Origin of the sequence: Micromonospora sp. NPDC005215 (genome assembly GCF_040607915.1) — a bacterium.
Classification (GTDB): domain Bacteria; phylum Actinomycetota; class Actinomycetes; order Mycobacteriales; family Micromonosporaceae; genus Micromonospora.
Genome location: NZ_JBEXHQ010000001.1, coordinates 168,994 through 399,679, shown reverse-complemented (window position 1 = coordinate 399,679; position 230,686 = coordinate 168,994). Strand labels below are relative to the sequence as shown.

Annotated in this window: 208 protein-coding genes, 1 tRNA gene and 1 riboswitch (2 of these 210 running past the window's edge); of the genes, 127 read left to right on the top strand and 82 right to left on the bottom strand. The window is 71.2% G+C overall.

All coding sequences use genetic code 11. The annotated features are described in order from the left end of the window. From ABZU25_RS01885 to ABZU25_RS01775, 23 genes are all read left to right on the top strand, one after another. Positions 1–1,249, top strand: the 3' portion of a protein-coding gene (locus ABZU25_RS01885) for a hypothetical protein (RefSeq protein WP_355027410.1). 20 nt of this gene lie to the left of the window's left edge; only the last 1,249 of its 1,269 coding nucleotides appear in the window; the start codon falls outside the window, past its left edge; its stop codon occupies positions 1,247–1,249. Next, positions 1,246–2,007 carry an endonuclease/exonuclease/phosphatase family protein gene (locus tag ABZU25_RS01880; RefSeq protein ID WP_355027409.1) on the top strand — a complete coding sequence of 254 codons (762 nt, stop codon included), beginning with the start codon at positions 1,246–1,248 and terminating at the stop codon, positions 2,005–2,007. Before ABZU25_RS01885 ends, ABZU25_RS01880 begins: the two co-directional genes overlap by 4 nt. Before the next feature lies 1 nt (position 2,008). Continuing rightward, a complete protein-coding gene (locus tag ABZU25_RS01875; RefSeq protein WP_355027408.1) occupies positions 2,009–2,737 on the top strand; it encodes a hypothetical protein in 729 nt (242 codons plus the stop codon). A 112-nt stretch (positions 2,738–2,849) separates the two neighbouring features. Further along, positions 2,850–4,040: a cyclic dehypoxanthinyl futalosine synthase gene (gene mqnC / locus ABZU25_RS01870; protein ID WP_355027407.1), complete on the top strand. Its 1,191-nt coding sequence runs from the start codon at positions 2,850–2,852 to the stop codon at positions 4,038–4,040. Positions 4,041–4,463: 423 nt separating this feature from the next. Then, positions 4,464–5,762 carry an LPXTG cell wall anchor domain-containing protein gene (locus ABZU25_RS01865; RefSeq protein WP_355027406.1) on the top strand — a complete coding sequence of 433 codons (1,299 nt, stop codon included), beginning with the start codon at positions 4,464–4,466 and terminating at the stop codon, positions 5,760–5,762. A gap of 178 nt (positions 5,763–5,940) precedes the next feature. Next, positions 5,941–6,651 (top strand): demethylmenaquinone methyltransferase, encoded by a 711-nt coding sequence (locus tag ABZU25_RS01860; RefSeq protein ID WP_355027405.1) that lies wholly within the window; start codon positions 5,941–5,943, stop codon positions 6,649–6,651. Positions 6,652–6,730: 79 nt separating this feature from the next. After that, positions 6,731–6,955 (top strand): hypothetical protein, encoded by a 225-nt coding sequence (locus ABZU25_RS01855; RefSeq protein WP_355027404.1) that lies wholly within the window; start codon positions 6,731–6,733, stop codon positions 6,953–6,955. Between the two features lie 139 nt (positions 6,956–7,094). Further along, the gene (locus tag ABZU25_RS01850; RefSeq protein ID WP_355027403.1) at positions 7,095–8,372 is read left to right on the top strand and encodes a geranylgeranyl reductase family protein; all 1,278 of its coding nucleotides are present in this window, start codon (positions 7,095–7,097) and stop codon (positions 8,370–8,372) included. 135 nt (positions 8,373–8,507) lie between these two features. Continuing rightward, a complete protein-coding gene (locus tag ABZU25_RS01845) occupies positions 8,508–8,873 on the top strand; it encodes an NADH-quinone oxidoreductase subunit A (RefSeq protein WP_007454588.1) in 366 nt (121 codons plus the stop codon). 14 nt (positions 8,874–8,887) lie between these two features. Then, complete coding sequence (locus tag ABZU25_RS01840; protein WP_030486262.1) at positions 8,888–9,565, top strand: NADH-quinone oxidoreductase subunit B; 678 nt, start codon at positions 8,888–8,890, stop codon at positions 9,563–9,565. Then, positions 9,562–10,299 carry an NADH-quinone oxidoreductase subunit C gene (locus ABZU25_RS01835; RefSeq protein ID WP_355027402.1) on the top strand — a complete coding sequence of 246 codons (738 nt, stop codon included), beginning with the start codon at positions 9,562–9,564 and terminating at the stop codon, positions 10,297–10,299. Before ABZU25_RS01840 ends, ABZU25_RS01835 begins: the two co-directional genes overlap by 4 nt. Beyond that, on the top strand, positions 10,296–11,621 hold the full coding sequence (locus tag ABZU25_RS01830; RefSeq protein ID WP_355027401.1) for an NADH-quinone oxidoreductase subunit D: 1,326 nt from the start codon (positions 10,296–10,298) through the stop codon (positions 11,619–11,621). Before ABZU25_RS01835 ends, ABZU25_RS01830 begins: the two co-directional genes overlap by 4 nt. After that, positions 11,618–12,832: an NADH-quinone oxidoreductase subunit NuoE gene (gene nuoE / locus ABZU25_RS01825; protein WP_355027400.1), complete on the top strand. Its 1,215-nt coding sequence runs from the start codon at positions 11,618–11,620 to the stop codon at positions 12,830–12,832. Before ABZU25_RS01830 ends, nuoE begins: the two co-directional genes overlap by 4 nt. After that, on the top strand, positions 12,829–14,145 hold the full coding sequence (gene nuoF / locus ABZU25_RS01820; RefSeq protein WP_355027399.1) for an NADH-quinone oxidoreductase subunit NuoF: 1,317 nt from the start codon (positions 12,829–12,831) through the stop codon (positions 14,143–14,145). Before nuoE ends, nuoF begins: the two co-directional genes overlap by 4 nt. Further along, positions 14,145–16,652 carry an NADH-quinone oxidoreductase subunit G gene (locus ABZU25_RS01815; RefSeq protein WP_355027398.1) on the top strand — a complete coding sequence of 836 codons (2,508 nt, stop codon included), beginning with the start codon at positions 14,145–14,147 and terminating at the stop codon, positions 16,650–16,652. Before nuoF ends, ABZU25_RS01815 begins: the two co-directional genes overlap by 1 nt. A 118-nt stretch (positions 16,653–16,770) precedes the next feature. Then, entirely contained in the window at positions 16,771–18,120 is a 1,350-nt protein-coding gene (nuoH, locus tag ABZU25_RS01810) for an NADH-quinone oxidoreductase subunit NuoH (protein WP_355027397.1), read from the top strand. 1 nt (position 18,121) lies between these two features. Next, positions 18,122–18,763 (top strand): NADH-quinone oxidoreductase subunit NuoI, encoded by a 642-nt coding sequence (nuoI, locus tag ABZU25_RS01805; RefSeq protein ID WP_355027396.1) that lies wholly within the window; start codon positions 18,122–18,124, stop codon positions 18,761–18,763. After that, positions 18,760–19,530 (top strand): NADH-quinone oxidoreductase subunit J, encoded by a 771-nt coding sequence (locus ABZU25_RS01800; RefSeq protein WP_355027395.1) that lies wholly within the window; start codon positions 18,760–18,762, stop codon positions 19,528–19,530. The genes nuoI and ABZU25_RS01800 overlap by 4 nt, the downstream gene beginning before the upstream one ends. Continuing rightward, entirely contained in the window at positions 19,530–19,847 is a 318-nt protein-coding gene (gene nuoK / locus ABZU25_RS01795) for an NADH-quinone oxidoreductase subunit NuoK (protein WP_238684800.1), read from the top strand. The genes ABZU25_RS01800 and nuoK overlap by 1 nt, the downstream gene beginning before the upstream one ends. A 12-nt stretch (positions 19,848–19,859) precedes the next feature. After that, positions 19,860–21,785 carry an NADH-quinone oxidoreductase subunit L gene (gene nuoL / locus ABZU25_RS01790; protein WP_355027394.1) on the top strand — a complete coding sequence of 642 codons (1,926 nt, stop codon included), beginning with the start codon at positions 19,860–19,862 and terminating at the stop codon, positions 21,783–21,785. Positions 21,786–21,849: 64 nt separating this feature from the next. Continuing rightward, positions 21,850–23,382 (top strand): NADH-quinone oxidoreductase subunit M, encoded by a 1,533-nt coding sequence (locus tag ABZU25_RS01785; protein ID WP_355027393.1) that lies wholly within the window; start codon positions 21,850–21,852, stop codon positions 23,380–23,382. Next, a complete protein-coding gene (gene nuoN, locus ABZU25_RS01780; protein ID WP_355027392.1) occupies positions 23,379–24,932 on the top strand; it encodes an NADH-quinone oxidoreductase subunit NuoN in 1,554 nt (517 codons plus the stop codon). The genes ABZU25_RS01785 and nuoN overlap by 4 nt, the downstream gene beginning before the upstream one ends. A gap of 91 nt (positions 24,933–25,023) precedes the next feature. After that, positions 25,024–26,109 (top strand): polyprenyl synthetase family protein, encoded by a 1,086-nt coding sequence (locus ABZU25_RS01775; protein ID WP_355027391.1) that lies wholly within the window; start codon positions 25,024–25,026, stop codon positions 26,107–26,109. An 18-nt stretch (positions 26,110–26,127) separates the two neighbouring features. On the opposite strand, the gene ABZU25_RS01770 is transcribed toward ABZU25_RS01775, so the two are convergent. Next, the gene (locus ABZU25_RS01770; RefSeq protein WP_355027390.1) at positions 26,128–27,357 is read right to left on the bottom strand and encodes an MFS transporter; all 1,230 of its coding nucleotides are present in this window, start codon (positions 27,355–27,357) and stop codon (positions 26,128–26,130) included. Between the two features lie 154 nt (positions 27,358–27,511). Between ABZU25_RS01770 and ABZU25_RS01765 the strand changes: the two genes are divergently transcribed. Continuing rightward, positions 27,512–28,294 (top strand): IclR family transcriptional regulator C-terminal domain-containing protein, encoded by a 783-nt coding sequence (locus tag ABZU25_RS01765; RefSeq protein ID WP_355027389.1) that lies wholly within the window; start codon positions 27,512–27,514, stop codon positions 28,292–28,294. Between the two features lie 111 nt (positions 28,295–28,405). Here ABZU25_RS01765 and ABZU25_RS01760 read toward each other — a convergent pair whose 3' ends face one another. Further along, a complete protein-coding gene (locus ABZU25_RS01760) occupies positions 28,406–30,520 on the bottom strand; it encodes a PhoX family phosphatase (RefSeq protein WP_355027388.1) in 2,115 nt (704 codons plus the stop codon). Positions 30,521–30,768: 248 nt separating this feature from the next. Between ABZU25_RS01760 and ABZU25_RS01755 the strand changes: the two genes are divergently transcribed. Together ABZU25_RS01755 and ABZU25_RS01750 are read left to right on the top strand one after the other, a co-directional pair. Next, positions 30,769–31,263 carry a sigma-70 family RNA polymerase sigma factor gene (locus tag ABZU25_RS01755; protein WP_238645970.1) on the top strand — a complete coding sequence of 165 codons (495 nt, stop codon included), beginning with the start codon at positions 30,769–30,771 and terminating at the stop codon, positions 31,261–31,263. Further along, positions 31,260–31,979 (top strand): zf-HC2 domain-containing protein, encoded by a 720-nt coding sequence (locus ABZU25_RS01750; RefSeq protein ID WP_355027387.1) that lies wholly within the window; start codon positions 31,260–31,262, stop codon positions 31,977–31,979. The genes ABZU25_RS01755 and ABZU25_RS01750 overlap by 4 nt, the downstream gene beginning before the upstream one ends. Positions 31,980–32,014: 35 nt before the next feature. On the opposite strand, the gene rarD is transcribed toward ABZU25_RS01750, so the two are convergent. The 4 genes from rarD to eccE all read right to left on the bottom strand — a co-directional run bounded on the left by rarD (position 32,015) and on the right by eccE (position 35,913). Continuing rightward, entirely contained in the window at positions 32,015–32,923 is a 909-nt protein-coding gene (gene rarD, locus ABZU25_RS01745) for an EamA family transporter RarD (protein ID WP_355027386.1), read from the bottom strand. Then, a complete protein-coding gene (locus ABZU25_RS01740; protein WP_355027385.1) occupies positions 32,920–33,417 on the bottom strand; it encodes a GNAT family N-acetyltransferase in 498 nt (165 codons plus the stop codon). Before ABZU25_RS01740 ends, rarD begins: the two co-directional genes overlap by 4 nt. Before the next feature lie 116 nt (positions 33,418–33,533). Then, a complete protein-coding gene (locus ABZU25_RS01735; RefSeq protein ID WP_355027384.1) occupies positions 33,534–33,920 on the bottom strand; it encodes a phage holin family protein in 387 nt (128 codons plus the stop codon). 61 nt (positions 33,921–33,981) lie between these two features. Beyond that, a complete protein-coding gene (eccE, locus tag ABZU25_RS01730) occupies positions 33,982–35,913 on the bottom strand; it encodes a type VII secretion protein EccE (protein ID WP_355027383.1) in 1,932 nt (643 codons plus the stop codon). Positions 35,914–36,205: 292 nt separating this feature from the next. Here eccE and ABZU25_RS01725 point away from each other — a divergent pair, with 292 nt between their 5' ends. After that, positions 36,206–36,526 (top strand): WXG100 family type VII secretion target, encoded by a 321-nt coding sequence (locus ABZU25_RS01725; RefSeq protein WP_355027382.1) that lies wholly within the window; start codon positions 36,206–36,208, stop codon positions 36,524–36,526. A gap of 22 nt (positions 36,527–36,548) precedes the next feature. Further along, positions 36,549–36,842 carry a WXG100 family type VII secretion target gene (locus tag ABZU25_RS01720; protein ID WP_355027381.1) on the top strand — a complete coding sequence of 98 codons (294 nt, stop codon included), beginning with the start codon at positions 36,549–36,551 and terminating at the stop codon, positions 36,840–36,842. 85 nt (positions 36,843–36,927) lie between these two features. Here ABZU25_RS01720 and mycP (ABZU25_RS01715) read toward each other — a convergent pair whose 3' ends face one another. After that, positions 36,928–38,151, bottom strand: coding sequence for a type VII secretion-associated serine protease mycosin (gene mycP / locus ABZU25_RS01715; protein WP_355027380.1), 1,224 nt, complete (start codon positions 38,149–38,151; stop codon positions 36,928–36,930). A gap of 152 nt (positions 38,152–38,303) precedes the next feature. Here mycP (ABZU25_RS01715) and ABZU25_RS01710 point away from each other — a divergent pair, with 152 nt between their 5' ends. Further along, positions 38,304–41,186: an SseB family protein gene (locus tag ABZU25_RS01710; protein ID WP_355027379.1), complete on the top strand. Its 2,883-nt coding sequence runs from the start codon at positions 38,304–38,306 to the stop codon at positions 41,184–41,186. Then, complete coding sequence (locus ABZU25_RS01705; protein ID WP_355027378.1) at positions 41,183–41,548, top strand: hypothetical protein; 366 nt, start codon at positions 41,183–41,185, stop codon at positions 41,546–41,548. Before ABZU25_RS01710 ends, ABZU25_RS01705 begins: the two co-directional genes overlap by 4 nt. A 4-nt stretch (positions 41,549–41,552) precedes the next feature. Here ABZU25_RS01705 and ABZU25_RS01700 read toward each other — a convergent pair whose 3' ends face one another. The 4 genes from ABZU25_RS01700 to acs all read right to left on the bottom strand — a co-directional run bounded on the left by ABZU25_RS01700 (position 41,553) and on the right by acs (position 50,481). Then, positions 41,553–42,485, bottom strand: a complete 933-nt coding sequence (locus tag ABZU25_RS01700) for an alpha/beta hydrolase (RefSeq protein ID WP_355027377.1) — start codon at positions 42,483–42,485, stop codon at positions 41,553–41,555. Positions 42,486–42,661: 176 nt separating this feature from the next. Next, positions 42,662–45,112: an immune inhibitor A domain-containing protein gene (locus ABZU25_RS01695; RefSeq protein ID WP_355027461.1), complete on the bottom strand. Its 2,451-nt coding sequence runs from the start codon at positions 45,110–45,112 to the stop codon at positions 42,662–42,664. A gap of 341 nt (positions 45,113–45,453) precedes the next feature. Beyond that, entirely contained in the window at positions 45,454–48,249 is a 2,796-nt protein-coding gene (locus ABZU25_RS01690) for an immune inhibitor A domain-containing protein (protein ID WP_355027376.1), read from the bottom strand. Between the two features lie 267 nt (positions 48,250–48,516). Then, positions 48,517–50,481 carry an acetate--CoA ligase gene (gene acs, locus ABZU25_RS01685; RefSeq protein WP_355027375.1) on the bottom strand — a complete coding sequence of 655 codons (1,965 nt, stop codon included), beginning with the start codon at positions 50,479–50,481 and terminating at the stop codon, positions 48,517–48,519. Between the two features lie 293 nt (positions 50,482–50,774). Between acs and ABZU25_RS01680 the strand changes: the two genes are divergently transcribed. Next, the gene (locus ABZU25_RS01680; protein ID WP_355027374.1) at positions 50,775–51,521 is read left to right on the top strand and encodes an oxidoreductase; all 747 of its coding nucleotides are present in this window, start codon (positions 50,775–50,777) and stop codon (positions 51,519–51,521) included. Positions 51,522–51,528: 7 nt separating this feature from the next. On the opposite strand, the gene ABZU25_RS01675 is transcribed toward ABZU25_RS01680, so the two are convergent. The 5 genes from ABZU25_RS01675 to ABZU25_RS01655 all read right to left on the bottom strand — a co-directional run bounded on the left by ABZU25_RS01675 (position 51,529) and on the right by ABZU25_RS01655 (position 56,086). Further along, positions 51,529–52,161: a TetR/AcrR family transcriptional regulator gene (locus ABZU25_RS01675; protein ID WP_355027373.1), complete on the bottom strand. Its 633-nt coding sequence runs from the start codon at positions 52,159–52,161 to the stop codon at positions 51,529–51,531. Beyond that, the gene (locus tag ABZU25_RS01670; protein WP_355027372.1) at positions 52,056–53,420 is read right to left on the bottom strand and encodes an isoprenylcysteine carboxylmethyltransferase family protein; all 1,365 of its coding nucleotides are present in this window, start codon (positions 53,418–53,420) and stop codon (positions 52,056–52,058) included. Before ABZU25_RS01670 ends, ABZU25_RS01675 begins: the two co-directional genes overlap by 106 nt. Next, complete coding sequence (locus ABZU25_RS01665) at positions 53,417–54,313, bottom strand: hypothetical protein (protein WP_355027371.1); 897 nt, start codon at positions 54,311–54,313, stop codon at positions 53,417–53,419. Before ABZU25_RS01665 ends, ABZU25_RS01670 begins: the two co-directional genes overlap by 4 nt. 179 nt (positions 54,314–54,492) lie before the next feature. Then, entirely contained in the window at positions 54,493–55,296 is an 804-nt protein-coding gene (locus tag ABZU25_RS01660; RefSeq protein ID WP_355027370.1) for an HAD-IB family hydrolase, read from the bottom strand. Positions 55,297–55,843: 547 nt separating this feature from the next. Further along, a complete protein-coding gene (locus ABZU25_RS01655; protein ID WP_355027369.1) occupies positions 55,844–56,086 on the bottom strand; it encodes a hypothetical protein in 243 nt (80 codons plus the stop codon). Positions 56,087–56,722: 636 nt separating this feature from the next. Here ABZU25_RS01655 and ABZU25_RS01650 point away from each other — a divergent pair. Beyond that, positions 56,723–57,946, top strand: coding sequence for a helix-turn-helix domain-containing protein (locus ABZU25_RS01650; protein ID WP_355027368.1), 1,224 nt, complete (start codon positions 56,723–56,725; stop codon positions 57,944–57,946). A 24-nt stretch (positions 57,947–57,970) separates the two neighbouring features. After that, entirely contained in the window at positions 57,971–58,438 is a 468-nt protein-coding gene (locus ABZU25_RS01645) for an NUDIX hydrolase (protein WP_355027367.1), read from the top strand. A 216-nt stretch (positions 58,439–58,654) separates the two neighbouring features. Here the strand turns inward: ABZU25_RS01645 and ABZU25_RS01640 are convergent, their stop codons facing one another. Further along, positions 58,655–59,086 (bottom strand): hypothetical protein, encoded by a 432-nt coding sequence (locus ABZU25_RS01640; protein ID WP_355027366.1) that lies wholly within the window; start codon positions 59,084–59,086, stop codon positions 58,655–58,657. A gap of 265 nt (positions 59,087–59,351) precedes the next feature. Here ABZU25_RS01640 and ssd point away from each other — a divergent pair, with 265 nt between their 5' ends. From ssd to ABZU25_RS01605, 7 genes are all read left to right on the top strand, one after another. Continuing rightward, entirely contained in the window at positions 59,352–60,455 is a 1,104-nt protein-coding gene (gene ssd, locus ABZU25_RS01635) for a septum site-determining protein Ssd (protein WP_355027365.1), read from the top strand. Further along, positions 60,452–61,663, top strand: coding sequence for a TadA family conjugal transfer-associated ATPase (locus ABZU25_RS01630; RefSeq protein WP_355027364.1), 1,212 nt, complete (start codon positions 60,452–60,454; stop codon positions 61,661–61,663). The genes ssd and ABZU25_RS01630 overlap by 4 nt, the downstream gene beginning before the upstream one ends. Continuing rightward, positions 61,660–62,955: a hypothetical protein gene (locus ABZU25_RS01625; protein WP_355027363.1), complete on the top strand. Its 1,296-nt coding sequence runs from the start codon at positions 61,660–61,662 to the stop codon at positions 62,953–62,955. The genes ABZU25_RS01630 and ABZU25_RS01625 overlap by 4 nt, the downstream gene beginning before the upstream one ends. Further along, positions 62,955–63,593: a type II secretion system F family protein gene (locus tag ABZU25_RS01620; RefSeq protein ID WP_355027460.1), complete on the top strand. Its 639-nt coding sequence runs from the start codon at positions 62,955–62,957 to the stop codon at positions 63,591–63,593. The genes ABZU25_RS01625 and ABZU25_RS01620 overlap by 1 nt, the downstream gene beginning before the upstream one ends. Before the next feature lie 22 nt (positions 63,594–63,615). Next, positions 63,616–63,783 carry a DUF4244 domain-containing protein gene (locus tag ABZU25_RS01615; RefSeq protein WP_081883916.1) on the top strand — a complete coding sequence of 56 codons (168 nt, stop codon included), beginning with the start codon at positions 63,616–63,618 and terminating at the stop codon, positions 63,781–63,783. A gap of 68 nt (positions 63,784–63,851) precedes the next feature. Further along, complete coding sequence (locus tag ABZU25_RS01610; RefSeq protein ID WP_355027459.1) at positions 63,852–64,220, top strand: TadE family type IV pilus minor pilin; 369 nt, start codon at positions 63,852–63,854, stop codon at positions 64,218–64,220. Then, positions 64,220–64,618, top strand: coding sequence for an Rv3654c family TadE-like protein (locus ABZU25_RS01605; RefSeq protein WP_355027362.1), 399 nt, complete (start codon positions 64,220–64,222; stop codon positions 64,616–64,618). Before ABZU25_RS01610 ends, ABZU25_RS01605 begins: the two co-directional genes overlap by 1 nt. 195 nt (positions 64,619–64,813) lie before the next feature. Here ABZU25_RS01605 and ABZU25_RS01600 read toward each other — a convergent pair whose 3' ends face one another. The 3 genes from ABZU25_RS01600 to ABZU25_RS01590 form a co-directional block, all read right to left on the bottom strand. Further along, positions 64,814–65,392, bottom strand: a complete 579-nt coding sequence (locus ABZU25_RS01600; RefSeq protein ID WP_355027361.1) for a hypothetical protein — start codon at positions 65,390–65,392, stop codon at positions 64,814–64,816. A 154-nt stretch (positions 65,393–65,546) separates the two neighbouring features. Continuing rightward, positions 65,547–65,756: a hypothetical protein gene (locus tag ABZU25_RS01595; protein WP_110565084.1), complete on the bottom strand. Its 210-nt coding sequence runs from the start codon at positions 65,754–65,756 to the stop codon at positions 65,547–65,549. A gap of 99 nt (positions 65,757–65,855) precedes the next feature. Next, positions 65,856–68,345 (bottom strand): DEAD/DEAH box helicase, encoded by a 2,490-nt coding sequence (locus ABZU25_RS01590; RefSeq protein ID WP_355027360.1) that lies wholly within the window; start codon positions 68,343–68,345, stop codon positions 65,856–65,858. A 140-nt stretch (positions 68,346–68,485) separates the two neighbouring features. Here ABZU25_RS01590 and ABZU25_RS01585 point away from each other — a divergent pair, with 140 nt between their 5' ends. The 7 genes from ABZU25_RS01585 (at position 68,486) to ABZU25_RS01555 (ending at position 77,607) form a co-directional block, all read left to right on the top strand. Beyond that, on the top strand, positions 68,486–68,842 hold the full coding sequence (locus ABZU25_RS01585) for an STAS domain-containing protein (protein ID WP_355027359.1): 357 nt from the start codon (positions 68,486–68,488) through the stop codon (positions 68,840–68,842). Beyond that, positions 68,839–69,276 (top strand): ATP-binding protein, encoded by a 438-nt coding sequence (locus ABZU25_RS01580; RefSeq protein WP_030334228.1) that lies wholly within the window; start codon positions 68,839–68,841, stop codon positions 69,274–69,276. Before ABZU25_RS01585 ends, ABZU25_RS01580 begins: the two co-directional genes overlap by 4 nt. A gap of 314 nt (positions 69,277–69,590) precedes the next feature. Further along, complete coding sequence (locus ABZU25_RS01575) at positions 69,591–71,951, top strand: sodium-translocating pyrophosphatase (protein WP_355027358.1); 2,361 nt, start codon at positions 69,591–69,593, stop codon at positions 71,949–71,951. A 102-nt stretch (positions 71,952–72,053) separates the two neighbouring features. Then, positions 72,054–72,596, top strand: coding sequence for a hypothetical protein (locus tag ABZU25_RS01570; RefSeq protein ID WP_355027357.1), 543 nt, complete (start codon positions 72,054–72,056; stop codon positions 72,594–72,596). Next, positions 72,587–73,327 carry a hypothetical protein gene (locus ABZU25_RS01565; protein ID WP_355027356.1) on the top strand — a complete coding sequence of 247 codons (741 nt, stop codon included), beginning with the start codon at positions 72,587–72,589 and terminating at the stop codon, positions 73,325–73,327. The genes ABZU25_RS01570 and ABZU25_RS01565 overlap by 10 nt, the downstream gene beginning before the upstream one ends. Before the next feature lie 361 nt (positions 73,328–73,688). Further along, the gene (topA, locus tag ABZU25_RS01560; RefSeq protein WP_355027355.1) at positions 73,689–76,526 is read left to right on the top strand and encodes a type I DNA topoisomerase; all 2,838 of its coding nucleotides are present in this window, start codon (positions 73,689–73,691) and stop codon (positions 76,524–76,526) included. Between the two features lie 115 nt (positions 76,527–76,641). Continuing rightward, the gene (locus ABZU25_RS01555; protein ID WP_355027354.1) at positions 76,642–77,607 is read left to right on the top strand and encodes a hypothetical protein; all 966 of its coding nucleotides are present in this window, start codon (positions 76,642–76,644) and stop codon (positions 77,605–77,607) included. A gap of 72 nt (positions 77,608–77,679) precedes the next feature. Here the strand turns inward: ABZU25_RS01555 and ABZU25_RS01550 are convergent, their stop codons facing one another. Continuing rightward, positions 77,680–78,996, bottom strand: a complete 1,317-nt coding sequence (locus ABZU25_RS01550; protein ID WP_355027353.1) for a D-arabinono-1,4-lactone oxidase — start codon at positions 78,994–78,996, stop codon at positions 77,680–77,682. Between the two features lie 226 nt (positions 78,997–79,222). Between ABZU25_RS01550 and ABZU25_RS01545 the strand changes: the two genes are divergently transcribed. After that, on the top strand, positions 79,223–79,825 hold the full coding sequence (locus ABZU25_RS01545) for a TetR family transcriptional regulator (RefSeq protein WP_355027458.1): 603 nt from the start codon (positions 79,223–79,225) through the stop codon (positions 79,823–79,825). A gap of 20 nt (positions 79,826–79,845) precedes the next feature. On the opposite strand, the gene ABZU25_RS01540 is transcribed toward ABZU25_RS01545, so the two are convergent. Next, positions 79,846–81,051: an amino acid deaminase/aldolase gene (locus ABZU25_RS01540; RefSeq protein ID WP_355027352.1), complete on the bottom strand. Its 1,206-nt coding sequence runs from the start codon at positions 81,049–81,051 to the stop codon at positions 79,846–79,848. Positions 81,052–81,368: 317 nt separating this feature from the next. Between ABZU25_RS01540 and tmk the strand changes: the two genes are divergently transcribed. The 6 genes from tmk (at position 81,369) to ricT (ending at position 87,329) form a co-directional block, all read left to right on the top strand. Continuing rightward, positions 81,369–83,459: a dTMP kinase gene (gene tmk / locus ABZU25_RS01535; protein ID WP_355027457.1), complete on the top strand. Its 2,091-nt coding sequence runs from the start codon at positions 81,369–81,371 to the stop codon at positions 83,457–83,459. Further along, positions 83,459–84,775, top strand: a complete 1,317-nt coding sequence (locus ABZU25_RS01530; RefSeq protein ID WP_355027351.1) for a DNA polymerase III subunit delta' — start codon at positions 83,459–83,461, stop codon at positions 84,773–84,775. The genes tmk and ABZU25_RS01530 overlap by 1 nt, the downstream gene beginning before the upstream one ends. Positions 84,776–84,897: 122 nt before the next feature. Then, positions 84,898–85,227: a YbaB/EbfC family nucleoid-associated protein gene (locus ABZU25_RS01525; protein ID WP_355027350.1), complete on the top strand. Its 330-nt coding sequence runs from the start codon at positions 84,898–84,900 to the stop codon at positions 85,225–85,227. A gap of 1 nt (position 85,228) precedes the next feature. Further along, positions 85,229–85,534 (top strand): hypothetical protein, encoded by a 306-nt coding sequence (locus tag ABZU25_RS01520; protein WP_355027349.1) that lies wholly within the window; start codon positions 85,229–85,231, stop codon positions 85,532–85,534. Then, the gene (locus tag ABZU25_RS01515; RefSeq protein ID WP_355027348.1) at positions 85,534–86,214 is read left to right on the top strand and encodes a hypothetical protein; all 681 of its coding nucleotides are present in this window, start codon (positions 85,534–85,536) and stop codon (positions 86,212–86,214) included. Before ABZU25_RS01520 ends, ABZU25_RS01515 begins: the two co-directional genes overlap by 1 nt. A 275-nt stretch (positions 86,215–86,489) precedes the next feature. Continuing rightward, complete coding sequence (gene ricT, locus ABZU25_RS01510) at positions 86,490–87,329, top strand: regulatory iron-sulfur-containing complex subunit RicT (protein WP_355027347.1); 840 nt, start codon at positions 86,490–86,492, stop codon at positions 87,327–87,329. A gap of 43 nt (positions 87,330–87,372) precedes the next feature. Here ricT and ABZU25_RS01505 read toward each other — a convergent pair whose 3' ends face one another. Next, complete coding sequence (locus ABZU25_RS01505; protein WP_355027346.1) at positions 87,373–89,112, bottom strand: metallophosphoesterase; 1,740 nt, start codon at positions 89,110–89,112, stop codon at positions 87,373–87,375. A 143-nt stretch (positions 89,113–89,255) separates the two neighbouring features. Between ABZU25_RS01505 and ABZU25_RS01500 the strand changes: the two genes are divergently transcribed. The 3 genes from ABZU25_RS01500 (at position 89,256) to ABZU25_RS01490 (ending at position 90,804) form a co-directional block, all read left to right on the top strand. Beyond that, positions 89,256–89,329: transfer RNA gene (locus ABZU25_RS01500), tRNA-Thr, on the top strand. 1,079 nt (positions 89,330–90,408) lie between these two features. After that, positions 90,409–90,567 carry a hypothetical protein gene (locus tag ABZU25_RS01495; RefSeq protein ID WP_355027345.1) on the top strand — a complete coding sequence of 53 codons (159 nt, stop codon included), beginning with the start codon at positions 90,409–90,411 and terminating at the stop codon, positions 90,565–90,567. Positions 90,568–90,633: 66 nt separating this feature from the next. Then, positions 90,634–90,804: a hypothetical protein gene (locus ABZU25_RS01490; RefSeq protein ID WP_355027344.1), complete on the top strand. Its 171-nt coding sequence runs from the start codon at positions 90,634–90,636 to the stop codon at positions 90,802–90,804. A gap of 122 nt (positions 90,805–90,926) precedes the next feature. Here the strand turns inward: ABZU25_RS01490 and ABZU25_RS01485 are convergent, their stop codons facing one another. The 4 genes from ABZU25_RS01485 to ABZU25_RS01470 all read right to left on the bottom strand — a co-directional run bounded on the left by ABZU25_RS01485 (position 90,927) and on the right by ABZU25_RS01470 (position 94,135). Further along, complete coding sequence (locus ABZU25_RS01485; protein ID WP_355027343.1) at positions 90,927–91,472, bottom strand: GNAT family N-acetyltransferase; 546 nt, start codon at positions 91,470–91,472, stop codon at positions 90,927–90,929. A gap of 285 nt (positions 91,473–91,757) precedes the next feature. Further along, positions 91,758–92,510 (bottom strand): LPXTG cell wall anchor domain-containing protein, encoded by a 753-nt coding sequence (locus tag ABZU25_RS01480; protein ID WP_355027342.1) that lies wholly within the window; start codon positions 92,508–92,510, stop codon positions 91,758–91,760. Between the two features lie 164 nt (positions 92,511–92,674). Continuing rightward, complete coding sequence (locus tag ABZU25_RS01475; RefSeq protein WP_355027341.1) at positions 92,675–93,583, bottom strand: aminopeptidase; 909 nt, start codon at positions 93,581–93,583, stop codon at positions 92,675–92,677. A 156-nt stretch (positions 93,584–93,739) separates the two neighbouring features. Further along, positions 93,740–94,135: a helix-turn-helix transcriptional regulator gene (locus tag ABZU25_RS01470; protein WP_355027340.1), complete on the bottom strand. Its 396-nt coding sequence runs from the start codon at positions 94,133–94,135 to the stop codon at positions 93,740–93,742. Positions 94,136–94,424: 289 nt separating this feature from the next. On the opposite strand from ABZU25_RS01470, the gene ABZU25_RS01465 reads away from it, so the two are divergent. Then, positions 94,425–95,270, top strand: a complete 846-nt coding sequence (locus ABZU25_RS01465) for an SGNH/GDSL hydrolase family protein (RefSeq protein ID WP_355027339.1) — start codon at positions 94,425–94,427, stop codon at positions 95,268–95,270. A 641-nt stretch (positions 95,271–95,911) separates the two neighbouring features. Further along, entirely contained in the window at positions 95,912–96,238 is a 327-nt protein-coding gene (locus ABZU25_RS01460) for a hypothetical protein (RefSeq protein WP_355027338.1), read from the top strand. 69 nt (positions 96,239–96,307) lie between these two features. Here ABZU25_RS01460 and ABZU25_RS01455 read toward each other — a convergent pair whose 3' ends face one another. Further along, positions 96,308–96,925, bottom strand: coding sequence for a DUF5565 family protein (locus ABZU25_RS01455; RefSeq protein ID WP_355027337.1), 618 nt, complete (start codon positions 96,923–96,925; stop codon positions 96,308–96,310). A gap of 155 nt (positions 96,926–97,080) precedes the next feature. Here ABZU25_RS01455 and ABZU25_RS01450 point away from each other — a divergent pair, with 155 nt between their 5' ends. Then, positions 97,081–97,635, top strand: coding sequence for a DUF4240 domain-containing protein (locus tag ABZU25_RS01450; RefSeq protein WP_355027336.1), 555 nt, complete (start codon positions 97,081–97,083; stop codon positions 97,633–97,635). 13 nt (positions 97,636–97,648) lie between these two features. Here the strand turns inward: ABZU25_RS01450 and ABZU25_RS01445 are convergent, their stop codons facing one another. Beyond that, positions 97,649–98,266, bottom strand: a complete 618-nt coding sequence (locus ABZU25_RS01445; protein WP_355027335.1) for a pyridoxamine 5'-phosphate oxidase family protein — start codon at positions 98,264–98,266, stop codon at positions 97,649–97,651. A gap of 167 nt (positions 98,267–98,433) precedes the next feature. On the opposite strand from ABZU25_RS01445, the gene ABZU25_RS01440 reads away from it, so the two are divergent. The 3 genes from ABZU25_RS01440 to ABZU25_RS01430 are packed head-to-tail and all read left to right on the top strand — an operon-like array spanning position 98,434 to position 100,600. After that, a complete protein-coding gene (locus tag ABZU25_RS01440; protein ID WP_355027334.1) occupies positions 98,434–98,937 on the top strand; it encodes a DUF2231 domain-containing protein in 504 nt (167 codons plus the stop codon). Beyond that, complete coding sequence (locus ABZU25_RS01435) at positions 98,937–99,488, top strand: Hsp20/alpha crystallin family protein (RefSeq protein ID WP_355027333.1); 552 nt, start codon at positions 98,937–98,939, stop codon at positions 99,486–99,488. The genes ABZU25_RS01440 and ABZU25_RS01435 overlap by 1 nt, the downstream gene beginning before the upstream one ends. Positions 99,489–99,496: 8 nt before the next feature. Beyond that, on the top strand, positions 99,497–100,600 hold the full coding sequence (locus tag ABZU25_RS01430) for a glycosyltransferase family 9 protein (protein WP_355027332.1): 1,104 nt from the start codon (positions 99,497–99,499) through the stop codon (positions 100,598–100,600). Positions 100,601–100,606: 6 nt separating this feature from the next. Here ABZU25_RS01430 and ABZU25_RS01425 read toward each other — a convergent pair whose 3' ends face one another. Beyond that, positions 100,607–101,485, bottom strand: a complete 879-nt coding sequence (locus tag ABZU25_RS01425) for a glycosyltransferase family A protein (protein ID WP_355027331.1) — start codon at positions 101,483–101,485, stop codon at positions 100,607–100,609. Next, complete coding sequence (rfaE2, locus tag ABZU25_RS01420; protein ID WP_355027330.1) at positions 101,482–103,302, bottom strand: D-glycero-beta-D-manno-heptose 1-phosphate adenylyltransferase; 1,821 nt, start codon at positions 103,300–103,302, stop codon at positions 101,482–101,484. The genes ABZU25_RS01425 and rfaE2 overlap by 4 nt, the downstream gene beginning before the upstream one ends. A 265-nt stretch (positions 103,303–103,567) precedes the next feature. On the opposite strand from rfaE2, the gene ABZU25_RS01415 reads away from it, so the two are divergent. Beyond that, positions 103,568–105,244, top strand: coding sequence for an MDR family MFS transporter (locus ABZU25_RS01415; RefSeq protein WP_355027329.1), 1,677 nt, complete (start codon positions 103,568–103,570; stop codon positions 105,242–105,244). A 39-nt stretch (positions 105,245–105,283) separates the two neighbouring features. Here the strand turns inward: ABZU25_RS01415 and ABZU25_RS01410 are convergent, their stop codons facing one another. Further along, complete coding sequence (locus tag ABZU25_RS01410; protein ID WP_355027328.1) at positions 105,284–106,138, bottom strand: helix-turn-helix transcriptional regulator; 855 nt, start codon at positions 106,136–106,138, stop codon at positions 105,284–105,286. Between the two features lie 148 nt (positions 106,139–106,286). Between ABZU25_RS01410 and ABZU25_RS01405 the strand changes: the two genes are divergently transcribed. Next, positions 106,287–107,396, top strand: coding sequence for an FAD-dependent oxidoreductase (locus ABZU25_RS01405; RefSeq protein ID WP_355027327.1), 1,110 nt, complete (start codon positions 106,287–106,289; stop codon positions 107,394–107,396). A 168-nt stretch (positions 107,397–107,564) separates the two neighbouring features. Here ABZU25_RS01405 and ABZU25_RS01400 read toward each other — a convergent pair whose 3' ends face one another. After that, positions 107,565–108,197, bottom strand: a complete 633-nt coding sequence (locus ABZU25_RS01400; RefSeq protein ID WP_355027326.1) for a helix-turn-helix domain-containing protein — start codon at positions 108,195–108,197, stop codon at positions 107,565–107,567. Positions 108,198–108,326: 129 nt separating this feature from the next. Here ABZU25_RS01400 and ABZU25_RS01395 point away from each other — a divergent pair, with 129 nt between their 5' ends. Then, positions 108,327–109,361, top strand: coding sequence for an aldo/keto reductase (locus ABZU25_RS01395; protein WP_355027325.1), 1,035 nt, complete (start codon positions 108,327–108,329; stop codon positions 109,359–109,361). 7 nt (positions 109,362–109,368) lie between these two features. Here the strand turns inward: ABZU25_RS01395 and ABZU25_RS01390 are convergent, their stop codons facing one another. Further along, positions 109,369–109,860, bottom strand: coding sequence for an NUDIX domain-containing protein (locus tag ABZU25_RS01390; RefSeq protein ID WP_355027324.1), 492 nt, complete (start codon positions 109,858–109,860; stop codon positions 109,369–109,371). 71 nt (positions 109,861–109,931) lie between these two features. Between ABZU25_RS01390 and ABZU25_RS01385 the strand changes: the two genes are divergently transcribed. Beyond that, positions 109,932–111,566, top strand: a complete 1,635-nt coding sequence (locus tag ABZU25_RS01385; protein WP_355027456.1) for a fatty acid--CoA ligase — start codon at positions 109,932–109,934, stop codon at positions 111,564–111,566. Between the two features lie 186 nt (positions 111,567–111,752). On the opposite strand, the gene ABZU25_RS01380 is transcribed toward ABZU25_RS01385, so the two are convergent. The 6 genes from ABZU25_RS01380 to ABZU25_RS01355 all read right to left on the bottom strand — a co-directional run bounded on the left by ABZU25_RS01380 (position 111,753) and on the right by ABZU25_RS01355 (position 117,066). Then, positions 111,753–112,763 (bottom strand): NADPH:quinone reductase, encoded by a 1,011-nt coding sequence (locus tag ABZU25_RS01380; RefSeq protein WP_355027323.1) that lies wholly within the window; start codon positions 112,761–112,763, stop codon positions 111,753–111,755. Positions 112,764–112,791: 28 nt separating this feature from the next. Next, complete coding sequence (locus tag ABZU25_RS01375; protein ID WP_355027322.1) at positions 112,792–113,445, bottom strand: HAD family phosphatase; 654 nt, start codon at positions 113,443–113,445, stop codon at positions 112,792–112,794. Between the two features lie 32 nt (positions 113,446–113,477). Next, the gene (locus ABZU25_RS01370) at positions 113,478–114,305 is read right to left on the bottom strand and encodes a hypothetical protein (protein WP_355027455.1); all 828 of its coding nucleotides are present in this window, start codon (positions 114,303–114,305) and stop codon (positions 113,478–113,480) included. 189 nt (positions 114,306–114,494) lie between these two features. After that, positions 114,495–115,175: an FKBP-type peptidyl-prolyl cis-trans isomerase gene (locus ABZU25_RS01365; RefSeq protein ID WP_355027321.1), complete on the bottom strand. Its 681-nt coding sequence runs from the start codon at positions 115,173–115,175 to the stop codon at positions 114,495–114,497. 146 nt (positions 115,176–115,321) lie between these two features. Further along, positions 115,322–115,960 (bottom strand): DUF4241 domain-containing protein, encoded by a 639-nt coding sequence (locus tag ABZU25_RS01360; protein WP_355027320.1) that lies wholly within the window; start codon positions 115,958–115,960, stop codon positions 115,322–115,324. A 74-nt stretch (positions 115,961–116,034) separates the two neighbouring features. Next, positions 116,035–117,066: a Ku protein gene (locus tag ABZU25_RS01355; RefSeq protein WP_355027319.1), complete on the bottom strand. Its 1,032-nt coding sequence runs from the start codon at positions 117,064–117,066 to the stop codon at positions 116,035–116,037. Positions 117,067–117,151: 85 nt separating this feature from the next. On the opposite strand from ABZU25_RS01355, the gene ligD (ABZU25_RS01350) reads away from it, so the two are divergent. Together ligD (ABZU25_RS01350) and ligD (ABZU25_RS01345) are read left to right on the top strand one after the other, a co-directional pair. After that, the gene (gene ligD, locus ABZU25_RS01350; RefSeq protein ID WP_355027318.1) at positions 117,152–118,093 is read left to right on the top strand and encodes a non-homologous end-joining DNA ligase; all 942 of its coding nucleotides are present in this window, start codon (positions 117,152–117,154) and stop codon (positions 118,091–118,093) included. Further along, the gene (gene ligD, locus ABZU25_RS01345; RefSeq protein WP_355027317.1) at positions 118,083–118,994 is read left to right on the top strand and encodes a non-homologous end-joining DNA ligase; all 912 of its coding nucleotides are present in this window, start codon (positions 118,083–118,085) and stop codon (positions 118,992–118,994) included. Before ligD (ABZU25_RS01350) ends, ligD (ABZU25_RS01345) begins: the two co-directional genes overlap by 11 nt. 313 nt (positions 118,995–119,307) lie before the next feature. Here ligD (ABZU25_RS01345) and ABZU25_RS01340 read toward each other — a convergent pair whose 3' ends face one another. Genes ABZU25_RS01340 through ABZU25_RS01330 form a run of 3 tightly spaced genes read right to left on the bottom strand, consistent with a single transcriptional unit; the run spans position 119,308 to position 122,441 of the window. Next, the gene (locus tag ABZU25_RS01340; RefSeq protein WP_355027316.1) at positions 119,308–120,834 is read right to left on the bottom strand and encodes an esterase-like activity of phytase family protein; all 1,527 of its coding nucleotides are present in this window, start codon (positions 120,832–120,834) and stop codon (positions 119,308–119,310) included. Next, positions 120,831–121,313, bottom strand: coding sequence for a hypothetical protein (locus ABZU25_RS01335; RefSeq protein WP_355027315.1), 483 nt, complete (start codon positions 121,311–121,313; stop codon positions 120,831–120,833). Before ABZU25_RS01335 ends, ABZU25_RS01340 begins: the two co-directional genes overlap by 4 nt. 54 nt (positions 121,314–121,367) lie before the next feature. Further along, positions 121,368–122,441, bottom strand: a complete 1,074-nt coding sequence (locus ABZU25_RS01330) for a hypothetical protein (protein WP_355027314.1) — start codon at positions 122,439–122,441, stop codon at positions 121,368–121,370. A 144-nt stretch (positions 122,442–122,585) separates the two neighbouring features. Here ABZU25_RS01330 and ABZU25_RS01325 point away from each other — a divergent pair, with 144 nt between their 5' ends. The 4 genes from ABZU25_RS01325 to ABZU25_RS01310 all read left to right on the top strand — a co-directional run bounded on the left by ABZU25_RS01325 (position 122,586) and on the right by ABZU25_RS01310 (position 130,004). Beyond that, positions 122,586–123,338: a TIGR03089 family protein gene (locus ABZU25_RS01325; protein WP_355027454.1), complete on the top strand. Its 753-nt coding sequence runs from the start codon at positions 122,586–122,588 to the stop codon at positions 123,336–123,338. Positions 123,339–123,457: 119 nt separating this feature from the next. Then, complete coding sequence (locus tag ABZU25_RS01320; protein WP_355027453.1) at positions 123,458–123,781, top strand: toxin-antitoxin system HicB family antitoxin; 324 nt, start codon at positions 123,458–123,460, stop codon at positions 123,779–123,781. Between the two features lie 278 nt (positions 123,782–124,059). Beyond that, on the top strand, positions 124,060–128,991 hold the full coding sequence (locus ABZU25_RS01315) for a carbohydrate-binding protein (protein ID WP_355027313.1): 4,932 nt from the start codon (positions 124,060–124,062) through the stop codon (positions 128,989–128,991). A 317-nt stretch (positions 128,992–129,308) separates the two neighbouring features. Beyond that, the gene (locus ABZU25_RS01310; protein WP_355027312.1) at positions 129,309–130,004 is read left to right on the top strand and encodes a hypothetical protein; all 696 of its coding nucleotides are present in this window, start codon (positions 129,309–129,311) and stop codon (positions 130,002–130,004) included. A 125-nt stretch (positions 130,005–130,129) separates the two neighbouring features. Here ABZU25_RS01310 and ABZU25_RS01305 read toward each other — a convergent pair whose 3' ends face one another. Then, positions 130,130–130,501, bottom strand: coding sequence for a DUF4267 domain-containing protein (locus tag ABZU25_RS01305; RefSeq protein WP_355027311.1), 372 nt, complete (start codon positions 130,499–130,501; stop codon positions 130,130–130,132). A gap of 88 nt (positions 130,502–130,589) precedes the next feature. Between ABZU25_RS01305 and ABZU25_RS01300 the strand changes: the two genes are divergently transcribed. Then, the gene (locus ABZU25_RS01300; protein ID WP_355027310.1) at positions 130,590–131,162 is read left to right on the top strand and encodes a TetR/AcrR family transcriptional regulator; all 573 of its coding nucleotides are present in this window, start codon (positions 130,590–130,592) and stop codon (positions 131,160–131,162) included. Between the two features lie 7 nt (positions 131,163–131,169). On the opposite strand, the gene ABZU25_RS01295 is transcribed toward ABZU25_RS01300, so the two are convergent. After that, positions 131,170–131,427 (bottom strand): hypothetical protein, encoded by a 258-nt coding sequence (locus tag ABZU25_RS01295; protein WP_355027309.1) that lies wholly within the window; start codon positions 131,425–131,427, stop codon positions 131,170–131,172. 456 nt (positions 131,428–131,883) lie between these two features. Here ABZU25_RS01295 and ABZU25_RS01290 point away from each other — a divergent pair, with 456 nt between their 5' ends. The 4 genes from ABZU25_RS01290 (at position 131,884) to ABZU25_RS01275 (ending at position 136,962) form a co-directional block, all read left to right on the top strand. Then, on the top strand, positions 131,884–132,111 hold the full coding sequence (locus tag ABZU25_RS01290; protein ID WP_355027308.1) for a winged helix-turn-helix domain-containing protein: 228 nt from the start codon (positions 131,884–131,886) through the stop codon (positions 132,109–132,111). A 214-nt stretch (positions 132,112–132,325) separates the two neighbouring features. Then, entirely contained in the window at positions 132,326–133,006 is a 681-nt protein-coding gene (locus ABZU25_RS01285) for an NAD(P)H-binding protein (RefSeq protein WP_355027307.1), read from the top strand. 4 nt (positions 133,007–133,010) lie between these two features. Then, positions 133,011–133,931: a sigma-70 family RNA polymerase sigma factor gene (locus ABZU25_RS01280; RefSeq protein WP_355027306.1), complete on the top strand. Its 921-nt coding sequence runs from the start codon at positions 133,011–133,013 to the stop codon at positions 133,929–133,931. Between the two features lie 163 nt (positions 133,932–134,094). Next, positions 134,095–136,962 (top strand): hypothetical protein, encoded by a 2,868-nt coding sequence (locus tag ABZU25_RS01275; protein WP_355027305.1) that lies wholly within the window; start codon positions 134,095–134,097, stop codon positions 136,960–136,962. A gap of 90 nt (positions 136,963–137,052) precedes the next feature. Here the strand turns inward: ABZU25_RS01275 and ABZU25_RS01270 are convergent, their stop codons facing one another. After that, positions 137,053–138,732: a DNA repair helicase XPB gene (locus tag ABZU25_RS01270; RefSeq protein WP_355027304.1), complete on the bottom strand. Its 1,680-nt coding sequence runs from the start codon at positions 138,730–138,732 to the stop codon at positions 137,053–137,055. A 176-nt stretch (positions 138,733–138,908) separates the two neighbouring features. Between ABZU25_RS01270 and ABZU25_RS01265 the strand changes: the two genes are divergently transcribed. Continuing rightward, positions 138,909–139,796, top strand: a complete 888-nt coding sequence (locus ABZU25_RS01265; RefSeq protein WP_355027303.1) for a L,D-transpeptidase family protein — start codon at positions 138,909–138,911, stop codon at positions 139,794–139,796. 97 nt (positions 139,797–139,893) lie between these two features. Continuing rightward, positions 139,894–140,130, top strand: a complete 237-nt coding sequence (locus ABZU25_RS01260; RefSeq protein ID WP_355027302.1) for a hypothetical protein — start codon at positions 139,894–139,896, stop codon at positions 140,128–140,130. Between the two features lie 18 nt (positions 140,131–140,148). Here ABZU25_RS01260 and ABZU25_RS01255 read toward each other — a convergent pair whose 3' ends face one another. Continuing rightward, the gene (locus ABZU25_RS01255; RefSeq protein WP_355027301.1) at positions 140,149–142,635 is read right to left on the bottom strand and encodes a helicase-associated domain-containing protein; all 2,487 of its coding nucleotides are present in this window, start codon (positions 142,633–142,635) and stop codon (positions 140,149–140,151) included. An 84-nt stretch (positions 142,636–142,719) separates the two neighbouring features. On the opposite strand from ABZU25_RS01255, the gene ABZU25_RS01250 reads away from it, so the two are divergent. Beyond that, the gene (locus ABZU25_RS01250) at positions 142,720–143,343 is read left to right on the top strand and encodes an HAD hydrolase-like protein (RefSeq protein ID WP_355027300.1); all 624 of its coding nucleotides are present in this window, start codon (positions 142,720–142,722) and stop codon (positions 143,341–143,343) included. Between the two features lie 27 nt (positions 143,344–143,370). Continuing rightward, complete coding sequence (locus ABZU25_RS01245; RefSeq protein ID WP_030329652.1) at positions 143,371–143,757, top strand: cold shock domain-containing protein; 387 nt, start codon at positions 143,371–143,373, stop codon at positions 143,755–143,757. On the opposite strand, the gene ABZU25_RS01240 is transcribed toward ABZU25_RS01245, so the two are convergent. Then, entirely contained in the window at positions 143,718–144,566 is an 849-nt protein-coding gene (locus ABZU25_RS01240; protein WP_355027299.1) for a 1,4-dihydroxy-6-naphthoate synthase, read from the bottom strand. The genes ABZU25_RS01245 and ABZU25_RS01240 overlap by 40 nt on opposite strands. Before the next feature lie 818 nt (positions 144,567–145,384). Here ABZU25_RS01240 and ABZU25_RS01235 point away from each other — a divergent pair. Beyond that, a complete protein-coding gene (locus ABZU25_RS01235; protein ID WP_355027298.1) occupies positions 145,385–146,230 on the top strand; it encodes a helix-turn-helix domain-containing protein in 846 nt (281 codons plus the stop codon). Here the strand turns inward: ABZU25_RS01235 and ABZU25_RS01230 are convergent. Together ABZU25_RS01230 and ABZU25_RS01225 are read right to left on the bottom strand one after the other, a co-directional pair. Then, the gene (locus tag ABZU25_RS01230) at positions 146,199–146,882 is read right to left on the bottom strand and encodes a futalosine hydrolase (RefSeq protein ID WP_355027297.1); all 684 of its coding nucleotides are present in this window, start codon (positions 146,880–146,882) and stop codon (positions 146,199–146,201) included. The genes ABZU25_RS01235 and ABZU25_RS01230 overlap by 32 nt on opposite strands. Then, the gene (locus ABZU25_RS01225) at positions 146,879–148,480 is read right to left on the bottom strand and encodes an MFS transporter (RefSeq protein WP_355027296.1); all 1,602 of its coding nucleotides are present in this window, start codon (positions 148,478–148,480) and stop codon (positions 146,879–146,881) included. Before ABZU25_RS01225 ends, ABZU25_RS01230 begins: the two co-directional genes overlap by 4 nt. A 106-nt stretch (positions 148,481–148,586) precedes the next feature. On the opposite strand from ABZU25_RS01225, the gene ABZU25_RS01220 reads away from it, so the two are divergent. Then, positions 148,587–149,408 carry a DUF3027 domain-containing protein gene (locus ABZU25_RS01220; protein WP_355027295.1) on the top strand — a complete coding sequence of 274 codons (822 nt, stop codon included), beginning with the start codon at positions 148,587–148,589 and terminating at the stop codon, positions 149,406–149,408. Between the two features lie 37 nt (positions 149,409–149,445). On the opposite strand, the gene ABZU25_RS01215 is transcribed toward ABZU25_RS01220, so the two are convergent. Then, complete coding sequence (locus ABZU25_RS01215; RefSeq protein WP_355027294.1) at positions 149,446–149,691, bottom strand: DUF2530 domain-containing protein; 246 nt, start codon at positions 149,689–149,691, stop codon at positions 149,446–149,448. Positions 149,692–149,779: 88 nt separating this feature from the next. Between ABZU25_RS01215 and ABZU25_RS01210 the strand changes: the two genes are divergently transcribed. The 4 genes from ABZU25_RS01210 to ABZU25_RS01195 all read left to right on the top strand — a co-directional run bounded on the left by ABZU25_RS01210 (position 149,780) and on the right by ABZU25_RS01195 (position 153,785). Continuing rightward, positions 149,780–151,258 (top strand): NCS2 family permease, encoded by a 1,479-nt coding sequence (locus ABZU25_RS01210; protein ID WP_355027452.1) that lies wholly within the window; start codon positions 149,780–149,782, stop codon positions 151,256–151,258. Positions 151,259–151,373: 115 nt separating this feature from the next. Continuing rightward, on the top strand, positions 151,374–151,823 hold the full coding sequence (locus tag ABZU25_RS01205; RefSeq protein ID WP_355027293.1) for a MarR family transcriptional regulator: 450 nt from the start codon (positions 151,374–151,376) through the stop codon (positions 151,821–151,823). Between the two features lie 71 nt (positions 151,824–151,894). Then, positions 151,895–153,178 (top strand): MFS transporter, encoded by a 1,284-nt coding sequence (locus tag ABZU25_RS01200; RefSeq protein ID WP_355027292.1) that lies wholly within the window; start codon positions 151,895–151,897, stop codon positions 153,176–153,178. A gap of 97 nt (positions 153,179–153,275) precedes the next feature. Beyond that, on the top strand, positions 153,276–153,785 hold the full coding sequence (locus tag ABZU25_RS01195; RefSeq protein WP_355027291.1) for a hypothetical protein: 510 nt from the start codon (positions 153,276–153,278) through the stop codon (positions 153,783–153,785). 36 nt (positions 153,786–153,821) lie between these two features. Here ABZU25_RS01195 and ABZU25_RS01190 read toward each other — a convergent pair whose 3' ends face one another. Next, on the bottom strand, positions 153,822–154,634 hold the full coding sequence (locus tag ABZU25_RS01190; protein WP_355027290.1) for a helix-turn-helix domain-containing protein: 813 nt from the start codon (positions 154,632–154,634) through the stop codon (positions 153,822–153,824). A gap of 238 nt (positions 154,635–154,872) precedes the next feature. On the opposite strand from ABZU25_RS01190, the gene ABZU25_RS01185 reads away from it, so the two are divergent. Together ABZU25_RS01185 and ABZU25_RS01180 are read left to right on the top strand one after the other, a co-directional pair. Beyond that, the gene (locus ABZU25_RS01185; RefSeq protein WP_355027289.1) at positions 154,873–155,538 is read left to right on the top strand and encodes a DUF4097 family beta strand repeat-containing protein; all 666 of its coding nucleotides are present in this window, start codon (positions 154,873–154,875) and stop codon (positions 155,536–155,538) included. A 36-nt stretch (positions 155,539–155,574) separates the two neighbouring features. After that, a complete protein-coding gene (locus ABZU25_RS01180; protein ID WP_355027288.1) occupies positions 155,575–156,405 on the top strand; it encodes an alpha/beta fold hydrolase in 831 nt (276 codons plus the stop codon). A 69-nt stretch (positions 156,406–156,474) separates the two neighbouring features. Here the strand turns inward: ABZU25_RS01180 and sepH are convergent, their stop codons facing one another. From sepH to ABZU25_RS01165, 3 genes are all read right to left on the bottom strand, one after another. Beyond that, complete coding sequence (gene sepH, locus ABZU25_RS01175; RefSeq protein ID WP_355027287.1) at positions 156,475–157,554, bottom strand: septation protein SepH; 1,080 nt, start codon at positions 157,552–157,554, stop codon at positions 156,475–156,477. Between the two features lie 185 nt (positions 157,555–157,739). Further along, positions 157,740–158,867, bottom strand: coding sequence for a phosphoserine transaminase (gene serC, locus ABZU25_RS01170; protein ID WP_355027286.1), 1,128 nt, complete (start codon positions 158,865–158,867; stop codon positions 157,740–157,742). 205 nt (positions 158,868–159,072) lie between these two features. Continuing rightward, a complete protein-coding gene (locus tag ABZU25_RS01165) occupies positions 159,073–160,179 on the bottom strand; it encodes a citrate synthase 2 (RefSeq protein ID WP_355027285.1) in 1,107 nt (368 codons plus the stop codon). A 280-nt stretch (positions 160,180–160,459) separates the two neighbouring features. Here ABZU25_RS01165 and pdxH point away from each other — a divergent pair, with 280 nt between their 5' ends. From pdxH to ABZU25_RS01130, 7 genes are all read left to right on the top strand, one after another. Next, positions 160,460–161,089, top strand: a complete 630-nt coding sequence (pdxH, locus tag ABZU25_RS01160; RefSeq protein ID WP_355027451.1) for a pyridoxamine 5'-phosphate oxidase — start codon at positions 160,460–160,462, stop codon at positions 161,087–161,089. Beyond that, complete coding sequence (locus ABZU25_RS01155) at positions 161,086–162,381, top strand: MFS transporter (protein ID WP_355027284.1); 1,296 nt, start codon at positions 161,086–161,088, stop codon at positions 162,379–162,381. The genes pdxH and ABZU25_RS01155 overlap by 4 nt, the downstream gene beginning before the upstream one ends. Before the next feature lie 18 nt (positions 162,382–162,399). After that, positions 162,400–163,329: an aldose 1-epimerase family protein gene (locus tag ABZU25_RS01150; protein WP_355027283.1), complete on the top strand. Its 930-nt coding sequence runs from the start codon at positions 162,400–162,402 to the stop codon at positions 163,327–163,329. After that, positions 163,329–163,931 carry a nitroreductase family protein gene (locus ABZU25_RS01145; protein ID WP_355027282.1) on the top strand — a complete coding sequence of 201 codons (603 nt, stop codon included), beginning with the start codon at positions 163,329–163,331 and terminating at the stop codon, positions 163,929–163,931. The genes ABZU25_RS01150 and ABZU25_RS01145 overlap by 1 nt, the downstream gene beginning before the upstream one ends. Positions 163,932–164,118: 187 nt before the next feature. Continuing rightward, complete coding sequence (locus tag ABZU25_RS01140) at positions 164,119–164,424, top strand: type II toxin-antitoxin system VapB family antitoxin (protein WP_091395231.1); 306 nt, start codon at positions 164,119–164,121, stop codon at positions 164,422–164,424. Positions 164,425–164,468: 44 nt separating this feature from the next. Continuing rightward, positions 164,469–165,632 (top strand): acyl-CoA dehydrogenase family protein, encoded by a 1,164-nt coding sequence (locus ABZU25_RS01135; RefSeq protein WP_355027281.1) that lies wholly within the window; start codon positions 164,469–164,471, stop codon positions 165,630–165,632. A 99-nt stretch (positions 165,633–165,731) separates the two neighbouring features. Further along, on the top strand, positions 165,732–166,580 hold the full coding sequence (locus tag ABZU25_RS01130; RefSeq protein WP_355027280.1) for a DUF4230 domain-containing protein: 849 nt from the start codon (positions 165,732–165,734) through the stop codon (positions 166,578–166,580). 206 nt (positions 166,581–166,786) lie between these two features. On the opposite strand, the gene ABZU25_RS01125 is transcribed toward ABZU25_RS01130, so the two are convergent. After that, positions 166,787–166,996, bottom strand: coding sequence for a PspC domain-containing protein (locus tag ABZU25_RS01125; protein ID WP_355027279.1), 210 nt, complete (start codon positions 166,994–166,996; stop codon positions 166,787–166,789). Between the two features lie 365 nt (positions 166,997–167,361). Between ABZU25_RS01125 and ABZU25_RS01120 the strand changes: the two genes are divergently transcribed. From ABZU25_RS01120 to ABZU25_RS01080, 9 genes are all read left to right on the top strand, one after another. Then, positions 167,362–168,732, top strand: a complete 1,371-nt coding sequence (locus tag ABZU25_RS01120; protein ID WP_355027278.1) for an L-serine ammonia-lyase — start codon at positions 167,362–167,364, stop codon at positions 168,730–168,732. Between the two features lie 72 nt (positions 168,733–168,804). Continuing rightward, positions 168,805–169,632 (top strand): ABC transporter permease, encoded by an 828-nt coding sequence (locus ABZU25_RS01115; protein WP_355027277.1) that lies wholly within the window; start codon positions 168,805–168,807, stop codon positions 169,630–169,632. Between the two features lies 1 nt (position 169,633). Further along, positions 169,634–170,380, top strand: coding sequence for an ABC transporter ATP-binding protein (locus tag ABZU25_RS01110; RefSeq protein ID WP_355027276.1), 747 nt, complete (start codon positions 169,634–169,636; stop codon positions 170,378–170,380). Positions 170,381–170,406: 26 nt separating this feature from the next. After that, positions 170,407–172,419, top strand: coding sequence for a DUF5941 domain-containing protein (locus ABZU25_RS01105; protein ID WP_355027450.1), 2,013 nt, complete (start codon positions 170,407–170,409; stop codon positions 172,417–172,419). Positions 172,420–172,434: 15 nt separating this feature from the next. Then, on the top strand, positions 172,435–174,645 hold the full coding sequence (locus tag ABZU25_RS01100; RefSeq protein ID WP_355027275.1) for a bifunctional glycosyltransferase family 2 protein/CDP-glycerol:glycerophosphate glycerophosphotransferase: 2,211 nt from the start codon (positions 172,435–172,437) through the stop codon (positions 174,643–174,645). A gap of 124 nt (positions 174,646–174,769) precedes the next feature. After that, positions 174,770–176,071: an ABC transporter ATP-binding protein gene (locus ABZU25_RS01095; protein WP_355027274.1), complete on the top strand. Its 1,302-nt coding sequence runs from the start codon at positions 174,770–174,772 to the stop codon at positions 176,069–176,071. A gap of 93 nt (positions 176,072–176,164) precedes the next feature. Next, entirely contained in the window at positions 176,165–177,154 is a 990-nt protein-coding gene (locus tag ABZU25_RS01090; RefSeq protein WP_355027273.1) for a hypothetical protein, read from the top strand. A gap of 90 nt (positions 177,155–177,244) precedes the next feature. Further along, positions 177,245–178,051, top strand: coding sequence for an HAD-IA family hydrolase (locus ABZU25_RS01085; RefSeq protein ID WP_355027272.1), 807 nt, complete (start codon positions 177,245–177,247; stop codon positions 178,049–178,051). Then, entirely contained in the window at positions 178,048–180,426 is a 2,379-nt protein-coding gene (locus ABZU25_RS01080) for a glycoside hydrolase family 65 protein (protein ID WP_355027271.1), read from the top strand. Before ABZU25_RS01085 ends, ABZU25_RS01080 begins: the two co-directional genes overlap by 4 nt. 48 nt (positions 180,427–180,474) lie before the next feature. On the opposite strand, the gene ABZU25_RS01075 is transcribed toward ABZU25_RS01080, so the two are convergent. Continuing rightward, on the bottom strand, positions 180,475–180,654 hold the full coding sequence (locus ABZU25_RS01075; RefSeq protein WP_355027270.1) for a hypothetical protein: 180 nt from the start codon (positions 180,652–180,654) through the stop codon (positions 180,475–180,477). 171 nt (positions 180,655–180,825) lie between these two features. Here ABZU25_RS01075 and ABZU25_RS01070 point away from each other — a divergent pair, with 171 nt between their 5' ends. Next, positions 180,826–181,476 carry a dienelactone hydrolase family protein gene (locus ABZU25_RS01070; protein ID WP_355027269.1) on the top strand — a complete coding sequence of 217 codons (651 nt, stop codon included), beginning with the start codon at positions 180,826–180,828 and terminating at the stop codon, positions 181,474–181,476. Positions 181,477–181,485: 9 nt separating this feature from the next. Here ABZU25_RS01070 and ABZU25_RS01065 read toward each other — a convergent pair whose 3' ends face one another. Beyond that, positions 181,486–182,583 (bottom strand): AI-2E family transporter, encoded by a 1,098-nt coding sequence (locus ABZU25_RS01065; protein ID WP_355027268.1) that lies wholly within the window; start codon positions 182,581–182,583, stop codon positions 181,486–181,488. A 138-nt stretch (positions 182,584–182,721) separates the two neighbouring features. After that, entirely contained in the window at positions 182,722–183,327 is a 606-nt protein-coding gene (locus tag ABZU25_RS01060) for a hemerythrin domain-containing protein (RefSeq protein WP_355027267.1), read from the bottom strand. Between the two features lie 84 nt (positions 183,328–183,411). On the opposite strand from ABZU25_RS01060, the gene ABZU25_RS01055 reads away from it, so the two are divergent. Beyond that, entirely contained in the window at positions 183,412–184,806 is a 1,395-nt protein-coding gene (locus ABZU25_RS01055; protein ID WP_355027266.1) for an FUSC family protein, read from the top strand. Between the two features lie 13 nt (positions 184,807–184,819). Here ABZU25_RS01055 and ABZU25_RS01050 read toward each other — a convergent pair whose 3' ends face one another. The 8 genes from ABZU25_RS01050 to eccB all read right to left on the bottom strand — a co-directional run bounded on the left by ABZU25_RS01050 (position 184,820) and on the right by eccB (position 191,357). Further along, a complete protein-coding gene (locus tag ABZU25_RS01050) occupies positions 184,820–185,479 on the bottom strand; it encodes a C39 family peptidase (protein WP_355027265.1) in 660 nt (219 codons plus the stop codon). A gap of 329 nt (positions 185,480–185,808) precedes the next feature. After that, on the bottom strand, positions 185,809–186,216 hold the full coding sequence (locus tag ABZU25_RS01045; protein WP_355027264.1) for a TIGR03618 family F420-dependent PPOX class oxidoreductase: 408 nt from the start codon (positions 186,214–186,216) through the stop codon (positions 185,809–185,811). 31 nt (positions 186,217–186,247) lie between these two features. Next, positions 186,248–186,589, bottom strand: coding sequence for a YkvA family protein (locus ABZU25_RS01040; protein WP_355027263.1), 342 nt, complete (start codon positions 186,587–186,589; stop codon positions 186,248–186,250). Positions 186,590–186,622: 33 nt separating this feature from the next. After that, positions 186,623–187,504 carry a hypothetical protein gene (locus ABZU25_RS01035; protein ID WP_355027262.1) on the bottom strand — a complete coding sequence of 294 codons (882 nt, stop codon included), beginning with the start codon at positions 187,502–187,504 and terminating at the stop codon, positions 186,623–186,625. Between the two features lie 71 nt (positions 187,505–187,575). Further along, positions 187,576–187,935, bottom strand: coding sequence for a hypothetical protein (locus tag ABZU25_RS01030; protein WP_355027261.1), 360 nt, complete (start codon positions 187,933–187,935; stop codon positions 187,576–187,578). 177 nt (positions 187,936–188,112) lie between these two features. Beyond that, positions 188,113–189,402 (bottom strand): WXG100 family type VII secretion target, encoded by a 1,290-nt coding sequence (locus ABZU25_RS01025; protein ID WP_355027260.1) that lies wholly within the window; start codon positions 189,400–189,402, stop codon positions 188,113–188,115. Beyond that, a complete protein-coding gene (locus ABZU25_RS01020; RefSeq protein WP_355027259.1) occupies positions 189,395–189,763 on the bottom strand; it encodes a hypothetical protein in 369 nt (122 codons plus the stop codon). The genes ABZU25_RS01025 and ABZU25_RS01020 overlap by 8 nt, the downstream gene beginning before the upstream one ends. Before the next feature lie 88 nt (positions 189,764–189,851). Continuing rightward, entirely contained in the window at positions 189,852–191,357 is a 1,506-nt protein-coding gene (gene eccB / locus ABZU25_RS01015; RefSeq protein WP_355027258.1) for a type VII secretion protein EccB, read from the bottom strand. A gap of 161 nt (positions 191,358–191,518) precedes the next feature. On the opposite strand from eccB, the gene ABZU25_RS01010 reads away from it, so the two are divergent. After that, the gene (locus ABZU25_RS01010) at positions 191,519–192,706 is read left to right on the top strand and encodes a type VII secretion protein EccE (RefSeq protein WP_355027257.1); all 1,188 of its coding nucleotides are present in this window, start codon (positions 191,519–191,521) and stop codon (positions 192,704–192,706) included. A gap of 21 nt (positions 192,707–192,727) precedes the next feature. Here the strand turns inward: ABZU25_RS01010 and eccD are convergent, their stop codons facing one another. Further along, positions 192,728–194,125, bottom strand: coding sequence for a type VII secretion integral membrane protein EccD (gene eccD / locus ABZU25_RS01005; protein ID WP_355027256.1), 1,398 nt, complete (start codon positions 194,123–194,125; stop codon positions 192,728–192,730). A 165-nt stretch (positions 194,126–194,290) separates the two neighbouring features. Here eccD and eccCa point away from each other — a divergent pair, with 165 nt between their 5' ends. The 3 genes from eccCa to ABZU25_RS00990 all read left to right on the top strand — a co-directional run bounded on the left by eccCa (position 194,291) and on the right by ABZU25_RS00990 (position 199,050). Continuing rightward, positions 194,291–198,256 carry a type VII secretion protein EccCa gene (gene eccCa / locus ABZU25_RS01000; protein ID WP_355027255.1) on the top strand — a complete coding sequence of 1,322 codons (3,966 nt, stop codon included), beginning with the start codon at positions 194,291–194,293 and terminating at the stop codon, positions 198,254–198,256. A gap of 181 nt (positions 198,257–198,437) precedes the next feature. Continuing rightward, a complete protein-coding gene (locus tag ABZU25_RS00995) occupies positions 198,438–198,746 on the top strand; it encodes a WXG100 family type VII secretion target (protein WP_139583998.1) in 309 nt (102 codons plus the stop codon). A gap of 25 nt (positions 198,747–198,771) precedes the next feature. Then, positions 198,772–199,050: a WXG100 family type VII secretion target gene (locus ABZU25_RS00990; RefSeq protein WP_355027254.1), complete on the top strand. Its 279-nt coding sequence runs from the start codon at positions 198,772–198,774 to the stop codon at positions 199,048–199,050. Between the two features lie 79 nt (positions 199,051–199,129). Here the strand turns inward: ABZU25_RS00990 and mycP (ABZU25_RS00985) are convergent, their stop codons facing one another. Together mycP (ABZU25_RS00985) and ABZU25_RS00980 are read right to left on the bottom strand one after the other, a co-directional pair. Beyond that, on the bottom strand, positions 199,130–200,371 hold the full coding sequence (mycP, locus tag ABZU25_RS00985) for a type VII secretion-associated serine protease mycosin (RefSeq protein WP_355027253.1): 1,242 nt from the start codon (positions 200,369–200,371) through the stop codon (positions 199,130–199,132). Between the two features lie 51 nt (positions 200,372–200,422). After that, positions 200,423–200,758, bottom strand: coding sequence for a MarR family winged helix-turn-helix transcriptional regulator (locus ABZU25_RS00980; RefSeq protein WP_355027252.1), 336 nt, complete (start codon positions 200,756–200,758; stop codon positions 200,423–200,425). A gap of 226 nt (positions 200,759–200,984) precedes the next feature. Between ABZU25_RS00980 and ABZU25_RS00975 the strand changes: the two genes are divergently transcribed. Further along, entirely contained in the window at positions 200,985–201,707 is a 723-nt protein-coding gene (locus ABZU25_RS00975; RefSeq protein ID WP_355027251.1) for a carbonic anhydrase, read from the top strand. 57 nt (positions 201,708–201,764) lie between these two features. Here the strand turns inward: ABZU25_RS00975 and ABZU25_RS00970 are convergent, their stop codons facing one another. After that, positions 201,765–202,784: a hypothetical protein gene (locus ABZU25_RS00970; RefSeq protein WP_355027250.1), complete on the bottom strand. Its 1,020-nt coding sequence runs from the start codon at positions 202,782–202,784 to the stop codon at positions 201,765–201,767. Between the two features lie 4 nt (positions 202,785–202,788). Next, positions 202,789–202,919, bottom strand: a riboswitch (cyclic di-AMP (ydaO/yuaA leader). A 166-nt stretch (positions 202,920–203,085) separates the two neighbouring features. Continuing rightward, complete coding sequence (locus ABZU25_RS00965) at positions 203,086–204,456, bottom strand: YibE/F family protein (protein ID WP_355027249.1); 1,371 nt, start codon at positions 204,454–204,456, stop codon at positions 203,086–203,088. A gap of 309 nt (positions 204,457–204,765) precedes the next feature. On the opposite strand from ABZU25_RS00965, the gene ABZU25_RS00960 reads away from it, so the two are divergent. Next, a complete protein-coding gene (locus tag ABZU25_RS00960) occupies positions 204,766–206,814 on the top strand; it encodes a heavy metal translocating P-type ATPase (RefSeq protein ID WP_355027248.1) in 2,049 nt (682 codons plus the stop codon). 6 nt (positions 206,815–206,820) lie between these two features. On the opposite strand, the gene ABZU25_RS00955 is transcribed toward ABZU25_RS00960, so the two are convergent. Beyond that, a complete protein-coding gene (locus ABZU25_RS00955; protein WP_355027247.1) occupies positions 206,821–207,117 on the bottom strand; it encodes a metal-sensitive transcriptional regulator in 297 nt (98 codons plus the stop codon). A 95-nt stretch (positions 207,118–207,212) separates the two neighbouring features. Between ABZU25_RS00955 and ABZU25_RS00950 the strand changes: the two genes are divergently transcribed. The 7 genes from ABZU25_RS00950 (at position 207,213) to ABZU25_RS00920 (ending at position 213,321) form a co-directional block, all read left to right on the top strand. Continuing rightward, positions 207,213–207,422, top strand: a complete 210-nt coding sequence (locus ABZU25_RS00950) for a copper ion binding protein (protein WP_355027246.1) — start codon at positions 207,213–207,215, stop codon at positions 207,420–207,422. Positions 207,423–207,436: 14 nt separating this feature from the next. After that, entirely contained in the window at positions 207,437–208,393 is a 957-nt protein-coding gene (locus tag ABZU25_RS00945) for a hypothetical protein (RefSeq protein ID WP_355027245.1), read from the top strand. Between the two features lie 12 nt (positions 208,394–208,405). Next, complete coding sequence (locus ABZU25_RS00940; RefSeq protein WP_355027244.1) at positions 208,406–210,658, top strand: heavy metal translocating P-type ATPase; 2,253 nt, start codon at positions 208,406–208,408, stop codon at positions 210,656–210,658. Between the two features lie 75 nt (positions 210,659–210,733). Next, entirely contained in the window at positions 210,734–210,907 is a 174-nt protein-coding gene (locus ABZU25_RS00935; protein ID WP_355027243.1) for a CsbD family protein, read from the top strand. Between the two features lie 165 nt (positions 210,908–211,072). Further along, on the top strand, positions 211,073–211,420 hold the full coding sequence (locus ABZU25_RS00930; RefSeq protein ID WP_355027242.1) for a helix-turn-helix domain-containing protein: 348 nt from the start codon (positions 211,073–211,075) through the stop codon (positions 211,418–211,420). Continuing rightward, a complete protein-coding gene (locus ABZU25_RS00925; protein ID WP_355027241.1) occupies positions 211,417–211,686 on the top strand; it encodes a hypothetical protein in 270 nt (89 codons plus the stop codon). Before ABZU25_RS00930 ends, ABZU25_RS00925 begins: the two co-directional genes overlap by 4 nt. Positions 211,687–211,806: 120 nt before the next feature. Continuing rightward, entirely contained in the window at positions 211,807–213,321 is a 1,515-nt protein-coding gene (locus ABZU25_RS00920; protein ID WP_355027240.1) for an alpha/beta hydrolase, read from the top strand. A 24-nt stretch (positions 213,322–213,345) separates the two neighbouring features. On the opposite strand, the gene ABZU25_RS00915 is transcribed toward ABZU25_RS00920, so the two are convergent. The 3 genes from ABZU25_RS00915 to ABZU25_RS00905 all read right to left on the bottom strand — a co-directional run bounded on the left by ABZU25_RS00915 (position 213,346) and on the right by ABZU25_RS00905 (position 216,386). Then, positions 213,346–214,623 carry a DUF6596 domain-containing protein gene (locus ABZU25_RS00915; RefSeq protein ID WP_355027239.1) on the bottom strand — a complete coding sequence of 426 codons (1,278 nt, stop codon included), beginning with the start codon at positions 214,621–214,623 and terminating at the stop codon, positions 213,346–213,348. Then, positions 214,620–214,976 (bottom strand): YciI family protein, encoded by a 357-nt coding sequence (locus tag ABZU25_RS00910; RefSeq protein WP_355027449.1) that lies wholly within the window; start codon positions 214,974–214,976, stop codon positions 214,620–214,622. The genes ABZU25_RS00915 and ABZU25_RS00910 overlap by 4 nt, the downstream gene beginning before the upstream one ends. Positions 214,977–215,123: 147 nt before the next feature. Next, a complete protein-coding gene (locus tag ABZU25_RS00905) occupies positions 215,124–216,386 on the bottom strand; it encodes a DUF2786 domain-containing protein (protein WP_355027238.1) in 1,263 nt (420 codons plus the stop codon). A 203-nt stretch (positions 216,387–216,589) separates the two neighbouring features. Here ABZU25_RS00905 and ABZU25_RS00900 point away from each other — a divergent pair, with 203 nt between their 5' ends. Next, positions 216,590–217,072, top strand: coding sequence for a DUF2243 domain-containing protein (locus tag ABZU25_RS00900; RefSeq protein ID WP_355027237.1), 483 nt, complete (start codon positions 216,590–216,592; stop codon positions 217,070–217,072). After that, positions 217,069–217,932 (top strand): cytochrome c oxidase assembly protein, encoded by an 864-nt coding sequence (locus ABZU25_RS00895; protein WP_355027236.1) that lies wholly within the window; start codon positions 217,069–217,071, stop codon positions 217,930–217,932. The genes ABZU25_RS00900 and ABZU25_RS00895 overlap by 4 nt, the downstream gene beginning before the upstream one ends. 399 nt (positions 217,933–218,331) lie before the next feature. On the opposite strand, the gene ABZU25_RS00890 is transcribed toward ABZU25_RS00895, so the two are convergent. The 5 genes from ABZU25_RS00890 to ABZU25_RS00870 all read right to left on the bottom strand — a co-directional run bounded on the left by ABZU25_RS00890 (position 218,332) and on the right by ABZU25_RS00870 (position 225,365). Continuing rightward, on the bottom strand, positions 218,332–219,507 hold the full coding sequence (locus ABZU25_RS00890) for a CaiB/BaiF CoA-transferase family protein (RefSeq protein WP_355027235.1): 1,176 nt from the start codon (positions 219,505–219,507) through the stop codon (positions 218,332–218,334). Continuing rightward, positions 219,504–221,672, bottom strand: coding sequence for a 3-hydroxyacyl-CoA dehydrogenase NAD-binding domain-containing protein (locus ABZU25_RS00885; protein WP_355027234.1), 2,169 nt, complete (start codon positions 221,670–221,672; stop codon positions 219,504–219,506). Before ABZU25_RS00885 ends, ABZU25_RS00890 begins: the two co-directional genes overlap by 4 nt. 14 nt (positions 221,673–221,686) lie before the next feature. Beyond that, a complete protein-coding gene (locus tag ABZU25_RS00880; protein WP_355027233.1) occupies positions 221,687–222,901 on the bottom strand; it encodes an acetyl-CoA C-acetyltransferase in 1,215 nt (404 codons plus the stop codon). Next, positions 222,891–224,057 carry an acyl-CoA dehydrogenase family protein gene (locus tag ABZU25_RS00875; protein ID WP_355027232.1) on the bottom strand — a complete coding sequence of 389 codons (1,167 nt, stop codon included), beginning with the start codon at positions 224,055–224,057 and terminating at the stop codon, positions 222,891–222,893. Before ABZU25_RS00875 ends, ABZU25_RS00880 begins: the two co-directional genes overlap by 11 nt. 147 nt (positions 224,058–224,204) lie before the next feature. Then, entirely contained in the window at positions 224,205–225,365 is a 1,161-nt protein-coding gene (locus ABZU25_RS00870; protein WP_355027231.1) for a peptidoglycan recognition family protein, read from the bottom strand. A 291-nt stretch (positions 225,366–225,656) separates the two neighbouring features. Between ABZU25_RS00870 and ABZU25_RS00865 the strand changes: the two genes are divergently transcribed. Further along, positions 225,657–226,301 (top strand): TetR/AcrR family transcriptional regulator, encoded by a 645-nt coding sequence (locus ABZU25_RS00865; RefSeq protein WP_355027230.1) that lies wholly within the window; start codon positions 225,657–225,659, stop codon positions 226,299–226,301. Between the two features lie 300 nt (positions 226,302–226,601). Here ABZU25_RS00865 and ABZU25_RS00860 read toward each other — a convergent pair whose 3' ends face one another. Further along, a complete protein-coding gene (locus tag ABZU25_RS00860; protein WP_355027229.1) occupies positions 226,602–227,414 on the bottom strand; it encodes a zf-HC2 domain-containing protein in 813 nt (270 codons plus the stop codon). Positions 227,415–227,486: 72 nt separating this feature from the next. Here ABZU25_RS00860 and ABZU25_RS00855 point away from each other — a divergent pair, with 72 nt between their 5' ends. The 3 genes from ABZU25_RS00855 to kdpA form a co-directional block, all read left to right on the top strand. Continuing rightward, on the top strand, positions 227,487–228,527 hold the full coding sequence (locus ABZU25_RS00855; protein ID WP_355027228.1) for an SAM-dependent methyltransferase: 1,041 nt from the start codon (positions 227,487–227,489) through the stop codon (positions 228,525–228,527). A gap of 435 nt (positions 228,528–228,962) precedes the next feature. Continuing rightward, positions 228,963–229,052 (top strand): K(+)-transporting ATPase subunit F, encoded by a 90-nt coding sequence (gene kdpF / locus ABZU25_RS00850; protein WP_036390805.1) that lies wholly within the window; start codon positions 228,963–228,965, stop codon positions 229,050–229,052. Next, positions 229,052–230,686, top strand: the 5' portion of a protein-coding gene (kdpA, locus tag ABZU25_RS00845; protein WP_355027227.1) for a potassium-transporting ATPase subunit KdpA. 21 nt of this gene lie beyond the right edge of the window; only the first 1,635 of its 1,656 coding nucleotides appear in the window; the start codon lies at positions 229,052–229,054; its stop codon lies off the right edge, out of view. The genes kdpF and kdpA overlap by 1 nt, the downstream gene beginning before the upstream one ends.

Genomic DNA, 230,686 nt, shown 5'->3' with positions numbered 1-230,686 from the left:
CAAGCTCGGGCGCCGTCTGGCTGCCCTTGGACCGTTCGCTCTGATCTTCGCGACCTACAGTCTCCTCCTCGACCATCTGCCCGATCAGTGGTTCAAGCAGGACTGGGTTCGCTACGCCTTTGCCGTCCTCGCCGCGGTCTGTGTCGGCGTCACCCTTCAATGGCTGGTGCAACGACCGCCAGTGCAGCGAATCCTTGGCTCGTCGCCGACGACCAGGACGATACTTCCGGGGGCGCGGCAGCCGGAGCAGAGCCCGTACCTCACGACGAGGCAGCTACTGGACGGGACGCGAAGCAGGCTACTAGCGGACTTCAGGACCGCTTCGGGATTGCGAGGCGAAATCTCCGGATGGTCCCAGTTCATGGGAGAGCAAGTCCCTCCGAGCGCCATCGGCACGTCTTACGGCCTGCGGATTGCCTTGGCGCTGGACATCCGAGACGCCCGAATCGATCGACGCCGGCTGGTGGAGAACGTTGTCGCCCTGCAACGTCCAGCAGGGGGTTGGGTCGCCCGTTCACAGCAGGACGTGGCGCGGCCGGAGGTTACGGCCTGGGTGCTCACCGCACTCGTTAGAGCCGGGCTCGAATCGTCGATCCGGAGCGAGTTGGTAGGCCAGCTCGAACGGATGTTGTCGCCGGACGTTGACCGCGTTGGCTGGCAGCGGGTCGCGGTGCTTACATCCGCCATCTCCGCGCTCGCCGAGGTTGAACCGGCCTCGCCGAAACTCGACGAGATCACCTCCCACCTTCTCGCGGGTGCTGTAAGGCAGCAGGTGGACAGTGCTCCGGGAGGGTTGGCCTGGGGACTGACAGTGAACCAGGTAGGCCTTCCCTCCGTACCCCATACCGCACGTGCCGTAGTGGCTCTCCACAAAGCGGCTCAAGTCGTAGGTCGGGATCGGCGGGAGAAGCTCGACGAGGTGATCGACGCAGGAATCGAATGGTTGAGCCATAACCCCAGCCTCGACATCACGGATGAACAGTTGCGCAGGTTGACCAGGACGGATGAAGCGATGGACACGATCATCATCGGTCACTTCACGCCGGCCTGGGTAGCGCGTGCGCTCATGTGCAGGGGGGTCGATAACCATCTTCCTCAGTTGCGTCGCGCCGTCAGAGCAGTTCTCGATCTTCAGGAAGATGGAGTGTGGAAGTGGCGAGAAGAACGAAAGGAGCCGACGTGGATGACCTACCAGGGGGTGCTGGTCGTACGGGATTACTCGATGTTGAACCTCCCCTGGCCGCCTTGACGGGGCTGATTCGCGTGGCGACCTGGAACGTCCGGGAAGGTGTCCCTGCCTGTACCAACGATCCGGCTCGGCGGCCAGAGTCAATGACCGAAATGGTTAACCTCGTCCAGACCAACGCGATTGATGTACTGGCCTTGCAGGAGGTGGACTTCACACCCAACGGTGAGTCGGAGGTTCTATCTGCGCTACTCACCCGAACGGAATTGCAGTACGCCGGGACCCTATCGCTCTCGGAGTCGTCGTTTGAACCGGGGAAGCGTGCCGGGGTGGCGATCGTGAGTCGTTACCCGGTCAGCAGGATTGAGGCATCGATGCTGCCGAACCCGAGGCTCTCCACCCGCAAGGGGGGGAGCAGCCTCACGCTCCACGACAAGGGCCTGGTTGTCTGCACCCTCGATTTCGGGTTGACCGAGATAAGCGTAGCGTCACTGCATTCTTTCCCGTTCCACCGCTTCGGCCGCGACGCGCGGGAGCCGGATTTCGCCAACGTTTGGAAGTCGCTCTCGGAGAGCTTGCCCCGGTCCGAGGGGATGCAAACCATTATCTGCGGGGATTTCAACACCGAGGACCGCAGCTTGGTGTTGGATCTGATCGGCGAGCCAATGACCAGATCAATTTACGGCATGGCCACGCACAACGGGATGTCAATCGATGACATTCTGTTTTCGTCGGGTCTGTTGAGAGGTAGTGCGCCGAAGCTGCTGAGCAACTTTTCGGATCACGAGCTGTGCGTGATGGAACTCGTGTCGAGGTGGTGAGATGTCCTCTCTTGTCGCAGGGGCCGAGCCGCTGTCCATGCCGGAGGAGCAGTTTCGCCGCTCGTTGGCCACAACAGCAGGGCAACCACGAGGGCTGGCCATCAGCCTCCTGCGGCGGCTTGGTCGGCCACATCGCCTGAGTGCGTTCCTCAGAGAGTTGACTGATGACGATCGCCGGACGAGTGCCGTGGCCGCCCGTTCGCATCGGCACCCCCTCGGCTTCGACAAGTTCATCCTGGCTACCTTCGGCGAACTGGGCCAGCTCCGCATGCATGTCTGGTGGCCAGAGCAAGTCCGAAAACGAGAGCATGTGCACAACCATCGCTTCCACTTCGCGTCGGCGGTGGTCATCGGGCAGCTCGCCTGCCACTACTACCGGGCGGCCGACGGTGGGCAGAGACTCCTGCAGTTCAGGGAGTCGAGCCGTTCCGAGGATTCGGCATGGCGGTTTGAGGCTGTGGGATTCGAGACCGTGAGCGAAACATTGACGGTCCACCTCACGGCGGGATCGTCTTACTCCATGTCAGAAGACCTGTTACACAGGGTCAACGCGACCTCGACCACCACAGTCACCCTCATGCTTCAAGGACGGTCGTCGCGTGACTGGTCGTCGGTCTTGGTGGGTGCCGAAGGGCAACTGCCCGAGCGCCTGGAGCGACGGTGCTTTGAACCCGACGAGCTGAGGTGCAAGCTTGCGACGTTAGGCCACCACCTCGCTGGACAGGGGTGATTGTCGTGCGCGCACTATCCGTCAATGTGGCGCTGCCACCGAGTTTGGGGCACTCATCACCCGAGTTGTAGGGGCATGCTGGCGGCTGTGAGGCCGGCGTACGCTCGGGGGCGTGACGGTGAGCCGGGAGATCGACGACATCCTGCAGCGTGGCGCGGACGGCGGGCGGATCACGCCCGAGGAGGCCCTGCTGCTCTACACCGAGGCGCCCTTCCACGCGTTGGGTGAGGCGGCGGACGCGGTGCGGCGGCGGCGCTACCCGGACAACGTCGTCACGTACCTGATCGACCGCAACATCAACTACACGAACGTCTGCGTGACGGCGTGCAAGTTCTGCGCGTTCTACCGCGCGCCCAAGCACCAGGAAGGGTGGACCCACCCGACCGAGGAGATCCTGCGCCGGTGCGGCGAGGCGGTCGAGCTGGGCGCCACCCAGGTGATGCTCCAGGGCGGGCACCACCCGGACTTCGGCGTGGAGTACTACGAGGAGCTGTTCTCCTCGGTCAAGCAGGCGTATCCGCAGTTGGTCATCCACTCGATCGGCCCCAGCGAGATCCTGCACATGGCGAAGGTCTCCGGGGTGAGCCTGGACGAGGCCATCGCCCGGATCAAGACCGCCGGCCTGGACTCGATCGCCGGTGCCGGCGCGGAGATGCTGCCCGAGCGGCCCCGCAAGGCGATCGCGCCACTGAAGGAGTCGGGCGAGCGCTGGCTGGAGGTCATGGAGCTGGCCCACCGGCAGGGCATCGAGTCGACCGCCACCATGATGATGGGCACCGGCGAGACGCACGCCGAGCGGATCGAGCACCTGCGCATGATCCGGGACGTGCAGGACCGCACCCGCGGCTTCCGGTCCTTCATCCCGTGGACGTACCAGCCGGAGAACAACCACCTCAAGGGCCGCACCCAGGCCACCACCCTGGAATACCTGCGCCTCGTCGCGGTGGCCCGGCTCTTCTTCGAGACCGTGCCGCACCTGCAGGCGTCCTGGCTGACGACCGGCAAGGACGTCGGGCAGCTCGCGCTGCACATGGGCGTGGACGACCTCGGCTCGATCATGCTGGAGGAGAACGTGATCTCCTCCGCCGGTGCGCGGCACCGCTCCAACCTGCACGAGCTGATCGGCATGATCCGCTCGGCGGACCGGATCCCCGCGCAGCGCGACACCCTCTACAACCGGCTCGCCGTGCACCACACGCCGGCCGACGACCCGACCGACGAGCGGGTGGTCTCGCACTTCTCCTCGATCGCGCTTCCCGGCGGTGGCGCGGGCCGATCCCTGCCACTTGTCGACGTCAACTGACGCGGCTCGACGCCCGGCCGTTCGGCTGACCGAGGCTCATGCTCCCGCCGGCTCACCCCGGCGGTACGGGTATTCCCGGCCGCCGCAGCGTCAGGCTGTCCGGTGTGGGGTGGTGAAGGTGATCGTCGGCGGATAGCGTCCCGGCTCGTATCCGTCATCACGTCGACCGGTGAATCATCGCGATCGTGCTGGTGGCGGGTGGTCTGGTGGTCGTTCGTGGGCTGTCCTCCATCGGCCCGTTGCGGGTCGTTCATATAACGCACGGCGGTACGGGCGGGATGGGTGACCATCCCGCCCGTACCGTCTGCGGACCCCGGGCCGGACGGATGAAAAGGGCCGCGCGCGCTGGCGTGCGTGATCGGCCTCCGATAGCGTCCGCTCGTTCCGCAACCAATCTTTCTTTCCCTACCCCCCGGGGGACCGATGACAGCGTTCCACCGCTCGGCCCTGGCCCGCGCTGGCGTGGTGGCCCTGCTCGCGGCCGGTGGCCTGGCCACCGTGGCCGCCCCGGCGCAGGCCGCCGACCAGGCCGATCTGGCACTGGTACCGCTCAGCTCCGAGCTGGCCAAGGGCGTCAAGGCGGCCAAGGCCAAGCCGTTCAAGTTCCTTGTCGACAACACCCGGAGCACGGTCGCCGCCAAGGGCGTCAGCTACACCGTGGACACCAGCAACATGTTGAACAGCGTGATCGGGGTCGTCGTGCCCGACGGCTGCCAGGTGAAGGGCAAGACGTTCACCTGCCCGCTCGGCGACGTGCCGGCCGGCACCAGCGAGGACTTCGGCATTCCGCTCTTCTCCACCGGTGCGCGCGGCGAGGCCGGCACGCTGGTGGTCACCATCAAGTCGGCCACCGCCGACCCCAACCGCAAGGACAACACGGTCGAGCACGACATCACCGTCGGCAAGCCGGGCTACGACCTGACCAGCTGGGTGCAGGACGTCTACGCGAACGTCGTGGTGAACGGCGTCCAGGGCGATGACCCCGACCTCCGGCCGGTCAAGCGCGGCGAGACGGTGCCTGTGGACTGGGCGGTCTACAACGACGGCAGCCGCAAGGCCACCGGCCTGTCCTACGTGCTCACGCTCCCGGCCGGCGTCACCTTCGCCACGCTGCCGGACGCCTGCACGTCGCAGACCTTCGGCGGTGTCGCCCAGGCGCTCTGCCAGGATGACGGTGCGGTGATCAAGCCCGGCGAGTACTACACGGCGGACGTCAGGGTGACGGTCGGCGCGAACGTCACCCAGCCGGTGCTGCGGGTTGGTGAGCTGGTCGCGCAGGGTCTCGACGGTGCGACGGGTCAGGCCGAGGAGCGGCCCGAGCCGGCGACCAGCGCCCAGCGGAAGGCCTTCACCGAGGTCGACGAGGGCGACAACCAGGCGGTCTTCGACGTCTTCGTCGACCTGACCGCGCAGCCGACCCCGACCCCGAGCCCCACGGCCACCCCGACGCCCACCGCCACGCCGACCCCGGGCGGGACGGCCACCCCGACGCCGGGTGGTACGCCCAGTCCGGGTGGTACGCCGACGCCCGGCGCGAGCACGTCGCCGACTGCCGGTGGTGGCGGCTCCGGTGGCGGCGGCCTGCCGGTGACGGGTGTGCAGGTCGGCCTGATCGGTGGCATCGGCGGCATCATCCTGCTGGTGGGCGGTGCGCTGCTGGTGCTCTCTCGCCGGCGCAAGGTCGTTCTGGTCGCTCCGAGCGACGAGACGCCGACGGACTGACAGCGGCGCTGACCGACTGACAGCGGCGCTGACCGACTGACAGCGGAGCTGGCAGTCGGCGTCAGGACGCCGGTACGACGCGAGGGCGGGGTGGGCGACCACCCCGCCCCTTCGCGTACCGGGGGGTGCCGCACCACCCCAGGGGCGTCGGTTGGCGGGCGGCTGGCAGAGTGGAGGGGTGAGCCGTTCCCCGCAGGGCCAGCGCGCCAGTCTGGACAAGCAGCCGCACGAGGTCGCCGCGATGTTCGATGGCGTGGCGGAGCGCTACGACCTGACCAACACCGTGATTTCCTTCGGCCAGGACCGGTCCTGGCGTCGGGCCACCCGGGCGGCGCTCGGGCTGCGGCCGGGCGAGCGGGTGCTGGACGTGGGCGCGGGCACCGGCGTCTCGACCCGGGAGCTGGCGCAGTCCGGGGCGTACGCGGTGGGGGCTGACCTGTCGTTGGGCATGCTGTACGCCGGCAAGCGGGTCCGTCCCGAGGTGCCGCTGCTGGCCGGCGACGCGCTGCGGCTGCCGTTCGCCGACGCCAGCTTCGACGCGGTGACCATCTCCTTCGCGCTGCGCAACGTCAGTGACACCGACGCGGCCCTGCGGGAGTTGGCCCGGGTCACCCGGCCGGGTGGGCGGTTGGCGATCTGCGAGTTCAGCACCCCGGTCAACCCGGCCTTCCGGACGGTCTACCTGTCGTACCTGATGCGGTCGCTGCCGGTGGTCGCCCGAGCGGTGTCGAGCAACCCCGACGCGTACGTCTACCTCGCCGAGTCGGTGCGGGCCTGGCCGGCGCAGGCCGCGCTGGCCGGCCGGGTCGCCGCGGCCGGGTGGGGACGAGTGGCGTGGCGCAACCTGACCGGTGGCGTGGTGGCCCTGCACCGGGGGATCCGCGAGTAGTCGACGCGACCGACGCGGACATTGCTCAGGTTTCGTGAATATCGGTCTTTAGTCCACTTTGCCCCGTACGCTCGTCCGCATGACCGGAGCAGACCCGGCGGACCCGGTGGCCGCCACCGACGATGACGCGGCCGAACTCGTCGCACAACTGCGCGCGTTGGCCGGCGCGGATCCGGTGGAGGTCCGGCAGGTGGTCGCCGAGGTGTTGGCGGCGCTGGACCGGGCGGCGGGTGGTGCGCTCCGGGAGCATCTGCCGGAGGCCATCCGGGTCGATGCGGGTCTGGACGCCCCCAGCCCGGCCTGACACCAAACCGCTGTGGACGGTCGGGGGCTGTCACATCGGCGAGTTAGGTACCCCTGATCCTGCGCAGGTATGACGCCGGTCATACACTCGTCCCGTCTGGCTTGTGAAGCATTTCACGAGCGTGCGGGAGGAGGCGCGAATGACCCCGGTGGAACACGACGCCGACGTCATTGTCGTGGGCGCCGGTCCCGGTGGATCAGCTACTGCGTACCACCTGGCCCGGCACGGCGTACGGGTGCTGTTGTTGGAGAAGACCGAGTTCCCCCGCGAGAAGGTCTGCGGCGACGGGTTGACCCCACGCGCGGTGCGCCAGCTCATCCAGATGGGCGTGGACACCTCACCCGAGGCCGGCTGGCTGCACAACCGCGGCCTGCGGGTCATCGGTGGTGGGGTGCGTCTGGAGCTGGACTGGCCCGAGCTCGCCAGCTTCCCCAACTACGGCCTGGTGCGCACGAGGCTGGACTTCGACGACCTGCTCGCCCAGCGGGCGGTGGCCGCCGGCGCCAAGCTGCGCACCAACATCAACGTGCTGGGTCCGGTGCTCGACGCCGACGGCCGGGTCACCGGCGTCGAGGCGGAGGTCGGTCCGGGCAAGGAGCCGACCACCTTCCACGCCCCGCTGGTCGTCGCGGCGGACGGGGTCTCCGGCCGGTTCCCGCTAGCGCTCGGGCTGGCCAAGCGGGAGGACCGGCCGATCGGCGTGGCCGTCCGCCGCTACTACCGCTCGCCGGCCAAGCACGAGGACAACTACCTGGAGTCCTGGCTGGAGCTGCGCAGCAAGGACAGCGGCGACAACCTGCTGCCCGGGTACGGCTGGATCTTCGGCCTGGGCGACGGGCGGGTCAACGTCGGCCTCGGGGTGCTCAACTCGTCCTCGGCGTTCGGCAAGACCAACTACCGCCGGCTGCTCACCGACTGGCTCGCCAACACCCCGGAAGACTGGGGGATGACCGACGAGACGAACGCCGACGGCCCGATCCTCGGCGCCGCGCTGCCGATGGGCTTCAACCGGGTTCCGCACTACACCCGGGGGGTGCTGCTGGTCGGCGACTCGGGCGGCATGGTCAACCCGTTCAACGGTGAGGGCATCGCGTACGCGATGGAGTCCGGCGAACTGGCCGCGGAGGTCATGGTGCAGGCCCTCGCCCGGCCGGCCGGGCCGGAGCGGGAGCGGGCGCTGATGGCGTACCCGAACGAGCTGAAGGCCCGCCTTGGCGGTTACTACCGGTTGGGCGGCATTTTCGTGAAACTGATCGGCCGCCCGGAGATCATGCGGATCGCCACCAAACACGGCATGCCGCACCCGACGCTGATGCGTTTTGTGCTCAAGCTGTTGGCCAACCTGACCGACCCGCGCGGCGGGGACGCGATGGACCGGGTCATCAACGCGATGACGAAGGTCGCCCCGGCCGTATAAGTAGGACGGCATCGGTGCTGGTCACGGCCCCGACGCTGACAAAGATCGACCCCCGCCGACTGCCACTGCGAGGGACGTGAATAGTGTGATTTTCGTCAAGCACCGAGGGCAGGGAAGGACGAGCAGGAGAAAACGATGTCGCTCTCGCCTTACGCACCGATCATCGGGCTGTTCGCCCTCGCCGCGGCGTTCTCGCTGTTTTCCGTTGGCGCCGCCCGCTTCGCCGGTCCCCGTCGCTACAACAAGGCCAAACTCGAAGCTTACGAGTGCGGCATCGAGCCCAGCCCGCAGCCGGTCGGCGGCGGGCGGTTCCCGATCAAGTTCTACCTGACGGCGATGCTCTTCATCGTCTTCGACATCGAGATCATCTTCCTCTACCCCTGGGCGGTCTCGTTCGACGCCCTGCCGATCTTCGGCTTCGTGGAGATGGTCCTGTTCATCGTCGCGGTCTTCGTTGCGTACGCCTACGTGTGGCGGCGCGGCGGCCTGGACTGGGACTGAGGAAGGAACGTCAGATGGGCATCGAGGAGAAGCTTCCCGCCGGCGTCCTGCTCACCTCGGTGGAGAAGCTGGTCAACTGGTCCCGGAAGTCGTCCGTGTGGGGCGCCACCTTCGGCCTGGCCTGCTGCGCCATCGAGATGATGGCAGCCGGTGGTCCGCACTACGACATGGGCCGCTGGGGCATGGAGGTCTTCCGGGCGTCCCCCCGCCAGGCCGACCTGATGATCGTGGCCGGCCGGGTGAGTCAGAAGATGGCTCCGGTACTGCGCCAGATCTACGACCAGATGGCCGAGCCCCGCTGGGTGCTCTCCATGGGCGTCTGCGCCAGCAGCGGCGGCATGTTCAACAACTACGCGATCGTGCAGGGCGTCGACCACGTGGTGCCTGTCGACATGTACCTCCCCGGCTGCCCGCCCCGGCCGGAGATGCTCATCGACGCGATCCTCAAGCTCCGCGAGAAGATCATGTATGAGCCGCTGGGCCCGAACGGCCGCAAGATGCTGGCCGCCCGCCAGGAGCGCGGCGACGTCCCGGTCGTGCCCTACGGCTCCATGCCCTCCTCGTACCGCAGCGACAAGGCCCGGCGTGCCGAGTGGACCCGGGCGGTCCGCGAGGGCCGCGAGGAGCAGTTGCGGATCGAGAACTGGATGAACGCTCAGAACCACCTCCACCCGCAGGCAGGCCCCAAATGACGTCACCCACGGACAAGCCCAACGACGGCGGGGTGCCGGTGCCGGTCACGCCGGTCGGCGCCAGCAGCACCGCCCCGGCCGAGTACCCGCCGGCCAGCCCGGCCGGTCGCGGGATGTTCGGCAACCAGGGCACCGGCGACGTGTCCGGCTACGGCGGCCTCATCCGCCAGCGCCAGCCCATCGAGGAGGCGTCCCGCCCGTACGGGGGCTACTTCGACGAGGTCCGCGACGCGTTGGAGGAGGCGTACCCGGCCTTCGGTGACGCGATCGAGAAGGTCGTTGTCGACCGGGGCGAGCTGACCCTGCACGTCCGCCCGGAACGGATCGCCGAGGTCTGCCAGGTGATGCGGGACGACCTGGCGCTGCGGTTCGAGCTGTGCTCCTCGGTGTCCGGTGCGGACTACCTGGGCGCCGACGAGCGCCGGCTGCACGTGGTCTACCTGCTCACCTCGATGACGTACCGGCGGCGGGTCCGGCTGGAGGCCGCGGTCTCCGTCGAGGCCCCGCACCTGCCCAGCGTGACCGCCATCTACCCGACGGCGGACTGGCAGGAGCGGGAGGCGTACGACATGTTCGGCATCGTCTTCGACGGCCACCCCAACCTGACCCGGATCCTCATGCCGGACGACTGGGAGGGCCACCCGCAGCGCAAGGACTACCCGCTCGGCGGTGTCCCCGTCGAGTACAAGGGCGCGGAGATCCAGCCGCCGGACACCCGGAGGTCGTACCAGTGACGACGTCGAACTACGCCAGCGAGCGCGAGACCGACGAGGGTCGGGTCTTCACCGTCACCGGTGGGGACTGGGACACCATCGTCTCGGGCACCGACCCGATCAACGACGAGCGGATCGTCGTCAACATGGGTCCGCAGCACCCGTCCACGCACGGGGTGCTGCGGCTGATCCTGGAGCTGGAGGGCGAGACGGTCCGCGAGGCCCGGTCCGTCATCGGCTACCTGCACACCGGCATCGAGAAGAACCTCGAATACCGCAACTGGGTTCAGGGCTCGACGTTCGTCACCCGGATGGACTACCTCGCCCCGATCTTCAACGAGACGGCGTACGCGCTGGCGGTCGAGAAGCTGCTCGGCATCACCGACGACATCACCGAGCGGGCCACCACCATCCGCGTGCTGATGATGGAGCTCAACCGGATCTCGTCGCACCTGGTCTGGCTGGCGACCACCGGCATGGAGCTGGGCGCGATCTCGATCATGCTGTACGGCTTCCGTGAGCGGGAGTACATCCTCGACATCTTCGAGACCATCACCGGCCTGCGGATGAACCACGCGTACGTCCGGCCGGGCGGTGTGGCGCAGGACGTGCCGGACGCGGCGATCGTCAAGATCCGCGAGTTCCTCAAGATGATGCCGAAGAAGCTCAAGGAGTACGAGGACCTGCTCTCCGGCCAGCCGATCTGGACCGAGCGGACGAAGAACGTCGCGGTGCTGGACGTGACCGGCTGCGTGGCCCTCGGCATCACCGGCCCGGTGCTGCGCTCCGCCGGCCTCGCCTGGGACCTGCGCAAGACCATGCCGTACTGCGGTTACGAGACGTACGAGTTCGACGTGCCGACCCACCCCGACGGTGACGTGTGGGGTCGCTACCAGGTCCGGCTCGCCGAGATCCGAGAGTCGATGAAGCTTGTCGAGCAGGCCCTGGACCGGCTCCGGCCGGGCCCGGTGATGGTCGCCGACCGCAAGATCGCCTGGCCGGCGCAGCTCGCCATCGGCGTGGACGGCATGGGCAACTCGCTGGAGCACGTCGCGAAGATCATGGGTCAGTCGATGGAGTCGCTGATCCACCACTTCAAGCTGGTGACCGAGGGCTTCCGGGTTCCGCCCGGCCAGGTGTACGTCGCCATCGAGGCGCCCCGCGGCGAGTTGGGCGTACACGCGGTCTCCGACGGTGGCACCCGGCCGTACCGGGTGCACTACCGGGAGCCCAGCTTCGTCAACCTCCAGGCCCTCCCGGCGATGGCCGAGGGCGGTCTGATCGCCGACGTGATCGCCGGCGGCGCCTCGTTGGACCCGGTGATGGGTGGTTGTGACAGATGAGTGTTTTCACTGAAGAGACCCGGGAGCGGGCGCGCGAGATCATCGCCCGTTACCCGGCGGACCGGTCCCGCTCGGCGTTGCTGCCGCTGCTGCACCTGGTCCAGGCCCAGGAGGGGTACGTCTCCCCGGCCGGGGTCGCGTTCTGCGCCGAGGTGCTGGGGCTGAACAAGGCCCAGGTCGGCGCGGTGGCCACCTTCTACACGATGTACAAGCGCAAGCCGACCGGTGACTTCCTGGTCAGCGTCTGCACCAACACCATGTGCAATGTGCTCGGTGGTCAGGAGGTCTACGACACCCTCTCCGCGCACCTCGGCGTCGGGCACGACGAGACCACCGCCGACGGCACGATCACGTTGGAGCACGCCGAGTGCCTGGCGGCGTGCGACTACGGCCCGGTGATGACCGTCAACTACGACTTCTTCGACGGCGTGGACTCCTCCACAGCGGTCGGTGTGGTCGACGAGTTGCGGGCCGGCGGGCGGCCGATGCCGACCCGGGGCGCCCGGCTCTGCACCCTCAAGGAGATGGCGGTGCAGCTCGCCGGTTTCGCCGACGAGCGCGACGGCGCGGTCGCCGACGGCGGGCCGGGCGAGCCCACCCTGCGCGGGCTGCGGCTGGCCCAGCAGCACGGCGTCTCGGTGCCGGGCTTCGACCCGAACACCCCGATCCGGAGCAAGGCGGAGTCGGACAAGGCCGCCGCCGAGGCGAAGGCGAAGGCGGAGGCCGCCAAGCCGGCACCCGCCGAGGCCAGCGCGGCCCCGGTCAAGGGCGGGGACGGCGCCTCCGCGCCGACCGGCGCGACCGCTGTCGCCGAGCCGGGTGGCGCCACCGGGCCAGCCAAGCCGGTTGACGCCACCAGGCCGGCTGAGCGGGCGGACGCCACCGGCAGCACCCCCCGGGACGTGAAGGCACCGGACGACAAGTCGCCGCAGGTGCGTACCGCCGAGACCCGGCAGCCGGACGCGAGCACGGCGGTGCCGGACGCCCCGGGCACCAAGGTCCCGGCGGACGGCACCGGCACCGCGCCCGAGGCTCGCGACGCACGGTCGGCCGAGGCCGCCGGCGTGGCGGCCAACCCGCCGGCCGGCGACGGCAAGCCCGCCGGCGACGAGGCCGGGGCGCAGGAGCGCAACCTCACCGAAGCGAAGGCTGGCACGGACGCCGACGGCGCCGGACCGGCGGACGCGAACGAAACGGGGGCCCAGAAGTGACCACTCCCCGCCCGGAGACCGTGGCCAAGCTGACGCCGGTGCTGACCAAGCGCTGGCTGTCGCCGGACGCCTGGCGTATCGGCACCTACGAGCAACTCGACGGCTACGCCGCACTGCGCAAGGCGCTCAAGGCCCACCCGGACGACCTGATCCAGCTGATCAAGGACTCGGGACTGCGCGGTCGGGGTGGCGCCGGCTTCCCGACCGGCCTCAAGTGGGGCTTCATCCCGCAGGGCGACGGCAAGCCGCACTACCTGGTGGTCAACGCCGACGAGGGCGAGCCGGGCACCTGCAAGGACCTGCCGCTGATGACCCACGACCCGCACGCGCTGGTCGAGGGCGTGATCATCGCGTCGTACGCGATCCGGGCCAACCGCGCCTACATCTACATCCGGGGCGAGGCGGTGCACGCCGCGCGCCGGCTGCGCAACGCGGTCCAGGAGGCGTACGACAAGGGCTACCTCGGCCGGAACATCCTGCGCAGCGGCTACGACCTGGAGCTGGTGGTGCACTCCGGCGCCGGGGCGTACATCTGCGGCGAGGAGACGGCGCTGCTGGACTCGCTGGAGGGGTTCCGGGGCCAGCCCCGGCTGCGCCCGCCGTTCCCGGCCACCCACGGCCTGTACGCGAGCCCGACGGTGGTCAACAACGTCGGCACCATCGCCAGCGTGCCGCCGATCGTGCTCGGCGGGGCCGACTGGTGGAAGTCCATGGGCACCGAGAAGTCCTCCGGGCCGATGATCTACTCGCTGTCCGGCCGGATCGTCAACCCGGGTCAGTTCGAGTGCTCGATGGGCGTCACGCTGCGCGAGCTGCTGGAGTTGGCCGGTGGCATGCAGCCCGGCCACAACCTGCGGTTCTGGACCCCGGGCGGATCGTCGACCCCGTTGCTCGCCGCCGAGCACCTGGACGTGCCACTGGACTTCGAGGGCGTGGCGGCGGCCGGCTCGATCCTCGGCACCACGGCCACCCAGATCTTCTCCGACCAGGACTGCCCGGTCTACGCGACGTACCGGTGGCTGGAGTTCTACCACCACGAGTCGTGCGGCAAGTGCACCCCGTGCCGGGAGGGCAACTACTGGATGGTCCGGGTCTACCGGCGGATCCTCGCCGGTCAGGGCACCCACGATGACCTGGACACCCTGCTGGACACCTGCGACAACATCCTGGGCCGCTCGTTCTGCGGCCTGGGTGACGGCGCGACCAGCTCGGTGACCTCGTCACTGAAGTACTTCAAGCAGGACTACCTCGACTACATCGAGGGACGTACCGCACCCAAGCTGTCGGAGAAGACCCTGGTAGGGGCGCACTGATGACCGACGTAGCCAAGCAGACCGAGACCGTCACGCTCACCATCGACGGCGTCGAGGTCACCGCCCCCAAGGGGACGCTGCTGATCCGGGCCGCCGAGCAGATGGGCACCGAGATCCCCCGGTTCTGCGACCACCCGCTGTTGGCTCCGGCCGGCGCCTGCCGGCAGTGCCTGGTCGAGGTGGAGGGGCAGCGCAAGCCGGTCGCCTCCTGCACCCAGACCGTCGCCGACGGCATGGTCGTACGGACCCAGCTCACCTCGCCGGTCGCCAAGAAGGCGCAGGAGGGGGTGATGGAGCTGCTGCTGCTCAACCACCCACTGGACTGCCCGATGTGTGACAAGGGCGGCGAGTGCCCGCTCCAGAACCAGGCGATGTCCACCGGCCGCAGCGACTCGCGCTTCCACGAGCACAAGCGGGAGTACGAGAAGCCGATGGCGATCAGCAGCCAGGTGCTGCTGGACCGGGAGCGCTGTGTCCTCTGCCAGCGGTGCACCCGGTTCTCCGATGAGATCGCCGGCGACAAGTTCATCGACCTGATGGGCCGGTCGTCCGCCGAAGAGATCAACATCTACCGGGACGACGCGTACGGCGAAGAGGGCGACGCCGGCGACGTTCCGTTCAACTCCTACTTCTCCGGCAACACAGTGCAGATCTGCCCGGTGGGCGCGCTGACCGGTGCGCAGTACCGGTTCCGGGCCCGCCCGTTCGACCTGGTGTCCAGCCCGAGCGTCTGCGAGCACTGCTCGGCCGGCTGCGGGCAGCGCACCGACTGGCGACGCGGCAAGGTGCTGCGCCGGCTGGCCGGCGACGAGCCGGCGGTCAACGAGGAGTGGAACTGCGACAAGGGCCGGTGGGGCTTCCAGTACACCCGAGCCACCGACCGGCTCACCACCCCGCTGGTCCGCGACGAGCGCACCGGTGAGCTGCGCGAGGCGTCCTGGAGCGAGGCGCTCACAGTGGCCGCCGAAGGGCTGCACGCCGCTCGGGAGGGCGGGCAGGGCACTGCGGTGCTCACCGGCGGCCGGCTGACCGTCGAGGACGCGTACGCGTACGCGAAGTTCGCCCGCGTCGCGTTGAACACCAACGACATCGACTTCCGGGCCCGGCCGGTCTCCCGCGAGGAGGCCGACTTCCTGGCCAGCTCGGTCGCCGGGGTCACCGACGTCACCTACACCGACGTGGAGAACGCGCCGGCGGTGGTGCTTGTCGGCCTGGAGCCGGAGGAGGAGTGCCCGATCCTCTTCCTGCGGCTGCGCAAGGCGTACCTGAAGAAGACCCTGACGGTGTACGCGCTGGCGCCGTTCGCCACCCGCGGCCTGGAGAAGCTCGGTGCCAAGCTGGCCCGGGTCGTGCCGGGCGAGGAGGCCAGCGTGCTCGCCGAGCACGCCACTGTCGCCGAGGCGCTGAGCGCACCGGGCGCGATCCTGATCGTCGGCGAGCGGTTGGCCAGTGTCCCGGGCGGGCTCTCCGCCGCGGCGGACGTGGCCCGGCGTACCGGCGCGAAGCTGGCCTGGGTGCCGCGGCGCGCGGGTGACCGCGGCGCCGTCGACGCGGGCTGCCTGCCGAACCTGCTCCCCGGTGGACGCCTGGTCAACGAACCGGCCGCCCGCGCCGAGCTGGGTGAGGCGTGGGACATCCCGGCCGGGGTGATCCCGAGCCAGGCCGGTCGGGACACCGACGGGATCCTCAACGCCGCGGCCAACGGGCAGCTCGGTGCCCTGGTCGTCGGCGGTGTCGACCCGGCCGACCTGGCCGACCCGCGACTGGCCGAGGCCGCCCTGGACGCGGTGCCGTTCCTGGTCAGCCTGGAGCTGCGCCCCACCGCGGTGACCCGGCGGGCGAACGTGGTGCTGCCGATCGCCCCGGTGGCCGAGAAGGCCGGCAGCTTCCTGGACTGGGAGGGTCGGCTGCGACCGTTCGAGGCGGTGTTGAACACTGCCGCGATGACCGACGGCCGGGTGCTCGACGCGCTGGCCGCGCTGCTCGACGTGCGGCTCGGCACCGCGGATGTGCCGAGCGTGCGTCGCGAGCTGGGCGCGCTGCCGGCGACGCGGATGTCGCGGCCGTCCGCGCCGTCGGTGGCACCGGCCCGGGTGCCGCATCCGGGCCCCGGGGAAGCCGTGCTGGCCACCTGGCACCAACTGGTGGACCTCGGCAGCCTGACCGAGGGTGACGAGAACCTCGCCGGCACCGCTCGTCCGCCGGTGGTCCGGTTGGGCAAGGGCACCGCCGACGCGCTCGGTGTCGCCGACGGCGACGCGGTCACGGTCGGCACCGACCGGGGGGCACTGACCCTGCCGGCCGAGCTCACCGAGATGCCGGACGGTGTTGTCTGGCTGCCGACCAACTCACCCGGCTCGACCGTGCGACGCAGCCTCGGGGCGACGTCCGGCGCGGTCGTCCGGATCTCCGTCCCCGGACCGAGCGCTGTCGTTCCGGCCGGGCGGGTCGCGGCGGACGAGACCGGTCTCCCGGGTCCGATGCACAACGCTGGGGGTGTTCAGTGAGCGCGAGGAGTAAACGAGCGCACGCGAGGGAGGCCCTCCGCGAGCGCGAGGAGCGAGCGAAGCGAGCCCCGCAGTCGCGAGCAGTCAGGCTCGCAGTCGCGAACGAAAGGTGGGCACTGTGAGCCTCCTCCTCGCGCAGGATCCGACGCTTGCCGACTTCGGCCGCGATCCGTGGTGGCTGGTTCTCGGCAAGATCGTCTTCGCGTTCGCCTTCGGTCTGCTGGCCACCCTGCTCGGTGTCTGGTTCGAGCGGCGCGTGGTCGGCTACATGCAGGTGCGGCCCGGTCCCAACCAGGTCGGCCCGTTCGGTCTGCTGCAGACCCTCGCCGACGGCCTGAAGATGGCCTTCAAGGAGGACATCCTGCCGAAGGCGGCCGACAAGGTCGTCTACTTCTTCGCCCCGACCATCTCGGTGATCTGCGCGGTCACCGCCCTGTCGGTGGTGCCGTTCGGCCCGATGGTGAGCATCTTCGGCCACCACACGCCGTTGCAGGTCACCGACGTGCCGGTGGCGGTGCTGCTGCTGCTGGCCTGCTCGTCGATGGGCGTCTACGGCATCGTGCTGGGCGGCTGGGCCTCCGGCTCGACGTACCCGCTCCTCGGCGGCCTGCGGTCGAGCGCCCAGATGATCTCCTACGAGGTCGCGATGGGGCTCTCCATCGTGGCGGTCTTCATGACCGCCGGCACGATGAGCACCAGCGGGATCGTTGCCGCGCAGGGCGACGCCACCCGGCTGACCATCTTCGGCACCGAGATCCCGGCGCCGGGCTGGTACGCGATCCTGCTGCTGCCCAGCTTCGTCATCTTCTTCATCGCCACGGTGGGTGAGACCAACCGGGCACCGTTCGACCTGCCCGAGGCGGAGTCCGAGCTGGTAGCGGGCTTCATGACGGAATACAGCTCGCTGAAGTTCGCGCTCTTCATGCTCAGTGAGTACGTCGCGATGGTGACCATGTCCGCGGTCACCACCACGCTGTTCCTCGGCGGTTGGCGGGCGCCCTGGCCGATCACCATCTGGGAGGGCGCCAACTCCGGTTGGTGGCCGATGCTCTGGTTCTTCGGCAAGGTGATCGCGCTGGTCTTCGTCTTCGTGTGGCTGCGCGGCACGCTGCCCCGGCTGCGCTACGACCAGTTCATGCGCCTCGGTTGGAAGGTGCTGCTGCCGATCAACCTGGTCTGGATCCTGGTCCTGTCGGGCCTGCGGTCCATCGAGGACTGGGACTCGCGCGGCAAGGTGATCGCCGTCGGCATTCCGGCCGGCATCCTGCTGCTCGCCACGGTCTTCTGGCCCAGCCGGCGTCCGAAGCCGAAGCCGACGACGCAGGAGCAGGTCGACAACCGGCCGTACGGGAGCTTCCCGCTGCCACCGATGGATCTTCAGGTACCACCGAGCCCGCGCATCACGCGCGTGGTCGCCGAGCGGGAGCCGGCCAACATCGTTGCCGGCTCGGACTCCAGGGAGGTGTGACGTGGGCGCGATCACCGGAACGTTCAAGGGATTCGGTGTCACCTTCTCGCACATGTTCAGGAAGGTCGTCACGACCGACTACCCGTTCAAGCCGCCGGTGTCGGCGCCGCGCTACCACGGGCGGCACATCCTCAACCGGCACCCGGACGGCCTGGAGAAGTGCATCGGCTGTGAGCTGTGCGCCTGGGCCTGCCCGGCGGACGCGATCTACGTAGAGGGTGGCGACAACACCGACGAGCAGCGCTTCTCGCCGGGTGAGCGGTACGCCAGCATCTACCAGATCAACTACGCCCGCTGCATCTTCTGCGGGCTGTGCATCGAGGCATGCCCGACCCGGTCGCTCACCATGAGCAACGAGTACGAGCTGGCCCGGGACAACCGGCAGGACCTGATCTTCACCAAGGAGCAGTTGCTCGCGCCGTTGCTGGAGGGCATGGAGCAGCCACCGCACCCGATGCGGCTCGGTGACAGCGAGAAGGACTACTACATCGGCGCGTTGGACAATCCGGGCACCTCGGCCGGTGCGGAGACGTCCCCGATGGGTCCGGGCCGCTACCAGGTCGAGGAGCACCCTGGCGTGACGTTCCCGGGCGCCGAGCAGGCCGCCCAGCGCGTCGCGGCCGGCAAGGGAGAGGAAGTATGACCACGTCTACGGTGCTCGCCGCCGCCGGTTCGGTCCCCACCGGCGAGGCGGTCACCTTCTGGATCCTCGCCCCGCTCGCGCTGATCGGCGGGGTCGGGATGGTGGCCGCGCGCAACGCCGTGCACTCGGCGCTGTGGCTGGTGCTGACCATGCTCTGTCTGGGTGTGTTCTACGTGCTCCAAGCCGGTCCGTTCATCGGCATGGTGCAGATCATCGTCTACACCGGCGCGATCATGATGCTGTTCCTCTTCGTGCTGATGCTCGTCGGTCGGGACTCCACGGACTCGCTGATCGAGACGCTGCGGGGCCAGCGGGTCGCCGCGATCGTGCTCGGCCTGGGCTTCGCCGGCCTGGTCGCCACCGGCCTCTACCAGGCGCTGGACGGCACCACAGCGGTCGGCCTGGAGCGGGCCAACGCGGAGGGGAACGTGCAGGGCATCGCCCGGCTGCTGTTCACCAAGTACGTCTTCGCGTTCGAGCTGACCTCGGCGCTGCTGATCACCGCGGCGGTCGGTGCCATGGTGCTGGCCCACGTCGAGCGGCGGAAGCAGGACAAGGTCGACCAGGTGTCGACAATGCGGGCACGCTTCGCCCCGGGCAACTACCCCGGTCCGAAGCCGGGCCCCGGCGTCTTCGCGACCTCCTCGTCGGTGGCCACCCCCGCGCGGCTGCCCGACGGCCGCCTGACCGACCGCAGCACGCCGGCGATCCTTCCGCAGCGCGAGCTGACCGCCGAGGAGACCTCGCTGAAGGGGACGGACAAGTAATGGGAAGTTTCTTCTCGGTCGAGCCGACCTACTACCTCGTCCTCGCCGCGGTGCTGTTCACCATCGGCGCCGCCGGGGTGCTGATCCGGCGCAACGCGATTGTGCTGTTCATGTGCGTGGAGCTGATGCTCAACGCGGCCAACCTGACGCTGGTCACCTTCAGCCGGATCAACGGTGACCTCAACGGTCAGATCATGGCGTTCTTCGTGATGGTGGTGGCGGCGGCCGAGGTCGTGGTCGGGCTCGCGATCATCATGTCCATCTTCCGGACGCGACGCTCGGCGAGTGTCGACGACGCCAACCTGCTCAAGTACTAGAGGGGTCCACCGGTGGAAGAGACTGTGGAATACGCCCAGGCCACGGGGCTGCTCGGGGGCGTCTGGCTGCTGGTGGCGATCCCGCTGCTCAGCGCGGCCATCCTGCTGCTGCTCGGCCGCCGGGCCGACCGCTGGGGGCACTGGTTGGGCGTCACCGCCATCGGTGCCGCATTCGTGCTCGGCCTGACGTTCTTCTTCCAGCTTCGCGGCCTGGAGAACAAGTCGGTCGAGCTGAGCCTCTGGGACTTCATCGCCGTCGGTGACCTGCGGGTCGACTTCGGTCTGCTGTTCGACCCGCTGGCCGCGGTCTTCGTGCTGCTGATCACCGGGGTGGGCTTCCTGATCCACCTGTACGCGGTGGAGTACATGGCGCACGACGCGGGCCGCCGACGGTTCTTCGCGTACTTCAACCTGTTCGTCGCGGCGATGCTGCTGCTGGTGCTGGGCAACAACTACGTGATGCTCTACGTCGGCTGGGAGGGCGTCGGTCTGGCGTCGTACCTGCTGATCTCCTTCTGGTACGAGCGGCCGAGCGCGGCCACCGCCGGCAAGAAGGCGTTCCTGATGAACCGGGTCGGCGACGCCGGCCTGGCCATCGCGATCTTCATCATGTTCGCCACCCTGGGCACCACCCAGTACGACGAGGTGTTCAACGGTGTCGGTGCGCTGACCGGCGCCACGGTGCTGGTCCTCGGTCTGTTGCTGCTGCTCGGGGCGGCCGGCAAGTCCGGTCAGTTCCCGCTCCAGGCGTGGTTGCCGGACGCGATGGAGGGCCCCACTCCGGTGTCGGCGCTCATCCACGCCGCCACCATGGTCACCGCGGGCGTCTACCTGATCGCCCGGTCCAACCCGGTCTTCTCCGCCAACTCGACGCTCCAGCTCGTGGTGGTCAGCGTCGGCGCGCTCACCCTGCTGATGGGCTGCATCATCGGCGCGGCCAAGGACGACATCAAGCGGGTGCTCGCCTGGTCGACGGTGAGCCAGATCGGCTACATGTTCCTCGGTGTCGGCCTCGGCGGCGGGGCGTACGCGCTGGCCATCGTGCACCTGCTGGCGCACGGGTTCTTCAAGGCCAACATGTTCCTGGGCGCCGGCTCGGTGATGCACGGGATGAAGGACCAGGTCGACATCCGCCGCTTCGGCGGGCTGTCGACGTACATGAAGGTGACCTGGTTGACCTTCATGATGGGCTGGCTGGCCATCATCGGCATGTTCCCGTTCTCCGGCTTCTTCTCCAAGGAGCCGATCATCGTGGCCGCCTTCGAGCGGGAGGACTGGACCGCCTGGCTCTTCGGCGGGGCGGCGCTGCTCGGCGCGGGGCTCACCGCGTTCTACATGACCCGGCTGTTCGTGCTCACCTTCCACGGCCCGAAGCGCTGGACCGACGACATCGAACACCCGCACGAGTCGCCGAAGTTGATGACCATCCCGCTGATCCTGCTGGCGGCCGGTTCGGTCGGCGCGGGTTTCCTGCTCGCCACGTCGGTGCCGGACTGGCTGACGGCGACCGCCGGCCTCGGCGGCGAGCACACGGAACACGAGGCGGTCCTCTCGCACGGCGTGATCACCACGCTGTCGCTGCTGGTGACAGTGCTCGGCGCGGGGCTGGCCTGGTTCCTGTTCCGGGCCGGTACGGCCACCGCACCGCAGCCAGCCGGGGTGCTGGTCACCGCCGCCCGACGCAACCTGTACGCGGACGCGGTAAACGAGGCGGTCTTCGAGAAGCCGGGCATCTTCCTGACCCGGGCGCTTGTCTACCTCGACAACCGGGGTATCGACGGGCTGGTCAACGGGCTCGCCGCCGCGGTCGGCGGTGGCTCGGGTCGGCTCCGACGGATGCAGACCGGCTTCGTCCGCTCGTACGCCACCTCGATCCTGGCCGGTGCGCTGCTGGTGATGGCGGCGTTCCTGGCGGTGCAGGCGGGGTGGTTGGCGTGATCGACCTGTTCCCGGCCGCCCCCGCCGGCGGACCACGCAGTGACGACGGAGGTAAGGCCGCATAATGTCCAACTTCCCGTTCCTCTCGGTGCTCACCGTGGCGCCACTGGTGGGCGCCCTGGTGGTGGCCTTCCTGCCGCGCCACCGGCCGGAGCTGGCCAAGCAGGTGGCGTTCGTCTGGTCGCTGCTGGTGCTGGCGCTCTCGGTGGCGATGTGGGTCAGCTTCAACGCCGGCGGTAAGCGGTTCCAGTTCCGCGAGTCGTACTCGTGGATCCCGGACTGGGGCGTCAGCTTCACCTTCGCGACCGACGGCATCGCGTTGGTGATGCTGATGCTGATCGCGGTGCTGGTGCCGCTGGTGATCCTGGCCTCCTGGCATGACGCGGAGTCGTCGAAGCGCTCGGTGCCCGTCTACTTCGCGCTGCTGCTGGTCCTCGAGTGCACGATGATCGGCGTCTTCGCGGCCGCCGACGTCTTCCTGTTCTACGTGTTCTTCGAGGTCATGCTGGTGCCGATGTACTTCCTCATCGGCAGCTACGGCGGCCACCAGCGGCAGTACGCGGCGGTGAAGTTCTTCCTCTACTCGCTCGTCGGCGGTCTGTTCATGCTGGCCGCCGTGATCGGGTTGTGGGTGGTCGGTGGCAAGACCTTCGACTGGCAGAAGCTGTCGGAGGTCGACATCAGCACCGGCACCGGGCGGTGGTTGTTCCTCGGCTTCTTCCTCGCGTTCGCCATCAAGGCGCCGTTCTTCCCGTTCCACACGTGGTTGCCGGACGCCGGTGGCGCGGCCCCGGCTGGTGCCGCGGCCCTGCTCGTCGGGGTGCTGGACAAGGTCGGCACGTTCGGGATCCTGCGCTACTGCCTGCCGCTGTTCCCGGAGGCGTCGAAGTGGTTCGCGCCGTGGGCGCTGGCGCTGGGCGTGATCGGCATCGTCTACGCCGCGCTGCTGGCGGTCGGTCAGAACGATCTCAAGCGGTTGGTGTCGTACACCTCGATCGCGCACTTCGGTTTCATCGGGGTGGGTATCTTCGCCTTCACCACCCAGGCCGGCACCGGCGCGGTGCTCTACATGCTCAACCACGGTCTGGCCACCGGCCTGCTGTTCCTGGTGGTGGGCATGCTGATCTCCCGGCGTGGTTCCGCGCTGATCAGCGACTTCGGTGGTGCCGGCAAGCTGGTCCCGGTGCTCGCCGGGGTGCTCTTCTTCGCCGGTCTCGCCTCGCTCGCGCTGCCCGGTACGGCGCCGTTCATCTCCGAGTTCCTGGTGCTGATCGGCACCTTCACTGTGAACAAGCCGGTCGCGATCATCGCCACGCTCGGCATCATCCTGGCCGCCGCGTACGTGCTGTGGATGGTGCAGCGCACCACCCAGGGCACTCTCAACCCGACGCTGACCGAGGTCGACGGCATGCGCCGGGACCTCAACCTGCGTGAGAAGGTCGTTGTCGCTCCACTGATCGCACTGATCCTGCTGCTCGGCTTCTTCCCCAAGCCGGTCACTGACGTGATCAACCCGGCCGTCCAGGCGACAATGGACGACATCGGCAGAACCGACCCGGCCCCGTCGGTCGGCACCGTCCAGGAGGCGGCAAAGTGACCGAGTTCAAACTGCCGTCGATCGACTACGCGGCGCTCTCCCCGATCCTGATCATGCTGACCACCGCCCTGCTCGGCGTGCTCGTCGAGGCCCTCGTGCCCCGGCGCTGGCGGCACGTCGTGCAGTTGACGTTGGCGCTGTTGGCGGTGCTCGCGGCGTTGACCATGGTGGTGTTCAACGCCGACGAGCGGATGATCACCGCCGGCCAGGCCCTCGCGATCGACGGTCCGACGCTGTTCCTCCAGGGCGCGATCCTGGTGCTGGCCGCGATGGCGCTGCTGCTGATCGGTGACCGCTCGGTCGAACTGGGCGGGGCGTTCGTCGCCCAGGCCGCGGTGACCGCCGAGTCGGCCGACGACCGGCGGCAGGCCGAGGGGCGCAACGGCCTCACCGAGGTCTACCCGCTTACCACGTTCGCGATCGGCGGCATGCTGATCTTCGTGGCGGCGAACGACCTGTTGACCATGTTCATCGCGCTGGAAGTCTTCTCCCTGCCGCTCTACCTGCTCTGCGCGCTGGCCCGTCGCCGCCGCCTGCTGAGTCAGGAGGCCGCGATGAAGTACTTCCTGCTCGGCGCGTACGCCTCCGCCTTCTTCCTGTTCGGCGTGGCCCTGATCTACGGCTTCACCGCCGGTATCCCGGGCCGGGTGGCCGGCGTCGACTTCGCCACCATCAACGCGGCAGTGACCGAGTCGCCAGCCAGCCAGGTGCTGCTCTTCGCCGGCATGGCGCTGCTCGCCATCGGGCTGCTCTTCAAGGCCGCGGCGGCGCCGTTCCACGTCTGGACCCCGGACGTCTACCAGGGCGCGCCGACCCCGGTCACCGCCTTCATGGCGGCCTGCACCAAGGTCGCCGCGTTCGGTGCCCTGCTGCGTGTCTTCCACGTCGCGTTCGCCGGCGCCAACTGGGACTTCACCCCGGTCCTCGGTGTGGTGGCGGTGCTGACCATGCTGGTCGGCGCGGTGCTCGCGGTCACCCAGACCGACATCAAGCGGCTGCTCGCGTACTCCTCGATCGCCAACGCCGGCTACCTGCTCGTCGGGGTGCTGGCGCCGAGCCGCGACGGGCTGGCCGGCACGATGTTCTACCTGGTCGCGTACGGCTTCTCGGTGCTGGCCGCGTTCGCGGTGGTGACCCTGGTGCGCGACGCGGACGGGGAGGCCACCCACCTGTCCCGGTGGGCCGGGCTGGGCCGCCGCTCGCCGTTCTTCGCCGCCCTGTTCACCTTCATCCTGCTGGCCTTCGCCGGTATCCCGCTGACCAGCGGCTTCATGAGCAAGTTCGCGGTCTTCGGGCCGGCGCTGGAGGGTGGCCACGCCTGGTTGGTGATCGCCGGTGTGCTGACGAGCATGGTGCTGGCGTTCCCGTACCTGCGGGTCGTGGTGATGATGTGGCTGTCCGAGCCGGGCGAGTCCACCCCGACCGTCACCGTGCCCGGTGGGCTCACCTCCGCCGCGTTGATGATCGGTGTCCTGGCGACCCTGGTGCTGGGTGTCGCCCCGGCGCCGCTGCTCGATCTGGCCACCGGAGCTGCCGAATTCGTTCGATGACCGAGGGATCGATCACCGGGGGTCGGCGCGTGTTCACGTGCCGGCCCCCGGTGCCGTATCCCCGGCCCGGAGCAGGTAGAACGGGTGTGGCATGGTTGATGGCGTGGTGAATCCGGCGGGCGAGCGTTCAGGTTCCTCCGGCTCCGGCGGTCGGCGGGGTCGGGCGAGCACGAGTCAGTTCGGCGCGCTCGGCCTCCACCTTGCCGATCCTCGCGTCGAGGCGTCCGTGCTGGGTGTGCTGGACTCGGTCGAGGTCGAGTTGCGGGCCAGTGTGGCCAGCGCCGACCCGTTCGTCACCGAGGCCGCCCGGCACCTTCTGGAAGCGGGCGGGAAGCGCTTCCGCCCGCTGCTGGTGGCGCTCGGCGCCCAGTTCGGTGACCCCAGCAGCGCCCAGGTGGTCCCGGCCGCCGTGGTGATGGAGCTGACCCACCTCGCCACCCTCTACCACGACGACGTGATGGACGAGGCTGCCGTCCGCCGGGGCGCGCCGAGCGCGAACTCCCGCTGGACCAACTCGGTCGCCATCCTGGTCGGCGACTACCTGTTCGCCCGTGCGGCGGACATCGCCGCCGATCTGGGCCCGGAGGCGGTCCGGTTGCAGGCCCGCACCTTCGCCCGGCTGGTGCACGGTCAGATCGCGGAGACCGTCGGTCCGCGCGTCGGCGACGATCCGGTGACCCACTACCTGCACGTGATCGCCGAGAAGACCGGCTCGCTCATCGCCACGTCGGCCCGGTTCGGCGGGCTGTTCGGTGGCGCCCCCGCCGAGCACGTGGACGCCCTCGCCGGGTACGGCGAGACGATCGGCGTCGCGTTCCAGCTCTCCGACGACCTGCTGGACATCGCCTCCGAGTCGGGCCAGTCGGGTAAGACGCCCGGCACGGACCTGCGCGAGGGTGTCCCGACGTTGCCGGTGCTCTACGCGCGCGCGGCGGACGACGCCGACGCGTCCTCGGTGCGGCTGCGGGAGATCCTGGCGACCGGTCCGCTGACCGACGACGCGCTGCACGCGGAGGCGTTGGGGCTCCTGCGGGAGAGCCCGGCCCTCAAGCGCGCCCGGGAGACCGTCCGCAGTTACGCCGAGGACGCCCGCGCCCGCCTGGGCCCGCTTCCGCAGGGCCCGTCCCGGCAGGCGCTCGAATCACTCTGCGACTACATCGCCGACCGCACCAGCTGACCGCTACCGGTCATGACGTTACTGCCGCACCACGACGGGTGAGTGGGCGACAACTCCAGGGTCGGGGCGGGCGGCGGTCAACAGGCGACTGCCGACGAGCATGAGGGCGGCGGCGAGCAGCATCGCCACCGCCGCAGTGGTCCACATCGCGGAGTAGCCGAAGTGGGCAGCGAGTGAGCCGAGGCTCAGCGGGCCGAGACAGCCGCCCGCGTACACCCCGGTCTGGGTGATCGAGGTGGCGGTGGCCGGTGACTGCGGGTGGAGCCGGACCACCGCGAAGTTCATCAGGCCCGGCCAGGCCCAACCCAGGCCGAAGCCGAGCACCACGCCGGCCACCAGCGGCACCGAGCCGGTCAACGCGAGCAGGGCCAGCCCGGCCGCACCGACGACAAGCATCGCGGCGATGAGGGCCACGTGACCGCTGTCGCGCCGGTCGGCAAACCAGCCGGCACCCACCCGGGCCGCCATGCAGACAGTGCCGCCCAGGGTCAGGGTGAGACCGGCGAGGCCGGGCGAGAGGCCCCGAGCCGCGGCGGAGTCCACCAGGAAGGTGCCCAGCGTGTTGGCGGCGGCCGCGGCCAACGTCGCCGCCGCGCCGATCACCACGAGTGCCACCGTCGCCCGGCCCGCGCGTGCCGCGCCGGTCCGCCGCACCGCGCCGGGCAACTGCCGGGGTACGGCGGGCAGCGTCGTCAGCGCGGCCACGGCGGCAGCCACGAACGCCCAGCGCCAGCCGACGGTGAGCGCGAAGATGGGCACCGCCGCCCCGGCCAGCAGGGTGGAGGCGGGGATGGCGGCCTGTTTGACGCCGAACGACAACCCTTGCCGTCGGGCCGGCACGTGCTGGGCCAGCGCCGCGTTGCTGGCCAACTGGCCGAGGGCGTTCGCGGCGGCGCTGAGCGCCAGCAGGCCGACAAGCATCGGGTACGACCGGGCGAAGGCGGCCACGGCCAGCATCGACCCGGCGGCCAGCGCGATGCCGCAGCGGGCCACCAGGGCCGGCCCGTACCGCTCGACAAGCCGGCCGGAGGGTACCGAAGCCAGCGCGCTGACCCCGAAGTAGACGGCCACGGCCAGGCCGAGGCCGGCCGGGGAGAAGCCGAGGTCGGTGCCCATCTGCACGGCGAGACCGCCGAGCAGGAAGACGGGCAGTACGCAGGCCACGGTGGTGACGACTGCGCCGGCGCTGGCCCGGACCGGGTGGGGTCGGGCGATGGTCGGGTCGGGGGTGGAGACAGTGTTGGTCATCGTCCGGCAAAGCTACGTGAACCCTGCTCAGGCCACTCTTGGTGACCACCGGGGTACACGCTGTGGGTGATGATCTGGCATCCTCCACCCGAACAGGCATTTCGCAGTGGGCCTGTATTTCATATGGTGTAAGTCCCCGGCGGCGGAGGTGGTTGTGCGCGACCCCTTGGCAGAACCTTCGGACCTGATCCGCAGCGTGTCCCGAGCGCTGCGGGTGCTGGAGTCGGTCGGTCGTGCCCCGAAAGGCCTGACCGTCAAGCAGATCGCCAGGCGGTGCGAGCTGACAGTGGCCACCACCTACCATCTGGTCCGCACGCTCGCCTACGAGGGCTACGTGATCCGTCGCGAGGACGGCACGTACATCGTGGGGTTGGAGGTGGCCGACCGCTACCGGGAGCTGGTGACGGCGTTCCGCGGCCCGCCGGTGGTCGGTGAGACGCTGCGGCGGGCGGCTCTGGACACCGGCTACAGCCACTTCCTGGGCCGCTTCGTCGGCGGGCAGGTGGCTCTCACGGCGGTCGCCGAGGGGCACCGCTCGCCCTACCTGGAGGATCTGGTCCCCGGCTTCGACGAGGGGGCGCACGCGACGGCTCTCGGCAAGTCGCTGCTCGCCACCCTGACCGCCGATCAGCGCTACCGCTACCTGCGGGAGTACGGCATGCGCCCGTTCACCAGCGCCACGCTGACCACCACCGAGGCGTTCGAGGCCGACCTGGCCGCCGGTGACCGGCGCGGCATGCAGTTGGAGATGGGGCAGTTCCGCCAGGGGGTGGCGTGTGCGGCGATGCTCGTCGCCCCGGACAAGGACATGGAACGCCGCGTCGTGCTGGCCTGCGCGTTGCCGGCCAGCGAGATGATGACCTCCGCCCGGGTGGTCCGCGCCAAGCTGCTCACCGTGGCCCGTAGCGTCGCCGACGGCATCACCGCCGACTCCTGACCCTCGACGGCGAGAGGCCCTCTCCCGGGCTGGGAGAGGGCCTCTCGTGGCGGTCCAGCGCCGGACCCGCCGTGGGTGAGGTTCAGCGATCCACCGACCGCAGCGGCACCGTCAGCTGCCCACCGGGCCGCCGTCGAGACGCCAGGTGACCACCACGCCCGGCTTGGCGTAGTCGCCGTCGGGCCAGTTCGAGGCCGGGCTCTCCACCGAGGCGCCGGTGATCTCACCCGGGTGCTGCACGGCGACGAAGACCGAGCGGTTGTCGCCGGTGATGAACGGCCCGCAGGTCTCCGCGCCGAGCGGCACGGTCAGGAACTGCTTGAGGTGACCCCGCTCCGGGCCCTCGACGGCGGTGGCGAACAGGCCGTCGTTGCTGCCCAGCGCGTTGCCGTCGGTGGAGATCCACAGGTTGCCGGTGGCGTCGAAGGCGACGTTGTCCGGGCAGGAGATCGGGGAGACTCGGGTCCGGTCGTACCCGGCGAAGAAGGTCGACGGGTCGGTCGGGTCGCCGCAGACGATCGGCAGCGACCAGGCGAAGGTCTCCGCGGTGTTGTCGTTGCGGTCCTCGACCAGCTCCAGGATCTGCCCGTGCTTGTTGGCGTTGCGTGGGTTGGCCTCGTCCGCCGCGGCCTTGCCGGCCTTACCGCGGTCGGTGTTGTTGGTAAGCGCCACGTACACCTTGCCGGTGAGCTGGCTCGGCTCGACGTCCTCGGGGCGGTCCATCTTGGTCGCGCCGACCTTGTCGCCGGCGAGCCGGGTGAAGGTGAGCACGTCCGCCGCGGTCATCCCGTCGACGAACGACCGGTTGCCGGTGACCAGCTTGATCCAGCGCCCCCGGCCGTTGAACGCGCCGTCGGTGGGGAGCTGGCCCGAGCCGTCGATCTCGGCGGCGCTGGTCTGGTCGAGCTTCGCCACGTAGAGCGTGCCGGACTCCAGCAGGGTCAGGTTGTGCTTGCGGGCAGCCCAGGAGTTGCCCTTGAGGAACTTCTGGTCCGAGACGAACTTGTAGAGGTAGTCGAACCGCTCGTCGTCGCCCATGTACGCGACCACGCGGCCGTCCCTCGCGACGATCACGTTCGCGCCCTCGTGCTTGAGTCGGCCCATCGCGGTGTGCTTGCGCGGGCGGCTCTCCGGGTCGAACGGGTCGATCTCGACGACCCAGCCGAACCGGTGCGCCTCGTTGGGGTGCTTGGCCAGGTCGAAGCGCTCGTCGGCGCGCTCCCACTTGCGGCTGCCGCTGGGGTAGCGGCTCGCGGTGCTGATGCCGTAACGGTCCAACTTCGGCTTCAGCTCGGCCGGGGCGGCGTCGGCGCCCACGAAGTACTGGTTGAAGTTCTCCTCACCGGAGAGCACAGTGCCCCACGGGGTCACGCCACCGGCACAGTTGTTCAGCGTGCCGACGACCGTACGCCCCTTGGGGTCGGCGGCGGTCTTCAGCCAGGCCGAGCCGGCGGCCGGGCCGGTCAGGTCGAACTTGGTGCTGAGCGCGGTGACCCGCCGGTTGTACGGCCGGCGGCCGGTGTCGACAGGCTTCCACTGCCCGGTGCCCGCGACCCGCTCCACCTCCACGACCGACATGCCGTGCGCGGCCATTGTGGTGCGGAGCTGCTCGACGGAGAGCCCGTCCAGGCCGGGGAAGCCCGGGAACATCAGTTCCTCGTTCGTGTACTCGTGGTTGACCACGAGCAGTGCGCGCCGGCCCTGCTTGTCCAGCGGCAGCACGCCCACGAAGTCGTTGTTGTAACCGAACTGTCGGGACTGCGCCGCGGCGCTCTGGTGGTGCAGGTCGAACTCGGGCGCGCCCGGCAGCACCGGGTCACCCCACTTGATCACCACGGCGTGGTCGTAGCCGTTCGGGACCACCAGAGTGTCCAGCTTGTTCGGCGGGATCGGCTTGAAGGTCAGCGCGCCGTTGCCGACCCCGGTGCTGGGCCGGCCGAAACCGAAGGCCTCCGGGACGTCCGGGGTGGCGGGGGCCGCCAGGGCCGGGGCCGCACCGGCAGCCGCGCCGCCGAAGCCGAGGACCAGCGCGCCGACCGCGCCGGCCCGGACCACGCCGCGCCGCGAGACCTCCGCGTTCACCACGTCTCCGAAGTACGCGTTGTCGGAGGTGTTCGGGACCGGGTGGTCACAGGCGTTTCCGCAGCGGTACAGACAGGTCATGGCGTCACGGGTGCCATGGCGGCTGCCGGTCAGCAGCGGGAGCAGCCGGGGACTGTCGCTCATGGGAGAGGCCTCCAGAGAAGTCGGTGGCACGGCAGGCGGCGTACCAGGCGGACGCTTCCAGGACGCGGTGAGCGTGCGTCGGCCACGATGTGAACCGACCGTGAACACCTTCGCCAGCGGCTACCGCACGTAACCGGTCTGACCTCGGGCTGAACCGATCGGCGTGACCGCACGTATTCCCGAGCGAACGCAACGCCGGACGCGCGCCGGAAGCGAGGGAGACCGCCATCAGCGACCACGACGCCCAACTGCTGCGCGCGCTGCACGACGAGCACGCGGAGGCGCTGTACGCCCACGCCCTGCGGCTTGTCAACGGCGACCGGCAGCGAGCCGAGGACCTGGTGCAGGAGACGCTGCTGCGGGCCTGGCGACATCCCGAGTCACTCGACCCGCGGCGCGGTTCGGTGCGGTCCTGGCTCTTCACCACCGCCCGCAACCTGGCCATCGACGCCTGGCGGCGGCGTTCCACCCGGGTCGGCGAGGTCTTCACCGACGATCTTCCCGAACCGCCCGACGTGATCGACGAGGCCGAACGGGCGGTGGAGGCGTGGACCGTCGCCGAGGCGCTCAACCGGCTCAGCCCGACCCACCGGGAAGTGCTTGTCGAGTGCTTCTACCAGGGACGGTCGGTGGCCGAGGCGGCCTCCCGCCTGGGCGTACCACCGGGGACCGTGAAGTCGCGCACCCACTACGCGCTGCGGTCCCTACGGTTGGTCCTGGCTGAGATGGGAGTGACGGGATGACCCGGTGCGAGTTCGCGCACGACGACGGCGCGTACGTGCTGGGTGCCCTGGCCCCCGCCGAGCGGGCGGCCTACGAGCGGCACCTTGGCGGCTGCGCGTCCTGCCGGGAGGCGGTCGCCGAGATCGCCGTCCTGCCCGGGTTGCTCGGGCGGCTCGACCCGGCGGGGTTGGAGCAGATCCTGCCGCCGCCGGCCCCGCCCCGGGTGCCCGCGTTGTTGGAGGAGGCCCGGCGTCGCCGGCGTCGGGAGCGCGCCAGCGACCGGCGACGCTACGCGTTGACGACGTTGGCCGCCGCCGGGCTGGCCCTGCTTGTCGGTGTGGGCACCGCAGTGGTGCTGCCCCGGCCCGCCGACCCGCCGGTCGCCCAGGGCACCCGGGGCAACACAGCCGCACCGCAGGTGTCGATGGTCGCCATGCGTCCGGTGGCCAGCACCGGGCCGGTGCACGCCGACATCGGGCTCATCGGCACCAAGTGGGGCACCCAGGTGACAATGCGCTGCGGGTACGACGCGCGGTCGAGCTACGGCAAGGCGTACCCGTTCCGGCTGGTGGCGCGCGGCCCGAGCGGCGCGAGCGAACAGATCGGCTCCTGGCTGGCCGCACCGGGCGACGCCCTCCAGTTCAGCGGTGCCACCAGGTTCACCGATGCCGAGCTGGTCAGCGTGGAACTCCAACGAGCCGACGGCACACCCATCCTCACCTACGCGGTCCCCTGAGACCCACCCCGCCGTCCGGTCGAGGGTGCGGCGGGTCAGGGGACCAGGGCGGGTTGCCTGGGAGTTCGGGTTCGGCGGGAGTTGCGGACGACATCGGCGGTGAAGACGATGAGGGCGAGCCAGACCAGCGCGAAACCGGCGAGGCGGGCCGGCGGCATCGGCTCGTGGAAGATGAGGACGCCGCAGCCGAGCTGAAGGATCGGCGCCACATACTGGATCATGCCGAGACCGCTCAGGGGTAGCCGGTTGGTCGCCCCGGCGAACAGGAGCAGTGGGATCGCCGTGGCCGCGCCGGCCAACACCAGCAGCGCGGTGTGCCCGGCCGAGACGTGGCCGAAGGTGGACTGGGCGCGGCTGGTGAGCCAGGCCAGGTAACCCAACGCCGGCAGGGCCAGCACCGCCGACTCGACGAAGAGACCCTCCGCCGCCGGCAGTCCGAGCCGCTTCTTGACCAGGCCGTAGCCGGCGAAACTGAACGCCAGCGTCAACGCCAACCAGGGCAGCCGGCCGTAGTCCACTGTGAGCACCACTACCGCCGACGCGCCGATGCCCAGCGCCAGCCACTGTGCCGGGCGTAGCCGCTCCCGCAGCACTGTCACCCCGAGCAGCACCACGACCAGCGGATTGATGAAGTAGCCGAGCGCGGTCTCGATCACCCGGTCGGAGTTGACCCCGTAGATGTAGGTGCCCCAGTTGACGGCGATCAGCGCGGCGGCGGCGACGATCCCGGCCACCGCCCAGGGACGTCGCACCAGCGCTCGCAGGAAGCCGATGTTGCGCAGCGCCGCCAGCAGCAGGGCCACGAAGACCACCGACCAGACGACCCGGTGGGCCAGTACCTCCAGCGGCCCGGCAGGCCGCAACAGCTTGAAGTAGAGCGGAAAGAAGCCCCAGAGCAGGTACGCGCCGAAGCCGTAGAGGTATCCCAGGCGGAGTGGCGTCACTTCTCTACCGTAAGGGGCGTACTGGCATTTTGCTCCTTTCCGGTGACCGGGGTCACCGGGGTACGCCGGTCGAGTTGCATCCACCGCTCCGGCACGTCCAACGGCGTGAAGCCCACCCGCGCGTACACCTGGTGCGCGTCGTTCGTGGCCAGCAGGATTCGGCGTACGCCGAGGTCGTCCAGGTGGTCGCGGATGGCGCCGGCCAGCCAGCCGCCCAACCCGCGGCCCCGGGCGGCGCGGTCGACGTAGACGTCGCAGAGCCACGCGAAGGTGGCGCCATCGGTGACCACCCGGGCCACCGCCACCTGCCGGTCGTCCTCGGGCCGGTAGACGCCGAACGGCAGCGAGCCGGCGAACGCCAATGCCGTGGTCTCCCGGTCCCGGCCAAGGGCCCAGTACGCGTCGGTGGACAACCAGAGGTGCACCAGGGCCAGATCCAGTCGGGCGGGGTCGGTGCTGAGCAGGTAGCCGTCGGTGCGAGTCAGCGAGAACACGCCGCGACGCTAGCCGCCGGGGTGGGCGGCCAGACCGGCCAATTCCCAGAGTCTGGTCATTGGCCGGCCGTGGTCGCAGCCCTCGGCGGGCCGGATCGGTGCTGACCCGTGGACGGTCAGTCCCGGTCGAGGACGGCGCCGAGGATCCAGGTCACGATGCTCACGAACAGGGCACCGAGCACTGCGGCCGGCCAGAAACCGTCAACTGTGAACGGCAGCCCGGCCTGGTCGGCGATCCAACTGGTGAGCAGGAACAGCAACCCGTTCACCACCAGCGCGATGAGACCCAGGGTCAGCAGGTAGAAGCCACAGCCGACGGTCTTGATGACCGGCTGGAGGACCGCGTTGACCACGCCGAAGATCACCGCCACCAGGAGCAGCGTGGTGACCGTCTCGACGGCGGAGTCCGACTCCAGAGAGATGCCCGGAATGAGGAGTGTGGCCAGCCAGAATGCCAGCGCTGTGCTGGCCAGCCGAATCAGCAGACCTTTCAGAAAACCCATGGCGGGGATCGTGCCACGGACCTCGCACCGGCGTAACCCGGCAGATGACCAGGCGGGTCGATCAGCCGCGCGACGGCCGCCCGATCAGTTGTGACTCGATCGGCGTGGGGGAGAGCAGCGCCCAGCGCAGCGCCCGCCGGTTGACCACGGCGACCATGTCGTCCCGGATCCGGGTCAGCCACTCGGCCGAGCCGCCCAGCCCCAGGGCGGCCCCGGCCAGCGCGGCCTCGTTGGCGTCCAGCGGTTGCAGCAACGCGAGGTCGGCCCGGCTCAACGCGTCGACGTCGGCTGAGGTCAACTCGTCCCGTACGACAAGCGTGGCCCGCCACGGCGGACCCGGCTCGGCCTCGGCCGACACCGGCCCGGCGTCGACGACCAGCAGCAACGGACGCAGGGCGGTCCCCACCCCGTCGGCGACCGGTCGACCGGGCGGGAGCAGCGGGATCGTCCCGCCCGGCGCGCCCACCCCCCGGACGAACGGCTCCCAGGCGCGCGGCCGTGCGGTCTGCACCACCACCAGCGCACCGAGTGCCAGTGCGCGCAGGGTCACCAACTGGGCCGCGCGCACCCCGCCGACCAGCAGCACCCGGGTGCTCTCCGGCCGGAAGAGTCGCACGGTGACGGCTCGGCCGTGCCGATTCGCGCCGACCATCAGGCCCGCGTCGCCGAGGGTCAGCTCCCAGTCGTCCATCGCGATGCGGGGCCGCGCCCCGGGTGCGGTCAGCGCCAGCGGCAGCGTGGCGGCCAGCCCGGGCAGGTGGGCGCCGTCGAGGCGACGCAGCTCCCCGCCCAGGTCGGTCACCAGGCGGTGCAGCGCCTCGGAGGCCGCTGTCAGCTCGGTCGCCGTCGTGGCGGCCAGCCGCACTGTCAGCTCGGTCGGCGCCGGGCCGGCACCGGTGCTCGGCGACGGACCCGCCGTGATCGACACTGTCGTCGCGGTCGCCGGCAGGGCGAGCATCCGGGGCACCAGCCGCCGCCCACCCGTAGCGTCCGCCTCCGGCCACTGGACCAGCCGGAAGGTGGCCTGCACCAGCGTGCCGGACCGCAGCGCCGGCCAGGACTCCCGCACCGGCTGGCCGTCGTGGTGGGCCAGCTCGGCCAGGACGCGCAGGGCCGCGGGTACGCCGAGTGGCCGCGCGGTAAGCGATCCGAACCGGCGGACGACGCGACGTACCGTGCCGGCGAGCACCCGGCGCAGGTCCTCCTCCGACCAGCCGTCCACCCGCAGCACCCGGATCGCCACCACCGCCCGCTCCCGCCCGGCGAGCCGCCCGTCGGTGAGCTGCCGGTACGACGTACCGGCCGTGCCACCCGCGGCCGGCACCGGTGCCGGTGCCCCGGCGAGCAGCAGTTGGACCCGCAGCGGGGGCACGTCGGGACCGGCCGGGGGCAGCAACGCGGCTGGCACGGGGAGCGCCCGGGACACGTCGCCGAGCAGGTCACCGGGGTCGCCGAGCTCCAGCAGCGCCACCATGCCCGCGGTGTCCTCCAGCACGGCGGCCGGGCCGCCGGTCAGCTCGGTCGAGCGGACGACGGTGCCGGGAGCGACCAGGTCGAGCAGTTCGGCCGCTCCGGTCGGCCCGGCGAGCGCCCGGCGGCGGGTCAGGTGCCCGAGGGCGGTGCCCAGCCACTCGAAGAGCCACCGACCCCGGAACCGGACCCCGGCGACCGTCAGCAGCAGCACGGCCACCAGTGTGGCCACGACGATGACGGGTGCGGGCCGGCCGAGGGCGGTGAGGACGAGCGCCGCCGCGACCTGCGCGGTAACCAGTTGACCGGCCCGTACCCCGGCGCCAGCCCGCCGATCGGACCAGGCTCGGCGGTCCAGGGGTGACCGGCGACGGGGTGTGCGCGGACCGGTTGGGTCCAGGCTGACCTCGGCGGGTCGGCCCGACCCGGCCGGCTCACCCGGCCCGACTGTTGGCGGGGTGGCGCTCGGCCCGGACCCGATCGGGGTCGTCGGGTGCGGCCCTCCGGTGGTGATCGCCGGCACCGTGCCTCCTCGACCAGTGGGGGGACCGTGTCGGGCGGCCGGCCCGCCCCGCGACGGCCCGTCACACGCCGCGACGTGGCTGCGGCACATCGTAAGCGACCGATGGCTCACGTGGTTGTCCACAGGGGAGACGGGAGGGGTAGCAGAACCGCAACGAGGCCGCTACCGTCAGCCACGAAGTCATCGCTGACCCGCGTCTCAGTGTTCGACGACCGGGCCAAGCGAACGACGCGTTCACAGGGCGGGCGCGTCGACGGCCAAGGTGCGATCAGGGAGACGAGGTGACGTCCGGGTGTCCCAGACCCAGGCAGAAGCCGCGGTGATGCAGCAGACCGCCGCGAAGTTCGAGCAGGTAGACCAGTCGTTGCAGTCCATGCTGACCGGCCTGCTGGCCGAGCTGCAGGTGTTGCAGCAGGCCTGGCGTGGTGCCGGCGGCCGGTCATTCGAGCAGGTCAAGCAGCAGTGGTCCCAGGACCAGGCGGCGCTGCACCGGGCGCTGCGGGAGACCGCCGGGGCGATCCGCACCGCCGGCCGGCAGTACGACGGCTCCGACGACGAGGTGGCCAGCCGGGTTGCCGGCACCAATCGCGGCGGCATCCAGCTGCCGCTCTGATCCCGCTCGGGAGGGAAATCCGATGGACCATGGTGTGCTGGTCGTCAACTTCGCCGCGCTCCACCAGGCCGGCGCGGACATCCAGAAGGCGCTGAACACGCTCGACTCGCAGCTCGGTCAACTCGAACGAGATGCCGCCCCGCTGGTGGCGAGTTGGACGGGCGAGGCCCGTCAGGCCTACGAGCAGCGGCAGGCGCGGTGGCGGTCCGCCTCGCAGGATCTCCAGGCGATGCTGCGGGACATCAAGTTGGCGGTGCACGACTCGGCCTCCGACTACCTGGACACCGAAAAGAAGAACACCGGGCTGTTCCAGTGAGCACGGCGGGTCGGGAGCGCTGACCGTGTCCCGGTCCGCCGCCCGGCCGCCGCAGGGCGTCGGTCCGGGCGGTCAGCTGGCGGGGTCAGGCCGGGTCGGCCGGGCGCCAGCGTCGGCGGGCGCCGCGGGGCACCACCAGGGCGAGCAGCGCCACGGTGGCCGTCACCGTGCCGACCGCCGCGCTGACCAGCACTGCGCGTTTCTGCGCGGTCGCCCGGCGGGCCTGGCGAGCCAGCAACGCCGGGTCGGCCCGGTCGGCGGCGAGCACGGCGACCGGTCGGGGATCGGCCGCGCCACTGCCGCTGGTTTCGGTGACCGCGCGGTACGGGTTCAGCACGCCGGCGCCGTACCCGCCGCCGTGGCCCGCGTCGGGAGCCGGATCGGCGGTGGCGATGATCCGTTCCGCCACCTGGGCCGCAGTCAACTCGGGCCGGTACTCGCGCAGCAACGCGGCGGTGGCGGCCACGAACGGCGCGGCGTAGCTGGTGCCCTCGACCTGATGATGGCCCGACCCGGGGGCGGCGGTCAGCACCTCGCTGCCCGGTGCGACCAGGTCGACGTACGAACCGGTCTGCGAGAAGGCCGCCCGCCCACCGTCCGCGCCGATCGCCCCCACGCCGAGCACCCCGTCGTAGGCGGCGGGAAACGGTCGGGGATCCCCGCCGTCGTGCAGGTTGCCGGCGGCGGCCACCAGCACCACGTCCCGGTCGACCGCGTACCGCACAGCGGAACGGACCTCCGGGTCGTCCGCGTACAACACGACCGACAGGTTCACCACGTCGGCGTCGTGGTCCACGGCCCACCGGATGGCCTGGGCGAACTCGTCGGCGCTGACCGTACGCCCCGACTCCCGCCCCTGCACCACCTGCTGCTCACTCACCCGCACCGGCATGATCCGGGCACCCGGCGCCAGGCCGTGGAAGGCGACCCCGGGCTGGGGTGCCGCCGCGATGATGCTCGCCACACCGGTGCCGTGCCCGGCGCAGTCCCGCCTGCCGTCGCCGCCGGGGTCGAGCAGATCGGTGCCGGCCAGCACGCGCCCGGCCAACTGGGGGTGCACCCGGTCCACCCCGGAGTCGACCACCGCGACGGTCACCCCGGCGCCGGTGGCCAGGGGCGCGAGGCGGGTCGGGTCGTACCGTTGCTGTGGCCACGGTGTGGCCGTGACCGGCCGGACCGGGGCGAGTGGGGTCGCGCACGCCGGTGCCGTCCGGAGCCTGGCGGTGGCGGTGGCGCTCGGGAGGGCCGGTACGGTCAGCAGGCTCGCGGCCAGACCTGCGAGGACCGGGCGCGTGATCGATCGGGACATCGACAGCCTCCGTATCGTGTCGGCTCCGGGACGGGATGTTATCGCCTCGCCCGCGCCCCGGTTGGCCGCCGACGGCCAGACATTGTGATCTTGGTACCACCTTGTAGGTTGTACGCGATACCTGTGGCCTGTTCTCGGAAGGGGAGGTGGCCGTGACCGCATGGGAGCCGGCCACGGAGGCCGAGGTGGCGATGCGCGACGCGCTGCGCGCCAACGACCAGGAGCTCTACTTCCGACTCCTGTCCCGCACCGATCTGCTGCTGCCGGTCTCCGCGCCGGCGCAGCCCGGCCAGGCACCCGCCGGGTGGGGCACCTGGACCACCGGTGGCCGGACACACGTGCTGGCCTTCACGTCCGCCGCCGCACTGCGGGTCTGCCTCGGCGAGCACTCCGGCACCAACCGGCGCGTGCCCTTCGCCGACCTCGCGGTCGGCTGGCCCAACCAGGAGTGGTGGCTCGCCGTCAACCCGGGTCTGCCGGTCGAGGGCTACCTGCCGGCCTGGTTCGTGTCTCAACTCTCCCGGGGCGACGTGCGCCTGCCCGGCCGCGCCATGGGCGCCCGCGCTCGGCTGGAGCGGGCGGAGACTCTGGCCCGTACCCGCACCGGCGCGCCCGGTCGGGACGCCGCACCGGCTGCCGGCTCGCCTCCCGCGACGGGTCCGACGCCGTCTGGGCCTGCCCCGGTCCCCCCTGCCCCGGTCCCGCCTGCTCCGGTCCCGCCTGCCCCGGTCGCCCCTGCCCCGGTCCCGCCTAGGAGGGCCGCGTGGGGTCCGGCGCCCCGGGCGGCCGGCGCACCGCCAGTGCCCGGCCCGGCGGCGCGGACGCCCGGCCCCGTCGAGCCGTCGCGCCGACCTGGCGACGAGGACCTGCCCGCCGCCGGTCAGCGGCGCCCGGGTGACAGGCCCCAACCCGGCGCGTTGGGCACCGGCGCCCTGCCCCGCACCGGCCGGCCATCCCGGTTCACACCGTTGGCGCCCGCCGACCGTCCCGGTGTCGGTCCGGCCGATGCCCCCGGACCGGGCGTGGGCTGGCCGGCAGCGAACCGACCGAGCGACCCGGACGGCCTGGCAGCGGGTAACGGCAACGGCGTTCCCCAGGCCGCTCGGCGTTCCTTCTTCGAACCCACCACCGCCCGGGAACGGGCGTCGGACCCGCCGCCGGGTGAGGGGCGCTCCGCTGACCGAGCGGCCCCACCGACCCGATTCGGGCGAGGCAGCCAGCCCTTCCCCCGCCGCCGCCCGGCGGACGGGCCGGCCGAGGAGACCGCGACCCGGGCCTTCCCGATGACGGATCCGGACGCCACCCGGCCGCTGCGGTCGCCGACCGGCAACCTCGGTGCGCCCCGAGGGGTACGCGCACCGGCACCCGGCGAGGAGATCACCCAGCCCCTGCCGCCGCGCCGACCCAGCCCCGTGGCTGAGGAGCCGACCCGCGCCTTCCGGATGACGGGTGAGCCGCCGCGGACCCGGGCGCCGGAGCGGCCCAGCCCGTCGGCGGACCAGACCCAGGCGATCCCGCGCGACCGGCCGAGCCGATTCGAGCCGGTGGAGGAGTTGTCGGCAGCCGTCGCGGAACCGGTCTCCAGCCCGCCCGCGCCGCGCCGCGGCTTCACGCCCATCGTCATCGAGGGCACCATCATCGAGTCCCGCGACCTCACCGACCCGGTCGAGACCAGCGGCCCGTTCGACGCGACCCGGCAGCCCCGCCCCGCCGAGGCCGCCCCGCGCCCGTTCGACCCGGCGCCCACCGGTCCGGACCTGTTCAGTCCGTCGTCCTTCGGTCCCCGCCCGTCCGGTCCCGCGTCGTCCAACCCCGGTCCGAGCCCATCGACGCAGCCCTTCAGCGGGCCGGTGGGCGGCGGTCACACTGCGGACGGCCTGGGCGGTGTCGGCACGGGCGGCGGGCACACCGATGACCGCGGTGGCGTCCCGGTCAGTGGCGATCGCACCGACATCGACGGCGCGTCGGTCGGCGTGACCGGCGCGGATCGGGTCGACAGCGGCGAGAGCGCGATCGCGGACGGCTCCGGGCAGCCGCCACCCGCTGACGAACCGGCCCCGGTCGAGTTCGAGCCGGCCAACACCGTCGAGGAGGACCTCCTCGGTGCCGCCGGTGCCGGCAGCACCGACACGTTCCTGTCCACCCTGCTGCTGGCCCGGGTGCTGCTACCGGCGGCACCGGAATCGCTGCCGGGCAGCCGCCCCGGTGATTCCGGCTTCGTCTGGCGGACGGCGCAGCTCGACGGCGAGACGTACGTGGTGGTCTACACGTCACCGGAGCGCCTCGCCGACCACGTCGAGGGCGATGTGGTCACCGTCCGCGTGAAGTTCGCCCAACTGATCCGGCGGTGGCCGGACGAGGACTGGTCGTTCGCCGTCAACCCGGGCACCCCGGTCGGTGCCAAGCTGCCCGGTGAGCAGATCGTCGCGTTGGCCAACTGGTCCGCCGAGGTGGGGCTCGGTGACGACCTGGAGGTGGACCCGGAGGAAGCGCCGGCCGTGGTCGAGCCCACCGCCCGTCCCCGGTACGCTCCAGCGGCGGTCGACCCGACCCGACCGACGGTCATGCAGAAGGCGGTGGCGCCCAGCCAGCTCGCCTACTACCTGGATCGCGGGTACGACCGGGTCTCCGGCTTCGTGCACCGGGCCGGTGAGCTGGCCCACCTGACCACGCCCGCCCAGGTCTACGACGCGCTCGGCCTCAGCTACCCCGGTTCGCCGTTCGCCCGGGACGCCGAGGAGATCTACGTGCTGCGCTGGCCGGCGCACCGGCCGAGCCTCTACCGGATTCCCTACGGCGGTCAGAACGAGCCGGCGATGCGGGCCATGGAGGGTTGGGTCATCGAGCGTCCCCCGTTCCGGGGCAACGGCTTCGCCCCGGGCGAGAGCAGCGACGTGGTAGCAGAGTTCAAAGTGGACAGCGCGCGCCTCCCGCACGGCACACAGCTGTGGCGGATCGGCGCGGACGGCACCGAGCGGGTGATCGCCGAACTGGACACCGACACGGTGGTCTGGCGACGGGTCGGTGAGGCGTGATGCGCGACGGTTACGTGGCCCGGTGGCAGGGCCGGGAATACCAGGCCAGCCCGGATGGCGACACCATCCGCCTCTACCAACGCGAGCCGGGCGAGGGCTTCGAGGAGGTCCGCGCCGGCCGGTACGTCCGGGTGCTGCCGACGAGCGAGATCGAGGACCTGGCGTACGTGCGGACCACCTGCACCTGGCAGGGGCAGCCGTTCATCGTGCTCGGTGAGCACGACGCCTGGTTGCGGGTGGAATACACCGGTGGCCGCTGGCCGGTGGCTGAGGCGATGCGGCTGGAAGTCTTCGACTTCGGCGTCTACCAGGGGTGGGCGCCGGCCTCCGAGGTCACCGACCTCCGGGAGCAGCGGGTCTGAGCGGTCAGCTCTTGGCCCAGCGCAGGATTTCGCCGAGCACCAACTCCGGCGCCTCCAGGTGCGGAAAGTGCCCCACCCCGTCGAGCAGCCGCCACTCGTAGGGGGCGACGACGTAGCGGCCGGAGCCCAGCGCGGTACGCGGCAGGGAGGTGGCGTCCAGCGCGCCGTGCAGTTGCAGGGTGGGGGTGGCCAGCGGCTTCTGCATGAGACGGACGAATCGGTAGCCGTGCAGCCGCAGCAGCGAGCGGAACGCCCAGCGGTAGCCCTCCAACGCGCAGAACGCGGCCTGTGGGATGCACATCGCCTCCCGGCACCGCTCGGCGTACGCCTCGAAGTCCGGTCCGGCGACCCAGCGTGGCCCGCCCCAGCGGCGCAGGATCTCCGCGACGGCCGCCGCGCCGTCCCGGGTCAGTACGTGCTCGTAGCGGGGTAGTTGGAACTTCAGCGCGGGGGTGGAGGCGGCGAACTGCCCGCGTGGGTCGGCGAAGATGCCGGCGCGCAGTCGCAGCGGGTGTGGTGCCCCCAACACCACGAGCCGGCGGACCAGGGCCGGGTGGAAGGAGGCCACCGTCCAGCCCACCATGCCGCCGACGCCGCTGCCGACGATCGTCGTCGACCGTTCACCGAGCGCACGGATCAACCCGGCGATGTCGGCCGCGAGGGTGTAACCGTCGTACCCCCGGGGTGGTTTGTCGCTGGCGCCGTAGCCGCGAAGGTCGACGGCGACCGCCCGGAAGCCGGCGTCGGCAACCGCCGGCAGCATCTGGTGCCACGCCCACCAGTGCTCCGGGAAGCCGTGCAGGAAGAGCACCATCGGCCCGGTGCCGGCCTCGACCACATGGAACCGGGTGCCGTTGGCGCCGACGAAACGGTGCGTCCACGGCCCCTCGGTGAGGACACAGGACTCGTCGACGACTCCGCCGCGCTGGTCGGTCATGGCAGACAGCCTAGGACCCGGTTGCCGTCGGCGGCCCTGGTGGTCGCGTTGAACAGGGAGAAGCCCGGGTTGTCCCCTGCGGGTGCGCCGGGCGCCGTCCCGGTGTCGGCTGGACAAAGGGCGGCGCCCGGGCAGACAAGCTGCCCGGGCGCCGCTGGGTGGTGCGGGATCGTCGGTCAGAAGATCCGGATCTTCATCGAGGTGCCGTCCTGCTCCAGAACCTTGATCTTGACACCGGTCGCGGGGAGCTTGACGCCGTGGTTCGGCAGCTCCTCGTAGAAGTACTTCTTGGTGTCGTCGAACAGGGGCTGCGCAGCCTCACCGCGGATGTACTGCGGCTGGCTGTTGAGACGCAGGGTGAACGAGTCGGCCTTCTTGAGGCTGAACGGCGCGTCGTAGACCTGGACCCGGGCCCGCCACGGAGCACCGGTCAGGTTGTAGATCGGCTCCGGGTGCGCGTCGATGTACAGGTTGCGACCCTCACCCGGGTGACCACCCGGGTTGGACGCCGACACCGGCGCGGTGTTGTTGTCGGAGAACCGGGTGTTCCAGTACGAGATGAGCAGGCCCTCCTGGTACGCGTAGTGGTCCACCCAGTCCGGGCGGGTGTTCGCGTAGCCGAAGAAGTACGGGCCGGTCTTCAGGTACTTGTCGTACGAGACGTACGACCGGTTGCCGGCGATGTAGAAGTTGTCGAACAGCCGGGTGTAGGTAGCGCCGACCACCTGGAAGTTCTCCAGGGTCCAGCCGGCGTCGGTCTCGGCGCCGTCGCTGAACACGGTCTGACCGTCGGCGGTCACGGTGATCGCGTCACCGAAGAAGCCGCCCTCGGAGACACCACCGTCGGTGACGTAGTGCAGGCGGACCTGCGCCGACTTGCCGGCGACAGCGGTCAGCGGGATGTTGATGTCCGTCCAGGCGCCGTTGCTGCTGCCGGAGAGGGCCGGGCGGCCGGCGCCGTCGACGCCGATCGGTTGACCGTTGACAGTGCCGTTCAGGTCGATCCAGCTCTGGCCGCCATCGGTCGACGCCTCGAAGTAGAGGTAGTCGTAGTTGGCTTCGATGCTGTACTTGCCCTTGAGCGACAGTGCCGCGGAGGACTTGCCGGTGAGGTCGAACGTCCTCGTCATCTTGCTGTCGAGGTTGTCATCGTTACCGGAGAAGTACTGCTTGGCGCCCTCGATCGGTGGGCCGTAGTTGAAGGTGTACTCCCGCCTCGGCAGCACCACCACGGCGGCCTGGGCCTTGCTCGTGTTGTATTCCTGGGGCCCGAGTTCCTGCTTCTTGTCCTGGCCGGCGACGAAGATCTTGTGGTCCAGCCAACCGAGCTGGAGCTTGTTCCACGCGCCGAGGTCGCCGCCGCGGTCACCGATCGCCGGGTCGTTCTTGGCGCCGAGCCGGCTCTGGGCCATCAGGGTCCAGTGCTCGTTGTTGTTGTCCGCGGGTCCGTAGTCGTCCGGCAGGCCCAGGTCGTGGCCGTACTCGTGGTAGAAGACGCTGCGGCCGCCGTTTTCCGGCTGGATCGTGTAGTCGCGGATCCAGACGCCGGTGTTGCCGATCTCGGTGCCGCCGATCGGAAGGTTCGGCGGGCCGACCGGCGAGCTGTTGAACGCCGACCAGCGGTGGCTCCAGATGGCGTCCTCACCCTGCTGCGGGTCACCGTCGGCCTGGTCGCCGCCGGAGTGGACGATCTGGAAGTGGTCGATGTAACCGTCCGACTCGTTGAAGTCGCCGTCACCGTCGTAGTCGAACCGGTCCCACTGGTCGAAGGACCGCATCTCCTCGGCGATCTGCGCGTCCGTCCGGCCCTTGGCCTTCTGGTCGACGACCCACTGGTTGGCGGCGTCGCGGACCAGCGCCCAGGTGTTCGAGCACACGTTGTCGGCGCAGACAGCCCGATCGTCCCGTGGGTCCACCGGCTGGCCGGGCAGCGGGTCCGGGATCGGGTCGTCGGAGCGCCCGTAGCGGGCCTCGTTGTACCGGACCTTGACCCAGTCGGTCACCTCACCGTCGACGGTGTAGCGACCCGAGGACTGCGCCTCGTAGTACTGCTTGAGCGACTCGTCGCCCGGGTTGGTGCCGAAGTAGACCTGGCGGAAGTGCTCCGGGCTGAAGTCCGGCTGCCAGATGGTGGAGTTGTCCACGGCCCGGTTGGGCTCGGGGATCTTGTTGTGCAGCGGCCCCTGGAACGTCGCCGGCCCGGCGATGTCCGGGTTCGTGTCCTTGTCCGGGTAGGACGGGTGCCGCTCGTCACCGAACTCGGCAAGGATCACGAAGATCTTGTCGGTCCGCTCACGCTCAAGCTCGACGTACTGGTCCCGGGGCTCCGGGTCGGTGCCGGCCGTGCGGGCGTTGGCCTTGGCGGTGCTCGCCTTGCCTACCTGGCCGACCTTGACGACCTTGCTGCCATTGCGCTCGATGGGCTTGCTGCGCCCACTCAACACGTCGGCGAGGCCCTGCTCACGCAGCTCGCGGCGCTTGTCCTCGAGCTTGTCGGGGAGTTCGTCCTTCAGCGCCTGCGGCTCCGCGGCGGCCGGTGCCGCCGGCAGTTTGGGCTGCGGCGCCGCCGAGGCGGACGGGCCGTAGAACAGGCCCGTCGCCGTCAGTGAGAGTCCGAGCAGACCCACTGCGACTTTGCGCACGTGGTACCTCCGGTGTGAGGGAACCGGCCCCACGGGGGTACGGGCCGGTGGGAGATCGATCCCACGAGTGGGACCAAGGGTGAACATAGTTACTGCTGGGACGGGTGGGAAGACGAACGCGTCGATTTGTTGCAAGATTTTGTTGGGAATGCTTTTCACCGTCACACCCCAGCGCTTCATCAGCCAGATTGACCAGCGGCGGACCGGCCGTCCCGGTCCGCAACGGCACATTTCGATAGGTGTGATCGATGTACGACAGTGGGGCCGGAGGCGTCTCCGCCACCGGCCCCACCAACCGCTGTTATCTGCTACCGCTCAGCAGCGCGTCACTTCTTCGCCGGGGTGACGAAGATCGTGGCGGACGAGTTGTCCTTCGCGGCCTTCTTGACGGTGAGCGACACGCCGAAGTTCACGCCCGCGTCACCGGGGTTGCCGGTGCCCAGCACGATCGCGCCGCCGCCCAGGGTCACGCCGTAGAACTCCGGCGCCGGGCTGCCGTCCGGGTGGGTGACCCGGGTGGTGTACGGCGCGTTGTTCCGGGACGGAACGACCACCGACGCGTCGTTGTCCCGCGCGTACGCGGCCCCGTCGCGCATCTCGATGCCCGGGTACCAGGTCTTGGCATCGGTGAAGGACTTCACCGGCGCCTGCGCCTTGAACTTGGTGCAGTACGCGCTGTACGGCTCGTCCGCCGCCTCCAGGCACTCAGTGAAGGGGTACGTCTTCTGGAGCGTGAAGGCCGCGTTTGCCGACTGCGGGCGGCTGGGCAGGTTGTCCGTCACCGACGGGTCCTTCACGGCTGCCTCACCCGTGCGGCGGTACGGGTCGAAGTGCGAGTCGACGATGAGCAACCCGCCCTTCGCGCCGTAGCTGGGCAGGGCGGTCATCTGCCCGGTGACGTGGTTGACGTCGCCGAGCGCGGTGTCCCGGTACCAGACCAGCATGCCCGGCGCGTTGTAGGAGATCCGGTCGACCTTCCACGCCTCGTGCGAGTAGATCGTGTCGTACGCGTACTTCAGGCCGTTGTCGAAGCCGTCGAAGTTGCGCCACTCGGCCAGGTAGTACTGGGCGTGCATCTCGGTGCCGCTGGCGACCTTCCAGCCAGCGCCGGTGGTGTCGACGAAGGTGCCACCGGTCGCGGTCCAACCGTTGTCGCCGCCCTCGACGTCGTCGCTCCACGTGGTGGCGCCGCCGCCGGTGACCGAGAAGTCGTCGACGAACCAGTTGCGCTCCTCGAACGCCTCGTCGGTGGCGAGACGCAGCCGCACCTGGACGGTCGTCCCCGCGTACGCCGACAGGTCGACGTAGTCGTGACGCCAGCCGTCGGTGCTGCCGGTCAGGCCGTACTTCTTGCCGCCGAAGTCGTTCATCCGGCCGTTCGGGTCCGGGTAGCCGTCGGGCGTGGTGACGACAGTGCCGCCCTCGTCGTACACCTTCTGCTCGGTCCAGGACGCGCCGCCGTCGGTCGACAGCTCGACGAAGCCGTAGTCCCAGTCCTCCTCGATGATGTAGTTGTTCCACATCCAGAACTTCGGGTCGGCGGCGGCCGGCACGTTGACCGAGCGGCTCAGCTTGACGTCGGCCCAGCTCTGGTCGTTGTTGCTGTGCCACATCTTCGTGCCGCTGTGCGGCGTGGCCAGCGTCGTCACCTTGTCCGGCAGGTCGACCTTGATGCCGTCCTCGGAGTCGATCGGCGTACGCGAGCTCTGCCCGAGCTTCACCTCACGCGGGTTGGATCCGGGACGGATGGTCAGCGGGTCGGCCCAGCCGAGCACCCACTTGTCCCAGATGCCCATGTGCGTGGGCAGCGCCTGGAAGATCTCACCCGAGTGTGAGCCGGACGCCATCAGGTCCCAGAAGTCCACGTCGGAGTCGGCGTTGCCGGACGTGTCGTAGAGGTCCGGCAGGCCGAGGTCGTGACCGAACTCGTGGGCGAAGACGCCGACCCCGGCGTCCTCCGGCTGCACGATGTAGTTCGACACCTTCAGGTTGGTGCCCGGGATGCTGTAGCCACCGGCGACCGAGGAGGAGTGCGCCCACACGGCGTACACACCCTCGGCGCCACCGCCACGGGACTTGCCCTGCCCGGCGTGCACCAGCACGAGGTGGTCGATCACGCCGTCCGGCTCGTAGACGTTGCCGTCACCGTCGCGGTCGGCCTGGTCCTCGATGTCGTAGTCCGCCCACGGGAAGGCGGGGTCCTTCGCGGCGAGCGCGTCGATCGCGTCGGTCGCCAGCCGGCCCGCGCCGGCCGGGTTGTCCGGGTGACCGTTCATCGACTGCTCACGGCCGGCGACCCAGGCGCCGGTCTCGTCCTGGAAGCAGCGGTTGGCCGCGTACCAGCCCTCGGAGTGCGGCACGGAGATCCACGGGCTGGACTGCCCGTCCACCGTGTACGCGTTCTTGGACATCTCCAGGTACATGTTGTGCATGGTGCGACCGGAGAGGTCAATGCCCTTCTTGCCGTCCGGGCCCCGCAGGTCCGTACGGACCCGCTCGGTGATGCCCTTCTTGCTGTAGAGCATCTTGTTGTAGTGCGACGGCGAGAAGTCCGGCACCCACATCGAGTTGTTGTCCTCGTGCGGCAGCCTCGACGGGTCCGGGATCTTGTTGTGCTTCGGCCCGTTCTGCACGGTGCCGGGCACGCAGGTGCGGTCCTCGAACACCGTCTTCGGGACCATCACGTCGGTGAAGTCGTCGTTGGCCTTGTCGTTGAACTCGACAAGCAACGTCAACAGCTTCGCCGTCTGCGTGGTCGGCGCCTGCTTGATCTTGCGGGGGTTCTTGCCGGTCTGGATCGACTTCGCTTCGATCCTGGCCAGCTGCTTGGCGGTGACCGGGTTGCCTCGCGCGTGCTTCTGGTCGAACGCGCGTGCGGACTCGACGGCGGGCGTGTAGACACCGCCCTTGCCCTTCACCTCGCGGCCGGTGGTGTCCGGCTGCACCTCGGGCTCGGCGTAGTTGATGTAGTGCTCATCCGCGCCGATCACCGCCCGGGGCGTCGGGGACGACGACTGGGCCGCCGCGCTGCCCGTCACGGTAAGTGACGTGGCCGCGAGGGCGATGGCGGGCAGCGCGACGAGTAGTCGTCGGCGCGACCCGGACTGCGGTTTGTGGTTCATGCCGCTCCATTTCTCGGGCATGGGGAGGAGGACGTTGGACTCTCCGACCATCGATGTGATGAACGTCGAATTGTTCCAACCTGCGTGAACCTAAATCACAACCGGCCGAAAGGACAGTGGTGACCCACCGCTTGGTCCGTTCAGCTTCTTTTGGCTCCCCCGACCGACCGATGTGACAGTGGCGGGACGCTGTGGGTCGTACCCGTAAGAAATGACGGAGGGTGGCGGTCCGCACGGACCGCCACCCTCCGGTGTGTACGCCTGCCGTCAGTCCTCGTCGGACTTGGCTCCGCTCATCCCCGACGAGATCAGGTCCATCACGGAGGAATCCTGCAAGGTGGTCACGTCGCCGAGCGACCGGTTCTCCGCGACATCGCGCAGCAACCGGCGCATGATCTTGCCGGAGCGGGTCTTCGGCAGCTCCGGCACCAGCATGATCTGCCGCGGCTTGGCGATCGGCCCGAGCGTCTTCGAGACGTGGTTGCGCAGCTCGGCGATGAGCCGCTCAGCCGCGTCGCCGGCGATGTCGGTGCTGCCGCGCGGGATGGCGAACGCGACGATGGCCTGCCCGGTGGTCGGGTCGGTCGCGCCCACCACCGCCGCCTCGGCCACCGACGGGTGCGACACCAGCGCCGACTCCACCTCCGTGGTCGAGATGTTGTGCCCGGACACCAGCATCACGTCGTCGACCCGGCCGAGCAGCCAGATGTGCCCGTCGTCGTCCTTCTTCGCCCCGTCACCGGCGAAGTACATGCCGTCGAACCGGCTCCAGTAGGTCTCGATGAACCGGTTGTCGTCACCCCAGATGGTGCGCAGCATCGACGGCCACGGCTCGCGCAGCACCAAATAGCCGCCGCCACCGTTCGGCACCGACTGGCCCTGGTCGTCCACCACGTCGGCCACGATGCCCGGCAGCGGGGCCATCGCCGATCCTGGCTTGGTCGCGGTCACCCCCGGCAACGGGGAGATCATGATGGCGCCCGTCTCGGTCTGCCACCAGGTGTCGACGATGGGCAGCGCTCCGCCGCCGATGAACTCCCTGTACCACATCCAGGCCTCGGGGTTGATCGGCTCGCCGACGCTGCCGAGCAGCCGCAGCGACGACAGGTCGTGGCCGGCCGGGATGTCCTCGCCCCACTTCATCATCGTGCGGATCAGCGTCGGAGCGGTGTACAGGATGCTGACCTTGTACTTCTCGACGATGTCCCAGAAGCGGCCCTTGTGCGGGGTGTCCGGGGTGCCCTCGTACATCACCTGCGTGGCACCGTTGGAGAGCGGGCCGTACACGATGTAGGAGTGGCCGGTGACCCAGCCGATGTCGGCGGTGCACCAGTAGATGTCCGTCTCCGGCTTCAGGTCGAAGACCGCGTGCGTCGTGTACGACGCCTGCGTCAGGTACCCGCCGGTGGTGTGCAGGATGCCCTTCGGGCGGGCCGTGGTGCCGCTGGTGTAGAGGATGAACAGCGGGTGCTCGGCGTCGAACGGCTGCGCGGTGTGCTCGGCCGACGCGGTCTCCACCGTCTCGTGCCACCAGTGGTCCTTCGCCGACCAGGCCACGTCCTCGCCGGTACGGCGGACCACAAGCACGTGCTCCACCGACGGGCAGCTCGCCACCGCCTCGTCCACTGTCGGCTTCAACGCCGACGGCTTCCCCCGCCGGTAGCCGCCATCCGCGGTGATCACCACCTTGGCGCTGGCGTCCTGGATCCGGTTGCTCAGCGAGTCGGCGGAGAAGCCGCCGAAGACCACGCTGTGTGCCGCGCCGATCCGGGCGCAGGCCAGCATCGCGACCGCCGCCTCCGGGATCATCGGCAGGTAGATCGCCACCCGGTCGCCGGCCGTGACACCCAGCTCGGTCAGCGTGTTCGCCGCCCGGCAGGTCAGCTCGTGCAGGTCGGCGTACGTGATGGTCCGGGTGTCGCCCGGCTCGCCCTCCCAGTGGATGGCGACCTTGTCGCCCCGGCCCGCCTCGACGTGCCGGTCCAGGCAGTTGTACGCCACGTTGAGCTGCCCACCGACGAACCACTTCGCGAACGGCGGGTTCGACCAGTCGAGAACCTCGTCCCACTTCTTCGACCAGGCCAGCCGGTCGGCCTGCTCCGCCCAGAACGCGAGGCGATCGGTGTCGGCCTCCGCGTACGCGTCGACTGTGACATTGGCGTGCGCGGCGAGTTCGGCCGGCGGGGGGAACTGGCGCGTCTCGTTCAGCAGATTGGCCAATGCCTCGCTCATGCCGTGACTCCTCGTCCTCGGGTGACCTGCGTCTCGCTGGGCACGAGGGTAGTCCCGGGTCCTCCGGCCGGCGACCGCTGCCCGCCCCGGTCGCGCCGAGCGGCCCCCGCCGCGCGCCCGACGGCCCGTCCCTCGCCCGACGGCCCGTCCCCCCGACATCACCAAGCCCGCGTTGACCTTGGCCTTGGCTTGGGTCGAACCGGCCTGCCCCGGGGTGAATGCGTCGGGTGGTCCGGGTCGCGCTGTGGCCGGGTGCGACCCGCCGGGCCGGGCCGGGTCGCTAGCGTGGCGGGGTGACCACCGACCCGCTCGCACCCCTGCTCGCGCTCGCCGACATCGCCGCCGCCGTCGAGCGTGCCCGCGAACGGTTCGACCAGGCGCTCGGGCATCGGGCGCTGCGCCGGCACGGTGGACAGGTCGCGGCCGAGGTGAGCCTCCGCTCGGCGGTGGCCAGCGCCGCCCTCGAGGGGGCCGGGCACGACCGCGAGGCGGTCCGCGCCGGCACCGTCACCGATCCCGTGCTTCAGGGGGCGCTGCGGGTCGCCGGGGCGCTGCCCGGCCTGAGTGAGCTCTGGCCGAAGGCCCCACGGCAGGCTCTCGCGAAACTGCACGTGCTCGCCGCCCGGGACCTGGTGCCGGAGGCCGAGTTGGGCCGCCCGGTGGCCGACCCGGTGGTCGCCACCCGGCTGGACGGGCTGGCCGGGCTGGTCGCCGGCGGCACCACGGTCTCGCCGCTGGTGCTCGCCGCCGTGGTGCACGGCGAGCTGCTGAACCTGCGCCCGTTCGCCGGACCGTCCGGCGTGGTGGCCCGTGGCGCCGCGCGGCTGGTGCTGCTCGCCAGCGGCCTCGACCCGCGTGGGCTGCTCGCCGTCGACGTCGGGCACCGCGAACGGGAGCCCGAGTACGTCGGCTCGGCCGGCGCCTTCGCCACCGGCACCCCGGACGGGCTGCGCTCCTGGCTGCGTCACTACCTGAGCGCGGTCGAGGTCGGCGCCGACCAGCTCACCGTCATCGGCGACGAGATCCTCGCCGCCGCGTGAGCCGCTGTCACTCCCGCCGTACCGCGCGGTTGACCTTGGTTTGCAGCGCTCGGCGGGCGATCGGCCCGAGGTCGTCGACGATCTCCAGCAGCAGCGCGAGCTGGTCGAGCGCGGCCATTGCCTGGTCGGCCCCCGCCCGGTCCACCCCGTCGTAGAGTTCCAGCCCGATGAACGCGGCCGACACCGCGCGGGCCAGGCCGGGCACGTCGGCCACCTCGGCGAACGGTGACCCGGCGAGCAGCCTGCGCAGGACCGCCTCGATCTCGTCCACCCAGAGCTGGAGCGCCGCGGCGGTCGGCGCGGCCATCCGCTGGTCCGCCTGTGCCCCCGCCAGCATCTGGGCCAGGAAGGTGACGTTGCCGAGCTGGCGTTCCTCGTCGTGCAGCGCCCGCCCGACGGCGAGCAGATCGCGCAGCGAACCGGCCGAGGCCAACCGTGCCGACCAGTGCTCGACCCGCTCGGCTGTGCTGGCTCGGCAGGCCGCCGCGAGCAGGTCGTCGACAGTGCCGAAGTGGTAGAAGACCAGCGCCTGGTTCACCCCGGCCGCGGCGGCGATGGTACGGGCGGAGACGCCGGCGATGCCGTGCTCCCGGATGGCGGCGATGGTGCCGTCGAGAAGGCGCTGTTTGGTGTCGGACATGGCTCTCCTCGCGGGCGGGCCGGGTGCGGCGGTGCGATCATCGCATCGGTGACCAGTTGGGCGAGCCAGGTGGCCCCGGGCAGTCGTAGGGTCCAGCCGGCCACCGCCCAACCGAGGTGGACGTGTTCGAGTCCGCGGGCGACGGCGGCCACCCCCCGTTCCGTGTGACAGTCGCCGCCCACGTACTCGGCTCGCCACAGCACGCGCTCGTGCTCCCGGGCGGGTCGGATCCGCAGCCCGACCGGGTGCCGCCGGGCCAGCATCCGCCAGGTGGTCGCGCAGGGCCCGCAGTCGTCGTCCAGCCAGAGCACCGCCGGTGGCCCGGCGGAGTACGGCCGCCAGCGAGGCCACCAGTCGCGCACCTGCCCCCGGTACGCCCGCCAGGAGTCGCCGTAGCGCACCCGTAGATCGTGGTGCTCGTGCGGCCCGGCCACCGCCGCTCCGAATGCGCCCGCCGACACCGCCGCCAGGGCCAGGGTGACGCTCCGGGTGACCACGGCGGTGAACAGCAGCACCACCACGGCGCTGAGCTGCATCGGGTTGGCCAGGTAGGCGTACGGGCCGGTGGTGACCAGACGACGCGGCGGGTCCCACGGGTACGGCGTGCCGCCGCCCCGGACGGCGAACTCGGCGACGGCAGCCAGCGCCGGCGTGGCCGCCAGGAGGGCCAGCTGCGCCACCAAGAGCAGCCCGGCGCGGTGCAGCCCGGTCAGCCCGGCCCACGACCCGTCGCCCAGTTCGAAGGCCAGGGTGGGCAGGAACCAGAGCAGCAGGGCGGCGAAGACTCCGACCTGGAGGAGCGTCCGCGCGCCCAGGTGCCGGCGGTCGGCGCAGAACCGACCGAGCAGTTGGGCGGGTAGGGCCACCAGGAGCAGCCCGACCACCTCCCCGACGAGCCAGTACGGGCCGAGGCGGACCAGCGGGTGCAGCGCCGGCATCGCCACCACGTCGACCCAGAGCAGCAGACCCAGCGCGACCGGCAGCGGCAGCACCCGGCGCAGCAGCACCGGCAGCGGACCCCAGAGGACGGCCCAGCCGATCCACAGGTCCACCGGCATCCCCCGGAACGCGCCGTCGACCGGCGCGAACGCGTACCAGCCGGTTCGGCGAGCGACCTCGTGCAGCACGGCGATGCCGATCCCGGCCGCGACGAACGCCAACAGCCCCGCGGCCCGGGAGGCTCGGTCCCGCACCCGGGCACCGACGGCGAGCACGGCGAGAAGCGGCAGCGCCAGGCTCAGCCAGCGGGCTACCGTCACTCCAACGCCAGCATGTCGAGCAGGTGCCCGACCCCGGCACCGAGCAGCACCTGCTGCACCGGCCCGAAGTACCAGGACGGGTCCAGGCCCCGGGCGTAGTCGACCTGGACCCGGACCTCGGTGTGCCCCGGATCGATCGCCCGCCAACTCAGCTCCGCGTGCCGCCAGGTGAACCAGCGCGCGGTGATGGAGCTGTCCTCGACGAAGCGGAAGCCGGCCCGCCCCGGTGCGACGTCGTCCACCTCGGCGAGCAGGTGGCCCCCCGGGCCGTGCGCACTGCCGTGGTAGCCGAACATCCACCGGTCGCCGAGGCTGAGCCCGTCGCCACTGACCTGCCCCGGTGTGGGCACGCCCAGCAGCCGCAGCGGTGCGGAACGGACGGTGGTCGGGCGAGGGCCGGCGGCGAGGTGCTCAGCCACCCGGTCGATGGGGAGCCCGACGACCCGGGTCACCTCGACCGTCTGCTCCGGGTCGACCCGGCCGGCGATGCCACTGCCTTCCAGGCCGGGCAGGAGCAGCAGCGGCACGGCCGCGAACACGTACGGCCGGTTGGCCTCCCGTAGGGCGCGGATCAGCGCGGTGGTGCCGTGCGCCACGGCGTAGACCAGTGGGGCGGCCAGGAGGACGCAGACCGCACCCTCGTGCAGCACCACCGCCGCCAGCAGCAGGGCCATCGTGGTGGCCGCGAAGACCCTGCCGTGGGCCGTCGGGCGGGGGGTGAGCGCGAGGGCGGCGGCCAGCAGCACCGGAAGCGCCACGAAGAGCACTGCGCTGTCGGCCCGACCCTGACCGACCACCCCGATGAAGACGACCAGCCCGAAAAGCATGATCAGGCCGGCCAGGACCCAGTTCGCGGCCGTTCGCTCTGCTTGCGGTTCATCGTCATGAGTCATGTGACCTCCCTTTTTGAGCGGTCGCTCAAACGGAGCATACGACTACTTGAGCGATCGCTCAAACGGGTGATTGGGCGGGAGCGGGCACGGTGCGGGTGACGAGGGCCGCACTCACCGTCGCTCCGGCGACGTGTGTCGGCACGAGGGAACCGCGGGAAGGGTCGCGCAGGCCGGACCGGTCAGGCGGTGGCGGCGGCGCGGGTCCGGCGATGCCGGCCATACCAGGCGATACCGATGGCCACGCCCACCCCGACCCCCAGGGCCGCGGCGGCCACCGGGACGGCGGGTCGTTCCCGCAGGCGGCGGCCCAACGGGATCGGGTGCCGGAACTCCAGCACCGGCCACGCGTTCTCCGAGGCCAGCTTGCGCAACTGCCGGTCCGGGTTGACCACACTCGGGTGACCGACGCACTCCAACAGCGGGCGATCGCTGTACGAGTCGGAGTAGGCGTACGACTCGGCCAGGTCATAACCCCGGGCGGCAGCCAACTCGCCGACCGCCTCGACCTTGCTCGGACCGGCCGCGTAGAACTCGACCTCGCCGCTGTACCGGCCGTCCCGAACCGTCATCCGGGTGGCGATCACGTCGGTGACCCCGAGCAACTCGCCGATCGGCCGGACCATCTCCTCGCCGGACGCCGAAACCAGCACCACATCCCGCCCCGCGGCCTGGTGCTCCGCGATCAGGACAGCGGCTTCGGCGTACACATAGGGGTTGATCAGCTCATGCAGTGTTTCCGCGACGATCTGGCGGACCTGCTCCACCTGCCAGCCCTTGCAGAGCGCAGCCAGGTAGTCCCGTGTTCGGGCCATGGTCTGCTCGTCGGTGCCGCCCAGCCGGAACATCAGCTGCGCGTACGCCGACTTGACCACGTCACGCCGGGTGATCAGCCCGTCCCGGTAGAACGGCCGACCGAACGCCAGGGCGCTCGACTTGGCGATGACGGTCTTGTCCAGATCGAAGAAAGCGGCACTTCGGCCCACGGCGCGAAAGTCTAGCCGGATGGTCTATCGTCGGCGGGTGCCCGGGGTCAGGCCACCCTCCCAGACCTGCGGGCTGGCACCATTAATCCCGCTCTGCGTGATCACGCTCACACTCCGCGAGGAGATTTTCGCAGTGAGTGGGGTCGACACCACTCGACGTGACGGGCCCGCTCAGGCAGACTTGTCCGTACGACGAGCATTCACATCCCCGAAACAGACAAAGACCCTCAGCGGTTGCACCCCCCGTGGCCGCTGAGTGGTTCGGCTCGACCCCCCCGGAGCCGAACCTTCGACGACCCCCGTCTCCCCCCGACGGGGGTCGTCCCTTTCCGGGGGAGCGCTCCCGGCCAATGCGTCTCCCGGGTCGGCCGGTCGGGGTGACGGGGAAAATTACGCGAATCGTCAGCGAAGGCCAGCCGCGCCGGGCGGCCTAGTCCTCGGGCCTGTGTGTTGTGCCGCCGCGGAGTGCGCCACCGCCGCCGCTTCGATCGGAACTCTGCCCGCTGCTTCCGGCCGTTTCGATCCGGTCGCGCCAACGAGGAGACGGTCACTGGATTGAGCCCTCCGGTCGAAGCTTGCTCGCGCGTACCAGGATCTGTGTTTGCGGGCCACGGCGGCCTGACGGGAAGAGCTTGACCCCTTCGACCCAGATCCACTCGTCGTGGGGTGGGCGATTGGCCCCCAGCCGTACCCCGGTCACCCACAACCGCACCGGCCCGTCCGACGGCAGAAGGCGATCGACCGCGTCGATGTTCAGCACCGCGCCGAGTCGTACCCGAACGTCAAACACCGCGTCTCCTCGTCCTTGGCGCCGTGTTGCTGCGGGGCGGCGCACTGTCAGTCGTCTGTCGCTGGATCTGAAGACCCGTGATCTGGACGAAGACCTCGCGCCGCGCCAGGGCCTTACCGGTGGCCAGGACAATGGAGTAGCCGCTCAGCCACACCCAGCCGTGGTACGTCGGTTTGTCGCAGACCGAGGTCACCCGAAGCCACAGAGCCCGATCGCCGTCGAACTGCACCGACGCCCTACCGTCAATCAGCACCAGGTCACCCGGAACGGGGACACCCGGCCGGCGCGGCGTCGGTGTGCGAAGCGCCGAGGCGGGCGGGCCATTTACGGGCCGTCGTTCGGGTCGCGGTCCCACGCCAGCAACCACCCCGGGCCTGCCTCAGCAGGTAGCCGCGCGACCGGAACCCGCGCAGTCCAGGCAATTCCAGCGCGCGATGGCACGGGTCCGATCCGCACCACCTCCGCTTGCCCGGACGGCGGTGCGGTCGAAGATGTTCTTCCAGTCCGCTCCCGAGCAGGATTGGCAGTTGTTCGATGCGTTCAGCCCTGTCATGCAGCCAGGTTGTGGCACATGCCGCCCGAATACCCGGAAAATCCTTCCGGGGTCGCACCCGGGCGAGGGGAGACGGTGAACCAGTGCGTGGAAGAACCAACAACCTGACCATCGGCGAACGCGTCGCCTGGTACCGCTACCGACGCGGCCTGTCGCAGGAAGTCTTGGCCGGACTCATCGGCCGGACCGCCGATTGGCTGGGCAAGATCGAGAACAACCGGATCGAGCTGGACCGGCTCTCTGTCATCAAGTCCCTCGCCGAAGTCCTGGACGTCGCCCTCGGCGACCTGCTCGGCGAACCCGGGCTGCTCGATTGGAACGGCGACAGCGGCACCACGACCGTCCCCGCCCTGCGCGCCGCCCTGATGAACTACCGCGCCTTCAGCTCGTTCAGCGGCGGCACGAAGACTGAGCCATCGAACATCGCCGTCCTCAAGAAGGAAGTAGGCGCCCTCTGGGACGCCTACCAGGACTCCCGATTCGGGTACGTCACCGGTCGGCTGCCCGACCTGCTGCACCGCGCCCAGGCCGCGGCCGACCACCACGACGGTGACGACCAAGACCAGGCCCGCCGGCTCCTCGGCCTGGCGTACCAACTCGCCGCCACCCAGCTCACCAAGCTCGGAGAGAGCGACCTGGCATGGATCGCCGCCGATCGCGGGTTAGCCGCCGTCCGACCCACGGGTGACCCTCTTGTCACCGGTTCTCTGTTCCGCTCGGTTGGTCACGCCCTGCACGCCACCGGGCGTTACACCGAAGCGGTAGGCTTCATCGAGGACGCCGCCAGCTACCTTGAGCCCCACCTCAAGTACGCCACACCAGCGCTTCTCTCCGTCTACGGAACGCTGTTTCTGTCTGGCTCCATGGCCGCCGCCCGCGCCAACGACGCCACCACCACCCGCACCTTCCTCGCCGCCGCCGACCATGCCGCCGGCCAACTCGGAGCCGACGCCAACCACCTCTGGACCGCGTTCGGTCCGACCAACGTCGCCATCCACCGCGTCGCCACCGCCGCCGAGTTGGGCGACCTGCAAGTCGCCATCGACCTCGGCCCGCGCGTCAACACCGCCGGGCTACCGATGGAACGCCGAGTCCGACACGCACTCGAAGTCGCCCGCGCCTACAGCTCGTGGAACCGGGTCGACGACGCCCAGACCGTCATCTTCGACGCCGAACAGATGGCACCCGAGCAGGTCCGCCACCACTTTCTCAGCCGCCAACTCGCTCTGACCTGGATCCGCCGTCAGCGAGGCAAGCCCTCAGCCGAACTGGTCGGCCTGGCCCAGCGACTCAGGGTGCTCGACTGAACCCAGCCCATCTAGGCTGCGCTGGTGACGGCCAATGAGATGCCACCCGTGGCAACCCCACGCGTCGCCGCAGGCGCCCTCTTTTTCGACGATGAAGGTCGCGTGCTCCTCGTACGCCCCACCTACAAGAAGCACTGGGACATCCCCGGCGGCTACGTCGAACCCGGCGAGTCACCGCGTGCGGCGTGCATACGCGAGATCGAGGAGGAACTCGGCCTCACCATCGTCCTCGGCCCCATGCTCGTCGTCGACTGGGCGCCGGCCGAGCACGAAGGAGACAAGCTCCTTTTCATCTTCGACGCTGGCTCTCTCAATACGGGACAAGAAAAGGCAATCCGTTTTGCGGACGGGGAACTCACTGCGTGGCGCTACGTGGCAACAGACGATCTGGAGCGTTACGGTCCGCCTCGACTTACTCGGAGACTCCGCGCAGCGACCGCAGCACACAACAGCGGCAAGGCCGCTTATACGGAGCACGGTAGCGCCCTCTAGTCCAGAGTTCCGGCACGTTTCAAGGCGGCCCCGCGGACGGGAGGCACGCGCTGACGACTGGGCGCGCATCCGTCGCTCCGCACTCCGACCCCGCAACGCACCCCGGCCGTTGGCGCGGAAGCGGAAGACCACGGGACCGGCCACCCCCTGGCGGGGCGGCCGCTAGGTCGGAGAATCCCCTGCCGAAGCTTAGGCATCTGGTGCGGGAGCCTGCGCCTACGGGTGGTCCGGGGGAGCGAGTTCCACGTACTCGCCAAACGGCTCGATGGATCCATCCCAACCGTTCCAACCCTGTTGGGTGATCTGCCCGTCAGCGTAGGTGTATGACCAGCGGGAACCGTCCTCGCCCTCAATGTGGACAGTTCCCGAGCGAACGAACGGCGCAATCGCGACGTAGAAGGCCGTGACCTGATTCGACCATTTGGGGTCGCCCTCGTCGTCGTACCCGAACTCGATCCAGTCTCCGTCGCGGATGATCGAGGCTCTGGCCTCTTCGGCCAGGTCGGCCAGCCTGTCAATCGACGGAGACGCGTCCGGCTTGTACCAACCAGCTTGTCCAGCCATGGCGGCCTGGGCGGCGGCGGCCGCAGCAGTGTCGTCCGACTCCGGGAGGTGCAAACGGCCTGAGGGCCTCACCACGTATCCCACGTCGTGCACCTTACAACGGTCGATGCCCACCACCGCGCAGGAGCGGGGTGTCCAGGGAGTCACTCCCGGAGGGAGCGGTCCCGTTCGCGTCTCTGAGCAGCTCGGGCGGTGGCGGGACAGGCCGCGCGCGTAGCAGATCAACTGCCCCACCGGGCGTTGTCCACAGCCCACGAGGTTGTCCACAGGCGGCGCGATCGGGGCGGCTTGCCGGGCGGTTTCCGAGCAGGGTCGGCGGCATACCAGAGCCCGACCGCTGGAGGCCGCGATGCCAACCCGTACCTCGGTTCCGCCGATCCGCCGGCTCCCGCTGGTCGTCACCGGCGACGACGAACTGCTCGATGATTTGCTCCGGCTCGCCGCCGCTGGCGGGACCGATGTGGAGCTGGCCCGCGACCCGGCCGCCGCCCGTACTCGCTGGCAGCCCGCCCCACTGGTGCTGCTCGGCGTCGACCAGGCACAGGCGTGTCTGCGTGCCCGGCTGCCGCAGCGGTCCCGATTGGTGCTGGTCGGCCGAGCCGGTCAGCTCGACTCCGGCTGGCAGATCGCCGAGCTGATCGGGGCCGAGCACGTCGCCATGCTGCCCACCGCCGAGCCATGGCTGGTGGATCGGTTCGCCGAGCAGGGTCCGGACCGCCCGGACGGCGTCGGCGCCCGGGTCGTGGCGGTGCTCGGTGGTCGGGGCGGTGCCGGGGCGAGCGTGCTCGCTGGCGGCCTCGCCGTTACCGCTGCCCGAGCCCGGTTGCGCACGCTGCTGATCGACGCGGACCCGCTCGGAGGCGGCCTCGACCTCGTGCTGGGCTGGGAGCAGTTGGAAGGGCTGCGCTGGCCCTCGCTCACCAGCGCCGACGGGCGGGTGGACGCCCCGGCACTGGTGCGGGCCCTGCCCAACCGGGGTGATCTGGTGGTGCTCTCCTGGGACCGCGGCGAGATGCTGGCGCTGCCAGTGGCGGCGATGGCGGCGACCCTCGACGCCGCTCGGCGTGGTCGGGACTTCGTGGTGGTGGATGTGCCCCGACAGTTGGACGACGCCGCAGTGGTGGCGTTGCAGGCGGCGGACCAGGCGTTCGTCGTCGTCCCCGCCGAGCTGCGTGCCACCGCTGCGGCCGCTCGGGTGGTGGCCGCTGCCGCCCCGCACTGCGCGGCGCTCTCGGTGGTGGTGCGCGGGCCCGCTCCGGGCCGCTTGCGCGCCACCGAGGTGGCGCGGGCTCTTGGCCTCCCGCTGGCTGGCACGCTGCGTCCCGAGCCCGGGCTGTGCCGCGGGCTGGAGCGAGGCGAGGCGCCGGCCGCCGCGGGTAAAGGCCCGCTGGCCGCACTCTGCCAGCGGATCGTCACCGACCTGACCGGTGTGCCGGCGGCGGGTGCGGCATGACCGGCAGGTCGCAGGACGGCACCCTCGCCGCCCGGGTGCGGCAGCGGATCGCCGCCGCCACCACCCCGGTCACAGCGGCGTCGATCGTCTCCGCGGTACGGGCCGAGCCAACCGCTGCGGTGCTCGGCGACAACGCCGTGCTGCGGATAGCCGACCGGGTGCGCGACGACCTCGTCGGTGCCGGACCGCTGGCCCCACTGCTCGCCGACCCGGAGGTCACCGACGTCCTGGTCAACGGGACCCGGGTCTGGGTCGACCGTGGTTCGGGACTACAGCAGGTCGCGGTCCCGTTCGATTCGATCGAGGACGTGCGCCGGCTGGCCCAGCGACTGGTCGCCAGCGCCGGCCGGCGGCTCGACGACGGCTCCCCGTACGCGGACGCCCGGCTCCCTGACGGCACCCGACTGCACGCCGTGCTGCCGCCGGTGGCGACCGAGGGCCCCTACCTGTCCCTGCGGACCTTCCGGCACCGGCCGTTCACGCTCGATGAGCTGGTCCACCACGGGACCGTGCCGCGACCGGTGGCACCGCTGCTTGCCGCCGTCGTGGCTGCCCGCCTGGCGTACCTGGTCACCGGCGGAACAGGGTCGGGCAAGACGACCCTGCTCAACACGCTGTTGGGGATGGTGCCAGCCACCGAGCGGATCGTGCTCGTGGAGGACGCCGCCGAGCTGCGTCCGGGGCACCCGCACGTGGTCGGGCTTCAGGCGCGTACCGCCAATGTGGAGGGGTCGGGCCTGGTCAGCCTCGGCGACCTGGTCCGGCAGGCGTTGCGGATGCGTCCGGACCGTCTGGTGGTCGGGGAGTGTCGGGGCGGTGAGGTGGTCGACCTGCTTGCGGCGCTCAACACCGGCCACGACGGAGGCGCTGGCACCTTGCACGCCAACTCCCCGTCGGACGTGCCGGCCCGGCTGGAGGCGCTGGGCATGCTGGGTGGGCTGCCCCGCGCCGCGCTGCACGCCCAGGTGGCCGCCGCGTTGCAGGTGCTGTTCCAGGTGCGGCGCGGCGACCGGGGACGCGTACTGGAGTCGGTCTGCCTGCTCCTGCCCGAAGGGCCGGAACGGTTGGTGACCGTGGTGCCCGCCTGGGTACGCGGCAGCGGGCTCGGGTTGGCCGCCCGGGCACTGGGGGCGCTGCTCCGGGAACGCGGCGTGGCGGTGCCGCCGATCCTCAGCGAGCCGTGGCCCGGATCGGCAGGCCCGGCATGACCGGCGCGACGCTGCTGGTGGCGGCGCTGCTTCTGGTCGCCGCGGCCCTGGTGGCGTGGCCCGTGCGTAGCATCCGGGCCCGCCGACGACGGGTGCTGACGCCGGGACGGGGGAGCGGCGGCGCTGATCCCAACGACGCGCTCGTGGAGTGGATCCGGGAACTCGGCCGCACGCCGGACGGGCCGCTCGACGGGCCCGGCGGCTCGCCGACCCCGGGTGGCCCGGTCGGCATTCCGCGCCGGCCGCTCAGCACCGCGGGTCGGAGCGGAAGGCCGACCGCGCTCGGCTGGCCCAGCCGGGACGTCACCGGCAGCGCGGGCTGGCCCGGGGCGACGGCCGGGTCGGTGGGGTCTTCCCGTCCCGCCGGCCCGACGCGTCCGCCGACCCGTCGGGATCCCCGACGTCCGGCCGGCACCGGTGGGCGCGAGGCCGGTATCCCGGACGTCGAACGATCGGGTGGCACATCCGTGGCCGCGATGACGATCGGCGGCGGTGATGTGGGGGTGGACCGTCGGGACGACGCTTCGGGCGCGGTGACGACCGTTGGGTGCGGCGACGTGGCGGACAATCCGGGCGACACGTCCGGCGCGGCAACGGCCGAGGGGCGCGGGGGTCTCGTCCGCTGGGCCGACCGGTCCGTCGGGTCGGCCGATGCCCCGAGTGGAGCTGCGCGGCAAGGGGTTCCACGGTCGTCGAGGCGGGTGCTGCCGCTGGTCGGTCTGCTGGCTGGTGGTGTCGGTGCTGTGGTCGGCGGGCCGGTCGCCGCGGTCGCGGTGGGTGGGTACGCCGCACTGGCCGGACGGGCGGTGTTGCGCTGGCGAGTGAACCGGGGTGCCGAGCGACGGCGGCGACGTGGGCTGGACCAACTGTGTGGCCTCGCTGCGGACCTCCGGGCCGGCCTGCCCGTGCAGCACGCGATCGAGGCCGCCACCGATGGGTGGGACGGGTCGGACCGGCTGCGTCAGCTGACGGCAGCGGCGGTGCGGCTGGCCGACCGGACCGGCGCGCCGCTGGCGGAACTCGTCGAGCGGATCGAGGCAGACGCTCGGGCAACCGACCGGGGTCTGGCTGCCGCGGCGGCCCAGGCGGCCGGCGCCCGGGCCACGGCCTGGTTGTTGGCCGCGTTGCCGGTGGGTGGGATCGGGCTCGGGTACGCGATTGGCGTCGACCCGGTGGCGGTGCTGCTGCATAGCAGTGTCGGCGGGGTCTGTGCGGTCGTCGCGGTCGCCCTGCAGGTCGTGGGCCTCCTCTGGACGGAACGGCTGGGCGCGACGCCGGGGCGGGCCGGGTGATGTCGCGAAGTCCGGCAAGCCGACGGAGCCCAGCCGGTGGGCGGCGGCCCGACGTGATCCGCCTCGCCGCGGCGCTGGCCGGGCTCGCCGTCGCCGTGGTCGTCGAGGGCTGGCTGGGGCTGCTCGGTGCGCTCCCGACCGCCCTCCTGCTGGATTACCTGCTGCGGCGGATCGAGTCACCGGGTGTGCGCAAGCGGCGGCTTCAGGAGGCCGCCGACCTGCCGCTCGCGGTCGATCTGCTGGCCGCCGCGATGCGGGCGGGCGCTCCGGTCGATCGCTCGGTGCTGGCCGTCGCCGAGGCCCTGGACGGACCGCTCGCCGCGCGGCTGGCCCGGGCCGGCCGCACGTTGCTGCTCGGCGGTGGCCCGACGGAGGCGTGGTCTGCGCTGGACGGGGTGCCCGGTGCGGACCGGTTGACCGCAGCGGCGTTGCGCTCCTCCAACAGCGGCGCGGCTCTGGCCGGCGCACTGACCCGGCTCGCCGACGACCTGCGTGCCGACCGGGCTACCGCTGCCGAGGCGTCAGCCCGTCGGGCGGGCGTGCTCATCGTTCTGCCGCTGGGGCTCTGCTTCCTGCCGGCGTTCATTCTCGCCGGCCTGGTGCCGGTGATCGTCGCCGTTCTCGGCGACGTGCTCTGACCCATCGAGAAGGGAAACAGCAATGCGCAAACTCATCGCCCGCCTGCGCGGCGACGCCGGAATGAACACGGCCGAGTACGCCGTCGGCACGCTCGCCGCGGTCGCCTTCGCCGGGATCCTGTTGAAGGTGCTGACCTCCGGCAACGTCCAGTCGGCGTTGACCGCCGTCATCGACCGGGCGCTGAAGTGAGCGGGCGCCGGCAGGCTGGCCGCGATCGGAGGCCGGGCAATCCCGAGCGGGCGCCCGGCGGGCGGAGAATCCGCGCTGTCGAGCGGGCCGCCGACGGGGACCGAGGGTCGTTCACCGCCGAACTGGCGGCTGGCCTGCCGGCGCTACTCCTGCTCCTGCTGGCCGGCCTCACCGCCGTCAATGCGGTCAGCGCCCAGGCCGGCTGCCTACACGCGGCCCGGGAAGCGGCGCTGGCCGCGGCCCGCGGCGCGGACGGCAGCGCGGAAGGCGGGCGTGCGGCACCGCCGGGGGCGGCGGTGTCGGTGTCCGTCGACGGCGACCTGGTGCGGACGACGGTACGCGCGCCCGTCCGGACGCTGGGCGGCCGGCTCCCGCGGATCACCGTCGTCGCCAGTGCGGTCGCAGCCGTGGAACCCGGCGTTGCCGAGAGGAGCTGATGGTGCGACGGACCCACGGCCCGGACTCCGAGCGACTCGATGACGGCCCACCGGACGCGCAGCGCGGTGGCGCGACCGTCCTACTGCTGGCGACCGGGCTGGTCTTCCTGCTGGTCGGGACGTTCGGTGCCGCCATCGCCGCAGCTCAGCGAGCCGATCAGCAGGCGGCGGTGGCAGCCGATCTCGGCGCGCTGGCGGGGGCCGCCCACCCGCTCGACGGCGAGGCGATGGCCTGCGCGTTCGCGGCTGACATCGCCAGCCGCAACGCTGGTCGGACGGTCCGCTGTCGCCTTGACGGACTGGACGTGCTGGTGACCGTCGAGGTGGCGTTCACGCCACTTCCCGGGCTGACCCGGGTCGCCACATCGACGGCCCGCGCCGGCCCGGTGCGCGGTTGAATGAGGTTGGGAGAAGCCGCCGTCCACGTAGGTTCACCTGCCCGAGCCGCGCGGGTCAGCGCGCCGTGCGGGCGGAGGCGACGAGCCGGCCGGCTGCTCGATGAACCGGCGAACCTCGCAGCGTTTGCGGACGGCCTGCTGGCCGGGACCAGGGCGGAGAGCCCCGTCCCGGTCAGCGGCCGAGCAGCGGGTGTGTCAGCGGGCCTGGAGCGCGTCGAGGGCGACGGCCATGGCGATGACCAGGCGGCGGTCGATCTGCGGGTGCTGCACCTCGACGATGTACTTGTCGCGCAGGCCCCACTTCTTGACCACGGTGAAGACCGGCTGGCCGCCGGCGGTGAAGTCGAAGTGGTACGGCAGCCACGACAGCGAGTCGACGAACCGGCGCAGCAGTGCCACCGGCAGGCTGCGCTCCTGGCCCGTGACCTGCGGCAGGCCGGCCTGCTCGACGTGCCAGGTGGACCGGAGCAGGGACTGGGCGAAGTCCTTACGGAACAAGCCGATCGCGTTCCCGGCGGCGTCGGTGACGTCGTACGTGGCGCCGAGGTCGATGCGCTGGCGGGCCTTGAAGCCGAGCAGGGGCTGCTGCTTCGAGTCATCTGTGTAGATCGTCACCTGTTCCTTGAAGGCGAGTCGCTTCTGCTGCGCGAACGCGAGCAGCTCACCCTCGGTGCCGTCCGGGGAGACCGACCGGACCTCGTACTGGTTGACCATCATGCGCAGGCGCTGACGGACGTGGAACTGGTGCTGACTCTGCAAATTGTCCAACTGCATGTGAACTCCTCAGGGGGTTGGTCCGCCGGAGTCTCGCACAGCCCGACAATCGTCGTGCTCCCTGCCATCGACGATCGCAAGATGCTGGGTAGCCGCCGGGGGCCGTCGAACGGCTACCCCAACATCCCGTTGCCCGTGCTGGTGAAAGGGGGGATCAGCGTCCGTCGGTGGTGGTCGCGGCGCGCAGCGCCCAGGTGTTGAGAACCTGGTGGATGACGCGCAGCCGTTCGTTGATCTGCTCCAGGCGTTCGGCCTGAGCCAGGTTGGCCAGCGCGGACCCGAGCGCGATCTGCTGGTCGAGGGTGAGTTGATCCTGGTCAATGCTGTAGAGCAGGTCGACGGTCTCGGCGATGGTGTCGGCCACGGCTCCTCCTCGGGCAACGGGGGGCGATCAGCAACATAGGCATCGATGGAAGCGCTCCCACACATTGTGCCCAGTGCCATGCCGATTCATGCAACCCGCTCATTGCGGCAGGTTCGCCAACACCACGTCGAGCACCCGGATCGCGTCCGGCTTGGAGAGCGGATTGTTGCCGTTGCCGCACTTCGGCGACTGCACGCAGGACGGGCAACCGGTCTCGCAACCGCACTCGACGATCGCGTCCCGGGTGGCCCGCAGCCACGCCGACGCTGTCCCGTACGCCCGCTCGGCGAACCCCGCGCCACCCGGGTGCCCGTCGTAGACGAAGACGGTCGGCGCCTCGGTGTCCGGGTGCACTGCGGTGGAGAGCCCGCCGATGTCCCACCGGTCGCAGGTGGCCATCAGCGGGAGCAGGCCGATCGCGGCGTGTTCGGCAGCGTGCAGCGCACCGGGCACGTCGGCTGGTTGGACGCCGGCGAGAGTCAACGACTGCGGCGACAGGGTGAACCAGACCGCCACCGTGCGCAGCTCCCGGGTGGGCAGGTCGAGCGGCCGGGTGTCGATCACCTCGCCGGTGGCGATCCGTCGCCGCTGGTACGACACGACCTGACTGGTCACGTCCACCTCGCCGAGGAACATGCCGACCGGCCCGGCATCCACGTAGGAACGCACCGACACCACCGACAGGTCGGTGACGTCGCGGGCGTGGGTGGACCAGTCCGGCTCCTCGGCGTGCACAAGCGCGCAGCCGTCGGCGAGGTCGAGATCGTCGACCACGTACGAGACACCCTGGTGCAGATAGACCGCGCCGGGGTGGAGCAGGAAGTGCGAGGAGCCGCCGTCGACAGTGCCGAGCAGCCGGCCGGTCGACGACTCCACCACGCAGACCGGGGCGCCACCCTCCCCGCGCAGGTCCACCTCGGGCCGCTCCCGGTGCCGCCAGTACCAGCCGGTGGGCCGCTGCCGCAGCGCCCCGGCGGCTACCAGCTGGTCGACGGCCTCCTTCGCCCCGTCGCCGAAGAGCACCAGGTCGGCCGGGGTGAGCGGCGCCTCGACCGCGGCGCAGGCGAGCTGCGGTGCCAGCACGTACGGGTTGGCCGGGTCGAGCACCGTCGCCTCCACCGGAGCGCCGAAGATCGCCTCCGGGTGGTGCACGAGGTAGGTGTCCAGTGGGTCGTCCCGGGCCACCAGCACGGCGAGGGCTTCCTGCCCGGAACGCCCGGCGCGGCCCGCCTGCTGCCACAGTGACGCCCGTGTGCCGGGGTAGCCGCAGATCAGCACCGCGTCCAGCCCGACCAGGTCCACGCCCAGCTCCAGCGCGTTCGTGGAGGCCAGGCCGAGCAGGTCGCCGTGCAGCAGCGCCCGCTCCAGCTCGCGCCGCTCCTCGCGCAGGTAGCCGCCCCGGTAGGCAGCCACCCGGTCGCCGAGCCCCGGCACCGCGTCGTCCAGCGACCGGCGGGCGTTGGCCGCCACGACCTCGGCGCCCTTGCGGGAGCGGACGAACGCGAGGGTGCGTACCCCCTCGGCGACAGTGTCGGCGAGCAGGTCCGCGGTCTCGCGCAGCGCCGACCGGCGGACCTGCCGAAGCTCGTCGTGGTCGCCGGTCGGCTGTGAGGGCGCTGGGGAAGCGGAGTCGCCGGTCGGTTGCGGCGGCGCTGGGGGAGCGGAGTCGTCGCCGGGCGGCGGCACCCGGAGAGAGGAGCCGGTGTCGGGTGGCAGCAGCGGCGGCTCCCAGAGCGCGAAGGTCACCCCGCCGCGCGGCGACGCGTCCTCGGTGACCGCCGTCACCGGCAGGCCGGTCAGCCGTCCGGCCGCGGTCGCCGGGTCGCCGGAGGTCGCCGAGGCGAGGACGAAGACCGGGGTGGCCCCGAACCGGGCGCACTGCCGGCGGAGCCGACGCAGCACGTGCGCCACGTGCGAGCCGAACACCCCCCGGTAGGTGTGGCACTCGTCGATCACCACGTACGCGAGTCGGCGCAGGAAACCGGACCACTGGGCATGACCGGGCAGGATGCCGTGGTGCAGCATGTCGGGGTTGGTCAGCACGAACCGGGAGTGCCGGCGGATCCACTCCCGCTCGGCGCGCGGAGTGTCCCCGTCGTAGCAGGCGGGGCGTACCCCTTCCAGCTCCAGCGCGGTGACGGCCCGCAGCTGGTCGGCGGCGAGTGCCTTGGTCGGCGCGAGGTAGAGCACTGTGGCCCGGGGGTCGGCGAGCAGGGTGGCCAGCGCCGGTAGCTGGTACGCCAGTGACTTGCCGGACGCGGTGCCGGTGGCGACGACAACGTGCTGGCCCTCGTACGCCAGGTTGGCCGCCTCGGCCTGGTGCTGCCAGGGCGCTGTCACGCCGCGGCCGGTGAACGTCGCGCGTAGCTCCTCCGGCGCCCACGACGGCCAGGGCGCGGGCACCCCGGCGCGGGCCGGCACCCGCTCGACGTGGGTGACCGGGTCGCCGGCGCCCCGAGCCCGGAGCCGGCGCAGCAGGTCGGCGGGCGCTGGCCCGGGGCCGGGACCAGCGGATACGGTGGCCGCGGGCGACGACTCCAGGTCGTGGCGCGGCGTGTGATGCGCCGAGCTGAAGTCGTTGGAGGTCACGCCCTGCACTCTCGCACTGGTGTTCGGAGATGAAAAGTCGGGCCGGGGGGTAAGGGGAAGCTTCCGCTGGCGTCCGCAGGCCGCACCGGCGGTAGTGGTTAGATGCCCACGAGAGTTTACGGCTCTGGCGAGGAGGACCGATGGAGCTGTCGCTGGCGACCCGCACCGAGGGTGAGTACACGGTGCTCGAGGTCGGTGGTGAGGTGGACGTCTACACCGCGCCCCGACTTCGCGAACGACTCCTCGAGTTGATCGATGGTGGCGCCCGGCACGTGGTCGTCGACCTCGACCGGGTGGACTTCCTCGATTCCACCGGGTTGGGCGTGCTGGTCGGCGCGCTCAAGCGGCTCCGCGCGGCCAGCGGTTCGTTCGCCCTGGTCTGTGACAAGGAGCCCCTGCTCAAGATCTTCCGGATCACCGCACTGGACCAGGTGTTCCCGTTGCACCCGACGGTCGACGCGGCGGTCAGCGCCGACCCGGCGGGCGCCGGCGCGTGATGGCGACCGTCAAGCTCTCGTTCTCCCCCGCCCCCGTGCACGTGCGCACCGCCCGGCTGGTCGGCGTCGCCGTCGCACGGCGGGCCGGGGTCCGGGAGGACCTGCTGGACGAGGTGCGCCTGGCCATCGGTGAGGCGTGCACCCGCGCGGTGGCCCTGCACCGGCAGTACGGCCTGGCCGACCCGGTGCTGGTGGAGATGTCCGACGGCGGTTCGTACGCGGTGCGGGTGGTGGACCGGGCGCCGATCGAGGCGGGTATCGGTCTGACCGCGCTGCCGCCGGACGAGCTGGCCAACGAGTCGCTCACCGATGAGGCGTTGACCACCGGTGTCGGCTTCGCGCTGCTCGCCGGCTTCGTCGAGGACCTGCAGGTGCGTCCGGTCGACGAGGGCATCGGCACCGAGGTGCGGATGGTGTGGCCGGTCGGCCGCTGACCGTTTCGCTGCGTAGGCCGTGTCCCCTGCTGGGGATGCGGCCTTCTTTCATGGATCGGACCCTATATCAGATTTCGTTTCATAACACAGCGACGAAGATCATCGCGACACGGTGGCACCTGCGTGTGACCTCCAACACTGCGGAGGGCTACAGTACCCGGGTTGTCAGCAAGTGACCCGTCCCGCAGCCAGCGGGTATGGGTGGTCATCGCTGGTCCGCTGGTGGGTTGGCGCGCGCTTGCGAGTCCGCATCCAGGCGTCGGTCAGTGCGTCTCCACTCACCGGCGCGATTGTTCGGTAACAGGAGGACACAGATGTCCGAGACCTTGGCCGCCGACGGCGGCGGGCTTTCCCTTACCGGAAGCAATGTCACCTACGTCGTCATCGCCGCGGTTGTCGCGCTGGTGGCGCTCGGTTTCGCTGCCGCCCTGACAAAAACGGTGCTGGCCGCTGGTAAGGGCACCGAGAAAATGCAGGAGATCTCGGGGGCGGTCCAGGAGGGCGCCTCGGCCTACCTGCTCCGGCAATTCCGCACCCTGGCGATCTTCGTCGTCGTCGCCGTCGTGCTGCTCTTCCTGCTTCCGGTGCACGACACCGATGGCAGTGAACTCGCGGTGAAGATCGGCCGCTCACTCTTCTTCGTGGTGGGTGCCCTGTTCAGCGCGTTCATCGGCGGCGCCGGCATGTGGCTGGCCACCCGAGCCAACCTGCGCGTGGCCGCCGCCGCGAGGGAGCGGGCAGGCGGCCGCGAGGCGGCCATGAAGATCGCGTTCCAAACCGGTGGTGTCGTCGGCTTCTTCACCGTCGGCCTCGGCCTCTTCGGTGCCGCGCTTGTCGTCCTGCTCTACCGGGGTGACGCGCCGACCGTGCTGGAAGGCTTCGGCTTCGGTGCCGCGCTACTCGCGATGTTCATGCGGGTCGGCGGCGGCATCTTCACCAAGGCCGCCGACGTCGGCGCCGACCTGGTCGGCAAGGTCGAGCAGGGCATCCCCGAGGACGACCCCCGCAACGCCGCCACCATCGCCGACAACGTGGGCGACAACGTCGGTGACTGCGCCGGCATGGCCGCCGACCTGTTCGAGTCGTACGCGGTGACGCTTGTCGCCGCGCTGATCCTCGGCCGCGCCGCGTTCGGCGAGGAGGGCCTCGTCTTCCCGCTGATCATCTCCACCATCGGCGTGCTGATCGCGATCGTCGGCGTCTTCATCACCCGGCTGCGCGCGACCGACCGCAACGCCCTGACCGCGATCAACCGGGCCTTCTACATCTCGGCGGTGCTCTCCGCGGTGCTGGTGGCGATCGCCGCCTACGCGTACCTCCCGGCGACCTTCGGCGAGTTCGACAGCGGGCTCACCGACGCGCCCGGCAACCCTCGGCTGGTCGCCATCGGCGCGGTGGTGATCGGCATCGTGCTGGCCGCCGCGATCCAGGCGCTGACCGGCTACTTCACCGAGACCAACAGGCGTCCGGTGCAGGACATCGGCAAGAGCTCGCAGACCGGTGCGGCCACCGTCATCCTGGCCGGCATCAGCATCGGCCTGGAGTCGGCGGTCTACTCGGCGCTGCTCATCGGCGCCGGCGTCTTCGGCGCGTTCCTGCTCGGCGGCAGCTCCATCACGCTGTCGCTGTTCGCGGTGGCGCTGGCCGGCACCGGCCTGCTCACCACGGTCGGCGTGATCGTCGCGATGGACACCTTCGGGCCGATCTCCGACAACGCCCAGGGCATCGCCGAGATGTCCGGCGACATCGACGAGCACGGCGCCCGGACGCTCACCGAGCTGGACGCGGTCGGCAACACCACCAAGGCGATCACCAAGGGCATCGCGATCGCCACGGCGGTGCTCGCCGCGACAGCGCTGTTCGGCTCGTACACCGACTCGCTGCGCAGCGCGTACGAGGACGCCGGAGTGGGTGACGTCGGGACCGAGATCCTCAACTCGCTGAACGTGGCGAACCCGCGCAACCTGGTCGGCCTGATCATCGGCGCGGCGGTGGTCTTCCTCTTCTCCGGGCTGGCCATCAACGCGGTGTCCCGCTCGGCCGGCGCCGTGGTGATGGAGGTCCGCCGGCAGTTCCGTGAGCTGCCCGGCATCATGGACGGCACCCAACGCCCGGAGTACGGCAAGGTCGTCGACATCTGCACCCGGGACGCGCAGCGCGAGCTGATGACCCCCGGTCTGCTCGCCATCCTGGCGCCGATCGCTGTCGGCTTCGGCCTCGGGCCCGGTGCGCTCGCCGCGTACCTGGCCGGCGCGATCGGGGCGGGCACCCTGATGGCGGTGTTCCTGTCCAACTCCGGTGGGGCCTGGGACAACGCCAAGAAGCTTGTCGAGGACGGCGCGTACGGCGGCAAGGGCTCCGAGTCGCACGCCGCCACTGTCATCGGCGACACCGTCGGCGACCCGTTCAAGGACACCGCCGGCCCGGCGATCAACCCGCTGATCAAGGTGATGAACCTGGTCTCGCTGCTGATCGCGCCCGCCGTGGTGGCGTACAGCGTCGGCGACGACCGCAACGTCGGCCTGCGGGTCGGTATCGCGCTGGTCGCGACGCTGATCATCGTGGCGTCGGTGGTGTTCAGCAAGCGTAAGGGCATCGCGATGTCCGACTCCGACGCCGATGGCAGCACCGGCGCGGGCAGCACCGACCACCGGCCGGAGACGGTCAACGCCTGACCTGGCACCGGCACGGGGTCCCCGGTCGACGTCCGCGTCGACCGGGGACCCCGGCCGTCCGGCCCGGTGCCACACCTACCCGAAGGCCGTACGCTGCAACGCATGCGTACGTGCCAGGCGTCTTCCGCCGGAAAGCTCACGGTGGTCCTGGCCACGATCGTCGTCGTCCTTGCCGGCTGCGGCGGCGGCCCCAGCCCGCGGGCCTGGGCGGCTTCGGTGTGCGGCGCGCTCACCCCGTGGCGCTCCGAGATCAGCAAGCTGACCAGCAGTACGGACGAGCAGATGACCGCGCAGACCACGCCGGCGCAGGCCAAGGAGAACCTGGTGCGGCTCTTCGGTGGGGCGGAGCAGGCCAGTGAGGCCGCGCGTCGCAAGGTGGAGCGGGCGGGTGTGCCGGAGACCGACAACGGCGACGCGATCTCCGCCGGTTTCCGCAGCTCACTGGGGAAGATGCGGGACGCCTACGGCCGCGCGCGGGACACCATCGACGGGCTGGGCACCGGCGAGCCGACCGCCTTCTACGACGGCGTGCGGGCCGCGGTGGCGACCCTCAACACGGAGTACGACGCCAGCGCTCTGGACACCAGCAAGCTCAACTCCGAGGAGCTGAAACAAGCCTTCGACGAGGTGCCGGAGTGTCACTGAGCGGGCTCGACGACACTTCGGCGGCGCAGCCACCGGCGCTGTTCCCCGCCCCCGAGTCCGACGCACTCGCACCCGCACCCGCGCGGCGGCGCGGCGGCCCAGCTCAGACCTCCCCGCCGCAAACGGAGCCGGTCCAGGGGGCCGAGGCGGGTCGGCAACTTGTCTTCTTCGGCGCGGAGACGGCGGAACCGACGGTCGCCGACCTGGCCGGGCTGCTCGCCGGGCCGGGCGAGGTGGTCCGCATGGGCGGCACCGCCCGGCTCTCGGTGCGGGTGGACGCCGCGTGGCGGGTGCACGTGCTCGTCGCCGAACTGGCGTCGCGCGGGCTGGCGGCGAGCTGGGAGCCGACCGAGGACGAGCGACACGCCGTGCGCACGTCGTACACCCGGGTCTTGAAGCCGCTCGCGGCCGCCTGGCTGCACGGTACGGCGAAACGCCCGCCGGCCACCTTTCACCTGACCGGCCGGCGGCTGCGGCTGTGGCTCGCCGCCGCCGGGACGCCGGAGCCACCCGGCGGCTTCCTGTTGCGGCTCGGCGCGGACGACCGGGAGTGCTGGGAGCCGATCGGGGTTGCGCTCGCCGCCGCCGGGCTCGCTGGCACGCTGCTCAGCCCGGGTGCGGGCGGCCCGGCGTACCGAATCACCGGCCGGCGACGGTTGGACCGGCTCGCCGAGCTGGTCGGCGGCCCGCCGCCGACGGCACCCGCCGCCGCGTGGCCGATTCGGCCCTGAAGCGGTCATTCCGCCCACGTTGCTGGTGCTTTCGGGGCCGACGGCCGGTGTCCGGTGCCAGACAGCCGACAGGCCCATCCAGGCGGAAAACGGGCGGGTCGACAGTCCGCCGTAGGCCCGCCATCGTCACAGTGACCCTCTTCGAGCCCTACTCACGGTGTACGGTGGCGCCGTCCGGCAGTGCCGAGCGCGGCGGGGCGAGAGTTGACAGTCGCGCGGTGGCGGTTTGCCGCCCGCGAAACCCGAAACGCGGGCGGCGCGTTACGTTGGACATCCGGACCGTCGGTGCGACGGCGGGGTCGAAGGCGGTCGCTGTCCGGGCGCTGGCAGGCCACGAGCAGGAGTGAGGTCGGGGAGAGACGTGCCGAGCAACGCTGGAACCACCCGTCTGGTCATCGTCGAGTCACCGGCGAAGGCCAAGACGATCTCGGGCTACCTCGGCCCGGGGTACGTCGTGGAGGCCAGCTTCGGTCACGTCCGCGACCTGCCGCGCAACGCTGCCGACGTGCCGGCCAAATACAAGAAGGAGCCCTGGGCCCGGCTCGGGGTGGACGTGGACAACGGCTTCCACGCGCTCTACGTCGTCTCCGCCGACCGCAGGCAGCAGATCAGCAAGCTGGTGAAGCTGGCCAAGGAGGTCGACGAGATCTTCCTGGCGACGGATGAGGACCGCGAGGGCGAGGCGATCGCCTGGCACCTGGTCGAGACGCTCAAGCCCAAGGTCCCGGTCAAGCGGATGGTCTTCCACGAGATCACCAAGCCGGCCATCCAGGCGGCAGTGGCCAACCCGCGGGAGATCGACAGAGACCTGGTCGACGCCCAGGAGGCGCGGCGGATCCTCGATCGGCTCTACGGCTACGAGGTCTCCCCGGTGCTGTGGAAGAAGGTCATGCCGAGGCTGTCGGCCGGCCGGGTGCAGTCCGTGGCGACCCGCATCGTGGTCGAGCGGGAGCGGCAGCGGATGGCCTTCCGCACCGCCGAATACTGGGACATCCTGGCCACCCTCGCCGTGACCAACGCCGGCGAGGGCCCACGCGCCTTCAACGCCACCCTGATCGCCCTGAACGGCGACCGGATCGCCACCGGTAAGGACTTCGGGCCGACCACCGGCCGGGTGAAGCCCGGCGCCGGCGTCGTCCACCTGGACGAGAGCGGTGCCCGGGGTCTCGCGGCCCGACTCGACGGGCGGCCGTTCACCGTCACCCGGGTCGAGGAGAAGCCCTACCGTCGTCGCCCGTACGCGCCGTTCATCACCTCGACCCTCCAGCAGGAGGCGGCCCGCAAGCTGCGCCTGTCCTCGCAGCAGACGATGCGCACCGCGCAGCGGCTCTACGAGAACGGCTACATCACCTATATGCGTACCGACTCGGTCAACCTGTCGGAGACCGCCATCTCGGCGGCCCGTCGGCAGATCGTCGAGCTGTACGGCGAGCGCAGCGTGCCGCCGGAGCCGCGCCGCTACACCGGCAAGGTGAAGAACGCGCAGGAGGCGCACGAGGCGATCCGCCCGGCGGGGGACAACTTCCGCACCCCGGGCGAGGTGGCCAAGGAGTTGTCCGCCGAGGAGTTCAAGCTCTACGAGCTGATCTGGCGGCGGACCATCGCCTCGCAGATGACCGACGCGGTCGGCTCCAGCGTGTCGGTGCGCATCCGGGCGGTCTCCACCTCCCAGGAGGAGGCCGACTTCGGCGCGACCGGCAAGACGATCACGGACCCAGGCTTCCTGCGGGCGTACGTGGAGTCCAGCGACGACGAGAACGCCGAGGCCGAGGACGCCGAGCGCCGGCTGCCGACCCTGGTCAAGGACCAGCCGCTGACCGCCGACGAGCTGGCCGCGCAGGGCCACCACACCCAGCCGCCGTCGCGCTACACCGAAGCGTCGCTGGTGAAGGCCCTGGAAGAGTTGGGCATCGGCCGGCCGTCCACCTACGCGTCGATCATGCAGACGATCCAGGACCGGGGGTACGTCACCAAGCGCGGGCAGGCGATGATCCCGACCTTCCTGGCGTTCGCGGTGATCGGGTTGATGGAGCAGCACTATCCGCGCCTCATCGACTACGACTTCACCGCCACCATGGAGAACGAGCTGGACGAGATCGCCGGTGGTGACCACGCCGCCGTCGACTTCCTCACCGCGTTCTACTTCGGCAGCTCCAACGGTGCCGGCGACCAGGGCATCGCCCGTTCCGGCGGGCTGAAGAAGCTGGTCACCGAAAACCTGAGCGACATCGACGCCCGCAGCGTCAACTCCATCCCGCTCTTCACCGACGACGAGGGCCGCGAGGTCGTCGTCCGGGTCGGCCGGTACGGGCCGTACCTGCAACGGGAGTTGCCCGGCGGCCAGCAGCCGGCGCCGGCCGCCTCGGGTGAGGGCGAGGAGGGCGGCACCCAGGGTGGTGACCGGGCGCCGATCCCGGAGGGCCTGGCCCCGGACGAGCTGACCCCGGAGAAGGTGCACGAGCTGTTCCTCGGCGGCAGCGGCGAGCGCAAGCTCGGCGACGACCCGGCCACCGGCGAGCCGATCGTGCTCAAGTCCGGCCGGTTCGGCCCGTACGTGTCCAGCGGGGAGCGGAAGTCGTCGCTGCTGCGGACGCAGACCCCGGACTCGTTGACCCTGGAGGAGGCGCTCAAGCTGCTCAGCCTGCCCCGGCTGGTCGGTGTCGCGCCGGACGGTGTCGAGGTCTTCGCCAACAACGGCCGCTATGGCCCGTACGTGAAGCGGGGCGAGGAGTTCCGCTCGCTGGAGTCCGAAGAGCAGATGTTCACTGTCGGCCTGGACGAGGCGCTGGCGCTGCTGGCCACCCCGAAGGCCCGTGGACGGCGGGCCGCGGCGCCGCCACTGCGCGAGATGGGCGTGGACCCGGCCACCGAGAAGCCGATGGTGATCAAGGACGGTCGGTTCGGCCCGTACGTCACCGACGGGGAGTTCAACGCGTCGCTGCGGCGCGGGCAGACTCCGGAGGCGCTGACCATCGAGGAAGCGTCCGAGATGCTTGCCGAGAAGCGGGCGAAGGGCCCGGCGCCGCGGAAGGCGGCGGCGAAGAAGGCCCCCGCGAAGAAGGCCACGGCGGCGAAGAAGACGGCTGCCGCCAGCAAGTCCACGGCCGCGAAGAAGACCACCACGGCCAAGGCGACGACGGCGAAGAAGGCTCCGGCGAAGAAGGCCGCCCCGCGCAAGGCCGCCACCAGCACGGAGTAACCCGGATTGGCGAGATCTTGGAAGGAATCCGCCCCTCCGGGGGCACGTTCCTTCCAAGATCTCGCCGTTGTCCACAGGGGCAGCCTGCGGGGGCGGTGATACGGAGACTGACTGTATGGGTCTCCGGACAGGGTCGTCACTGGCTGCTCTGAGCCGCCGGCTGCCGCGCGACGACGCGGATGAGTTGAGCTGGCTGCTCTTCCACCAAGAGGACGTGTTGAGCCTCGACCAGGCGAGGCGGCACCTGTCACCCAAGGCCATCCGGCACCGGGTGGCCACCGGGAGGTGGAGGCAGGTCCACCGCGCGGTGTTCGTTGCCCACAACGGCCCGGTCAGCGCCGGTCAGCGCCGATGGACGGCCGTCCTCGCCGCCGGGCCGCAGGCGGTGCTCGGTGGCCTGACTGCCGCGCAGGCCGGAGGCCTCCGAGGCTTCCCGGACCGGCCGGTCCACCTCTTACTTCCCGCCTCCAGTCGACGTGGATCGCTCCCACCGGGCGTGCTGGTGCACCGGACCGCCACACTGACCGACCGGGATGTGCTGGCCGTCGGGCAACCCCGTCGGACCCTGCCGTCGCGTTCGATCGTGGACGCCGCGCAGTGGGCATCCGGTGACCAGGAGGCGCGGGCGATCATCGCTGCCGGATTCCAACAACGGCTCGTGGCCGCCAATGACCTGCATCAGATCGTCAACCGGCTGCCTCGGGTCCGCCGCCGCCAACTGATCCTGGCCACAGCAACGGACGCGGCGGGTGGGTCGCACTCGCTGCCCGAGTTGGCCTTCCTGGGCCTGATCCGTCGCGCAGGACTACCCGAACCGACGCGGCAGAAGATCCGCTACGACTCGGCCGGGCGCCGTCGTTACCTGGACGCCTACTTCGAGCCGTGGAGGTTGCACGTCGAGATCGACGGTGGGCAGCATCTCGATCCGCACGCCTGGTGGGCGGACATGCGCCGCCAGAACGGCCTCTGGGTCGATGGTGACCGCCTGCTGCGCTTCCCGTCATGGGCCGTGCGTGCCCACCCGGACGAGGTCCTCACTCAACTCCGCGCCGCCCTCCATGCGGCCGGCTGGCGCGAATGATCTCGAGATCTTGGAAGGAATCCGCCCCTCCGGGGGCACTTTACTTCCAAGATCTCGGATCGACGAGTGCCGTCAGGCGCCGAGGACGTGGGTCAGGTGTGGGCTGGTGAAGACGCGGTCGGGGTCCAGCCGGTCGCGGATCGCCTGGAAGTCGGTGAAGCGGGGGTAGGCCGTGGCCAGCGAGGCGGCGTCGCGATAGTGCAGCTTGCCCCAGTGCGGGCGGCCACCCAGCCCGGCGGCCACCTTCTCGAAGGCCCGGAAGTACGGCTCGTACGGCATCCCGACGTACTGGTGCACGGCGATGTAGGCGTTGTCCCGCCCGTAGCCGTGCGAGAGCCAGATGTCGTCGGCGGCGGTGAATCGCACCTCCACCGGGAAGAGCACCTTGAACGGCAGGCCGTCCACGATCCGCTGGAGGGCGGCGAGCGCCTCGGGTAGCGCCTCGCGGGGCAGGCCGTACTCCATCTCCACGAAGCGGACCCGGCGCGGGGTGCAGAAAACCCGGTCGGAGCGGCCCGTGTACTGGCGTTCGGTGAGGGCGCGGGCGGCGACCGCGCTGATGCCCGGGGCCAGCGCGGGCACGGCCCGGCCGAGTCGGCAGACGCCGGCGAAGACCCTGTTGGCCAGGAAGTCGTCATCCAGCCAGCCGCGCCAGCGGGGCAGTGGCCGGTCGTTGGCCGGTACCCGGTCGTTGGTCTTTACCTGCACCCGCGAGGTGTAGGGGAACCAGTAGAACTCGACGTGGTCGTGCGAGCCGATCAACGCGGGCAGGTCGCCGAGCACGTCGGCCAGCTCGGCCGGACGTTCGTGGGCGTGCAGCACGAAGGCGTCCACGCAGCGCAGGGTCACCTCGACCAGGACGCCGAGCGCGCCGAGTGACACCCGGGCGGCGGCGAGCACGTCGGGATGCTCGTCGGCGGAGCAGCGCAGCACCTCGCCGGTGCCGGTGACCAGGGTGATCGCCTCGACGAAGGTGGACAGGCACCCGTAGCCGGCTCCGGTACCGTGGGTGCCCGTGGAGATCGCCCCCGCCACCGTCTGCGCGTCGATGTCGCCGAGGTTGGGCAGTGCGAGGCCGTGCCGGGCGAGCAGGCCGTTGAGCGCGTGCAGGGTCATTCCCGCCGGTACGGTGACCAGCCGGTGTGCGACGTCGACGCTGACCAGGGTGTCCAACTCGGACAGTTCCATCCGGCGGTCGTCGGCGAGCGCGACGGCGGTGAACGAGTGGCCGCTGCCTGTCACGCGGATCCGGGCACCGTCGGCTGCGGCCGATCGGACGGCTTCTACGACATCTGTCGGCGAGCCGGGGCGCAGGATCGCTGTGGCGCTGCCACGCTGGTTGCCGGCCCAGTTGGACCAGCCAGCGGCGAGCGGTGCGGTGACGACCATGCGCGCTCCTCATTCATGAATATGAACTGACTTCATATCAGGAACGTTGTGCCTGGTAAATACCGCAATTGCGATCCGCTCGTTGTACCGGTAGTCACGGACTCGTGACGTGGAGATATGTTCATCCGTCGAAGGGGGGTGGCGCCGAGTGTCCACACCAGCCGCCACGACCGGGCCGCTGCGCCGCGTTCCGGTGCAGGGTCGAAGTGTCGCGCGGGTACAGCGCATGTTGGATGCCTGCGCCGAGCTCGTCGACGAGGTGGGGTACGAGGGACTGACCACGACCCTGCTCGCCGAGCGAGCCGAAGTGGCGATCGGGTCGGTCTACCAGTTCTTCCCGGACAAGCGGGCGATCGTGCAGGCGTTGACCCTGCGGACGATGGAGTCCTACCTCCAGCGCCTCGACGAGCGGTTCGCCTCCGACAAGATGACCCACTGGTGGGATGGCGTCGACGCGGGGATCGACGAATACATCACGATGCACCGCACCGTTCCCGGCTTCCGTACTTTGCACTTCGGCGACGTGGTCGACCTGCACCTGCTCGACGAGCAGCGGGACAACAACGGCGTGATCGCCGACCAGTTGGCCCAGGTGCTCACCGAGCGTTTCGGGCTCACCGACGTACCGAAGCTCCGGTTCGTCCTGGAAATCGCGGTCGAGGCGGCGGACGCGCTGATCAAGCTCGCGTTCCGGCGGAAGTCCGAGGGTGACGAGCGGGTGCTGCTGGAGGCGAAGGCACTGATCCGGGAGTACCTGCACCGCCAGGTCGACGGCCCGGACAGCGACCGGTCCACTGTCGGGCAGGCCGAGGTGGTCCAGCCGGCCTGAGCCGGCGCGGGGCGCGGGCCTCAGAGGAAGGCGTGCCCCTCACCCCGGTAGGTGGGGACGGTCGCCACGACCGCGTCCCCCTCGACCAGGTGCAGCTCGTTGACCCGTTCACACAGCTCACCAGCCTTGGCGTGCCGGAACCACACCCGGTCGCCGACTCGCAGGGTGGCCGCCGCCGCGCCGGACAGCGGAGTCTGCACCTCGCCGGCACCCTCGGTGCCGACCAGCTTGAGCCCGGCCGGCAGCCACGGCCGGGGCAGTCGGCTGTCGGCCGCCGGGCCGGAGGCGATCCAGCCGCCGCCGAGCACTGTGGCCAGCTCCGGCGTCGGCCGGCGGACCACCGCGCAGGCGAAGAACGCCGCCGGGGTGGGTCGCCAGGCGCGGTACGCGTCGAACAGCGTCGGCCCGTACAGGCCCGATCCCGCGGTGACCTCGGTGACCGCGGGATCGGCGCTGGTCGCGGCCACGCTGCCGGTGCCGCCGCCGTTGACGAACTCCAGGTCGGCGTGCTCGCGTACCGCGGCCACCGCCGCGCCTCGGCGGGCCAGCAACTCGCGGTACGACCCGCGCTGGGCCAGCCTGATCGCGCCCGCCAGCAGGGTCTGCCCCGGCGGTGCGTCGCCCAGGCCGGCGATCTGCGCCTCGTACGACATGAGCCCGACCAGCCGGAAGCCGGCCCGGTCGGCGACGGTGGCGGCGAGCGCGCCGGCCGCCCGCGCGCTGTGCACCGGCGAGCGGCGGACGCCGACGTGCACCCCGCGCAGCGGTCGCCAGGAGGCGTCGAGGTCCAGGCAGAGCCGCAGCTCGGCGCGTTGCCCGGGGGCACGGACGTCGTCGATGAGGTCGAGTTGACCGGTGCCGTCGATCATCAGGGTGATCGCGGCGGCGAGCGCCGGGTCGGCGGCCAGCTCGGCGAGGGCAGCCCGGTCCACGCTCGGGTACGCGACAAGCACGTCGTCGGTGACGCCGGCCCGGACCAGCCAGATCGCCTCGGGCAAGGTGAAGGCCATCACGCCCTGCCAGCCCGGTCGGGCGAGGGCTCGGCTGATCAACTCGCGGGCGCGCACCGACTTGCTCGCCAATCGGACCGGCTTTCCGGCGGCGCGATCGGCCACGGCGGCCGAGTTGGCGTCGAAGGCGGTGAGGTCGACCACGGCGTAGGGCGGGTCGAGGTGGGCGGTCGCCCGATCCAGGCGCTCGCGAAGTTTGTCGCTTTCGATAGCCACGTGTGCACGCTAACTGTCCGGCGGTAAATGCGAAATACCCTCGCGTACGTCCGGGCTGCGGCCGGTGCCTCCGGCGGCCTAGGCTCAGCGAGCAGGAGAATGTCGTCGGTGGGGCCGCCCCCCACCAGGTCTAGAGTGTTCCACCGGAGGCGCCCAGCGATGGGCCGGCACGTGGAGGTACGGCCATCGAAAGCCAGAACGGCGGCGAGTCGCACGGCGTGTCGCGCTCGGGAGAGCAGTCGGGCAACGCCGCCAACCAGTCCAGCTCCGGCCAGGTCGATCCGTCCGGTTACGCCGCGATCCGCTCGGTTCTGCGGATCAGGCCGTTCCGGCGGCTCTGGATCGTGCTCGGTGCCGCCTCCTTCGGCGACTGGCTCGGCCTGCTGGCCACCTCGGTCTTCGCCGCCTCCCAGGTGCAGGGCAACACCGCGAAGGGCGCGGCCTTCGGTGGCGTCATCGCCATCCGGCTGCTGCCCGCGCTGGTGCTCGGGCCGATCGCCGGCGTCCTCGCCGACCGGTTCGACCGCCGCTGGACGATGGTCATCTGCGACCTGCTCCGGTTCGTGCTGTTCGCCTCGATCCCGCTGGTGGCGCTCTCCGGCGTCAGTGGCGCGGTGGTGGTCCTCTGGGCCACCGTCGCCACCTTCCTGATCGAGTCGATCACCCTGATCTGGATCCCGGCCAAGGAGGCCGCGGTCCCCAACCTGATTCCGCGCGCCCGACTGGAGGCGGCCAACCAGCTCACGCTGATCACCACGTACGGCCTGACCCCGGTGCTCGCCGCGGCCGTCAGCGCCGGCCTGGACCGCAGCGTCCGGGGCATCACCGGAGGCGACTTCCCGAACTGGGCCGAACCGGCCCAGCTGGCACTCTGGTTCAACGCCCTCTCCCGACTGGCCACCGCCCTGGTCGTCGCGTTCGGCATCAAGGAGATCAGCCAGGGGCAGACCGCCGAGGGCGACCGCCACGAGCAGAGCATGCTGCGCCAGTTCAAGGAGGGCTGGCAGTTCATCGGGCAGACCCCGCTGGTCCGCGGCCTGGTCCTCGGCATCCTGGGCGCGTTCGCCGGTGGCGGCATCGTGATCGGCACCGCGAAGTTCTTCGCCAGCTCGCTGGGCGCCGGTGACGCCGCGTTCTCGCTGCTCTTCGGTGCCATCTTCGTCGGCCTGGCACTCGGCATCGGGCTCGGCCCGATGATCGTCAAGGAGATGTCCCGACGCCGCTGGTTCGGCATGAGCATCGTGCTGGCCAGCGCCGCCGTGATGACCCTCTCCTTCGCCATCCACCTGTCCATGGCGATCGTCGGCGCCGTGCTGGTCGGCGCGGGCGCCGGCATGGCCTTCCTGGCCGGCACCACACTGCTGGGCGGCGAGATCAAGGACGAGGTACGCGGCCGGGTCTTCGCCGTCGTGCAGATCGGCACCCGGTTGGTGCTGATCCTGGCCATCGCCCTGAGCAGCCTGCTCGCCGGTGTCGGCGGCTCGCGCAAACTGGAGATCGCCGACCTGGGCCTGTCCATCTCGTCGACCCGACTGCTGCTGCTCGCCGCCGGTGCCGCCGGCATCTTCGCCGGAATCAGCGCCTTCGGTCAGATGGACGACAAGAAGGGCGTGCCGGTCCTCGCCGACCTCTGGGGCTCCATCCGGGGTCGCCCGCTGATGCCGGCCGAGCCGTTCGTCTCCGCCGGGCTCTTCGTGGTCTTCGAGGGCGGCGAGGGCGCCGGCAAGTCCACCCAGCTCTCCGCGCTGGCCGAGCGGCTGCGCGGTCAGGGGCGGGACGTGGTGGTCACCCGCGAGCCGGGGGCCACCGGCGTCGGCCGGCGGATCCGGTCGCTGGTGCTGGACACCTCCGGCGACGAGGCGCCGTCACCACGCGCCGAGGCGCTGCTCTACGCCGCCGACCGGGCGCACCACGTGGCCACCGTCGTCCGGCCCGCGCTGGTTCGGGGTGGGGTGGTGGTCAGCGACCGGTACGTCGACTCGTCCCTGGCCTACCAGGGCGCCGGCCGGACGCTGCCCGTCGACGAGGTCTCCTGGCTCTCCTCCTGGGCCACCGGTGGGCTCAAGCCGGACCTGGTGGTGCTGCTGGACGTCGAGCCGAGCACCGGCCTGTCCCGGGTGGCCTCGCGCAACACCGGCACCGACCGGCTGGAGGCCGAGTCGATCGCCTTCCACGAGCGGGTCCGGTACGCCTTCCTCGACCTCGCCGCCGCCGACCCGAAGCGTTACCTGGTCCTCGACGCGTCCCGACCGGCCGACGAGATCACCGCACGGGTGGTCCGGAGGGTCGAGGAGATGCTCGGCAGCCCGGGTGGCATCGTGCACCCGCGGCCGGCGCAGGGCCCGGACACCTCGGTGCAGCCTGAGTTATCCGACGCGGAGTTGGTGACGATGGAGCACAAGACCTGATGCCGGAGGTCTTCGCCGACCTGGTGGGTCAGGACGAGGCGGTCGTCGAGCTGCGCCGGGCCGCCGCCGCCGCGGCTGGCGTGCTGCGCGCTGGCGCGGCCGACCGGGCACCCGCGCTGCTCACCGCCGGCGCTGGCGAGTCCGCCGGCGCTGGCGAGTCCGCCGGCCCAGCCGGCGCTGCCGACCCCCTCGGCCCGGCCGGCGCTGTGGCCCCCGGCGGGGTGGATCCGTCCGCCGGGATGACGCACGCCTGGATCTTCACCGGCCCGCCCGGCTCCGGCCGCTCGGTCGCCGCGCGGGCGTTCGCCGCCGCCCTGCAGTGCGTGCACGGCACCGGTTGCGGCGAGTGTCCCGGCTGCCGCACCACGATGGGCGGCACCCACGCCGACGTCCGACTGGTGGTGCCGGAAGGGCTGTCCATCGGTGTCAACGAGATGCGCGCACTGGTGCTCCGGGCGGCCAGCACCCCGTCCGGTGGGCGCTGGCAGGTGGTGGTCATTGAGGACGCCGACCGGCTCACCGAGGCCGCCGGCAACGCGCTGCTCAAGGCGATCGAGGAGCCCCCGCCGCGTACGGTCTTCCTGCTCTGCGCCCCGTCCACCCACCCGGACGACATCTCGGTGACCATCCGGTCCCGCTGTCGGGTCGTACCCCTGCGGCAGCCGCCGGCCGACGCGGTGGCCGAGGTGCTGGTCCGTCGGGACGGAATCGCGCCCGACGTGGCGCAGTGGGCGGCGGCGGCCGCGCAGGGGCACGTGGGGCGGGCCCGCAGGCTGGCCCGCGACCCGGAGGCCCGCAAACGGCGCGAGGCGGTGCTCGCGGTGCCGCGCCGGTTGACCGGCGTCGGCGCGGCGTTCGATGCGGCGTCGGCGTTGATCGAGGCGGCCGAGGCGGAAGCCGAGGCGTCGGTCACCGAGGCCGACACGACCGAACGGGCGGCACTGGAGACCGCGCTCGGCGCGGGCGGCACCGGTCGCGGCGCGGCCGGCGCTATGCGCGGCGCTGCCGGGCAGCTCAAGGAGCTGGAGAAGCGGCAGAAGTCGCGCGCCACCCGCGCCCAGCGGGACGCCCTGGACCGGGCGCTGGTCGACCTTGCCGGCTTCTACCGCGACGCGCTCACCATAGCGTTGCGCGCGCCCGTGGCCCCGGTGCACACCGACACCGCCGCACTGGCCGGCGCTGGCGCGCAGAAGTGGGACGCCGAAGGGTCGCTGCGCCGGCTGGAGGCAGTGCTCGCCTGCCGGGTGGCGATCGAGGCGAACGTCAAGCCGCGGATCGCGGTCGAGGCGATGATGCTCGCCCTCTGGAAGGGCTGACCCGCAGCTTCCGGCGTTGTCCACAGGCATCGACAGGCCCGATTGCGGTGCGGTACGGTCCGGTGTGCCGTGGTGACGGTGACGGCACGCTCAGTGATGGCTCATCCGGGAGGAGTCGGCCGATGCCACGGGGGGAGATCGACGAAGCCTGGATCGAGGAGGCGGTGCGGCGATACCGCCGGATCGAGCAGCTCCAGGCCGAGTTCGACCAGGCGGTGTCCACCGTCGAGGTGACCGTCCGGTCGCCGGACGGTCTGGTCGAGGTCGTCGTCACCGCCGGAGGGCGGATCACCCACGTCCGGTTCCTCGGCCCACTGCACACCCGCAACCCACGGGACGTCGCCGGCTCCGTGCAGGCCGCGGTCACCGCGGCGGCCGACGCCGCCGAGTGGGCGCGGGAAAAGCTGCACAACGAGACGTTCGCCGCCTACCGACCACTCGCGGGGGCCTGAGATGGACACACTGCGCGCGCTCTCCGCCCGACTGGACGAGGCGAGCGCCACGCTCACCGCCATCGCGCACACCGTCACCGCCAGCGACCCGGCTCAGGCCGCGTTCGGCGTCGACGCTCCGGGCCGCCCCGGCGAGATCGGTCGCGCGCTGCACCGGCAGTGGGCCACCGCCACCGACGACCGGGCCCGGGAGGCCCGCACCGCCGCCGGTCGACTGGCCGCCGCCGCCTCGGCCGTGCGGGAGGCCGCCGACCGCTACGCCGAGGTCGACCGGGCAGCTCGCCGCCGGCTCGCCGGGGAGCCCTGATGGACGCCCTGGACCGGCTCGCCGATCCCGGCCTCGACCTGCTGCGCCGGGTGGACCGGCTGATCGCCGCCGGCGTCCCGGAAGGGCACCGGGTCTGGCCGCTGCTGCGCCGGATGCAGGTGCTGCCGGGCGACGCCGTCCGCGGCTTCCTCGACCTGCACCCCGCGCCGCTCGCCAGCGCAGGGCACGCGGTGCGCCGGTTGGTCCGGGGGTACGACGACGTCTCCGCCGCGCTCACCGACCCGGTGCTCTGGTCCGGCCCGGCCGCCACCGCGTACGGGCAGCAGCGGGCCGCGCTGTTGCGCCACCTCGACGAGGGGCCGGACAGCCTGGTCGGGCGGCTCGAATCCACAGCTGGTTACGCTGACGCGCTGGCCGACTGGGTGGAGGGCAGCCGTCTCGCGCTGGCCCGGACGTTGGCCGACGTGCTGCGCTCGGCCGAGGCGGTGGCCGTGGTCGCCGCCACCGCCACGGACCCGTCGACCCGCCCCGGCCCGGTCGGGCCGGGGGTGGCCGACGCGGCGGAGATCGCCGCGCGGGTGCTGGCGGTGCTCTGCGTCGCGTACGACGGTGCGGAGACGTTGCTGCGGCAGTGGGCACCGAGCCTCGCCGAGACTGCGTGGCGACCACCGGTGGACGGCCGGCCCCACTATGACCAGCCCACCCGTGTCGGCTGGTAGCCGCTCGGACAGGCCCACGGCGTCGCTCGCGGACGTCGGACCGGAGCCGGCGCCCACGGCGACGCCGTGGTCTTCCCCTGCACCCCCCGCAGGTCTGCCTTCACTCAACGCCGCCGGGGGCGTGCTTGTCTGCTGTCCGGGCCCGGATTCAACCGTCCGGGCGAGGCGTAACGGCACGACGGGCCGCCCGGCAATCGGTCGAGTCGACGGTCATGGATGGCAGTGGACGGACTGGCTGGTGCGTCCTTTGCGATGATCCGTCGTAGGGTGGGGAGATGGGGATGCTCTGCGCGGTCAGCTTCAACCGATACGGGCGCCTCTACTACCTCGATCCCGGCGAGTTGCGTCCGCAGGTGGGCGACAAGGTGCTGGTGCCCACCGACGACGGGCCCGAGGTGGCGGAGTGCGTGTGGGCCGCGCAGTGGGTCACCGAGGAGACCGACGGCTTTCCCCGGCTGGTGGGGCTCGCCGGCGACGACGACCTCCACCGGGACGAGGCGCTGCGGCGTCGCAAGGCCGAGGCGAAGGTGGCCGCGAAACGGCTGATCCGCTCGCACGGCCTGCCCATGAAGGTGGTGGCGGTCGACCACGTGCTCGGCTCGGCCGAGAGTGGCGGCGAGCGCAGCACCGTCTACTTCACCGCCCCACACCGGGTGGACTTCCGCTCCCTGGTCCGTGATTTGGGCGCCACCCTGCACTGCCGGGTCGAGCTACGCCAGCTCTCCGCGCGCGACTCGGCGCGGGTGCAGGGCGGCATCGGCTCCTGCGGTCGGGATCTGTGCTGCGCGACGTTCCTCACCGACTTCGAGCCGGTGACCATCCGGATGGCCAAGGACCAGGACCTGCCACTCAACCCGCTGCGCATCTCCGGTGCGTGTGGCCGGTTGATGTGCTGCCTCAAATACGAGCATCCCTTGTACGCCAGGTTCCAGGAGACCGCCCCGGCGGTCGGCAGCCGGGTCTCCACGCCGGAGGGCGAGGGCCGGGTCGTCGGCCACAGCGTCCCCCGTGACGCGGTGACGGTCCGCCTCGACGCGGACGGCTCCCGCTGCTCCTGCTCCCGCGCCTCCGTCTGCGCCCCCCGCCAAGCCCACGACCAGCACTACACCCCCTAACACACTCCCCCCGGACAGCCCATGTTGATCAACAGGTGATGGATCAGGGCAGGACTACGGGGGGTTCGGACAGGTGCGGGGTCAGGGGAGTTTTCGGGGTTAGCCAGCTTGCGGTGGGGGACTGGTCGGGGTTCACCTGCCAGTCGCGGGAAACCCGGTCCACAGCGATCGGGTAGATCGTCAGCGTCCCGTCCGGGTCGATGCGCAACCGCAGGAACGACTTGGAGTCCTCGATGCCCTGCCCGGCGAACAGTTCGTTGACGTTCACGCCGAACGAACCCGCCACCAGCAGGTACGCCGCCACCACCTGGCTGGCGACCAGGCCGATCACCGGCCCGTAGACCACCGCCGCGGCGACTGCCGGCAGTGGCCACGGCCATTCGTAGAACGGTAGCGCCAACCAGACCCAGGTGGCGCCAGCGGCCAGCGCCACCTGGGCCACCCCGTGGCTGACGCCGAGAAGCCAGTTCCGGACGTGCCGCTTGCCGCTGGCGTTGGGCGGCTTGGCGAACAGAACCGCCGCCATCACCGTCACGAGCACCATCAGCACCAGCGGGACGCTGAACAGTCGCTGGTTGGTGCTGTCGGCCCAGTTCGCCGTCGCGCCCGCCATCGCCAGCATCAGCAGGGTGTGCAGGATGCCGAGCAACGTGGTGAAGCCAGGGTTGCGAAACGGCAGCCGAGCGAAGATGCCCCAGCCGTAGCGGCGGGAGCGGGCCGCGTCCGGGTAGCGGGCCACCAGGTCGTACTGCTGCGTACGGCTCGCCCGGCGGGCCAGCGTGTCGCGCGGCGGCACCTCGATGCGATCCGGCAGCTTGTGGGTGGGATACAGGTACGCTCCGCCGCCGCCACAGGTGATCAACTGCCGGTCCGGGCCGGAGTAGCGGGCGTAGTGGTGCAGGTCGCCGGAGAGCAGCAGCCGCACCCGCGCCCCGGTCGGGTCGATGATCGTCCGGACGAAGTAGTCGATCGAGTCGTACGCGGCCGGGCTGTCGGCGGCCTTGACCCAGGTCGGCGACGGCGCGGCCAGGATCACCTTCGACTCCGGGCCGAGCCGTCGGGCCACCTCGTCGAAGTAGGCCAACTGCGGGTCGTCCAGGTACGAGCCGGACTGGTCGTCCACGCCGAGCAGCCACCAGCCGGCCGGCAACTCCACGGCGAAGTACGACCGCGACTGCCCGGTACGCCAGCCGGCGAAGTTGCGGTCCCGGGAGCGGACGAACAGCCGCAGGAAAGCGGTCAGTCCGTCGTACCAGTCGTGGTTGCCCGGCACCGCGAACAGCGTGGGACGGTCGGGCGGGGTCAACGGCAGCGCGGCCTGGTAGGGGCCCTTGCACCGGTTCTCGTACTCCGCGTAGGCCGCCGACGGATACACCTGGTCGCCGCCCATCACCAGGGTCTGCGCCCGGGGCAGCCGGTGTCCGTCCACGGTCAGCTCCGGCTGCGCCAGCAGGTACGCGACCGAGTACGTGGCGTTGAAGCCGTCACCGAGGTCGGCCACGTAGTCGAGCCAGAGCCCGCCGTCCGGTCCCGCCTGGCGGAAGATGTCGTCGCCGAAGGCGTTCTGCAACTCGCGCTTGTCCAGGTAGGCGCCGAAGAGGATCGCCAGCAGCGTCCGGATGCCGGTGCTGATCAGGAGGAACGGTGCCAGCCACGGCACCGGCTTGCGCGGGGTGAAGCCCAGCTCCAGCGGATCGGTGGAGCGTGGCCGAGGCCGGGCACGCTCGCTGTCGGGGTGATCGTCGGCCGCCGGAGCCCGGTAGTCGTCGCGTTCGTCGCTCACCCGCCGCAGCGTAGTACCGGATTCAATGTGACGCTGTCCGGTAACGGGCCAGTTGGCAGTCGTTGTCCGGTTGACGGTGGTGGTAGCGCGGGGCTATCCCGTTCGGGGTCGGGCAACAGGGTGCCGTACACTTGCTCATCGTTGCCGCCTTAGCTCAGTCGGCTAGAGCGACGCACTCGTAATGCGTAGGTCGACGGTTCGATTCCGTCAGGCGGCTCGGTGAATGAAGGGCCTCTGGCCTCGGGTGGAAGCCCGGGAGCCAGAGGCTCTTTTCTGTTGACCCCGGTGGTGACTCGGCGATGCCACCCGCCCACCGAGGTTCGGCGAGTCAACCCGAACCTTGCCGGCCGGGCCTACGGCGCGAGGCAGAGGGTACGCGTTCATCTGCGACGCAGCATCGTCACCGTGCAGGCCGCGATGGCGTCCATTTTGGTCGGACTGCTCGTCGTGGCGGCCGGCGCTGCCTTACCAGCGACAGCCGCGGCCGGAGCCGGTGCGGACGTGGCGGCCGGCGACCGAGCTGGAGCGCCGCGAGGCCGACCGGCAGCTACTCATCAACGAGATGACCGGCTGCGTGCCAGCCTGTACCCGACGCACTGAACCGCCGTCAGTCCACCCGGATTCGGTAAACCAGCTCGTACCGACCGCGCGGCAGCACGATGTCCGCTGTCTCGACCGGCACGCCGGCGGCGTAGTACGTCCGAGTGATCTCGTACACGTCCGCCGGACGGCCGGGCAGCCCCAGAGCCCCCGCCGCGGCTCATCCACCCGGAAGGGATGTCGATGTGGCGCAACCCGATCAACCGAATTACCCGCCGGCGGCCCCGTTGCGAGGACTCCGCCGGCCGGACCTGGGAAGCCGGCGACCGCCGAGCCGCCCAGCAGCGACTGCTCGACCTGGCACGGCAGCAGCGGGCCGAGCATCCCTACGACGGGCCAACACCGTGAGTTTCGAGACGCCGACCACCGCGCGGGCGGCCAGCGAGGCCCGGTACGAGCAGGCGATCCGGGAACTCACCGCCCTGGAGGCGCGCCCGGCCGACGAGCACGTACCGCGCCGGCCGGAGTGGGACTGCCGCAGCTGCGGGCCCGACACGTCCTGGCCGTGCTCGCCGGCGCAGGTGCGACTGGCCGAGCAGTACCGGCGCGACCGCATCGGCCTCTCGATGCACGTCGGCGCGCTCTATTTCGTCGCCAGCGCGGAGCGCCCGGACGAGGACCCCACCACCTGTACGAGCGGATCGTGGGATGGATCCGGGAGCCGTAGCGCCGAGGGCATTGAGGTGCCTCGGCTGTATGGACACCATCCTCGCCACCGTCGAGCACAAGTGCGGGGGCGACCAAATCCCCACCGAGGAACTGGGCTGGTACTGCACGTGTGACCAACCCGAGTGCCGCCGCCGGCAACAAGGAATGTGGGCGCCCGGCACCAAGCCGGGCGGCAACCGCAAGTAGACGGCCCCGGGAACGGCGATGCAAGCGCCGCCCCAGGGCCTTGATCAGACACTGGAGGTCTGACCCATGCACCATCCTCAGCGAACACGCTGCACCGTCAAGACCCTCGCGGTCATCGTCGCCCTGGCCGGTGCTCGCGCCTGCGAGGGCGAGGGCACCAAGAGCGACCGGCCGGCCGACGACCGCGCCGTCGACCCGAAGTTGGTGGTGCGCAGCGCCCGCCGTTTGGGGCGGTGAGCACCAAGCTGTCCTGGCGTTCCCGGCGACGTGCGCGGCCAGCTCGTCGACGAGGAACCGCGGAATCCGTCCACAAGCGGGCCGCGCCGGCCCGGCCCCGCCGACACCGTGATCAGTACAGGTCACAGCGGCGCGAGGATCATCAGGATCTCGTCCCGGTCATCGCCCGCGCCGAACCGCAGCGCCCCGGGCCACCGGCCGATTTCCTTCCAGCCGAGCCGGGCGTAGAAGTCTTCCAGGCCGGCCCCGCCTCGCGCGCAGAGGCGCAGCTGTTCCAGCCCCATCTCGTCGCGGCCGATCTGTCGGACCCGATGCATCATCGCTGCGCCGATCCCGCGACCTCGGTAGTCGGGATGTGTTTGAACGCGGTTGACGGTGCCCCAGTGAGACACGAGCGGATCCACGTGACGGGACAGGTTCAGCCAACCAGCCAGTGCCCCGTCGACCACCGCCAGCAGGAGTCTGCTGCGCTGCGGACCCAGGTCGGCGATGAGGCGCTCGGCCACGGGAGTGACCTGTTCCGGTCCGACGGGCGGGAACGCGAAACCCACAGCGCCGCCCATGTTCGCCACCGCGATCCAGCACTCGACCAGCTCGCGTGTCTGACGGGCGCTGATCTCGGACGGGTGGGAGATCTGCCTGAACTCAACAAGGCCATGGCGGAGCATGACGGGAAGTATCGCGCAGAGGCGAGCCCTCCGGTGTGCGGCGCCATCGCACCGGTCGGTTGACGGTGTGGCTGTGGTCCAGGCCGGCCGAGCAGCGGTAGGAGGCCAGCTCACCGGTAATGGTGTTGCACGGCCAACTCCGACTTGGTGGCGAACTCGACCTCGTCGGGCAACCCGGCTGCGGCACACCGGTCCCGGTCCTCGGTCCACGACGCCGGCAGATACATCCGCCGGCGCTGATCGCGCCCGGCCCGACGAAGTGTCGAGCCGGGCGCGTCGAGTGAGCTATGCCACGAAGCGGGAACGGCGTCGGCGTCCGATCACGTAGCCCGCGGCGCCGAGGAGCAGAAGCGCAGCGCCAAGGCCGGCCACGGTCACGGTGTTGGCACCGGTCAGAGGCAGCCCACCGCCGTCACCGCCGGGAGCGGCCGCGCTGGCGGAGGGCGTAGAGGTCGGTGCGACGGTCGTCGTGGCGCTGGGCGTCGCACTCGCCGTGGCGCTGGGGGTGGCGCTCGGCGTCGCACTGGGCGAGGCGCTCGGCGTCGGCGTGGGCTGAGACGCGCAGTCAAGCGCACGTGCGGCGTACATGCCTTCGTTCAGGTAAGCCAGGTAGGTGTCGACGGACTCGGTGTCGAGCGTCTTCTGCGCGGCCTCCTTCACGTTGGCGCCAGCGCCCGTCATCGTCTGGTTCACCGTGACCCGCAGAGCAATTGACCAGGAATTCTGCACGTCGGACTTGAGGAAAGCCCGGAGCTCTTCCGAGGTGCCCCTCAGCGCCTTCTCGATGGCGTCCCGCAGAACGGGCAACTTCCCTTCGTCCGCCGTTGCCAGGATTCGATTGGCCAACAACCGCAGCTGCCCAGTGGTGGCGGTATCCAGATCGATGGTGAAGAGCTCGCGAATATCCTTGTACGTTTTGCGCTCGACCGTCTGGCAGGCCGCGTTCAGCCCGGGCGATCCGGCTTGAGCCACCGCTGGTGCTGCCGGAACCAGAAAGGCCAGCGCTATCAGGGCGCCGGCCGGAAACTTCCATCGCATGTTGGTCTTCCTCCCCGTTGTAGATCAAAACATGGAGATATTAACGTCGGCTCGCGGAAAAGCAAGATGGGATAGACCGTTCGATTTCGTCAGGCGGCTCGGTAGAAATAGGGCCAGAGGCCGTTTTTCCATGCTTTGTGATCAACGGTGTTGAACGAGGTGTACTACGCCGAAGAGTCGTCATCTCCAGCGGCATTCGAGCCTTCGTCGCCCATCAGCGGGAGGCCCATTCGGTCCGCGGCCTCCCTGGAGCTGCGCAGCGCTCCGACGGCAGCCAGTCCCGCCCCGGCGAGCGCGATCGTCGTTTCCACGGCTGACGACACCTGAAAGGAGTCGGCCGGTGACCTGCTCACCATCATCCCCAATTCCAGGAAGGCGTTCTGGTCAGGATTGGCCAATTCCCACCAGCCTGACCACACCCCGGCGAGATCCGAGTACGCGTCGGCCGCTCCGAGTGACAGCAGGAACAATCCCACCGGGAGCAGCCAACGCCGATCGGCCCGCCACCCGGACAGCGCGAGTGCCCCCATGGTCACGAGAGCGGCGAGCAGCGTCGGCCACACCGTCCCAAGTAGGTCCCACAGCGGATAGTCGACGAACTCCCGGGTGGAGTCCAGCCCGAACCAGGCGAGCAGCAGCAGCGCGAGGACTGTCGTCGCCACACCCCGCCGCCTGCCGCGCGACGGCAGTGCCCACACGCCGGCCGCGAGACAGACAACGCCAAGCGCCAGACCCAGCGCGGCGAGCCGTTGCCTGTCGATCGAGTCCCGCCATGGCCCCAATATGGACGTCTCTGCTGTCGCTGGCCCGTATGTCACCCCGCCCACTTCGACGACCTGCTCCTGATGCCAGTGCAGTCTCAGCACCGCCACCACGGCAAGGAGTCCGATACCGGCGGCGACGGCCCACCGCACGCGGCGCGCACCGCGATCCAGCAGGACGTAGCCGAGCAGTGCGAGCAGCATGACCAGGCCGAACTGCATCGACTCGGCTGGCATGGAGAGCAGCGCCGCCGCAGCCGAGAGCAGACCGGCCGCGACGGATGCGACGAGCAGGCCGATCGGAAGACGCATGGCGGAGATCGTGACACGTGAGTGGGGAATGCGTAGCCCCAGAGTGTGGAGCCGGCCGGGGTCGGCGGCTACGTGTCGAACAGCCGAACGGCCCGGTGGTCGCTGCTGGCAGCCGCGGATATCGCCTGTCGGCAGACCTGCCCGCTGATCCGGGGGCTACCTTCGGCGGGCCAGGTGTTGCAGCGTCGCGCGGATGACGGTCTTCTCCTCCGCGGAGACGTTGGGGTCCATCAGGATGCGCGCGACTGCCCGCAGGTCGGGGTCGGTGCTCGGGTCCGGTGTGGGTGACGGCGGCGCGCCGTCCCAGCCCAGTATCTGCGAGGCCACCGAACGCGGGATGCCGAGGCCGTCGCAGAACTGCTGGACCTGGGTGCGCTGCGGGTTGGCTATCTCGGCTCGGCGCCACCGGTAGATGGTCGATCGACCGATGCCGGTGCGTTGCTCGACGTCCTCGATGGACATGGCGCGTTCCCGTACGGCCTCGTCGAGGGCGCGTTTGATGAACCGCGCGAACGCGATGACACGGGGATCTTGGCTGGCACTCGCTGACACAGGGTGATGGTAAGTGCCGCGTGTGGGACTCCGTTGCCGGACCCGAGTGTAGTGCCGGATCTGGCTCCGGCTCGTGGTCGACGAAGCGGTCACCCGGGTCCAGCCCTACTGGGGTTACGGAGAGCGGCGCCGTCGCCAGGGGTCGAACACCCTGAGCCGAAAGTACGTGCCGTTGCCACACTTGGCACTGAGTGGTGGACACGGTACGGTCAGTGCCATGAATGGCAATAACAGTGCCAGATCTGGTCCGTGGCGAGCAGGCCGCCGTGTCGGTAGTGGGGGAGAGCCGATGAAACTACGTCCCGTGCTGGTGGGTGCCATCGCCGTCGTCCTCGTGGCGGTCGGCCTGTCCATCCCTTCGGGGACACCCGTCGCCGCCCAGGCCGCAGCTGCCGCCGCCTGCCCAGCGCCGGGTCGACCCACTGTGAAGATTCTGACAGTGGGCGATTCGATCACCGGCGGCGCGACGATGACCGAATCGGTGACCGCCGGCTACCGCGCGGAGTTGGGGTGGCTGCTCGACCAATTCTGCGTACCGCACGAGTTTGTCGTCGCAGCGGCCGGAGGGGTGACCTGCAACTACTGGTCGTCGCGGATGGCGGACCTGGTCACCACGCACCGACCCGACCTGATCCTGCTGAACTGCGGGACCAACAACAACCTGTCGAACGCCACCTCGGCGCAGATCGCTGCCTTCGAGAGCACCTACCGGGGGCTCTTCGACACGGCGTTGGACCTGGACCCGGACGTCCTCATGTACCCGTCCTGGGTGCAGTACAGCTCGGGGCACGGCACCGATGGCTGCACGACGCCACCGGGTCCGAGCCCTGCCTGGCTCCCGGCGAGCGAAGCCAAGGTCAATGACGCGATCTACCGCAGCATGTTGGTGATCGACGAGTACGGCGATCGCGTGCCAACCTGGATCGACTACCAGTCCATCCCGGAAGGCTATCTGGACCAGTGCGGCGTGCATCCCACGCCCGGCGGTTACACGGTGATGGGTCGGCTGGCCTACAACACCATCGCCCCCCGACTGGGTGTCCCGCAGGCACCGCTGCCATGTGGGTTGGTGGGCCGGCGGCCGGGCTACCCGGTCGGTCAGTGGATTCCCTGCGACAGGATGAACCTCAACTGACGAGGTGGGTCCGGTCACTACGGTGACCCGACGCGCGCCACCGGGCCGCGACCAACTTCTGCCGGCTCTACCCATCCTGGGTGGGGCCGGCTTCGTCGTTTCCGGATGAGCGCAACCAGCCCGCTCAGGAAAGCGTGTGTCCGTGCAGTGGGCTCGCCTCAGCTCGACGGGTGCGAGATCATGTCCATCTGCCGATCTTTCCTCCGGCCCAATCCCGGCAGGTCAGGCGGCAGCCCGGCACCGCATGTGGATCGGGACGACGCCTACCGGGGGGAGGCTACGTGTGGCTCGTACAGGGCGTCGTCCTCTCTGGTGTGGCCCCGGCCCTCGCGATGCGCCGTTGTCCCGTTGCCCGGGTGCCGGGGGTGGGCGGCACGGGGACCCCGCCGTTCACCCCGCCGAGCGTCCTGGTCGCTGCGTTCGTTCCGTCCCTCGCGCAGCGTCTCTGTCGACTGCTGCCCCGCTCCGATGTCCCGTAGGTGGCAGGACCGGACCTGGGCCTCCGCCCGGCCTGATGTGGCTCACCCGCCGCGTGACGGGTGGCGTGACCGATGCCAGCCGCCCGGTGGGCGCCCGGCTGGAGGTGACCCGACCTCAGATCCCCTCGTACCGCCGCCCCCCAGCGCAGATCGGAGCCCCTCGTGGATACTCGCACTCAGTCAAAGGCCGCGAATGTCGTCCTCGCCGTCGCCGGACTCTGCTGGCTGGCCACCGTGCTGGTCGCCGCGATCGACTGGGACGGCGCGGTGTCCGGCCGAGCCTTCGCCGTTGGCGCCATCGCCGCCGCCGTTTCGGTCGCCGCCGTCATCGTCAACAGCCGGCAGTTGGCCGGGGGCATCAAGGTCGTGGTCGTATCGGTGGCCCGTGCGCCGCACCAGGCGTACTGGCGTGGCTACCAGGATCGCGGCACCGACATGCGGCCCGGTGGCGACGACGACGCTCCCGACCTGATGGGCATCCGCTCCTGACCCCACCGCACGACGAGCACAGGGGACCTTCATCCCCTGTGCTCGCTCGACGCGTGCGGTATCGCCAGGTCAACGAGGGATTGGCGATCTCGCCGTCGGACGCTCGGCCCCCGAGGAAAAGTCGCGACGCTTGAGCTTCGCCATGCGGCCGTCCGGGTGGTGCCAGACCAGACCCTCCCATCCCGGGTGACCCAGCAGCCAGTCACGCAGCCCGTCGTGGTCCAGCGGCGCCTTGCGCAGTTCCTCCTCGTCCCCGGCGGCGCAGAAGCCGTGGCGGACGAGCTGGTGACCGCCGGCCTTCTCCGGGTTGCCGTTCACCCTCGGCCCGACCAGTTCGTAGGTCGCGCCAGGCTGTGGGCCGGTGACCTGGTCGGCGTCCACGATCGCGCCGAGCGCCTCAGCATGAAACGCGGCGAAGGTCGACTGCTCGATCGGCTCCCAGCCGACGGTCCTGCCGGTCGTGTCGTCGGTCATGACCGGCTGGTACCCCGGAGGCGTGGTCCTGCCCGGCTTGACCTCGCGCCGAGCCCACCAGCGTTCGCCGTCGTAAGTGACGCAGGTGCCGTCGTACTTCCGGGTGGCGACTCCCTCGCCGTCGAGAACCCATCGGCAGTCCGGGTGGACATCTGACGTCACCCGGCGCATGTCCTCCGGGTCACGTCGGAACAGGGTTGGGATCTTCCGCATCGCGGTCTCCTCTCTGCTGCGTCGGACTCGCACAGGATGAAGGAGAGGTGATTTCGGCTGCCACCGCATATCGTCGCTCGGACGGCCACCGGTGGATGGTGTCCGCCGACTCTCGGGGACCTGAGAACGTCGGTGGTGGTGGATACGGTCCGACGGTGACCGCGACCACTGACGCCCCTGGCACCTTGCCCACCCCCACCGACGAGGCCCGGCTGTGGGCGCTCATCGAGGCGGCGTGGGCCGAGTTGGGCCCCGAGCCACTGGCGCTGCGTCAGGCCCTCGTCGAGCGCGACCCCGCCGACGATGATGACGATGACGATGACGGCCCGTACCAGGCGATCGATGCCTGGTTGGACGCGTTCCTGGACCGGCTCCGGCACCTGAGCGCCGAGCTGACCGGGCCGGAGTTGACCGCTCTCGACCGGGTGGTGGAGCGCAAGCTGCACGACATCGATCGGGAGGACATCCACGAGGTGACCGACGGGTCGGACGACGGCTTCCTCTACGCCCGGGGTTTCATCGTCGCGCTGGGACGGACGTACTACGAGGCGGTCCGCACCGACCCCGCGATGGCTCTGCTCGACGCCGAGTGCGAGGCCATGTGTTACTTCTTCGCGCACCTGCACGACGACCGCTTCGGTTCGCTGCCGGGGACCGGCTCCGGAATCTCCCGGGAGTCGTTCGGCAACCCTGCCGGTTGGTCGGCCTGACCCGGCTCGGCGATCAGACGTAGATCTTCTTGGCGTACTCCGGGCCGTAGTACCGTTCCAGGTCGTCGAGGCTCTCCGTCACCGCCTCGACCTCCTTGATCAGGCGGGCGCGGGACGGCAGCAGGTCGGGCTGCCAGGTCTCCGGCTGCCACAGCGCGGACCGGAGGAACGCCTTCGCGCAGTGGTAGAAGATCTGCTCGATCTCCACCACCACGGCGAGCACCGGCCGGTGCCCCTTGACCGTCATGTCGTCGAACCAGGGAGCGTCGCTCACCAGGCGGGCCCGCCCGTTGATCCGCAGTGTGTCGGTGCGGCCCGGGATGAGGAAGAGCAACCCGACGTGTGGGTTGTCCAGGATGTTGCGGTAACCGTCGGCCCGCTTGTTGCCCGGCCGCTCGGGCAGCGCGATGGTCGTGTCGTCCAGCACGAGGGCGAACCCGGCCGGGTCGCCCTTGGGTGAGACGTCGCAGCTCCCGTCCGCACCGGCCGTGGCCAGCAGACAGAACGGCGACGCGCCGAGCCACTCGCGGTCCCGCTCGTGCAGGCGGCGGCGTTCCTTGTTGGCGGCCCGCGCGGTCGGCACCCCGAGCAGGTCGCGAAGCTCCTCGTGCGAAGTGATCTCCACCGTCACGTGATCCTCCCTCAGGCGTTGACCCGTTGGCGGGCACCGCCGGTTGTCAGCCTAGGCCGCCGTGACCAGTGTGAGGTTTGTGCCCGGTTACCGGGGGTAGGGCCTCATCCGACGCGCCCGCCGCACGAGGACCGTTCCGCAGGACGCCGACCAGTGGAGGCCGGGAGATGGAGAGCCGACTCAAGGTGCTGGGTCACCCAGTCCATCCGATGCTCGTCATGTTTCCGGTCGCGCTGCTGGCCACGGCGGTGCTGTTCGACGTGATCGATACCGTCGGTGGCCCCGACCTCCTCGGCGAGGTGGCGTACTGGAACATCACTGTCGGCCTGATCGGCGGTCTCCTCGCGGCGGCGGCCGGCTCGTTCGACCTGCTGGCCATCCCGACCGGCACCCGCGCCAAGCGGGTGGGTCTGCTGCACGCCGCCGCCAACGTCGCGGTGATCCTGCTCTTCGCCGCCGTGTGGGTCGTCCGGCTCAACGCCGATTCCCGGGCCGCGGGCGGTGCCCTGGTCGCCATCGAGGTGGTCGCGGTGGGGATCCTCGGCATCAGCGCCTGGCTGGGCGGCGAGCTGGTCGACCGGCTCGGTGTGGGCGTCGACCGGGACGCCGGCCTGGACGCGCCCAGCTCACTACGGCCGCCCACGGCCACGCAGCGGATCGGAGAGGTGTGATGAGCGATCAGCAGACCGGCGGATTCGGTCGGGGCTGGCGCGGCGGCCGGCAGCAGGGCTGGGACCCGATGGGGGAGCTACAGTCGCTGCGCGCCGAGCTGAGCCGCCTGGTCGGTGGCCGGGCCGGTGCGTCCGACGTCGAGCTGACCGAGACCGCCGACGGCTGGGAGGTCGTCGTCCGACTGCCCGGGGTGGCACCGGAGGAGGTGGCGGTCGAGCTGGACGACCTCGAACTGTGCGTACGGGCCCGCTCCGAGGCGGAGGTCAACGCCGACCAGGGCATCCCGGGCGGCTTCGAGACCCGGGGCTTCGAATACCGCATCAACCTGCCCTCCCGGGTCGACCCGGAGGCCATCGACGCGGTCATGGATCATGGCCTGCTCCGGGTCCGGTTGCCCCGGGCGACGCGACCCGCGCCGCGCACCATCACCGTCGGTCGGACCGGGCCGCGCTCCGGCGACCCCCTTACCGGTACGCCGATGCCGGCCGACCCCGCCGCGGACCGGGAGCTGCACCGCCCGGACACCGCCGGCGAGGTCGACCGGACGTAGCGGGCTGCGTGACCACTCCGTCCCCGCTCGGCCCGACCGCCGGGCGAGTCGAAGACGTGCGGCGCATCGCGGTGCTGCGCGCCAACGCCCTGGGCGACTTCATCTTCGTCCTGCCGGCGTTGGACGCGTTGCGTGCCGCGTACCCGGCGGCGGAGATCGTGCTGCTCGGAGCGCCGTGGCACGCGAAGCTCTGGCGCGACCGGCCCGGCCCGGTGGACCGGGTGCTGGTGGTGCCGCCCGCGCCGGGCATCCGTGCTCCCGAGCCGGGCGAGCCGGAGTCGTCGATTGACGACTTCCTGGCCGCCGCGACCGGCTTCGACCTCGCGGTGCAGATCCACGGCGGCGGTGCCAACTCCAACCCGCTGATCAGTCGCCTCGGTGCCCGGGTGACCGTCGGCCTGCGCGCCGAGGACGCGCCGCCGCTGGACCGGTGGCTCCGCTACGTCTACTACCAGCACGAGGTGATCCGCTACCTGGAGGTGGTGGGGCTGGTGGGAGCGCCGGCGACCACCATCACGCCGACGCTGGCGGTGACCGACGCCGATCGAGCCGAGGCTGCCCAGGTGCTCGGCCCGGCGGACCGGCCCCGGGTGGCGCTGCACCCCGGAGCCAGCGACACCCGCCGCCGCTGGCCCGCCGAGCGGTTCGCCGAGGTGGCCCGTGAGCTGCACGGCGACGGGTACGAGGTGCTGGTCACCGGCACACCCGCCGAGCAGGAGGTGGTGGACCGGGTGGTCGCGGCGGCCGGAGTCCCGGTCCGACCCCAGGTGGGCACACTCAGCCTCGGCGGGCTGGCGGGCTGTTACGCCGACTGCGCGTTGGTGATCTCCAACGACACCGGCCCGCTGCATCTAGCCGCCGCGGTGGGCGCCCCGACGGTGGGCATCTTCTGGGTCGGCAACCTGATCAACACGGCCAACCCGTTGCGGGGTCGGCACCGGCCGATCTGCTCGTGGACAGTGCACTGTCCGGTGTGTGGGGTGGACTGCACGCCGGGCATCTACCCGCACCGGCCGGGCGACGGAGAGTGTCCACACCAGGATTCGTTCGTCACCGACGTGCCGGTTGCCGAGGTGCGGGAAGCGGCCCGGGAGCTGCTCACCCCGCAGTGAGCGGCGTCAGGCCGGCTGGGGGCTGTCCTCGTCGGCCAGGACGACCTCCCACGCCTCCACGTCCCGGTCGGTGACGGTGGTGGGGGACTCCAGGTGGTACGCGCCGCTGGGCAGGATGCCCGCGCCGCCGTCACGCGCCAACACCGCGAGCTGCGCGGCCACGTCCTCACCCTGGTGCTTCTCCTGCACCCGGCGCCAGAAGTCGAAGCCGCCAGCGCCGACGAGCTTGGCCCGGTCGTAGAGCACGCACCCGCCGATCCAGGACACCTTGTACGCCCGCCACGCACCCACCGGCAGCGCCAACTGCTCGGTGATGTGCAGCAGGTTGGCCGCCGAGTGGATCCGGGCGCGGTTCCACTCCGGGGTCTGCGGGCGGATCCGCTCCGGCGTCGGGATGCCGACCCACTCCTCGTAGAGTCCGTGCGAGTCCGGCCGCAGGTCGTCGGCGTACGAGAGCCCGTGTACGCCGTTGCCGACGAAGCCGCAGCCCAGCTCGCCGATCGCCGTCACCAGCCGGCGCAGCGTCCCCGGTTCCAGCCACACATCGTCGTCGAGGTTGAGGACGTACCTGGCGGTCGAGGCGGCGAGCAGGTACGCCCGGTGCTCGGCCAACCCTCGGCGGGGCAACCGGCGGGTCAGCAGCACCGGGTGACCCCGGTGACGCAGCGCCCGGACCATGGTGGCCGCGGCGGGATGCGCGTACGCCGGATCCCCGTCGGACTGGTCGCTGACCACCACCCCGAACCCGGGCACCCCGTCCTGGGCGGCGAGTCCGCCCAGGGTGACAGCCAACTCGGCGGGCCGGTTCCTGGTCGGAATCAACACGTCGACAAGCCGGTCGGTGCGGAACTCCGCCGGGGTGCCGAGGTCGAGGGGGCGGTTCACGACGCCCGGGTGCGGGAGCTGAGCGACGGGTCGGGCTCCCGCGCGTTGGGGGGTGGCGACGCCTCCTGACTGTGTGACCGGATCCGCTCGATGATCGCCGAGGTGGACCGGTCCGGCACGTACCCCAGGGTGTGCACCTGGCCTCCCAGCCGGCGCACCAGCGGCGCCTCCGGCACCAGCTCCGGCGGGTAGTCCCCGCCCTTGACGTAGATGTCCGGCCGGACCGCCTCGATCAGCGCGGCGGGTGAGTCCTCCTCGAAGACCACCACATGGTCCACACAGGCGAGCGCGGCGAGCAGGGCACCCCGGTCCTCGACCGGGTTGACCGGCCGGTCCGGGCCCTTCAGCCGGCGTACGCTGCCGTCCGAGTTGACCGCCACGATCAGCAGGTCACCCAGTGCGCGGGCCTGCTCCAGGTAGCGCACGTGCCCCCGGTGCAGCACGTCGAAGCAGCCGTTGGTGAAGACCACCGACCGTCCCGCCTCGCGGTACTCGGCGACGATCGCGTCCAGCTCGTCGCTGCCGACCAGCGCGGGATGGCTCATGGTCTCGGTCGGCTGGTCGAGCGCGGTGAGCAGATCCTCCCGCCGGCACACGCAGGTGCCGGTGTCGGAGACGGTGATGGTGGCCGCCAACTGGGCGAGCTGGGCGGCGGTGGGCAGCGGGGCGTCGGCGGCCAGGGCCAACGTCATCGCCGCCAGGTACGCGTCGCCGGCCCCCACGGCATGGCTCGCCGGGACCGGGGTGCTGTGACTGCGCCGCGGCTCCCCGTCGGCGCCACCCACCACCGCCCCCTCGGTGTCCAGGGTCACCGCGACCACGTCGGCACCGGTGTGCGCGCGCAGCTCCGCGAGGCGCGACTCCGCCAGGACGGCCCGGTCCACGCCCTCCCCGGCCCGGGTGTTCACTGTGACGCCGGTGCCGGTGACGCTGAGCCCGTCGCCGGTGAGGGCCACCCGATCCTCGCCCGGGGTGGGCTCACCGACCGGTCCCGGGCGGTCGATCGTGACGTCGTCGGCGCGTACGCCGCCCGGGGCCGCGCCCACTGTCAGCTCGGACGGGCCATCGGCCGGGTCACCGTGCGGGTGCTCCAGGTGCAGTTCGGTGCCGGCGGTCGGTCGGGTCGGGCCGCCGGCTCGGGCCAGCAGCCGGGTCGCCTCGGCGAAGCTGGGCGTGACCACTGTCGGCGCGAGGCCCCGCCAGTCGGCCAGGTCGTGGGCGTCCAACGCGACAGTGGCGTACCGCTCGCGTTGCTCGACCAGCCACGCGCGGACCGGCGCGGGCAGCGCCCCCAGGCCGTAGTCGCAGACCACCAGGGTCGGCGCCTCCCCACCGGCGGCGGCGCGCAGCTCCTCGGTGGCGCAGCTCAGGGCGGTGAGCAGCCGGGTCACGCCCTCCGGGTCGAGCGCGTCGTCCGGGTCGCCGGAGTCCTCGCGGAGCAGGATCTGGTTGCCGGCGAGCATCCGCCGCTTCACCGGAGTGGGCCGTCCGGGCTGGTTGACAGTGCGGTCCCAGACGCCCGCGCGATCCAGACAGTCGTGCAGCTCGTCGCCGGCCACGTCGGCGCCGACCGGTGCCACAAGCACCGCCCGGCCGCCGAGGGCGGCGACGTTGACAGCGGTGTTCGCGGCCCCACCGGCGGCGGAGATCCGTCGGCGCAGGGTGAGGACCGGTGCGGGCGCCTCTCGGCAGAGCCGGTCGGAGTCGGCGAACCGCCACTCGTCCAACATGGCGTCACCGACGATCAGGACTGGGCGTTCGAGCCAGCTCTCCACGACGGTGGCGAGCCGGCGCTGTTCCGCTGCTGCTCCTGCCATGCCTCCCGGGGTCCCCAGCGGCCTGCTGGACAAACCTGCGGGGCGACCGGTGCCGCTGGTCAGGCCCCCTTCGATGGGCCCTGACCGGTCCGAACCGGTCCGAACCTGTCCGACCTGTTTCGGGCGTTCGAGGGCGGGAAGGGGACTGAGGTACCCCCGGAACCTGGGGTCGGGGGGGCCTGGGGGAGGGGGGTGGGGGTTTGGCGGGGATGGGGTTTTTTTGCGGTTCGGCGCATGTTCTGCGGCCTGCGGGATAGAAGGCCACATGACCACCGAAGCCTCCGCCGCGCCGGTGCTGAATCGTCAGCAGATCCGGCTGCTCATGTTCGGCCTGATGACCGGCATGCTGTTGGCCGCACTCGACCAGACCATCGTCGGTACGGCCCTGCCGACCATCGTCGGGGAGTTGGGCGGGATCAACCACTACTCGTGGGTGGTCACCGCGTACCTGCTCGCCTCGACGGCGTCGACGCCGCTGTACGGCAAGATGGCCGACCTGTACGGGCGTCGTCCGGTCTTCCTCTTCTCGATCGGCACGTTCCTGGTCGGGTCGCTGCTGGCCGGGCTGTCGCAGAACATGACCCAGTTGATCGTCACCCGGGGCATCCAGGGCCTCGGCGCCGGTGGTCTGCTGACGCTCGCGTTCACCATCATCTCGGACGTGGTGTCACCCCGGGAGCGTGGGCGCTACCAGGGTCTCTTCGGCGCGGTCTTCGGGATCTCGTCGGTGGCCGGGCCGCTGGTCGGTGGGTACTTCGCGGAGACCGACTGGCGGTGGATCTTCTACATCAACGTGCCGCTGGCGATCCTGGCCATTGTGGTCTGCTACCACGTGATGCGGCTGATCCCGTTCGAACGCCGGGACCACTCGATCGACTGGCTCGGTGCCGGGCTGCTGGTCGCCGGGGTGAGTTCGCTGCTGCTCGCGTTGAGCTGGGGTGGCAACGAGTACGCCTGGGGATCGGGTGTGATCATCACGCTCTTCGTCGTCGGTGCGGTGCTGGGGGTGCTCTTCGTCCTCCAGGAGGCCCGGGTGGCGGAGCCGATCCTGCCGCTGCGGCTGTTCCGGAGCGCCACCTTCGCCCTGGCCAACTCGGCACTGCTCATCATCGGCCTGGTGATGTTCGGTTCGATCATCTTCATCCCGCTGTACCTGCAGATCGTCAAGGGCGCCTCGCCGACCCGCAGCGGTCTGCTGATGCTGCCGATGATGGCCGGCATCATCATCACCTCGATCCTGACCGGTCGCGCGATGACCCGGATCGGCCGGTACAAGTGGTTCCCGGTGGCCGGCTCGGTGACTTTGCTGATCGGCATGTTCCTGTTCACCCGGCTGGAGGTGAGTACCTCCCTCTGGGTGGCGTTCGGGTTCATGGTGGTGATCGGCGTCGGGCTGGGTCTGTGTATGCAGTCGTTGATCCTGGCGGTGCAGAACGCGGTCTCGGTCCGCGACCTGGGTGCGGGGACGTCCTCGGCGACCTTCTTCCGGTCGCTGGGTGGTTCGTTCGGAGTGGCGATCCTCGGCACGGTGCTCTCGTCCCGGCTGGCCAGCGGGCTCGGCGACCGGCTGCCCGGGGCGATCGCGCAGCTTCCGCCGCAGGAGCAGGCCGCCGTGGCGGCGAGTGGCGGCACCAACATCTCGATCAACGATCCGGCCACCATCCTGGCCCTGCCGGGGCCGGTCCGCGCGGCCATCCAGGGCGCCTTCGTCGACGCGCTGGACATGGTCTTCCTGACCGCCGGCCTGATCGCCATCGTGGCGGTGGTGGTCACCCTGACGCTGCCCAACACGCAGCTGCGGGGTGCCGGCCCGCAGGGTGCCACCGGCGGCGCCGACCCGCTCGGCGGTGAGGCCCCGGCCCCGGGCGGCAAGCCGTTGACCCGCGAGTCCAAGGAGGAGGCCGCCGCCGACATGGAGGCCAAGTCCCAGACGATGATCTGATCCGTGTTCGCCGACCGCCCCGGTCCGGGGCGGTCGGTGTCACCCGGCCACGAGGCGGAGCGGCTGCGGGTGTTGGCCGTTGAGACGGTCGAGCGCGGCGGAGGTTGCCGCGTCGGCAGGCAGGTAAGCGATCAGCCGTTGATCGTCCTCGGCGGGAAGTTCGAGGGTCTCGTACGCGAGCCGGAGCATGCCCGCCTCGGGATGGGCCAGACGAAAGACGCCGCTGGGCTTCGCCAGGCCCGGAACCGTGTCGACGCGATGGGTGAAGGCGTCGCCGGCGGTGACTGTCAGCTCGTCCGCCAGCGCGGCCATCGGCGGGTATGACCGGAACGGGCCTTGCTTGAGGGCGGCGACCTGCTCGTCGGCGATGTGGTCCCAGTCCGGGTACGCGCTGCGTGCGCGGCTGTCGGTGAGGACGAACCGGGCGAGGTTGGGCTCTGCCGCGTCCAGGATCCCGGTCGGTCCAGCCAGCCGCTCGAAACCGGTGGTGTGGGCGAGGATGTCGCTGAGCTGGTTGAGCAGCACCACGGGTGTGGGTTCGAGGCGGTCGAGCAGTGCCTGCACGGTCGGGCGTACCGAGCGCGCCGCTGTGCTCTGGCCCCGGCAGTTGAAGCCGGGATCGCTCGCCTTGGTGAGGTGGTGCAGGTGGACGCGTTCGTTGCGGGTCAACCGGAGTGCGTTGGCGAGCGCGGCGAGCACCTGCGGAGACGGCCGACGGTCGCGGCCCTGTTCGAGTCTCGTGACGTACTCCACGCTTACGTCGGCGAGGGCCGCCACCTCGGAGCGGCGTAGCCCGGCGGCGCGCCGGCGGGGCCCGGTGGGCAGCCCCACCTCGGCCGGAGTCACCGCTTCACGGCGGACGCGCAGAAACAACCCGAGCTCGTTGTCGCTCACCACCCGAACGTAACAACGTCTGCCCTCCGGATGGTGTCCCTGCTACTACCAGCCTCAGTCCGGCCTCCCTGGCATCCGGCGAACTGACGACCGTTGGGAAGGCGTTCGACAGCGGTCGAGCGCGAATCCTGTCGGTAGGAGCCGAATCATGAGTCGTACGGTTGCGATCGTCGGTGGCGGTTACGGGGGCACGGCGGTCGCCAAGGCGTTGGAGGCAGAGGCTGATGTCGTCCTCATCGATCCGCGGGACGCGTTCGTCAACGTCGCGGGATCGCTGCGGGCGCTGACCCGGCCGGACTGGGCCGGCAACATGTTCTTCCCCTTCGACACGGTCCTCCCGCGGGGCAGGGTGATCCGGGATCGAGCGGTCTCGGTGGATCCCGGCGGCGTCACGCTGGCCTCGGGTCAACGTGTCGCGGCGGACTACCTGGTCCTGGCCACCGGATCCGGGTACGCCTACCCGGCCAGGCCGACGGCCGACTCCGTCGAGGAAGCGCTCGACGACCTACGCCAGACCAACAAGGAGCTGGCCAGCGCGGAGCGGGTGCTGATCCTCGGCGCCGGGCCGGTCGGGTTGGAGTTGGCCGGTGAGATCAAGGACGCCTGGCCGGACAAGCACGTCACCATCGTCGATCCGGCCGAGCGACTGCTGCCCGCCTTCGGGTCGGAGATGCGCGCTGACCTGCACCGGCAGCTCGACGAGTTGGGCATCGAAGTGCGGCTGGGCACGAGCCTGGCCGCGCCCCTGGCCACCGAGGCCAATCGGGCCGCGACGTTCACGGCCACCACCACCGGCGGCGACGAGATCACCGCCGACATCTGGTTCCGTGCCTACGGCGTGCGGATCAGCAGCGACTACCTCGCCGACGGCCGGCTGACAGCGCTCACCTCGCAGGGGCAGGTGGCCGTCACCGAAACCCTCAACGTCCGCGGGGTCGACGGCATCCTCGACCATGTCTACGCGATCGGCGACCTCACCGATGTCGCCGAGGACAAGATGGCCGCGTACGCGTTGCGGCACGCCGAGGTCGTGGCGCAGAACATCGCCGCCCACCTGCGGGGCGAGCAGCCGACGGCCACCTACCAGCCCATGCCGGACCCGATGATCCTGGTCCCGCTCGGGTCGCGGCACGGTGTTGGTCAGCTGCCGACGCCCGACGGCCCCGCCGTGGTTTCTGCCGCGACGGTCTCCGAGTACAAGGGCGTCGACCTGTTCACCGGCCGCTTCATCGAACAGTTCGGCCCCACCGCAGCCTGATCAGCCGGCACCCTTGATCAACACGAGATCATGGAAGTTGGGGCGTCCTTCGCAGTGGGACACCCCGACTTCCGTGAACCCGAGTCGATCACTGCTCTACTTCTCTTCGGTCGGAGGAGTCGAGCGACCAGTGCCAGGTATCAGGCGCCAGGCGAGAGGTGACGCCCGTCAGGCGGGGCGACGGTAGACGCCGTACCACCAGGTCGCGGCCAGCTCGCGAGCGGCGGCCGCGTCGGTGGCGGGGTCGGCCGTGGTCGTGCTGACGTGGTCGGCGAGGAAACGGTCACCACCGTGCACGATCAGCCGGCTCGCGGTCTCCACGTCCAGGCTCGCGGGGGTACGCCCGGCCTGCTGCTCGGCGCGAAGCGCCTTGACGGTGCGCGTCACGAACTGCTCCAGCCCCGCCGCCCAGTATTCGCGCACCACCTCGTCGTACGCCGCGACCTCACTGATCGCCGCCAGAACCGGGGCGTATGTCCGGTAGATCCGAATAATGTCGGCGAAGACCTCGGTGAGCACCGCGAGCGGGTCACCCGGTCCGCTGGGGTTCCAGTCGCCGGTGCGGCCGAAGGAACTCTCGCGCATGGTGCCGGCGAGGCGCATGAGCAGCTCGCTCTTGTCCCGGAAGTGGGTGTAGAAGGTCGACCGCGCCACCCCGGCCTCGGCGGCGATCCGCTGGACGCCGAGGTCGGTGAAGCGAGCCCCCTGCTGGAGCAGCCGCTCGGTGGCCGCCAGCACCCGCGCCTCGACGGCGGCTCGCCCGTCGGGGTTGCTCGGGCGGCGGCGGGTGATCGAGGGCATAGCCGGAATCCTAGGTGGCCGGGGGCCGGATCGGCGACGTACGCTCGTTGCCGGACACACTGTCCGACACTGTGACCAGGGAGTGCCCGACCTCGGCCTCCGAACCCCCCGCATCACGAGGAGCGACACGTGAAGTATCGACTGCTGGGCACCACCGGGGTGTACGTCTCGGAGATCTCGCTCGGCGCGATGACCTTCGGCGGCAGCGGGCACCCGCTCTGGGGCACCCTCGGCGGGCTGGCCCTGCCCGACGTGCAGCGGATGGTGGACACCGCGCTGGACGCGGGGGTCAACTTCGTCGACACCGCCGACGGTTACAGCGACGGCGAGAGCGAGGAGCTGCTCGGCCAGGCGCTCGGCAAGCGGCGTCGCGACGTGGTGCTGGCCACCAAGGTGCACTCCCGGACCGGCCCCGGCCCGAACGACGTCGGCACCTCCCGGCTGCACATCATGCAGAACCTGGAGGACAGCCTGCGCCGGCTCGGCACCGACCACATCGACCTGTACCAGATCCACAACTTCGACCAGGTCACCCCGATGGAGGAGATGCTGCGCGCGCTCGACGACGCGGTCCGGCAGGGCAAGGTCCGCTACATCGGTGCCGCCAACTTCGCCGCCTGGCAGCTGTCCAAGGCCCTGGGTATCTCCGCGCGCGAGAAGCTGGCCGGCTTCGTCTCCGTGCAGGAGTACTACTCCCTGTTGGGTCGGGACGTCGAGCGCGACGTGGTGCCGATGGCACTCGACGCGGGCATCGGGCTGACCGTGTGGAGCCCGCTCGCCGGTGGATTCCTCTCCGGCAAGGTCAGCCGGGACGGCGCGGTCGCCGACAGCGACGCCCGCAGCGCCCAGCCTGGCTACGCCAGCTTCACGCCGTTCGACCCGGAGACCGCCTTCGGTGTGGTCGACGTGCTCAAGGGCGTCGCCGAGCGGCACGAGGTCAGCCCGGCCCGGGTGGCGGTCGCCTGGCTGCTGTCCCGGCCGGCCGTGACCAGCGTGATCGTCGGGGCCCGCAAGCACGAGCAGCTGGTGGACAACATCGCCGCCTCGGAACTCACGCTGACCGAGCAGGATCTCGCCGAACTGGACGAGGCCACCAAGCTGCCCGTCGCGTACCCGAACTGGATCCAGGAGGGGTTCTTCGCCGGGCTGCGCCACCCGCAGTAAGGCCGACCTACTTGAGGATGAGCCGGTTGGTCTGCTCGAAGACGTCCAGGTCGGCAAGGGTTTCGGTGACCGAGGTGGAGAGTGGGGCGGGGAACCGGTCGCGGGGGAAGAAGCCCGCGTCGGTGGTCTCGTCGGTGACCCGGGTCAGTTGCCCGTCCCACTCCTCCACCCGGAACGCCGTGGTGAAGATCTGGTACGTGTGCCCGTACATGTTGGTGCTCGTGCGGTCCGGGCTGGTGTAGAGGGCGAACGCGCAGACCCGCAGCGCACGCAGCCCGGTCTCCTCGCGGACCTCGCGTACCGCGCAGTCGGCGATCGACTCGCCCAACTCCATCGCACCGGCCGGCATGGCCCACTGGCCGTTGTCCGAGCGTTGGATCAGCAGGATGCGTCCGGCGTTGTCGCTGACCACGGCACGGGCGCCGACGAACATCAGCGTCCGATCACCGGCGAGCGCGCGCAACTGCCCTACGTACGAGTCGGCCCAGGAAATGCTCACCTGCGACAATTTACGGGGGTTCCCAACGTGTGACCGCCGACACTAGCTTGTTACCCATGCGTAGCACGATGATGGACGCCCCTCTGCAGATCTCCCGGATCCTCGATCACGGCGCAGGAGTGCACGGCTCTGCCGAGGTGGTCACCTGGACGGGCGTCGAGCCCCGCCGGATGACGTACGCCGAGGTGGGCCGCACCGCCGCCCGGCTGGCGCACGCGCTGCGCGACGAGTGCGGGGTGACCGGCGACGAGCGGGTCGCCACCTTCATGTGGAACAACAACGAGCACCTGGTCGCCTACTTCGCGGTGCCGAGCATGGGCGCGGTGCTGCACACGCTCAACATCCGGCTCTTTCCCGACCAGGTCGCCTACATCGCCAACCACGCCGAGGACCGGGTGGTGCTTGTCGACAGCACGCTCATCCCGCTGCTGGCCCGGGTGATCGGTGAGCTGACCACCGTGCGGCACGTGGTGGTGGTCGGTGGCGGCGACCCGGCGCCGCTGGTGGCGGCGGCCGGTGACCGCATCACAGTGCACCAGTGGGACGCGCTGCTCGCCGACCGGCCCGAGGTGTACGACTGGCCCGAGGTGGACGAGCGTGACGCCGCGGCGCTCTGCTACACCTCGGGCACCACCGGCAACCCGAAGGGCGTGGCCTACTCGCACCGGTCGATCTACCTGCACTCGTTGCAGGTCTGCATGCCGGAGGGCTTCGGTCTCGGGCCGACCGACCGGGAGCTGGCCATCGTGCCGATGTTCCACGCCATGTCGTGGGGTCTGCCGTACGCGGCCTTCCTGTCCGGCGCGTCGCTGATCATGCCGGACCGGTTCCTCCAGGCCGCGCCGATCGCCGAGATGATCGCGGCCGAGCGGCCCACCCTGGCCGGTGCGGTGCCGACCATCTGGACCGATCTGCTGGCCTACCTGGACAGCCACGACGTGGACACGTCCTCGCTCACCGAGGTGATCGTCGGCGGCTCGGCCTGTCCGCCGGCGCTGATGCACGCCTTCGACGAGCGGCACGGGATCGACGTCATCCACGCCTGGGGGATGACCGAGATGTCCCCGCTGGGATCGGTCTCGCGTCCGCCGGCCGGCGCGACCGGCGAGCAGGGCTGGCGGTACCGCTACACGCAAGGGCGGGTGCCGGCGGGGGTGCAGGCGCGGATCGTCGGCCCGTCCGGCGGGCCACTGCCAGCCGATGGCAAGGCCGTGGGCGAGCTGGAGGTCCGGGGGCCGTGGGTGACCGCCCGGTACGTCGGTGACGACGCCCCGGACGAGGAGAAGTTCCGGGACGGCTGGTTGCGTACCGGCGACGTGGGCACCCTCTCGTCGGACGGCTACATCACGCTTACCGACCGCGCCAAGGACGTGATCAAGTCCGGCGGTGAGTGGATTTCCTCGGTGGAGCTGGAAAATGCGCTGATGGGCCACCCGGCGGTGCTGGAGGCGTGCGTGGTGGGTGTGCCGGACGAGCGGTGGGACGAGCGACCGTTGGCCACCGTGGTGGTCCGGGAGGGCGCCTCGGTGACCGCCGAGGAGCTGCGGGACTTCCTGGCCGGCTCGGTGGCGCGCTGGCAGTTGCCGGAGCGCTGGGCGTTCATCGACACGGTGCCGAAGACCAGCGTGGGCAAGTTCGACAAGAAGGTCGTCCGTTCGCGGTACGCCGAGGGTGAGCTGACTGTCCGGGAGCTGACAGCGCCGTAACGTTTCCCCCGGCACTGTCGCCGGGCGGGGTGGAGTGCCACTCGACATTCCTCCGCAGGGGGCGGCCCCGGCGTTCGCACCGCGCCGGGGCCGCCCGTTCCACGCGGGGCGACCCGCAGAATCATTGTTGCGAAACTTGTTCGTCTCTGTCCTGATGACGGGGAAATCAGGTGATCAGCGACCCGATCAGGCGTCGCTTGTGGTGATGAGCACCTTGCCCACCGTCGAGTCCTCCACCGCCTGGTGCGCCGCAGCTGTCTCGGCCAGGGCGTACTGGTGCAGCGGCAGCCCGGCATCGGCGCCGACCCGGAGACCGCCCTGGCTGGCCGCCGCCGCCACGTCCTTGACGCCCTGCGCCTTGGCGGCCTTCGGCTCGGTGTAGACAAGCACGAACTGCCACCGCGCGTTCGGCGCCATCATCGCCCGGATCGGGATGGTCACGTCACCGCCGCCGTCGTCCGCGTACATACAGACCGCGCCGCCGTGCCGCAGCACCTGTGCGTCGATCGCGGCGTTGCGGGCCGGGGAGACCTCGACGATCGTGTGCACCCCGTCGGGAGCGATCTTGCGGATCTCCTCGACCACGTCCTGCTCCCGGTAGTTGATGACGTAGGAAGCGCCGGCCGCCGCCGCGAGCTGCGCCTTCTCGGCGCTGCTCACCGTGGCGACCACCGTGGCGTCGGCCCAGCGGGCGAGCTGGATCGCGGCGTTGCCGACCGCGCCCGCCCCGCCCTGCACCAGCACCGTGTGGTCGGCCAGCGCACCGGCGCGCAGCGTGTCCGGCATGAACTCGCCGGCGGTCAGGCAGCGGTGCGCGGTGAGGAACGGAATGCCCAGGGCGGCCCCCAGCTCGAACGGGGCGTCGCCGAGGCGCACCGCCTGCCGGACCGGCACCAGCGTGTATTCCGCTGCCGTGCCCCACGGCCGCTGCCAGGCGGCTTCCCAGATCCAGACGCGCTCACCGATCAGGTCAGGGTCGACCCCCTCGCCGACCGCCTCCACCACTCCCGCGCCGTCCTGCCCGGGGATCTGCCAGTCCTTCGGCGCAGCGGAGCGCCGGGACTTCCAGTCGGTCGGGTTGACCCCCGACACCGCCATCCGGACCAGAACCTCGCCAGCCCCCGGCTCGGGCACCGGCCGATCGACCAGTTCCAGCACCGAAGGGTCGCCGGTCTGCTCGTACACGATCGCTTTCATTCGTGGTCTCTACCCGGCTCGGCTGGCGTCAACCCAGGCTCGCCACCAGCTCCGGGGTCAGCTCCCCGATCGCCCCCAGCGTCACCACGGCGAGCCGGGCGGCGTCCGGGTCGAGCGGATACGAACCGTGCGGCACGGCCACCACCCGCATCCCCGCCGCGGCGGCCGACCGCACCCCGTTGGACGAGTCCTCCACTGCCACGCAGCGGGCCGGGTCGACGCCGAGGCGCTGGGCGACGCTCAGGTAGACGTCCGGGGCCGGCTTGCCCCGCTCGGTCTGCTCGGTGGAGAGGGTCGCGCCGAATGCGTCGGTCAGACCGGTGGCGGCCAGCGCCGCCTCGATCAGCCGGGTCGGCGACGAGCTGGCCAACCCCAGCGGCCACCGTGCGGCCAGCCGGCGGACGACCTGGTCGGCGCCGGCGATGAGCGGTACGTGGTCCCGGTAGCGTCGGGTCATCTCCTCGACCACCTCGACGGCGACCTGTTCGGCGGTGCGGCCAACGCCCAGCTCGCCGCTGAGATAGTGGGCCCACTCGCCGGTGCTCATCCCCATCAGCCGACGTTGCGTGTCCGGCTGCCACGTCCCGCCGTGCGCCGCCACGTACGCCCGGCGGACCTCCTCCCACACCGGCTCGGAATCCACTATCACGCCGTCCAGGTCGAAGACCACCGCATCTGCCACGGGCCCATCCTGCCCGATCGGCGGGTGCCCGGTCAGCCGGGCAGCGCGGGCAGGCCGAGCGGGCTGCCCGCCGGAACCAACGTGTGGCCGGACCGGGCGATCGGCTCCAACAGCTCCCGGAGCCGGTCGGTGCCGTCGGGGCCGAGCGCCTGCCACGGGTGGGCAGCCGCCCGGTCGGTGGCGTCCTCGATGGCCTCGAATGCGGCCCGGGAGTGTTCGGTGGTCGTGCCCTCCCCGGTCAGCCAACCCCGCCGGGTGAGCCGCTCGCGGGCGGCGTGCCACTGCTCCTCGGACCAGCCCCGGCCCAGCAGGTACTGCGGCGGCGAACCGTCTCGCGCGACCCGCCAGGTCAGCGTCTCCACCGGGTCCAGCCCGGCGGCCACCAGCGCCGCCACGTGCCCGTCCCCCCGGTGCTCGCGCAGGGTGGTCGCGGCCTGCCAGAGCCGGGCCAGCGGGTATTCCCCGACCGGCAGCGCCGCGTTTGCCGCGCCGAGCACCCGGCCGGCGGTCTCCGCCGCCGAGGCGGCCCGCTCCAGCAGGTCGGCGGCCTCCGCCAGGTGCGACTCCGGCAGCTCGTAGGTCAGCTCCGCGAGCGCCTGCACGGCACCGGTCAGGCGGGCGCGCAGCGCCTCCGGCGGGGTGGCCAACCGCCACACGGCCGGCAGCGCGCGGGCCACCATCGGCGGCGCGAAGGTGAAGAAGGCGGCGATCACCGGGGCCGCCTCGGTGGCGCCCAGCGGCGCGGCCCGGCCGGCGAAGTAACCGCGCCAGTAACCGCGCAGGCCGACCGCCTCGTACGCGGCGCGGGCCCGAGGGTGCAGGTAGGTGACCGCGTGCACCGGCTCGAAGTAGGCCCACATCGACCGGGCGGTCCGCCCAGGCTCGTCCAGCGCCGTCATCTGCACCTCCGCGTCGGAGTCCCGGATGCTCACCCCGGACGGCGAACCGCCCGGGGTGACGCCGAACCTACTGCCGCTGGGTGACGGGCCGGAAGCCCCATGTGAACAACTCCATCGCGCCCCGGCGACAACCGGGGCGATCCGGACAGGTCACTGGGCGGCGAGCACGTCCACCACGAAGCGCAGCGGGCCCTCCGGCTGACCCTTGCTCGCGGCGTCCTTGCCGAACGCCAGGTCCGTGGGGATGTCGAGCTGCACCCGGCTGCCCACCGTCACGCCGACCAGGCCCTGGTCCCAGCCGGGGATGACCTGGCCGACGCCGATCGCGAAGCTGGCCGGCTGTCCGCCCTTCCAGGAGGAGTCGAACTCCTTGCCGTCCTTGTAGAACACCCCCACGTAGTTGGTGGTGATGTTCTGGCCCTTCTGCACGGCCGGGCCCTTGCCCTTGATCAGCGGGGTGACCGTGAGCTTCGTGAGGTTGCCCGTCCCCGGCGTCACAGTCGGCTTGCTGCCCAGCGCCGGGTCGGCGTCGGCCGGCAGCTGCGGAGCGGGGGGCGCGGCGTCGGGGGCGTCGGGGGCCGGCGCGGACGCCGACGGGGTCGCGTCGGCCTGGCTCTTCGGCTTGTCGTCGCCACCGCCGATCATCACGAAGACGGCGATCAACCCTCCGGCCACGACGACGGCGGCGATGCCGCTGAGCCACGCGTTGCGGCGGCGCTTGGCGTCGGCGGCCTTCTTCGCCGCCAACTGGGCGGCCAGCCGGCGCCCCGACTTGGTCGCCGGGCTCTGGTCCTGCTCTGCCGACCGGTTCTGCTGCGTCCGCTCGCTCACGTCGTCGACTCCCTGCTGCGAAGTGTGGCCGGCACCCGGTGCCGGGGGGAAAGCCGACGCACACGGTACCCGCACCACGGCCCACCGTGCCCGCCGCGGACGCCTCGGATCGCCCAGCGCGGCAGTTCCGGGACCTTCCCGGGCGGTTATTCCGGGACGACCATGAAGTCGGTCACGAACGAGGTGACCCGGCCATCGGCGGTACGCCCGATCCAGGTGCCGTAGCAGCCGTCGCCCCAGCCGGTGGCCACGGTGACGATGTTGGCACCGCTGGCCTCGTCCAGGACGGCGGTGATCAGCCCTCGCACCGGCGACTCGGGTAGCTCGGCGGGGATGAAGACCTCCTCGACCCGGTCCTCGTCCCAGCCTTCCAGGGCGGCGAGCGCTGTCGGGTCGGCGAGGGTGCCGGCACCGGAGTCGACGCCGTACCCGAAGTAGTCATCCGCGCCGAGCGTGGCGACGATCTGGTCGCCCGCGACGGCCGGTTCCCACCGGGTGGTGGGTTCGGCGGAGACGACCAGCTCCAGCGCGGCCACCCGCCGGTCCACCTCGGCGTCCTCCCGGAGCACCACGGCCACCCAGGCGCGGGCGGGATAGCGCCCCGGCGGCACTGTGACAGTGAACGGCTCGGCCTCCGGGCACTCCAGCGGGTCGCACCCGACCACCTGGCCGGTGGGCAGCACGACGTCATCCACCGGGTGGACCTCGATCAGATACGCGCCGTGCTGGTCGGTGAAGCGCGCGCCGGGCGTCAACAACCGGTCCAGGTCAGGGGTGTACGGCATGAGGGCTCCTCCGGTGGCCAGCGGCCGGCGGAGCGTACCCGGCCCGGCGGACACCGCCTCCGCTGCCGTACCGGTCAGGCGCTCTTGCGGGGTGCGGTCTTGCGGGCGGCCGTCTTCTTCGCCGGCTCCGCCTTCTTCGCGGGGGTCTTCTTGGCGGCGGTCTTCTTCGCCGGCTCGGCTGTCTTCTTCTCGGCCGTCTTCTTCGCCGTGGTCTTCTTGGCGGGGGCCTTGGCGGCCTTCTTCTCCGCCGCCTTCTGCGCCGACCGGGCCGACGAGATGGGTGTCGGCTCGCCTCCACCGCCACCACCGCCGCGGGCGGGTTGCTCGCCGCGGGCCGCCTTGGCCCGCTCCACCGAGGCCTTCAACGCGGCCATCAGGTCCACCGCCGCGGCCGGGGCCTCCTCGACCTCCTCCGGCTGGACGACCTCCCGGCCCTCCACCTTGGCGTCGATGACCTCCTGCAACGCGGCCCGGTAGTCGTCGGTGAAGACGTCCGGCTCGAACTCGCCGGTCATCGAGTCGATCAGGGAACTGGCCATCGCCAGCTCCGGCGGGCGCACCTTGAGGTCCTCGTCGAGGAAACCGAAATCCGGGGTGCGGATCTCGTCCGGCCAGAGCATGGTGTTGAGCAGCAGCACACCCTCGCGGACCCGCAGGGTGGCGAGCTGCTCCCGCTGGCGCAGCGCCACCTTGACGATGGCCACTCGCTCCGAGTCGATCAGGGCGTCGCGCAGCAGCACGTACGGCTTGGTCGCCGTGCCCTCCGGCTCGAGGAAGTACGCCTTGTTGTAGAGGATCGGGTCGACCTGCTCGGCCGGCACGAACTCCAACACGTCGATCGCGCGGGAGCTGGTCAACGGCAGGTCGGCGAAGTCTTCGTCGGTGAGGATCACCATCTCACCGCCGCCGATGTCGTAGCCCTTGGCGATGTCGTCGTAGGTGACCTCCTCGCCGCAGACCGAGCAGGTGCGCTTGTAGCGGATCCGGCCACCGTCTTCCCGGTGTACCTGGTGGAACCGGATGTCCTTCTCCTCGGTCGCGGAGTAGAGCTTCACCCCGATCGAGACGAGCCCGAACGACACGGCTCCCTTCCAGATGGCACGCATCCTGCGCTCCCTTCCCCGGTATCGACAATGCTCGCATCCCGAAGAACCGGACGCGAGGTGTTCGGCCTGCTACTACAGTCGGGTCGTGCCCGGCGCGCCGCTCAAGCCGATGCTCGCGATGACCGGGCCGCTCCCGGCGGGTGACGGCTGGGCGTACGAGTTCAAGTGGGACGGGGTTCGCGCACTGGCCGACATCTCCGGCGGCGGCCAGCACCTGTACGCCCGCTCCGGCGTGGAGATCACCGCCGCGTACCCCGAGTTGGCCACGCTGCCCGAGCAGGTCGACGACGCGCTGCTCGACGGCGAGGTGGTGCTGCTCGGCGAGGGCGGGCAGCCGTCGTTCACCGCGTTGGCCGAGCGGATGCACGTGCGGGACCGGAACAAGGCGGCCCGGTTGGCGGCGGTCATGCCGGTGACGTACATGATCTTCGACCTGCTGCGGCTGAACGGGGACGACCTGACCGGCTGGCCCTACGAGCGCCGCCGGGAGGCCCTGGACGCGCTCGCCCTCGGCGGCACCCGGTGGGCGGTGCCGCCGGTCTTCGCCGACGGCCCGGCCACCTACGAGGCGGCCGGTGAGCACGGTCTGGAGGGCGTCATGGCCAAGCGGGTCGGTGCCGTCTACCGCCCGGGGGTGCGCTCGCCCGACTGGGTGAAGGTCAAGCTGGAGGTGACCGGCGACTTCGTCATCGGCGGCTGGCGGCCGGGCGCGCGCCGGATCGGCGGGCTGCTGGTCGGGGTGCCCGGTCCGGACGGCCGGCTGGTCTACCGGGGCCGGGTCGGCGGTGGGATCGGGGCGGCCATCGAACGGCAGCTCCTCGCCGAGCTGGAGCCGCTGCGCTCCGGTGTGTCACCGTTCGCACCGGGTGTGCCGCGCGAGGATGCCCGTGGTGCCATCTGGGTAGAACCGCGGGTGGTGGTGGAGGTGAAGTACGGCCAGCGCACCCCGGACGGCCGGCTGCGCTTCCCCCGGGTGCTGCGGTTGCGCCCGGACAAGCCGCCGGAGGAGGTCGACGATGCCGGCTGAGCGGCTACGGGTGGACGTCGAGGGCCGTCCGCTGGAGCTTTCCAACCTGGACAAGGTGCTCTATCCGGCGGTCGGGTTCACAAAGGGTGAGGTGATCGACTACTACACCCGGATCTCGCCGGTGCTGCTGCCGCACCTGCGCGACCGGCCGGTGACCCGGATCCGCTTTCCCAACGGGGTCGACGACAAGTCGTTCTTCGAGAAGAACACGCCGGCCGCGACCCCGGACTGGGTGCGGGTGGAGAACCTGCCCGCGCCCGGGTCGACGAAGGGCCGGGAGACCATCGACTACGTGGTCGCCGACGACCTGCCCACCCTGGTGTGGCTGGCCAACCTGGCCGCGTTGGAACTGCACACGCCGCAGTGGAAGGTCGGTGAGCACCCGGACATGATGGTCGTCGACCTGGACCCGGGGTCGCCGGCCGGGCTGGCCGAGTGTTGCCCGGTGGCGGTGCTGATGCGCGACCGGCTCGCCGACGACGGCATCGAGTCGTACCCGAAGACGTCGGGCAAGAAGGGCATGCAACTCTGCTGCCCGATCGCGGGCACCCAGCCCTCCGATGACGTCTCCGCCTATGCCCGGCGGATCGCCCAGGAGTTGGAGCAGGCCCACCCGAAGCTGATCGTGTCGAAGATGGCCAAGAACCTGCGCCCGGGGAAGGTCTTCATCGACTGGAGTCAGAACAACGCGGCCAAGACCACAGTCGCGCCGTATTCGCTGCGGGCCCAGTCGGTGCCGTCGGTGTCGACGCCGCTGACCTGGGACGAGGTCGAGGCCGGCGCCCGCGGCCGGAAGCCGGCCGTCCGCCAGTTCACCGCCGCCGAGGTGCTGACCCGGGTCGAGGAGTACGACGATCTGCTCGCCCCCCTGCTCGACGGCGGCCCGGAACTGCCGCGCTGACGTTAGGTGACGATGGATACCCGAATGGGCGCGGGCAGTACCCGCAACAGAGCGTTATAGGCCTCGGTGTCCAGCTCGGCTGCCCCACAGCCTTTGCTCTGCTTACCTATATGCAACACCGCGTTGAACTGGGACTTCATGACGGCCCCGCAATCGACGGGTGGGAACTTCCTCGCGGAGCGTGCGTGTCGCATATAGGTAAGCAGAGCAAAGGCTGTGAGGTGGGGGCGGTTGGCCCGCACCGGGGTCACCTTGTGTGACCGCCGGCGCCCACCTTGAGGGTGGACGCCGGCCGAAGGGAACTGGCGGTGGGTCAGTTGCGGCCGAAGACCTTCCGGCTGGAGCCGAGTTGCAGGAGCACCGTCTCGCCGGTTGCGTCCTGCACCCCGTCGTTGTCGGTGATCGCGTACACCTCGCCGTTGCCGGCCACGGTCAGACCTTCCAGCTTTTCCTGGGTCCAACCGTTGGTGGCGCGCAACGCGGGCAGCACGTCGACGGCGAGCGTCTTCGGGAGCACCGTCAGCGGGCCGGTCGCCGCCGCACCCGGCAGCGGCACCGTGTAGATCCGCTTGACCGTGGCGGCCGGGCCGTTCAGCTTGTCCCGCTCGATGACGGCGAGCCGGTCGCCGACCACGGTGATCTCGGAGAGGCCCATCCAGTCACCGGGCACGGTGGTGGCGCCCAGCTGGTAGCCGAACCAGCTCCAGGTGCCCGCGGTGACGTCGTAGCGGCCGAGCCGCACGATGCCGGCCGGGTCGGTGCTCAGCTCCCGCTGCACGGCCACCCAGACGATCTCCCGGCCCTGCGGGTCGGTGGTCGCGGTGACCCCCTCCAGGCCCTGCTTGCCCAGGCCGGCGGCGACCTCGGCGGGCAGTGCGACGGTCTGCCGGGTCACCCCGGCGGCGTCGAGCCGGACCAGCTTGTTCTCCGCGCCCTTGGCACCCTCGACGGCGAGCCAGAAGCCGCCCTGCGGGCGGGCGAAGATGCCCTCCGCGTCGTACCCGACCGGTGCGCCGGCCGCGTCCCGCACCGGCAGCGCGTCGGTGATCAGGGCCGGTGACCGGTGCGCGTCGATGGTGAGGATGCGGGTCTGGCTGTACGCCGCGTCGGTGACGCTGTAGAGCTCGTCCCGCTTGCCCGGCACCGCGCTCAACGCGCCGAGTGCGCCCCAACCGATCGGGGTGCCGGTGCGGTCCGCGCCGGAGACGATGCTCGGAAACTCCGTGGTGCCCTTGCCGAGCTGGAAGAGCGACACCGAGGCGCGGACGTTGACCGAGGCGTCGTCCTCCTCACTGGAGACCGCGAGCAGCCCGCGTGACGGGATGGGCAGCAGCCCTTCCGGCCCGTTGGTGGTCGGCAGCACCTGCCGGAAGACGGGCTTTGTGGGGTTGCCCAGGTCGTAGACGGCGACGAAGTTGCTGCGCTCCGAACCGACGAACGCGTACCGCACGCCGCCGTACTCGGCGACGGCCACGCCCTCCGGCTCGGTGCCCTTCTTGCCGGCCCGATCCTCGTTGTGCAGGCCGTAGGTGACGGCGAGCCGTTCGAAGGTGTTGCCGGCGTCCCAGGCGACGCGCCCGGTACGGCTGTCGAAGACCGACCAGCCGCGGGTGCCGCCGTGCCAGTCGCCCTCATTGGCCGTGGCGAGGTAGCGGTCGTCGACCCAGGCCACCGCGTCCGGCTCGCGGGGCACGCCGGTGATGCTGCCGGTCAGGTCGATCACACCGTCCTTCCTGGTGTCGATCCCGCTGATCGTGGCCGTGCCGGCGCTGAACACCGTGGTGATCCGGCCGGTGGGCAGGTCGATCAGGGCAACCCCGTTGTTCTCCTGGAGCGTCACGGCCAACTGGTTGCGGCTGTTGATCGAGACGTACTCCGGCTGGTCACTTCGATCACGTCGAGCCGACCGGACGGCTCGGTGAAGCTGGCGCTGGTGTTCACCACCACCAGCACGTACCGACCGACCACGGCGACCGAGGTGGGCTCGTCCTCGGCGTTGCCGAGCTGCGCGAGGGAGAGCGTTCCGAGGCCGCGCGGCCGGTCGGCCCGGGAGATGTCCAGGAAGCCGATGCGCCGGGCCAGCGCGTCGGTGTGGATGAGGGTGCGGCCGTCCTCGCTGACCGCCGAGATCTCGGCGACCGTCGCGGTCGCCGGAACCTCCCCGGCCGGGCGGTTCTGGAACACCGGATACGTGGCGACCCGGTCGAAGGCGAGCGACGAGTGGTGGTGCCCGCCGGCCGACACGGGGGTGGCCCCGGTCAGGCTGGCGGCGGCGACACCGGCTGCGGTGAGCGCGGTGAATGCTCTTCTGAGAGTCAAGGACTTCCTCCGTTAGGTCGTACCCGCACGGAGGCTGACAGTTGTTGGGGAGCGTCAGCTTGCGCCGACATGAACAGTCGGCGAAGCACGGCGCAGCCGCCACCAGGCGCCGCCGACCAGGGCGACGGTGATGACGGTGACCGCGATGTCGCCGGCCAGGGCCGCCGCCGGGCTCGCCGGGGAGTACGGCGGCACCGGGTACGCGAAGGCGGCGGCGCTGACCAGGCCCGCGGTGCCGGCAGCGAGCACGTGCCGCTGCCCCCAACCGCTGCCCGACGACCAGTACGTGAGCAGCCCTCCGACGACGGCGGCGAGCGAGAGCGCGATGACCGCCCCCGGCCAGCCGGGCGTCAGGTCGGCGCCGAAGCGGACGAGGACGACCAGCAGACCCACCCAGAGCGGGTGCGGCGTCCGACGGACCCGGCGCGGGTGGGTGCGGCGCCAGCGGGGCAGCAGCGCCGCTACGACAAGTACGAGAACCAGCGCCGTGGCGAAGGCCAGCTGGAGCGGACTGGCCAGGAAACCCTTCCGGCCGCTGCTGTCGGAGAAGATCAACAGACTGCCGAGCAGATAGATCACGCCGACCACGGCGAGACCGGGACGGCCCAGCCAGGGCCGGAGCCGACGGTCCGCCCCGAGGAACGACTCGATGAGCACGATCGGGGCGCAGATGGTCAGCACGATGTGGTTGCCCACGTAGTCGAAGGCCTGCCGGAGACTGAACCCGAGCCCCGGCACCAGCGTCGCCTCGGCGGCGGCCCGGGTGTCGGCGTACTGGGTGTCGTCGAGGAAGTCGGGGTTGAACAGCGACTGGTCGACCAGGCCGGCCTGGAACACACCGAACGCGGCGGCGATCAGCACGATCGTCGGCCAGCCCGCGCCGAGGTGCCGGGCGGTCTCCCGGATCAGGATCGCGGCCCCGCCGTACATCGGGCCCAGGACGATCAGCACCGGGAGGAAGTCGTCGATGGCGAAGCCGCCCCACGAGCACTCGGCCGCCCACGGCGCGAGCAGCAGCAACGCGATCACCGGCACAAGTCGGCGACGCAGCGGAAGCCGGTGGGCGGTGGCAGTGCGGTCGGCGGTCGCGGGCTGGGCGTCTGTGGCGGGGCGGTGCTCGGTCGGCATGGCGCTCCTCGGCGGCGGCGTCTCGCATGTCACCTCGTACCGTGCGGGGGCCACCTGGCCGGCCGCTACGGCCATTGGCCGACGACCGGCGCGACCAAAGTTCTTGAGTAGGGTGGGGCCGACGTCGACCCGGGGAGCGTGGAGATGCAGCCAACCGGCACGGCCGACCTGGTGGCTCAGACCGCCGACGCCGAGTACCCGCTGCTCAGTTACCGCGACGAGGCGACCGGCGAGCGGGTCGACCTGACCGCACAGCAGGTCGGGGCCTGGGCGGCGCGCAGCGCCAGCCTGCTGCGGGACGGCTGCGGGCTCGGCCCCGGCAGCCGCGTAGCGGTGCTGCTGCCGCCGCACTGGCGTACCGCCGCGGTGTTGTTGGGCGCGTGGGCCTCGGGCCTGACGGTGTCGTTCCGACCGCGCGCCACGGCGGGCCTGCCGGTGCTGGAGCCCGGCGGTGACCGGCCGTTCGACGCGGTCTTCGTGACCCCGGAACGCCAGGACGACTGGCTGGAGGACGTGCCGGACGCCCCGCACCGCTACCTCGTCGGCACCGGGCCCGGTCGGTTGGCCGACGTGCCGCTGGGCTGGTTGGACTGGTCCGCCGAGGTGCTCCACCACTCGGACGTCACGCCCGGCCACACCGCCATCCACCCGTCGGATCCGGCCAGCGCGGACGGCACGACCTACGGTCAGTGGGGAGCGCTCGCCCGGGAGGTCGCCGGGATGCTGGACCTGCGCGCCGGTGACCGGCTGCTTGTCGACGCCGCCGAGACCGAGCAGCCGCTGAAGTGGTTGCTCGCGCCTCTGTCGGCGGGCGCGTCCGTGGTGATCAGCGCCAACCTCGACCCGGCGCGACGGGACGCGGTCGTCGCCGCCGAGCGGGTCACCCGCGTCCTCTGAGCTCCGCGCCGTCTCGGTGTGTGTCAACGAGCGAATGCTCGGAAGCGGAAGACGTGGAGAAATGGTACTGGGAAGCCCCGGCAGGTGCTCAAGGCAATCGACAAGAAGGAGGCCAAGTGATGCAATCCGACGCCCGTCCTGAGATCACGCACTACACATATCGCGTCACCTGGTCGGTCGATGACCAGGAGTTCGTCGCCACCTGCGCCGAGTTTCCGTCGACCTCCTGGCTGGCTCCCTCACAGGTGGAGGCACTGCAAGGCCTTCAGGCTCTCTTGCAGGAGGTGATCGTGGACATGGAGGAGCAGGGCGAGGCGGTGCCGCAGCCGTTTGCGGAGCGCAGCTATTCGGGCAAGTTCAACCTCCGTGTCGGGGAGAGTCTGCATCGCGAGCTCGCCATTGAGGCGGCCGAGGACGGGATGAGCCCCGAAGGGCGCAGTTGATCAACTAACTGTTCACCCGTACAGCGTCCGCCTCTCACCAGGCTTGGCCAGCGAGTTCGCCAAGAGCCGGCAGGGTCATCGAACGGCCGCGCCCGCCGGCGTGCCACCACACCTGTGGATTGCGGCGCTGGCATGCCCCAACCGCTCGCCGACCGTGGTGTCGTGGCGAGAGTTCTCACGTCGGTGGGTTCACCTTGACCTGTCGACTAAGGAGAAACCTCGCCATGACGCATGCACCACGTGCGCGTAGGAAGCGAACACGCGGACTCCTGTCCGCGGTGGCGCTCGTCCTCATTGCCGGGCCGGCGACGGCCTTCGGCCCCACCCTGGCCGGAGCGCAGACGGTCCCGACCAGCGGTAACGCGCCGCTGATCAACCTGACCGACGGGCAGAACCTCGAAGGTGAAGTCCCCGTCGTCGTCGAACCGGTCACCGAGAACGACTCCGTGACGACCCTCGCTGTCGACGGCGACAAGATCGACGCCGACCGGACCGCCGGCACCGCCCACTTCGCGTTCGAGATGGGTGGCAACGGCACCGAGGCCCGCTACCGCAACTACGTCACAGTCAACGCCCACACCGCCGAGGCGGACCGCGTCTACCTCCCGGACATCCCCGGCGGGCAGGCCGGCACCCTCGACTTTCCGGGTGACTGGTTGCAACCGGGGGCCAACACGGTCACCGTCCACACCGGAGCCAACTGGGTCGACTCGACCACCAGGACCGCAGTGGGTTACGAGGAGTTGCCAAACGGTGAGGGTGGTCGCTGCCCCAACTACGACGACTACGCGCTGAGCAGCATCAGTCTCAGCCTGCTCGGCGTGGTCGCCGACGGCGAGCAGAACCTGTTCAGCTACAGCTTCGGTGACGGCACCTGCGGCAGCTCGGCGAAGCTGCTCAACCAGGACCTGACCTTCGTCATCTCGGGCGAGCCGGGCAGCACGTCCGGCCTGCGTACCGACCTCGACACCACCAAGCTCAGCACCGGTACGCACACCGTCAGCGCGACCACCCAGTCGGGCGCGAAGACGTCCGTCACTGTCGACGTCAACAACGCCCCGGCCGGCGCGGCGGCGGTGACTCCCGGCGACGGCGCCCGCGTACGCGGCACCCGACCGGTGATCGCCGCGCTGCCCAGCGGCGGCAAGGAGCACGTTGAGTCGCTCGCCATCGACGACAAGCCCGCCGAGAACGCGGAGACGCTGGCCACCGGCACCGCCACCCTCGGCCTCACCGTCGCGGCCGGCAACTCGATCGAGGCCCGCTACCAGAACTACGCGCTTGTCAACGGGCACCGGGTCGACGTCGGCGGTGACTACGGCGCCACCGGCGCCGAGGCCGTCAAGCTGGCGTTCCCCACCCGGTTCCTGCACCTCGGAGACAACGTCGTCGAGATCCGGACCGGTGACTACAACGGCACAGTGGGCGGGGCGACCTGCGCCAACCACGACGACTTCACGCTCACCCGGGAGGCGACGACCCTCGCGCTGAGCACGGCGGGCACGGTGACGGCCGGCACCACGTACCTCGTCACCACAAGCGGCACGACAGTGACGAAGACGGAGACGACCGCCGCGTCGTTGCCGTTGGGCGACGGGACCTGCGCGGCCAACAAGGACGCGGAGTTCCACTTCACCGTCGACGGCGCGCCGACGACGCGTACCGTCGACACCCTCGGCAGCGGGGGCGACGCGCACCTGAAGGTGTTCGTCGGCGGCAACGGCAGCGACAATGGCTACGACAACAAGGCGCTGATCAACGGCATCCCGCTGGAGATCGGCATGTGGGAGAAGGAGGTCGCCGACCTCGCCTTCCCGAACGAGTGGCTGGTGCCCGGCGTCAACACCGTCGAGTTCGTCGCGGGCAACGACCACGGCAGCGCCAAGCCGGGCGGTTGCGACAACTTCGACGACTTCACCCTGCGGGACTTCCAACTGCTGCCGACCGGTGCGAAGGCGACCCAGCTGACCCGCTCCGTCGCGCAGACGACTGTCACCATCGGCTCGGGGAGCTACCCGCCCGGTTCCCAGGTGACCACGTACCTCGGTGACGGCACCTGTGGCAGCAGCTACAACGCGGTACTGACCAAGATGGTCCTGTTCGACGTCACAGCGCCGGACGGCTCGGCGCTGCCGGCGCTGGGCAAGCGCGCGGACGTGGACACGACGACGATCCCGGACGGCGCGCACACCATCCGGGCGGTCGTCGGGGACAAGACCTCGACGCGGCGCTTCACCACCGACAACACCGCCCCGGAGATCGAGAGCAGTGTCCCGGCGGCCGGGCAGCGGCTGACCTCGACCGTCGCGCTCAACGTCAAGGTCAAGGACGCCACGGGCGTGGCCGGTACGCCGGTCCTCACGCTGGACGGCGCGCCCGTCAAGCAGGGTGACCAGATCGGTCACGGCCTGCCGGCCGGCTCGCACACGATCGTGTTGACGGCGACCGACGCGCTCGGAAACACCGCCACCCGCGAGGTGCGGTTCAGCAGCGCCAGCATCCCGGACGTCCCGACCGCGCTGAACTCGACAGTCAAGGGCACCGACCCGCTCTCGGCCGAACTGTCCGCCCGGATTCCCGGTGCGGAGGGTGTGGGGCTGACCGCCACCTTCACCAAGGCGGACGTGGTCCTGCCGACCGGCGGCTACCAGGGTGAGGCGGCCGACGTGCCGACCACGCTCGACGTCCAGCACGACAGGAGCGTGGACGTCACCTCGCTGCGTCCGCTCGACGGCGCGACCATCGACACCGCGTCCAGCCGCGCGGTGGTCTTCCAGCGGTACGACCTGCCGCTGGGGGCGACCAGGCAGGAGCCGACGCTGCGCTGGTCGGGCACCATCGACCCGGCCCGGATCGTGGCGCTGCGGGCGTGGAACCCGGCCACCAGGAAGTGGGTGGCACTGACCAGTTCGCGGGGGCAGGCCGGGCAGGACACCGTCCTGACCGCTCAGGCGGAGGCCGGCTACCGCGACGGTGGGATCGTCCACGTGCTTGTCACCGGCGAAGACCCGTTCGCGGACGATCTGTCCCCGCACGACGCGTCGGCGCAGAACGACAAGGACCGCTTCGAGGACCCCGAGTCGTACGACTTCTCGCTGGCGCACTTCACCGACACCCAGTACGTCACCGAGGGTGCGGCCGGCGGCACCTACGACGACTTCGACGGGAAGGCCGAGCCCTCCGACGTCGAGACGGTCGAGGAGCAGGCCATCTGGTCGGCCGCGTACCGGGACCAGATGCAGTGGATCGCCGACAACTCGGCCAGCCGCAAGATCGCGTACGCCGCGCACACCGGCGACGTCATCGAGAACGACTACTACGACCCGCTGGCCACCAACCCGGACGGTTCGCTGAAGCGGCCGGGTCTGCACGAGCAGGTGGAGAAGGAACTGGCCACCGCCTCGGGTTTCCAGAAGATCCTCGACGACAACGGTGTCGTCAACCAGGTGATCGCGGGTAACCACGACGACCAGTTGGGCGCCGAGACGGGCCCCACGTCCCGGTTCAGCCGGACCTTCAGTGCCGACCGGTACTACGGGACGGCGAAGTCGTGGCCGAAGGGCACCGAATACCACGCGTGGGACGAGGTGACAAAGGCCGACGGGTCCGTCGTGCCGGGCAAGGACAACCAGAACAACTACCTGCTCTTCTCGGCCGGTGGCCTGGACTTCGTCGCGGTCGGCCTGTCGTACGGGGTGACGCCGGCCGAGGCCAAGTGGGCTGACTCGATCTTCAAGCGGTACAAGGACCGCAACGGGATCCTGCTCTCCCACGACTACCTGAAGCCGTCGGCCAACCCCGACGGTCGGGGTGCGGACTTCTCCGCGCCGGACGGCTCGCCGCTCTTCAAACAGGTCGTCGAGACCAACGCGAACGTCTTCCTGGTCCTCGCCGGTCACGAGCACGGCGTCGGCACCAACCTGAAGTCGAAGATCGGCGTCACCGTCAGCCACGACGTCGTCGAGCTGCTCGCCGACTACCAGTTCTACAGTGTCACCGCTGGCGAGTTGTGGCCGAAGCAGGTCGCCGCCGACGGCACCATCGACGTCAACGGTGACGGCAAGCCGGACCACAAGGCCACCGACCGGTTGCAGTTCGGGGCGAGCTTCCTGCGTCTGCTCCAGTTCGACGTGGACCGGGCCGAGATGCACATCGACACGTACTCGCCGTTCCTGAAGAACTTCGGGGCGACCGAGTACGACATCCGCCAGGACGGCAGCCAGACCAAGCCGCGGTACAACGGCTCGGAGGACAACCTGACGCTGCCGGTGGACCTCAGCACCCGCAAGACGTCGTTCAGCACCGACTCGCTCGCCGCGTACGTGCCGTCCGGCACGATCGGCACCGACGAGGTGACATCGAACGGGGTGGCCACGGCGACCTGGGACAAGCTCCTGCCGGGCACCTCGTACGGCTGGATCGTCTCCGCCAGGAGCGCCGACGGCGGCGAGGCGGTGGCCCAGCCGGCCGTGTTCGGTACCGCCAAGCAGGTCCCGGCGATGACCGTCACCGCCGTCCCGACCAACTGGGGCACCGCGGCGACGGTGACCGTGCAGGTCACGGCCGGCAGCACGCCGGTCACCGGTGCTGTCGAGTTGCGCGAGGGTACGACCGTCCGCGGCTCGACCACGGTGACCAACGGCGTCGCGACGTTCACCCTCCCGGTGGGCCTCGCGGGCGGCCAGCACACGCTGACCGCGTCGTACGCGGGCGACGACCACCTCACGGCGGTGCAGGCCACCGCCACCCTGACGGTGAACGTGCCGGCGGAGTGGAGTTCGTCGACTGTCTACAACGACGGGGACCGGATCACCTACCAGGGGCGGATCTTCCGGGCCTCCTGGTACACGAAGAACCAGAAGCCGGGCGCCGACGCCAACGGCGCGTGGCAGGAAATTGCCATGACCGAGGACGGTACGGCGATCTGGACCGCGTCGCGGATCTTCAACGCGGGTGACTTCGCGATGTACGACGGTAGGAAGTGGCGGGCCCAGTGGTACACCCGCAACCAGAAGCCGGGCGACCGCAACGGCTCCTGGGAGGAGATCGCCCCGACCCCGCCGGACAACAGCCCGGCGGCCTGGACGCTCACCAAGGTCTACAACGCGGGAGACCGGGTGACTTTCAAGGGTCACGTCTACGAGGCGAAGTGGTGGACCCGCGGCCAGGAGCCGGGTGACAGGAACGGCCCCTGGAAGCTGATCAAGTAGTCAGGTTCGCGCAACGCCGGCCCGGGACCGCTTTGGTCCCGGGCCGGTGCGCTGTCCGCCTCGCGGGCCGCACGCTGATCAACTCGGCTGTCCGGAAGGCGGGGCATCAACCTGCCCCGGACACCGCGACTTTCAGGAGACCGAGTCGATCACGGCAACCCCGGGGGTGTTTCACCCTTCCGATGGAGCCGATGCGATCCGCCATTCCATCGCTTGGCCTGCTCATACGCTTCGCCGGAGGCAGGCGTGATGTCGGAGCGTCCGCCCTGTTGGCACATTGCGGAGGGTTGATGGTTTCGAGGCGTACACGTCGGACTGTGGTTTCGGCGGTGGCCGGCGCCCTGTTCGCCCTCGGGGTGGTCGCGCCGGGTCCGGCGGCGGCGCCGCTGCCCCGCGCGGCCCAGGCCGACGGCCCTACCGCCCCCGACACGCGCGAGCCGCGCCCGCCGCTGCTCCCCGCGGACTTTCGGGGCACCGGCCGGTACATCGTGCGGGACCTCGGCATCGATGTGCCGTTCACCTGGCAGGGCCGGGACGGCAACAGTCAGATGGTCGCCGGCGGCCCGGAGGACCCGATCTGGTTCACGAACCTGATCTACGAGAACACGCTCTACACCCTCACCTACAAGTGGCCGAACATCCCGCTGTTCCCGCCGCGCCCGTGCAGCAAAATTCCGGGGTTCTTCAACCGGCAGATCTTCAACGACAAGCTGAAGACCGCCCGCTACGTGGGGCCGGAGATCCTGCAGGGGGAGAAGGACCGGCGCGTCGACCACTGGCGGGTCGGGGTCGTCGGAGGTTCCACCGTGCCGGGGGAGTTCTTCCGGTTCCCGCTCGCGCTCGGCGACATCTACGTCGACCAGCAGGACTCGACCCGGTGGTGGCAGGTGCTCCAGTTCGGCCTACAGAACCTCTTCGACCCAGAGCTGGACGAGTGGTTCACCTTGAACACCTTCGACCACCACCCCGGCGAGGTCCAACTCCCCGACCGCTGCCCACCCCCCACCCCCTGACCCCCTGACCCCCTGACCCCCTGACCCCCTGACCCCGACCAGGTGATCAAGAGGTTTGCGTCACCGATCGGCCTGTCGATGACGCAAACCTCTTGATCACCGTGGGCTGGTTGGGGTGTGCGGGGTTACAGGGCGAACAGGAGGGCGGCGTCCAGGAGGATTACGCCGGCGGTGGCGAGGTGGATGCCGAAGGCTACGGCCTTCGTTCCGCCGTTGCGGAGCACGATGACGGTGTCGCCCAGCGGGACGAGCGCGACGATCAGCATGAACCACGCGACCGCGTCGGCAGTGGTGAAGGCGATCAGGGCGAGGCCGATCAGCCCGAAGGTGAGGTCCTTCAAGCCCTTGACCGTCAGGTAGGCGGGATCGCCGTCCGGCCGGGCCGGAACGCCATAACCCGCCGCCGCTGCCTGGGGCACCAGCAGGAACCGCGCACCGATGAAGACGACGAAGAGGCTGAGCACGACGGCGAGCCCGTAGGCGAGGGGTGACAACATGGTCCGCTCCAATTGCTAGCGCTGCTAGATATATGAGCGACGCTAGCAGAGCAATGACAGGAACGCTAGCAGTGCTAGAATCCGTGGCATGGCAACTGGAGCGCGCCGGGAGCGCGAGCGGGCGGAACGGGAGCAGGCGATCATCGCCGCTGCGCGTGACCTGGCCTTGGCGGAAGGCTGGGAGGCGGTCACCACCCGGCGGCTCGCCGCCGAGATCGAATACAGTCAGCCCGTCCTCTACAGCCACTTCAAGGGCAAGGACGCCATCATGGCGGCGGTCGCCGTCGAGGGCTTCGCCGAGCTGGCCACCGCGCTGGCGTCAGCGCGGGCCTCGGCCGCCGATCCCCGCCAAGCGGTCGCCGACGTCGCGGCGGCGTACACCGCCTTCGCCGAACAGCGGCCCGCCCTCTACGACGCGATGTTCACCCTCGCCGTGGACCTGCCGTTCGCCAGCCAGGGCGTCCCGACCGACCTGGCCCGCGGCTTCGCCGAGCTGGCCGACGCGGTGCGCCCGGTCGCCGGTGACGACGACCTGGAGGCAGTCACCGAGACGTTCTGGAGCGGCCTGCACGGGCTGGTCACGCTGATGCGCAGCGGCCGGCTCCGCCGCGCCGACCAGGATCGGCGGCTCGCGGTGCTGGTGCGTTGCTTCTCCCGGTGATCGCCGGTCACGGCTGACGGAGCCGTCGCGCGCACGGCGCGAGGTGGTCGACCGGCAGGGCGCACCGCGCGCCGCCGGGCAGTGGTCGATCACAGAACACCCAATGTCGTACGCCCTGCTGGTCCTCCGCCGACACGGTCACCCCGCCCGGCTCGACCCGCGCGCTGAGTCGGACCAACACCCGTGCGGCGGTACGCGCGAAGATCCGGGCACGCAGCAGGTCCGGCGCGGTGATCGGCAGGTGGATCACCCAACGGCCGCTCATCGGTGGCGGCCCTGTTCGTGGATCTGCCGGGCTGCGGCGGCTCTTCTCGCACTTTTCGTCGGGCGTGGCTCCTCAGGTGGGTTCGGCACCCGACGGATCAGGTTGCGCACGGTGACTGCCCTTCGTCGGATGGGATCGACGTCCAGGGGCGGTCTCCGCCGGTTGCGGTCGACGGAGACTGCCCCGCCCTGCGGCCGTTCCGGAGGTACGGCAGCAGGCCGCGCCGGGGGAGCGCGGCGGGTGAAGGTCTCGGCGGCGATGCGAGACCGGTACGAGAGGCGCCAACCGACCGCAGCAGCACCGCATCACCGAGAGCGACGCTACCGATACTGAGTCACCTACGTCAAGGATGTCTCCGAGTCATCTACCCACTTACGTCACTCGCGCTACATGCGTTGCCTGCGTCGAAGCGGCTGATCAATACTGGGCGAGCCAACCGACTGCAAGGGGCTCCAGATGCCTATCCCGCCCACAATGGATGAGCTGCTCGACGATCTCCTAGGCAAGATCAAGGGTGGGACTTATCCGCCCGGTTCCCAGCTTCCGTCTGGGCGGGTGTTGGCAGATGAGTACGACGTCTCGCAGTCCACGATCAGCCGGGCGGTGGCGACGCTGAGGAAGCAGGGTGTGCTGGTCGGCCGTCCAGGTCGCGGCGTCTTCGTCGCTGAGTCCCGTCGGCGTTGATCGCGGCTGCCAGGCCCGAACCCTCCTGACCAGACGTCGACGCGGCGGGCTGCCCGGATGGCGGCCCGTGGCGTCCCGATGGGTGGTCCCGAGAACGGCGCGGCCCGAGCGGTAACCGGTTCCGGCGCGACCCGCGCTGACCTGCGGTTTGTCACAGGCGACCCGCGCGGATCGACGTTCCTGTCGAAAGCCACAGCGGGAGGGAGCACACCGGATGCGTATCGTCGTTCTCGGCGCGAATGGGGGCACGGGTCGTCGCCTGGTACAGCAGGCGTTGGACGCCGGCCATGACGTACGGGCGGTGACCCGGCAGCCGCAGTCGTTCCCGGTCAGTGGCCCCGGCCTGGAGGTGGTGGCCGCTGATGTCACAACGGATGCCCCGGTGGGCGGTGCCGACGTGGTGCTGTCGACGCTGGGAACGCCGTTCACCCGGCAACCGGTGACGCTCTACAGCCGCAGCACCGCCAGGGTCCTGGCCGCGATGCGCCGGGAGGGTCTGCGGAGGCTCGTCGTGGTCAGTTCCAGCGCCACCGAGCCACACCATCACGCCGAGGGTGGTTTCTTCCTCAACCGGGTCATCCAGCCGCTTGTCACCGCCACGATCGGCAAGTCCACCTACGACGACATGCGCGCCATGGAGAAGTTGGTGCGGACCAGCGACCTCGACTGGACAATCGTGCGACCGTCCGGGCTGTTCGACAGCGACAGCGTCACTCGCTACCGGCTCTCCGAGGATCGCTCCGACGGTGTCTTCACCAGTCGCGCGGATCTGGCGGCCTGTCTGCTGGCCCAGGCCACCGACACTGCCTGGATCGCCCGGACCGTCGCTGTCACCACCGCCGAGGGCGCGCCGACGCTGTTGGCGATGCTGCGGCGGGAAGCGTTCGGGAAATAAGCGGATGGACGACAAGCAGTGGTTCGCCGAGCAGTTCGCGCAGCACCGCCAGCGTCTGCGGGCCGTCGCCTACCGGCTGTTGGGTTCGCGGACGGAGGTCGACGACGCGTTGCAGGAGGCGTGGCTGCGTACCACGCGGGCCGATCCGGCCGCGATCATCAACCCCGCGGCGTGGCTGACCACGCTTGTCGGCCGGGTGTGCATCGACATGCTGCGGGCTCGGCAGGCGCGCCGCGAGCAGTTGAGCGCGACCTGGGAGCCGCTGGTCAGCGAGTACGGTGATCCGGAGGAAGCCAGCCTGCACACCGACGCGGTCGGCATCGCGTTGCTTGTGGTGCTGGACAGCCTTGAGCCCGCCGAGCGGCTCGCGGTGGTGCTGCACGACATGTTCGGTATGCCATTCGATCAGGTGGCCACTGTCGTGGGTCGTACGCCGGCGGCCACCAGGCAGTTGGCCAGCCGCGCCCGGCGGCGTCTGCGCGAGCACGCCCCGCAGCCCCGGGCCGGTCTGGCCGCCCAGCGACGTGTCGTCGACGCGTTTCTGGCCGCCGCCCGCGCCGGTGACTTCGACGCCCTGCTGGCACTGCTGGACCCCGACGTGGTGTTCCGCTCCGACAACGGACGCCGTGCGCGGCTCGCGCCTGCCGTGCTCACCGGCGGGCGCGCCGTGGCCGGCCGCGCCGCCGACGCTGGGCCACGGTTCGCGCGCCTCTGCGCTCCGGCTCTGGTCAACGGGGTTGCCGGTGTCGTCGCCCGGGACCGGGGCGGCAAGCCCATCGCCGTCGTGGGCTTCACCGTTCGCGGCGATCGCATCGCCACCATCGACATGATTCTTGATCCGGACAAGCTGATGATCGATTCGGTTTCCGTGAAACCGCGGCATCAATTTGCCCCGGACACCCCCGATTTCGGGAAGCCGAGGTGATCTGCTTATACCGTCCGGTCGCCGACACAGCGCGATTTCGGGACGTGAGCGCGTGACGCGTATCGGTACGCTCGCGGATGAGATGGCGAGGCGCGCCAATCTCGTCCGGGGGGACACAATGGTCGTGCGCGTACGAAGAATGCTTGCCGCATCAATCGGGATCATGCTCGGTGCGAGCCTGGTCACTGTCACCGCCAATCCGGCGCAGGCCGATGAGCAGTTGGACCTGCGAAAGTCCGGCTGGGCCTACACAGACTCATATCTACCGAAAAAGTCGTTCGTCGACAGTGCCGGAGACGCGCCGATCGGCGCCTGGGCAGATGCGCGCGGCAAGACGCACAGGTCGCGGTCCTATTTCACCTTCGACGTCTCGCGTTTTCGAAAGGCCATTGTCCACCGGGCCGACCTGATTATCGGAGAGCGGTCGGCTGCCGACTGCGCGACGGCTCAGCCCGTCCAGCTTTGGCGCACCGATCCGATCAAGGCGACGACGAGTTGGGAGTCGGAGCCGCGCCGGCGTGAACTCATCGGCACCATCCTGGCCGGCGGCTCGGCCACCTGTCCCGGCTATCTGGTCTGGGACATCATGCCAACTCTGCAGAGGCTGGCCGATCAGGACAAGCAGACCCTGACCGTCGAGATCGCCGTGCCGCACGGCGACGAGGGCAAGCTGTCGCACGGCCGTAAGCTCCACCCCTTTCCGGTGATTCGCAGCGACGTCAACAACGCCCCGACCATCGCGCAGATCGGGCTCGAATGGCCGTCCTGGTCCTGCGGCACCAAGAAGAACCCGCAGGCGGTCGGACCGCGCAGCTACACCTTCATGCTCCGGGGCGCGGATGCGGACAGCGGTGATTCGCTCATCAACGGGCAGTTCGCCGCCTGGCCCGTCGGCCACGAGGACCAGCGGACCGAGCAGCTTGGCTCGAGTTACGGAGACACCCTCGCCAAGGTCCCCTGGGAGATGTCGCAGTACCCGCACGGGACCGTTGTGGCGTGGACCGCCCGTGCCTACGACGGTCAGGACTACTCGAAGTGGGCTCCACCGTGCTATGTGAAGGTGGACACGCAGCGGCCGGCACCGCCCGTTGTCACCTCGACGAAATACCCGGATGACGGCCAACCCCACGGCGGTCCCGGAGTGCCTGGCACTTTCGTCTTCACGGCGAACGGGTCGCCAGACGTGGTCGGCTACTACTGGGGGCGCTACGGCGAGACGTACAACTACCTTCCCGCGCCCAGACCCGGCGCGGTCGTCACGCTCGAATACACGCCCACCTTCTACAACGAGGCGCTGAGCGTGCGCAGTGTGGACAGCGCGTCGAACTCCTCCCAGGTGACCGAATACCAGTTCGTCGTGCGATCCACGGCGCCGCAGGTGCAGGTGACGGTCGGGGGAGTCGGCCTGCCGAGTCAACTGGCGATCTCGACAAACGTCGATGGGGTCACCGAGTTCGGCTACCGGATCGGTGGTGGCGACGAGATCAGGGTCCCGGCGAGCACCGATGGCACCACCGAGGTTCCGGTGACGTTCCCGGAGGCCGGTGTCATCAGGCTTGAGGTGCGCAGTTACGTCGGCACCGAGTTCGTCGGCGCGTCCACCGAGGATGTGCGGGTCCGCGACACCCCGCTCGTGGAGTCGGCCGACTTCGCCTTCCCCGACCACAACGGTGTGGTGGGTCGTCCGGGCAGCTTCACCTTCCGACCCGGCCGGGCCGGGGTGGTGGCGTACGAGTACGGGTTGCTCTACGGCGAGATGCAACGCATCGACGCGGCAGCGGACGGCACCGCGGTGCTCAGCTGGACACCGACCGCGCCGGGCTGGCACACGTTCATGGTGCGCAGCATCAGCGCCGACGGCACCGTCTCGGAGATTGTCCAGTACGAGTTCAACATCATCGACACGAAGCCGACCGTCTACTCCCAGACCTATTACGAGTACGGGGCGTGGGGCGGCGTGGGCATTCCCGGTGAGTTCCACATCAGCACCGCGATGCCGGACGTGGACGTCTTCCTGTACCGGTACAACGACGGGGCCGAGCAGGTCCTCGACCAGGTGGACAACGAGGCTCAGCTGACCCTCGCCCCGGACCGCTCCGGCAGCAACACGCTGGCGGTGCGGACGCGTTTCCTGAACGGGTCCTTCTCGCCGACGCGGACCTACCTCTTCGAGGTCAGTGACGCACCGGTGGTGACGTCCAGCGCGTACCCCGAGAGCGGCTCCGCCGGCCAGCCAGGCCAGCCAGGCCAGTTCACCTTCAACCCGGGCCGCTCCGACGTGGTGGAGTACCGCTACCTGCTGGACTACACCGGCGAAGAGCAGGTCGTGGCCGCTGGCCCCGACGGCCGGGCCACTGTCGAGATCACGCCGCCGCACCCCGGGTACACGCTGCTAACGGTCTCCAGCCGGGCGGCTGACGGCACTGTCAGCGCGGAGCGGCGGTACTACTTCCGGGTACGCGATTCCCGGGTGGAGGTGTTCAGCGCCTACAACGAGTACGCGGCCATCGGCGGGCTCGGCGCGACGGGCACGTTCAGCCTTGACACCGAGATCGGCGAGGTGACGACCTTCGAGTACCAGCTCAACGGCGGCGCCTGGCAGAGCGTGCCGAAGACTCCCCACTCGATGTACACCGACATCTCGCTGACAATGGACCGCAACGGCGCGAACGTCTTCTCGGTGCGGGGCCGCACCGAGGCGGGGGAATACACCCCACAGACGGACTACCCGTTCCTGGTCGGCACCGCGCCGCTCGTGTCCTCAGCGACGTACCCGACCGACCAGTGGAGCGGCGGCGTCGGCGTGCCGGGTGACTTCACCTTCACCCAGGGCGCTCCGGGCGTGCTGGAGTTCGAGTACGCCGTCGACGACGAGCCGGCGGTGCTGGTGGCGGCGAATGCCGCCGGAGTCGCCAGCGCAAGCTACACGCCCAGCTCGGCGAGCTGGCACACAATGAGGGTGCGCGGACGCACTACCGACGGCGTGTGGACCGACACGACCAACTACTCTTTCGTGGTCAATTCGGTCTGACCCGGGGCGATGACGCGGGTGGGCCGCCCCGGCGGGGGCGGCCCATTTCGCATCGAGCGACGCCCACCGCAGGGCGCCGGGCGAAGAACCTCAGTCGAAGGACGGCAGGGACGGGCCGAGGACGTCGTCGGCGTCAACGATCGTGTACGCGTACCCCTGCTCGGCGAGGAAGCGCTGCCGGTGCGCCGCGTACTCGGTGTCGATCGTGTCCCGGGACACCACAGTGTAGAAGTGCGCCTGCCGGCCGTCGGCCTTCGGGCGCAACACCCGACCCAGCCGTTGCGCCTCCTCCTGGCGTGACCCGAACGTCCCGGACACCTGGATCGCCACCGCCGCCTCGGGCAGGTCGATGGAGAAGTTGCCCACCTTGGAGATCACCAGCGTGCGGATCTCTCCGGTGCGGAACGCGTCGAACAGCCGCTCCCGCTCCTTGTTGGTGGTCGAGCCCTGGATGATCGGCGCGTCGAGGTACTCGCCGAGCTGGTGCAACTGGTCGATGTACGCGCCGATCACCAACACCTGGTCGTTCGGGTGCCTGTCGACAAGCGCCTTGACCACCGGCAGTTTGGTGCGGGCGGTCGCCGCCATCCGGTAGCGCTCCTCCGCCTCCGCCGTCGCGTACGACATCCGCTCCGCGTCGGTCAGGGTCACCCGGACCTCGGTGCACTCGGCCGGGGCGATCCAGCCCTGCGACTCGATGTCCTTCCACGGCGCGTCGTACCGCTTCGGGCCGATCAGGCTGAACACGTCACCCTCGCGGCCGTCCTCGCGTACCAGCGTCGCGGTGAGGCCCAGCCGACGGCGGGCCTGGAGGTCCGCGGTGAACCGGAAGATCGGCGCGGGCAGCAGGTGCACCTCGTCGTAGACGACCAGGCCCCAGTCGCGGGCCCCGAACAGGTCCAGGTGGGTGAAAGCGCCGCCGCGCCGCGCGGTGAGCACCTGGTACGTGGCGATGGTGACCGGGCGGATCTCCTTGCGCTCGCCCGAGTATTCCCCGATCTCCTCCTCGGTCAGCGACGTGCGGGCGATCAGCTCCCGCTTCCACTGCCGGCCCGCCACGGTGTTGGTGACCAGGATCAGCGTTGTCGCCTTCGCCTCGGCCATCGCCGCCGCGCCGACCAGGGTCTTACCGGCGCCGCACGGCAGCACCACCACACCCGACCCGCCGGCCCAGAACGCCTCGACAGCCTCCCGTTGGTACGACCGCAGCGTCCACGGCTTGCGCCCGTCCTTGCCGGCCTCGGCCAGCTCGATCGGGTGCGCCTCACCGTCCACGTAGCCGGCCAGGTCCTCCGCCGGCCAGCCCAGCTTGAGCAGCGCCTGCTTGAGCCGGCCACGCTCGGACGGGTGCACCCGGATCGTGTCGTCGTCGATCTTGTCGCCGAGCATCCCGGCGAGCTTCTTGCTCTTGGCCACCTCGATCAGCACGAGCCGGTCCAGTGCCCGCAGCACCAACCCGTACGCGGGGTCGTTGGCGAGTTGGAGCCGGCCGTACCGGTCCATCGTGTCGGCCACGTCCACAAGCAGCGCGTGCGGCACCGGGTAGCGGGAGTACTTGATCAGCGAGTCGACCACACCCTCCGCGTCGTGCCCCGCCGCCCGGGCGTTCCACAGGCCCAGCGGAGTCAACCGATAGGTGTGTACGTGCTCCGGCGAGCGCTCCAGCTCGGCGAACGGCGCGATCGCCATCCGGCAGGCCTGCGCGTCGGGGTGGTCGATCTCCAGCAGCAGCGTCTTGTCCGACTGCACGATCAGTGGTCCACCGCTCACGCCAGCGTCCTCTCCTCGGTTGATCGTCCGGCTGGGGGACGGGTCGCATACCCGCCGCTGGCCGACCATCCAGTGTTGCACGATGTGGGATCCGCAAAGAAAGATGCGCAGCGGCCGCAACCGTGACGGCACTCACGAACGTCTAGTAAAGGGACGATCGTCCAGTGGGAGGTTCCATGCAGCGGGTCCGGATCACCTCCCAACTGGTCGCCCTGGTGGTGGTTGTGCTGGTCGGCGCCGGTGCGTGCGCGTTCGATCCGCAGTCCGGCGGGAGTGGTGGCGGGGGAGCCGCCCCGGCCGGTGCGGCGGAACAGGCAACGGGGGCGAGCGCGACGCCCGGCCCGGACCAGCGCGGCCGGCCCACACCGGCCGGACCCACCCCGACGCCGAAGGCGACCCGGCCCCCGGCGCCGAAACCCACCCGCAGCGCGACGCCGAAGCCGACCACCAGCACCGGTGCGCCGACGGTCGCCGGTTGCCCCCAGGGGCAGCACCAGCGCGAGGTGGAGACCTACCTGGCCCGACTGGGCGGGTTCGGGGCGGTGACAGTGGACGGGCGGCAGTCCGCCGCCGACTGCGCCGCGATCAAGAAGTTCCAGAAGAGGTACGGCATTCGCCCCGTCGAGGGTCGCGCCGGACCGACCACGTACGACGTGGCCCAGCGCCTCGCCACCACCGACCCGGCACGGTGCAAGGCCGGCACGGGCACCACGTTCTGCGTGGACCTGACCCGGCAGACCGTCTGGGCGGTCCGCGGCGGCAAGGTGATCATGCCGCCGACGGTGACCCGCACCGGCATGGCCGGCTACCGCACCCCGGCCGGCACCTTCACCGTCAACTTCCGCAACCCCAGGGAGTGGTCCGACCCGTACGAGGTGTGGCTGCCGTACTGGCAACACTTCACCCAGGGCATGGGCTTCCACGAAACCACCACCTACCTGCACGACAAGTCGATCGGCTCGCACGGCTGCGTCAACCTGCTGCACGCCGACGCCGTCCGGATGTGGGAGCTGGGCAAGGTCGGCACCCGGGTGGTGCTGATCGGCCGCCGCCCCGGCACCTGACCGGCACCTGGCGAATCACGGCGGTAACCCCCTGTCCGACCGGTCTTTCGAGTGTCACGCTGGGAGGCCAGGGCCGGACCGGGCGGGGAGGCTGGGCATGACGGTCGACCGTGAGGTGATCCCAGAGCAGGAACAAGCACCACCCGACGAGGTGTCCCGCGCGACCGTGATCGCCTATGCCGTCGCCGCGACGCTCCTCGTCGGGTGGTTCCTCTTCGGCTGGCTGGTGCTGCGGCAGGGCTTCGTCGACTCGGTCGGGGAGTCCGCCGGCGCCGGCTTCGCGCTGCTGCTGGTCATCTCGGTGGTCGGCACCGTACGCCGCAGCCGCCGCTGACCGCGGAGGTGGCGCCGCTCAGTCCGCCACCACCGCCGCGGTGATCCGATGCAACGCGAACGTGTGCAGCATCTCGGTCCGTTCGTCCTCCGCGCGTAGGTAACCGGCGCCGATCGAGACCGGTTTCACCAACCGGGACGCCGTCGCCCCGTGTGCGTCGACGTAACCGACCCAGACCAGCGCCTTGTCGCGGACCGCCTGTTGGAGCACCGCCAGGGCCTCGCTGTGCGTGTGCGCCGGCACCGGGCCGCCGCCCAGCCCGGCCGCCCCGCCCCGCACCACAGCCGGTGCCCGCCGGGCCGCCCGCGCCGCCGCGTCACCCCGCCGGATGTGCTCCACCACCCCGAGCAGCCGGGGCATGGGCAGCTTCGGGGCGGCCAGCGGGTCGAGGGTCCGGTTGATCATCGACACCCGGGCCGGGGCCCGCCGGATCCGTGGCCGGGCCAGCACGGTGCTACCGGTGCCGTCCTCCTGCACCGGGGCGAACCCGGCGTCGCGCAGCGCGCCCAACAACCGACCGACCTGGTACGGCGTACACAGCACCGTCGGCGCGAGCCGGCGCAGCGCCAGCGACTCCAACCGGCGGTCGGCCAACACTTCACTGATCAGAGTCTCGTCGTCGCTGCGCAGGTACGCCCCGGCCAGCCCCACCCGCAGCCCACCGTGCTTACGGGCCACGTCGTCCACCAGGTAGGTGAGCCCCTGCGGCACCGGGGTACGGGACCGTCGCCGGAACACGTCGTGCAGGTCGTCGGCCGTGTAGCCCGAATCCAGGGCACGCCGCACGCTCGCCGTGCTGACCCGGTGCACGCTGGCCCCACCTGCCGATTCGAGTTCGGTCATCGCCTCCAACTCGGCGGCGAGCGCCGGTTCGGGTGGGCCGGGCACCACCACGGTCAGGTCGGCCTGCACCAGGAAGTGGTCGACCGGGGCGGGCAGCAGCGCGTCCAGGGCTCGGGCGGCACTGGACGGGTCACCGCTCTCCACGTCGGCGTGCACGCCCAGCGGGTCGCCGCCGCCCCGCTCGTCGGCCGACGTCAGGTCACCAAGCAGCAGCCGACCGTACGAGGTGAGCGCCCCCAGCCCGGTGACGCCGAGCTGCGCCGCCTCGGCCAGCACCTCCCGGTGGGCGGCGTCGCGGCCCCGGCTGCGCCGCGGCGCCCGCCAGTCCAACAGGTCCTGCACCTCCTGCGGGGTGGGCGCGGTCGCCGGTTCCAGGTCGGCGAGCACACCGAGGACCGCCCGCCGGGTGGCCGGCGCGCTGGCCCGTTCGGCCTCGGCGGAGAGCGCGGTGATGGGCCGGTCCCGGTCGTCGCGGCGGCCGACCAGCCCCACCTGCCGGCTCATGGTCAGCCAGGCTCGGGCGAGCTGTTCCCACCGCTGGGCCAGCGAGGCGGCCCGCCACACCTCGTACCCGCCGGTCGGCAGCACCTGCTGGTCCGCCCCGTACCGGCTGGTGGTCGCGCCGGGCATCTCCAGCTCACCCGCGAGCCCCGCCGCGTACGCCACCTCAAGCAACAGCGCCGTGGTCGGCTCGTCCAGCCCGGCGGTGCGGGCCAACCGACGCAGGTCCCGCACACCGATGCCGCCCGAGCGGAGCACCGGCGCGGGCTCGTCGGCGAGTTGCTCCAGCAGCCCTTCGGTGTGTCGGACCACCTCCATCGTCTGTCCGGCGCCAGCCGAGTCGACCGCCTTCGGCTCACGCGGCGCGGCGGCGACCGGCGGTGGGCTGGTGCGTAGGGGTCCGAGCGGTCCGCTGTCGCGCCGCAGCAGCAGGCCGACCTCACGGGGCAGCTCCACCGTGCCGCTGGCCGTCGACGAGCCGGTCGTCACGGGGACCAGGAGTCGGTTGTCGACCAGCCAGCGCACCGGGGAACCGGTCGGGGCGCCACCGTTGGTCGGGTCGGAGAGCACCGGGTCCTCCGCACCGAGCGGCGGTGCCTGTAGGGCGCCCGGGGGCACGCTGCCCACCGGCGGGCCAGCCGCCAACCGATCGAGGATCGCCCGGGCCGAGGGCGGGGCGGCGAGCAGCGTCCGTCGTAGTTTCGCCGGGTCCGCGCAGAGCGCGGCCGTGCGCGGGTCCAGCTCCGCGGCTGGCCGGCCGAGCCCGGCGGGGTACGGGGCGACTTCGTCGACGGCGGGCGCCACGTGCAGCGCGTGCTCCGGGCCGTACAGCAGGAAAAGCGCGCGCAGCCGGCCCACGGCGGCTCGGACGGCCGTCGGAGCGGGCGGGTGCGGCCCCGCGGTCGCCATCGCGAGCACGGTGTCGGTGGCCGTGGTGCCGTCGTCCGGGTTCCTTGTGAGGCGGGCGGCGTCGAGGATCTGTTGGGTGAACTGGTCCAGCCCGTCCAGCGCGCGGGCCACCGACACCCGGGACTGGGCCCGGATGGACAGGGCGGAGATGTCGGCTGGCACGGGCACGACGAGGTCGGGCCGCAGCTGGAGGAGCGCGGCCAGTGACTCGTCGGGCAGCGACCGCAGGTGGTCGGCGAGTGAGGTGGTCATCGTCTTTCCACGCTAGCCCGGCAGTGGGCTCTCGCGCCCCTTGGACGTCCGGCCGACCGGGAGTCGCCGGGTAGGTTTCTCGACATGCCCGCACTGACCGTCGGATTCGACCTCGACATGACCCTGGTGGATTCCCGCCCCGGCATCGCCGCGGCCTATCGGGCCCTGACGGCGAGGACCGGCGTGCCAGTGGACGCCGAGCTGGCGGTGTCGCGGCTCGGGCCGCCGCTGCGTACCGAGATCGCGCACTGGTTCCCGCCCGAGCAGATCGAGTCGGCCGTGGGGGTGTACCGCGAGTTGTACCCGGCGTACGCGATCACCCCGTCTGTCCTGTTGCCGGGCGCGCGGGAGGCCATCGACGCGATCCGCGCCCGGGGCGGCCGGGTGCTGGTCGTCACGTCCAAGATCGGCCGGTTGGCCCGGCTGCACCTGGACCACCTCGGCCTCACGGTCGACGAGTTGGCCGGTGACCTGTTCGCCGAGCAGAAGGCGACGGCCCTACGGGAGCATGACGCGACCCACTACGTCGGCGATCACGTCGCGGACATGGTGGCGGCGGCGACCGCCGGGGTGCCCGGCATCGCTGTCGCGACCGGCCCGTGCTCCCGCGATGAGCTGCGCGCGGCCGGGGCGGATGTGGTGCTGGACGATCTCACCGAATTCCCGGCGGCGCTCGACGGCATGATCCAGCTAGCCTTGGAGCAGTAGCGGCTCAAGTGAAGCAGGGGTTTTCAGGTGCCTACGGGTCGAGTGAAGTGGTACGACACGGCCAAGGGATATGGCTTCGTCACCAGTGACGAGGGCGGCGACGTGTTCCTGCCCAAGGGTGCGCTGCCGGCGGGTGTCACCGACCTCAAGGGTGGCCAGCGGGTCGATTTCAGCGTGGTTGACAGTCGCCGGGGTGCGCAGGCCATGGGAGTCAAGCTGCTGGACGCGCCGCCGTCGATGGCGGAGTTGCGCCGTCGGCCGGCCGAGGAGCTGCACGGCCTCGTCGAGGACATGATCAAGGTGCTGGAGGCGAAGGTCCAGCCGGACCTGCGCCGGGGGCGGTACCCGGACAGGAAGGCGGCGCAGAAGATCGCTCAGCTGGTCCACGCGGTGGCCCGCGAGCTGGAGGTCTGAGGCACCAGGCCGGCGGTGGCGGCTCGATCGAGCAGTGCCGCCACCGCGGCGAAGCCGGCCTCGCCCAGGTCCGCGGTGAACTCGTTGACGTAGAGGGCGATGTGCCGGTCCACCACGTCGAGTTCCATCTCCTGGGCGTGCGTCAGCACGTACTCCCGGCTGGCCGCCGGGTCCGCCCAGGCCTGCCGGACCGACTCGCGGACCCAGCCGGCCGCGGCCTCCGGGTCCACCGCGCCGCGTCGGGCCAGGATCGCGCCGAGGGGAATGGGCAGCCCGGTGTCGGCCTCCCACCACTCGCCGAGGTCGACGAGGGCAGTCAGGCCGTGCCGGTGGTAGGTGAACCGGGCCTCGTGGATGACCAACCCGGCGTCGTAGCGGCCTGCCGCGACGCCCGGCATGATCTCGTGGAACGGGACCACTTCGATCCGGGCCGGCGGCCGTCCGGCCGACCAGAGCCGGAACAGCAGGTACGCGGTGGTCCGGTCGCCCGGCACCGCCACCGTGGCACCGGTCAGGTCGGTGCGGTCCGGCCCGCCGTCACGATCGCTGCGGGTGAGCACCAGCGGGCCGCAGCCGCGACCGAGCGCGCCACCGCAGGGCAGCAGGTGGTAGTCGTCGAGCAGCCAGGGCAGCGCCGCGAAGCTCACCTTCACCAGGTCGAACGCGCCTCGCTCGGCCGCCGTGTTGGTGACGTCCACGTCGGCGTACGTCACCTGGACCGGCGGTGCGCCGGGCACCCGCCCGTGCACCAGGGCGTGGAAGACGAACGTGTCGTTGGGGCAGGGCGAGATCGCCAGAGAGAGCGCCACGCCCCCACGTTAGCCCCGTCCCCGCGCGTCCGGTCGGCGCGGTGCGGTGCCTGTGACCTGTCGGGCACTCGCCGCCGTCTGCCCGCGCAGCCAACGCCACGTGCCAGTCCGGGTGCCAGCCGCGTTGGCTTTGGTGGTCACTTCAACTCCCTGTAGAGCTGCCCCACATCTGGGGCGCGGCCCGGCGCTGCGGCCCGGCGGTTGCGGTGCGGCACGGCGGTGCGGCGGTGCGGCGGTGCGGCGGTGCGGCGGTGCGGCGGTGTGGCGGTGCGGCGGTGTGGCGGTGTGGCGGTGCGGCGGTGCGGCGGTGCGGTGCCAGCCAATGCCAAGTGCGAGTCCGGGTGCCAGCCACGTGGGGCTGTGGTGATCCCTTCAACTCCCTGTAGAGCTGCCCCACATCTGGGGCGCGGTCTGGCTCTGCGGCCCGGCGGTTGCGGTGGGGCCCGGCGGTGCGGTGCGGCCCGGCGGTGCGGCCCGGCGGTTGCGGTGGGGCCCGGCGGTGCGGTGCGGCCCGGCGGTGCGGCCCGGCGGTTGCGGTGGGGCCGGCGCGCGGTGCGGTGCGGCCCGGCGGTGCGGCCCGGCGGTTGCGGTGGGGCCGGCGGTGCGGTGCGGCCCGGCGGTGCTGCTGCGCCGATGGTCGTGGGCCGTCGAGCTTCGCGTTGCCCAGGACTTCGTCAGTCAGCCCGCCCCACTCGTGGGGCAGCTCTACAGGCACTGACAAAGGGTTCGTGCACAGCCGCGCTGACACTATCCACAGGGTTTTCCACAGGTGGACGGGCGCCGTTGACGGCGGGAGGTTGGCGGAAAACCATTGACTGGTGGCTGCCGACAAGGGTGCGATCGACGTGGGGGCGGTTCTGCGCGACCTGCGTCGGCGTGCCGATCTGAGCCAGCGCGAGCTGGCCGAGCGGGCCGGGATCCCGAAGAGCACGTTGGCTCGGATCGAGGCGGGGCATGGCGCTGGGCCGGCGTTCCGGACGGTGGAGCAGCTTGTCCGTGCCGTCGGTGGGGAGCTCGCCCTCAGGCTGCCCGGCGACCCTTCCCATCGGGCGGTCGCCGGCGAGCCACAAGATGAGCCACAAGATGAGCTACGGGACGAGGCCGGTCGTCGATATCCGGCGCACCTGGACGTCCGTCAGGTTCTGACCCTCAAGGATTGGCCGGGGGCCTGGTGGGTGCACTCGTACACCCTTCCGCAGCGGTTGTGGCCGGTGCGTGTCCCGGAGTTGACCTACGACCTGGACCGAGCGCGGCGAGACGAGCGACGGCGGCGGGACCAGGCCCGCGCCCAGGTGCGGTTTCGGCGGGCGTCCGAAGGGCTGCCGGCAACGGCCTGGCGCTTCCTTGCCGAGGTGCCCGGGGCCGGGCTGGTAGGCGAGTTGAGGGCCCACGAACGGAGCTTGGATCTTTTCCTCGGCGAGGATTGGGGGGACCGGCGTGAGTTGGTGTTGGAAGGCGTTGTCGTTGTTCCCGGCCTGCGGACCCTAGGCATCGGGCGTCAGCTGGTCGGGATGCTCGCCACGGAGATGGCAGCGGCTGGCATCGGGACCACCCACGCGATTGCCTCGTCGGGCAACGTCGAGTTCCTGCTCGCCTGCGGGTTCGAACTACAGGCGAGTCGGCCGTCGGAGCTCACGCTCGAAGTCCGTGCTCCTCGGCCGTAGTCAGCGCAAGCGCTGGGGCCGCTGCGGTGAGGGCGGTGAGGGCTTCGCGCAGGCGCCAGGCGTCGCGATCGCGAGGGCCGATCGGGTTGGAGATGGTGCGTAGCTCGGCGAAGGGCACCCCGGCCTGTGTTGCGGCGACCGCCACGCCGTACCCCTCCATGGCCTCGGCGACCGCCTCCGGATGCCTGCGGCGCAGCTCTTCGGTGCTGGCGGCGGTGCCGGTGACCGTGCTGACCGTGAGCACCGGGCCAGCCGTGGCGGCCGGGAGGGCGGCCCGCAGCGCCGCCAGCAGGACCGGGTCGGCCCGCACCACGCTGCCGGCGCCGAGCAGCGCGAGTGGCATGCCCAACTCGTCGACGGGGATGAAGCCGTCAGGTGACTCGGCGCCCAGGTCGGCGGCGATGCTGGCGGTGCCGAGCACCGTGTCGCCGACCTCGGCCCGGCCGGTGAAGCCGCCGGCCACGCCGGCGCTGACCACCGCGCGGTACGGCCGCCCGGCGGCTTCGGCCAGCGCCAGCAGGCGTGCGGTGGCGGCAGCGGCGACGGCCGGGCCCACGCCGACCGGGGCGACGGTCACGGTCGGGTCGGTCAGCCCGGAACGGACCGCGTCCGCCTCGGCTGGCACCGCCGTCACCACCAGCAGACCGGTCACGAGAGCGAGCCGGGGGACTCGCGGCGGGTCTCCTCGTCGGCGCCGCCACCCGGGCCGCCGACGGCGGAAGACGGCCGGTAGATGTGGTAGCCCGGCGGGGTCAGGCGCGGACCTTCGTACGGTGGGGAGCTGCTCTGCGCCGGTGCCGGCGAGGTGGGCGCGGAGTCGCCGGGCTCGTCCGCCGGCTCGTCCTCGGTCAGCTCGTCGTCGCCGAGCGGTCGGCCGGCCAGCTTCTCGCCGCGCAGCCGGGCGGCGATCAGCACACCCCGGATCGCGGCCAGGATGCCCACACCGGCGGCCACCGCGATGCCCATCCGGCCGTCGAACGGCACCAGCCCGAGCCCGCCGCCGGCGACGAAGGCGAGCATCAGCACCGTCTCCGAGTGGGCGAAGGAACTCGCTCGCAGCCGTTCCGGGATGCGCTCCTGGATGGAGGCGTCCACGGCCAGCTTCGAAATCCCGCTGACCAACGCCGCGACCAGGCAGAGCAGGGCGACCATCACCAGCGAGAACTGGATGACGGTGAGCACCGCCACTCCCGCCACGATGATCATGCTGCTGGACTGGATGGCGGTCGGCCGGTGGATGCGCAGCCGGGTGCCGACGGCGGTGGCCAGGAAGGTGCCGACCGCGAGCGCCCCGCCGACCAGACCCAACGCCCACTCGGCGCCCAGATCCCGGCCGAACGCGACAGTGGTCAGGTCGCCCTTCTTGATCGCGAAGGCGAGGAAGAGCAGCAGGAAGCCGTACACCGCTCGTAGCGTCGCGGCACCGATCAGCGACGCGATCACCAGGCGACCCGCGGGACGACCTCGGCCCAGCGGCCGATCGCCCCGGCGGCGGCCCAGGGCCCGCAGTGGCCGGGGGACCCGCTCCGGTGGTTCCGAATCGGCCTTCGGTGGCAACCGCAGCGAGATCACCATGCCGATCAGGAAGATCACCGACGCGACGCGCAGCGGCCACTGCGGGCCGAACCAGAACGCGGCCAACCCGATCGGCGCCACCAGCGTGCCCGCGACAGTGCCGTAGACGCTGGCTCGGGCACCCACCTGGGAGAGGCCGAGCCCCTCCGGCAACAACCGGGGCACTGCCGCGGACCGGGCCACACCGTACGCCCGGGACAGGGCGAGCACCCCGAACGCGGCCGGATAGAGCCCGAAGCCGTGGATGTAGTCGGAGATCAACCAGGCCAGGAACGCGCGGCCGAGCATCGTGGCGGCCAGGGCGTAGCGCCGGCCGTGCCGGAAGTGGTCCAACAGCGGGCCCACCACCGGGGCGAGCATGGCGAACGGCACCATGGTCACCAGCAGGTAGAGCGCGACCTTACTGCGGGCCTCGCCCAGCGGCACGTTGAAGAAGATCGTCCCGGCCAGGCCGATGGCGATCAGCGTGTCACCGGCGCAGGAGACCGCGTGCAGGTCGAACAGGCGAACCATGCCGACCTCGCCGCCGGCGCCCCGGGCGCGGGCCCGACCGGCCCGCCGGGTCACCCACCGGCCGCTGCCCACCGAACCACGCAGCAGCAGGCGAATGGCGCGAATGCCGGTGCCGACGGTTCGCCCGAGGACGGATCGCCCGGAGCGGGAGTACGACGGCATGTGCACCATCCTCGCCCATCTGATCCGGGTACGCCGCACCACCGCGGGGAAAGGTTCCCCGGGAGTCCCTGTCACCCCTGCGGGGCGCATGGGGAACAATGGTTAGGTGACCAGGCCTGTCTCCACCCGTGCCGCCCGTCTCGACCAGGTCTGCGCCGCCGCCGTCGAGGTGGCCCGCGCCGGCATCACCGAGGTCGACGCCGACGATGTCGGCGACCACCTGCAGGTCGTGGCCGAGGGCGAACGCCTGGTCACCCACTACTTCGAGTGCCTCCTCGGCGGCTATCGCGGCTGGCGGTGGGCGGTCACCGTCACCCGGGTGTCGCGCAGCAAGACGGTGACCATCTGCGAGACGGTGTTGCTGCCCGGCCCGGACGCGCTGATGGCACCCGGCTGGCTGCCCTGGCAGGAGCGGCTCAAGCCGGGTGATCTGGGTCCGGGCGATCTGCTGCCGACCTCGCCGGACGACGACCGGCTGGCCCCCGGTTACCTGCTCTCCGACGACCCGGCGGTCGAGGAGACCGCGTGGGAGCTGGGCCTCGGTCGGGCGCGCGTGCTCTCCCGCGAGGGCCGCATCGAGGCGGCGCAGCGCTGGTATGACGGCGACCACGGCCCCGCCGCGCCCATCTCCACCGCCGCACCGGCAGTTGCCCGTTGCGGCACCTGCGGGTTCTACCTGCCGCTGGCGGGTGCTATGCGGCAGGCGTTCGGGGCCTGTGGCAACTTCTACGCGCCCGACGACGGCCGGGTGGTGAGTGCCGATCACGGTTGCGGCGCGCACTCCGAGACGCTGATCGAGGTGGCCGAGACCGCTGTCGAAGAGCTACCGACGGTGTACGACGACAGCGCGGTGGAGGCCATGTCGGTCAGTCGCGCCCCGGGCTCGGTGGACGTGGCCGAGCCGGCGGAGCCGTACGGGCACTCCTGACCGTTCGCGCCGGGGTGGCCCGGGTGCGGTGACCAGGTCAGCTTGCGCGGCGGCGGCGGCGGTTGGCGTCGTGCCGCAGCATCACGGCGAGGCCGGGGAAGCCCCACAGGAAACCGGCGAGGCAGGTCCAGAGCCAGTTCTGGTGATGGTGGTCGGTCAGCCAGCCCCGGAAGAAGATCAGCAGGACCAGCCCGGCAACCGCCCAGGCGGCCAAGCCGGCGAGAGCGAACGGCACCATCGGCGGGTCCAGTGGTGCGGGCCGCGGTGGCTGCTCGGTCGGCATTCGGCAAGCGTACGCGATCCACTTCCCCTGCCCGCTCGTGATCTGGGACGATGCGCGCGACAACCGGAAGATCACCTGCGAGGACCTGATGGCAGTAGCGCCGCCCGAGACCGGCACACCTCCCAACCCCGCTCACCCGCGTAACGGCTTCGACCGGTTCTTTGAGATCTCCGCCCGTGGCTCGACGATGGGTCGTGAGGTACGCGGCGGCCTGGCGACCTTCTTCACGATGGCGTACATCGTGGTGCTCAACCCCCTGATTCTGGGTGGTGCCGTCGACGCTGACGGCAAGACCCTGCCGATTCCCGCGCTGGCTGCCGCTACCGCGTTGGTCGCCGGCCTGATGACGATCCTGATGGGTGTGGTCGGCCGATTCCCGCTGGCGCTCGCCGCCGGTCTGGGTGTCAACGCGCTTGTCGCGTACGAGATCGCTCCGGAGATGACCTGGGCGGACGCGATGGGCCTGGTGGTGATCGAAGGTGTGATCATCGCGGTGCTGGTGTTGACCGGTCTGCGGACCGCGGTGTTCCGCTCGGTGCCGACGCAGCTGAAGACCGCGATCGGGGTGGGTATCGGTCTGTTCCTGACCATCATCGGTCTGGTGGACGCCGGTTTCGTCCGGCGGCTCCCGGACGACGCCAACACCACCGTCCCGGTCGGCCTGGGCATCGGCGGCAAGCTGGCGAGCTGGCCGCTGCTGGTCTTCGTGGTGGGCCTGCTGATCACCCTGGTGCTCGTGGTGCGCCGGGTGAAGGGCGCGATCCTGATCGGCATCCTCGCCTCCACCGTGCTGGCGGTGATCGTGGAGGCGGTCGGCAACATCGGCCCGTCGTTCGTGGACGGGAAGCCCAACCCGAAGGGCTGGGCGCTGAACGTGCCGGAGTTGCCGAAGACGGTGGTCGACCTGCCGGACCTGTCGCTGCTCGGCAAGTTCAACGTGCTCGACTCGTGGGGGCGGGCCGGCTGGGTGGTCGTGCTGATGTTCGTCTTCACGCTGCTGATCACCGACTTCTTCGACACCATGGGCACGATGGTGGCGGTGGGCCAGGAAGGCGGCCTGCTCGACGAGCAGGGCACTCCGCCGCGGGCCAAGGAGATCCTGCTCGTCGACTCGATCGCCGCGGCGGCCGGCGGTGCGGCCAGCACCTCCAGCAACACGTCGTACATCGAGAGTGCTGCCGGTGTCGCGGAGGGCGCCCGGACCGGCGTGGCCAACCTGGTCACCGGGGTGCTTTTCCTGCTGGCGATGTTCCTCGCGCCGCTGGTGGTGATCGTGCCGTTCGAGGCGGCCTCGACGGCCCTGGTGGTTGTCGGTTTCCTGATGATGACAGCGGTCCGGACGATCGACTGGTCGGACTACGAGATCGCCATCCCGGCGTTCCTCACGATCGTGCTGATGCCGTTCACCTACTCCATCTCCAACGGGATCGGTGCCGGCCTGATCACCTTCGTGGTGCTCAAGGTGGCGCGGGGTAAGGCCCGGGAGGTCCACCCGTTGCTGTACGGGGTGGCCGCGCTGTTCGTGCTGTACTTCCTGCGTGGGCCCATCGAGTCGCTGGTGCTCTGACGCACGTCCGGGCGGGGAGTCGAACCGGATTCCCCGCCCGGAGCAGCGTTAACGTCCTCGTGAGCCTGGTCATAACCAATGTCGTTAGCCATGCTCATTAGTTAAGCTAACTACTGTGACGGAGCGGACGGTGACGGCGAAACGCGTGCCACCGGCGCAGCTGGCCCCCCAGTTGCGTGATGCGATAACTCGACTCAACCGGCGGGTCCGCCAGGCCCGACCGGTCGGCGACCTCACGGTCACCCAGGTCTCCGCGCTCACCAGCCTGCGGCTGGCGGGCACGATGACCCCTCGGGAACTGGCCGACATCGAGCGGGTGCAGCCACCGACGATGACCAAGATCGTCGGGAAGTTGGAGGACCGCGGCCTCGTGCGGCGGACACCCCATCCGACCGACGGCCGGCAGGTCATCCTCGCGGCGACCGAGGGAGGGCACGCCGTGCTCGACCAGTTCGAGCGGGCCCGCGACGAGTGGCTGGCCCACCGGCTGGCCGCGCTCGACGAGGACGAACGGGAGACCCTGCAGAGGGCCGCCGAGATTCTTCAGCAGCTCGCTCGCGCCTGAGCCGCACCCAGCCCCACCGGGCCGTGCCGTCACCTGTCGATGACGCGTACGTCCAAGGAGGCGCACCAAGAGTGCAGGCCAAGCTGAGCACGATGTTCCAGTCCCTACAGGTTCGCAACTACCGCCTTTTCGCATCCGGGCAGCTGATCAAGCTGATCGGCGTCTGGATGATGTTCATCGCCCAGGACTGGCTCGTCCTCGACCTCTCCAACAATTCGGCCACCGCGCTCGGCGTGGTCACCGCCTGCCAGTTCACTCCGGTGCTCCTGCTCACCCTGCTCTCCGGCCGGCTGGCCGACCGGTACGACAAGCGGGTGCTGCTCTTCGCCGCCAACGCCTTCTGGAGCGTGCTGGCGCTCGGCATGTCCCTGCTGGTCCTCACCGACCTGGTGCAGCTCTGGCACGTCTTCGCCTTCGCGGCCCTGCTCGGCACGGCCAACGCCGTGGAGACCCCGGTCCGCCAGGCGTTCGTCTCCGAGCTCGTCGGCACGCCCCTGCTGCCCAACGCGCTGTCGCTGAACGCCGCCGTGTTCAACTCGGCCCGGATCGTAGGTCCGGCCGTCGCCGGCCTGGCCATCGCCGCGTTCGACGTCGGCCCGGTCTTCCTCTTCACCGCCGTCAGCTCCATCGCGCCCCTGGTCAACGTCGTCCGGATGCGGACGGCCGAGCTGCAGCGCGACGCCCTGCTGCCGCGCGACGAACGGGCGTCCGCCCGGGTCGTCGACGGCCTGCGGTACGTGTGGCGCCGCCCCGACCTGCTGCTGCCGATGGCGATCATGTCGGTGATCGGCATGTCACTGTTCAACTTCCAGCTCACCCTGGCCGCGTTGGCGAAGACGGTCTTCCACACCGGTGCGGCGTCCTTCGGCCTGTTCAGCACGGCGCTGGCCGTCGGCGCTCTCGGCGGCGCACTCAGCGGCACCGGCCGGCGTAGCCGCCCGTCGGTCTGGCTGGTGCTCGGCGCCGCGATCGCCTGTGCCAGCTTTGGCACCCTGGTCGGCCTCGCGTCGGCGTACTGGCTGGTCGTGGTGCTGCTGGTGCCGACCGGCTTCTGCATGGTCTTCTTCGCCCAAGCCGCCAACCAGCGGATCCAGATGGGCGTCGACGCAGCCTTCCGGGGGCGGGTGATGGCCCTGTGGGTGCTGGTGTTCCTGGGCACCAACCCGGTCGGCGCGCCGCTGATCGGCTGGGTCGCGGAGCACTACGGTGCCGGAGCCAGCATCTGGATGGGCGGGCTCATCTCGCTGGCCGCCGCGGTGATCGCCCTCACCTGGCAGCTACGCCACTCCGGTGCCCGGCTGCGTTTCCGGGTGCTCCCGATGCCCCGCTTCTACGTGACCTCCACCGACTGCTGAGGTTTGACCCGGCGCTCGGGCCGCGTCGCGTTGAGCGGATCGTGCGGATGCGGCCAAATCGCTGGCGGGCCGGCACGACGGGGCTTAGCGTCGATATGTGGGAGTCGGAAGCGCGCTGATGCTGGCCCTGGCGTTCCTTGCCGTCGCCAGCCTTCCGGCAGCATTCGCCCTGCTCTTCTGCTATGACGAGATCCTCGACCGGGTCGTCTGCGGCTGGTCCGAATGGCGGGAGCGTAGACGGGAGAAGCGCACCATCGCCCGTCTGGACCGGGCCGTCGAGGCCGACGCGTTGACCCGCGACATCGACCTCAGCGGGTTCGACCGGGCCGACCGTCGACCCCTGGAGCAGCTCGCCGCCGACCTGCGCCGCCTCGGCGGGCAGCGGCTCGGCGGCACCGGTCGGTCGATGGTCTGGCATGCAGCGCTCCTGCAGGCGTACGACGACCGGCTCCGGCTGGCCTGCCGCGCTCTCGGCATCACCGAACACCTCGCCGAGTTGGCGGGCGTCGACCAGGAGATCGAGCGGGTCCGGGTGGAGGGGGTGCTGCACGCTGCCGGCCTGACCCTGCCGGCGGCGAGGGCCGGGCACCGGCAACGGCACCGCTGAGCGACGGTTGCGCCTCTTCGTCGCGGTCTACCCGCGCTACGACCGGCTCGCCGCCTGGCCGCTCTGACCCGGTGCCGTCGGCGGGACGACCTCCGTGGGCGCCTGTCCCTGGTCCGGGATCGGTTGGGCGGCGGCCGCCGCGGATCTGATGTGGAGGACTTCGCGGGCCTGTTCGGCAGCGCGGATGATGCTCTCGCTGATGAAGTCGAGGAAGCGGGCGATGTTCTCCAGGCGGGCCGCGGCGGGGGTGTCCGGGCCGAGCAGGGAGACGCCCTGCCGTGCGATGGCGACGAGCTGGTCGTTGGACCGGGCGCCGGCGATCGTGGCCTGGTAGAAGAGCTCGTTGTCGACGACGTAGCGGTCGCGGCGGCGTTCGTCGCGTTCGCGGCGGACCAGGCTCTGGCCCTCCAGGAAGGTGATCGCCTTGGAGATGGACGCGGGGCTGACCTGGAGGCGCTGGGTGAGCTCGGACGCGGTGAGGCTGCCCGCGTCGGTGGTGAAGAGGCAGGTCAACACGCGGGCCGCCATCTTGGTCAGACCCGACGCCATGAGGACGGTGGTGAACGTCTCCTCGTATTCGGCAACGGCCTCGGCGTCGCGTCCGTGCTGCGGGAGGACCGATTCCGTCGGACGGGACGAGGCTGGCCTGCGCCGGTGGGCGCGGCGTTCGGTGGCGCGGTGGGCCAGGTCGGCGCGGTAACCCATGGGGCCGCCGTTGCGCATCACCTCGCGGGTGATCGTCGAGGTGGGTCGGTCGAGACGTCGGGCGATCTCCGCGTAGGGGAGGCTGTCGACAAGCCCCAGCGCAATCTGCTGGCGTTCCTGCTGGGTGAGCCGGCCTCCTGGCATCTGATCTCCCTGGTGATCCGTCGTGGCGACCTCGTGGCCCCTTCACCATAGCGTTCACTTCTTACCCATTGCAACAGCCGCGACGGTGATCGTTGCGTTAGGCGACATCCTGTTGCAATGATATCTATGTGTTGAGCTGGGAAAGTGCGTCTTGGACGCAACAAGCTTGTTGCCGTGACTTGGAACGCAACGTAGCTTTTCCGGTATCAGAAACAACGCACGAGCACCGGAGAGCCTGATGAAGACGTTCGACACCCCCGCCCCGATCTCCGCCATCCTGAACATCCCCGCCGGGCGTATCCAGCTCATCGCCGCGGACCGCGCCGACACCACCGTCGAGATCCTGCCCACCAATCCGGCCAGGAGCCGCGACACCAGGGCCGCCGAGGCGACCACCGTCACGTACGCCGACGGCGTCCTGCGGATCACGGCCGCAACCCCCGGCAACCCGCTCGTCGGTCCCTCCGGATCCCTGCAGGTGACAGTCCGACTGCCCGCCGGCTCCCGCATCGACGCCAAGGCCGCCAGCGCCGAGCTGCGGGGTGTCGGACGCCTCGGCGACATCACCTTCGACGGCGCGTACCGCCAGATCAAGATCGATGAGGCGGCGAGCGTCCGCCTCACCGCGATCGACGGCGACGTCGAGGTCGGCCGGCTCACCGGCCCCGCGGAGATCAGCACCACCAGGGGCGACATCCGGATCGCCGAAGCCGTCCACGGCACCGTCCTGCTGACGACTCAGTCCGGCGACATCTCGGTCGCCGCCGCCGCTGGCGTCTCGGCCGCGCTGGACGCCGGCACCGGCCACGGCCGGGTCAGCAACGCCCTCAAGAACGACGGCACCCCCGCACTCGACATCCGCGCCACCACCTCCCACGGCGACATCACCGCCCGCAGCCTCTGATCCCGACAGACCCCCGACGCGACCAAAGGTGGAGACATGACGATGAACAACGCTCCCGCGACCAGCTCGACGTGGACCGGCATGGTGCCGGTCGACGACACCGCACTGGCCGTCACCGACACCGGCGGCCCCGGTGTCCCCGTGCTCTACCTCAACGGCCAGTTCGCCACCCAGGGATACTGGCGTCGAGTCATCGCCGAACTGGGCACCGGTTGGCGGCACATCACCTACGACGAGCGGGCTCGCGGCAGGAAGTCGAAGCGCTCAGCGGACTACTCCTTCGAGGCGGCCGTCCGCGACGTCGACGCCGTCCTCGCCGCCCGGAAGGTGGACCGCGCGGTGGTGGTGGGCTGGTCCTACGGGGCGGTGGTCGGGGCACACTGGGCCAACCGGAACCCGGACCGCGCTCTCGGTGCGGTCCTGGTCGACGGCGCGTTCCCGCACGACTGGCTCGACGAGGCCATGGAGCAGCGGATCCGGAAGATGTTCCGACGGATGAACGTGTTCATGCCGCTGCTGCGCCCAACCGGTCTGACCCCGCGAATGAATGCCGAACAGATGGCGGACAGCAACATCGAGCTGGGCAGACTCTCCCGTGAGCGCGAGTTGGGCCCCGTGCTGGACGGCATCACCGTCCCGGTGCGGTACGTCGTCGCCTCCGGCACGTCCCTCGGAAGTCGCGGTGACGAGCAGGAGAAGATCCGTGCCAGCCTCGACGCGGCGACCGTCCGCAACCCGCACATCCAGATCGCCGCGAAGGTCGCCAGCAACCACGGTGCGATCCTCAAGAAGGACTTCCCGGCCGTCGCCAAGGCCGTACGCGAGGTCGCCGGCCTCGACCGCGGGGACGCTGAAGACCCTCGGTGAGGTCCACGCGTTCCGCGTCGGCGGGTGGCGGGTGGCGGGTGGCGAACCGCCACCCGCCAACGCGACGCGTCAGGAAGACTCGCGCGCCGCCGGCCCGCTGCCGAAGAGCACGTCGTCCCAGCTCGGCAGGCGCTTGCGCGGCTTGCCGTTGGCATCGGTGGACTCACCACCGGCGGCTGCCGCCGCGCCCGTGCGGCGGGGCCGCAGCACCGCCAGCGACGGCACGACCGGCACCTCCTTGGGCGCGTCCGAGTCGTCGTCGAAAGCCGACCCCTGGCCGCCGCCGAGCAGCGCGGCCGCACCCCCGCCGACCGGCCGCTGCCGAGGCGCGTCCGAACCGGCAAGAGCAGCCGGGGTACGCGGCTCGAGGCCACGACCCGACGAGGCGCCGAGCGGGCGGTCCAGGGAGGCGAGCAGCGCGTCCCGTCCGGCCCGGATCGGGTCCCGGCCAGCGCGCGGGTGCTCGGACGCCGCCGGCAACCCGTGCCCACCACGGCTCGGCTCGCCGCGCGAGGGACCGGGCAGGCCGTGCCCGCTCCGCTCCGGCGCCGGCTCCTGGCCGAGGATCGGCGTGGGCCGCTCGGCGCACAGATATTGCGCCATGTCGTCGTGCGGCGTGACCACCTGCCGGGCCTTGTCCATGTCCCAGATGGCCTGTGCGGTGGCCTTGCCAGACGGCCAGGTGGCGAGGATCCGCCAGGTGCCGTCGTCCCGCCGGTAGGCGTCCCAGGAGATCTTCTCGGTGTCGATGCCGTGCTGGCTCAGCCGACCGTTTACCACCTCGGCGAGCGGGGTGGGCTTCTCCGCTCCCTTGAGGCGCGTCCGACGGGCATGCTGGGCGAGCATCGCCCGTTCCTGGAGCACCGGGCCGGCGTAGCGCAGCACCCGGTCGACCGGCACGCCGGCGATCCGGGCGACGTCCTCGGCGGACTCACCGGAGCGGATACGGGCCTGGATGTCCCGGGGAGACAGTGAGGGAATCGGGTCGACTGTGCTTGGTGCCACCGCGAGCGGCGGTGCACCCGGCTCAGGATGCATCACGCCGGCGATGCGCTCGTCAATCGGCAGGGCGAGGAGTCGCCCGACCTCGTCGGCGAGCACCAGCGCCTGCCCGTCCTCGGAGAGGGCGACGAAGCGTACTGGGCGCATAGCGTTGCCTCCGTCCCGCTTCGCTGGCCGCACGCCACGAGTCGGCCACCCAGGCGTCTCGGACCACCGTACGCGCATCTGTCTCGGGGTGGGGGAAGCGACACCCCGCATGTCGCGACTGAGCTGCAACGATGATCACGGTCGGTGTCCGTGGAGGCCCCAACGAACACCGACCGTGACGAACGTCAGAGTCGCTCGATGACGTAGTCGATGGACGCGGTCAACGCCTCGACATCCGTCGGCTCGACGGCCGGGAACAGCGCCACCCGCAGTTGGTTGCGACCGAGCTTGCGGTATGGCTCGGTGTCCACGATGCCGTTGGCGCGCAGCGCCTTGGCGATCGCGGTGGCGTCCACCCCGTCGGCGAAGTCGATCGTGGCGACCACGTTGGAACGCAGCGCCGGGTCGCCGACGAACGGGCTGGCCACGCTGGACCGTTCCGCCCAGCCGTACACCGTGGCGGCGCTCTCGGCGGTGCGCTTGGCCGCCCAGGCGAGGCCGCCCTGCGCGTTCATCCAGTCGGTCTGCTCGGCGGCCAGGAAGATGGTGGCCAGCGCCGGGGTGTTGTAGGTCTGCTCCAACCGCGAGTTGTCGATCGCGGTGACCAGGTCGAGGAAGGCGGGGATGTAGCGCCCGGACGCCTTGATCTCGGCGGCGCGATCCAGCGCGGCCGGTGACATCAGGGCCAGCCAGAGACCGCCGTCGGAGCCGAAGCACTTCTGCGGAGCGAAGTAGTAGACGTCGGTCTCGCCGACGTTGACCTCCAGGCCACCCGCGCCGGAGGTCGCGTCGACAAGCAGCAACGCGCCCTCGTCCGCACCGGCCACCCGGCTGATCGGGACGGCCACGCCGGTCGACGTCTCGTTCTGCGGAGTCGCGTACGCGTCCACGCCGGACTCGGCGACCAGGGTCGGCGCGCTGCCGGCCTCGGCCTTGCGAACGGTCGGCTCACCGAGGAACGGCGCGTCCTTCACCGACTTGGCGAACTTGGCGCCGAACTCGCCGAAGCTGGCGAACTGGGCCCGGTCGCGCACCAGGCCGAAGGTGGCGACCTCCCAGAACGCGGTGGTGCCACCGTTGCCGATCACTACCTCGTAACCCTCGGGCAGCGAGAAGAACTCGGCGATGCCGGAGCGCAGCCGGGCCACCTGGTCGCGGACCGTCTTCTGCCGGTGCGAGGTGCCCAGGTAGCTGGTGGCGACCTCGGCGAGGGCGGACACCGCCGCGGGGCGGACCTTGGACGGGCCGCAGCCGAAGCGTCCGTCGGCGGGCTTGATGTCATCGGGAATCCGGATGGTCGGTGCGTCAGCCACGGTCTTGAAGATCCTTCCGCAAGGGCGAGGGCGGGCCCGGCGACACTGCCGGCCCTCATCCTCGCACTCGGACCCATCGGTGGAAGCCGGGCCCCCGCGGGCCGGGCTGAGTCCTTCGCCACACCTCGACGGCGACCGCTCGGCTGACGTGCGAAAGGGCCCCTCCGCTACGCCGGACGTAGCGGAGGGGCCCCTTCTCAACCGGTCAGACGCCGTGCGGGATGGCGGCCCAGCCTTCGACGCCGGACGGCTTGCGGGCCTCCGGGCCGACGTAGCGGGCGGCCGGGCGGACAAGCCGCTGCAGGCGCTTCTGCTCCAGGATGTGCGCGCTCCAACCGCCCATCCGCGCGCAGGTGAACATCGAGGTGAACATATGCGCCGGCACCTCGGCGAAGTCCAGTACGACGGCCGACCAGAACTCGACGTTGGTGGCCAGCACCCGGTCCGGGCGGCGGGCCTGCAACTCGGCGAGCGCGGCCTTCTCCAGCGCCTCGGCGATCTCGAAGCGCGGCGCGCTCAACTCCTTGGCCGTGCGGCGGAGCACCCGGGCGCGCGGGTCCTCGGCCCGGTAGACGCGGTGGCCGAAGCCCATCAGCCGCTCGCCGCGATCGAGCACGCCCTTGACGTAGCCCTCCGCGTCGCCGCTGCGCTCCACCGCCTCCAGCATGCTGAGCACCCGGGACGGCGCGCCGCCGTGCAGCGGGCCGGAGAGGGCGCCGATGCCGGAGGAGATGCAGGCCGCCGCGTCCGCTCCGGTGGAGGCGACGATGCGGGCGGTGAAGGTGGAGGCGTTCAGGCCGTGCTCGGCGGCCGAGATGAAGTACGCGTCGACGGCCTTGACGTGGCGCGGGTCGGGCTCGCCGCGCCAACGCTTCATGAACCGCTCGACGATGGTCTGCGCCTTGTCGATCTCCTTCTGTGGCACCGCCGGCAGGCCGAGCCCTCGGGCGGACTGGGCGACGAAGGAGAGCGCGGTCACCGAAACCCGGGCGAGGTCCTCGCGGGCCTGCTCGTCGGAGATGTCAAGCAGTTGGCTGAGCCCCCAGTACGGGGCGAGCATGGCGACCGCCGACTGCACGTCGACCCGGATGTCACCGGAGTGCACAGGCACCGGGAACGGCTCCGCCGGGGGCAGACCCGGCCCGAACCGGCCGTCAACAAGCAGCGCCCACACGTTGCCGAACGAGACCTGACCGATCAGATCCTCGATGTCGACCCCGCGGTAGCGCAGCGCGCCACCCTCGCGGTCGGGTTCGGCGATCTCGGTCTCGAAGGCTACGACGCCCTCCAGCCCGGGTTTGAAGTCGGCCATGTCGCTCTCCTGGATCTGGTCGGTGCGCCCGGTCGGCTCATCCGGCCCGGTCGGCCGAGCGCCCTAGGCGACCCTCAGGGATGTGTTCGGAACATCTTGCCTGCTGAGTAACCGGATACGCGACCCACGGCGACTGTGCTGCACGCGACATCCCCGGACGCGCATTCTCCGCCGGACTCGGTGAGACTGGGCGGTGCGGGCTGGCCAGCGCGGGAGGGTGCCGGCGGACCTGCCGAGAAGGAGTGGGGAAGTGACGGGCGACACACCCGCCCCGGCCGCGATGCGTAACGAGTACGCCGCGGACCTGGGCCTGACCGAAGCCGACCTGGCCGCCGACTGGCACACGCAGTTCGACAGCTGGTTCGCCGACGCGGTGGCCTTCGGGCTACCCGAGGTGAACGCGATGGTGGTGGGCACCGCGGACTCCGCCGGCCGGCCGAGCGGTCGGACGGTGCTGCTCAAGGGGTACGACCCGGACGGCTTCGTCTTCTACACCAACCACCTGTCCCGCAAGGGCGTCGAGGCGTCCGACAACCCGTACGCCAGCCTGGTCTTCCCGTGGTTTCCCATGCAGCGGCAGGTGGTGGTCGCCGGGCGGGTCGTGCCGGTCGACCGCGCGACGAGCGCCGCGTACTTCGCCAGCCGGCCGCGCGGCTCCCAACTGGGTGCCTGGGCCAGCCCGCAGTCGCAGGTGGTGCCGGACCGGGCGGCGCTGGAGGAGCGCTACCGGGAGGTGGCCGAGCGGTTCGACGGCGAGGCGGAGATCCCGATCCCGCCGCACTGGGGCGGATTTCGGGTCCGACCCGACTCGGTGGAGTTCTGGCAGGGTCGGGCCGGTCGGTTGCACGACCGGCTCCGCTTCCGTCACCTCGACGAGGGTGGCTGGATCGTCGAGCGGTTGGCGCCGTGACGGGTGTGCAGGAGGCCGGGCCGCGCGGGGCGCGTCGCTGGGCGATCGACGTACGTCCGCTGCGGGTGCCCGCGTACCGGCGGCTCTGGCTCGGCAACACCGTGGCGATGTTCGGATTCCAATTTACGGCCGTCGCCGTTCCGGTGGAGATGTACGCCCTGACCCGGGACTCGTTCTGGGTGGGTCTGCTGGGCGTGGCGGCCTTCGTACCGTTGCTGATCTTCGGGCTCTGGGGTGGCGCTGTCGCCGACGCCCACGACCGTCGTGCCGTGCTGCTCGGCGGCTCGGTCCTGCTCTGGGCGTCGACCCTCGGGCTGCTGGTCCAGGCCCTGCTGAACGTGGGCAGCCCGGTGCTGCTGCTGGCGTTGATGGCGTTGCAGTCGGTGGCGTTCGCGATCACCTCGCCGGCCCGCAGCGCCATGCTGCCCCGGTTGGTGCCGGACGACCTGGTGCCGGCCGCCAGCACCCTGAACTACACGACCTTCACCGCCGCCGCGGTCGCCGGCCCGCTCGCCGCCGGCCTGATCCTCTCCGCCTCGGCGGACACCACAGTCGTGCTGCCCATCGCGTACGGGGTGGACGCGGTGCTGTTCACCGCGATGCTCTGGGCGGGGCTGCGACTGCCCGCGCTGCCGCCCGAGCCGACCGCCGACGGTGAGCCCCGGCGCGCCGGCCTGGCCAGCGTGGTCGACGGATTCCGGTACCTGGCCACCACGCCGGTGCTGCTGCTGTCCTTCGGGGTGGACCTGATCGCGATGATCCTCGCCATGCCGCGGGCACTCTTCCCGGAGATCGCCCACGACAGGTTCGGTGGCGGTGGAGCTGTCGGCCTGCTCTACAGCGCCATCGCGATCGGCTCGATGATCGGTGGGCTGACCTCCGGCTGGATCGGCCGGCTCCGCCGGCAGGGCCTCGGCCTGGTGGTCGCGGTGGTCGCCTGGGGAGTCGCGATCGCCGCGGCCGGGCTCGCCCACAGGCTCTGGCTGATGGTCCTCCTGCTCGCCGTGGCCGGGGCCGCCGACCTGGTCAGCGCGGTGCTGCGCCAGTCGATGATGCTGGTCTACGCACCGGACCGGATGCGTGGCCGGCTCCAGGGCGTCAACACGGTAGTGGTGGCCGGTGGTCCGCGGCTTGGCGATCTGCGGGCCGGCACGATGGCCGCCGGGTTCGGCGGCGGGGTGGCCTGGGTGGCCGGCGGACTCGCCTCGGCGGTGCTCGTCGTGGTGCTCGCGGTCGCGTTCCCGGCACTGGTGCGCTACCGGGCGGCGGCGTCGAGCGGCGGCCGGACGTGACCGGTTAGGGTCGCCGACATGGAAAGCCCCGAGCAGCGCGCGTTCTCCGGCGCCCAGTGGACCATCTCCGCCGCCGGCCACGAGGCTGTCATCGTGGAGGTGGGTGGTGGGCTCCGGACGTACCGGCACGACGGTGTCGACCTGGTCGACGGTTACCAGACCGACGAGGTCTGCCCCGGCTGCGCCGGGCAGGTGCTGGCGCCCTGGCCGAACCGGATCCGCGATGGCCGCTACCCGTTCGGCGAGCGGACGCACCAGCTCCCGCTGACCGAGCCGGAGCGGCACGTGGCGATCCACGGCCTGGTCAACTGGGTGCCGTGGCGTCTGTTGGAGCAGTCGGAGGCCGCCGTGACCCTCGGCTACGACCTGCCGCCGCAGCCTGGCTACCCGTGGCCGTTGCGGCTGCTCAGCCGGTGGAGCGTCGACGCGGACGGGCTGCGCGCCGAGCACGAGGTGACAAACATCGGTGGCGAGGCGGCGCCGTTCGGTTTCTCCGTGCACCCGTACCTGCAACTGCCGGGCGTCGCGGTCGACGACCTGGTCATGCGGCTGCCGACCCGGACCCGGATGCTCGTCGACGGCCGGTTGCTGCCGATCGGTGCCACGCCGGTGGCCGGCACCGAGTTCGACTGGACCAGCCCGCGCCGGATCGGTGCCGCCGAGCTGGACCTGTGCTTCGGCGAGGTGATCCGCGACGCCGACGGTGGCTCGTCGGTGAGCCTGTCCGCCCCGGGCGGTTCGACTGGTGTGCACATCTGGGCGGATGCGGAGTTCGGCTGGTGGCAGGTGTTCACCGGGGACGCGCTCACCGGTGTGCGGCACCGCCGCTCGGTGGCGATCGAGCCGATGACCTGCCCTCCGGACGCGTTCCGGTCGGGTAGGGACCTGCTCTCGCTCAAGCCCGGTACGACCTGGCGGGGTGCCTGGGGCATCCGGCCCGGGGCCTGATGGAGTTCGCCGAGGTCGTCCGGCGTCGGCGGATGGTGCGCAACTACGACCCGGACCGCCCGGTCCCGCCCGACGTGGTGGAACGGCTGCTCGACCATGCGATCCGCGCCCCGTCGGCGGGGTTCGCCCAGGGTTGGGGTTTCCTGGTGCTGGAGGAGCCGGCCGACCGGGAGCGGTTCTGGGCGGCCACCACCCCGGACGGCGGTGGACGGGAGCGCTGGCTGGCCGGGATGCGCCGGGCGCCGCTCATCGTGGTGCCGCACGCCAACGAGTCGGCCTACCTGCGGCGCTACGCCGAGCCGGACAAGGGTTGGACGGACCGGTCCACCGACCGGTGGCCGGTGCCGTACTGGCACGTGGACACCGGCTTCGCCGCGTTGCTGATGCTGCTCACCGCCGTGGACGAGGGGTTGGGAGCCTGTTTCTTCGGCATCGCGGCGCAGCGGCTGGCCAGTTACCGGGAGGCGTTCGGCGTGCCTGCGGAGTACCAACCCATCGGTGCCGTCACAATCGGTTACCGGGCACCCGACCATCGGTCACCGTCGCTGCGCCGTGGGCGTCGTGGAGTGGACGAGGTTGTGCGGCGCGGCAGGTGGAGCTGAGCGGGACGTCCCGTTCGTCCGGTTGAGGATCGGACGAGCGATAGCGAAACTGACATCAGGGAGCAGAACGCAGCGAGCGCTGGGCGGCTAGGCTGGCACGGTCATCGGTGCCGCGCCGCGCGGTGCCCGCCGCGGCCCGGCTCGGCGCTGTCGGTCGGCCCGGCCACGGGGAGGGGAGCGTGCCGTCGTGATCTTCAGAGCGGTCCGGGACGGGCGTCCCTACCCGGAGCACAACCTGACCCTGAAGCAGTGGGCGGAGATCCCGCCCCGTCCGCTGCGCCTGGATCAGATGATCACCACCAAGCGCGAGCTGGCGCTGGACAAGCTCCTCGCCGAGGATTCCACCTTCTACGGTGACCTCTTCCCGCATGTCGTGCAGTGGAACGGCGGGCTCTACCTGGAGGACGGGCTGCACCGGGCGTTGCGCGCCGCCCTGCAACAGCGCAACCAGATCCACGCGCGGGTGCTGGTGCTCTCGGGACCGATCGAGTGACGAGCCCTTCTCTCACGCGCTGAACCTTCGTTAAGGTGGCGTCCATGACCGCTCCGCTCGACCTGCTCGACCTGGACCTGTCGCTCAGCGCGGAGGAGCGGCAGATCCGCGACGTCGTCCGCCAGCTCGTCGACGACCGGGTGCGACCGCACGTCGCCGACTGGTACGAGGACGGCCAGGTGCCGGCCCGGGACCTGGCCCGCGAGTTCGGCAAGCTGGGACTGCTCGGCATGCACCTGACCGGCTACGGCTGCGCCGGCGCGTCCGCTGTCGCCTACGGGCTGGCCTGCCAGGAGCTGGAAGCCGGTGACTCCGGCCTCCGTTCCCTGGTCTCGGTGCAGGGCTCGCTCGCCATGTACGCCATCTGGCGCTACGGCAGCGAGGAGCAGAAGCAACGCTGGCTGCCGTCGATGGCCACCGGTGCGGCGATCGGCTGCTTCGGACTGACCGAACCGGACCACGGCTCCGACCCCGCCTCGATGACCACCCGGGCCCGCCGCGACGGCGACGACTGGCTGCTCACCGGCGGAAAGATGTGGATCACCAACGCGCCGATCGCCGACGTCGCGGTGATCTGGGCGCGCACCGACGAGGGCGTGCGCGGCTTCGCCGTACCCATGGACACGCCGGGTGTCGCGGCCCGGGAGATCCGCCGCAAGATGTCGCTGCGCGCGTCGGTGACCGGCGAGATCGTGCTCGACGACGTCCGGCTCCCGGCGGACGCCCAACTACCCGAGGCGGTCGGGCTCAAGGCGCCGCTGAGCTGCCTCACCGAAGCCCGGTACGGCATCGTCTGGGGCGCGCTCGGCGCCGCCCGTGACTGCCTGGAAACCACACTGGCGTACGCCACCACCCGCACCCAGTTCGGCCGCCCGCTGGCCGGCTTCCAGCTCACCCAGGCGAAGCTCGCCGACATGGCCGTCGAGCTGGTGAAGGGGCAACTGCTCGCGCTGCACCTGGGTCGGCTCGCCGACACCCACCGGCTGCGGCCCGAGCAGGTCAGCGTGGGCAAGCTGAACAACGTGCGGGAGGCCCTGGCCATCGCCCGGCAGTGCCGCACCATCCTCGGCGCCAACGGCGTCTCCGGCGAGTACCCGGTGATGCGGCACGCCAACAACCTGGAGAGCGTGCTGACGTACGAGGGCACCTCCGAGATCCACCAGTTGGTCGTCGGGCAACGGCTCACCGGGCTTTCCGCGTTCTCCTGACCTGCCCGATTCCGCCGTCCGGGCGCTCGACGCGCGACTGTCGCAGTGGGGCCGTACCGTCATCGGCAGACGACGTGTCTGACGAGGACGGTGAGCGTGATGGCCCGCGACGCTGGCAGCAACGAGCCCACGAGGGAGTTCCCCGGTTACCCAACCGGCGACGATCTCCGGGAGCGGTCGACCGCTACACCCGAGCCGACCACTGATACACCGGGCGGCTCGGGAAGTGCTGGCGGCCCTGGTGGCCCCGGCGGCCCTCCCGCCGGTCCGCCCACCGGCCCAGCGACCGGTGGCGACGGTGGGGGTGGTGGGGCCGCTCGCGGCCTACTCCTGCTGCTCGGCGCTGCCGCGCTGGCCGTGGTGGTGCTGCTCGGCATCCAGGCGACCGGTTTCCTGCCGGATTTCCGCAACCCGTTCGCCAAGGAGCAGACCGACCGCAGCCAGCCACCGCTGCTGAAGTCGATCCAGGACCTCAGCCGCTACGTGGCCGCGGAGGGCAACTTCCAGGTCGTCGTCGACACCCAGAACGACCGGCGCAACGTGCCAGACTTCCTGCTCAACGAGCGCACCCTGTTCGTCGGAGCCGGCAGTGTCGAGGCGTACGTCGACTTCACCAAGATCGCTGAAGGGGCCATCGTGCAGTCCGCCGACGGCAAGTCCGTCGAGATCAAGCTGCCCGCGCCGCAGCTCGGCGAGACCAACCTCGACATGGAGAAGAGCTACGTCTTCGCGGAGGAGCGTGGTCTGCTCAACCGGCTCGGTGACCTGGTCGGCAACGACCCCAACCGGCAGCAGCAGGTCTACCAGCTCGCCGAGGACCGGATCACCGCCGCCGCCCGCGACAGCGGGCTCTCCGCCCGAGCGGAGGAGAACACCCGCAAGATGCTGGAGGGGCTGCTGCGCTCCCTCGGCTACCAGCAGATCACCGTCACCTACACGGCTCCCTGACCTGCCGAGCCCGTAACACCGAGCGCCCGCCCCGACATCCGTCGAGGCGGGCGCTGCGGCGTCCAGTCACTGCCCGCCCGCCACTGCGGATCCCCCTGGCTCAAGATCTGCGCAACTTCAGGGATGCTGCTGCCTCCGCCGCTCGTGAGGCAGCAACTTCGGTGAAGTTGCTGCCTCACGGTCTGGGCGGGGCGCGAGAGGGGGCGTCAGTGCTGGGTGGAGGCCAGGTAGGTGTCCTCATTCGGCATGAGAACCCAGAGGATCAGGTAGACGATCACCTGGGTGCCGGGCAGCAGCAGGGACAGCAGAAACAGCAGCCGGACCATCCCGGCGGACATGCCGAACCGCCGACCGAGGCCGGCGCAGACACCGGCGAGCATGCGCCCCTCGCGGGGTCGGACCAGTTTGCGACTCATCGTCGTACTCCCACTCTGCGGCGGTGCGCCGCGTCTGCAATCCACGGTAGAAGGGGGTGGCCACCTCGTCCTCCGTCCCGAGGATGAGCGGCAACCCGTGGACCCGTAGGTGCTTTACCCGGGCAGCCCCTCGCTGACGCATCCCCGAGCCGCCCGCCGCGGGGTGGATGGCGGGGAGATGGCGGTCAGGTGCACACTCCCGGTGGTCGGGGGGGCGTTGAGCTGGGCGGGTACGCTGGCAGATCGGCCACCCACACCCCGGGGGCCGGAACCCATACCCCGGTCGATCACGAGCGGGGCCGCCAGATCGGCGGCCCTGGCGCGGCCGGGTCCCGCATGCGGGACGACGGCGAGGAAGCGCAGCCATGATCAGTGTTTTCGACCTCTTCAGCGTCGGTATCGGGCCGTCCAGCTCGCACACGGTGGGGCCGATGCGGGCCGCGCGGACGTTCGTTGCCGGGCTCAAGGCCGACGGGCTGCTCACCGACGTCGCACGGGTGCAGGCTGAGCTGTTCGGCTCGTTGGGCGCGACCGGGCACGGCCACGGCAGCGGTCCGGCGGTGCTGCTCGGGCTGGCGGGCGAGTCGCCGGAGACGGTCGACACGGACACCGTCGGTCCTCGGGTCGAGCGGATCCGGGCCGAGCGGCGGATCAGCATCCTGGCCGCGCACGAGATCGACTTCGACCCGGATCGGGACCTCACGTTGCACCGGCGTCGTTCACTGCCGTACCACCCGAACGGGATGACCTTCGCGGCGTACGACGGGGCCGGCGCCGAGGTACGCAGCCGTACCTACTACTCCGTCGGCGGCGGGTTCGTGGTGGACGAGGCGGCGGCCGGCGCGGACCGGATCAAACCGGACAGCACGCGGGTGCGGTACCCCTTCCTGACCGGGTCGCAGCTCCTCGACGTCACCACCTCCACCGGCCTGTCGATCAGCGAGGTGATGCTTGCCAACGAACAGTCCTGGCGCAGCGAGGCGGACATCCGGGCCGGCCTGCTGGAGATCTGGCGGGTGATGCGGGAGTGCGTGCAGCGCGGCTGCGAGCGGGACGGCGTACTCCCGGGTGGGTTGAAGGTTCGGCGGCGGGCGGCGGAGCTGCGGCGTGGCCTGGAGGCGGACGCCGGGACGCCCGACCCGCTGCACGCGATGGACTGGGTGACGCTGTTCGCCCTCGCTGTCAACGAGGAGAACGCGGCCGGTGGCCGGGTGGTCACCGCGCCGACAAACGGTGCGGCCGGGATCATTCCGGCGGTGCTGCACTACTACACCCGGTTCGTGCCGGGCGCTGACGACGACGGTGTGGTGCGGTTCCTGCTGACGGCCGGCGCGATCGGCGTGCTGTTCAAGGAGAACGCGTCGATCTCGGGCGCGGAGGTCGGCTGTCAGGGTGAGGTGGGTTCGGCGTGCTCGATGGCGGCGGCCGGGCTGGCCGAGGCGCTCGGTGGCACCCCGGAGCAGGTGGAGAACGCGGCCGAGATCGGAATGGAGCACAACCTCGGGTTGACCTGTGACCCGGTGGGTGGCCTGGTGCAGATCCCCTGCATCGAGCGGAACGCGGTGGCTAGCATCAAGGCGATCACGGCTGCCCGGCTGGCGCTGCGCGGCGACGGTGTGCACAAGGTGTCGCTGGACAAGGTCATCAAGACCATGCGGGAGACGGGCGCCGACATGAAGGTCAAATACAAGGAGACGGCGCGTGGCGGTCTGGCCGTCAACGTGATCGAGTGCTGAGTCCGGCCGATTCGGGGCATTCGTTCACCGACTGCTAACCTGTCGTCCGTTTCAGGAGGCGGGAGGCTCGCGGTGACCTCTGGCGTCGCGGCGTTGTGGTCGCACCGCAACTCGCTGCGCATCCTGGTCCGGCGGGATCTGGCGGTCAAGTACCAGCAGTCCGTGCTGGGCTACTTCTGGTCGTTGATCGAGCCGCTCGGCATGGGCGCCATCTACTGGTTCGTGTTCGGGGTGCTCTACTCCCGGGACACCGGCCGGCATCTGGGCGAGGCGGCCGGGTCGTACCCGCTGTTCCTGATCACCGGGATCTTCGCCTGGATGTGGACCAGCTCGGCGCTGAGCGAGGCGACAAACGCGCTGACCGGCCAGTCCCGGTTGATCACCACGATGAACGTGCCGCGTCAGGTCTTTCCGATCGGCCGGGTCACCGGCCGGTTCGCCGAGTACGCCGCCGGCCTGCCGATCCTGATCGCCATCGCGGTGATCTACGCGGCGCACGGTCGGATCCATCCCGGCTGGTCGCTGCTCGCCCTGCCGCTCGCGGTGGCCGTCCAGGCCGTCCTGTTGACCGGGCTCGCCCTGCTGCTGTCCGCCTGGAACGTGCTGATGCGCGACGTGGAACGGCTCATGCGGCTGATCATCCGGCTGCTCTTCTACGCCACGCCGATCATCTATCCGCTCAGCCTGGTCCGGGAGTCCGGCCTGCCCGGCTGGCTGAAGGTGGGATACGAGCTGAACCCCCTGGTCGGGATCTTCCAGCTGCACCACGCGATCTGGTATCCGGACGAGTTCCCGGACGCCCGGCTGCTCGCCACCACGATCGTCGGCAGCCTGCTGGTGCTGGCCGCCGGCTGGTGGTCGTTCCGCCGGTTGGAACCCGCAGTGCTCAAGGAACTGTGACGTGGCCACCCCGATCATCGAGGCCGACGGCCTGGGCATCCGGTTCGTCCGCAACCGTCGCCGCCAGCTGCGGCTGCGCGAGTTGTTCATCCACCGGGGCGGGCGCGGTGCCCTGCCCGGCCAGTTCTGGCCGCTGCGCGACGTGTCGTTCACCGTCGAGCCGGGCGAGACCGTCGGGGTGATCGGCCGTAACGGCACCGGCAAGAGCACCCTGCTGCGGCTGATCGCCGGGGTGCTCATCCCGGACGAGGGTGACATCCGGGTGCACGGCGCGGTGGCGCCGCTGCTGGAGTTGTCCGCCGGCTTCTCCAACGACCTGACCGGACGGGAGAACCTGCACCTGGTCGGCGGGCTGCACGGGCTGTCGACGGGCTATCTGAAGCGCCACTTCGACGAGATCGTCGAGTTCGCCGGTGAGCAGGTGCAGGGTGCCATCGACACGTCGGTGCGGCACTACTCGTCGGGGATGAAGGTGCGGCTCGGCTTCGCGATCATCTCGCACCTGCCGCACCCGATCCTGTTGATGGACGAGGTGACCGCTGTCGGAGACGCGGAGTTCCGCAAGAAGTGCTACGCGACTATTGATCGTCTGCTCGGGGAGGGGCGCACGCTGGTGCTGGTGTCACACAACGAAAAGGACCTGACCCGGTTCTGCCGTCGGGGGTTGTACCTCGACGCGGGCCGGTTGACGCTCGACGGCAGCATCGCCGAGGCGCTCGACGCGTACCACGCCGCGGTCCCGCGGTGACGCTCGCGATCGTGCTCGCCGCCGGGATGCCCGCGGCGGGCCTGACCACCTCGACCGGCGAGCCGCTGACCGAGCGGCTGGCCGCCCAGCTGCGCCGGGCCGGGGCGGACGAGGTGCGGTTCGCCGGCGACCTCGACGAGTTGGCCGCGCTGGCCGACGCCGCCGACGGCCCACTGCTGATCACCGGCACCGACCTGGTCGCCCACACGGCCGTGCTGCGGCACCTGGCCACCAGCCCGGTCGGGCCGACTGTGGCGTTGGTGCTTACCGACCCGCCGGTGCCCGGTCGGACCGCGGTGCGCGAGGAACGCGGCCAGGTGGTCGACGCCGGCCCGCTGGACGCCCTCGACGGCGACGCCACCGGCGTGTTCGGTGGCGCGCTGCGGGTCGGCGTGGACGACCTTCCGACGCTGGCCGCCGCCGCCCGTGCCGCCGCGTCCGGGGTGCTCCCGGTCGCCGCCCCGATCGGTCCGGTCGGTGACGTGGCGCCGCTGCCGGCCGCCGGGGGAGCCGGACACAGCAGTCCCGGGTCCGCCGTGGACCGGCTCGTCGCGGGTCTCGCGGCGCTCGGCACCCTGATCTTCGCCCAGCGGGTACGCCTGCTCGTCGCGCACCGGGTCGCGGACGCGTCCGGGTTGGCGGCTGCCGAAGCGGCAGTGACCGCTGTCGACGAGGACCGGGCCGAGCTGCGGCTGTCGGTGAAGGAGAAGGACGACTTCTTCTCCACCTACTTCGTCAGCACCTGGTCGCCGTACGTGGTCCGGCTGTCGGCCCGGCTCCGGCTCACCCCGACCGGGGTGACGGCGATCTCGGTGCTGTTCGCACTGGCGGCGGCGGTGCTGTTCGGGGTCGGCGGGCGGCCCGCCCTGGTCGGCGGCGCGGTGCTGCTCTACCTCGGCTTCGTGCTGGACTGCGTGGACGGCCAGTTGGCCCGCTACACCCGACACTTCAGTGCCTGGGGTGGCTGGCTGGACACCATGGCGGACCGGGCCAAGGAATACCTGGTCTACGCCGGCCTGGGCTTCGGGGTGAGCCACGCCGGGTTGGGCAACGGTTGGGCGTTGGCGATCGCCGCGATGACGTTGCAGACCGTCCGGCACATGACCGACACCTGGTACGGGGTGCTGCACGACGAGGCGGCCCGCCGACCCCGGGCGGCAGCGGGAGGCAGCGGCGGCATCGGCGACCGGTTGAACGCGGCGTCGACCCGGGTGCAGGCGGACACCGGCTCGGTGTCGTACTGGCTCAAGCGGACAGTGGTCTTTCCGATCGGTGAGCGCTGGGCGTTGATCGCGGTGACCGTGGCGCTGTTCAATCCGCTGGTCAGCCTGATCGCGGTGCTGGTCTGGGGTGTGCTGGCGTTCGCGTACACCGGCGCTCTGCGGACGCTGCGCGCCCGCTGGATGTGGGTGCCGGTGCTGGACACTGTCGATGCCACACTGCACCGCGACGACGGGCCGCTGGCCCGGCGGCTGCCGGTGGTCCGCCCGATGGGACCGCTCACCCTGGCGGTGATCGCCGCGCTCGGCCCGGCGGTGCTGCTGGTCGTGGCGCTGCTGGGCGACGCGCCGGACGGGCTGCGCTGGGCGGTGCCGGTGGCGCTGCTGGTGCTGCTTGTCGGTGGGCTGGGTGCTGGGGCGGCGCACAACGGGCCGTTGGACTGGCTGGTGCCGGCGGCGCTGCGGGCGGCCGAGTACCTGTTCGCCATCGCGGTCGGCGTGGTCGGCGACGTGCCAGGTTGGCTGATCTTCGGGTACGTCCTCGTGCTCACCGTGCACCACTACGACCTGACCGCCCGGTTGGAGAAACGGCAGGCGGCACCACCGCTGCACGCGGCCACGCTGGGCTGGGACGGGCGTTCGGTGCTACTGGCCCTCGCGGCGATTGTCGGTGTGGCGGGTATCGGGCTGGCTACACTCGGTGCGTACCTTCTCGTGGTTTTCGTGGTGAGCGTCGTCCTGGCCTGGTTCGTCCGACCGGCCCGCAGCGCGCGGGCGTTTGTCGCGCCGGTGGGCGCCGGAGGTGCCGCGCCACGCTGACGGAGGGACGGCCGGATGACCCTGATCAGTTTCGTGGTGCCGGCCTTCCGGGTGCAGGGATACCTGCGCGAGTGCCTGGACTCCATCCTCGGTCAGCCGGAGACCGACATCGAGGTGATCGCCGTCGACGACTGCTCGCCGGATGCCGGCGGCGACATCATCGACGAGTACGCGACCCGCGACCGGCGGGTCCGCTCGGTTCGGCTGCCGGAGAACGTCGGCCTCGGTCCAGCCCGCAACATCGGGCTGGACCGGGCCGTCGGCGAGTACGTGTGGTTCCTCGACGGCGACGACTGGCTGGTGCCGGAGTGCCTGCCGGAGGTCGCCGAGCGGTTGCGGGCGACCCGCCCGGACGTGCTGCTTGTCGACCACGTCCGCACCCACTGGAACGACACCGCCACCCGCAGCGCGATGGCCGAGGTGTTCCCCGATTCGCCCGGCGCGGGCACCTTCCGGCTGCGGGACCGGCCGGAGGCGATGCGCCTGCTGCACACCGCGTGGAACCGGTTGGTTCGCCGGGAGTTCCTGACCGACCTGGGGCTGCGGTTCGCGCCCGGCTGGTACGAGGATGTCTCGTTCAGCTACCCGGTGCTGATGGCGGCGCGGCGGATCGGCGTACTGGATCGGGTCTGCGTCAACTACCGGCAACGCCGCGCCGGCGCGATCACCCGGACCCGGGGTGACAGGCATTTCGAGGTCTTCCCGCAGTGGCACCGGGTCTTCCACCTGATGGACGAGTGGGGCTCGGCGACGGACGCCCTGCGGCCGGCGGTCTTCGAGCGGATGATCTGGCATTACCTCACAGTGCTGGGCAACGGCCAGCGGATCGCCCCGGAGCTGCGGCCGGCGTTCTTCGCGCAGATCACCGCCGACTACGAACGCTGGTTGCCACCCGGCGGCTATCCGGTGCCGGACGGGGTGGAGGGGATCAAGCACCGGCTTGTCGCTTCCGGTCGGTGGCACACCTTCAGCGCGTTGCGGGCCGCGAGCCGGGCCCGGGACGTCGCCCGCCGGCAGGCTCGCACCGCCCGGCGGCGGGTCGGCCCGGTCGCTCGGCGCGGTGCCCGGCTGACCCGCGACGGGTTGCTGCGCGAGTACTACCGGGCCGAGCTGCGGCGGCCTGTCGATCCGACGCTGGCCGTGTACGCCGCCTACTGGTACCGGGGTTACTCCTGCAACCCGGCGGCGATCTACGAGGTCGCCCGCCGGTTGGTGCCGGGGGTGCGCGGAGTGTGGGTCGTGCGTCGAGACCGGGTGGACACCGTGCCGGCCGGGGTGGAGTACGTGGTCGCCGGCACCCCGGCCTACTACCGGGTGCTGGCCCGCGCCCGGTGGTTGGTCAACAACGTCAACTTCCCGGACTTCGTCCGGAAGCGACCCGAGCAGGTGCACCTGCAGACCCACCACGGCACGCCGGTGAAGGTGATGGGGCTGGATCAGCAGCGCTACCCGATCGGTGCGGGCCGGATGGACTTCGCCGGGCTGCTGCGCCGGGTGGACCGCTGGGACTACAGCGTCAGCGCGAACAGTTTCTCCACCCAGATGTGGGACCGGGCGTACCCGGCCACGTACACCACCCTGGAGGTGGGCTACCCGCGCAACGACCGCCTGGTCACCGCCGGCCCGGACGAGGTGCGCCGACTGCGCGCGGAGTTCGGCCTCGGCCCCGACGAGCAGGTCGTGCTGTACGCCCCGACGCACCGCGAGCACCTGCCCGGCTACCGGCCGCCGTTCGACCCGGACCGGTTCGTGCGGGCGCTCGGTGACTCGGGCCGGCTGCTGATGCGCAGTCACTACTTCCACGACCGCGATCGGCGTCCCGGTCGACCGGGGGACTGGGAGCGGGTCCGTGACGTCAGCGGCCACCAGCGGGTGGAGGATCTCTACCTGGTGGCGGATGTGCTGGTCACCGACTATTCGTCGGCGATGTTCGACTACGCGGTGCTGGACCGGCCGATCGTGCTCTACGCCCCGGACTGGGAGGCGTACCGGCTGGCCCGGGGTGTCTACTTCGACGTGACGGCCGAGCCGCCGGGTACGGTGGCCACCACCTTCGACGATCTGCTCGATGTGTTCCGGACCGACGCGGTGCGGTCCGACGCGGCGGCGAAGGCCCGCGAGCAGTTCCGGGGCCGGTTCTGCACACTGGACGACGGGCACGCGGCGGAGCGGGTGGTGCGTCAGGTGTTCCTGGGCGAGCCGGGTGAGCGGTCCGCGAGTTGCTGATCAGAACTTCTGTCGCTTAATAGCAGCGTCACCGCCCGAACATAAGACGTTTACCCGATGTCCTAAACCAATGATCCTGGTCACAGTCTTCAGGGGTTCGGCCGAACAACTGGGGGGGACGACGGTGAGCACCGTCACGCTCAAGGATGTGACCAAGGTATTCAGGGATGGCACCATGGCCGTCGACAGCATCAATCTTGATGTTAACGACGGCGAGTTCATGGTGCTCCTCGGGCCGTCCGGTTGCGGCAAGTCCACGGTGCTGCGAATGATCGCCGGGTTGGAGGAGCCGACCAGCGGCGCTGTCCTGCTCGACGGAGAACTGGCGAACGACCTGCCGCCACGGGATCGCAAGATCGCCATGGTCTTCCAGGACTTCGCGCTCTACCCGCACATGACCGTCGGCGACAACATCGCCTTTCCGCTGCGGCTGGCCGGGGTGGAGCCCGAACCGCGCGGTGAGCGGGTCAGCGACGTGGCCAGCGCGCTGGGCATCGGTGACGTGCTGGCCCGCAAGCCTGGCCAGCTCTCCGGTGGGCAGCGGCAGCGGGTGGCGATGGGCCGGGCGATCGTCCGCCGGCCCGGCCTGTTCCTCATGGACGAGCCCCTGTCGAACCTGGACAGCGGTCTCCGTGCGGAGCTGCGCGCGGAGATCTCGGGCCTGACCCGGGAATTGGGCGTCACCACCGTCTACGTCACCCACGACCAGGCCGAGGCGCTCACCATGGCGGACCGGGTGGCCATCATGCGCCGGGGCGTGCTCCAGGACGTGGGCACACCCACCCAGGTGTACGGCCGGCCGGCGACGCTCTACGTGGCGGCCTTCCTGGGCAGCCCGCGGATGAACCTGCTGGAGGCGTCGGTCTACGTCCACCTCGACCGGTACGTCACGCTCAACCTCGGTGAGCAGTCGCTCTACCTGCCCTGGAACGACATCCGCAGTCGGGCGGTGGCGCACTACCACGGTGAGCGGATCGTTGTCGGCATGCGCGCCGAGGCGCTCACCCCTGTCGCACCGGACAGCCCAGGCGACGTGCTGCGCGGGCGGATCCGCTACCTGGAGCACCACGGGCACGAGTCGCTGGCGTTCCTCGACATCGGCGCTACCGCGATCATGGTCGACGAGATGGGGGCACCGCTCGACCCGCCGCCGGTGGGCCAGCGTGGCCTGCGCCGGTTCGGCTCGGTGATGCAGCGACTCACAGGTAAGCCGGTGGAGCCACAGGAGGCCCCCCCGAACAGCAGCAGCCAGACCAGCGTGCTTCCCGATCCGGGTCGGCACCACCGGCGCCCGGCGGAGCTGGCGGTACGGCTGGCACCGTACCCGGCGGTCAGCGCCGGTCACCCGCTCGCCGTCTCGGTTCGGATGGACGCGCTGCACTTCTTCGACGAGCGGGGCGCCCGGATCGACGTGGGTTGGCGCTGACGACTCACCGGAGCAGGGTGGCGGCCGGCCCTCCGGTGCCCTACCGTCTGCCCACCCAGTCCACTGTGAAAGACCACCGAAAGGGGTGCGCCCGTGTCGGGTGACCGTCCCAGCCCGCTCGTCATCGAGCGCATCCTGCGCGATCGCGAGGGCATCTGGCAGCAGATCGTGGCCGAGCGTGACCTCAACGCGTTGACCGGTCGGATGCTGGCCAGCTCGGCCATCGCGCTGGCCTGCTACGGGGCGGTGCTCGGCGCCTTCCACAGTCCGCTGATGGCGCTGACCTCGGCGCTGAAGCTGCCCCTGCTGTTCCTTGTCACGTTGGCCATCTGCCTGCCCACGCTCTACCTGTTCAACCTGGTCTTCGGTGCCCGACTCTCGGTGCGTCAGTCGTTGGCACTGGTGATGGTGGCGATCACTGTCACCGCGATGCTCGCTGTGGCGTTCGCGCCGATCAGTCTCTTCTTCCTGATCACCGCGCCCGACTACGGGTTCTTCAAGCTGCTCAACGTGGCGATCCTGGCCCTGTCGGCGCTTGTCGGGTTGCGCTTCCTGACCGGCGGCATGCAGGTGCTCAACGACCACGGCCTGCTCGCGCCGTCGGCCGCCAACGCCCAGGTCACCGCGCACGCCAACGCCCCGGCCCCGGCCACGCCGGCCCCGGTGCCCGCCGCCTCGGCGCCGGCAGCCGCTCCGGTCGCCGGTGCGGGTGCCGAGCCGGCGGCCGTACCGGCCGCGGTCGCGGTGGCTGAACCCGCCCCGAACGGCGTGGCCACCGTCGCGCCGGCTCACGTTCCGGCGCAGTGGAGCGGCCAGCCCGCCGGTGCGCCTCCGGTGGGCCCGGTGCCGCCCGGCTACCCGCTCTCGTGGAACGACCGCACGATCCGACGGGGCGAACCGGCGCAGCGGCCGGCGAGCATGACCCTGCTCTACATCTGGATCCTGCTCTTCGGCTTCGTCGGCACCCAACTGGCGTGGACGCTGCGCCCGTTCTTCGGCGACCCGGGCCAGGATTTCGCCTTCTTCCGCAGCATCGACGGCAACTTCTACGCGGAGATCCTGCGGACGATCGCCAACCTCTGACGCATCGGACGGCCTGGTTACCGGCTAGTAAACGGCAGCGAGCAGGCCGAAACGGGTTTGTGGGCCCAGCGGGGTGGATAGATTCGTACCGTGCTGGGCCTACCTGCTCACGTGACCGCCTGTCTCTTCGATCTGGACGGTGTGCTGACGCAGACCGCCCGTGTGCACAACGCCGCCTGGACGCAGACGTTCGACGAGTTTCTCCGGCAGCACGCCACCGCCTCCGGCGAACCGTTCCAACCCTTCGATCCCGGCCCGGACTACAACCGCTACGTCGACGGTCGGCCCCGCGCCGACGGCGTCCGGACGTTCCTCGCCTCCCGCGGCATCGTGCTGCCCGAGGGCACCCCGGACGACCCACCGGACGCCGACACCGTCAACGGCGTGGGCAACCGCAAGAACGTGCTGCTGCTCCGACACCTGCGCGACTTCGGCGTCGAGGTCTACCCGGGGTCGGTGCGCTACCTGCGGGCGGCCGCCGCCGCCGGGCTACGCCGGGCAGTGGTGACCGCGAGCGCCAACGGAGGCGAGGTGGTCGCCGCAGCGGGGCTGGCACCGCTGCTGGAGGCCCGGGTCGACGGGCTGGTGGCGCGGGCGGAGGGGCTGCGCGGAAAGCCGGAACCGGACACGTTCCTCGCCGGGGCCAGGCTGCTCGGCGTGGACCCGACGCGGGCCGCCGTCTTCGAGGATGCGCTCTCCGGGGTGGCCGCCGGCCGTGCTGGCGGCTTCGGCTACGTGGTCGGCGTCGACCGGGTCGGGCAGGCTGACGAGTTGCTCGCGCACGGCGCCGACATCGTGGTGCAGGACCTCGCCGACCTGCTCGATGCCGCCGATCCTGCGGTGCCGGCGCGCACCGCTGCCGCGCACCAGTCGACCACCCAACGGGACCTCGGGTGATCCGGGAGCGGGCCTACCCGGTCGAGCCGTGGCACGTCCGCGAGATCCGGCTCGACATGGACGTGCTGGCCCAGTCGGAGTCGGTCTTCGCGCTCTCCAACGGGCACGTCGGGCTGCGCGGCAACCTCGACGAGGGCGAGCCGCACGGCCTGCCCGGCACCTACCTCAACTCGTTCTACGAGCTGCGCCCGCTGCCGTACGCGGAGGCTGGCTACGGCTTCCCCGAGTCCGGGCAGACCATCGTCAACGTCACAAACGGCAAGCTGATTCGGCTGCTCGTCGACGACGAACCACTCGACGTGCGGTACGGGGAGCTGCTGGCCCACGAGCGGATCCTCGACATGCGGGCCGGCACCCTGCACCGGGAGCTGCACTGGCGCTCGCCCGCCGGCCGGGAGGTCAAGGTCCGCAGCACCCGCCTGGTCTCGTTCACGCAGCGGTCGGTCGCCGCGATCAGCTACGAGGTGGAGGCCGTCGACGGCCCGCTACGGCTGATCGTGCAGTCCGAGCTGGTGGCCAACGAGTCGCTCCCCGCGCAGAGCAAGGACCCCCGGGTCGCCGCGGTGCTGGAGTCACCCCTGCAGGCCGAGGAGGAGCTGACCACGCCGGACGGGGGGCAGATGATCCACCGCACCAAGGTCTCCGGGCTACGGGTCGCCGCAGCGATGGAGCACGAGGTGCACGGCCCGGACCACACCACCATCGAGTCCGAGGGCTACGAGGACTGGGTACGCACCACCGTCGCCTGCGTGCTCAAGCCCGGCGAGAAGCTGCGGGTGATCAAGTATCTGACGTACAGCTGGTCGAGTCGGCGATCGCTGCCCGCGCTGCGCGACCAGGTCGGCGCGGCACTCGCCGGCGCCCGGCTGGACGGCTGGGACGGCCTGCACCGGGAGCAGCGCAACTACCTCGACGCCTTCTGGGACGCCTCCGACGTGCTGGTCGAGGGTGACCCGGAGGTGCAGCAGGCGGTCCGGTTCGGTCTCTTCCACGTGCTCCAGGCCGGCGCACGGGCCGAGCAGCGGCCGATCTCGGCGAAAGGGCTGACCGGTCCCGGTTACGACGGGCACGCATTCTGGGACACCGAGATGTTCGTGCTGCCGGTGCTCACGTACACCCAGCCGAGCGCGGTGCGGAGCGCGTTGCAGTGGCGGCACAGCACGCTGGAGTCGGCGCGGGAGCGTGCCGACACGCTCAACCTCAGGGGTGCCGCGTTTCCCTGGCGGACCATCGAGGGGCCGGAATCCTCAGGCTACTGGCCGGCCGGCACGGCGGCCTTCCACATCGCCGCCGACATCGCCGACGCCGTGCGCCGCTACGTGATGGTCACCGGAGACACCCAGTTCGAGCGGGACGTCGGGCTGGAGCTGCTTGTGGAGACCGCCCGGCTGTGGCGCTCGATCGGCCACCACGACCGGCACGGCCAGTTCCACATCGACGGTGTCACCGGCCCGGACGAGTACACCGCCGTGAAGAACGACAACATCTACACCAACCTGATGGCACAACGGAACCTGCTCGCGGCCGCCGACGTGGTGATGCGCTACCGAAACGAGGCGTTCCACCTCGGGGTCACCGACGAGGAGGCGGCGAGCTGGCGGGATGCCGCCACCTCCATGCACGTTCCGTACGACGAGGAACTCGACGTGCACCAGCAGGTGGAGGGCTTCACCCGGTTGCAGGAGTGGGACTTCCCGCACACCCCGGCGGAAAAATACCCGCTGCTGCTGCACTACCCGTACTTCGAGCTGTACCGCAAGCAGGTGGTCAAGCAGGCCGACCTGGTCCTCGCCATGCACTGGCGAGGGGACGCGTTCACCCCCGAGCAGAAGCTCCGGAACTTCCTCTACTACGAGCGTCGCACCGTACGCGACTCGTCCCTGTCGGCCTGCACGCAGGCGGTGCTCGCCGCCGAGGTGGGCCACCCGGAGCTCGCGCACACCTACCTGCGCGAGGCCGCGCTGATGGACCTGCACGACCTCAACGAGAACACCCGTGACGGCGTGCACATGGCGTCGTTGGCCGGCGCCTGGCTCGCCCTGGTCAGTGGGCTCGGCGGGCTCCGGGACCACCACGGCGAGTTGTCCTTCGCGCCCCGGCTCTCCAGCCGACTCAGCCGGCTGGAGTTCTCCCTGCAGTGGCGGGGGCTGTCGCTGCGGGTGGATGTCCGCCCGCACCAGACGACGTACTCGCTGCGTCATGGCGGTCCGGACGACGTGGTGGAGCTGCGCCACCACGACCAGATGCTGCGGGTGACCTGCGACGAACCGGTGACGGTGCCGGTGCCGCAGGCCGAGCCGTCCGGCCCGCCGCCCGAGCAGCCACCGGGCAGGTCACCGCTGCTGCGGTTGCCCGAGCGCGCGGACGTGCAGTGACGGTCGGGGCGGGAGTGCTCCCGCCCCGACCGTCAGCACCACGTCACGTCAGACGGGTTCGCCGGTCGACGGCCGCCCGATCGCGTCCCGGGGTGCCATCGCCCGGGGATCGTCGGGCAGGCGAGCCTCGACGGCCCGGTCCCCGAAGTCCTTGTTGCGTTCGCCGTCCTGTGCGCGCTGGTCCCGCTCGTCCATCTGCTGCTGCCGGGACGTCTGCTGCTTGGCCATGGCGATCCTCGCGATCCGTCGGGGCGCGGTTGCGCCGACACGGTTCTGCGGTCGTTCGTCGCCTACCCGATGGTCTTTCTGGCAAACGCGGCCGGCGCCGAGGGCCGCCCGGGTGCGTGCGGTGCGGTGGGTGGGGTATCCGGGCGGCAGGCGAGCACTCCGGAGGTGGGCATGGACGAACAGCGCAGGACGGTGACCATCCCGGTCGGGGACGTTCAGCTCCCCGCCGACCTGATGCTGCCCGCCCAGCCGGTCGGCGTGGTGCTCTTCGCGCACGGCAGCGGCAGCTCCCGGCACAGCCCGCGCAACGTGGCGGTGGCCCGTACGCTGAACGGCCGCGGGCTCGGGACGGTGCTTGTGGACCTGCTCAGTCCCGCCGAGGACGAGGTGGACACCCGTACCGCCGAGCTGCGGTTCGACATCGGGCTGCTGGCCAGCCGGCTGGCCGGGATCGTCGACTGGTTGGCGGTCGAGCGTCCGGCCGGTGACGTTCCGATCGGCTTGTTCGGGGCCAGCACGGGAGCCGCCGCCGCCCTGGTCGCGGCGGCGTCCCGCGCGGATCGGGTGGGTGCCGTGGTCAGCCGGGGCGGTCGGCCGGACCTTGCCGGTGCGGCGCTGGCCCAGGTGCGTACCCCGACGTTGTTGCTGGTGGGCGGCCTGGATGAGGAAGTGATCACGCTCAACGAGCGGGCGCTGGCGGAGTTGGGGGAGGTCGGCGAGCTGCGGGTGATCCCGGGTGCCACCCACCTCTTCGAGGAGCCCGGCACCCTGGAGCAGGTCGCCGACCAGGCTGGCGCGTGGTTCACCGCGCGGCTCCGCTGACGATCACCTTCAGGAGGTGAGGGCCGAGGCGGAGCGACGCTGTTGGACGGTGTCGATGACGCGCCAGAGGACGGCGGTGATCGGGACGCTGACGAATGCGCCAGCTATCCCCGCGATCAGCGTGCCGGCGGTGACCGCCACCAGGATCACCGCCGGGTGCAGCCGCACCTGTCGTTTCATGATCAGCGGCTCCAGCAGGTTGCCCTCGATCTGCTGCACGGCGATCACGGCGGCCAGGGTGAGCAGCGCGGTGGTGGGGCCGTTCGCGGCCAGTGCCACCAACACGGCGACCGCGCCGGCCACCGTCGCCCCGATGATCGGCACGAAACCGCCGAGGAAGGTGATCAGCGCGAGCGGCAGGGCGAGTGGCACCCGCAGCACCACAAGCGCCAACCCGATGCCCAGCGCGTCGATGGCGGCGATGAACATGGTGCCCCGGCTGTACGCGCCCAACGTCTGCCAACCGGCCCGGCCGGCCTCGGCCAGCACCGGCTGGTTCGCGCCGGACACCCGCGACAGCACCCAGTGCCACATCGACCGGCCGTCCTTGAGCAGGAAGAAGAGCAGCACCAGGGCGAGCAGCGCGGAGCCGAACACCTCGGTGGCGGTCCGGGCACCGGCCACCGGGTCCGGAGAGCTGCCGCTGAGCCCCTCCCGGGCCTGGTCGACCAGCTTGTCCAGCTGCGCTTCGCTGACCGGCAACGTGGACGTCACGAAGTCCCGGCTGCGCTCCACCCCCTGCGTCAGCTCCTGGCTGAGCTGGTCGAACTGGCTGGCGGTCAGGTTCCACACCAGGGCGCCGACACCGACCAGGATGCCGAGCAGCAGCAGTACGGTGCACAGCGCGGCCAGCGCCGCAGGCAGGCGCAGCCGACGTAGCAGGAGCAACACCGGGTCGAGCAGCGCGGTGAGGAAGATGGTGGCGGCCAGCGCGATGGCCAGCGGTGCCAGCAGGACGGCGATCCGGCCCAGCAGGTAGAGACCGGCGATGACCACCACCAGGCAGGCGCTCCACGACACCGCGGTCCGGACCAGCCAGGGCAGCGCCGCCCAGGTCTGGCGCGGCCCGGGGCCGCCTGCTGTCGCCTCAGGTCCGTCTGCCGCCATGTCGGTCCTCCTCGATCTCGGCGAGTCGGTACCCAGGCGGTGGCGCGCTGACACCCGTACCGCTGCGCCGGCCGCCGCCCGCGCGGATCGTACGCCGGCCGGCGTCTCCCGGGCGGGCGTTCGCGGATCGCGCGGGAGTCAGTGCTGTTGCCTATCGGGTAACTCGTCCAGTGAGCGGGGTCGACCGCCCAACGCGTCGCGGATCCGGTCGACCAGACCGAGGCCGGGCGCGAGCAGCCGGTTCGCCAGCGGGTGGTCTGGCGCGCCCGGATGTGGCCGGGTGGGACCGATCTTCTTGACCGCCGTCACCTTGTCGGCCGCGTCGATCAACTCCTCCCGGGCGGTCGCGGCGCGCAGTCGGACAAAGAGTTCGTTCTCCTCCTCCCGCACGTGGTGTCGGATGGTGCTGGTCAGGTGGGCGAGGAGCTGGTCGAAGCGAGGGTCGGACGGGTCGACGGACTCCAACTCCTTCATGGTCCGCTCGGCGTCGGCGTGCTCGGCGATCTCCTGGTCGGCGATCTCAGCACCGTCGGGCAGTGCCTTGCGGGCGATCGGATAGACGTACGCCTCCTCCGCCACCGAGTGACGGACGAGTTCGGCGATCACCACGTCGACGAGGTGGCGGCGGTGCTCGGGGGTGCCCTGCCGGGTCTCCAACTCGACGAAGATCGCCTCGACCTCGCGGTGGTCGGCGACCAGGATGTCGACGACGTCGTGGTCGTCGGTGGTCTCTGGGTTACTCATCTGACGGCCCCTTACCGGTTGCGGATCGGTGGGAGGTGTGTGGCCCTGGTACCCCCACGGGGCTGCGCAAACCCACGGATGCCGATGGGTTCGGTGGTGCTTGTGGTGCGCGACCGGCACGGTTGCCCGGCCGCCGTCGGGGTAACCGCCGCCATGGCCGACGCCCGCCCACCCGCGGACCGCGAGCAGTCGCGGCTCGACGGTGCCGCCGAGCGGAGCGGCCGGGCGGTCCAACAGGTGCGGCACCGCGGCGGGCAGGCCGGCCGGATCCGGGCCCGACAGTGGGAGGTCACCCTGGTGATCTCACTCCAGGCCGGGCTGGCCGCCGCGATCGCCGCGCTGCTCGCCAAGAATCTGCTCGGCCCCGGATCGCACGTCTTCGCTCCCGCCGCCGCCGTCGGTACGATCGCCACCGCCATCGGACAGCGGGCCCGGCGCACCTTCGCGCTGCTGGCCGGAGTGGCCCTGGGCATCGTCATCGGCGACACGCTGCGGTTCCTGCTCGGCTCCGGCCCGTGGCAGACCGGTGTGGTGGTCGCGCTGGCCATCGCCGCCGCGTTGCTGGTGGCCGGGAAGGGCGGCCCGCTGGTCGGTCAGGCCGGCGGTACCGCCGTGCTGATCGCCACGCTGGCCCCGATGGAGAGAGGCCTGGAACTGCCCCGGATCTTCGACGCGCTCGTCGGCGGGGCGGTTGGTCTGGTGGTCGTCGCGCTGCTGTTGCCGATCAACCCGATGCGAGTGCTGGACCGGGCCGCGACGCCGATCTACGCGACCCTCTGCGCGCAACTCGACGAGTTGGCAACCGCGTTGCGGGCGCGCGACGGCGACGGGACGATGCGCGTCCTGGAGCGGCTGCGTGGCACCGACGACGACCTGGGTCGGCTGCACGACGCGCTCAGCGGCGCGGAGGAGGTGGTGACCATCGCGCCGGTCCGCTGGCACCGCCGCCAGCAGTACCACAGGTACGCCCGCAGCGCGGATCACCTGGAGCGGCTTCTGCTGGACAGCCGCGCACTGGCGCGCTGGGCGACGACCGCACTGCAGTACGACGAGCCGATCCCCCCGGAGTTGCCGGACGCGATGGGCCGGTTGGGTCAGGCGGTGGCGGAGATGCGGAGGGAATGCCGGGTGGGTGATGACCCCCAGCGGACCCGCCGGTTGGTCGAGGAGTGCGCCGAGTTGGCCGGACGGGCCTCCGCGAGCGGGGTCAAGTCGTTCGGCGAGTCGCTCGTCACCGGGTTGCGGACGTCGGCCAGCGACCTGCTCCGGGCGTCCGGTGCTGAACCCGACGAGGCCAACCGGATCGTGCGCCGGGCGGCCGGCGTCGGCGTTGCCGAAGTCCACCCACCGGTCCGGCGACAGCTGCGGCGGGTCCGTCCGACGCGAGCCGCCCGGGTCCGCCGTCGTGCGCACCTGGCCGCCCGGATGCGCGACGACAGCCGGGCCGGCCGCCCCGCGAGGGAGCGACCGGCCCGGTGATGTGTTCGGGTCGTCAGGCGGAGTAGCCGCGCTCGGCGATCCAGTTGGCGACCTTCGGCAGGCTCACCCAGTACTCGCCAAGCGCCGGGTCGGCCGGGTCGGCGACCCGGATGGTGTCGCCACCGTCGCGGTAGCCGACGAGGGTCAGGTAGTGGCCGCCCTCGTACGAGTGCGGGTTGCCGTCGGTGTCCACAGTGGTGCCCTTGATGTTGGCCACCACCGGCCGGCCGGCGTCCACCGCGGCCAGCACGTCCCGGCGTAGCTGCTCGACCTGGTCCGGGCGGGCCAGCGAGTCACGAATCTCGGTGGTCCGGTACTTACCGCCGGTGAGTTCGTTCAGGACCCGGGTGGTGTCCAGGGCCGAGGGGGTGCCCGCCTCGGTGGTGCCCAACAGGTTGGCCACCGCGTCCTGGGGAAGTGCCTTGCCCTGGGCGGACAACGCGATCCGTGTCGCGGCCGGGCCGCAGTAGAAGAAGTTCGGCTGAGCCTGGTAGTCGATGCTGAGGATCCGCTCGGCGGGCCGGTCGGTCTGGCTCGACGAGGTCGGTGCGGCCTGGGCCGGTGCGGCCTGGGCCGGTGCGGCCTGGGCGGCTACCGCCGGGCCGAGGGCGCACCCGCCGGCGACCAGCATGCCGACGACGGACAGCCCGCTCTTCTGGATGATCGGATTCATTGTCGAGTCTCCGTTCGGGGGTTGTGCGCCTCCGACCGTCGGAGGGCAGCAGCACCGGGAATGGCGCTCGGCTCAGTACGGGGCGACGGCCAGCGGCCGGTCACGGCCCTGGGCGTCCCGGGTAGGTAACGGCTCCGCGGTGGCGGGCATTCCGCCGGTCCGGGGTGCGGGTGCCGCGATCAGGTGCAACGGCTGCCGGGGTGGTGGGATTCCGGTGCGCTTCCGCGGCCGGCCTCGAATCGGTCAGCCGGGAGCAGGCGTGCGGTGGAAGGTCAGGTGATCCGGCCAACCGGACAAAACGGTTATTACGCGTAGCGCCAAGCCGGAAATCACAGGCTCCCGAGCAGCCCGGTCACGGTGATCTCGATGACGACGCGTTCCGGATTCGGGCGCGGGGTCCGATACCGCTCGGCGTAGCGGCGCTCCGCGTCCGCCACGGCGGCCCGATCCGACCGCACGACCGCGCGGCCCTCGATGGTCAGCCAGCGGCGCCCGTCCACGTGGCAGACCGCCACCGCCGCGCCCGCCGCACCGGCGGCGGCCACCTGGCGGGCCTTGTGGGAGCCGCCAGAGGTGATGACCCGGGCCAGCCCGGCCGCCGGATCGAGGGTCACCCCGACCGGTACGACGTGCGGGGTCCCGTCCGCACGAATCGTGGTCAGGGTCGCGAGGTGCCGTTCCGCGCAGAAGGCGACAACACGCTCGTCGTGCACGTCCAACCGATGATCGCCCGCCATGCCCGTCCCCTGTTCACCGAACCGACGCCGATCATGGCACCTGGCGGCGTGCCCGATCCCGATCCGTCGACGAATCCGGCTGGCCGGGCAGTTGGCGGCCGGACGCCCGGCGCTTGTGCACCAGCCGGGTGAGGTAGATCAGCGCGGCGGCCAGGACACCCATGTCGTCGAGGTAGATCGGATCCGGCAGCACGTCCACCGGGAAGATCGTGTAGATCAGAGCCCCGTAGAAGGCGACCTTGCCGCCCGCGCCGAGCCCGCTCAGCATCCGTCGCGTACGCACCACCCGCACCGCCAGCACCACGGCACCGACCAGTGTGGCGATCGCCAGGATGCCGGCGATCACCACGAGGACCCACGCCTGTCGGGACATGCCGTCACGCTAACCCACCGGGAGTCGCGCGGCTCAGAACGCGGGCACCGCCGCGCGGCCTCGAGCGGTCACCTTGTTCTCCCGGGTCTGCTCGACCGACGGCTTGGCAACCTCGCTGAGCGGCAGCACCGACGCCGACTCCGCGACCCGTCGCCCGGTGGCCGCGTGGGCCTCCTCGCGCAGACTGCGGGCCGCCGCGACGGCCAACTCGGCCGCCCGCCAGGCAACCTGCTCCTGCTCGCGGGCCGCGGCGTGCCGGGCCGCCAGATTGTCGCGGATCGCCCGCCGCAGCACCAGTTCCTGCGCGACCGGGTGCAGCCGCGGGTCCCAGCCGTCGCGGTGCGCGAAGACGTCGCTGAGCTGCTCCACCGACAACTCCCGCCGCCAGTACGCGTCCAGCGCGGCACGGTGCAGGTAGCGCTCGCGGTCTGCGTACTCGGCGGGAGTGCGGGCGGTCTGCGGCAGTGGCATGGCGGCTGCCGCGTCGAGCCGCCGGACAGCCGCCTCGGCCGCCTCGTACGTCTGCCAAGCTGCCTCGACCGCCTCCTGCGCGGCCACCCACTCCGTTCGGCGGCGCGCAGCGGTGGTGGTCGCCCGCGCTGCGGCCACGGCGACCTCCTGCGCGTAGCGGCTCTGCTCCCGCTCCTCCTGCGCCTGTTCGAGTTGGCTCGGCATGGCCGCGCGGCGGATCCGGGCACCCGGGTCGAGGCGGAGCCGGCCGGGCCGTAGCAGCAGGGCGGAGACGGCGACGCCGACGATCCCGAGCAGGCTCAGCCAGATGACGGCAGCCCGGGACAGGTCGGGCAGGGCGGCGGAGAGGATGGTTTGCATGATCAGCACCTCGTGGTCGAAGGCGGGTATCGACGGGTGGCAGGAGGAGCCCAACGGCACCGGTCGGCCGGGTGCCGGGGTCATCCCGTCGAGGGGCGACTCAGCTGCTGCGACGGACTACCCGGGACCCGACCCCGGGAATCACCGGGCCAGGATCAGCGGGCGGGTGGGCCGCGTCGCGCGGGAGTGCCACGGCCGGGATCGATGGCCGGGGCCTGACCCCGGCCCTCCGCGGTCGGCCCGGTCAGCGCGGCGGTGTCGGCCGTGTCAGCCGGACGGGCGGCAGCGGGCTGGGCCGCCCGCTCGGTGGCTGGCGGGGCATCGGGACGGACACTGGCCACCCGGCTGCTCACGGCACTGGGCCGTAGCTGCGTCGAGGCGGGCGGTGGGGTCGCGGCGAGGGCGCCGCCCAGGCCGACCGCGAGCACCAGCGCGGTGATCGCCAGTCGGGTCAGCTCACGCAGTGACAGCAGCGCAGCCCAGCGGGCCGGGCGGACAAACACTGCGGACGACACCCGACCAACCTATCGCCTGCCCTGCCGTGTCGCAGCACGGCGACGGCCCGCTCCGGCGTGACGGCCACCACCAGGCGCACTGTGGACGACGGGGATCGACACCCGGAAAAGACGGTGCCCCCGGGCCGGATCGGATCCGGTCGGGGGCACCGCACGTTCTCCTGCGGCGGGTCGTGGTCAGCTGCCGGCGCCGAGCACCGGCGGCGCGGCGTGCCTGCCGTCGTGCCACACCATCTCGTCCTCGGTCAACCAGGTCAGCCGCTCGTCGGAGTCGTCGTCCTCGGGTCGACCCCGCCCGCCGAGCAGCCCGGAACCGTTGCGGCCGGAACCCACACCACCGGTCGCCGCCCGGCCGCCGCTGCCGCCGCGCTGGCCGTCCACGCTGCGCCCGATGCCGCTGGCAGACCGACCATCGGCCGGGGTGGCACCACCGGACGGCCGAGCCGAGGGGGTGGGGGTGCTGCCCGAACCGGCGAGCGCGGCGGTGCGCAGGACCCCGCCGGCCGGTGCCCCACCGGGCGCCCCGTAGAGCAGCCCGGGGCCGACGTTCGCGGCAGCGGTCACCGGGGCCGACCCGGACAGGCCGGCCAGCCCGGCGGCGGCCCCACCGGTGAGCAGCGCGCCACCGACCAGCGGATCCGCGCCGGCGAGGACGGTGCCGCGCTGGTCGGAGCCGCTGCCGGCGCCGAGCGGGCCGGCAGCCACGGCGGACGTGCCGCCGGTGCCCGAGCCGCCCCGGTCGGAGACCGAGCCGTCACCGACGACCGGCGGTGGGGCAGCGCGCTCGAGTTTCGTGACTGTCGCGTCGCCGGTGTGCGCGGTGACGTCGGTGCTGCCGGGCCCGGCGCTCGCCTTGGCAACAGCCGAAACGCTCTGCGGCGTCGTCGGATCCGTGTTGATCCGGTTCGGGGTGTCCGGGTCAGGCAGCGGTGGATCGACCACCCGGTCGTACGCGGAGATCTCGTAGCCGCTGGCCAGCTCGGCCACCAGGTTCACCATCCGCTGGTGGGCCTTCTCCTGCTCCTGCTTGTCCTGCTGGTGACCCACGAAGCCCATGACCATCGCGCCGGGCAGACCGAAGGTGGCGGCACCCTTGATCGTGCCGGAGATCGCCTTGTCGTTGTCGTCGGTCTCCTCCGGGCTCTCGGCCTCCTTGTGGGCGCTGCGCAGATGGTCGGCCATCATGGTCAGCCCCTGCTTGATGCCCGCCATCCCCTCGCCCAGGGCGTCGGAGTGGGCGACGATCAGGCCGAGTCGCCGATGGAACTCCCGGCCTGCCGAACCCGTCCAGGTGTTGCCGAGCTTCTGCAGATCGCCGCTCAACTCCCGGCCGAGCCCGTCGAGGATCCCCTTGAGTTCGGCCCACTGGGCGGCAACGCCCTCGATCTGCTCCGGCTTGCCGGCCATCACGCCGTCGTACAACTGCTGGTGGCTGCTGCCCTGGTAGCGCTGGGTGTACTCAGACACGGCCGTTCTCCTTCGGCTGCAACGCCCGATCGACCCCGGTCAGCGCCGAAGTCACGTCGGTGGCGTTGGCGGCGTTACGCGCCTCGGCGGTGCGGTAGTTGGTCAGAATCGTGCTGGTGGCCTGCTGCGCCGCCAGCACCGCCTGCCGGATCCGCTCGGCCTGGTCCACATAGGACTGGTGCACCTCGCTGTAGCGACGCGCCTTGTCGGTGGCATCGAAGAACGAGCCCAACGCCGGAGGGCGGCACTGCATCTCGGTGTTGAGCTTGCGCAGCACCGACTCGACCTGGCTCAACCGCGAAGCGAGGTGGTCGTGAAAATCCTCAAGGGACAGCAGGTCGACTTCCGTACGCCCGGTCATGGCAACATCCCCGTCGTTCTGGTTGACAACCGTCAGCGACATTCAGGTTAGTCCACCGCTGCGCTTCCGGGCGACCCGTCACGGCTGCTCAGCCGTTGGCCCCGGCCGACCCCACCGGCGTCCCGCCGCCCGCTCCACCGGCCGGCGGGGCCGGCGGCGGCGGTGCGGCTGCCGCCGGGTCCGGCCCGTCGGGCGAGAAGACCGCCATCGCGTTCTCCTGGGTCAGGGTGGGCCCGGTCGGGATCAGTGCGAGCAGCGAGCCGGGCACCGCCAGCGGGGTGACCCCGCCGTAGCCGAGGACGTCCAGTGTCGCCGCCGAGCCGAGCGGATAACGGATGCCCTGCGGGGTGATCAGGTAGATCGTCGACCCGGCGGCACCGGATCCGCTGGTCCCGGCGCCGGGCGAGGCCTGCGCGACGACGCCCTTGCCACCGGGCAGCAGCACCGCCTCGGCGGTGCGGACGGCGTCCCGCCTGGTCTGGGGCACCGGCACCGGGCCCGGACCGCTCCCGGTCAGCTCGGCCGGCGCCCGGTCGAAGATCTCCAGGGTGGTGGTCGGCTGGCCGCCCGCGCTGCCCGCCCGGTACGTCGCACACAGCGTGGTCTGACCGGGCCTGGCCTGGTAGACGGCGGGCAGCGTCGACGGCAGCCCCTCCTCGTCCACCCGCTGCTCGACGTAGAGGTCGCCAGCCTGGTCCGGGGTGATGTCGGTGATCTGGCCGCCGCCGCGGACCATCAGCAGAGCGGTGATCTCACTGATCGGGGCGAGACCTTCCCGGGTCAGTACGTAGTGCTGCCCGGCGGCGCTGAACACCTGACCGATGACGGCGGGCCGGCCGGCCACCCTCCGTACGCTGCTCTCACCCTCGCCGGGCAGCGCCGGCTTGCGCAGCGGTGGCCCGGCCGGCACGGCGTTGAGCAGTTGCTGACCGACCCGTAGCGGAGTGGCGCGGGACATCTTCAGGGCCGTGATCGTCGGGTCCCCGTCGAGCACCTGGAGACGGCTGTTGTTGGTGAGCAGGTACCGCTGCTCGTCCATCACGACAAGCACCGCGCGGTCACCCAGCGGCACGCCGCCGGGCAGCGCCCGGTCGATCACCAACCGGGTGCTGGAACGCTCGGGATCGACCGGGTCGGGCACGTCGCAGACCGACCAGGGCAGACCGGTCAGCGACTTGCGGTCCGGCAGGGCGTCCGGTGCCCCGACGATGCCGAGGGTGAGCCCGCGAGGCTGGTCCCGCAGTGCCGCCTGGGACATCGTCCGCGCCGCCGCGTCCGGCTGGTTCAGGACCAGGCGGGCCGAGGTGTAGTTCAGCGTCGGATGCAGCTGCCCGTTCATGAACACGTACGTCGCGCCGGTCTCCCGTTCGATGACCAGGGTCTGGTCCTTCAGTGGCACCTTGTTACCGGTCAACTGGCCGTAGGCGCCAACCCCACCGAGCACGACGGCGGCGGCGATGACACTGCCGAAGACGGCCATGCCGAGCCGTCGCATCGGGAGGTTTGTGGTCTCCGGGTCGCCCGACAGCAGCGCGGAGACGATCCGGCGGGTGACGAAGCGGTACGCCTGCACCTGATCGCGGCGGGTCCGCATGACTTACCTCCGGCGGGGTGGATCCGCGACGATCAGGTCGGGGTGCCGTCGCGGGCTTCCCTACGATAAGGGGCCGACGGAGGTTCGTCGGGACCACCGCTCGTGGTCGGCACCGGACCGACCCGGTGCAGAGCCGTACCGTGCAGGAGGGACAGTCAGCGATGACGCAGGTTCAGGCGCGACCCGCCCGAGCGGCCACGGACCCGACCGAGGTGGCGGCCCGGCCGACACCGCCGACGGACCGACCCGGCCGTGGACGGCTCGGTCCGGTGCTGGTTGGGCAGCTCGTCGTACTGGAATTGTGCGTGGTCGGGATGTGGGCCGCCTCGTTCGGGCCTGGCTGGCTGGCTGCCGCGGCGGCGCCCGTCGCGGCGCTTGTCGTCGTTGCCACCTTCGCCCGCAGGGGTGGCCGCTGGTGGTTCGAGGACCTGCTGCTGCGCGGGCGTCTGCGGCGGCGCGGTGAGCGCGCGTCGGCGGTGCTGGGTGGCGGCCTGGCGGGCGACCCGCGGTTGGCGGCGCTCGCCCCCGAGTTGAGCGTGATCGAGTTGACCGACCGCGGCACCCGGCTCGGCATCGGGCGTGACGACGAGGGCTGGTTCGCGGCTGTCGCGTTGCAGCCTGCCAGCGGCGCGACGGCCGGTTCGGCGAACGCGTCCACCGTGGACCTGGTGTTGCAGGTGCTTGCGGACTTCAGCGCCCCGGTCTCCCGTACCCAGGTGGTCGCGCACACCCTGGTCTGGTACCCGGCGCCCGGTGCGCCGGCGGCGGCACACCGGACCGTCTGGGTGGCGCTGCGGCTGACCGTCGGCGATGCCCGGGCGGAGGCGGTGAGCCGGGGCGGTGGGCTCGCCGGCGTGCACCGGACGGTGGCTGCCGGGATCGGCCGGCTGGGCAAGGCGTTGACCTCGGCGGGGCTGGCCCATCGACCGCTCAACCGGGACGAGTTGCGCGCGGCCATCGTCTCGGCCGCCGGGCTCGACCTGGGACCGGAGGCGCCGGCGGAGACCTGGCGCGGGCTGCGCGGCGGTGGCTGGACCCACCGTTGCCTGGTGTTGCGTGGCCGTGCGGAGGTGCCGCTCGGCCCGCTGGTGGACGCGATCACCGCGACCTCCGCGCCGTCGCACACGGTGGCCGCGACGGTGTCGGCGGACGGTCGGGTGGCGTCGCCGCTGTTGCGGGTCGCCGCGATGGACAACCACGTCGAGGCGCTGGTCAAGGTGGTCCGCGACATCGCGCAGCGAACGGGCACGTCCGCCCGACCCATGGACGGCCAGCACGGACCGGGTGTCTACGCCACCGCGCCGGTCGCGGCGGCGCTGGGTGTCTCCACCCGTCCGCAACCACGTTGACCGGCGTGGCCGACGCGTCGGTCAGGGCCGGAGGTTGACGATCCACCCGTAGAGGCCGCAGACCCAGAAGGCGAGCGGCACCAACGAGATGATCAGCATGATCTCGGCGATGTCCAGCAGCCGGCCCCAGACCGGCGAGATGCGCTTACCGGCGACGGTCAGCCCGTAGATCAGGCTGACCACGGCGGCCAGCACCAGCCCGCCCAGGATCAGACCGAGCTGAACCGCCAGCGACCCGCTGGCGAACGTGGCGGCGGCGGCCAGGCCCAACCCCACGGTGCCGGCCAGCAGCACGGGGGTGCGCTGGGCGCGGCCCAGCAGCGGTCGGGCCCGGAGCAACGACAGCAGGGCCAGCACCAGGCAGAGCAGCACCGCCGACGCGCGCCCGTCCAGAGCGAGCACGAGTTGTGCGCCCAGCACCAGCACCGAGACGGTCCACAGCAGACCGGTCATGAACTGGTCGGCGCGTTCGCTGCGCTGGAGCACCTGCCGGCCGTCGACCGACTCGCTGTCGGTCTTCAGGTCCTCCGGACCGGTCGGGATCGAGGGCACCGGCAGGCGCGCCAGCCGGTAGGCCGCCATCGGCAGTGCCGGCACCACGCCGAACGCGACAGCCGCCACCACCGCCGCGGCGGCCGGCGCGTCGAGGCCGAGGACCAGGCAGAGCAGCGCGCCCATCCCGGTGGCGGCCCCCACCCCGATCGCGGCGAAGAAGAGCGGATACCGGTCGCCGACCGCCAGCACGGCGACCGCACCCGCGACCACCGCGGCGGTCGCCGCGAGCAGCACGTGCGGGCTGGCCAACTCGGTAAGGGGCCGGTCACCGGCGAGCAGCAACAGGCCGCCGACGGCGGCGTGCCCGAGGGCGACAATGGCCAGCACCGCGCCGGTGCGGCTGTCGGCGGCGGCCCGGGACAGCACCGCCGCGCCGACCAGCAGCGCCACCGCCACCAGCAGGGCGGCCAGCGCGCCGGGCAGGTGCGGCGGGCCGGCGAAGAGGGCGGCGAGCGCGCCGGCACCGAGCGCCGACGCCGCGAACAGCACCGCGAAGGACCGGGTCGCGCCGACCTGCCAGGCACCGGGGCGCTGGTTGGTCGCTGTGGCGACGGCGTCCACCACGTCGTCGAAGACGATCTCCGGCGCGGCGGCGGACCGGGGGTTGAAGTAGAGCACCTCACCGTCGCGGACGCTGAGCTGCGCGGCGGTACGGCCGCCGTCCAGCGGCGCACCGCCCAACCTGGACAGTGCCCAGCCCCCGTGCCGCGCGCCCTCGTCGGCCATGTCCTCGCCGGCGTAGCGCAGCAGGGTGGGGAGCAGGTCGGCCATCGGCACGTCCGAGGGCAGCGCCAGGTCCATCCGGGTACGCGGAGCCACGATGGTGATCCGGCTCAGACCACCGGTCGCCGTCTTCGTCGCCACAGTGGCCTCCAGGTGTGCGTCAATGCTCGGCTGGCCGCGATGGCGCGCTCCGGGTCCACCGCGCCCACGGCAGATTACCTACGATGGCGGGCACGTACGATGCCCACCCGCGGGCTCCGGTCCGCGGCGGCACGTCATCAGGCCGCTTCTGGGGAGGAGACAGCCGTGAGCACGGTGGTTTTCCGCCGGCTCCCGCGTCAGCCGGGACCGGCTCTACCGCGCGGTGAGGTGCTGCTGGAGTCTCCTCCCGAGCTGCCCGAGCCAACGCCCCGCGGGATGGGGCAGCTGCTCATGATCCTGCCGATGTTCTGCGGGGTCGGTGCGATGGCGTTCCTCTACGCCGGCAAGGGCGGCGGCATGATGACGTACGTCGCCGGTGGCCTCTTCGGCGTCTCGATGCTCGGCATGGCGATCGGTTCGCTGGCCAACAACGGTGGCAAGGACAAGGCCGAGCTGAACGCCGACCGGCGCGACTACATGCGCTACCTGGCCCAGATGCGCAAGCGCACCCGGCGGGCCGCGGAGCAGCAGCGGGCGGCGATGACCTGGCGGCACCCGGAGCCCGACGCGCTCTGGTCGATCGCTGCGTCCCGGCGGCTCTGGGAGCGACGGACCACCGAGGACGACTTCGGTGAGACCCGGATCGCGCTCGGCCCGCAGCGACTGGCCGTGGAGATCGTCCCGCCGGAGACGAAGCCGGTGGAGGACCTGGAGCCGATGAGCGCCATCGCGCTCCGCCGGTTCGTCCGCGCCCACTCCACCGTTCCCGAGTTGCCGACCGCGCTGTCGGTACGCGCGTTCAGCAGGGTGGCGCTGCGCGGCGACCGCGCGCCAGTGCTCGACCTGACCCGGGCGGCGCTCGGGCAGCTGGCCACCTTCCACGCCCCGGACGACCTGGTGGTCGCGGTGGTCGCCGCGCCGGACCGGCAGCCGTCCTGGGACTGGGTGAAGTGGCTGCCGCACGCCCACCACAGCGGGCGTACGGACGCCGCCGGTGCCCGCCGTCTGGTCTTCGCCAGCCTGGCCGAGGCCGAGGCGTCGCTCACCGCCGAGCTGGCCGGGCGGCCCCGGTTCGCGCCCGAGGCCAAGCCGCTGACCACCGCCCCGCATTTGGTCGTGGTGATCGACGGTGGTGAGATCTCGCCGACCTGCCAGCTGGTGGGTCCGGGGCTGCTCGGCACCACTGTGATCGACCTGTCCGGCACGGTGCCCCGCGACGCGGGTCGCTGGCTGCTCTGCCTCGACGTGGCGGACGGAAGCTCGCTCGATCTGGTCCGGGGCAGCTCGTCGTCGCCGCTGGGTCGCCCCGACCGGCTCAGCGCCGAGGCGGCCGAAGGGCTGGCTCGGCAGATCGCCCCCTACCGCCTCTCCCAGCAGCAGACCAGCAGCGATGAGCCGCTGGCGCGCAGCATGGAGCTGCCGGACCTGCTCGGGGTGGGCGACGCGGCGACGGTGGACGTGCAGCACACCTGGCGTCCACGCGGTCACCGGGACCGGCTGCGGATCCCGCTCGGCGTCGGCCCGGATGGCAACGTCGTCGAACTCGACTTCAAGGAGTCCGCGCACGAGGGCATGGGCCCGCACGGCCTGGTGATCGGTGCGACCGGCTCTGGCAAGAGCGAGCTGCTGCGTACGGTGGTGGCCGCCCTGGCGGTGACCCACTCGTCGGAGGAGCTGAACTTCGTCCTTGTGGACTTCAAGGGCGGCGCGACGTTCGCCTCGCTGGAGGCGCTGCCGCACACCAGCGCGGTGATCACCAACCTGGCCGACGAGTTGCCGCTTGTCGACCGCATGCGCGATGCGCTCGCCGGCGAGATGGTGCGCCGGCAGGAGTTGCTGCGGGCGGCGGGCAACTACGTCTCCCGCTTCGAGTACGAGAAGGCTCGGGCGGCCGGTGAGCCGCTGGCCCCGATGCCCAGCCTGTTGATCATCTGTGACGAGTTCAGCGAGTTGCTCGCCGCCAAGCCCGACTTCATCGACCTGTTCGTGATGATCGGCCGGTTGGGTCGGTCGCTCGGCGTGCACCTGTTGCTGGCCAGTCAGCGGCTCGAAGAGGGCAAGCTGCGTGGTCTGGACACCCACCTGTCGTACCGGATCGGTCTGCGGACGTTCTCGGCGGTGGAGAGCCGGATCGTGCTCGGCGTGCCGGACGCGTACGAGCTGCCGAACGCGCCCGGCCACGGCTACCTGAAGACGGACACCAGCACCATGCTGCGGTTCCGGGCCGCGTACGTGTCCGGGGCCTACCGGGTGCCGGGGCAGCAGGCCGCCGCGTCGCAGGCGCTGGTGCAGCGCCGGATCGTGCCGTACGGCCTGGACTTCATCGCGGCGCAGCTCCCGCAGATGCCGGTGGACACCGCTCCGGAGCCCGAGCAGCCGGCCGACGGCAAGGCCGTGGCGATGCTCGACGTGCTGATCGGCCAGCTCAAGGGTCGGGGCCGCCCGGCCCACCAGGTGTGGCTCCCGCCGCTGGCCGACCCGCCGGGCCTGGGTGAGCTGCTCGGCCCGCTGGCCGTCGACCCGACCTACGGGCTGTGCACCGCGTCCTGGCCGGGGCGCGGGCGGCTGACCGTGCCCGTCGGGGTGGTGGACCGCCCGTACGAGCAGCGCCGCGACCCGATGATGGTCGAGCTGGCCGGGGCCGGCGGCAACGTGGTCATCGTCGGCCGGTCGCTGAGTGGCAAGAGCACCATGCTGCGTACGCTGCTCGCCTCGTTGGCGCTCACCCACACCCCACGCGAGGCGCAGTTCTTCTGCCTGGACTTCGGTGGAGGCGCGCTGCGCAGCCTGGAGCGTCTGCCGCACATGGCGGGGGTGGCCGGTCGCCGGGACGTCGAGGCGGTACGCCGGACGGTGGCCGAGGTGGTCGCCGTGCTGGACGACCGGGAGACGCGCTTCGCCCAGCACGGCATCGACTCGGTGGCCAGTTACCGTCGTCGCCGGGCGGCCGGTGAGTTCGCCGACGACCCGTTCGGTGACGTGTTCCTGGTGGTGGATGGGTGGAACACGCTGCGCCAGGAGTACGAGGAGCTGGAGCAGACCATCACCACGCTGGCCAACCGGGGCCTCGGCTTCGGCGTGCACGTGGTGCTCACCGCTGTGCGGTGGGCGGAGATCCGGATCAACATGCGCGATCTGCTCGGCACCAAACTGGAGTTGCGTCTCGGCGACCCGTCCGAGTCCGAGATCGACCGCCGTGCGGCGATGAACGTGCCGGAGAAGTCGCCCGGTCGTGGCCTGACCCGGGACAAGCTGCACTTCCTCACCGCCGTCTCGCGGCTCGACGGTCGTCGGGACATCGACGACCTGGGCGAGGCGTCGCTCGCCCTGGCCGGGCATGTGGCCGCGAACTGGCCGGGTCGTCCGGCACCGAAGGTGCGGCTGCTGCCGCGCCGGTTGCCGGTGGCCGAGCTGGCCCGGATCATCGACCGGTCGGCGCCGGGTCTGCCGATCGGTGTCAACGAGTCGGCGCTCGCGCCGGTCTACCTGGATCTGGCCAACGAGCCGCACCTGACGGTCTTCGGCGACGCCGAGTGCGGCAAGACCAACCTGCTGCGGTTGATCGCCCGGGGCATCACCGAGCGGTACACGCCCGCCCAGGCGCGGCTGGTGATCGCCGACTACCGGCGTGGCCTGCTGGGCGCGGTGGAGGGCGATCACCTGCTCGACTACGCCCCGTCCAACCAGGCGTTCGCCCAGGGGCTCGGGTCGATCCGCAGCGCGCTGAACAACCGGTTGCCCGGCCCGGACGTGACCACCGCCCAGCTGCGCGATCGCAGCTGGTGGAAGGGCCCGGACCTGTACATCCTGGTGGACGACTACGACCTGGTGGCCTCCGGCGGGAGCAACCCGCTCAGCGCCCTCCAGGAGTTGTTGCCGCAGGCCCGCGACATCGGTCTGCACCTGATCGTCACGCGTCGCGTCGGCGGTGTGTCCAGGGCGCTCTACGAGCCGGTGTTGCAGCGGTTGCGCGAGCTGGACTCGCCGGGCCTGCTGATGTCCGGCAACCGGGAGGAGGGCGCCGTGTTCGGCACCCTGCGACCGAGCCCGCAACCGCCGGGCCGGGGCACCCTCGTCCGGCGACGTGACGGCCAGCAGTTGATCCAGACGGCGTGGTCCGAGCCGTCCTGAGCGATGTACGTCCGGCGCGATTCACCACCATCCATCGCACCCCCGCCGATCAGGGCTGCGGGCGCTCGACCGGTTCCGCTACGGTCTTCACTGGAGTGTCCGTCGGTGGGGTGTTGCTGCCTTACCGCGGGGGAGGAGTGCGGCAAAGCCGCCACCACAACATGACGGAAGGGTGTGAAGCATGGCGTTCGAGGTCGAAGCTGCGACTCTGCATACCGCCGCGAGTGACGTGCGGTCCACGCGCAGCGAGGTCGACGGCGAGCTGAAGAAGCTGTGGAACGTGGTCGACGACCTGGCCATGGCGTGGAAGGGTCAGGCGTCCACGGGCTTCCAGTCGCTGATGACGCGCTGGAACGAGGACACCGTCAAACTGCTGACGGCGATGGACAGCATCGCTGACCTGCTCGACAAGTCGGGTACGACGCATCAGGTCAACGACGAGGAGCAGCAGCAGATGCTGGACAAGTTCCACTCTGCTCTCAACCCGTGATCCGCAGCCAGCAGAGGAGGAAATCGTGACGATCAAAGTTGACTACGCGGTCCTCGAGAGCAGCAATCAGCAGATGCAGGCCATCTCGAAGACGCTCGAGGAAAAGCTCGACACGCTGCGGGCCATGCTGACCAAGCTCCACTGGGACGGCGAGGACCGGGTTGCCTACGAGCAGCACCAGGCGAAGTGGGATACGGCGGTCCGGGACATCAACCGGATCCTGAACGAGATCGGCGGTGCCGTCGGCATCGCTCGGGAAAACTACCTCACCACCGAGATGAGCAACTCCAAGGTGTGGGGCTGAGGCATTCACCGGTGCGGCTCCGGTCCGGTTCACCCGGGCCGGAGCCGCATTGTTTCTCGGCGTCGGTGTGGGGCAGCGGTCAGCCGGCAGCCGGTGCGTCGGTGCGTCGGCCCGGGCGCCAGCCGCGTTGGCGGCCCCGGGCCACGATCGGTCGGGCGATCAGCAGCAGCACGGTGAGCAGCCCGCCGACCGCCGCGGCCCAGATCGCGACGGCGCGCTGCCAGCCCAGTGGGTCGTCGTGCACGACTGGCGCCGGGAGCGCTGTGGCCGGCGGGTTCGCCCGGGTGCCCAGCAGGCTCGACACCGCCCGGTACGGGTTGACCACGCCGTAGCCGATGTCGCCGTTGTGGCCCTCCGGCGGGTTGTCCGCCGTGCGTTCCAGCCGTTCGGCGACCTGCTGCGGGGTGAGATCCGGGTAGGTGGACCGGACCAGCGCGGCCACTCCCGAGACGTACGCGGCGGCATAGCTGGTGCCGCCGGTCGGCTCGGCGCGGTAGCCGGATCCCTGCGGTGCCGGTCCGATGATGTTCAGCCCCGGTGCGGCGATGTCGACGTAGTCGCCACTGATCGAGCTGCCCACGTGGCCGCCCTGCTCGTCGACGCCGCCGACCGCGATCACCCCCGGGTACGCGGCGGGGTAGCCCGGCCGGTCCTGCTGATCCTCGGCCCGGTTGCCGGCGGCGGCGACAAGCACCACCCGCTTGGCCAGCGCACGGTCGACGGCCGCCGTCAGCTCGGGGCCGGGAATGGTCGTGAGGGACAGGTTGATCACGTCGGCGCCCTGTTCGACAGCCCAGTCGATCGCCGCGGCGATCTGTACGGGAAGCTGGGTGTCCCTGGTGTCCTTGAGGTTCGGCAGGACCCGGATGGGCAGGATGCGGGCGGCCGGGGCGATGCCGCTGAACGGGACGCCGGTGCCCTCCCGGCCAGCGATGATGCCGGCGATCATCGTGCCGTGCCCGACCAGGTCGCACTGGCCCTGGTTGGCTGCCAGATCGTTGAAGTCGCGACCCTCGAGCACCTGACCCGCGAGCAGCGGGTGGACGGCGGAGACCCCGGAGTCGATCACCGCGACCGTCACTCCGGCACCCCGGGACAGCGGCCACGCAGCGGACGGCTCCAGCCGGCGCAGCGCCCACGGCATCGCCGTCAGGCCCTCCTCGCTGGCCGGACCGCAGGCGGGTGGTGCCGCCCGCGCCGGTGTGGGTGCCACCACAACGGTGCCGAGCAGAGCCACCAGCGCTCCACTGAGGACACCGCGAGCGGCACGGCCGCTGCGGCGGAACGGGTGGGTCGCGCTCAACGGCGGGCATTCGCGCACCCGCAGAGATTACCGCTGCGCCCGGTCCGGCAGCGGCCCCGGCGGGGTGGGTCAGGCGCCGGGGCCGACCTCCGTGGTGGGCGTTTCGGCGAACAACGCGAGCAGGGCGCCGACCTGGCGGTCGGCCTCGGCGGGGTGCCGGAACCGGCCGGCCGGGTTGAGGGTGTATTCGTTGCGCCGTCCGACGCGGGTGCGGTGCAGGTAACCGCCCGCTTCCAGGTCGGCGACGATCGCCTGCGCGGCCCGTTCGGTCACCCCCACCTCGGCCGCGACATCGCGGAGCCGGGCGGTGGGGTTGCGGGCGATGGCCAGCAGCACGTGCCCGTGGTTGGTGAGGAACGTCCAGTTCCGCCCGCCGCCGGTGTCGCCCGTCGCAGTGCCCGCCATCGTGTGACCGCCTCTCCGGACGTCCGCCCTGCCCTCGGCAGTCTCGCCCGCCCTGCGCCCGGTGCGTCACCCAGGGGTCGGACCGAAGTCAACGTATGAAATCTAAATCACGCATACCTTGACGCATCTTACGGTGCGTGTGACGGTGGAGCCCGGGCCAGCGCCGCCGTCGGCCCGGCTGATAAGCCCTCTGACCAGGTCAGACGCGTGAAGACGAGGTGCGGGGATGAGTCGTCCTGGAACTCCCGGCGGGCAGCCGGGTCCGCAGCGGATCGCCGACCGGGCGGTCGCAGCCAGCGAGCCGGCCCGGGCGTACGCCGAGCTGACTGCCGGAAACCAGCGCTTCGTCAGCGGCGCCCCACGCCACCCCAACCAGGACGCCGGACACCGGGCCGCCGTGGCCGACGGGCAGCACCCGTTCGCGGTGATCGTCGGCTGCTCCGACTCCCGCCTGGCCGCCGAGATCATCTTTGACCGGGGGCTGGGTGACCTGTTCGTGGTCCGCACGGCCGGGCACACCGCCGGTCCGGAGGTGCTCGGCAGTGTGGAGTACGCGGTGACCGTCCTCGGCACCCCGCTGGTGGTGGTGCTCGGCCACGACTCGTGCGGGGCGGTGCAGGCGGCGCGGGAGTCCTCCGCGACCGGCACCCAGCCTCCCGGGCACCTGCGTGCGGTCGTCGACGCCGTGCTGCCCAGTCTGCGCCGGGCCGAGACCGAGGGCGTGGACGACATCGACGGCATCGTCGACATCCACATCGCGCAGACGGTCGAGACGCTGCTCCGGCAGTCGCCAGTGCTGGCCGCCGAGGTGGCGCAGGGGCGGTGCGCGGTGGTGGGCGTGTCGTACCGGCTCGCCGCCGGAGTGGTGCGCCCGGTGGCCGCCGTGCCGGCCGGCTTCGCGACGCTCGACGTACCGACCGGGTCGGCCGACCCGGTCGCGGCCGCCTGACCTGGAGAGGGCCGCTCCGCGCGACGCGGAACGGCCCTCGACGGAAGACGCTGCGGGTCAGAGCATCGACATGTGCACGTGGTCGGTGTGGTTCGACGGCCCGCTGTACGACTTCCAGCCGGTCGCCGGGAACCAGATCTGCCGGTTCCAGATCACGTAGTAGATGCCGAGCCGGTCGGCGTTGCGGATGAGGAACGCGGCGACGTTGTTGCCGTACGTCCGGGTGTCCTCGTTGTGCCACGGGCTGAAGCCGCTCTTCTGCAACGACCAGTCGCAGGCGCGGCCCTTCGGGTGCTCGTACGGTCCGCCGTTGCGATGACAGCCGACGAACCGGTTGAAGCCGGCCGCCTTGACCTCCTTGTACGCGTGCAGCGTCCGCGGCGTGACGCAACCGGACGTGGTCGGGTCATTCTCGCTGCAGGACTGCGCCTTCCAGTCACCGTCGGCGGTGCGGCCCGGCCCGATCTTGGCGACCTTCGAGGTGGCGTCCACCAGACCGCCGGTGAAGCCCTTGCCGCCGACCAGGGCGAGCGCCTTGTCGGCCTCGCTCTTGCGCTTGGCCATCACAGCGGTCTGCTTCTGCTGCTCCCGGACCTCGGTGTCGAGGGCCAACTTGGCCTGCTCGGCACGGGCCTTCACCGCGTTGACCTCGGCGAGCTTGTTCTCGTTCACTAGGTTGATCTCGTCGAGCATCGCGGCGCGCTGCACGAACGTGTCCGGAGCGTCGCTTTCGAGCAGCATCGCGAGCGCGCCGATCCGACCGGTCCGGTACGACTGGGCGGCGATCTGCCCGACCTGTGGCGCCAGCGCGTCGAGGTCGGCCTTGGCCCGGTCCACCTCCACCGCCAGCTCCAGCTGCCGCCTCTTGGACTTGTCCAGTTTGGACTTGGCGGCGGAGTAGTCGCGGTTGACCTGCTCGATGACGTCGTTGAGCATCTTGGGCTCGTCGGCCTCCTCGTGCCCGGACGGTGTGGGGGTCGTCGGGGCGGCGTGGGCCGGGAGGGGCCCGGCGAGCACTGTCAGTGCGGCGATCACGGCCACCACGGGTGTCAACCAGCGGCGTAGGGGTGCCGTCACAATGTTCCCTTCCGTCGACCGCCGACCGGGTTAGCTGACGGGTTCGGGACGGAAGTGGCCCCTACCGCTGACGCGGATTCACCCCACACACCTGGGTCCCCGGCTCGCCGGTTGGCGATTGGGCGGTGGCACCGCAGGCGCCGCTTCGCGCCTTCATCGGTAACCGGCAGCGACGTTACCCGAGAGTCGACTGGGTGAGCTACGCCTGGATGCCGACCAAAAGCGTCATTTCGCCATAGCGTTGTGTGACCAGTGACGCGGTTCTCAGGGGGGAGACCCGATCTGGTCACGCTGAGGAGTGTCACCATGCCGTTTCCGTGCTCCTGTTCGACTCCGGCCACCCGTCGGTGGCGGTGGATGGGGGCCGGGTCCGCGTCTGGCCCGGCTCGTCGGGTCGCCCCGTCAACGGCGCGTTGAGGGCGGCGAGTGCCTCCGCCGGGTCCGGCCGGGGGCGCGGCCGGGCGGCGTCGACGGGCGGCGTGGTTCCGGCGCGCCCGGCCGCGGTCACGATCGCGGCCAGCCCGGTGGTCAGTGGCACGGCGGCGATCAGCCCGAGTGTGGCGACCGCGCTGCGGACGATCTCCTGCGCGAGGAACTCGCTGGTGAGGATCTGCCCGATCGGCCGCGAGTCGGCGGTGAGCAGGAGCAACAGGGGCAGCGACGCGCCCGCGTACGCCAGCACGATGGTGTTGACAGTGGAGGCGATGTGCGCGCGGCCGACGCGGGTCGCCGCACGGTACAACTGCACACGGGTCAGCCCGGGATTGGCGTTCGCCAGCTCGGTGACGGTGGCCGCCTGGGTGACCGTCACGTCGTCGAGCACCCCGAGCGAACCGATGATGATCCCGGCGAGCAGCAGGCCGTGCAGGTCCACGTCACCCTGGAACATCGACAGTGTCGTCGCATCCTCGCTGCCGAAGCCGGTGAGGTGGGTTGCCGCCGTGGCGATGGTGGCGAGCACGCCGGTCAGCACCAGGCTGCCCAGGGTGCCGAGCACCGCGACCGAGGTCTGCGCGGTGACGCCGTGGGTCAGATAGAGCACCACGAACATGATCAGGGCGGCGCCGACCACCGCCACCAGAAGCGGTGATCTGCCGGCGCCGATGCCCGGCAGTACGAAGGTGAGCAGGATGGCGAAGCTGGCCGCCAACCCGGCGAGCGCGGCCAGACCTCGCCATCGGCCGAACGCGACGATCGCGGCGGCGAAGATCACCGCCAGCCACACCATCGGGGTGCCGCGCTGGTGCTCGGCGATGTTCCAGTTGCTGGTGGTGGGATCGGTCGGGTCGGTCAACTGGACCAGGATGACCTCGTCGCCGACGTCGACCCGGGGCGCGCCGGGTCCGTCGGGCACCGGTGTCCGCACCTGCTGGCCGGCGGCGGGTCCGTCGTCCACCCGGACGTCGACAGTGCCGCACGGCCCGGCGCCGACAGTGGGAGTGCCCTCGGGGCTCGACGGCAGCGGCGGGCACGGCTCGGTCACCACCCGGGTCACCGTGCCGGCGTAGCGCGGCACGTCCGCTCCGCCGTCGGGCTGCGGTGCTCCTCCGCGCGGCCAGAGCAGCGCCGCGGCGAGCACGGTGGCGACGAAGAGGGGCACCACCGTCATGACGAGGATCCGTCGCACCCGGGGCGGGGCGGACGGAGCGGGACGGGCGTGGTCGGAACCCAAGTCGAGACTCCCAACGATCCGGTGCGGGATACGGGCCAGCGTGCCGGTCGGTTCACCGATGCCGTGGAAACGCGGCGGAATACGCGATGGATCGCTCACCGAGGACCGCTTGATCACGGACGGTCAGTGCCCGGTCGGGCCGGCCGGAGGCGACGCCACGACGCGGCGGCGCCGGTGTCCGACTGCGCAGCGGCATCTGGAGGGCCATCGCGGAGACGCTAGCCAGCCTGTTCCTGGGTTGCAGGTCGGGACGGAGTGTCGAGCGCCGAACCGCTCGCGTGGTGGCCACCGGGCGGGCATGTTGGAGCCATGCCCGCTCAGTCACCGTCCGACCCCGACCACCGGCACGGCAGCGCGCCCCTGCCGCACGACAGGCACGCCGGGCACGATCCGGAGATGTTCCGCCGTCGCTTCTGGGTCTGCCTGGTGCTGACCATCCCGGTGGTCCTGACCAGCCACCTCGTGTCGGATCAGCTGGGCCTGGACGACGGCGTCCCCGGCCGTTCCTGGGTGGGGCCGGTGCTCGGCTCGGTGGTGTTCTGGTGGGGTGGCTGGCCGTTCCTGGTCGGTGCGGTCCACGAGGTGCGGGACCGGGCGCCGGGCATGATGCTGCTGGTCGCGATGGCTATCACTGTCGCCTACAGCGCGTCGCTGGCCACCAGTGTGGGCGCGTTCGATCTGGACTTCTGGTGGGAGTTGGCGGCGCTGGTCACCATCATGCTGCTCGGGCACTGGCAGGAGATGAAGGCCATCGGGCAGGCCCGTGGCGCGCTCGCGGCGCTGGCCGCGCTGCTGCCGGACGAGGCTGAGCGGGTGACCGCGGACGGGCGGGTCGAACCGGTGTCGGCCGGCGAGCTGCGGGTCGGCGACGTGGTGCTGGTCCGCCCGGGGGCTCGGGTGCCGGCGGACGGGGGCATCGTCGATGGCCGGGCGGAGCTGGACGAATCGATGATCACCGGCGAGTCGCGCCCGATTGCCCGCGCGGTTGGCGACCGGGTGGTGGCGGGCACCGTCGCCACCGACTCGGCGATCAGGGTCCGGGTCGAGGCACTGGGTGAGGAGACGGCGCTCGCCGGCATCCAGCGCATGGTCGCCCAGGCGCAGCGTGCCGGTGGACGGGCCGAACTGTTGGCCGACCGGTTCGCCGCCGCGTTGTTCTACCTGGCGACCGGGACCGCCGTGCTGACCGTGCTGGTCTGGACCGCGCTGGGTCAGCCCGACGAGGCGGTGGTCCGCGCGGTGACCGTCCTGGTGATCGCCTGCCCGCATGCGCTCGGCCTGGCCATCCCGCTGGTCGTCGCGCTCTCCACCGCGCTGGCCGCGCGATCCGGGATCCTGGTGAAGGACCGGCTGGCGCTGGAGCGGATGCGGACCGTCGGCGCGGTGCTCTTCGACAAGACCGGCACCTTGACCCGGGGCGAGCACGTCGTCACCGACGTGGTGGCAGCGCCGGGCGTCGAGCGGGACGAGCTGCTGCGGATCGCCGCCGCTGTGGAGTCGGACAGCGAGCACCCGCTGGCCCGGGCGGTCGTCGCGGCTGCCGGGCCGGCCGGTCCGGCCCCGGCGGCCGGGTTCCGGTCCCTGCCGGGCCGGGGAGTGCGGGCAACCGTAGGCGATTCGGAGTACGCGGTGGGTGGGCCGGGGCTGCTGCGGGAGTGGGGTGTGTCACTCCCGGCCGACCTGGCGGCGGCGGTCGCGCACTGGTCGGCGCGCGGTGCGGCGGTGCTGCACCTGGTGCGGCTGCCGCACACGGTGCTCGGCGCGTTCGCGTTGACCGACGAGGTACGTCCGGAGGCCCGGCGGGCCGTCGACGAGTTGCGCGCCGAGGGAGTCCGGACCATCGCCATGATCACGGGGGACGCGCGGCCGGTGGCCGAGGCGGTCGCCGCGGATCTTGGCTTCCGGCCCGGCGTCGACGAGGTGTTCGCCGAGGTGCTGCCCGCTGACAAGGACGGCCGGGTGGCCGAACTCCAGCGACGAGGGCTGACCGTGGCGATGGTCGGCGACGGGGTGAACGACGCTCCCGCGCTGGCCCGCGCCGACGTGGGCATCGCGATCGGCGCGGGCACCGATGTGGCGATCGAGTCGGCCGGGGTGGTGCTCGCCTCTTCGGACCCGCGCGGGGTGGCTGCCGTGGTGCGACTGTCCCGGGCGTCGTACCGGAAGATGCGGCAGAACCTGGCCTGGGCGGCGGGCTACAACGTGGTGGCGCTGCCGCTGGCGGCCGGGGTGCTGGCCCCGGCCGGGGTGGCGTTGAGTCCGGCGCTGGCGGCGGTGCTGATGTCCGCGTCCACCATCGTGGTCGCGCTCAACGCCCAGTTGCTGCGTCGGGTACGGCTCGATTCGGAGCTGGACTGAGGGGCGTTAGCCGCGCTTCATCAGCCGGCCGACCGCCGCCATCATCTCGGTGGCCATCTCGTCGGCCCGTCCCTCGGCCGCCCCCTCGTGCATGCAGTGCCGGGCGTGCCCGTCGAGCAGCCCCAGCGCCACCTTGTCGAGCGCGGCCTGGATCGCGGAGATCTGGGTGAGCACGTCGATGCAGTAGCGGTCGTCGTCGACCATCTTCTCGATGCCGCGGACCTGCCCCTCGACTCGGCGGAGCCGCGCGAGCAGCTGGTCCTTGCTGGCGGTGTACCCGCGGATCGGGGTGGGTGCGCTCATGCGACAAGGATAACCTACCCCCGGGGGGTATGGTACGGTGCACTCCTGATGACGATACCCCCACCGGGTACCGGTACGGCAAAGGAGACGATCCGATGGTCAACACGACGTTCCAGGTGCAGGGCATGACCTGCGGGCACTGCGTCAGCGCGGTGAGCGCCGAGGTCGGCGCCATCGCGGGCGTGCGTGACGTCCAGGTCGACCTCGCGACCGGGCAGGTCACCGTGAGCAGCGAGCAGCCGCTGGACGTGCAGGTCGTCCGGGCCGCCGTCGACGAGGCCGGCTACGACCTCGTCGACGCGTGAGCGGAGGAGCCGACATGCGTACCGTGACGAGACTGGCCGGATTCGCTGTCGGCCTCGCGGCGATCTTCGGCGCGACGTACGGGGTCGGCCGGCTGGCCGACCGCACCCCGGTCACCGAGGGCCGGCACGACGGCGACGCCGTCCACGCGACGGGAGAGCGCGGCGAGCCGACCGACCGGTTTCCCGGTGGGCTGCTCATCTCCGACCGCGGCTACACCCTCGACCCGGTCGACGCGCCGGCCGACCAGTTCGCCTTCCGGATCATCGGTCCGGACGGCCAACCGGTGACCCGGTACGACGTGGCGCACGACAGGAGGATGCACCTGATCGTGGTCCGACGGGACCTCTCCGGTTTCCGGCACGTGCACCCCGACCTGGCTCCGGACGGCACCTGGCGGGTCGGCACGCCGCTGGCCGGCCCCGGGCAGTGGCGCGCGTTCGCCGACTTCACCCCGACCGGGGGTGAGCCGCTGACGCTCGGCGTGGACGTGACCATCCCCGGTGAGCTGACCGAACGACCGCTGCCCGCCCCGGCGACCAGCACCACCGTCGACGGCTACGCGGTCACCCTGACCGGCTCGCCGCAGCCCGGCCGCACCGCCCCGCTCACGTTCACCGTCAGCCGGGACGGTCAGCCGGTCACCGACCTGGAGCCCTACCTGGGCGCGTACGGGCACCTGGTGGCACTGCGCCGGGGCGACCTCGCGTACCTGCACGTGCATCCGGCCGGGACGCCGGGTGACGGGCGGACCCGGCCCGGCCCGGCCGTCAGCTTCCTCGCCGAGGTGCCCTCGGCCGGCAGCTACCGGCTCTACCTCGACTTCCAGCACGGCGGGACGGTGCACACCGCCGAGTTCACAGTCGTCGCCGGCAACCCGCCGGCCGACACCCCGCCGACCGGGAACAGCCCGAGCGGACCCGCGCCCAGCGGGGGTGCCGACCACGGCACCCCCGGGCACGGGCACAACTGACGGGATTAGGCGATGACCACCACCAGCAGACCGCTGCCCGAGGCGCCCAACCGGATCGAGTTGGCGATCGGCGGGATGACCTGCGCCGCCTGCGCCGCCCGGATCGAGAAGAAGCTCAACCGGATGGACGGCGTGAGCGCCGCCGTCAACTACGCCACCGAGAAGGCCACCGTCCGGTACGCCGACGGCGTCACGCCGGACGAACTGATCGAGACCGTGCGCAAGACCGGGTACACGGCGGCGGTGCCGACCCCGCAGACGGTCGAGGAGCCGGTCGATCCGTTGCGGGGCCCGCGTACCCGGCTCTGGGTTTCGGTGCTGCTCAGCGTGCCGGTGGTCCTGCTGGCCATGGTCCCAGCCTGGCAGTTCGACTACTGGCAGTGGCTGTCGCTGACCCTGGCCGCCCCGGTGGTGGTCTGGGGTGGGCTGCCGTTCCACCGGGCCGCCTGGACCAACCTGCGACATGGCGCGGCGACGATGGACACGCTGGTCTCGCTCGGCACCCTGGCCGCGTTCGGTTGGTCGCTCTGGGCGCTCTTCCTCGGTGACGCCGGAATGCCCGGGATGACGCACCCGTTCCGCTTCGACATCACCCGCACCGACGGTGCCGGCAACATCTACCTGGAGGCGGCCGCCGGGGTGACGGTGTTCATCCTGGCCGGCCGCTACTTCGAGGCGCGGTCCAAGCGGACCGCCGGTGCGGCCCTGCGCGCACTGCTCGAACTCGGCGCCAAGGAGGTGGCGGTGCTGCGTGACGGGGTGGAGACCCTGATCCCGGTGGATCGGCTTGCCGTCGGTGACCGGTTCGTGGTGCGTCCCGGGGAGAAGATCGCCACCGACGGGGTGGTCGACGAGGGCACCTCCGCCGTCGACGCCAGCATGCTCACCGGCGAGTCGGTGCCGGTCGAGGTCGGCCCCGGCGACAGCGTGGTCGGCGCCACCATCAACGCGGGCGGACGGCTGATCGTCAGCGCCACCCGGGTCGGTGCGGACACCCAACTCGCCCGCATGGCCGACCTGGTCGAGCAGGCGCAGAGCGGCAAGGCCGCCGTGCAGCGGCTCGCGGACCGGATCTCCGGTGTCTTCGTGCCGATCGTCATCACCCTCGCCGTCGGCACGCTCGGCTGGTGGCTCGGCACCGGGTCCGGTCCCACCGCCGCGTTCACCGCCGCCGTCGCCGTGCTGATCATCGCCTGCCCCTGTGCGCTCGGCCTGGCCACCCCGACCGCGCTGCTTGTCGGCACCGGCCGGGGCGCGCAAATCGGTGTGCTGATCAAGGGCCCGGAGGTGCTGGAGTCGACCCGCCGGGTGGACACCGTGGTGCTGGACAAGACCGGCACCGTGACGACCGGCCGGATGACCCTTGTGGACGTGGTGCCGGCGAGCGGCGCGGATCGGGCCGAGTTGCTCCGGCTCGCCGGGGCGGTGGAGGCCGCCTCCGAGCACCCGATCGCCCGCGCGGTCGCGGCGGGTGCCGCCGAGGCGGGGTCGCTGCCCCCGGTGACAGGGTTCGGCAACCTCGAAGGGCTGGGCGTGACCGGCACTGTCGACGGGCGGGTCGTGCTCATCGGTCGGGTACGGCTGCTGCGCGAGCGGGAGATCGACGTACCGCCGGAGGTCGAGTGGGCCGTCCGCGACGCGGAGGCCGCCGGCCGTACGGCGATCGTCGCGGCCTGGGACGGTCGGGCCCGAGGGGTGCTCGCGGTCGCCGACGTGGTTCGGCCGACCAGCCGGGCGGCGGTGGCCCGGCTGCGGGCGCTGGGGCTCACCCCGGTCCTGCTGACCGGGGACAACACCACTGTGGCCCGCGCGATCGCCGCCGAGGTGGGCATCGACGAGGTGGTCGCCGAGGTGCTGCCGGCCGGCAAGGTCGACGTGGTCAAGCGGCTCCAGGCGCAGGGGCGGTCGGTGGCGATGGTCGGTGACGGGGTCAACGACGCCCCGGCGCTGGCCCAGGCCGACCTGGGGTTGGCGATGGGCACCGGCACCGACGTGGCGATCGAGGCGTCCGACCTCACCCTCGTCCGGGGCGACCTGGACGCCGCGGTGGATGCCATCCGGTTGTCCCGGCGCACGCTCAACATCATCCGGGGCAACCTGTTCTGGGCGTTCGGCTACAACGTGGCGGCCCTGCCGTTGGCCGCCGCCGGGCTGCTCAACCCGATGATCGCCGGTGCCACGATGGCGTTGTCCTCGGTCTTCGTGGTGGCCAACAGTCTGCGGTTGCGCCGGTTCCGTCCGGCCGCGGTCGATAGCGGAATGTGACGACGGTGATGGTTGGACCGTCGACGGCGGGGGTACTGGTGGCGGTGTAGCGATGCTGGCAATGGGAGGTTGGCAATGGGATTCGACGATAAGATCAACAACGCCACCGAGGACGCGACCGGCAAGCTGAAGGAAGGCGCCGGTCGGGCCACCGACGACGAGCAGCTTGAGGCCGAGGGTCGCGCTGACCAGTCCACGGCCAAGCTCAAGCAGGCGGGCGAGAAGATCAAGGACGCCTTCAAGAGCTGACGTACGACGTAACCCGCACGCCGGGTCGGTGATCATTCACCGGCCCGGCGTGTCTGTGTGTCCGGCCCCGTTCGGTGACCCTGAGATCCCCCTGATTCCGCTCCCGGTCCGCACCGCCGCGCTGGCATACCTGCTAACTTCTCTTGGCATGTGCGAGGGCTGGTTGTGAGCAGCGCTCCGTCGCCGACCGGCGACGACCTGGTCCGGGTGCTGGCCTCGTTGGCCAACCCGCACCGGCTGCGGATCGTCGCCGCGCTGGCCCGCGAGCGTGCCTACGTCAGCGGGCTGGCCCGGCAACTGGGCATCAGCCGAGCGCTGTTGCAGGTCCACCTACGGAAGCTGGCGGCGGCCGGGCTGGTCACCGCGAGCCTGGAGTTGTCGGAGGACGGGAAGGCCATGAACTACTACGAGGTGCAGCCGTTCGTGCTCACCCTCACCCCCGAGATCATCGCGGCGGCGGCCGAGACGCTGACCGTGCCCGACTCGGCCGACCAGCCGGGAGCGAACCGATGAGCGAGCACGACTGGACCGAGGTGGTCGGCGCGATCGGCATCTTCGCCCTGCTCATCAGCGTGTTCACGGTGACCGTCGTGCAGCTCGCCAAGACCCGGCGGGCCCGGTTCGAGGCGTCCCGCGCGGACGACTACCGCCGGCTCGCCGAGACAGCCGCTCAGGCGCAGGCGGAGAACGCCCGACTGCTCGCGGCCATGGACGGTCGGCTGGGCGGGATGGAGACCCGGATGACCAAGCTCGAACGCGTCCTGCTCGAGGTCGACTGACCACGGCCAGAGGCCCCGGGCCGTCGAGCGGCTACTCGACGACCCGGGCGGAAGCAGCATCACCTCGCCCAGTGGGCGAGCTTCACCGGTAACGCTCCTTCCAGGAGAGGACAGCACCTCATGCTGCGCGTACGCAAATCCGCCGTCGGCTTGACGATCGCCCTGGCCCTCACGGCCGCCGGGCTGACCCCGACGAGCCCGGCCGCCGCCCGACCCGCCATCGACTGGCAGCCCTGCGACGAGGACGCCCCGGCAGAGGACGCCCCTGTCGAGGAGGCTCCCGCCGAGTGCGGCAGCCTGTCGCTGCCCGTCGACTGGAACCGGCCACAGGGGGAGCGCTTCGACCTGGCCCTGGCCCGCCGGGTCGCCAAGCCGGCCACCCGCGAGGGCGCGCTGGTCTTCGGCCCCGGCGGCCCGGGTGACAGCGGAGTCGACCGGGTGGTGAACGGCAGCTCCCGGTTCAGCGCCGACCTGCGCCGCCGGTTCGACATCGTCAGCTTCGACCCGCGCGGCACCGGCGGCAGCCACCCGGTGGTCTGTGCCCGGGAACTGCTCGCCCGGCAACCGCAACTGATCGCCGACCAGGCCCAGTTCGACGCCACGCTGGCCGGCAACGCGTTGCTGCGCGCCGACTGTCGGACCCGCACCGGGCCGCTCTACGACCACGTGGACACGACAAGTGCCGCCCGCGACCTGGACGCGGTCCGCGCCGCGCTCGGCGAGCGGCAGTTGACCTTCCACGGCAGCTCGTACGGGACCCTGCTCGGGCAGCGGTACGCCGAGCTGTACCCCGACCGGGTCCGGGCCATGGTGCTGGAGGCCGCGATGGACCACAGCGTCGGCACCCGCGCCTTCCTCGACAGTCAGGCCCGCACCGCGCAGGGCGCGTTCGACGAGTTCGTCGGCTGGTGTGACCGGTCCAGCGCGTGCGCCCTGCACGGGCGCGACCTCCGGACGATCTGGGCCGGACTGCGCGCTCGGGCCGAGCGGGGCGTGCTGACCGACCCGAAACGCCCCGGCGTCCCGCTGACCCCGTTCGAGCTGGCCCGGCTCACCCACAAGGAGTTCTACGACACCGCGCGGTGGCCGGGGCTGGCCGGCTGGCTCGCCGCGATGGACGCGACCGCCGCGCCGGCCACCGCGCTCCCAACCGACGCGCGCGCCGCGCTCCCGGCCGACACCAGGGCGACGGGCGACGCCGTCGCGACGTACCCCTTCGCGGTCTTCTGCCAGGACTGGAGCCTGCCCGTCCGGGACTACCGGGAGTACGCCGCACACCTGCGCCGGGCGGCCCAACTCGCACCGGACCTGCGGTACCCGCCGGCCCTGTTCGCCCTCGTCACCTGCCTGGGCACGCCGACGCCGGTGGCCAACCCGCAGCACCGCCTGCGGGTCCACACCGACGTGCCGCTGCTGCTCGCCGCCACCGTGCACGACCCGGCCAGCGGATACGACTGGGCCCGCAACGTGGCCCACCAACTGGGCCGGCACGGCGTGCTGCTCACCTACCAGGGGTGGGGGCACGGCAGCTACACCACCACCCCGTGTGTGGGGCGGGCCGTCGACTCGTACCTGATCGACGCAGTGGTGCCGGCCCGGGGTGCCAACTGCCCGGCCGTGGACCCCGACGAGTGACCGCGCGCCGTCGGCCGTCGGGGGTCAGATCTGCCCGACGGCCGGCGGCGGTCGGACGCCGCCCAGTCGGGCGGCCCGCAGCTCCAGGTACCGCTGCTCGGGCCGGCTCGTGGTGCCCCGGGCCGCCGTCAGGTACGCCTCCCGCGCCGCGCCGGCCTCCCCGGCCAGCTCCAACAGGTGCGCCCGGACGGCGGCGAGCCGGTGGTGCCCGGCGGTGCGCTCGTCGGCCTCCAGGGACGTGAGCAGGGCGAGCCCGGCCCGTGGCCCGTCCACCATGGCAACCGCCACCGCCTGGTTGAGGGTGACCATCGGGTTCGGCGCGATCCGGGCCAGCAGCCGGTAGAGCGCGAGGATCTGTCGCCAGTCCGTCTCCGCCGCCGTCGGCGCCTCGGCGTGCACCGCGGCGATCGCCGCCTGGAGTTGGTACGGGCCGGGCGGCGACCAGGTCAACGCGTCGGTGATCAGCGCGATGCCCTCCGAGCTGGCGGCCACGTCCCACCGGGTGCGGTCCTGCTCGGCAAGCGGCACCAGCTCCCCGTCCGGGCCGAGCCGAGCCGCCCGGTGCGCGTCGGTGAGCAGCATCAGCGCCAGCAGCCCGCTCACCTCGCCGTCGTCGGGCAGCAGCCCGTGCAGGATGCGAGTCAGCCGGATCGCCTCGCCGGTCAGCTCGGCCCGGTGCAGGTCCGGACCACTGGACGCGGTGTAGCCCTCATTGAAGATCAGGTAGAGCACCCGGAGCACAGTGCGCAGCCGCTCGTCCCGTTCGGTGGGGCCGGGCATGGTGAACCGGGCCCCGGCGGCCTCGATCCGCTGCTTGGCCCGGCGGATTCGTTGACTCATCGTCGCCTCCGGCAGCAGGTGCGCCCGGGCGATCTGGGCGGTGCTGAGACCGCCGACCGCGCGCAGGGTGAGCGCCACCTGCGCCGATCCGGTCAGCGCCGGATGGCAGCAGAGGAACAGCAGGGTGAGCGTGTCGTCGGCGTCCGCCACCGCGGGCTCCGCGTCGGCCGCCGGGGCCACCCCGGCGTACGCCGGCTCGCGCAGCGTCACCGCCAGCTCGCGGTCGCGGCGGGCGTTCTCGCTGCGCCACTCGTCGGTGAGCCGGCGGGTGGCCACGGTGAGCAGCCAGGCACGCGGACTGTCCGGTACGCCCTGGGCGGGCCACTGGGTGGCGGCGGCGAGCAGCGCCTCCTGGACCGCGTCCTCGCACCTGTCGAACTGGCCGTGTCGGCGGACCAGCAGGCCGAGGACCTGCGGCGCGACAGTGCGCAGCAGATCCTCGACCGTCCGGTCGTCGGTCACATCTCCGCTCCGGCCTCGTCCATGATCGGGCGGACCTCCATGGCGCCGCCGAAGCGCACGTCCGGCCAGCGGGCGGCGATCTCGGCGGCCCGCTGCGGGCTGTCGCAGTCGACCGCCAGGTAGCCGGCGAACTGCTCCTTGCTCTCCATGAACGGCCCGTCGATGACCTCGGCCCGGCCGTCGACGGCCCGGACCGTCAACGTCTGCGACGGATTGGCCAGCGCCTGGCCGCCGATCAGCTCGCCGGTCTCGGTCAACTCCTTCATGATCTCGTCGACCTCGCCGAACAGGGCGGTGCGGTCCTGCTCGGAAAGCTCCTCGGTGAAGCCGGGTCGGTTCCAGATCAGCAGCATGTACTTCACGGCAATGCTCCTCAGGCTCTGCGCGCACCCCGGCCGGGGTGCGACTCACCAAAGGGTCGGAGCCGACAACCCGTTCCCTACGGCGTACCGAAGGAAAACGCAGATGTCTTCGCCGGTGGTGGTCCCACGCCGGGCGGTTCAGCGCCGATCGGGTCGGCCGGGCACCTGGCGGGGCTTGCGCCCGCCGCCGACGTCCAGCGACGCCCGGTCGGCGGCCGAGGTGCCCGACGACCAGCCCTCGGCGTCGCGCACGCTGAGTCGGTGCCGGGTGACGCCGGGGAAGAGCGTGTCCAGCCGCTCCCGGACCGCCTCGCCCCGGGCGGCGAGCACCGGCAACAGTCGCTCCGCCCCGGCCGTCTCGGCCGCTGCCTGGTCCGCCGCCTCGGTTGCCGCCTCGGTTGCCGCGCGCAGCCGCTCGCCGATCCGCAGCGCGAACGCGTTGAGGAACGACTCGTCCCAGACCTTCGTCCGCCGCCCCGATCCGGGCCGGCGCTCGGCCCGGCCGCGCAGCATGGCGGCGGTGGCCTGCACCAGCAGCGAGGTGTAGAGCAACTCCACCGCCACCAGCTCGGCCGGCCAGCCCAGCACTGTGGCGAAGCCGAGATCGTCGGACCAGACCGCCTCACACCTGTTGGCCGCCGCCACCTCCTGCACCAGCAGGGCCTTCGCGCCCGCGTACGGGGTGTCGGTGCTCAGGCGTACCCCGCCGGGCACGTCGCCGCGCTCCGACCCGGCGGCCAGCAGCGCCTCGTCGATGCTGTGCCGGGCGATCAACTCCTGGGCCTTCCCGGTCAGCGCCTCCGCTTCGGCGGGGAAGGTCGTCGACTCGGCCTTGGCCAGCAGCGCCCGGACCCGATCCAGCATCGGCGATCCGCTGCGCGTCGTGCCCGCCGACCGGGCGGTGAGCGCGCCGGTCGTGCCCGGCGGTGGGCGCAGCACCGCGATCGGCGGCAGGCTCTCCACAAGCGCGAGAGTGTCCACTGTCGCGCGGAGTGCGTCGGCCCGATCGAGCCCTTCTCGGGTCGCCCAACCGGCCAGCACGCTCCGGTCGTCCTTCCCCGCGGTGGCCGCCAACTCGCGTAGCTGGTCGTCCCACCAGGCGGGGATCGGTTCGGCCTGCTCACGCCGTTGGGCGGCCATCGCCTCGCGGACCAGCCGCGCCGAGCGGGCGTCGAGCCGCCGGCTGGTGATCCGGTCCACGTCGACCGGCTGCCAGCCGCGCGGCCAGAGCCGGCCCAGCGCGCGGACCAGGCGACGCAGCAGGGCCGCGTCCACCGCCGTGGTGCCGTCCGCCGCGCCGGTGCCGACCATCAGTTGGTCCAGCTGCCGTTCGGCCTGCCGTACGTCGGTGCCGCGCACCGCCGCGAGTGCGTTGGCGACGAGTTCGTCAGCGTCCGGCACGGGCACCTCCTTCTCGGGTTCGGCTGCCCCTTCAGGCTGCATGATCATGCCGCTAGTGGTGCGGGAGTCGTGAAACGGGATGGCCCCCGGGGCTGCTCGTGGTGATCACCGCCGCGCGAATGCCGCGGCCCTGCGGCGACTGGGCATGTTTCGACAGGTTCGGGGTAGTTCCGACCTGACCCGAGGTGGATGCGAGGTGTGTGGTGGTCGGTTCGAGCCAGCCGAGGGCACACACCGTCGACGTGCCGGACGGGCGTTCCTCCGCGCTCGCCGGCGTCGTGATCGGCATCGCGATCATGGCCGCCGTGGACGAGATCGTCTTCCACCAGTTGCTGGCCTGGCACCATTTCTACGACCGGTCGACCCCGTCGGTGGCGCTGCTCTCGGACGGGCTGCTGCACGCGGCCGAGGTGATCGCCCTGGTCGGTGGGTTCTTCTGGTTCGCCGACCTGCGCCGGCGGCACGCCCTGTCGGCCCGGCTCGCGTGGGGTGGCTTCCTGCTCGGCGCCGGCGGGTTCCAGCTCTTCGACGGGCTGGTCGACCACAAGGTCCTCCGGCTGCACCAGATCCGTTACGGGGTGCACCTCGTGCCGTACGACGTGGTGTGGAACGTGGCCGGCGCGGCACTGCTGCTGGCCGGCGCTCTGCTGATCTGGCGCGCCCGGTCGCGCGACGGCCGCCGATGACGGTGGTCCTGCCCGTTCCGCCGCTCGCGCACTGTGGGTCCGCGGCGGGTGGGTCGTCCTGGCTGCCGCTGTTCCCGGTGGCGCTGCTGGCCGGCGGCTACCTGCTGGCCGCCGCGCGCGACCCCCGAGGTTGGGATCATCGGCGGACCGCCGCCTGGCTGGCCGGGTGCGCGGGGTTGGCGGTCGCCGTCGGGCCGTTGGCCCAACTTCACGACGACCCGCGCGGGCACCTGGCGCAGCATCTGCTGCTCGGCATGCTGGCCCCGCTCGGGCTGGTGCTCGGCGCCCCGGTCACCCTGCTGCTGCGGGTCGCGCCGCCGCCGGTCCGCCGGGCGGTGGGCCGGTTGCTGCGCGCCCGCCCGCTGCACCTGATCGCGCACCCGGTCACCGCCGGGCTGCTCAGCACGGGTGGGCTGGCGCTGGTGCTGCTCACCCCGCTGTACGCGACGGCCGAGCGTCAGCCCGTGCTGCACCACGCCCTGCACCTGCACTACCTGGCCGCCGGCTATCTCTTCGCCTGGTCACTGGCCGGGCCGGACCCGGCACCGCGCCGGCCGGGGATGGCGGTACGGGTCGGTGCGCTCGTGGGCGCGGCGGCCGGACACGCAGTGCTGGCCAAGTACCTGTACGCACAGGCCGGCACCCTCCCACCCGGCCTCAGCAACCCGGATCCGGAGGCGTTCCGCTCCGCCGCCCAACTCATGTACTACGGCGGTGATCTGGCGGAGCTGCTGCTCGCGACAGCCCTCTTCGCCAGCTGGTACAACCGCCGCCCGCGCCCCCGCCCGCGCCCCCGCCCCACCTCGTTGACCAAGAAGTTTGCGTCAACGGGGAGCGGTTCCGTGACGCCAACCTCTTGATCAACTTGGCAGGGGTGGGAGGGGTGGGAGGGGTGGGTGCGGGGGTGGGGGCTTGCAGTGCGGTGTGGAGGTGGTGCAGGAACGTGCGGATGTTGTCCTCGCTGTGCGGGGTTTCGATCTCGTCGTTGAGTGGGACCGTGGAGCGCAGCGCCTGGTCCAGCGCGTCCAGCGTCTCGGACCGGTCGCCGAGGTAGAACCCGCGGATCACCCCATTTGCGACCCGGGTCACCACCGAATCGTCAAGCGTCCGGTCGAACTGGATCCCGTAGAGGATGCCGTTGACCTGGCCCTTCCACTGATCCGTGGTCATGCTCGTCGACTCCCTGGAAGAAGCGGCTGCCGTCCCGGCGGAATCGGCTTTGCTGAGCGTGCCACCACGCCCCGGGACGTGCGTGCCCGTCAGGTCCGTCGCGGCCAGCTGGCGAGGATCTCCACTGCCGGTAGGACGTCCTGTTCCGGGTCCGGGGCGGGGGCCGGTCGGGCCGCCGGCGTCCGGTGAAAGCGGGGTGCCGGGGCCGGTTGGATCTCGCCGCCGACCTCGACGAAGGTGCCCCGCGCGGCGTTGTGCGGGTGCTGGTGCGCCTCACCGGGGGCGAGCACCGGCGCGACGCAGGCGTCCAGGTCGGTGAAGACCGCCGTCCACTCGTCCCGGGTCCGCTCGGCGAACCGCGCGGTGAACCGTCGGCGCAGCTCGTCCCAGCCGCTCGGGTCGTACTGCGCCGGCAGGTCCGGGTCGTCGGCCAGGCCGAGGCCACTGAGGAGTACGGCGTAGAAGGCCGGTTCCACCGCGCCGACGGCCATGAATCCACAGTCGGCGGTGGCGTACGTGTCGTAGAACGGTGCTCCGCCGTCGAACATGTTGCGCCCGCGCGGCGCGGCCCACAGGCCACTGCCGATCAACCCGTGCAGGAACGACGTGAGCAGCGCCGACCCGTCCACCATCGCCGCGTCGACCACCTGGCCGACGCCAGAGCGTTCCCGTTCCAGCAGCGCCGCCAACACCCCGACGGCGAGCAGCATGCCGCCCCCGCCGAAGTCGGCGAGCAGGTTCATCGGCGCGTACGGGCGCTCGCCGGCCCGACCCAGCGGCTCCAACGCCCCCGCCACCGCGAGGTAGTCGATGTCGTGCCCGGCCCGGGACGCCAGCGGGCCGTCCTGACCCCAGCCGGTCATCCGCGCGTACACCAGCCCGGGGTTGCGCGCCTGGCACACCTCCGGGCCGAAGCCGAGCCGCTCGGCGACCCCCGGCCGGTACGCCTCGACCAGCACGTCCGCCCGTTCGACGAGGCGCAGCAGGTCGGCCACGCCGGCCGGGGACTTCAGGTCCAGTGCGGTCACCCGCCGGCCACGCTGCAACGGCCCGCCGGTCGGCGCGGCCAGCCGCCCCGCACCCGGTGCACCCGGCCGGTCCACCCGCACCACGTCCGCGCCGAGGTCGGCGAGCACCATGCAGCCGAACGGGGCCGGCGCGAGGCTGGCCAACTCGACCACCCGCACCCCGGCCAGCGGTCCGCCGTGCGCCGATCCGCCCGGCTCGCCGGCTCGCGGACCGGACGGGGCGTCGGAGCCCGTCATGCGACGCCGGCCGGTTCGCCGGGGCGGGCGGCCGAGGCGGCGAGCCGGTCGACCAGGTCGGCCGGGGGCGTGAACCGGTCGCCGTACCGCTCGGCCAGCTCGGCGGCACGGGCCGCGAAGCCGGCGGGACCGCCCGCGTACTGCCGGACGTAGCGGATGACCCCGCCGGTCCAGGCGGGGAAGCCGATGCCGAGGATCGAGCCGATGTTGGCGTCGGTCTCGGTGCGCAGCACACCCTCGTCGAGGCAGCGCAGCGCGTCCAGCGCCTCGGCGAAGAGCATCCGTTCCTGGAGGTCGGTGAACGGCACCGCGCGACCCGCGTCGGTGACCAGGTCGGCGAGGCCAGTCCACAACCGGCCCCGGACGCCGTCGTCGTAGGAGTAGAAGCCGCGCCCGTCGGCGCGCCCCGGCCGGTCGTACGCGTCGACCAGCTCGTCGACGAGCCGGTGCGCCGGCAGCGGCAGGAACTCCTCGCTGGCGTTCTCGAACTGCCGGCGGATCCGCTGGATCAGGGTGAGGCTCACCTCGTCGGCCAGCGCCAGCGGCCCGGTCGGGTAGCCGGCCTGCAACGCGGCCTGCTCCACCGACGCGGCGGGTACACCCTCGGCGACCATGCCGACCGCCTCGTCGAGGAACCTACCGATCACCCGGCTGGTGAAGAAGCCCCGGCCGTCGTTGACCACGATGGGGGTCTTGCCGATCCGCCGGCCCAGGTCGAACGCCCTCGCCAGGGCGGTGTCGCTGGTCCGCGCTCCGACCACGATCTCCAGCAGCGGCATCCGGTCCACCGGGGAGAAGAAGTGCATGCCGATGAAGTCGGACGGCCGGTCCACCCCCTCGGCCAGCCCGGTGATCGGCAGGGTGGAGGTGTTGGAGGCGAGCAGCGCGCCCGGCGCCAACACCGGCAGCACCTCGGCGAAGACCGCCTGCTTCAGCGTCGGGTCCTCGAAGACCGCCTCGATCACCGCGTCGCAGCCGGCCAACGCGTCGACCTGGTCCGTGACGGTGATCCGGCCCAGCACCGCTCGGGCGTCCGACTCCGTCGCGCGGCCCTTGCGTACCGTGCGGGCCAGCAACCGCTCGGCGTGCTCCCGGGCCCGGGCGGCGGCCTCCGGCGTGACGTCCTTGACCACCACGTCCAACCCGGCGCTGGCGCAGGCGTACGCGATGCCCGCGCCCATCATGCCGGCGCCGAGCACAGCCACCCGGCGCACCGGTGGGGCGTCCACGTCGCTCGGTCGGGCCGCGCCGCCGTTGACGGCCTTCAGGTCGAAGAAGAAGGCGCCGATCATGTTCTTGGCGACCTGCCCGGTGAGCAGGCCGATCAGGTGCCGGGTCTCCACTGTGAACGCGGTCTCCAGGTCGACCTGCGCGCCCTCGACCGCGGTCGCCAGGATCGCCTCGGGTGCGGGCAGCCGGGCACCCTTGAGCTGCTTGCGCAGGGTGGCCGGGAAGGCCGGCAACTGGGCGGCCAGCGAGCGGCTGGCCGGGGTGCCGCCGGGCATCCGGTAGCCCGGCCGGTCCCACGGCTGGCTCGGGTTGGGGTTGGCGGCGATCCAGGCGCGGGCCTGGTCGAGCAGTGCCGCCGAGGTGGCGACCACCTCGTCGACCAGCCCCGCCGCCAGGGCGTCGGCGGGGCGCATCCGTCGACCGGTGAGCAGCACAGTGGTCAGTGCCGCGGCCAGGCCGAGCATCCGTACCGTCCGGGTGACACCGCCGGCCCCGGGCAGCAGGCCCAGTGTCACCTCGGGCAGCCCGAGCCGGCTGTCCGGCGCGTCCAGCGCGATCCGGTGGTGGCAGGCGAGGGTGATCTCCAGGCCACCGCCGAGCGCGGAGCCGTTGATCGCGGCGACCACCGGTCGGCCCAGCGTCTCCAGCCGGCGCAGGTCCCGTTTGATGGTGTCGAGCACCTCGGCCAGTTCGGGCGCGTCGGCGCGGGTGGCCCGGACCATCCGCGGCAGGTCACCGCCGGCGAAGAAGGTCGACTTCGCGCTTGTGACAATGACCCCGGTCAGCTCGTCGCGCTCGGCCTCCAACCGGTCGAGCGCGGCGCTCATGGACGCCGCGTACGCCTGGTTCATGATGTTGGCGGCCTGGTCGGGGTCGTCCAGGGTGAGCGTGACGATGCCGTCGGCGCCGCGGTCGTACCGGATGGTGTTGGTCATGGTCGTCCCCCGGGTCAGCAGCGCTCGAGAACGGTGGCGACGCCCATGCCGCCGCCGATGCAGAGGGTCACCACGGCGCGGCGCAGGTCGCGGCGCTCCAACTCGTCCACGGCGGTGCCGATCAGCATCGCCCCGGTCGCGCCGAGTGGGTGGCCGAGCGCGATCGCGCCGCCGTTGACGTTCACCCGGTCCGGGTCGAGGCCCAGGTCACGGACGTACTTGAGCACCACGGCGGCGAACGCCTCGTTGAACTCGAACAGGTCGATGTCGGCGACGGTCAGCCCGGCGGCGGCGAGCGCCTTGTGGGTGGCCGGGATCGGGCCGGTCAGCATCAGCGTCGGATCGGCGCCGCTGACCGCCGCGCTGACGATCCGGGCGCGCGGGGTGAGGCCGAGGTCCCGGCCGACCTGCGCCGAGCCGATCAGCACCAGCGCCGCGCCGTCCACGATGCCGGACGAGTTGCCGGCGTGGTGGACGTGGTCGATCGCCTCCAACCAGTGGAACTTCTGCAACGCGACAGCGTCGAAGCCGGCGGCCTCGCCCAGCGCGGCGAACGACGGGGTGAGTCGGGCCAGCGTCTCCCGGGTGGTGTCCGGGCGGGGATGCTCGTCCACGGTGAGGATGTCCAGCCCGTTGCCGTCGCGCACCGGCACCACCGAGCGGGCGAAGTGCCCGCCGGCCCACGCCTTGGCGGCCCGCTCCTGCGACCGCAGCGCGTAGCCGTCCACGTCGTCGCGGGTGAAGCCCTCCAGGGTGGCGATCAGGTCGGCGCTGATGCCCTGCGGCACGAACGACGTGGCAAGCGTGGTCTGCGGGTCGGTGATCCAGGCCCCGCCGTCCGAGCCCATCGGCACCCGGGACATCGACTCCACACCGCCGGCGAGCAGCAGGTGCTCCCAGCCGGAGCGGATCCGGGCGGCTGCGGTGTTCACCGCTTCCAGCCCGGAGGCGCAGAACCGGTTGAGCTGCACCCCGCCCACCTGGTCGGGCAGTCCGGCCAACAGCGCGGCTGCCCGCGCCAGGTTGCCGCCCTGCTCGCCGACGGGGGTGACGATGCCCAGCAGCAGGTCCTCCAGTCGGCCCACGTCCAGGCCGGGATTGCGCTCCCGCAGCGCGTCGATCAGGCCGACCACCAGCGAGATCGGCTTGACCCCGTGCAGCGCGCCGGTGTCCCGGCCGCGTCCGCGCGGGGTGCGGACCGCGTCGAAGACGTACGCCTCAGAGGGCACGGGCGATCAGCTCCTTCATGATCTCGTTGGTGCCGCCGTAGATCTTCTGGACGCGGGCGTCGGCGTACATCTGGGCGATCGGGTACTCCGTCGTGTAGCCGTAGCCGCCGAACAGTTGGAGGCAACGGTCGATGACCTCGCACTGCCCGTCGGTGAGCCAGGACTTCGCCATCGCCGCGGTCGCCACGTCCAGGTCGCCGCGCGTGTGCCGGACGATGCAGTCGTCCAGGAACACCCGGCTGACCCGGGTGCGGGTGGCGCACTCGGCGAGCACCATCCGGGTGTTCTGGTGGCCCATCAGTGTCTTGCCGAAGGCGGTGCGCTGCTTGGCGTACGCGACGGTCAGCTCGACCGCCCGTTCCATCGCCGCGACCGCGCCGACGCCGATGACCAGCCGTTCCTGCGGAAGCTGCTGCATGAGCTGGACGAAACCCAGCCCTTCGGCGTCGCCGAGCAGGTTGGCCGCAGGCACCCGCAACTCGTCGAAGAACAACTCGGCGGTGTCGTTGGCGTGCAGCCCGATCTTGGACAGCAACCGGCCCCGCCGGAAGCCCTCCGGGTCGCCGCCGACCTCACAGACCAGCAGCGAGACACCGGCCGCCCGCTGCTCGGGATCGGTCTTCACGGCCACGATGATCAGGTCGGCCAGGCCACCGTTGGTGATGAACGTCTTCGCGCCGGTGATCAGGTAGTCGTCTCCGTCGCGGACCGCCCGGGTGCGCATCGCCTGTAGATCGGAGCCGCCGTCCGGCTCGGTCATCGCGATCGCCCCGACCAGCTCACCGCTGCACAGGCCGGGCAGCCACCGCCGCTTCTGCTCCGCGCTGCCGTACGCGACCAGGTAGCCGGTGACGATGCCACTGTGGACGGCCAACCCGAGGCTGCTCTCCCCGGTGTACGCCTGCTCGTGCAGCAGCACTGCCTCGTGGGTGAACCGGCCGCCTCCGCCGCCGTACTCCTCCGGCACGGACAGGCCCAGCAGCCCCAGCTCACCGGCGCGGCGGTAGTGCTCGCGGTCCGGATGGCCCTGCGCCAGCAGGCGGTCGGCGTGCGGCAGCACCTCCTTGGTGAAGAAGGTGCGGGCCAGATCGGCGAGGTCGTCGTGCTCCGGCTCGCGCCAGGCTGAGGGGGATCCGTCGAGCGGGGGCGTCGGCATGTGCACCACCCTCGCGCGCTGTTGGCGGCATGTCAATAAGTCGGGATCGGCAGCCCCGCAGGCGTGGCGGGCAGTAAGCGCCGCCGCCCCTGTCAGCGCGACGGGCGTGCTGACAGGGGGCGGCGGGGCAGCGCTGGCCGGCGGCGACTAGCGCCTCGGCGGCCGGGGTGGCGGCGTCGGGCGCATCCCGGCCACAGTGGCCACCTCCTGGCGTAGCTCGCCGAGGTAGGGGTAGAAGTAGTCGCCCGGGCACTCGGTCGGATCGGCCCCGACGCTCGCCCAGTCCCGGTGGCCCGAGATGACCGCCACGTTGCCACCCACCCCGCTGACCGGATTGACGTACCCGGTCCGGCCGGTGGGGTTGAGTCGACTGGCGACGCTGAGCCCGGCCAGGACGACGGCGAGCGACGCGCTCGCGGCGGGGGTGGGCAGGATGGACGAGTACCGGCCGAGCAGGCAGACGCCGATGTTGCCCGCGTTGTAACCGCCCACGTGCGCCGCGTTGACCATGAGCGGCCGACCGTCGGCGCCGACACCCGGGCCGTAGACCGGCTGCGGCCCCGGGTCGGAGTAGCGACCCTCGTAGACCCGTCCGGCCTCGTCGATCAGCAGGTGGTAGCCGATGTCACCGAACTCCTGCAGTACGCACTGGTCGTAGTAGATGGCGCGAACCGTGGCCGCCGGATCGGGGTCCTCGTTGTGCTGATACACCCCACTGTGGTGGACCGTCAGCGTCTGCACCGGATAGAACTCGGTCGGCCAGAGCTGGCTGCCGTTAGGGGCGAGCCGAAGCGACTCGTCAGCTCCCCAGCCGGACCGGGGCAGGTACGTCGGCGGCCGCCTGGTGCCGGGCGGCAGCGGAAGGCTGTTCGTCTCCGCGCTCGCGACCGTCCGCCGAGCCCCGTCGACCATGTTCAGCTCGACAACGGTGGCCGCCGAGCCGTCCGAGACCTGGACCTCGTACCCGGTGGCGCCGTCGACCACCACGATGTCGGACCGGGCCGAAACCGCCCGACCGTCCCGACCGTTCGGGCACGAGCTGATCTCCAGCCAGTCGCTCCACCCCTTGCCGGTACGGAGGCGCACCGCCGCCGTCGGGCCGCTGTGCGCGACGGACAGGTGGGTCAACGGGATGGCCGGTGACGTCACCACCGTCCTGCTCATCAGCCGACCACGGCGGGCCGCGAGCGGCTCCGTCACGGTGGAGGTGGACGGTGCCGCTGTCGCCGACCCGCCGAACGTACCGGCGGCCGAGAGGCCGACGGCCGCGCCGGCCGCGCCAGACAACAATCGACGTCGAGAAACCAAGGCTCTGCTCCCTTGCTCAGTGGGTCCTGTCCGATGACGTGAACACCTGAGGCCTGACCATCGGACTGTCACCGTCGAGTGGAAAGGGTAGAGCGCAAGGGTGGATCACCGCAGGCCGCTTCCATCTCGGCACGAGCGGCACGTCGGTCGACACCTGGTCCGGCGGCGCCGTTCAGTCCGTTGATCAGGTGATGAGAAGTAGGTCAGAGGACGTCCTGGCACCTACTTTCCATCACTTGATCAAGGTGAGGGCGGGTGGCCGACGCCGGGGCGCTCGATAGGGTCGGGCAGATGAGTGTCGAGACGGCTCCGCGCCGCCGCCGTCTGGAGCCGGACGCCCGGCGCGGGCAGATCCTGGCGTGCGCGGTCCGGCTGTTCGGCGATCGTCCGTACGCGGACGTGTCGACAACCGACGTCGCGCGGGAGGCGGGTGTCGCTCGCGGCCTGGTCAACCACTACTTCGGTGCGAAGAAGGACCTTTACCTGGAGGTCGTCCGGGTCATGGTGACCATTCCGGAGGTCGCCCTCGAACGGCTGCCCAAGGGCGACCTGCGGACCCGGGTCGACGCCAGCGTCTCCTGGTTCCTCGACGTGGTGTCCCGGCACAGCACCTCCTGGCTGGCCGCCGTTACCGCCCGGGGGATGGGCGGCGACGCGGACGTGGAGCGGGTGCTCGCCGAAGCCGAGGAGGTCGCCGCGGACCGCATGCTCGTCGCCGTCGGCCTCGCCGATGAGGCCGAGCACCGGGAGGAGTTGCGGGCCATGGTTCGCGCGTACGGCGGGCTGGCCACGTCGACCGCCCGCGAGTGGCTCCAGCGCGGCGCGTTGACCCGCGCCCAGGTGCACCTGCTGCTCACCACCACCCTGCTGACCATTGTCGAACAGGTCATCCCGCAGGCCGTCGCCAGCCCGACCCGGCCAGCGCCGCCCGCCTGAGCTGACCGACCCTGCTTCGATGGTCGCTGTCACCACCGACGGTCGCGCCATCTTGTCGGAAGCCCTCACGGTGTTGCGCCGGACCGAGGACGACTTCCTCGCTCCCCGCGCCGAGGACGAACGACGCCAGCTTCACCGACAGTTGTCCCTGCTCTACGCCGCCCACGGCCCCCGTTGCCACACCGATGAGACACCGGAACCCAGCCCGCTGCCCGGCACCGGCGTCGCCGGAACGCGCCACAGCGAGGGCCCGACCAAGCGCACGACCTGCGTCCGCCGGGTGGTCGACGCCGCCGGCGATCAGGCGGCGCGGCGTCCGCCGGCCTGCCCGACACCGGTGGAGCGGCCGGCCTGCGCCGCCGGGGCGGCGTGCCGGTCGGCGGCCTGCGCCGGATACGACTCGGGGCCGACCACCCGCAGCGGCCGGTCCACCTCGTCGGTGCCGAACCGCCAGCGTGACGGTGCTGGCTGCCGCTGCGGCGCCGGTCCGCCGGGGCGCAGGCCGGGCCGGGACAGCAACACGGTGATCAGGTAGCCGACCACCAGGAACCCGTGACTGACCAGCCGCTCCCCGCCCACCGAGCCGGTGGCCAGGTCGTTGACCGAGAGCAGCAGCAACGTGCCGACGAACGCGCTGAGCATCGGCAGCAGCCCGGCCGGCGGGCTGCGGCGGACCGCCACGAAGAGGAAGCCGGCACCCACCGCCACGTTCCACGCGGCCGACTCGTGCCACAGGTGCTGGCCGGACGGGTGCAGGTGGTCGGCGGTCGCGCCCCGGCCCACCTGGGCCAGGCCGAGCACCAGCTGCACCGCGCCGAGCAGCCCGAGCGCCGCGCGTAGCCCGGCCACCAGCGGGCCACGGCCGGCCAGCCGCCGCCACCACGACCGGCGGGCCGGCTCGGCCGCGACGGCGGCCAGGATCGCCGCCGTCCGGTCGGGCACATCGGCGACCAACCGGGTACGGACCCGACGCGTCACCGCAGCCGCCGCCGTGAACCAGGCCCGGCACTCGGCACACCCGTCGAGGTGTCCCTGCACCGCCGCCAGTTCGGCGGCGGTCTCCTCCCCGTCCAACTGCGCGGACAGGACCTCCCGCCACTGCTCACACCCCATGTACCGGTAGTCGTTCCGGGGGCCGCTCCGGTTCCCGGCGACCGCGTCGGGTTGTGGAATACTCGCCGGATCATGACTCGTTACGGCCTGCTGATCCTGCCCGCCACCAACCGGGTGTACGCCCGCTCCGCCGTCGACCTGACCCGGGCCGAGCTGGAGATCTTCGGCCGCTCGGCGCTCGACGGCCGGATCGGCGGGCTGGACACCGAGATCGTCGGAGGGGCGTCCTACGTCACCTTCACCGGCGACGGGCTGACCGAGCGGGACCTGGCCGTCCTCGGCAACCTCTCCGCCGGGTACGCGCTGTTCGAGATCGTCGGTGAGCTGCTGCGGCCGATCGAGTGGAGCCGACTGGACCGCTTCGACGACGACCTGATCACCATCCAGAAGTACCCGGGCAAGACCAACGAGCAGTTCACCAAGCTGCTGCTCAACGTCACCCTGCTGGCCTCGGACTGGGCCGGCGAGCTGACCAGCCGGCGGTTCCGGGTGCTCGACCCGCTCTGCGGCCGGGGCACCACCCTCAACCAGGCCCTGATGTACGGGTTCGACGCCGCCGGCATCGAGCGCGACCAGAAGGACGTCGAGGCGTACCGGGCGTTCATCACCACCTGGCTGAAGCAGAAGCGGGTCAAGCACCGGGTGCTGGAGTCGGGGCCGGTGCGGCGGGAGCGCAAGGTGGTCGGCCGGCGGGTGCGCATCGAGCTGGCGCCGACCCGCGAGGAGCACAAGGCCGGCCAGACCCAACTGCTGGACGTGGTCAACGCCGACACGGCCCGCTCGGCGGAGTTCTTCCGCCCGGAGACCGTCGACCTGGTCGTCGCCGATGCCCCGTACGGCGTGCAGCACGGCAGCCGTACCGCCAATCAGGGGTTGACCCGTGACCCGCTGGCGTTGCTCGCGGACGCCGCGCCGGTCTGGGCGCGGTTGCTGCGTCCCGGCGGTGCGCTCGGTATCTCGTGGAACACCCACGTCGCCAGCCGCGAGGACGCGGCGGCGGCGCTGGCCGACGCCGGCCTGACCGTGGTCGACGCGGAGCCCTACCGCGCGCTGCGGCACCGGGTCGACCAGTCGATCATGCGGGACGTGCTGGTGGCCCGCCGCCCGGCCTGACCGGCCTCGCGACTCCGCCCCGCCGGGCCATGCGCCACCCATCCGGGTCGCGCATGGCCTCTCCCGTGCGTCCTTTGCTCTGCACCCGCGGAGGCGACACTCACGGTCTGTAGCTGGTGCCTCCGCGGGTGCAGAGCAAAGGACGGCGGACACCTGGTCTTGACCTCGCGGACCACCGAGGTTCTGTGCCGCATTTCACCTGTTCAGTGGGCAGGTGTGAAAACCACGTCAAGAAAAGGTTCGCCGCCGTCAGTGTCGCGTTATGACCCCTGCCGTCCGGCGGGTGGTGGGGCTTTGATTGCCCGGCGCGACCGGAAGGCGGTCGCGACGAACCTTTCCGGTCTGAGGAGTCAGCGTGTCTGACGTGGTGTTCGTGGTCCTGACGGTGGCGCTGTTCGCAGTGCTCGCCCTGGTGGTCCGGGCGGTGGAGAAGCTGTGAACGCGGTAAACGCCGTCGGTCTGGTGCTCGCGATCGTCCTGGGCGCGTTCCTGGTGTTCGCCCTGCTGTTTCCGGAGCGCTTCTGATGACCATGACAACAGCGGGCGTCATCTTCATCGTGACGCTGGTGGCGGCCCTCGTCGCCGTCTACAAGCCGTTCGGCGACTATATGTTCCGGGCGGTCGCCGGCACGAAGCAGTCCCGGGTCGAGCGGGGAATCTTCCGGCTGGTCGGGGTCAACCCGGCCGCCGAGCAGACCTGGGGCGTGTACGCCCGCAGCGTGCTGGCGTTCTCCGCGGTCTCGATCCTGTTCCTGTACCTGTTCCAGCGGGTGCAGAACCACCTGTGGCTGTCCCTGGGCTTCGACCCGGTGGTGCCGCACGGCGCATGGAACACGGCAGTGTCGTTCGTGACCAACACCAACTGGCAGTCGTACTCGGGTGAGTCGACGATGGGCCACCTGGTGCAGATGGCCGGCCTGGCCGTGCAGAACTTCGTGTCGGCGGCGGTCGGCATCGCGGTGGCGGTGGCGCTGGTACGCGGCTTCGCCCGCAGCCGGACCGGGCAGCTCGGCAACTTCTGGGTCGACCTGACCCGGATCGTGCTGCGGATCCTGCTGCCGATCGCCGTGCTCGGCGCCATCGCGCTGATGATCGGCGGCGTGGTGCAGAACCTGTCCGCCGGCACCGACCTGAGCACGCTGACCGGCGGCGCCCAGACCATCACCGGTGGCCCGGTCGCCAGCCAGGAAGTGATCAAGGAGCTGGGCACCAACGGTGGCGGCTTCTACAACGTCAACAGCGCGCACCCGTTCGAGAACCCCACCTCCTGGACGAACTGGCTGGAGATCTTCCTGATCTTCCTGATCCCGTTCAGCCTGCCCCGGGTCTTCGGCCGGATGGTCGGGCAGAACCGGCAGGGCTACGCCATCGCCGCGGTGATGGGCATCCTCGCGTTCCTCAGCGTCGCCATCACCAACATCTTCGAGCTGGCCGGCCACGGCACGGTGCCGCAGGCGGTCGGCGCGGCGATGGAGGGCAAGGAGGTGCGGTTCGACGTGTCGAACTCGGCCACCTTCGCCGCCGCCACCACGCTCACCTCGACCGGTGCGGTCAACTCGTTCCACGACTCGTTCACCTCGCTCGGCGGCATGATGACGATGGTCAACATGATGCTCGGCGAGGTCGCGCCGGGCGGCACCGGTTCGGGTCTCTACGGCCTGCTCATCCTCGCGGTGATCACGGTCTTCGTGGCCGGCCTGATGGTTGGCCGCACCCCCGAGTACCTGGGCAAGAAGATCGGGTCGCGCGAGATCAAGTTCGCCTCGCTCTACTTCCTGATCACGCCGATCCTGGTGCTCGTCGGTACGGCTGCCGCGTTCGCCACCGGCAACAACTCCACGGCGCTCAACGTCGGCCCGCACGGCCTCTCCGAGGTGCTGTACGCGTTCACCTCGGCCAGCAACAACAACGGCTCCGCCTTCGGCGGCATCACGGTCAACACCACCTGGTGGGACACCGCGCTCGGGTTGTGCATGCTGCTGGGCCGGTTCCTGCCGCTCATCTTCGTGCTCGCGTTGGCCGGCTCGCTGGCCCGCCAGGCACCCACCCCCGCGTCCGAGGGCACCCTGCCGACCCACCGACCGCTGTTCATCGGCATGGTCGTCGGCGTCACGGTGGTCCTCGTCGCGCTGACCTTCCTGCCCGCGCTCGCGCTCGGC

Coding starts and splice junctions, on each gene's coding strand:
- ABZU25_RS01875 (WP_355027408.1), top strand. CDS start 2,009: ATGTCCTCTCTTGTCGCAGGGGCCGAGCCGCTGTCCATGCCGGAGGAG.
- ABZU25_RS01865 (WP_355027406.1), top strand. CDS start 4,464: ATGACAGCGTTCCACCGCTCGGCCCTGGCCCGCGCTGGCGTGGTGGCC.
- ABZU25_RS01855 (WP_355027404.1), top strand. CDS start 6,731: ATGACCGGAGCAGACCCGGCGGACCCGGTGGCCGCCACCGACGATGAC.
- ABZU25_RS01850 (WP_355027403.1), top strand. CDS start 7,095: ATGACCCCGGTGGAACACGACGCCGACGTCATTGTCGTGGGCGCCGGT.
- ABZU25_RS01845 (WP_007454588.1), top strand. CDS start 8,508: ATGTCGCTCTCGCCTTACGCACCGATCATCGGGCTGTTCGCCCTCGCC.
- ABZU25_RS01840 (WP_030486262.1), top strand. CDS start 8,888: ATGGGCATCGAGGAGAAGCTTCCCGCCGGCGTCCTGCTCACCTCGGTG.
- ABZU25_RS01835 (WP_355027402.1), top strand. CDS start 9,562: ATGACGTCACCCACGGACAAGCCCAACGACGGCGGGGTGCCGGTGCCG.
- nuoE (WP_355027400.1), top strand. CDS start 11,618: ATGAGTGTTTTCACTGAAGAGACCCGGGAGCGGGCGCGCGAGATCATC.
- ABZU25_RS01815 (WP_355027398.1), top strand. CDS start 14,145: ATGACCGACGTAGCCAAGCAGACCGAGACCGTCACGCTCACCATCGAC.
- ABZU25_RS01800 (WP_355027395.1), top strand. CDS start 18,760: ATGACCACGTCTACGGTGCTCGCCGCCGCCGGTTCGGTCCCCACCGGC.
- nuoK (WP_238684800.1), top strand. CDS start 19,530: ATGGGAAGTTTCTTCTCGGTCGAGCCGACCTACTACCTCGTCCTCGCC.
- ABZU25_RS01785 (WP_355027393.1), top strand. CDS start 21,850: ATGTCCAACTTCCCGTTCCTCTCGGTGCTCACCGTGGCGCCACTGGTG.
- ABZU25_RS01775 (WP_355027391.1), top strand. CDS start 25,024: ATGGTTGATGGCGTGGTGAATCCGGCGGGCGAGCGTTCAGGTTCCTCC.
- ABZU25_RS01770 (WP_355027390.1), bottom strand. CDS start 27,357: ATGACCAACACTGTCTCCACCCCCGACCCGACCATCGCCCGACCCCAC.
- ABZU25_RS01760 (WP_355027388.1), bottom strand. CDS start 30,520: ATGAGCGACAGTCCCCGGCTGCTCCCGCTGCTGACCGGCAGCCGCCAT.
- ABZU25_RS01750 (WP_355027387.1), top strand. CDS start 31,260: ATGACCCGGTGCGAGTTCGCGCACGACGACGGCGCGTACGTGCTGGGT.
- ABZU25_RS01735 (WP_355027384.1), bottom strand. CDS start 33,920: ATGGGTTTTCTGAAAGGTCTGCTGATTCGGCTGGCCAGCACAGCGCTG.
- ABZU25_RS01720 (WP_355027381.1), top strand. CDS start 36,549: ATGGACCATGGTGTGCTGGTCGTCAACTTCGCCGCGCTCCACCAGGCC.
- mycP (WP_355027380.1), bottom strand. CDS start 38,151: ATGTCCCGATCGATCACGCGCCCGGTCCTCGCAGGTCTGGCCGCGAGC.
- ABZU25_RS01700 (WP_355027377.1), bottom strand. CDS start 42,485: ATGACCGACCAGCGCGGCGGAGTCGTCGACGAGTCCTGTGTCCTCACC.
- ABZU25_RS01690 (WP_355027376.1), bottom strand. CDS start 48,249: ATGAACCACAAACCGCAGTCCGGGTCGCGCCGACGACTACTCGTCGCG.
- acs (WP_355027375.1), bottom strand. CDS start 50,481: ATGAGCGAGGCATTGGCCAATCTGCTGAACGAGACGCGCCAGTTCCCC.
- ABZU25_RS01675 (WP_355027373.1), bottom strand. CDS start 52,161: ATGTCCGACACCAAACAGCGCCTTCTCGACGGCACCATCGCCGCCATC.
- ABZU25_RS01665 (WP_355027371.1), bottom strand. CDS start 54,313: ATGACTCATGACGATGAACCGCAAGCAGAGCGAACGGCCGCGAACTGG.
- ssd (WP_355027365.1), top strand. CDS start 59,352: ATGCCAACCCGTACCTCGGTTCCGCCGATCCGCCGGCTCCCGCTGGTC.
- ABZU25_RS01630 (WP_355027364.1), top strand. CDS start 60,452: ATGACCGGCAGGTCGCAGGACGGCACCCTCGCCGCCCGGGTGCGGCAG.
- ABZU25_RS01625 (WP_355027363.1), top strand. CDS start 61,660: ATGACCGGCGCGACGCTGCTGGTGGCGGCGCTGCTTCTGGTCGCCGCG.
- ABZU25_RS01620 (WP_355027460.1), top strand. CDS start 62,955: ATGTCGCGAAGTCCGGCAAGCCGACGGAGCCCAGCCGGTGGGCGGCGG.
- ABZU25_RS01615 (WP_081883916.1), top strand. CDS start 63,616: ATGCGCAAACTCATCGCCCGCCTGCGCGGCGACGCCGGAATGAACACG.
- ABZU25_RS01605 (WP_355027362.1), top strand. CDS start 64,220: ATGGTGCGACGGACCCACGGCCCGGACTCCGAGCGACTCGATGACGGC.
- ABZU25_RS01600 (WP_355027361.1), bottom strand. CDS start 65,392: ATGCAGTTGGACAATTTGCAGAGTCAGCACCAGTTCCACGTCCGTCAG.
- ABZU25_RS01585 (WP_355027359.1), top strand. CDS start 68,486: ATGGAGCTGTCGCTGGCGACCCGCACCGAGGGTGAGTACACGGTGCTC.
- ABZU25_RS01575 (WP_355027358.1), top strand. CDS start 69,591: ATGTCCGAGACCTTGGCCGCCGACGGCGGCGGGCTTTCCCTTACCGGA.
- ABZU25_RS01570 (WP_355027357.1), top strand. CDS start 72,054: ATGCGTACGTGCCAGGCGTCTTCCGCCGGAAAGCTCACGGTGGTCCTG.
- ABZU25_RS01555 (WP_355027354.1), top strand. CDS start 76,642: ATGGGTCTCCGGACAGGGTCGTCACTGGCTGCTCTGAGCCGCCGGCTG.
- ABZU25_RS01550 (WP_355027353.1), bottom strand. CDS start 78,996: ATGGTCGTCACCGCACCGCTCGCCGCTGGCTGGTCCAACTGGGCCGGC.
- ABZU25_RS01545 (WP_355027458.1), top strand. CDS start 79,223: ATGTTGGATGCCTGCGCCGAGCTCGTCGACGAGGTGGGGTACGAGGGA.
- ABZU25_RS01530 (WP_355027351.1), top strand. CDS start 83,459: ATGCCGGAGGTCTTCGCCGACCTGGTGGGTCAGGACGAGGCGGTCGTC.
- ABZU25_RS01525 (WP_355027350.1), top strand. CDS start 84,898: ATGCCACGGGGGGAGATCGACGAAGCCTGGATCGAGGAGGCGGTGCGG.
- ABZU25_RS01520 (WP_355027349.1), top strand. CDS start 85,229: ATGGACACACTGCGCGCGCTCTCCGCCCGACTGGACGAGGCGAGCGCC.
- ABZU25_RS01515 (WP_355027348.1), top strand. CDS start 85,534: ATGGACGCCCTGGACCGGCTCGCCGATCCCGGCCTCGACCTGCTGCGC.
- ricT (WP_355027347.1), top strand. CDS start 86,490: ATGGGGATGCTCTGCGCGGTCAGCTTCAACCGATACGGGCGCCTCTAC.
- ABZU25_RS01495 (WP_355027345.1), top strand. CDS start 90,409: ATGGACACCATCCTCGCCACCGTCGAGCACAAGTGCGGGGGCGACCAA.
- ABZU25_RS01490 (WP_355027344.1), top strand. CDS start 90,634: ATGCACCATCCTCAGCGAACACGCTGCACCGTCAAGACCCTCGCGGTC.
- ABZU25_RS01485 (WP_355027343.1), bottom strand. CDS start 91,472: ATGCTCCGCCATGGCCTTGTTGAGTTCAGGCAGATCTCCCACCCGTCC.
- ABZU25_RS01480 (WP_355027342.1), bottom strand. CDS start 92,510: ATGCGATGGAAGTTTCCGGCCGGCGCCCTGATAGCGCTGGCCTTTCTG.
- ABZU25_RS01475 (WP_355027341.1), bottom strand. CDS start 93,583: ATGCGTCTTCCGATCGGCCTGCTCGTCGCATCCGTCGCGGCCGGTCTG.
- ABZU25_RS01465 (WP_355027339.1), top strand. CDS start 94,425: ATGAAACTACGTCCCGTGCTGGTGGGTGCCATCGCCGTCGTCCTCGTG.
- ABZU25_RS01455 (WP_355027337.1), bottom strand. CDS start 96,925: ATGCGGAAGATCCCAACCCTGTTCCGACGTGACCCGGAGGACATGCGC.
- ABZU25_RS01440 (WP_355027334.1), top strand. CDS start 98,434: ATGGAGAGCCGACTCAAGGTGCTGGGTCACCCAGTCCATCCGATGCTC.
- ABZU25_RS01435 (WP_355027333.1), top strand. CDS start 98,937: ATGAGCGATCAGCAGACCGGCGGATTCGGTCGGGGCTGGCGCGGCGGC.
- rfaE2 (WP_355027330.1), bottom strand. CDS start 103,302: ATGGCAGGAGCAGCAGCGGAACAGCGCCGGCTCGCCACCGTCGTGGAG.
- ABZU25_RS01415 (WP_355027329.1), top strand. CDS start 103,568: ATGACCACCGAAGCCTCCGCCGCGCCGGTGCTGAATCGTCAGCAGATC.
- ABZU25_RS01405 (WP_355027327.1), top strand. CDS start 106,287: ATGAGTCGTACGGTTGCGATCGTCGGTGGCGGTTACGGGGGCACGGCG.
- ABZU25_RS01400 (WP_355027326.1), bottom strand. CDS start 108,197: ATGCCCTCGATCACCCGCCGCCGCCCGAGCAACCCCGACGGGCGAGCC.
- ABZU25_RS01385 (WP_355027456.1), top strand. CDS start 109,932: ATGGACGCCCCTCTGCAGATCTCCCGGATCCTCGATCACGGCGCAGGA.
- ABZU25_RS01380 (WP_355027323.1), bottom strand. CDS start 112,763: ATGAAAGCGATCGTGTACGAGCAGACCGGCGACCCTTCGGTGCTGGAA.
- ABZU25_RS01370 (WP_355027455.1), bottom strand. CDS start 114,305: ATGTGGGCCTACTTCGAGCCGGTGCACGCGGTCACCTACCTGCACCCT.
- ABZU25_RS01360 (WP_355027320.1), bottom strand. CDS start 115,960: ATGCCGTACACCCCTGACCTGGACCGGTTGTTGACGCCCGGCGCGCGC.
- ABZU25_RS01355 (WP_355027319.1), bottom strand. CDS start 117,066: ATGCGTGCCATCTGGAAGGGAGCCGTGTCGTTCGGGCTCGTCTCGATC.
- ligD (WP_355027317.1), top strand. CDS start 118,083: ATGCCGGCTGAGCGGCTACGGGTGGACGTCGAGGGCCGTCCGCTGGAG.
- ABZU25_RS01330 (WP_355027314.1), bottom strand. CDS start 122,441: ATGCCGACCGAGCACCGCCCCGCCACAGACGCCCAGCCCGCGACCGCC.
- ABZU25_RS01325 (WP_355027454.1), top strand. CDS start 122,586: ATGCAGCCAACCGGCACGGCCGACCTGGTGGCTCAGACCGCCGACGCC.
- ABZU25_RS01320 (WP_355027453.1), top strand. CDS start 123,458: ATGCAATCCGACGCCCGTCCTGAGATCACGCACTACACATATCGCGTC.
- ABZU25_RS01305 (WP_355027311.1), bottom strand. CDS start 130,501: ATGTTGTCACCCCTCGCCTACGGGCTCGCCGTCGTGCTCAGCCTCTTC.
- ABZU25_RS01300 (WP_355027310.1), top strand. CDS start 130,590: ATGGCAACTGGAGCGCGCCGGGAGCGCGAGCGGGCGGAACGGGAGCAG.
- ABZU25_RS01295 (WP_355027309.1), bottom strand. CDS start 131,427: ATGAGCGGCCGTTGGGTGATCCACCTGCCGATCACCGCGCCGGACCTG.
- ABZU25_RS01290 (WP_355027308.1), top strand. CDS start 131,884: ATGCCTATCCCGCCCACAATGGATGAGCTGCTCGACGATCTCCTAGGC.
- ABZU25_RS01285 (WP_355027307.1), top strand. CDS start 132,326: ATGCGTATCGTCGTTCTCGGCGCGAATGGGGGCACGGGTCGTCGCCTG.
- ABZU25_RS01280 (WP_355027306.1), top strand. CDS start 133,011: ATGGACGACAAGCAGTGGTTCGCCGAGCAGTTCGCGCAGCACCGCCAG.
- ABZU25_RS01275 (WP_355027305.1), top strand. CDS start 134,095: ATGCTCGGTGCGAGCCTGGTCACTGTCACCGCCAATCCGGCGCAGGCC.
- ABZU25_RS01265 (WP_355027303.1), top strand. CDS start 138,909: ATGCAGCGGGTCCGGATCACCTCCCAACTGGTCGCCCTGGTGGTGGTT.
- ABZU25_RS01260 (WP_355027302.1), top strand. CDS start 139,894: ATGACGGTCGACCGTGAGGTGATCCCAGAGCAGGAACAAGCACCACCC.
- ABZU25_RS01255 (WP_355027301.1), bottom strand. CDS start 142,635: ATGACCACCTCACTCGCCGACCACCTGCGGTCGCTGCCCGACGAGTCA.
- ABZU25_RS01250 (WP_355027300.1), top strand. CDS start 142,720: ATGCCCGCACTGACCGTCGGATTCGACCTCGACATGACCCTGGTGGAT.
- ABZU25_RS01225 (WP_355027296.1), bottom strand. CDS start 148,480: ATGCCGTCGTACTCCCGCTCCGGGCGATCCGTCCTCGGGCGAACCGTC.
- ABZU25_RS01215 (WP_355027294.1), bottom strand. CDS start 149,691: ATGCCGACCGAGCAGCCACCGCGGCCCGCACCACTGGACCCGCCGATG.
- ABZU25_RS01210 (WP_355027452.1), top strand. CDS start 149,780: ATGGCAGTAGCGCCGCCCGAGACCGGCACACCTCCCAACCCCGCTCAC.
- ABZU25_RS01190 (WP_355027290.1), bottom strand. CDS start 154,634: ATGCCAGGAGGCCGGCTCACCCAGCAGGAACGCCAGCAGATTGCGCTG.
- ABZU25_RS01185 (WP_355027289.1), top strand. CDS start 154,873: ATGAAGACGTTCGACACCCCCGCCCCGATCTCCGCCATCCTGAACATC.
- ABZU25_RS01180 (WP_355027288.1), top strand. CDS start 155,575: ATGACGATGAACAACGCTCCCGCGACCAGCTCGACGTGGACCGGCATG.
- sepH (WP_355027287.1), bottom strand. CDS start 157,554: ATGCGCCCAGTACGCTTCGTCGCCCTCTCCGAGGACGGGCAGGCGCTG.
- ABZU25_RS01165 (WP_355027285.1), bottom strand. CDS start 160,179: ATGGCCGACTTCAAACCCGGGCTGGAGGGCGTCGTAGCCTTCGAGACC.
- pdxH (WP_355027451.1), top strand. CDS start 160,460: ATGCGTAACGAGTACGCCGCGGACCTGGGCCTGACCGAAGCCGACCTG.
- ABZU25_RS01150 (WP_355027283.1), top strand. CDS start 162,400: ATGGAAAGCCCCGAGCAGCGCGCGTTCTCCGGCGCCCAGTGGACCATC.
- ABZU25_RS01145 (WP_355027282.1), top strand. CDS start 163,329: ATGGAGTTCGCCGAGGTCGTCCGGCGTCGGCGGATGGTGCGCAACTAC.
- ABZU25_RS01135 (WP_355027281.1), top strand. CDS start 164,469: ATGACCGCTCCGCTCGACCTGCTCGACCTGGACCTGTCGCTCAGCGCG.
- ABZU25_RS01130 (WP_355027280.1), top strand. CDS start 165,732: ATGGCCCGCGACGCTGGCAGCAACGAGCCCACGAGGGAGTTCCCCGGT.
- ABZU25_RS01125 (WP_355027279.1), bottom strand. CDS start 166,996: ATGAGTCGCAAACTGGTCCGACCCCGCGAGGGGCGCATGCTCGCCGGT.
- ABZU25_RS01120 (WP_355027278.1), top strand. CDS start 167,362: ATGATCAGTGTTTTCGACCTCTTCAGCGTCGGTATCGGGCCGTCCAGC.
- ABZU25_RS01105 (WP_355027450.1), top strand. CDS start 170,407: ATGCCCGCGGCGGGCCTGACCACCTCGACCGGCGAGCCGCTGACCGAG.
- ABZU25_RS01100 (WP_355027275.1), top strand. CDS start 172,435: ATGACCCTGATCAGTTTCGTGGTGCCGGCCTTCCGGGTGCAGGGATAC.
- ABZU25_RS01075 (WP_355027270.1), bottom strand. CDS start 180,654: ATGGCCAAGCAGCAGACGTCCCGGCAGCAGCAGATGGACGAGCGGGAC.
- ABZU25_RS01070 (WP_355027269.1), top strand. CDS start 180,826: ATGGACGAACAGCGCAGGACGGTGACCATCCCGGTCGGGGACGTTCAG.
- ABZU25_RS01065 (WP_355027268.1), bottom strand. CDS start 182,583: ATGGCGGCAGACGGACCTGAGGCGACAGCAGGCGGCCCCGGGCCGCGC.
- ABZU25_RS01060 (WP_355027267.1), bottom strand. CDS start 183,327: ATGAGTAACCCAGAGACCACCGACGACCACGACGTCGTCGACATCCTG.
- ABZU25_RS01055 (WP_355027266.1), top strand. CDS start 183,412: ATGGGTTCGGTGGTGCTTGTGGTGCGCGACCGGCACGGTTGCCCGGCC.
- ABZU25_RS01050 (WP_355027265.1), bottom strand. CDS start 185,479: ATGAATCCGATCATCCAGAAGAGCGGGCTGTCCGTCGTCGGCATGCTG.
- ABZU25_RS01045 (WP_355027264.1), bottom strand. CDS start 186,216: ATGGCGGGCGATCATCGGTTGGACGTGCACGACGAGCGTGTTGTCGCC.
- ABZU25_RS01040 (WP_355027263.1), bottom strand. CDS start 186,589: ATGTCCCGACAGGCGTGGGTCCTCGTGGTGATCGCCGGCATCCTGGCG.
- ABZU25_RS01035 (WP_355027262.1), bottom strand. CDS start 187,504: ATGACCCCGGCACCCGGCCGACCGGTGCCGTTGGGCTCCTCCTGCCAC.
- ABZU25_RS01020 (WP_355027259.1), bottom strand. CDS start 189,763: ATGACCGGGCGTACGGAAGTCGACCTGCTGTCCCTTGAGGATTTTCAC.
- eccB (WP_355027258.1), bottom strand. CDS start 191,357: ATGCGGACCCGCCGCGATCAGGTGCAGGCGTACCGCTTCGTCACCCGC.
- ABZU25_RS01010 (WP_355027257.1), top strand. CDS start 191,519: ATGACGCAGGTTCAGGCGCGACCCGCCCGAGCGGCCACGGACCCGACC.
- ABZU25_RS00995 (WP_139583998.1), top strand. CDS start 198,438: ATGGCGTTCGAGGTCGAAGCTGCGACTCTGCATACCGCCGCGAGTGAC.
- ABZU25_RS00980 (WP_355027252.1), bottom strand. CDS start 200,758: ATGGCGGGCACTGCGACGGGCGACACCGGCGGCGGGCGGAACTGGACG.
- ABZU25_RS00975 (WP_355027251.1), top strand. CDS start 200,985: ATGAGTCGTCCTGGAACTCCCGGCGGGCAGCCGGGTCCGCAGCGGATC.
- ABZU25_RS00960 (WP_355027248.1), top strand. CDS start 204,766: ATGCCCGCTCAGTCACCGTCCGACCCCGACCACCGGCACGGCAGCGCG.
- ABZU25_RS00955 (WP_355027247.1), bottom strand. CDS start 207,117: ATGAGCGCACCCACCCCGATCCGCGGGTACACCGCCAGCAAGGACCAG.
- ABZU25_RS00950 (WP_355027246.1), top strand. CDS start 207,213: ATGGTCAACACGACGTTCCAGGTGCAGGGCATGACCTGCGGGCACTGC.
- ABZU25_RS00945 (WP_355027245.1), top strand. CDS start 207,437: ATGCGTACCGTGACGAGACTGGCCGGATTCGCTGTCGGCCTCGCGGCG.
- ABZU25_RS00940 (WP_355027244.1), top strand. CDS start 208,406: ATGACCACCACCAGCAGACCGCTGCCCGAGGCGCCCAACCGGATCGAG.
- ABZU25_RS00935 (WP_355027243.1), top strand. CDS start 210,734: ATGGGATTCGACGATAAGATCAACAACGCCACCGAGGACGCGACCGGC.
- ABZU25_RS00925 (WP_355027241.1), top strand. CDS start 211,417: ATGAGCGAGCACGACTGGACCGAGGTGGTCGGCGCGATCGGCATCTTC.
- ABZU25_RS00920 (WP_355027240.1), top strand. CDS start 211,807: ATGCTGCGCGTACGCAAATCCGCCGTCGGCTTGACGATCGCCCTGGCC.
- ABZU25_RS00910 (WP_355027449.1), bottom strand. CDS start 214,976: ATGCTGCTGATCTGGAACCGACCCGGCTTCACCGAGGAGCTTTCCGAG.
- ABZU25_RS00895 (WP_355027236.1), top strand. CDS start 217,069: ATGACGGTGGTCCTGCCCGTTCCGCCGCTCGCGCACTGTGGGTCCGCG.
- ABZU25_RS00890 (WP_355027235.1), bottom strand. CDS start 219,507: ATGACGGGCTCCGACGCCCCGTCCGGTCCGCGAGCCGGCGAGCCGGGC.
- ABZU25_RS00885 (WP_355027234.1), bottom strand. CDS start 221,672: ATGACCAACACCATCCGGTACGACCGCGGCGCCGACGGCATCGTCACG.
- ABZU25_RS00875 (WP_355027232.1), bottom strand. CDS start 224,057: ATGCCGACGCCCCCGCTCGACGGATCCCCCTCAGCCTGGCGCGAGCCG.
- ABZU25_RS00865 (WP_355027230.1), top strand. CDS start 225,657: ATGAGTGTCGAGACGGCTCCGCGCCGCCGCCGTCTGGAGCCGGACGCC.
- ABZU25_RS00860 (WP_355027229.1), bottom strand. CDS start 227,414: ATGGGGTGTGAGCAGTGGCGGGAGGTCCTGTCCGCGCAGTTGGACGGG.
- ABZU25_RS00855 (WP_355027228.1), top strand. CDS start 227,487: ATGACTCGTTACGGCCTGCTGATCCTGCCCGCCACCAACCGGGTGTAC.